Source organism: Rariglobus hedericola (assembly GCF_007559335.1).
Lineage (GTDB): Bacteria > Verrucomicrobiota > Verrucomicrobiia > Opitutales > Opitutaceae > Rariglobus > Rariglobus hedericola.
In genome coordinates, this window is sequence record NZ_VMBG01000003.1 from 1 (window position 1) to 210,123 (window position 210,123).

Annotated in this window: 182 protein-coding genes and 1 pseudogene; 94 read left to right on the forward strand and 89 right to left on the reverse strand. The window is 61.7% G+C overall.

Going from position 1 to position 210,123, the window contains the following annotated elements:
- Positions 1-595: 595 nt before the first annotated feature.
- The 5 genes from FPL22_RS15690 to FPL22_RS15710 all read left to right on the forward strand — a co-directional run bounded on the left by FPL22_RS15690 (position 596) and on the right by FPL22_RS15710 (position 6,074).
- Positions 596-967 (forward strand): hypothetical protein, encoded by a 372-nt coding sequence (locus tag FPL22_RS15690; protein WP_144353981.1) that lies wholly within the window; start codon positions 596-598, stop codon positions 965-967.
- 1,996 nt (positions 968-2,963) lie between these two features.
- The gene (locus tag FPL22_RS15695; RefSeq protein WP_144353982.1) at positions 2,964-3,179 is read left to right on the forward strand and encodes a hypothetical protein; all 216 of its coding nucleotides are present in this window, start codon (positions 2,964-2,966) and stop codon (positions 3,177-3,179) included.
- 778 nt (positions 3,180-3,957) lie between these two features.
- Positions 3,958-4,548, forward strand: a complete 591-nt coding sequence (locus tag FPL22_RS15700) for a PH domain-containing protein (protein ID WP_144353983.1) — start codon at positions 3,958-3,960, stop codon at positions 4,546-4,548.
- 528 nt (positions 4,549-5,076) lie between these two features.
- Positions 5,077-5,406 (forward strand): pyrimidine/purine nucleoside phosphorylase, encoded by a 330-nt coding sequence (gene ppnP, locus FPL22_RS15705; protein ID WP_144353984.1) that lies wholly within the window; start codon positions 5,077-5,079, stop codon positions 5,404-5,406.
- A gap of 128 nt (positions 5,407-5,534) precedes the next feature.
- Positions 5,535-6,074, forward strand: a complete 540-nt coding sequence (locus FPL22_RS15710; RefSeq protein ID WP_144353985.1) for an FKBP-type peptidyl-prolyl cis-trans isomerase — start codon at positions 5,535-5,537, stop codon at positions 6,072-6,074.
- Positions 6,075-6,143: 69 nt separating this feature from the next.
- Here the strand turns inward: FPL22_RS15710 and FPL22_RS15715 are convergent, their stop codons facing one another.
- Together FPL22_RS15715 and FPL22_RS15720 are read right to left on the reverse strand one after the other, a co-directional pair.
- Positions 6,144-7,379 carry an ABC transporter permease gene (locus FPL22_RS15715; RefSeq protein WP_144353986.1) on the reverse strand — a complete coding sequence of 412 codons (1,236 nt, stop codon included), beginning with the start codon at positions 7,377-7,379 and terminating at the stop codon, positions 6,144-6,146.
- Positions 7,376-8,119 (reverse strand): ABC transporter ATP-binding protein, encoded by a 744-nt coding sequence (locus FPL22_RS15720; protein ID WP_144353987.1) that lies wholly within the window; start codon positions 8,117-8,119, stop codon positions 7,376-7,378. Before FPL22_RS15720 ends, FPL22_RS15715 begins: the two co-directional genes overlap by 4 nt.
- Positions 8,120-8,258: 139 nt before the next feature.
- On the opposite strand from FPL22_RS15720, the gene FPL22_RS15725 reads away from it, so the two are divergent.
- Entirely contained in the window at positions 8,259-9,206 is a 948-nt protein-coding gene (locus FPL22_RS15725) for a ribokinase (protein ID WP_144353988.1), read from the forward strand.
- Positions 9,207-9,298: 92 nt separating this feature from the next.
- On the opposite strand, the gene FPL22_RS15730 is transcribed toward FPL22_RS15725, so the two are convergent.
- On the reverse strand, positions 9,299-11,056 hold the full coding sequence (locus FPL22_RS15730) for an ABC transporter substrate-binding protein (RefSeq protein WP_162525335.1): 1,758 nt from the start codon (positions 11,054-11,056) through the stop codon (positions 9,299-9,301).
- 178 nt (positions 11,057-11,234) lie between these two features.
- Here FPL22_RS15730 and FPL22_RS15735 point away from each other — a divergent pair, with 178 nt between their 5' ends.
- The 3 genes from FPL22_RS15735 (at position 11,235) to FPL22_RS15745 (ending at position 13,931) form a co-directional block, all read left to right on the forward strand.
- Positions 11,235-12,155: an exosortase/archaeosortase family protein gene (locus tag FPL22_RS15735; RefSeq protein WP_144353990.1), complete on the forward strand. Its 921-nt coding sequence runs from the start codon at positions 11,235-11,237 to the stop codon at positions 12,153-12,155.
- Positions 12,156-12,228: 73 nt separating this feature from the next.
- Positions 12,229-12,930: a deoxyribose-phosphate aldolase gene (deoC, locus tag FPL22_RS15740; protein ID WP_144353991.1), complete on the forward strand. Its 702-nt coding sequence runs from the start codon at positions 12,229-12,231 to the stop codon at positions 12,928-12,930.
- Between the two features lie 59 nt (positions 12,931-12,989).
- Positions 12,990-13,931, forward strand: a complete 942-nt coding sequence (locus tag FPL22_RS15745; RefSeq protein ID WP_144353992.1) for a hypothetical protein — start codon at positions 12,990-12,992, stop codon at positions 13,929-13,931.
- 37 nt (positions 13,932-13,968) lie between these two features.
- Here the strand turns inward: FPL22_RS15745 and FPL22_RS15750 are convergent, their stop codons facing one another.
- Entirely contained in the window at positions 13,969-15,720 is a 1,752-nt protein-coding gene (locus FPL22_RS15750; RefSeq protein WP_144353993.1) for an ABC transporter ATP-binding protein, read from the reverse strand.
- A gap of 90 nt (positions 15,721-15,810) precedes the next feature.
- On the opposite strand from FPL22_RS15750, the gene FPL22_RS15755 reads away from it, so the two are divergent.
- Positions 15,811-16,506 carry a hypothetical protein gene (locus tag FPL22_RS15755; protein WP_144353994.1) on the forward strand — a complete coding sequence of 232 codons (696 nt, stop codon included), beginning with the start codon at positions 15,811-15,813 and terminating at the stop codon, positions 16,504-16,506.
- A gap of 18 nt (positions 16,507-16,524) precedes the next feature.
- Here the strand turns inward: FPL22_RS15755 and FPL22_RS15760 are convergent, their stop codons facing one another.
- The 4 genes from FPL22_RS15760 to FPL22_RS15775 all read right to left on the reverse strand — a co-directional run bounded on the left by FPL22_RS15760 (position 16,525) and on the right by FPL22_RS15775 (position 21,137).
- Positions 16,525-16,959 (reverse strand): c-type cytochrome, encoded by a 435-nt coding sequence (locus FPL22_RS15760; protein ID WP_162525336.1) that lies wholly within the window; start codon positions 16,957-16,959, stop codon positions 16,525-16,527.
- A 5-nt stretch (positions 16,960-16,964) separates the two neighbouring features.
- Positions 16,965-17,771 (reverse strand): DUF4339 domain-containing protein, encoded by an 807-nt coding sequence (locus FPL22_RS15765; protein WP_144353996.1) that lies wholly within the window; start codon positions 17,769-17,771, stop codon positions 16,965-16,967.
- 61 nt (positions 17,772-17,832) lie between these two features.
- A complete protein-coding gene (locus FPL22_RS15770) occupies positions 17,833-19,053 on the reverse strand; it encodes a hypothetical protein (protein ID WP_144353997.1) in 1,221 nt (406 codons plus the stop codon).
- A gap of 65 nt (positions 19,054-19,118) precedes the next feature.
- The gene (locus tag FPL22_RS15775) at positions 19,119-21,137 is read right to left on the reverse strand and encodes an aldo/keto reductase (protein WP_144353998.1); all 2,019 of its coding nucleotides are present in this window, start codon (positions 21,135-21,137) and stop codon (positions 19,119-19,121) included.
- Positions 21,138-21,247: 110 nt separating this feature from the next.
- Between FPL22_RS15775 and FPL22_RS15780 the strand changes: the two genes are divergently transcribed.
- Positions 21,248-22,075: an AraC family transcriptional regulator gene (locus FPL22_RS15780; RefSeq protein ID WP_144353999.1), complete on the forward strand. Its 828-nt coding sequence runs from the start codon at positions 21,248-21,250 to the stop codon at positions 22,073-22,075.
- An 8-nt stretch (positions 22,076-22,083) separates the two neighbouring features.
- Here FPL22_RS15780 and FPL22_RS15785 read toward each other — a convergent pair whose 3' ends face one another.
- Positions 22,084-22,335 (reverse strand): hypothetical protein, encoded by a 252-nt coding sequence (locus FPL22_RS15785; protein WP_144354000.1) that lies wholly within the window; start codon positions 22,333-22,335, stop codon positions 22,084-22,086.
- Positions 22,336-22,438: 103 nt separating this feature from the next.
- Here FPL22_RS15785 and FPL22_RS15790 point away from each other — a divergent pair, with 103 nt between their 5' ends.
- Positions 22,439-23,188, forward strand: a complete 750-nt coding sequence (locus tag FPL22_RS15790) for a TrmH family RNA methyltransferase (RefSeq protein WP_238991450.1) — start codon at positions 22,439-22,441, stop codon at positions 23,186-23,188.
- A 7-nt stretch (positions 23,189-23,195) separates the two neighbouring features.
- On the opposite strand, the gene eutC is transcribed toward FPL22_RS15790, so the two are convergent.
- Both eutC and FPL22_RS15800 read right to left on the reverse strand, forming a co-directional pair.
- Complete coding sequence (gene eutC / locus FPL22_RS15795; protein WP_144354001.1) at positions 23,196-23,990, reverse strand: ethanolamine ammonia-lyase subunit EutC; 795 nt, start codon at positions 23,988-23,990, stop codon at positions 23,196-23,198.
- A 37-nt stretch (positions 23,991-24,027) separates the two neighbouring features.
- Positions 24,028-24,294 carry a ribosomal protein L7/L12 gene (locus FPL22_RS15800; RefSeq protein WP_203235176.1) on the reverse strand — a complete coding sequence of 89 codons (267 nt, stop codon included), beginning with the start codon at positions 24,292-24,294 and terminating at the stop codon, positions 24,028-24,030.
- 115 nt (positions 24,295-24,409) lie between these two features.
- Here FPL22_RS15800 and FPL22_RS15805 point away from each other — a divergent pair, with 115 nt between their 5' ends.
- Both FPL22_RS15805 and FPL22_RS15810 read left to right on the forward strand, forming a co-directional pair.
- Positions 24,410-25,249, forward strand: coding sequence for a hypothetical protein (locus FPL22_RS15805; protein ID WP_144354003.1), 840 nt, complete (start codon positions 24,410-24,412; stop codon positions 25,247-25,249).
- A gap of 401 nt (positions 25,250-25,650) precedes the next feature.
- The gene (locus FPL22_RS15810) at positions 25,651-26,364 is read left to right on the forward strand and encodes a hypothetical protein (protein ID WP_144354004.1); all 714 of its coding nucleotides are present in this window, start codon (positions 25,651-25,653) and stop codon (positions 26,362-26,364) included.
- A 48-nt stretch (positions 26,365-26,412) separates the two neighbouring features.
- On the opposite strand, the gene FPL22_RS15815 is transcribed toward FPL22_RS15810, so the two are convergent.
- The 10 genes from FPL22_RS15815 to FPL22_RS15860 all read right to left on the reverse strand — a co-directional run bounded on the left by FPL22_RS15815 (position 26,413) and on the right by FPL22_RS15860 (position 38,305).
- Entirely contained in the window at positions 26,413-28,707 is a 2,295-nt protein-coding gene (locus tag FPL22_RS15815; protein ID WP_144354005.1) for a sodium:solute symporter family transporter, read from the reverse strand.
- A 264-nt stretch (positions 28,708-28,971) separates the two neighbouring features.
- Positions 28,972-30,357: an ethanolamine ammonia-lyase subunit EutB gene (locus FPL22_RS15820; RefSeq protein ID WP_144354006.1), complete on the reverse strand. Its 1,386-nt coding sequence runs from the start codon at positions 30,355-30,357 to the stop codon at positions 28,972-28,974.
- Between the two features lie 3 nt (positions 30,358-30,360).
- Positions 30,361-31,395, reverse strand: a complete 1,035-nt coding sequence (locus FPL22_RS15825) for a phosphotransferase enzyme family protein (protein WP_144354007.1) — start codon at positions 31,393-31,395, stop codon at positions 30,361-30,363.
- A 13-nt stretch (positions 31,396-31,408) separates the two neighbouring features.
- Positions 31,409-32,683 carry a class-III pyridoxal-phosphate-dependent aminotransferase gene (locus FPL22_RS15830; RefSeq protein WP_144354008.1) on the reverse strand — a complete coding sequence of 425 codons (1,275 nt, stop codon included), beginning with the start codon at positions 32,681-32,683 and terminating at the stop codon, positions 31,409-31,411.
- A 3-nt stretch (positions 32,684-32,686) separates the two neighbouring features.
- Entirely contained in the window at positions 32,687-33,388 is a 702-nt protein-coding gene (locus FPL22_RS15835; protein WP_144354009.1) for a cysteine hydrolase family protein, read from the reverse strand.
- A gap of 11 nt (positions 33,389-33,399) precedes the next feature.
- The gene (gene fabG / locus FPL22_RS15840) at positions 33,400-34,176 is read right to left on the reverse strand and encodes a 3-oxoacyl-ACP reductase FabG (RefSeq protein WP_144354010.1); all 777 of its coding nucleotides are present in this window, start codon (positions 34,174-34,176) and stop codon (positions 33,400-33,402) included.
- A gap of 48 nt (positions 34,177-34,224) precedes the next feature.
- Positions 34,225-35,043: an ABC transporter permease gene (locus tag FPL22_RS15845; protein ID WP_144354011.1), complete on the reverse strand. Its 819-nt coding sequence runs from the start codon at positions 35,041-35,043 to the stop codon at positions 34,225-34,227.
- Between the two features lie 13 nt (positions 35,044-35,056).
- On the reverse strand, positions 35,057-35,959 hold the full coding sequence (locus FPL22_RS15850; RefSeq protein WP_238991451.1) for an ABC transporter permease: 903 nt from the start codon (positions 35,957-35,959) through the stop codon (positions 35,057-35,059).
- Positions 35,956-37,059 (reverse strand): ABC transporter ATP-binding protein, encoded by a 1,104-nt coding sequence (locus tag FPL22_RS15855; RefSeq protein WP_144354012.1) that lies wholly within the window; start codon positions 37,057-37,059, stop codon positions 35,956-35,958. The genes FPL22_RS15850 and FPL22_RS15855 overlap by 4 nt, the downstream gene beginning before the upstream one ends.
- A gap of 64 nt (positions 37,060-37,123) precedes the next feature.
- Positions 37,124-38,305 (reverse strand): ABC transporter substrate-binding protein, encoded by a 1,182-nt coding sequence (locus FPL22_RS15860; RefSeq protein ID WP_144354013.1) that lies wholly within the window; start codon positions 38,303-38,305, stop codon positions 37,124-37,126.
- Between the two features lie 77 nt (positions 38,306-38,382).
- On the opposite strand from FPL22_RS15860, the gene FPL22_RS15865 reads away from it, so the two are divergent.
- Complete coding sequence (locus FPL22_RS15865; RefSeq protein WP_144354014.1) at positions 38,383-39,300, forward strand: LysR substrate-binding domain-containing protein; 918 nt, start codon at positions 38,383-38,385, stop codon at positions 39,298-39,300.
- 21 nt (positions 39,301-39,321) lie between these two features.
- Here the strand turns inward: FPL22_RS15865 and FPL22_RS15870 are convergent, their stop codons facing one another.
- Positions 39,322-40,587 (reverse strand): MFS transporter, encoded by a 1,266-nt coding sequence (locus FPL22_RS15870; RefSeq protein ID WP_162525337.1) that lies wholly within the window; start codon positions 40,585-40,587, stop codon positions 39,322-39,324.
- A 183-nt stretch (positions 40,588-40,770) separates the two neighbouring features.
- Between FPL22_RS15870 and FPL22_RS15875 the strand changes: the two genes are divergently transcribed.
- The 9 genes from FPL22_RS15875 to FPL22_RS15915 all read left to right on the forward strand — a co-directional run bounded on the left by FPL22_RS15875 (position 40,771) and on the right by FPL22_RS15915 (position 49,318).
- Complete coding sequence (locus FPL22_RS15875) at positions 40,771-41,991, forward strand: acyl-CoA desaturase (protein WP_203235177.1); 1,221 nt, start codon at positions 40,771-40,773, stop codon at positions 41,989-41,991.
- Positions 41,992-42,089: 98 nt separating this feature from the next.
- Positions 42,090-43,382, forward strand: coding sequence for an NAD(P)/FAD-dependent oxidoreductase (locus FPL22_RS15880; protein WP_144354016.1), 1,293 nt, complete (start codon positions 42,090-42,092; stop codon positions 43,380-43,382).
- A 177-nt stretch (positions 43,383-43,559) separates the two neighbouring features.
- Positions 43,560-44,501, forward strand: coding sequence for a DUF1365 domain-containing protein (locus FPL22_RS15885; protein WP_144354017.1), 942 nt, complete (start codon positions 43,560-43,562; stop codon positions 44,499-44,501).
- A complete protein-coding gene (locus tag FPL22_RS15890; RefSeq protein ID WP_144354018.1) occupies positions 44,498-45,817 on the forward strand; it encodes an SAM-dependent methyltransferase in 1,320 nt (439 codons plus the stop codon). Before FPL22_RS15885 ends, FPL22_RS15890 begins: the two co-directional genes overlap by 4 nt.
- Before the next feature lie 11 nt (positions 45,818-45,828).
- Positions 45,829-46,242 (forward strand): DUF1475 family protein, encoded by a 414-nt coding sequence (locus FPL22_RS15895; protein ID WP_144354019.1) that lies wholly within the window; start codon positions 45,829-45,831, stop codon positions 46,240-46,242.
- A 3-nt stretch (positions 46,243-46,245) separates the two neighbouring features.
- Positions 46,246-46,743 (forward strand): DUF2062 domain-containing protein, encoded by a 498-nt coding sequence (locus FPL22_RS15900; RefSeq protein WP_144354020.1) that lies wholly within the window; start codon positions 46,246-46,248, stop codon positions 46,741-46,743.
- 3 nt (positions 46,744-46,746) lie between these two features.
- The gene (locus tag FPL22_RS15905) at positions 46,747-47,532 is read left to right on the forward strand and encodes a DUF1295 domain-containing protein (RefSeq protein WP_144354021.1); all 786 of its coding nucleotides are present in this window, start codon (positions 46,747-46,749) and stop codon (positions 47,530-47,532) included.
- 15 nt (positions 47,533-47,547) lie between these two features.
- Positions 47,548-48,558 carry an SAM-dependent methyltransferase gene (locus tag FPL22_RS15910; protein WP_144354022.1) on the forward strand — a complete coding sequence of 337 codons (1,011 nt, stop codon included), beginning with the start codon at positions 47,548-47,550 and terminating at the stop codon, positions 48,556-48,558.
- Between the two features lies 1 nt (position 48,559).
- On the forward strand, positions 48,560-49,318 hold the full coding sequence (locus FPL22_RS15915) for a hypothetical protein (RefSeq protein WP_144354023.1): 759 nt from the start codon (positions 48,560-48,562) through the stop codon (positions 49,316-49,318).
- 24 nt (positions 49,319-49,342) lie between these two features.
- Here FPL22_RS15915 and FPL22_RS15920 read toward each other — a convergent pair whose 3' ends face one another.
- Both FPL22_RS15920 and FPL22_RS15925 read right to left on the reverse strand, forming a co-directional pair.
- Entirely contained in the window at positions 49,343-51,004 is a 1,662-nt protein-coding gene (locus FPL22_RS15920; protein WP_144354024.1) for an ATP-binding protein, read from the reverse strand.
- A 75-nt stretch (positions 51,005-51,079) separates the two neighbouring features.
- Positions 51,080-51,865: an RluA family pseudouridine synthase gene (locus FPL22_RS15925; protein ID WP_144354025.1), complete on the reverse strand. Its 786-nt coding sequence runs from the start codon at positions 51,863-51,865 to the stop codon at positions 51,080-51,082.
- Positions 51,866-51,930: 65 nt separating this feature from the next.
- Between FPL22_RS15925 and glpK the strand changes: the two genes are divergently transcribed.
- The 3 genes from glpK (at position 51,931) to FPL22_RS15940 (ending at position 56,314) form a co-directional block, all read left to right on the forward strand.
- On the forward strand, positions 51,931-53,433 hold the full coding sequence (gene glpK / locus FPL22_RS15930) for a glycerol kinase GlpK (protein WP_144354026.1): 1,503 nt from the start codon (positions 51,931-51,933) through the stop codon (positions 53,431-53,433).
- Positions 53,434-53,549: 116 nt separating this feature from the next.
- Positions 53,550-54,668 (forward strand): hypothetical protein, encoded by a 1,119-nt coding sequence (locus FPL22_RS15935; protein ID WP_144354027.1) that lies wholly within the window; start codon positions 53,550-53,552, stop codon positions 54,666-54,668.
- A 53-nt stretch (positions 54,669-54,721) separates the two neighbouring features.
- Positions 54,722-56,314 carry a GH3 auxin-responsive promoter family protein gene (locus tag FPL22_RS15940; RefSeq protein WP_162525338.1) on the forward strand — a complete coding sequence of 531 codons (1,593 nt, stop codon included), beginning with the start codon at positions 54,722-54,724 and terminating at the stop codon, positions 56,312-56,314.
- Between the two features lie 220 nt (positions 56,315-56,534).
- Here FPL22_RS15940 and FPL22_RS15945 read toward each other — a convergent pair whose 3' ends face one another.
- The 3 genes from FPL22_RS15945 to FPL22_RS15955 form a co-directional block, all read right to left on the reverse strand.
- Entirely contained in the window at positions 56,535-57,077 is a 543-nt protein-coding gene (locus tag FPL22_RS15945) for a peroxiredoxin family protein (protein ID WP_162525339.1), read from the reverse strand.
- A gap of 39 nt (positions 57,078-57,116) precedes the next feature.
- Positions 57,117-58,607 carry a glycosyltransferase family 2 protein gene (locus FPL22_RS15950; RefSeq protein WP_144354030.1) on the reverse strand — a complete coding sequence of 497 codons (1,491 nt, stop codon included), beginning with the start codon at positions 58,605-58,607 and terminating at the stop codon, positions 57,117-57,119.
- A gap of 97 nt (positions 58,608-58,704) precedes the next feature.
- Positions 58,705-59,613 carry a LysR family transcriptional regulator gene (locus FPL22_RS15955; protein WP_144354031.1) on the reverse strand — a complete coding sequence of 303 codons (909 nt, stop codon included), beginning with the start codon at positions 59,611-59,613 and terminating at the stop codon, positions 58,705-58,707.
- A 71-nt stretch (positions 59,614-59,684) separates the two neighbouring features.
- Between FPL22_RS15955 and FPL22_RS15960 the strand changes: the two genes are divergently transcribed.
- The 5 genes from FPL22_RS15960 to FPL22_RS15980 all read left to right on the forward strand — a co-directional run bounded on the left by FPL22_RS15960 (position 59,685) and on the right by FPL22_RS15980 (position 64,131).
- Positions 59,685-60,377, forward strand: coding sequence for a YggS family pyridoxal phosphate-dependent enzyme (locus FPL22_RS15960; protein WP_144354032.1), 693 nt, complete (start codon positions 59,685-59,687; stop codon positions 60,375-60,377).
- A gap of 49 nt (positions 60,378-60,426) precedes the next feature.
- Complete coding sequence (locus tag FPL22_RS15965) at positions 60,427-61,296, forward strand: SirB1 family protein (RefSeq protein WP_162525340.1); 870 nt, start codon at positions 60,427-60,429, stop codon at positions 61,294-61,296.
- A gap of 85 nt (positions 61,297-61,381) precedes the next feature.
- Positions 61,382-62,302, forward strand: a complete 921-nt coding sequence (aroE, locus tag FPL22_RS15970; protein WP_144354034.1) for a shikimate dehydrogenase — start codon at positions 61,382-61,384, stop codon at positions 62,300-62,302.
- Positions 62,299-63,216, forward strand: coding sequence for a prepilin peptidase (locus FPL22_RS15975; protein ID WP_144354035.1), 918 nt, complete (start codon positions 62,299-62,301; stop codon positions 63,214-63,216). Before aroE ends, FPL22_RS15975 begins: the two co-directional genes overlap by 4 nt.
- 39 nt (positions 63,217-63,255) lie before the next feature.
- Positions 63,256-64,131: a glycoside hydrolase family 16 protein gene (locus FPL22_RS15980; protein ID WP_144354036.1), complete on the forward strand. Its 876-nt coding sequence runs from the start codon at positions 63,256-63,258 to the stop codon at positions 64,129-64,131.
- Positions 64,132-64,173: 42 nt separating this feature from the next.
- On the opposite strand, the gene galK is transcribed toward FPL22_RS15980, so the two are convergent.
- From galK to ygfZ, 3 genes are all read right to left on the reverse strand, one after another.
- The gene (gene galK, locus FPL22_RS15985) at positions 64,174-65,313 is read right to left on the reverse strand and encodes a galactokinase (protein WP_144354037.1); all 1,140 of its coding nucleotides are present in this window, start codon (positions 65,311-65,313) and stop codon (positions 64,174-64,176) included.
- A 67-nt stretch (positions 65,314-65,380) separates the two neighbouring features.
- Entirely contained in the window at positions 65,381-65,602 is a 222-nt protein-coding gene (locus tag FPL22_RS15990) for a hypothetical protein (protein WP_144354038.1), read from the reverse strand.
- Positions 65,599-66,525, reverse strand: a complete 927-nt coding sequence (gene ygfZ, locus FPL22_RS15995) for a CAF17-like 4Fe-4S cluster assembly/insertion protein YgfZ (protein ID WP_144354039.1) — start codon at positions 66,523-66,525, stop codon at positions 65,599-65,601. The genes FPL22_RS15990 and ygfZ overlap by 4 nt, the downstream gene beginning before the upstream one ends.
- A gap of 329 nt (positions 66,526-66,854) precedes the next feature.
- Here ygfZ and FPL22_RS16000 point away from each other — a divergent pair, with 329 nt between their 5' ends.
- Together FPL22_RS16000 and FPL22_RS16005 are read left to right on the forward strand one after the other, a co-directional pair.
- On the forward strand, positions 66,855-67,910 hold the full coding sequence (locus FPL22_RS16000) for a 3-deoxy-7-phosphoheptulonate synthase (RefSeq protein ID WP_144354040.1): 1,056 nt from the start codon (positions 66,855-66,857) through the stop codon (positions 67,908-67,910).
- A 118-nt stretch (positions 67,911-68,028) separates the two neighbouring features.
- Positions 68,029-69,018 carry a malate dehydrogenase gene (locus FPL22_RS16005; RefSeq protein WP_144354041.1) on the forward strand — a complete coding sequence of 330 codons (990 nt, stop codon included), beginning with the start codon at positions 68,029-68,031 and terminating at the stop codon, positions 69,016-69,018.
- Between the two features lie 67 nt (positions 69,019-69,085).
- Here the strand turns inward: FPL22_RS16005 and FPL22_RS16010 are convergent, their stop codons facing one another.
- Positions 69,086-69,805, reverse strand: a complete 720-nt coding sequence (locus FPL22_RS16010) for a hypothetical protein (RefSeq protein ID WP_144354042.1) — start codon at positions 69,803-69,805, stop codon at positions 69,086-69,088.
- 142 nt (positions 69,806-69,947) lie between these two features.
- Between FPL22_RS16010 and FPL22_RS16015 the strand changes: the two genes are divergently transcribed.
- Positions 69,948-70,355 (forward strand): (deoxy)nucleoside triphosphate pyrophosphohydrolase, encoded by a 408-nt coding sequence (locus FPL22_RS16015; protein ID WP_275263052.1) that lies wholly within the window; start codon positions 69,948-69,950, stop codon positions 70,353-70,355.
- Here the strand turns inward: FPL22_RS16015 and FPL22_RS16020 are convergent.
- The 7 genes from FPL22_RS16020 to FPL22_RS16050 all read right to left on the reverse strand — a co-directional run bounded on the left by FPL22_RS16020 (position 70,333) and on the right by FPL22_RS16050 (position 80,786).
- On the reverse strand, positions 70,333-72,294 hold the full coding sequence (locus FPL22_RS16020; protein WP_144354043.1) for a glycoside hydrolase family 55 protein: 1,962 nt from the start codon (positions 72,292-72,294) through the stop codon (positions 70,333-70,335). The two genes, FPL22_RS16015 and FPL22_RS16020, sit on opposite strands and share 23 nt — an antisense overlap.
- Positions 72,291-74,387, reverse strand: coding sequence for a beta-galactosidase (locus FPL22_RS16025; protein ID WP_144354044.1), 2,097 nt, complete (start codon positions 74,385-74,387; stop codon positions 72,291-72,293). Before FPL22_RS16025 ends, FPL22_RS16020 begins: the two co-directional genes overlap by 4 nt.
- 67 nt (positions 74,388-74,454) lie before the next feature.
- Positions 74,455-74,898: a VOC family protein gene (locus FPL22_RS16030; RefSeq protein WP_144354045.1), complete on the reverse strand. Its 444-nt coding sequence runs from the start codon at positions 74,896-74,898 to the stop codon at positions 74,455-74,457.
- A 7-nt stretch (positions 74,899-74,905) separates the two neighbouring features.
- Positions 74,906-76,819, reverse strand: a complete 1,914-nt coding sequence (locus FPL22_RS16035) for a glycoside hydrolase family 16 protein (protein ID WP_144354046.1) — start codon at positions 76,817-76,819, stop codon at positions 74,906-74,908.
- 68 nt (positions 76,820-76,887) lie between these two features.
- The gene (locus FPL22_RS16040) at positions 76,888-78,852 is read right to left on the reverse strand and encodes a beta strand repeat-containing protein (protein ID WP_162525341.1); all 1,965 of its coding nucleotides are present in this window, start codon (positions 78,850-78,852) and stop codon (positions 76,888-76,890) included.
- 89 nt (positions 78,853-78,941) lie between these two features.
- A complete protein-coding gene (locus FPL22_RS16045) occupies positions 78,942-79,637 on the reverse strand; it encodes a prepilin-type N-terminal cleavage/methylation domain-containing protein (RefSeq protein ID WP_162525342.1) in 696 nt (231 codons plus the stop codon).
- Positions 79,638-79,835: 198 nt separating this feature from the next.
- Entirely contained in the window at positions 79,836-80,786 is a 951-nt protein-coding gene (locus FPL22_RS16050; RefSeq protein WP_144354048.1) for a helix-turn-helix domain-containing protein, read from the reverse strand.
- 151 nt (positions 80,787-80,937) lie between these two features.
- Here FPL22_RS16050 and FPL22_RS16055 point away from each other — a divergent pair, with 151 nt between their 5' ends.
- From FPL22_RS16055 to FPL22_RS16075, 5 genes are all read left to right on the forward strand, one after another.
- On the forward strand, positions 80,938-82,326 hold the full coding sequence (locus FPL22_RS16055; protein ID WP_144354049.1) for an FAD-dependent oxidoreductase: 1,389 nt from the start codon (positions 80,938-80,940) through the stop codon (positions 82,324-82,326).
- Between the two features lie 130 nt (positions 82,327-82,456).
- Positions 82,457-82,828, forward strand: a complete 372-nt coding sequence (gene panD, locus FPL22_RS16060) for an aspartate 1-decarboxylase (protein WP_144354050.1) — start codon at positions 82,457-82,459, stop codon at positions 82,826-82,828.
- A 132-nt stretch (positions 82,829-82,960) separates the two neighbouring features.
- Positions 82,961-85,240, forward strand: a complete 2,280-nt coding sequence (locus tag FPL22_RS16065) for a hypothetical protein (protein ID WP_144354051.1) — start codon at positions 82,961-82,963, stop codon at positions 85,238-85,240.
- Positions 85,237-86,511 carry a glycosyltransferase gene (locus FPL22_RS16070; protein ID WP_144354052.1) on the forward strand — a complete coding sequence of 425 codons (1,275 nt, stop codon included), beginning with the start codon at positions 85,237-85,239 and terminating at the stop codon, positions 86,509-86,511. The genes FPL22_RS16065 and FPL22_RS16070 overlap by 4 nt, the downstream gene beginning before the upstream one ends.
- 9 nt (positions 86,512-86,520) lie before the next feature.
- Complete coding sequence (locus FPL22_RS16075) at positions 86,521-88,824, forward strand: endonuclease/exonuclease/phosphatase family protein (RefSeq protein WP_144354053.1); 2,304 nt, start codon at positions 86,521-86,523, stop codon at positions 88,822-88,824.
- On the opposite strand, the gene FPL22_RS16080 is transcribed toward FPL22_RS16075, so the two are convergent.
- From FPL22_RS16080 to miaB, 4 genes are read right to left on the reverse strand one after another with little or no spacing between them, the layout of a single operon-like run.
- Positions 88,739-89,413: a TVP38/TMEM64 family protein gene (locus FPL22_RS16080; protein WP_144354054.1), complete on the reverse strand. Its 675-nt coding sequence runs from the start codon at positions 89,411-89,413 to the stop codon at positions 88,739-88,741. The genes FPL22_RS16075 and FPL22_RS16080 overlap by 86 nt on opposite strands.
- Positions 89,414-89,463: 50 nt before the next feature.
- Positions 89,464-90,057 carry a guanylate kinase gene (locus FPL22_RS16085; RefSeq protein ID WP_238991452.1) on the reverse strand — a complete coding sequence of 198 codons (594 nt, stop codon included), beginning with the start codon at positions 90,055-90,057 and terminating at the stop codon, positions 89,464-89,466.
- Between the two features lie 15 nt (positions 90,058-90,072).
- Entirely contained in the window at positions 90,073-90,618 is a 546-nt protein-coding gene (locus FPL22_RS16090) for a hypothetical protein (RefSeq protein WP_144354056.1), read from the reverse strand.
- Positions 90,619-90,641: 23 nt separating this feature from the next.
- Complete coding sequence (gene miaB, locus FPL22_RS16095; protein WP_144354057.1) at positions 90,642-92,108, reverse strand: tRNA (N6-isopentenyl adenosine(37)-C2)-methylthiotransferase MiaB; 1,467 nt, start codon at positions 92,106-92,108, stop codon at positions 90,642-90,644.
- A 110-nt stretch (positions 92,109-92,218) separates the two neighbouring features.
- On the opposite strand from miaB, the gene FPL22_RS16100 reads away from it, so the two are divergent.
- Both FPL22_RS16100 and FPL22_RS16105 read left to right on the forward strand, forming a co-directional pair.
- Entirely contained in the window at positions 92,219-93,205 is a 987-nt protein-coding gene (locus tag FPL22_RS16100; RefSeq protein ID WP_144354058.1) for a lytic transglycosylase domain-containing protein, read from the forward strand.
- Positions 93,206-93,306: 101 nt separating this feature from the next.
- On the forward strand, positions 93,307-94,245 hold the full coding sequence (locus FPL22_RS16105) for a hypothetical protein (protein WP_144354059.1): 939 nt from the start codon (positions 93,307-93,309) through the stop codon (positions 94,243-94,245).
- On the opposite strand, the gene rlmN is transcribed toward FPL22_RS16105, so the two are convergent.
- Positions 94,242-95,339, reverse strand: coding sequence for a dual-specificity RNA methyltransferase RlmN (gene rlmN, locus FPL22_RS16110; protein ID WP_144354060.1), 1,098 nt, complete (start codon positions 95,337-95,339; stop codon positions 94,242-94,244). The genes FPL22_RS16105 and rlmN overlap by 4 nt on opposite strands.
- A gap of 137 nt (positions 95,340-95,476) precedes the next feature.
- Between rlmN and FPL22_RS16115 the strand changes: the two genes are divergently transcribed.
- The gene (locus FPL22_RS16115) at positions 95,477-98,290 is read left to right on the forward strand and encodes a PAS domain-containing hybrid sensor histidine kinase/response regulator (protein WP_144354061.1); all 2,814 of its coding nucleotides are present in this window, start codon (positions 95,477-95,479) and stop codon (positions 98,288-98,290) included.
- 10 nt (positions 98,291-98,300) lie between these two features.
- On the opposite strand, the gene FPL22_RS16120 is transcribed toward FPL22_RS16115, so the two are convergent.
- Complete coding sequence (locus FPL22_RS16120; RefSeq protein ID WP_144354062.1) at positions 98,301-99,119, reverse strand: histidinol-phosphatase; 819 nt, start codon at positions 99,117-99,119, stop codon at positions 98,301-98,303.
- A 44-nt stretch (positions 99,120-99,163) separates the two neighbouring features.
- Positions 99,164-100,057 carry a LysR family transcriptional regulator gene (locus FPL22_RS16125; RefSeq protein ID WP_238991453.1) on the reverse strand — a complete coding sequence of 298 codons (894 nt, stop codon included), beginning with the start codon at positions 100,055-100,057 and terminating at the stop codon, positions 99,164-99,166.
- Between the two features lie 86 nt (positions 100,058-100,143).
- Between FPL22_RS16125 and FPL22_RS16130 the strand changes: the two genes are divergently transcribed.
- The 7 genes from FPL22_RS16130 to FPL22_RS16160 all read left to right on the forward strand — a co-directional run bounded on the left by FPL22_RS16130 (position 100,144) and on the right by FPL22_RS16160 (position 107,710).
- Positions 100,144-100,413, forward strand: coding sequence for a hypothetical protein (locus FPL22_RS16130; RefSeq protein WP_144354063.1), 270 nt, complete (start codon positions 100,144-100,146; stop codon positions 100,411-100,413).
- A 39-nt stretch (positions 100,414-100,452) separates the two neighbouring features.
- On the forward strand, positions 100,453-101,070 hold the full coding sequence (locus FPL22_RS16135) for a YceI family protein (RefSeq protein ID WP_144354064.1): 618 nt from the start codon (positions 100,453-100,455) through the stop codon (positions 101,068-101,070).
- A gap of 57 nt (positions 101,071-101,127) precedes the next feature.
- On the forward strand, positions 101,128-102,069 hold the full coding sequence (locus FPL22_RS16140) for a ring-cleaving dioxygenase (protein WP_144354065.1): 942 nt from the start codon (positions 101,128-101,130) through the stop codon (positions 102,067-102,069).
- A gap of 61 nt (positions 102,070-102,130) precedes the next feature.
- The gene (gene wrbA / locus FPL22_RS16145; RefSeq protein ID WP_144354066.1) at positions 102,131-102,751 is read left to right on the forward strand and encodes an NAD(P)H:quinone oxidoreductase; all 621 of its coding nucleotides are present in this window, start codon (positions 102,131-102,133) and stop codon (positions 102,749-102,751) included.
- 98 nt (positions 102,752-102,849) lie between these two features.
- On the forward strand, positions 102,850-103,488 hold the full coding sequence (locus FPL22_RS16150) for an alpha/beta hydrolase (protein WP_144354067.1): 639 nt from the start codon (positions 102,850-102,852) through the stop codon (positions 103,486-103,488).
- A gap of 53 nt (positions 103,489-103,541) precedes the next feature.
- Positions 103,542-103,964, forward strand: a complete 423-nt coding sequence (locus FPL22_RS16155; protein ID WP_144354068.1) for an organic hydroperoxide resistance protein — start codon at positions 103,542-103,544, stop codon at positions 103,962-103,964.
- Between the two features lie 110 nt (positions 103,965-104,074).
- Entirely contained in the window at positions 104,075-107,710 is a 3,636-nt protein-coding gene (locus tag FPL22_RS16160; RefSeq protein WP_144354069.1) for a CHASE domain-containing protein, read from the forward strand.
- Positions 107,711-107,713: 3 nt separating this feature from the next.
- Here FPL22_RS16160 and FPL22_RS16165 read toward each other — a convergent pair whose 3' ends face one another.
- Positions 107,714-108,085: a hypothetical protein gene (locus FPL22_RS16165; protein WP_144354070.1), complete on the reverse strand. Its 372-nt coding sequence runs from the start codon at positions 108,083-108,085 to the stop codon at positions 107,714-107,716.
- 57 nt (positions 108,086-108,142) lie between these two features.
- Between FPL22_RS16165 and FPL22_RS16170 the strand changes: the two genes are divergently transcribed.
- The 6 genes from FPL22_RS16170 to FPL22_RS18050 all read left to right on the forward strand — a co-directional run bounded on the left by FPL22_RS16170 (position 108,143) and on the right by FPL22_RS18050 (position 115,236).
- Positions 108,143-109,045 (forward strand): helix-turn-helix domain-containing protein, encoded by a 903-nt coding sequence (locus FPL22_RS16170; protein ID WP_144354071.1) that lies wholly within the window; start codon positions 108,143-108,145, stop codon positions 109,043-109,045.
- Between the two features lie 58 nt (positions 109,046-109,103).
- Entirely contained in the window at positions 109,104-110,354 is a 1,251-nt protein-coding gene (locus FPL22_RS16175) for an MFS transporter (protein ID WP_144354072.1), read from the forward strand.
- A gap of 131 nt (positions 110,355-110,485) precedes the next feature.
- On the forward strand, positions 110,486-110,977 hold the full coding sequence (locus tag FPL22_RS16180; RefSeq protein WP_144354073.1) for a carboxymuconolactone decarboxylase family protein: 492 nt from the start codon (positions 110,486-110,488) through the stop codon (positions 110,975-110,977).
- A 30-nt stretch (positions 110,978-111,007) separates the two neighbouring features.
- Positions 111,008-111,160: a sigma factor gene (locus tag FPL22_RS18040; protein ID WP_238991454.1), complete on the forward strand. Its 153-nt coding sequence runs from the start codon at positions 111,008-111,010 to the stop codon at positions 111,158-111,160.
- A gap of 153 nt (positions 111,161-111,313) precedes the next feature.
- Entirely contained in the window at positions 111,314-111,880 is a 567-nt protein-coding gene (locus FPL22_RS18045) for a sigma factor-like helix-turn-helix DNA-binding protein (RefSeq protein ID WP_238991455.1), read from the forward strand.
- A gap of 155 nt (positions 111,881-112,035) precedes the next feature.
- Positions 112,036-115,236 carry a helicase-related protein gene (locus tag FPL22_RS18050; RefSeq protein WP_238991456.1) on the forward strand — a complete coding sequence of 1,067 codons (3,201 nt, stop codon included), beginning with the start codon at positions 112,036-112,038 and terminating at the stop codon, positions 115,234-115,236.
- Positions 115,237-115,277: 41 nt separating this feature from the next.
- Here FPL22_RS18050 and FPL22_RS16195 read toward each other — a convergent pair whose 3' ends face one another.
- From FPL22_RS16195 to FPL22_RS16215, 4 genes are all read right to left on the reverse strand, one after another.
- On the reverse strand, positions 115,278-116,111 hold the full coding sequence (locus FPL22_RS16195) for an HDOD domain-containing protein (protein ID WP_144354074.1): 834 nt from the start codon (positions 116,109-116,111) through the stop codon (positions 115,278-115,280).
- Between the two features lie 238 nt (positions 116,112-116,349).
- On the reverse strand, positions 116,350-116,973 hold the full coding sequence (gene bamJ, locus FPL22_RS16200) for a BamJ family beta-barrel-assembly machinery protein (protein WP_144354075.1): 624 nt from the start codon (positions 116,971-116,973) through the stop codon (positions 116,350-116,352).
- Positions 116,974-117,092: 119 nt separating this feature from the next.
- The gene (locus tag FPL22_RS17875; protein ID WP_203235178.1) at positions 117,093-119,474 is read right to left on the reverse strand and encodes a methyl-accepting chemotaxis protein; all 2,382 of its coding nucleotides are present in this window, start codon (positions 119,472-119,474) and stop codon (positions 117,093-117,095) included.
- Between the two features lie 139 nt (positions 119,475-119,613).
- Positions 119,614-120,309, reverse strand: coding sequence for a phosphatase PAP2 family protein (locus FPL22_RS16215; protein WP_144354076.1), 696 nt, complete (start codon positions 120,307-120,309; stop codon positions 119,614-119,616).
- A 119-nt stretch (positions 120,310-120,428) separates the two neighbouring features.
- Here FPL22_RS16215 and FPL22_RS16220 point away from each other — a divergent pair, with 119 nt between their 5' ends.
- Together FPL22_RS16220 and FPL22_RS16225 are read left to right on the forward strand one after the other, a co-directional pair.
- Positions 120,429-121,346 (forward strand): diacylglycerol/lipid kinase family protein, encoded by a 918-nt coding sequence (locus tag FPL22_RS16220; RefSeq protein ID WP_144354077.1) that lies wholly within the window; start codon positions 120,429-120,431, stop codon positions 121,344-121,346.
- A complete protein-coding gene (locus tag FPL22_RS16225; protein ID WP_144354078.1) occupies positions 121,343-122,194 on the forward strand; it encodes a metallophosphoesterase family protein in 852 nt (283 codons plus the stop codon). Before FPL22_RS16220 ends, FPL22_RS16225 begins: the two co-directional genes overlap by 4 nt.
- Here FPL22_RS16225 and FPL22_RS16230 read toward each other — a convergent pair.
- The 3 genes from FPL22_RS16230 to FPL22_RS16240 form a co-directional block, all read right to left on the reverse strand.
- Entirely contained in the window at positions 122,178-122,573 is a 396-nt protein-coding gene (locus FPL22_RS16230; protein WP_144354079.1) for a response regulator, read from the reverse strand. The genes FPL22_RS16225 and FPL22_RS16230 overlap by 17 nt on opposite strands.
- 72 nt (positions 122,574-122,645) lie before the next feature.
- Positions 122,646-123,812, reverse strand: a complete 1,167-nt coding sequence (locus tag FPL22_RS16235; RefSeq protein ID WP_144354080.1) for a sensor histidine kinase — start codon at positions 123,810-123,812, stop codon at positions 122,646-122,648.
- Between the two features lie 14 nt (positions 123,813-123,826).
- A complete protein-coding gene (locus FPL22_RS16240) occupies positions 123,827-125,320 on the reverse strand; it encodes an ATPase domain-containing protein (RefSeq protein WP_144354081.1) in 1,494 nt (497 codons plus the stop codon).
- Positions 125,321-125,534: 214 nt separating this feature from the next.
- Here FPL22_RS16240 and FPL22_RS16245 point away from each other — a divergent pair, with 214 nt between their 5' ends.
- From FPL22_RS16245 to FPL22_RS16255, 4 genes are all read left to right on the forward strand, one after another.
- Positions 125,535-126,260, forward strand: coding sequence for a DUF1919 domain-containing protein (locus FPL22_RS16245; protein WP_162525344.1), 726 nt, complete (start codon positions 125,535-125,537; stop codon positions 126,258-126,260).
- Positions 126,260-126,880, forward strand: a complete 621-nt coding sequence (locus FPL22_RS17735) for a hypothetical protein (protein ID WP_162525345.1) — start codon at positions 126,260-126,262, stop codon at positions 126,878-126,880. Before FPL22_RS16245 ends, FPL22_RS17735 begins: the two co-directional genes overlap by 1 nt.
- Positions 126,873-127,637 (forward strand): methyltransferase, encoded by a 765-nt coding sequence (locus FPL22_RS16250; RefSeq protein ID WP_162525346.1) that lies wholly within the window; start codon positions 126,873-126,875, stop codon positions 127,635-127,637. Before FPL22_RS17735 ends, FPL22_RS16250 begins: the two co-directional genes overlap by 8 nt.
- Positions 127,638-127,763: 126 nt before the next feature.
- Positions 127,764-128,615, forward strand: coding sequence for an SGNH/GDSL hydrolase family protein (locus FPL22_RS16255; RefSeq protein WP_144354084.1), 852 nt, complete (start codon positions 127,764-127,766; stop codon positions 128,613-128,615).
- A 63-nt stretch (positions 128,616-128,678) separates the two neighbouring features.
- On the opposite strand, the gene FPL22_RS16260 is transcribed toward FPL22_RS16255, so the two are convergent.
- Positions 128,679-129,440, reverse strand: a complete 762-nt coding sequence (locus FPL22_RS16260; RefSeq protein ID WP_144354085.1) for an SDR family NAD(P)-dependent oxidoreductase — start codon at positions 129,438-129,440, stop codon at positions 128,679-128,681.
- Positions 129,441-129,474: 34 nt separating this feature from the next.
- A complete protein-coding gene (locus tag FPL22_RS16265) occupies positions 129,475-130,209 on the reverse strand; it encodes an SDR family oxidoreductase (protein ID WP_144354086.1) in 735 nt (244 codons plus the stop codon).
- 148 nt (positions 130,210-130,357) lie between these two features.
- Between FPL22_RS16265 and FPL22_RS16270 the strand changes: the two genes are divergently transcribed.
- A complete protein-coding gene (locus FPL22_RS16270) occupies positions 130,358-131,293 on the forward strand; it encodes an AraC family transcriptional regulator (protein ID WP_203235179.1) in 936 nt (311 codons plus the stop codon).
- Positions 131,294-131,569: 276 nt separating this feature from the next.
- Positions 131,570-131,866, forward strand: a pseudogene (locus FPL22_RS18190) (SDR family NAD(P)-dependent oxidoreductase); the annotation flags it as partial.
- A gap of 33 nt (positions 131,867-131,899) precedes the next feature.
- On the opposite strand, the gene FPL22_RS16280 reads toward FPL22_RS18190, so the two are convergent.
- Positions 131,900-132,526 (reverse strand): TetR/AcrR family transcriptional regulator, encoded by a 627-nt coding sequence (locus FPL22_RS16280; protein ID WP_203235180.1) that lies wholly within the window; start codon positions 132,524-132,526, stop codon positions 131,900-131,902.
- A gap of 144 nt (positions 132,527-132,670) precedes the next feature.
- Here FPL22_RS16280 and FPL22_RS16285 point away from each other — a divergent pair, with 144 nt between their 5' ends.
- From FPL22_RS16285 to FPL22_RS16315, 7 genes are all read left to right on the forward strand, one after another.
- Positions 132,671-133,456 carry a 3-oxoacyl-ACP reductase family protein gene (locus FPL22_RS16285; RefSeq protein WP_144354088.1) on the forward strand — a complete coding sequence of 262 codons (786 nt, stop codon included), beginning with the start codon at positions 132,671-132,673 and terminating at the stop codon, positions 133,454-133,456.
- Positions 133,457-133,671: 215 nt separating this feature from the next.
- Entirely contained in the window at positions 133,672-134,508 is an 837-nt protein-coding gene (locus FPL22_RS16290) for an alpha/beta fold hydrolase (protein WP_144354089.1), read from the forward strand.
- 127 nt (positions 134,509-134,635) lie between these two features.
- Positions 134,636-135,433 (forward strand): alpha/beta hydrolase, encoded by a 798-nt coding sequence (locus FPL22_RS16295; RefSeq protein WP_144354090.1) that lies wholly within the window; start codon positions 134,636-134,638, stop codon positions 135,431-135,433.
- A gap of 186 nt (positions 135,434-135,619) precedes the next feature.
- The gene (locus FPL22_RS16300; RefSeq protein ID WP_144354091.1) at positions 135,620-136,429 is read left to right on the forward strand and encodes a cysteine peptidase family C39 domain-containing protein; all 810 of its coding nucleotides are present in this window, start codon (positions 135,620-135,622) and stop codon (positions 136,427-136,429) included.
- A gap of 505 nt (positions 136,430-136,934) precedes the next feature.
- Positions 136,935-138,359: a hypothetical protein gene (locus tag FPL22_RS16305; protein WP_144354092.1), complete on the forward strand. Its 1,425-nt coding sequence runs from the start codon at positions 136,935-136,937 to the stop codon at positions 138,357-138,359.
- Positions 138,360-138,685: 326 nt separating this feature from the next.
- Positions 138,686-139,615 (forward strand): alpha/beta hydrolase, encoded by a 930-nt coding sequence (locus FPL22_RS16310; RefSeq protein ID WP_144354093.1) that lies wholly within the window; start codon positions 138,686-138,688, stop codon positions 139,613-139,615.
- Between the two features lie 55 nt (positions 139,616-139,670).
- Positions 139,671-140,924, forward strand: coding sequence for a rhomboid family intramembrane serine protease (locus FPL22_RS16315; protein WP_162525347.1), 1,254 nt, complete (start codon positions 139,671-139,673; stop codon positions 140,922-140,924).
- A 24-nt stretch (positions 140,925-140,948) separates the two neighbouring features.
- Here FPL22_RS16315 and FPL22_RS16320 read toward each other — a convergent pair whose 3' ends face one another.
- A complete protein-coding gene (locus FPL22_RS16320) occupies positions 140,949-143,357 on the reverse strand; it encodes a tetratricopeptide repeat protein (RefSeq protein ID WP_162525348.1) in 2,409 nt (802 codons plus the stop codon).
- A gap of 110 nt (positions 143,358-143,467) precedes the next feature.
- Between FPL22_RS16320 and FPL22_RS16325 the strand changes: the two genes are divergently transcribed.
- From FPL22_RS16325 to FPL22_RS16340, 4 genes are all read left to right on the forward strand, one after another.
- Positions 143,468-143,917 carry a DUF5069 domain-containing protein gene (locus tag FPL22_RS16325; RefSeq protein WP_144354096.1) on the forward strand — a complete coding sequence of 150 codons (450 nt, stop codon included), beginning with the start codon at positions 143,468-143,470 and terminating at the stop codon, positions 143,915-143,917.
- Positions 143,918-144,020: 103 nt separating this feature from the next.
- Positions 144,021-144,488: a VOC family protein gene (locus FPL22_RS16330; RefSeq protein ID WP_144354097.1), complete on the forward strand. Its 468-nt coding sequence runs from the start codon at positions 144,021-144,023 to the stop codon at positions 144,486-144,488.
- A gap of 264 nt (positions 144,489-144,752) precedes the next feature.
- The gene (locus FPL22_RS16335) at positions 144,753-145,541 is read left to right on the forward strand and encodes an SDR family NAD(P)-dependent oxidoreductase (protein ID WP_144354098.1); all 789 of its coding nucleotides are present in this window, start codon (positions 144,753-144,755) and stop codon (positions 145,539-145,541) included.
- 146 nt (positions 145,542-145,687) lie between these two features.
- Positions 145,688-147,082, forward strand: coding sequence for a GntP family permease (locus tag FPL22_RS16340; RefSeq protein WP_144354099.1), 1,395 nt, complete (start codon positions 145,688-145,690; stop codon positions 147,080-147,082).
- A gap of 4 nt (positions 147,083-147,086) precedes the next feature.
- On the opposite strand, the gene FPL22_RS16345 is transcribed toward FPL22_RS16340, so the two are convergent.
- The 3 genes from FPL22_RS16345 to FPL22_RS16355 are packed head-to-tail and all read right to left on the reverse strand — an operon-like array spanning position 147,087 to position 150,528.
- A complete protein-coding gene (locus FPL22_RS16345) occupies positions 147,087-147,893 on the reverse strand; it encodes a 3-hydroxybutyrate dehydrogenase (protein ID WP_144354100.1) in 807 nt (268 codons plus the stop codon).
- 2 nt (positions 147,894-147,895) lie between these two features.
- A complete protein-coding gene (locus FPL22_RS16350) occupies positions 147,896-149,263 on the reverse strand; it encodes a 3-oxoacid CoA-transferase (protein ID WP_144354101.1) in 1,368 nt (455 codons plus the stop codon).
- Positions 149,264-149,307: 44 nt separating this feature from the next.
- The gene (locus FPL22_RS16355) at positions 149,308-150,528 is read right to left on the reverse strand and encodes a thiolase family protein (protein WP_144354102.1); all 1,221 of its coding nucleotides are present in this window, start codon (positions 150,526-150,528) and stop codon (positions 149,308-149,310) included.
- Positions 150,529-150,886: 358 nt separating this feature from the next.
- Here FPL22_RS16355 and FPL22_RS16360 point away from each other — a divergent pair, with 358 nt between their 5' ends.
- Positions 150,887-151,786 (forward strand): hypothetical protein, encoded by a 900-nt coding sequence (locus FPL22_RS16360; RefSeq protein ID WP_144354103.1) that lies wholly within the window; start codon positions 150,887-150,889, stop codon positions 151,784-151,786.
- Between the two features lie 38 nt (positions 151,787-151,824).
- Here the strand turns inward: FPL22_RS16360 and FPL22_RS16365 are convergent, their stop codons facing one another.
- The 6 genes from FPL22_RS16365 to FPL22_RS16390 all read right to left on the reverse strand — a co-directional run bounded on the left by FPL22_RS16365 (position 151,825) and on the right by FPL22_RS16390 (position 156,514).
- Positions 151,825-152,178: a DUF3892 domain-containing protein gene (locus FPL22_RS16365; protein WP_144354104.1), complete on the reverse strand. Its 354-nt coding sequence runs from the start codon at positions 152,176-152,178 to the stop codon at positions 151,825-151,827.
- Positions 152,179-152,346: 168 nt separating this feature from the next.
- On the reverse strand, positions 152,347-153,567 hold the full coding sequence (locus tag FPL22_RS16370; protein WP_144354105.1) for an MFS transporter: 1,221 nt from the start codon (positions 153,565-153,567) through the stop codon (positions 152,347-152,349).
- A 104-nt stretch (positions 153,568-153,671) separates the two neighbouring features.
- Positions 153,672-154,505, reverse strand: a complete 834-nt coding sequence (locus tag FPL22_RS16375) for an alpha/beta hydrolase (protein ID WP_144354106.1) — start codon at positions 154,503-154,505, stop codon at positions 153,672-153,674.
- A 137-nt stretch (positions 154,506-154,642) separates the two neighbouring features.
- Positions 154,643-155,050 (reverse strand): hypothetical protein, encoded by a 408-nt coding sequence (locus tag FPL22_RS16380; protein WP_144354107.1) that lies wholly within the window; start codon positions 155,048-155,050, stop codon positions 154,643-154,645.
- Positions 155,047-155,937 carry an MBOAT family protein gene (locus tag FPL22_RS16385; RefSeq protein ID WP_162525349.1) on the reverse strand — a complete coding sequence of 297 codons (891 nt, stop codon included), beginning with the start codon at positions 155,935-155,937 and terminating at the stop codon, positions 155,047-155,049. The genes FPL22_RS16380 and FPL22_RS16385 overlap by 4 nt, the downstream gene beginning before the upstream one ends.
- A 55-nt stretch (positions 155,938-155,992) precedes the next feature.
- Positions 155,993-156,514, reverse strand: coding sequence for a GbsR/MarR family transcriptional regulator (locus tag FPL22_RS16390; RefSeq protein WP_144354109.1), 522 nt, complete (start codon positions 156,512-156,514; stop codon positions 155,993-155,995).
- A 246-nt stretch (positions 156,515-156,760) separates the two neighbouring features.
- Between FPL22_RS16390 and FPL22_RS16395 the strand changes: the two genes are divergently transcribed.
- Positions 156,761-157,378 carry a hypothetical protein gene (locus tag FPL22_RS16395; RefSeq protein ID WP_144354110.1) on the forward strand — a complete coding sequence of 206 codons (618 nt, stop codon included), beginning with the start codon at positions 156,761-156,763 and terminating at the stop codon, positions 157,376-157,378.
- A gap of 129 nt (positions 157,379-157,507) precedes the next feature.
- A complete protein-coding gene (locus FPL22_RS16400) occupies positions 157,508-157,903 on the forward strand; it encodes a VOC family protein (RefSeq protein WP_144354111.1) in 396 nt (131 codons plus the stop codon).
- A 79-nt stretch (positions 157,904-157,982) separates the two neighbouring features.
- On the opposite strand, the gene FPL22_RS16405 is transcribed toward FPL22_RS16400, so the two are convergent.
- The gene (locus FPL22_RS16405; RefSeq protein WP_162525350.1) at positions 157,983-158,873 is read right to left on the reverse strand and encodes a rhomboid family intramembrane serine protease; all 891 of its coding nucleotides are present in this window, start codon (positions 158,871-158,873) and stop codon (positions 157,983-157,985) included.
- A gap of 364 nt (positions 158,874-159,237) precedes the next feature.
- Between FPL22_RS16405 and FPL22_RS16410 the strand changes: the two genes are divergently transcribed.
- The gene (locus FPL22_RS16410; protein ID WP_144354113.1) at positions 159,238-159,453 is read left to right on the forward strand and encodes an addiction module protein; all 216 of its coding nucleotides are present in this window, start codon (positions 159,238-159,240) and stop codon (positions 159,451-159,453) included.
- A complete protein-coding gene (locus FPL22_RS16415) occupies positions 159,450-159,746 on the forward strand; it encodes a type II toxin-antitoxin system RelE/ParE family toxin (RefSeq protein WP_144354114.1) in 297 nt (98 codons plus the stop codon). Before FPL22_RS16410 ends, FPL22_RS16415 begins: the two co-directional genes overlap by 4 nt.
- Positions 159,747-159,801: 55 nt before the next feature.
- Here FPL22_RS16415 and FPL22_RS16420 read toward each other — a convergent pair whose 3' ends face one another.
- The 7 genes from FPL22_RS16420 to FPL22_RS16450 form a co-directional block, all read right to left on the reverse strand.
- The gene (locus tag FPL22_RS16420) at positions 159,802-161,001 is read right to left on the reverse strand and encodes an MFS transporter (protein ID WP_238991457.1); all 1,200 of its coding nucleotides are present in this window, start codon (positions 160,999-161,001) and stop codon (positions 159,802-159,804) included.
- A 155-nt stretch (positions 161,002-161,156) separates the two neighbouring features.
- A complete protein-coding gene (locus FPL22_RS16425) occupies positions 161,157-161,915 on the reverse strand; it encodes an SDR family NAD(P)-dependent oxidoreductase (RefSeq protein WP_144354116.1) in 759 nt (252 codons plus the stop codon).
- A gap of 43 nt (positions 161,916-161,958) precedes the next feature.
- A complete protein-coding gene (locus tag FPL22_RS16430; RefSeq protein ID WP_144354117.1) occupies positions 161,959-163,359 on the reverse strand; it encodes an efflux transporter outer membrane subunit in 1,401 nt (466 codons plus the stop codon).
- 11 nt (positions 163,360-163,370) lie between these two features.
- Positions 163,371-166,550, reverse strand: a complete 3,180-nt coding sequence (locus FPL22_RS16435; protein ID WP_144354118.1) for an efflux RND transporter permease subunit — start codon at positions 166,548-166,550, stop codon at positions 163,371-163,373.
- Between the two features lie 99 nt (positions 166,551-166,649).
- Positions 166,650-167,870 carry an efflux RND transporter periplasmic adaptor subunit gene (locus FPL22_RS16440; protein WP_144354119.1) on the reverse strand — a complete coding sequence of 407 codons (1,221 nt, stop codon included), beginning with the start codon at positions 167,868-167,870 and terminating at the stop codon, positions 166,650-166,652.
- Positions 167,871-167,945: 75 nt separating this feature from the next.
- Positions 167,946-168,560, reverse strand: a complete 615-nt coding sequence (locus tag FPL22_RS16445) for a TetR/AcrR family transcriptional regulator (protein ID WP_144354120.1) — start codon at positions 168,558-168,560, stop codon at positions 167,946-167,948.
- Between the two features lie 173 nt (positions 168,561-168,733).
- Positions 168,734-169,306, reverse strand: coding sequence for a type 1 glutamine amidotransferase domain-containing protein (locus FPL22_RS16450; protein ID WP_144354121.1), 573 nt, complete (start codon positions 169,304-169,306; stop codon positions 168,734-168,736).
- Positions 169,307-169,564: 258 nt separating this feature from the next.
- Between FPL22_RS16450 and FPL22_RS16455 the strand changes: the two genes are divergently transcribed.
- Positions 169,565-171,286 (forward strand): DUF2330 domain-containing protein, encoded by a 1,722-nt coding sequence (locus FPL22_RS16455; protein ID WP_162525351.1) that lies wholly within the window; start codon positions 169,565-169,567, stop codon positions 171,284-171,286.
- 29 nt (positions 171,287-171,315) lie between these two features.
- Here the strand turns inward: FPL22_RS16455 and FPL22_RS16460 are convergent, their stop codons facing one another.
- Entirely contained in the window at positions 171,316-173,655 is a 2,340-nt protein-coding gene (locus tag FPL22_RS16460) for a type IA DNA topoisomerase (protein ID WP_144354123.1), read from the reverse strand.
- Between the two features lie 305 nt (positions 173,656-173,960).
- On the opposite strand from FPL22_RS16460, the gene FPL22_RS16465 reads away from it, so the two are divergent.
- A complete protein-coding gene (locus FPL22_RS16465) occupies positions 173,961-178,706 on the forward strand; it encodes a PAS domain S-box protein (RefSeq protein WP_144354124.1) in 4,746 nt (1,581 codons plus the stop codon).
- Positions 178,707-178,721: 15 nt separating this feature from the next.
- Here the strand turns inward: FPL22_RS16465 and FPL22_RS16470 are convergent, their stop codons facing one another.
- Both FPL22_RS16470 and FPL22_RS16475 read right to left on the reverse strand, forming a co-directional pair.
- Positions 178,722-179,114, reverse strand: coding sequence for a response regulator (locus tag FPL22_RS16470; protein ID WP_162525352.1), 393 nt, complete (start codon positions 179,112-179,114; stop codon positions 178,722-178,724).
- A 239-nt stretch (positions 179,115-179,353) separates the two neighbouring features.
- Positions 179,354-180,766 (reverse strand): glycoside hydrolase family 88 protein, encoded by a 1,413-nt coding sequence (locus FPL22_RS16475; protein ID WP_144354126.1) that lies wholly within the window; start codon positions 180,764-180,766, stop codon positions 179,354-179,356.
- Between the two features lie 125 nt (positions 180,767-180,891).
- On the opposite strand from FPL22_RS16475, the gene FPL22_RS16480 reads away from it, so the two are divergent.
- Positions 180,892-182,211, forward strand: a complete 1,320-nt coding sequence (locus tag FPL22_RS16480; protein WP_162525353.1) for a two-component system sensor histidine kinase NtrB — start codon at positions 180,892-180,894, stop codon at positions 182,209-182,211.
- Positions 182,212-182,237: 26 nt separating this feature from the next.
- On the opposite strand, the gene FPL22_RS16485 is transcribed toward FPL22_RS16480, so the two are convergent.
- Positions 182,238-183,479: a M20 family metallopeptidase gene (locus tag FPL22_RS16485; RefSeq protein WP_162525354.1), complete on the reverse strand. Its 1,242-nt coding sequence runs from the start codon at positions 183,477-183,479 to the stop codon at positions 182,238-182,240.
- A 54-nt stretch (positions 183,480-183,533) separates the two neighbouring features.
- Between FPL22_RS16485 and FPL22_RS16490 the strand changes: the two genes are divergently transcribed.
- Genes FPL22_RS16490 through FPL22_RS16510 form a run of 5 tightly spaced genes read left to right on the forward strand, consistent with a single transcriptional unit; the run spans position 183,534 to position 187,965 of the window.
- Positions 183,534-184,022: a cupin domain-containing protein gene (locus FPL22_RS16490; RefSeq protein WP_144354129.1), complete on the forward strand. Its 489-nt coding sequence runs from the start codon at positions 183,534-183,536 to the stop codon at positions 184,020-184,022.
- Between the two features lie 42 nt (positions 184,023-184,064).
- Positions 184,065-184,703 (forward strand): pyridoxamine 5'-phosphate oxidase, encoded by a 639-nt coding sequence (gene pdxH / locus FPL22_RS16495; RefSeq protein ID WP_144354130.1) that lies wholly within the window; start codon positions 184,065-184,067, stop codon positions 184,701-184,703.
- A 7-nt stretch (positions 184,704-184,710) separates the two neighbouring features.
- Positions 184,711-186,294, forward strand: coding sequence for an ATP-binding protein (locus tag FPL22_RS16500; RefSeq protein WP_162525355.1), 1,584 nt, complete (start codon positions 184,711-184,713; stop codon positions 186,292-186,294).
- 13 nt (positions 186,295-186,307) lie between these two features.
- Positions 186,308-187,237 (forward strand): SDR family oxidoreductase, encoded by a 930-nt coding sequence (locus FPL22_RS16505; protein WP_144354132.1) that lies wholly within the window; start codon positions 186,308-186,310, stop codon positions 187,235-187,237.
- Positions 187,234-187,965: a lipoate--protein ligase family protein gene (locus FPL22_RS16510; protein ID WP_144354133.1), complete on the forward strand. Its 732-nt coding sequence runs from the start codon at positions 187,234-187,236 to the stop codon at positions 187,963-187,965. The genes FPL22_RS16505 and FPL22_RS16510 overlap by 4 nt, the downstream gene beginning before the upstream one ends.
- Positions 187,966-187,974: 9 nt before the next feature.
- Here the strand turns inward: FPL22_RS16510 and FPL22_RS16515 are convergent, their stop codons facing one another.
- From FPL22_RS16515 to FPL22_RS16530, 4 genes are all read right to left on the reverse strand, one after another.
- Positions 187,975-188,838, reverse strand: coding sequence for a polysaccharide deacetylase family protein (locus FPL22_RS16515; protein WP_144354134.1), 864 nt, complete (start codon positions 188,836-188,838; stop codon positions 187,975-187,977).
- 513 nt (positions 188,839-189,351) lie between these two features.
- Positions 189,352-189,693 carry a hypothetical protein gene (locus FPL22_RS16520; RefSeq protein ID WP_144354135.1) on the reverse strand — a complete coding sequence of 114 codons (342 nt, stop codon included), beginning with the start codon at positions 189,691-189,693 and terminating at the stop codon, positions 189,352-189,354.
- 57 nt (positions 189,694-189,750) lie between these two features.
- Complete coding sequence (locus tag FPL22_RS16525; protein WP_144354136.1) at positions 189,751-190,212, reverse strand: DUF5069 domain-containing protein; 462 nt, start codon at positions 190,210-190,212, stop codon at positions 189,751-189,753.
- Between the two features lie 114 nt (positions 190,213-190,326).
- The gene (locus tag FPL22_RS16530) at positions 190,327-191,367 is read right to left on the reverse strand and encodes a DUF481 domain-containing protein (RefSeq protein ID WP_144354137.1); all 1,041 of its coding nucleotides are present in this window, start codon (positions 191,365-191,367) and stop codon (positions 190,327-190,329) included.
- Between the two features lie 130 nt (positions 191,368-191,497).
- Here FPL22_RS16530 and FPL22_RS16535 point away from each other — a divergent pair, with 130 nt between their 5' ends.
- The 4 genes from FPL22_RS16535 (at position 191,498) to FPL22_RS16550 (ending at position 195,282) form a co-directional block, all read left to right on the forward strand.
- Positions 191,498-192,400, forward strand: a complete 903-nt coding sequence (locus FPL22_RS16535; RefSeq protein WP_144354138.1) for a class I SAM-dependent methyltransferase — start codon at positions 191,498-191,500, stop codon at positions 192,398-192,400.
- A gap of 4 nt (positions 192,401-192,404) precedes the next feature.
- Complete coding sequence (locus tag FPL22_RS16540) at positions 192,405-193,460, forward strand: lipid A deacylase LpxR family protein (protein ID WP_162525356.1); 1,056 nt, start codon at positions 192,405-192,407, stop codon at positions 193,458-193,460.
- A 105-nt stretch (positions 193,461-193,565) separates the two neighbouring features.
- On the forward strand, positions 193,566-194,291 hold the full coding sequence (locus FPL22_RS16545; protein WP_144354140.1) for a sugar isomerase domain-containing protein: 726 nt from the start codon (positions 193,566-193,568) through the stop codon (positions 194,289-194,291).
- A 106-nt stretch (positions 194,292-194,397) separates the two neighbouring features.
- The gene (locus FPL22_RS16550) at positions 194,398-195,282 is read left to right on the forward strand and encodes an N-acetylglucosamine kinase (RefSeq protein WP_144354141.1); all 885 of its coding nucleotides are present in this window, start codon (positions 194,398-194,400) and stop codon (positions 195,280-195,282) included.
- 22 nt (positions 195,283-195,304) lie between these two features.
- On the opposite strand, the gene FPL22_RS16555 is transcribed toward FPL22_RS16550, so the two are convergent.
- Positions 195,305-196,453 carry an AraC family transcriptional regulator gene (locus tag FPL22_RS16555; protein ID WP_144354142.1) on the reverse strand — a complete coding sequence of 383 codons (1,149 nt, stop codon included), beginning with the start codon at positions 196,451-196,453 and terminating at the stop codon, positions 195,305-195,307.
- A gap of 61 nt (positions 196,454-196,514) precedes the next feature.
- The gene (locus tag FPL22_RS16560; protein WP_144354143.1) at positions 196,515-199,265 is read right to left on the reverse strand and encodes an ATP-binding protein; all 2,751 of its coding nucleotides are present in this window, start codon (positions 199,263-199,265) and stop codon (positions 196,515-196,517) included.
- A gap of 234 nt (positions 199,266-199,499) precedes the next feature.
- Here FPL22_RS16560 and FPL22_RS16565 point away from each other — a divergent pair, with 234 nt between their 5' ends.
- On the forward strand, positions 199,500-202,004 hold the full coding sequence (locus FPL22_RS16565; protein ID WP_144354144.1) for a glycoside hydrolase family 2 protein: 2,505 nt from the start codon (positions 199,500-199,502) through the stop codon (positions 202,002-202,004).
- A gap of 44 nt (positions 202,005-202,048) precedes the next feature.
- Here the strand turns inward: FPL22_RS16565 and FPL22_RS16570 are convergent, their stop codons facing one another.
- Entirely contained in the window at positions 202,049-202,522 is a 474-nt protein-coding gene (locus FPL22_RS16570; RefSeq protein WP_144354145.1) for a hypothetical protein, read from the reverse strand.
- Between the two features lie 5 nt (positions 202,523-202,527).
- Here FPL22_RS16570 and FPL22_RS17740 point away from each other — a divergent pair, with 5 nt between their 5' ends.
- Positions 202,528-202,695 (forward strand): hypothetical protein, encoded by a 168-nt coding sequence (locus tag FPL22_RS17740; RefSeq protein WP_162525357.1) that lies wholly within the window; start codon positions 202,528-202,530, stop codon positions 202,693-202,695.
- Positions 202,696-202,828: 133 nt separating this feature from the next.
- Here the strand turns inward: FPL22_RS17740 and FPL22_RS16575 are convergent, their stop codons facing one another.
- From FPL22_RS16575 to FPL22_RS17745, 4 genes are all read right to left on the reverse strand, one after another.
- Entirely contained in the window at positions 202,829-203,296 is a 468-nt protein-coding gene (locus FPL22_RS16575; RefSeq protein ID WP_144354146.1) for a universal stress protein, read from the reverse strand.
- A 141-nt stretch (positions 203,297-203,437) separates the two neighbouring features.
- Positions 203,438-204,013 (reverse strand): PEP-CTERM sorting domain-containing protein, encoded by a 576-nt coding sequence (locus FPL22_RS16580; RefSeq protein WP_144354147.1) that lies wholly within the window; start codon positions 204,011-204,013, stop codon positions 203,438-203,440.
- Positions 204,014-204,024: 11 nt separating this feature from the next.
- The gene (locus FPL22_RS16585) at positions 204,025-205,086 is read right to left on the reverse strand and encodes a hypothetical protein (protein WP_144354148.1); all 1,062 of its coding nucleotides are present in this window, start codon (positions 205,084-205,086) and stop codon (positions 204,025-204,027) included.
- Between the two features lie 129 nt (positions 205,087-205,215).
- Positions 205,216-210,108, reverse strand: a complete 4,893-nt coding sequence (locus tag FPL22_RS17745; RefSeq protein ID WP_203235181.1) for a beta strand repeat-containing protein — start codon at positions 210,106-210,108, stop codon at positions 205,216-205,218.
- Positions 210,109-210,123 lie beyond the last annotated feature (15 nt).

A 210,123-nucleotide genomic window follows, 5' to 3' on the forward strand; every position in this document is an offset into this window, starting at 1 on the left:
ACTATTTCGTATGTAATCGAAGAAGAAACGGAGGCTAACCAAGCGTTACAGACAACGACCACAGCTGTCACGGATCGTGCTGTCGCACGCTCCGCGCCAGCTGCGGTCGTGTCTGATCTTTGACGTTCGGCAAAAAAATCATGGAAAAGTATACTAAAATGGCCGTATTGCGATTAGCAGGCAGCATTTTCGTTTACGCATTTCTCGCATATTCGGTGTCTTTATCCGAAAATTCTGAATCCCGACGATTACTCTGTGCACTGTCGATTGCTGTATGCTTATTATCCCGTCGTATAACGAATGCCGTTATGGATGGGGAGCTAAACAGCCTCAAGCTAGATATCCTAATCACCGGACGAGGGCAAGACGAGGTTGCGCGTTATATCGACTGTTCAACCATTTATTTAGTTGGTGACGGTATAGCTGCAGCGGCTCTAGTAGCGTTCTCTATCTACAAATATGCTTTTTGAGATCCGTAACAGGCACACCGAGCCGAACAAGTCGTTACAGACAATGCAGTTTGCTGTCACGCCGGCTGCTTCGCACCCGTCGCGCCAGCAAACCGCATGTCTGATCTAAAGCGTTGGGCAAAGAAATGGCTTACTTTCCACTACATCAATTAAAAGTCCCGCCCGGCAATGCACGCCGAGCCGGAAGAGCCGCGACCGCCACATTTGTGTTTCTCGCGGTGGCGTTGATCGGTTTCGTTATCGGAAAAGACGAAATTACAGCCATTGGTCTTTTCGGCTCATATTTGTGCGGCATGCTCATTTTGTTTTTGGCAGTTCCATTTATATTCATCCCGCTATTCTTCATGCTAGCACCCGCGGCAGGCTATATTTATGCAGACTTCCATGATTACCCGATTGTCCATGCATGGTGGTTTTGGGGACTATCAGGGTTAAGCGTTATCCTAGCTATCGTTACACTCTCCAAGGCCGGAAAAATCTACCCACGAAGAAAATGAAAACCACGGAGCCCAACCAGCGGCTACAGACAATACCTCGGCGCTTCCCCTTTCAGCTTTTAAAGTCTCTGGCTCGGCATGTCTGACCCGGAACGTTGGGCAAATCGGAATGGAAACGCTAAATCAAATCTCTGGATGGCTATTTTTAGGCCTGCTTTTGTGGGCAGTGATTTCCACGCTTATCAAAATACAAAAGGAAATCGGATTATTATCGAACCTAGGATTTATTTGGGGAGTTGCGGTAGTGGCAGGAAATCTGTTCGGCGTTATTCTGTATCGATACCTTAGGACTCCCACCGAAAGTCTATTTCGAAGACTTTTTAGCCAAATTTAATGTTTTATAAATGAAAACCACGGAGCCCAACCAGCTACTACAGACAATGACTATGACTGTCCCAGTCGCGGCGGAGCCGCTTTGTGGGCCAGCCATAGTCATGTCTGACCGATAACGTTCGGCAAAAATGAAGATACCACGCGCGCTAAAAATCGTAGGTATTATCTTATGCGCCATTTTCGCATTAGGCACGCCTTGGGTGGTTCTGAATAGTATTACCTTTGGTCGATACTATGGCTGGTATACACGAAAGTTCTCGGAAAAACCCATGACCGAAGAATCGTATTCGGAAATAATTCGATATTCCGTGAATTCTACGAGAAGCCATTTCGATTCAGAAGTCATTTATCTGAGCACAATAGGCGTATTAGGTTTATCACTAGGCATATGCTTATTGCTGTGGTCGCGAGATCTCCGAAAGCTACAAACACAGAAATGAAAACGGAGCCGAACCAGTCGTTACAGACAATTTCGTGCAGTGTCACAGTCGCGGCGGAGCCGCTTTGTGTGCCACCGCACGAAATGTCTGATCTAAAGCGTTGGGTAAATATATAAAATGAAATTTAAACGACTTTTCTGGATCGTAGGAGGCGTGTTGCTCGCAACGCTATTTCTTCGTGAGCTTGGCATATTCGAATTCGAAAAATTTTCAGACACGAGTGTCCGATATTCGCTAGTGAAATCATCACAAACAGAATTACCCGGACCATATACTAAGGTAGTCGTTCGAGACGAATCCGCGCGTCTTCTTGCCACCGAAAAACGAGAGCTCGGCGTGCTTTATGTGTATGTTGATGGCTTTGTTTTCGATCACGACATCGGCAGGAAGCTACCTCTTTATAAAAACGGAAACGCGGAGAGTTATTTGCGGTTCGAGTTTGTGTTGAATGAAAAGACGCATGCAGGAGGGATTGTGAGTGTTAAGTCGGATGGGAGCACGGTAGGTCTGAGGACACTCCGAAATATAAAAAAAGCCGAATTTAGAGATCTCGTGGTTACCGCGCTAAAGTTTCATGGACTTGGGAATCGATCACTCACGACATTCGAAACTGAAATATGAAACCAGTCGTTACAGACAATGACCACAGCTGTCACGTCGGCTGCGGTCATGTCTCATCTAAAGTGTTAGCCAAAAATATGAAATCTAATATCCTCCTGATTATCGTTTGTCTTATGTTTTCGCCCTTTACGAAAGCGGAACCCACCATCGAAAAGGTCGTCGCCCCAAAATTCAGGCACGACCTCACGCTGGTCATCAAGTTACCGACGTCGAAGGGTTCAAAAGAAATCAAGTTACCTTGGACAATTACCGCCAATGGGCAGTCGCTAGAATATAGCGACAGTCTCGAAAATATAAGCATTCAGCTCACAGTTGGTGAGATATTAAAAGACTCAGCAGACCTGAATTATACCGTCTTACGGAATAGCGGAAGCGACACTGACGGCCGGTTCCTATCGAGAAGCTACGCAGAATTTAAGTTTAATATGCCGAGGGAGATTAGCATTAATTCGGAGAAGGTTGTTTCCCTATCATTACAATCCAAATGATGGAGGGCTAATCAGGCGTTACAGACAATGACCGCAGCTGTCACGCATCGTGCTGCGCAAGCCCCGCGCCAGCTGCGGTCATGTCTGATCTAAAGCGTTCGGCAAAATAAAACCATGAAAGCATTACCCACTATTCGAAATGTTCTTATCGCTGTCATTCCGATCATTATTCTGGTCACAGATACGTTTCTGAAGTTCGAAGCGTTCAGAAATCAAGACTTGGCCGTCCCATTTTTTATCACCATCGGCGTAGGACTCGCGCTCGCCGTTATCGCACAGAAAAATATGCCCGCCAAGGATGCATATGAATTCGAGCGCTCTCAGAAATAAAACCACAGCACCGAACCAGTCATTGTCTGATCTAAAGCCTTAGGCAAAATTAAACCATGCGATTACTGGCCACCCTTTTCTTCGCTTCAACCTTGCACGCAACCCCTGAGCAAACCTGGTATAGTAGCGAGCCCGATTATGTGAGACTTACGGCAAGTGTGAACGACTCCAGCGGCAGAGAAGTAACCAAATGGAGGGTCTCCGTAGATTATTTTCCGCATGACAGGGCATGGGTCTACTCAGGGCCCCCTATTCCCTCACATATTTGTGCGCCTGACGACCTGGCAGATCTGAAGATTCATATTTGGGCGGCGCCGCCATATTCCAAATATGACGGACTCTATCCAAAGAGCGTCGCGCCGCGTGATCTAAGCATACACCTTGAACGGATATTTCCACCTGTGGTGAAATTGTCTTATTACGTCACCCCCGAAATGTGGCTGACTGGAGAATGGCGTTCACCCAAGCCAAGCGAAGATACTCGTCGACTGGGATACACACTATCCTTGGTGAAAGCAGATACACCGAAAAAGACCGAGCCTCAAGGAGTGAAGAGCGAGTAGCCAGTCGATCTGTCAGGAGCCGCACGGTAGATGCAGACGCCAATTTAAACGTAACAAAATGGTTCGGACTGCCGATGGGACTGTAATGATTCAGCCCGTAACAGGAAAATTTATTCAAGCCATGCTTTCAGTCGGGCAGGATTCAGACAAACCAAGTTGGCCAGCCCCCGTGTATATCTCACAACCTCATAAATAAGTGCCTCCAAAAACAATCCATGAAAATTAAAGAGTTCACTCCTTCAAAAAAGTTAAAATCCATATGGATTGCCTCCGGATTTATCGGGTCGATCCTCCTTGGATTACTGGGCTCCGGCATCGCGCTAGCAGCTGAACTCAATGGAGCGTATGGCTTTCTGTTTGGATTCCTCATCCCATTTATCTTAATTACCGGCTACATATCGCTCTATTTTCCAACCATTCGATATTCTGTAGACGACGAATACGTCACGTGCGCCTCCGGGGTTTTATGGAAGGTAAAGAGGTCCATCCCCTTAGACAAAATCACCAACATCGACGTAAGACAGGGACCGATTGAGCGACTGCTGGGATTTGGGCAAATCTGGATTTTCACCCCTTCGACGGGCTCGAACATACCGGAGGAAAAGCTCATCGGCACCGAAGATCCCTATGCGATAAAAACGCTCATTATCGACATCTCAAACAATCGCAGCGGCGACGCAAAGAACGGCGGTAGCGAATCCATAACGATTGATTCACCCGAGTCGTCGATTGCTGTGCTTCGCGAAATTCTAACAACCCTCAAAAGTATAGACCGCAAGATGGATCAACGACAGACCCGCGAGTAGATCACGCACAAGCCGACTATGATTTCTGGTTTTAATCGAACTGTTGGGATTCATAATCGGAGCGCGATAGCCTGACTCACCTAACAGAAACCCGGACATGAAATACCCTTTTATAATAATGGGGCTCATTCTTATAGCCGGCGGCATTAAGGGTATAAACGATCCTCGATCCATGATGGCCACCATGGGCGGGCATAGGGCCAGCCCGACCATGTCGTATCGGGCAATTTCGCCTCAAGGTAGTCATTTCATGGGCTATACGAGCATTGCACTCGGCTTGGGATCTGCAGGCGTCGGGCTTTTGTCGAAGCGCTTGTTTGGTCCCGGCCCCAGCAGCCCAAAAAAGCCGCCCGCACCGCCCAAGCGTCGCGGGACTCAAGGGCAATAGCGCGAAAAGCACCTCTGCCGTCCGCTGCCGGCACGGCCATTAGTTACAACGCGCAGCCGCAACACGCGGGCTGAATCCGTTCACGTTGGCTAGATACCCGGCTTGCCTCGGCTCGCGTCGCGCTTCATCCCCTTTGGGCTATGGCAAGTCTTCCCACCCAGTTCGCCGGCGTCACGGTCGTGACCAAGGCCAATGTCTATTTTGACGGCAAAGTCGTCAGCCACACCGTGCTTTTCGCCGATGGCTCCAAAAAGACCCTCGGTCTGATCTACGCCGGTTCCTACCACTTCGGCACCGATGCCGCCGAGCGCATGGAAATCGTCGCCGGTGCATGCAAAGTCACCCTCGACGGCCAGACCGCCGTCCAGACCTACGAAGCCGGCACCTATTTCGATGTGCCCGCCAAGTCTGGCTTCACCATCGAGGTGTCCGCCGGCATCGCCGAATACATCTGCTCGTTCCTCTCGTAAGCCCGTGCGGCGCGGCCTCCACGGCCGCGCCCTATCCGCCTCCGTCTCAAGACTCCGACTCCTGCCCTGCCGTCAGTCTTCCGTCCTCCGCCCTCAGTCCTCCGTTCAGCTCCGTCCGCCCCACTCCTATGCGCTCCTTCTTTGTGCTGCTTCTGCTCGGTGTCGTGCTCGCCACCATCGGCCTCGTGGTGCGCTCGGGGATCATCTCGCGCAAAAATCCCGGCGAGCCCATCAACGCCGCGATGCGGGTCGCCCTGGCGGAAAACGGCCAGCAGTGGTCGGAGCGTGACATCCAGCTCATCGCGCAAAACTACAACGGTGCGCGCGACACCGACAGCGGCCTGCGCTACATCATCCGCCAGCCCGGCACGGGCGAGGCGACTCCGCAGCGCGGACAAGTGGTCACCGTGCATTACGAAGGCCGATTCCTTGATGGCGAAAAAATCTTCGATACATCCGCCAACCACGAGGAAGGCCCGTTCAATTTCCGTATCGGCAACAGCGTGGTGATCGCCGGCTGGGACGAAGGTATCGCCAGCATGAAAAAGGGCGAGAAGCGCACGTTGATCATCCCTTACTGGCTCGGTTACGGCGAAAAAGGCATCACGGGGAAAATCCCCCGCCGCGCCACATTGGTGTTCGATATCGAGCTGCTGAAGTTCGAGTAACCGTCGTCGCGGCTCCGGCCACGGCGGCCATGATTGCCGGATAACGCGCCCGCCGCCGGACTGGTTTATTTACGAGCGGAACAGCACGCTCTCACGGCTGAACATCCGCACGCACCACGCCAGCGAGGCCGCCGCGTAAACGCAGGTCGATCCAAAGATCAATGCGAGCTGCGGCCACAGCCACACGCCCGAAACGAGTTCCTTGCACGCGAGCGTGACGTTGAGCACCGGCACCAGGGCAAACGTGGAGTTGAGCTCCACGCCCGGCAACACGCCGGCAACCGCGGGCAGCAGCACCACGGCGACGAGCGGGCCGAGATAGGTTTGTGCCTCTTTTTGCGTGCGCGCGAACAGTGACAGGGTGAGCGCCACCGCAGCAAACAGCACCGCCAGCGGCACCACCAGCACCACCACGCCCACCAGTCCGAGCGGATCGAGCGAGGGCAACGCCGCCGCGCCACCTGCGGCACTGCCTGCCAACTCGGTGGTGAACCGGCCCGAGCCCACCATCATCAGCCCGCCTGCGACCAGCGACACCGCCATCGAGACGAGCGAACACAACACGGTTGTGAGCGAGATCGTGAGCACCAGCAGGAATTTGCCCAGCACCAGATCGAGCCGCGCCGCCGGACTGCACAACAGCGTCTCCATCGTGCCGCGCTCCTTCTCGCCCGCCATCAGGTCGATCGCCGGATAAATCACGCCGGTGAAACTGAGCAGGATGAGCACATAGGGAATGAAGCCGCCGAAGGCCGCGCCACCGACTTTTTCGGGCGGCGCCACATTCTCCGAGCGGATCTCAAACGGCCGCGCAAAGTCGGCCGGCAGCGACCGTGCCGTGAGCCGCTCCGCCAGCGTGCGTTCGCGCAACTCCGTGAAAAACCGGCGCAACTCACCCGCCGCGAAGCCCGACTTAAATTCGCCTTCGTAGTGATAGATTTTCACCTGCGCCGATGCATGTCCGGCCAGGGACGCCTCGAAGCGCGGTGGAATTTCCACGACGGCGCGCAGCTGTTTATCCGCGATGCGTTCACGCCAGTCGTGCGGCGCGGACACCACCACGAGACCTTCTGCCGCCTCGAGCTGCGCCCGCACCGCCGGCGAGTCTTCGCCGCCCAGAACCGCCACGACGGGTGGCTGCGTGCGGGTGCTTTTCATCAACTGATACGTCGCCGTCCCAAATAGAAAAAAGATCGCCGGCATGATTACTGCCGGGACGAGGAACATCGATATCAGCGTGCGCCGGTCGCGCAGCGCTTCGCACAACTCCTTCCGGTAAACCGTGAACGTGTCGCGCAACTTCATACGACCGCCTCCCCACCCGCGACCTTGACGAAGATTTCCTCGAGATCCCGTTCGCCGTGCCGCGCGCGCAATTCATCGAGCGTGCCCTCGGCCACCAGCCGGCCTCCGTGGATGATGCCGACGCGGTCGCACAATTTTTCCACCTCGCTCATGATGTGCGTCGAGTAAATCACCGTCTTTCCCCGGGCACGGCATTCGCGCACGAAACGCACGATCCCGCGCGCGGCCATCACATCCAGCCCCAGCGTGGGTTCGTCCAAAATGAGCACGTCGGGGTCGTGCACCAACGTGCGGGCGATCGAGGTCTTTTGCTTCATGCCGGTGGAGAACGTATCCACTCTCCGGTCCAGAAACTCATGCATGCCGAGTTCGTCCGCCAGCCGGGCGATGCGGCTCGCGATACGCGCGTCGTCGAGACCGTGGAGCCGGCCGAAATAGGTAATCGTCTCCCGCGCGGTCAGGCGTGCGTAGAGCGCGGTGCTCGCCGCGAGAAACCCCACGCGGGCACGCACCACGGCGGGTTGCTTCACGACATCGAGACCGGCGACCAGCGCCCCGCCCGAGGACGGCGCGATCAACGTGGCGAGCATGCGCAGCGTGGTGGTTTTGCCCGCGCCATTCGCGCCGAGCAGGCCGTAGATGCGTCCGGGCTCGCAGGTGAAGGACACGTCGTCCACCGCACGGATCTCGCCGCGCTTTTTATCGCGGAAAACTTTGGTGAGATTGCGCGCGACGATCATCGATCACGCAGCATTCACATCTCTCCTCATTCAGGAAAGGCCATTTACCGCGGATTGTGCGGATGGGCGCAGATAAATACCTGCAATCCCCGTCTTGGCATCTGCGTTCATCTGCACAATCTGCGGTCAAAATTCACTCATGAAACCCCAAGTCATCGTTGTCGGCAGCTTCGTGCAGGATCTCACCTGGAATTGCGCAAATTTCCCTCAGGCGGGCGAAACCATCATCGGCACCTTCTCGACCGGCCCCGGCGGCAAGGGCTCCAACCAGGCCGTCGCCGCCGGCCGCGCCGGAGCCGCCACGCTCTTCATCGGCGCGGTGGGCAAGGATACGTTCGCCGGTGGCGCGCGCGCCTTCTACAAGGCCGAGAAAATCGGCGCACGGTTCATTGAGAAACCCGCGCATGCCACCGGCACAGCCGCGATTTTGGTGAGCGAATCCGGTCAAAACGAAATCGTCGTCGCCCTCGGGGCCAACGCCCATCTGTCCAAGGCCGATCTCCCGGCCAAACTGTTTGCCGGCGCCCAGGTCGTCGTCGCCCAGCTGGAATCCAACCTCGCCGCCACCGCCCACGCGCTGAAATCCGCCCGCGCCGCCGGCGCCACCGCCGTGCTCAACCCCGCGCCCATGCGCGCCGATTTCAATCCCGCGATTCTTAAGCACGCCGACATCCTCATCCCCAACGAGACGGAATTCACCGCGTTGGTGAACCTGCTCCCCATCACCGGCATCAAAGACTTCACCGAGTCGCAGCTCTCAGCCCTTGGCGACGACGACATCCATGCGCTCGCCCGCACGTTCGGCCCTCGCGTGGTCATCGTGACCCTCGGCAAACGCGGCTGCCTCGTGTCGCAGGAATCCGGATACACCTTCATCGCCTCGCACAAGGTCAAGGCCATCGACACGACCGGCGCCGGCGACGCCTTCGTCGGCGGTTTCACCGCCGGACTGGTCAAATTCAAAGGCGATTTCCTCGCCGCCGCCCGCTTTGGCACCGTCGTCGCCGCCCTCTCCGTGACCAAACGCGGCACCGCCCCCGCGATGCCGCACGCCCGCGAAATCGCCGCCTTCCTCAAAAAGAAGTAACCCGCTTCGGCCCGCAGGCGAACAGCCGACGCGACCTCCGTCCGTCTTCCGCCCTCTGTTCTCTGTCCTTTGTCCTCCGCGCGACGCGCGCCTCACACCACACCACCCGCACTCGCCGCGGGCGCGTGGATCTCCACGACAAACACCGCTCCACCGCCCTCACGGGCCTCCGCGGTGATGTCGCCGCCGAGCAACCGCGCCAAATCTCGTGAGATCGCCAGCCCGAGTCCCGTGCCACCAAAGCGTCGGGAGATTGACTCATCTGCCTGCGCATACGGCGTGAACAAGTGCCGCCTCTGTTCCTCGCTCACGCCGATTCCCGTGTCGCTCACGCGCAACCGCACACAGTCGCCTTGCACACTCACCTGCACGGTGACGCCGCCTGCCTCGGTGAACTTAACCGCATTCGAAAGCAGGTTACTCAGAATCTGGCGGAGCCGCAGGCCGTCGGTCAGAATTTCAGCAGGCACATCCGCATCGACCGCATACTCGAGTTTCAAACCCTTCACCCGCGCGGGCGCGCTGAACAACTCGCAGATCTCGGCTACAAACACGCGCGTCGGCAGCGGCAGGATTTCAATTTTCAACCGGCCTGATTCGATCTGCGCCTGGTCAAGCAGGCCATTGATCAGCTTCAGCAAACTCTCCGCGCACTGCTCGATCAGCGACACCAACTCCAATTGCGTCTTCGTGAGCCCTTCGTCGCGCAGCAATTGCACGACGCCCATGATGCCGTTGAGCGGCGTGCGGATCTCGTGGCTGATAAACGCCAGATAACGGCTCTTCGCCGTGTTGGCGCTCTCGGCGGTATTGCGCGCGGTCTTCAAACGCCGGTTGAGCCCGATCAACGGCAGCAACCACCCGATTGATCCCACGGCAATCAGCCCGAGCGCGCCCAGCGACCAGTAAACCCAAGTGAGATCCCGCTGTTGATTTTCGTGATAAAGGAAACCCGTGAGATCAAAATCCGCCGGCATGAGACCGAACTCCGCGTAAGTTTGCGCGATGTGCCGCCAGCGACCGGGGTTGTTGTGCCCCACCTCGATGATACCGGGGTGCATGAGCTCGGCGGTCTTGGCCGCTTCGAAAAGTAGATGCTCGCGCGAGTGGCGCGTCGTATATTTGGACAGGATCAGATCAACGATCTCCTCCGGGTGCGCCAACGCGTAATCCCAGCCGCGCAGGCTCGCCGCACGAAATGCCCGCACGCGCTCGGGATACTCACGCACCTGCGACTCCGTCGTGAACAGGTTGTCGCCATAAAAATCAATACCGCCCGTGCGCGCGACAAACGTCAGGTAACTCACGCCCGCCTGCTTGAGCATGAACGGCTGGTCGGTCACGTAGGCCGACATCGCATCCACTTTCCCATCGATAAAATCCTCGATACGCTGCGTATGCGGCTGGATGCGCAGGCCCGCGAGGTTGACACCCTCATGCTTAAAATAAGCGAGCAGCTCCGCCTTTTCGGATTCCACCATCATCATCGGCCGGTTGTGCAGATCGGGCATCGCGGTGATTCCCGGCACGGCGCGCGCCACCAGTGCCAGCGGAGAGTGTTGAAAAATCGCCGCCAGCACCACGGCCGGTTTTCCCTCGGCCCGCGACAACAGCAGATCGGAGTTGCCCACGCCGAACTCCGCTTCTCCAGCAAACACCGCTTCGACCGGATTTTTGCCCGGCACCGCTTCAAGCAGCTGCACGTCCATCCCTGCATCGCGGTAATAACCCTTGGCCACCGCCGCGTAATAACCCGCAAACTGGAATTGATGCCGCCACTTGAGCTGCAACCTCACTACATCCAGCGGCTCGTCCGTCTGCGCCACCGCCGCGCCCGGCGAGACTGCCAAAAAGAGGACGGCTAAAGCCCATCCATTCTTAAAAAAATCCATGAACATGCGGGGTATGAAGTGCCGGTGGTTAAGGCGCGATAATTCCAGCGCACACGGGAGTCATCAAGCACGATGGCATCGGATTTTTTCCTAAACTTGCAGCCTTCGCGCGAAGAAACTTTAGTCGATCTCGTCGATGCCCGATCAACCTCCCGATTCCTCCCCTGCCCGCGTGTGGGACATGGGCCACATCACCGCAGCCGTGCTCGTGCTGTGCACCGTGATCGCCTTCTGGCCGGTGACGCGCTGGATGTTTCACGAGGTCGCCGCGAGCCAGCAGATCCGGCAGTCCTTCGTCTTACTCGGTGCCGCCGCCGGACTCGTCTTCTGGCAACATGCGCGTGAATGGCGGCTGAAACTGGAGATCAGCAACACCGCTCTTATCCTCATCGGTTCAGCCTACGCATTCACGGCTCTGGCGTGGTGGACGAAGCTGCCTCTGCTCGTTCTGCCGGCCTTCGCCCTCGGACTCGGCGGCATTCTGCACGTCATCGTGGGCAGTGAGGCATGGCGCTTTGTGAAACCGCTTTTCATCGGGTTCGTCGCGTGCCTCATCATCATCCTGTTGTTTCCCCTGCTCGACTGGCCGCTGCGCCAGATGGCCGGTATCAACGCCGCACGTTTCCTCCACGCCCTCGGCTTTACCCCGCAGCTGAGCGTCATCAGCGATCCCGAGCCGCGTCTCCTCCTCAACACGGGAAAAAACATTTTTCACGTGGCCACGGAGTGCAACGGCTTCGGGCTCATCACCAGCGGCGCGGTGCTTGCCCTGCTCGCCGGCGGCATCGCCAACCGGCGCGTGATCGCACTGATGTGGCTCGTGCCCGTGGCGATGATCATCGGCTTCGTTTTCAACCTCCTGCGCATCCTGGTCATCTGCCTGCTGGCGCCGACGTTCCCCAATAATTACCACACGCTCCACGAGACCGCCGGCATCCTTTTGTTGTGGGCCGGACTCGGCCTGATCGGCTGGCTCGCCTGGCGTCCCGCCGCTGAAGTCGCTGCTCCGCCGTCCGACACACCGGAAAACCCGCCCCGCGTTCCCGCCAATAGCTAACACCACAGGTTGGTGGGTGGCGGACGTTTTTGTGATTTCACCTCTCAGGGACGGAGGATAGCGTGAGTTCATCATGTCGCTCACGTCCGTCCAACTCGCCTCGTATCTCGACTCCACCAACCTCCGTCTTGACGCCTCCGAGGCGGACATCGAGCAGCTCGCCCGCGAAGCCGCGCAACACCGTTTCGCCTGCGTGATGATTTATCCCGCCAGCGTGCCACTCGCTGCCCGCATCCTCGCCGGCACCGGCGCACGCATCGGCACCGTGATCGGATTTCCCAGCGGCCGTTTTGCCACCGATGCCAAGGCCGCCGAAATCACCACCGCCCATCTCGCCGGCGCGCACGAGGTCGATATCGTGATGAACTACCCCGCGCTCCGCGCCGGTCATCTCGCCGAGGTCGCCGCCGAAGTCACGCGCCTCACGCAGCTCGCCCACGATCAAGGCCAGCTCATCAAGGTCATCGTCGAAACCTGCTTCCTTGATGCCGCGCAAAAACTCCGCGCGCTCGAAATCTGCGAGGTCGCCGGTGCTGATTTCATCAAGACATCGACCGGCTTCGGCACCGCCGGCGCGCAGGTCGCCGACATCGCCGCCTGGGCCGCCGCGCGCAAAACCAAGATCGCGCTGAAAGCCTCCGGCGGCATCAAGACCCTCGCCGACGCCCGCGCGATGATCGACGCCGGCGCAACCCGTCTCGGCACGTCCAACGCCGCCGCCATCCTCGCCGAATTCAACGGTGCCGCCACCGCCGCCGCCACGTCGGGTTACTAAAATCCGTGCGCGCTCACCGGCCGTCGTTGTCCCGCCTTCAGGCTTCAGATTTCAGGTCTTTGGTTTCGGGATTCCGCTCTCCGTCTTCGTTCCTCGGTCTGCTGTCTTGCGTTTTCCTGCTGACCGCGTGCGCGCAGCCCGCCGCCTACGACGCGCCTCAACGCACCGGCACCATGCCGCTCGCGATGCGCGAAAGCAGCGGGATCGCCGCGTCGCACCACGACCCGCGCGTGCTCTGGACTCATAACGACAGCGGCGGCCAGCCCGTGCTCTACGCCGTCGAACCCGGCGGCGCGCGGCGCGGCGATCTGCGGCTCACCGGCGCAACCAACCGCGACTGGGAGGACATTGCCTCGTTCGAACTCGACGGACGCTCCTGGCTGCTCGTCGCCGACACCGGCGACAACACCGGCCTGCGCAACGATTGCGCACTCTACATCGTGGCCGAGCCGGAGACCGCGGATCTTTCACCCGTTCACGAAACCATCGCCACGGTCGCCTGGAAAATTCCCGTGCGCTACCTCGATGGTCCGCGCGATGTCGAAGCCGTGGCCGTTGATGCGCGCGCCGGTCTGGTTTATCTCCTCGCCAAACGCACCTCACCTCACGGCCTTTACACGCTGCCGCTGCGACTGCCGGCCGATGGCGTCGTGCCCGCCGCGATGCCCGTGGCGCAGTTCCCCAACGCTTCCATTCCCCAGCCCACGTCAGGTCAACGCATGCTGCCCATTCCATCGGGCCGCTTCCGCGCACAACCCACCGGCATGGACTTCGCCTCCGACGGCTCGGCCGCGGTCATCGTGAGTTATGGCGATGTCATGGTGTTTCCGCGCAAGGACAACGAGCCGTGGAAGGATGCCCTCTTGCGCCCGCCCGTCGTGCTGGCTCCGCACGGACTCGCTCAGGCCGAGGGCGTGTGCTTCGGCGCCGACAACCGCACCATCTACGTGTCCTCGGAAGGCCCCGGCAGCGGGATCATGCGTTATCGGGTGGCAAAATAACCGCGCACGCCGCGGAGCCACGATCCCGTATTTTTGATCAAGCCGGATCTTTGAACTGCAGCGCGTGCAGTCGCGAGTAGAGCCCGTCCTTCGTCAGCAACTCGGCATGCGTGCCCATCTCCGCGAGACGACCTTGATCCATCACCAGGATGATGTCGGCGTTCTGAATCGTGGAGAGACGATGCGCGATGATGAAGCTCGTGCGGTTCTGCATGAGACGTTCCATCGCCTGCTGGATCAACCGCTCCGACTGCGTATCGAGCGCACTGGTCGCCTCGTCAAAAATGAGGATGCGCGGATCCTTCAAAATCGCACGCGCGATGGCGATGCGCTGACGCTGGCCGCCGGACAGTTTTGAACCGCGTTCGCCGACCACGGTCGCATATCCGTCGGGCAACTTGGTGATGAACTCGTGGGCATTCGCCGCGTTGGCTGCGTCGAGGATTTGCTCACGCGTGGCATCGGGGCGGCCGTATTTGATATTGTCCTCCAACGTGCCGGAAAAGAGCACGCTCTCCTGCAACACGATGCCGATCTGCTTGCGGAGCGAGTCCGTGGTCACCGTGCGGATATCATGGCCGTCCACCAGCACGGCGCCCGAAGCCACGTCATAGAAGCGCGCGATGAGGTTGATGATCGTGCTTTTGCCCGAGCCGCTCGGCCCGACGATCGCCACGATCTTCCCGGCGGGAATGTTGAAGCTGACATTCGACAACGTGCGCGGGCGGCCCTTGCCCGGCATCTCGAGATCATAGTCGAAGCCCACATCACGAAACTCGAGTTCACCCCGCAGCGCCGGCAACGCCTTGGCATCCGCGGCATCCGCCACCTCGGGCTTCGTATCGAGCATCGTGAAGATATTTTCCAAGCCGGTGTTGGCGCGCTGGAAAATCGCACTCAGATCCACGAAGCGCACGATCGGAGGAAAGATGAACGTGATGTAGGCGTTGAACGCCACCAACGTGCCGACCTCCATCTGGCCCTGCATCACCATCCAGCCGCCATACGCCAGCACCACCAGCGCGCCGAGCGAGCCGAGCAGGTCCGCCACCACCGAGAGCTTGGTGTTGCGCATGACGATGCGCGAAAAATTGAAATAATCCGCATTGATGCCGCCGGCGAACGACGAGATTTCATCCTGCTCTTTTGCGAACGACTTCACCACGCGGGCGGCGGCGACACGCTCATTGAGAAAGCCCATCACTTTGTCCCAGTTGTCGCGGTGCGCGCGGCTCTCCTGCCGCATGCGTTTCCGGTGGTGGAGATAATTGAAGACGAACAGCGGCAGCACCGCGGTCACCGCCAGCGCGAGGTGCCACTCAATCCAAAACAGGAACCCAAGCACGCAAACAACGGTAACCGAATCCGCGATCACCGTGATCAGAAACCCGTTGGTGAGCGCATAGACTTCGTTGGTGTCTTGCGTGATGCGGCCGATGGTGCGGCCCGTTTGGTTGGTATCGAAGTAACGCAGTGAGAGGCTTTGCAAGTGGGCGAACAGCTTGATGCGGATGTCACAGACCAATCGCATCGCCGCGAATTGGAGGATGCGATTGCGCACGAGCGTCAGCCACGCCCGCAGCATAAAAAGCCCGGTGAAGGCGGCCAGGAGCTTCACCATCAGCTCCATGTTCTTCCCCGGCAGCGCGTCATCGATGATCAGCTTAAGTATCCAGGGCGCCGGCAGCATCAGCAGCGTCGCCGCAAGGATGAGCAGGACGCCCAGGATAATGGGCCCGCGTTGGGGTATGGTCAGGGCAAGAAACCGCCGGAAGGGAGATGCGTTCATTAAAAAGACGAACGCCGCGACCCTTGCACGCCCCACCGGACGTGGCCAACCGAAACTTGCCAACGCATCTCACCCCGTCATCATAAGCCCATGCATCGTAGCGGTTTGTTTACCCGCCTGATTTTTTTAACAGCCGTCCTGCTGGGCCCGCAGGTTCGTGCCCAAGAGGTGCAACAACACGGTCTCGTGTTTGAAACTTGGATACGCGACACGTTTTTCGACGGCTATGTGCCGCCCGGCTATACGCAGAAGTGGGACATCCCCGCCGCCATCAACCTGCGCCACGGCGGCGTCCCGGTGAATCCGAAGGCCGCCAAATACCGCACGCCCGTGGATCTCGGCGACGCGTTGCGACAATACGACATCGCCGAGCCGTTCATCCTCGTGATCGGCTACTGGGTCCAGGACGGAGATGAAAAGCGTTTCGTGAACATCGTCGCTCCGCGCATCGAGCCGGATGCCTGGCGGAAACTCTGGGGACCTGTCACCCGCGCCGATCTCGAAAAACTCGACGCCGTCATCAAGGATCGCTCCCTCGATTATCGCGAGGCCCGCAAACAGGCCCAAGCCATCAAGACCGCGCCTCCCTTTACCGGCTCGGTCCTCGTGGTGAATCCCAAAATCGATTCCTCCGGCCAACGTCGGCTCCAATGCAGCCTGCGCTCCGACGATCTCTACAAACACCTCGCACCCGAAGCCGAGACCGGCATTCAAAAAACGCCCGCGCTCTGGGGCGTGCCTTTTGAGACCAAGGTCAAATCCGGCCCCCGCGAGTTCGCGAAATGATCCGGCTCACTGCACCGCTTAATTGAGCGAGCGCAGGTAAACCACGATCGCCTCGGCATCCTCGCGGTTGAAACGATACGCGGGCATCGGCGGACGCAGCGGTTGTCCATTCAGCGTTTTCCCCTCGGTGAGCAACGCGATCGCCTGCGCATCGGTGTAATTGTGCAAGCCCGCGATGCCGGGCGCATATCCCGCCCAAGCCGGCATCGGCACGGTCGGCGAAAAACCCAGCGGCGCACCTTGCAGCCATTGACCCAGATCAAACATTCCCCCCGGACCGCGCGCCGAATGGCAGTCGGCGCACATGCCGACCTTCTCCACCAAATACTGGCCGCGCGCGCGTGTCACCTCGGGGTCGACCCGCTCACGTCCGTCGCAACCCGACAGCATGGTCATCATCGCAGCCGCCAAACCCGTGGCCGCAATCACGCCGCCCACCTTGAATTTCGTCATAAAAATCAACCCTTGCGATAGCCTGAAATCGCGGTGCCCACGACCGCCAACAGGAGCATCAAGATCAACAAGACCACGCATATTTTCACGATGATGCTGGTCTTGTATTTGATCTGCGGCGTCGCCGCGATGATGTCCTTGTATTCCGGAGATAGCACCACCTTTCCCTTCGCGGAATGGATCAGATAAAGGATGTAGGCGTTGATCAGCGTGCCGATGGGGAAATTGATCAACCCGATCACCGCCATCACTGTCCCGGGAACTTTAACGGACGGCGTAAGTTTTCGAAACATGCGGCCCATGACAAAAGCGATCACCGCAAACGCTGCCATAATCGTCTGAACCACAGGGCCCAAGTGGGCATTTTTCTCGGGGACCCGTCCCGTGAAAGCCGCCACACAAGCGAACACGATCAACACTCCGCCGATATAATAAAGCGTGCCCACCGAGCGTAGAGCCGCCTCGTGCTTGATGTGCTCCTCGCGGATAATCACATCGTCACTCCGCGATGAAAACGACTTCGCGGCGGAGGCACGGAATGTCGGGGTCGTCGTTGCGGCCGCTTGCGCAGGCGCCGATGAAAAAACCTCCTGCCATTCCCGCAATTCACGCCAGCCCGACATGCCCTCCTGCCAGTAAAGCGTGAGCCCGTTGATCTCCGCTGCCGCCATTTTGGCGCGCAACTCATCCGCGCTGAACGGGCCCTTCTGTTCTTGGTTAACGGCAATCCAGGTTTGGTCGGGCATGCGTAAAGTGCATGTGGTTTGCCGATGACGCATCGCGACTTCAAGTCGCAACACGAGGTCAACCAACAGGAAAACTCCCTAGGTTAGGTTACCAGCGGTCCAGGCGTATCCGATTCCACCCTACCGCTTACGTCACCTGCGCCTTGGCCGCACTGCCGCCAAAGAGTTCGCGCAACGTGCCCCAGGCCTTCAACAGACCGGCATCCTGCACCCCGCCGTCGATGCGATAGATGTGAACCATCGCCTCTTCGTGTCCGCGATAACGCGGAGGCAAAATGAACGACGTGCGTTCCGCATCGCGGATCGTGGAGAAAAACAAGCCCTTGCCCACCGATGGCGTCGCGAGGGTCACAGTGATGGTTTTCTCGGGTAGCACCATCCAGGGTTTGTAAGCAAAGGTCAGGCGGCCGTTCTCCGGCTCGTTGATCAACCGGCCGTAGGTGCGCATCGGCACGCCCTGCTTCACGAGTTGCGTGCTGGAGAACAGCTTGTTCTCGCGCTCGGCCGGAGTGAACCGGCGTTTGCGCAGCGTGAAAAACTCCCACGAGAAAATCGTGCCGAAAATCGTCAGGCGAAACGCCCAGCCGGCGATCAGGTAGGCGACCAGAATAATGATCAGTGACAGCGCGAGGCTGATCCACGGGCTCATCGTTGCCGTGATGGTCACGAGGCCGAGCAACGCAGTGCGCGCACCTTTAAGCGCCGCATCGATCGCGCCCCACGGGCTGAGCAGGATGAGCGCGTTGATCGCATGCGAAGCCATCCACACGAGCGCAAACATCGCGATGCCGAAGGGAATCGTGAGCACGCTCAGGAACCACGAGCTGTCGATCGCCGCGATGTGGATCGCGGCCAGTCCCGTGGACTCGATCACCGGCGAAGCCGGCGCCTGTGCGATAATCATCTTGGACATCGCGCTCATCGTGAGCGGCACCACCGCGCCCGCGGCCACGAGGCCGGTTGCCTTGTTCTCAATCGTCTCCAACACATCGAGCGGCTTCTTCATGCCGGGCGGCAACATCGCGCCGAGGGAGTCTTTCGCAGCGCAAAGACCGACGATGGCGAGCGCCGGCAGGATGAAGGACCACTGCGCATACCACGGCAGCTTCGCTTTCGCCTCGGGGGTTTTGGCCTGCCAGTTTTCGTAGAGGCCAAGCGCGCCCGTGCCGAGCAGCGGCGAAATGGCGATGCCCGTGATGGTCGCGACCGTCTTGCTGATCGCGCCCACCGGGGATTTATCGGCAGCCGGCGCAGGCTCGGGAGCCGTCGCCGTGGTAGCAGCCCACACGGGCGAGGCGAACATCGCCAGAAAGCCGAGCAGAAGACAGGGAACGGAAAGACGTTTCATGCACCGCGAGGGCTAACCTCCATCCGGCCCCTCGGCAAGATTTGCGTGGCAACGAGATGAGCCCGTCAGAGTTTTTCGCGCTCCAGATTGAGCCAAGCGACTTCCTGGCGGGAGAGCTTCATGCCGAGGCAGTCGAGGGAGTTTACCGTCTCCGCGATGACCCGCGGCCCGATCAATGCGAAGGTCGGAAACGGCTGGTGCAACACATAGGCCGCCGCGATGGCGATGGGCGACACGCCTTTCTTCGCCGCCAGCGCGACCGCACGCTCGCGGCGCGCAAAGTTGTCCTCGGAATACCAGCAGCGCACCAATTCCGCATCGGACGTTTTATCCCGCCCCGCACGGTCCGTAAAAAACCCGCGCGCCTGACTCGACCACGCGAAAAGCGGGAGTTGAGTTTTCTTGAGCCACTTGCGCGAAGCCTCGTCACTCGACGAGATGCAACCGCCCCACGGCGCCTCGACCATCCGGGCCAGCGAGAAATTATTGGAGAGCACGCCGAAGCCCTGAAGGCCCTTGCGCTTCGCGTAACGATTCGCCGCGGCCGTCCGCTCGATGCTCCAGTTGGAACCGCCAAAGATCCCGATGCGTCCCGCGCTGACATGCTCGTTGAGCACATCGACCAGCTCGCCCACCGGCACCTCGGGATTGTCTCGGTGCATCATGTAAACATCCACCCGCCCGGTTTGCAGTCGTTCGAGCGATTCGTGCAACTGCCGCGTGATACCTTCCGGCGTGCAGTGCGGCGTGTGTCCGCCCTTGGCGATCACGACGACGTCGTCACGCAGTCCGCGGTTCTTCATCCACTGGCCGAGCAGGCGCTCCTGCAGGCCGCCACCATACAGCCACGCCGTGTCGAAGGTGTTGCCGCCACGCTCGAAAAAATCGTCCCACATCGCCGCGGCATGCGGCATCGTGCGCTGGTTGTCGCAGCCCATCACGAGACGCGACACGGGCAGCGCCACTCCCGGAATCGTTGCATACGTCATCGGCGCCGACTCACGACGTCGCAACGTGCGGCGCGCGATCGTGTGCGTGTAGGCGGCCGGCTTTTCCGCTTCGTAGGTCAGTCCAATCGCCGCGCGCCACTGGTCCAGCGTGGCCAGATTGCCCAGCGTATCATCGGTGCTCATCTGCGGCACATCCCGCAAACCCGCGCGCACCGCAGCCGCAAAGGCATCGGCTTCGAGCGCGTAAAGCGGTCCGCCCTCGATCACGACTTCCTCCGGTGCGGGCGCACCGGCCTTGTGCAAAATTAATTTCGACGAACCGCCTTCGCGATTCATCACCCAGGGAGAGGGCACATGCAGCCATCCAGCCGAACCATAGATGCGAACGACGTTGTCTTGATTGAGCCCCACGCCGGCGGAAACCTGCGCGATCACATTGTTTTCAAACGTCAGGGTCGCCGCCGTATACATGTCAGCCCTGCTCTCGGGATGCAGCACGCCCGCGCCGGTCACGGCGACCGGATCTAGAAACGGCTTTTGCGAGGCCGCACCGGCCACCAGCCGCGCCATCGACACCGCGTAACAACCCACATCCAGAATGCCACCGCCGCCGGCATCGTTGGCCCACAGGCGCGACGTGGCGTTGTAGTCGGTTTTAAAACTGAACGTCGCCTGCACCAGCCCGACCGTGCCCAGCGCACCGGAACGAACGAGCTCGGCAATCTTCGCCGTCTGCGGATGACAACGATACATAAACGCCTCCATGAGCACGACCCCGTGATCGCGCGCCGCCTGCACCATCACCATCGCTTCGGCGTGATTCAGGCCCATCGGTTTTTCACAGAGGATGTGCTTCCCGGCCTCGGCCGCCTTGATCACCCACTCCGCATGCTGCGGGTGCGGCGTGGCCACATACACCGCATCGACTTCAGGATCGGCGAGGAGTTCTTCGTAACTGCCATGCGCACGGGCGATGCCCTGCGCGGCGGCAAATTTTTGAGCAGATTCGAGTGACCGGCTGCCGACCGCGACCACGCGACCGCTGGCGGACAACGCGACACCCTGGGCAAACACACCGGCGATACGTCCGGTGCTCAGAATACCCCAGCGAAGGGGCGAGGAAGGAGAATTCATAAGGGGTTGAAAGCATGGTCAGCGTGCCCCGCAGGCCGGCGCATGCCAAGATCGGATACCGGTCTTCTATTGTAGTTAATCAGGATATTATCCAATTTTTATAGGTATAGATGGCTAATCTACAACTTTGGCAGCACCGGCCCCGCATCCAGCTCGCCATGATCATGCCCCGTGCATCGAAGCGCAGCCTGCGTTACTGGGAGCACACCCATTCGTTTCACGAGATAGGATTTTTACTGGAGGGAGACTGCAACTGGCAGCTAGGCACCAAGCGCGAACGGCTCCACGCCGGAGATCTGTTGTTCGTGCCCGCCGGCACCAAGCATTACGAAAAGACACCTGCCGGCGCGAGTGCGCGCATCGGTTGGATCGGTTTCGATTTTGGTGATGAGATCGCCGAAATACCCGGGCCTCTGCGCGTGCCGCTCGCTTCCGGTGAATACAATGTGGAGCTCAAGCGTCTGTTTGAAACCGTGTTCGCCGAGCGGCAAAGCGACGCGCTCGCCCACGCTGAACGCGCCGAACTCGCCTTGCGCGAGATCTTGATTCTGCTGTGCCGTCTCCGTCCCGCCGGTGAAGCCATCAAGGCCAGTCGCGCACCGAAAACGCTGCGCGCCACCCAGCTGATGCGCTCCGCCGCCCTCACGCTTTGCTCGAATCTCGCGCAGCCGATGCGCATCCGTGACCTCGCGCACTATCACTCGTTGAGCTCCTCGCACTTTGCCCTGTTGTTTCGCCGCCATCAGGGAGAAACCCCGCGCCGCTTCCTCCAAAATGCCCGCCTGGCCCGGGCCAAGGTGCTCTTGAAAGAAGATGCGTTGAACGTGAAGGAGATCGCCGCCGCGTGCGGCTACGTCGATGCCGCGCACTTTTGCCACGCTTTCAAAGCAGCGACCAAGCTCACCCCGAAACACTTTCGCGAACGGAGCCGCGCCTGACCGGGCGCTTACTTCCGCTTGCTGCCACCCTCGCTGCTGCGGCCGCCGGACTTGCCTCCGGAATTGTGCAGCAAGGTTCCACCGATCACGCCGACGGCGAACATGGCGAAATAGATGATGGCCGCCGAGGAACGCAGCGGTTTGTCCGCCAGCATCGAAAAGCGGAAGTCGATGATCTGCGTATTCTCGATGCTCACATAGACGACGAGAAAGAGGATGATCAAAAATCCAATGGTGCGAAAAAAAGTCTGGGCGTTCATGGAAATAGTCGGGCCGGAATGGCCGTGACCTCTTGCATCGCAGCCCGCCCGACGCGGAGCAAAAAGAAAAAGTGCGGGCGCGAAATTGCCTTTCCCCGCCCGCGTGCTCTTGCTCGCCGCCATGTTGACCAAGGCCCAACTTTCCCGCCTGCGCGCGCTCCGCGAAAAAAAGAACCGCGAGCTTGAGGGCCTCTACGTGGTCGAAAACCCCAAGGTCGTCAGCGAACTCCTCGCCGCCGGTGTCGCCTTCGCCGAACTCTATGCCACCGCTGCCTGGGATGGTCCCGCCAGCGTAAAACGCATCGAGGTAACCACCGACGAGATGGCCCGCATCAGTCATTTTCCCACTCCGTCCGCCGTGTTCGCCGTGGGTCGTATCGAATCCGCCGCGCTGCCCGCTGGCGCGCTTGGCAACGGACTGACCCTCGCCCTCGATGGCATTCAAGATCCGGGCAATGTCGGCACGCTCCTGCGCATCGCCGACTGGTTCGCCTTTGACCGTGTGTTGCTCTCACCGGACTGCGCCGACCTGTTTTCACAGAAGGTGATCAACGCCAGCATGGGCTCCTTTGTGCGCGTCAAAACATTCACCGTGAACCTGCCGTCCGCGCTCAGTGACGACTGCGTGCCGGTGCTCGGCTGCGATCTGGGCGGAGATGATGTGCACACGTTGCCGTCCATCACCAACGCCGTCGTCGTGATCGGCAGCGAAGGCCGAGGCCTCTCGCCGGCCGTCCGCGCAGTGGTCACGCGTTTTATCACCATCCCGAAATATGGCAGCGCCGAATCCCTCAACGCCGGTGTCGCCGCCGCCATCGTCTGCGACAACCTGCGCCGCGCCCGAGGCAAGTAAGCAAATCCTACTCGTCGAGTCGGCTCATCGTCTCCGTATCCTTGAGCGCCACGCCGCTCACGCCGAGTCGGGCTGATTCGATTAACAAATGGGCGAGTTTGCGCGCCGCGGCCAGCGGCGGAAGGCCCTCGGGCCGGATGTTCGAGACGCAATTGCGATCCGCATCGGTGCACGTCGCGCACGGATGATGCGTCAGGTAGGCTCCGAGGCTGTCCGGCATGCCGAGTCCGGGGCGTTCGCCGAGGAGCATGAGCGCATGACGCGCGCCGAGCAGCTCGCCCACCTCGTCCTGCAATTTTACGCGGCCATAAGGAGCCAGCAGAATCGGGTAAATCGTCCAGCCCGCCGCCCTGAGTTGACCGGCCAGCAACGTCACCGTCTCAACCGCATGGCGTTCCGCGGCCTGCGCCGCGAGTCCGTCGGAAACGATGATCACGAGATCTCGTTGTCCCCACGCAGGCGCGAGCGATTGCAGTTCAGACCGCGACGTATCCGCCAACCGTCGCCCTAGATCGGGGCGCACGAGATAGGTTTTTTTGTCGGTCACCGCGGTGACAACACGCTGCGTGTCGAAGCCGGCTTTGACGAAACGCCCGGCAATGCCTTCACGATCAAAAGGCGCCATGACCGCATCCCGCGCACGCGCGTGCGAAAGGCGGAAATCGAGCACCGTCTGCATGCGCTGGCTCCCGCCGGTGCGGCCCAGCGCGATTCGCGCCGAGGTATACCGGCGCAGGCCCACCCACGGATCGCGGCCGGTATCGGCTGCGGGAACGATTACGGCGTCATCGGTGTTTTCCATGATAACGCCAAGGCAGGAACCGTGCCTTTCTCTCTTCTCAGGCCAGCCAATATCCGGCCAGGCCCGCGCCACAGAGCAAACCGACGACGATCACGCCCAAACAACCCTGGGCCTGCGGACCGGCGGTGAACTTATCCGGCGACGACCCGCGCAGCGATGCCTCGAGCTCGTCGACGGCGTCCTTGGACTCCTTCAGCCCCAAACCCGTCATCTCACGGTAGAGCTTGATGGCTTCGATTTTTCGGCCTTGGAAAATACACGCCGACAAGGTCGCAATCTGTTCGTCTGAAACGGGGTGACTCATGCCAAAAGCGAGGTCGGGAACCGCCATTATGACGAGTCGGAAAATCCCCCGCGCCACCGGGGTGTGTTCCTCAATCAGCTCAACTCCTTCGGAAATGGACCGATGGAAGGGCAGAATGAAGAAAGTTATTTTTGCGTTTTTGGGGTTCGGGCTGGCCGGGACGATCGCGCCGGCTTCGCTGCGCCTTTACGATTACGACATCAATCCTGCAGCCTATAACCGTTTCAGTTCGTTCTCCACGACGAGCGCGACCCTTAACACGGATACGAGTTTCATCGGCGCAGGCTATGATCTCAGCGGCTGGGGCTGGGACGACGGCGGGTGGGCGGTTTCACTCATTTCGCCGCTGCATTTTGTGCAGGCCAATCACGCACACACCGGCGTCGGACAAACCATATATTTCATAAACGCAGCAGGCTTGGTCGTGCAGGCAACCGTGGCCTCGCAGACGCTGATGGGCGGCGACCTTACACTCGGCACACTCACTGCGCCGATCGCAGCCGACAACGGCATCCACGCCTTCTCGGTCGCCTTTGGTGACAATCAATCGATGGCCGGCGATTCACTGCTGGTCGGCGGCCGCGGCGGACTTCTCGGCACGAACACAGTCGACTCCGCGACCGGTTTTCTCGTCTACGATTACGACTCCATCACCGGCGAAGCCATGCCCCAGAGCGGCGATTCGACATCGCCCACCTTTGTGGTGGATGGCGGCACCTTGCTGCTGGCCTCGGTCCACAGCTATGTGAACAAGCTGCCTGATCCCACCGTGGCTTATGACACCAACTTAAACGCTTACTTCCCGACCATCCAGTCGACGATGCTGACCGATGGTTACTCCCTCGTCGCCGTGCCGGAGCCGGCATCCGTGGCCTCGTTCTTCGGTCTGGGCTGCGGTTTGGCGGCGGCGGCCCACCGTTTTCGCCGCCGCGGACGACTCCCGCCGAAGGCTTAAACAGCGTAGTTGAAATCAACTACACAGGATGGGTGCAGAGAGGCTCCCCCACCCTTGATGTCGGATTCCGCCCCATAGACCAACCTCGCCGGAACAGGCATACTGTGGGCCGAAAGATATTCGTGCCAGAGTCACCCTCAACCCACGTTAAAACATCATGGCTAAAAAAAGCAGAGGCGGTCGTATGACTGCCGCCAAGAAACGCGCCGCCAAATCTCCCGGCGGCAAAGGCCCCATTGCCAAGCGTCCCGCCGGTCGTCATATCATGAAGACCTGAGCTGTCGATTCACCGCCACTCCAAGAGCCGTCTTTCGACGGCTCTTTTTTTGTGCCCGCGAACAGAGACGGTGCGAGTAGCGGCTTGCCCTCGGGGAGCATCTCGAAGACCAAACATCCCTACTATGACGAGATCGTTCACTCCGCCTCCGGGCACTCACTGCATCCAGGTGGTCGGCAGCTTTGAAGAACTCGTTTCCACTCCGTTCACCGCAGGCGTCAACGCGCTCTGCTGGCCGCGCACGCTCGCGGGAAATTTTCAGGAGATCGTCGATCAACTTGGACCGGTCGAGGAGATCACCAGCATCGACGAAGACGATCTGCGTGCGCTCACGTTGAGCCCGGACGGACAAATCGCGCGCGCGGTCCTGATCGAGGATCTGCGCTTGTTGCGCGAACACGAACTCGCGCCGGAGTTGAACTGCATTCCCGGTTACCCGAAGGACGACGAAGCCGGACCGGTGCCGACCGATGTGTATTCGTATCACGCGGACAGTGCGAATGTGGAGGCTTACACCTTTCTGTGCAGCTACACGGTGTCGTCGTCCGAAGGCCTGCGCCCCGAGGACGCCGTTCGCTGCGCCGATGTGCCCGAGACGCGCGCGAAGCTTTTAAAGGAATACGGCGGCGCGGATGACGCAGGCTTCGAAGTGTTCTTGAATGAGAATTTCTACGACCTGCACTACGTCGCGAAACCCGGGACAGAGGCGTATACCTTCGGGTTGGGTAACCTGTGGCGCATCACGACTGACTGGCCCGGCAGCCCGGTGCCGCCGTGCGTGCATCGCGCACCGGTGCAACATCCCGGACAGCCACCGCGCCTGCTGATCATCAGCTGAGACCAGAGTCCTGCGCACACCATGCGTGCGCAGGAACGGCGCGGGCGATCAGTCCTGTTTCTCGTGGGTGCGTTCCTCGAAGATGGCCTTGTCGGCGACGGACACGTGTCCGTCCACCTGACCGTTGTCGAGGGGGTTGTCCACGCGGGCCTCCAGATCCTTGAAGAGGCGCTTCATATCGATGATGCCGCCGATCAGGAACCAGAAGGTGGAGACGATACCGACCACACCGGTGACACACAGGCTCGTGATGAAGAAGTAGGTGCTCCACCACTCCGTCGGCCAGGGCGAGATCATGTTCCAGATTAGCACGGCGACGAAGCAGAGGCCGAACTTGTAAACGATGGCGTAGCCGACCACTGACCAGGCGATGATTTTGTCGCCGCGTGTATATTCCGGGGTGATGCCGACAAGGGCCTTGGCCACGTTACCAGGCGTCCACTTGAACGCCGGTTTGGCCTGACCTTCGACATCGTAAATGCCGCGATGAAGCAGGCGGTCGAGGTTGTAAGGAGTCTTGTAGGTGAGCAGTGATCCGACGACGTAGGCTACGATACCGGTGATCATCGACATGAAGTAGAGCTCGTAGGAATTGATGGGGAATTTAACCGCGTCCATCTGCCAGACGACGTAAGGATGAAACGGAGAGGAAACCGTTTCAAGGAAGCGACCGAACGGCACATCCCAGCCCTGACCGTGGAGCCAAGGGTAAAGGTTGGACGCCCAGGTGCGCTGAACGATGAGGCCGCCGATCGAGAGGCCGGAGCCAAAAATCAGTGAACAGAACGCGCCTGTCGTCGTGCCGAAGCGGCTGTAGAGACCGAAGATCATGATCGGGCCGGCACCGCCCAGCCACATGCCGGTCATGATCGTCGTGAACATGTTGATGTAGTCGAGCTGGACGAAGAACAGCGACACCACGAAGAAGAAAACGCACACGGAGGTGGAGCAGAGGCGCAGGGCGAGGAGGTGCTGCTCCGGAGTGAATCCTTTTTTGCGCAGCGGCATCACGATGTCCTGAATGATCGTCGAGGAGGCGTTGAACACGCGGGAGTCGTCGGTGGACAACATCAGCATGATCATGAGCAAACAGAAGAGCCCCATGAGACCGACGGGGAGCAGGTTCTTGATGGCGACCGGCAGCATCATCTGCTGGTAGAGCGTGCGGAATTTCTGGAACTGGACGTTGCCCTCGGGCGTGTTGCCCAGCGTCTCGCGGGCGGTCTGGAGATAAGGCGTGTCGATATTGTCCTGGCGTGAAAGCGGCGCATCCACACCGATTTGGTGCTGGGCCACCGGGAGCGCCGCGATGTTGGCGTCGAGCCGGGCGCGCAACGCGGGATCAACGACCGCTTCAGCCGCGACTTGCTGCGTCAGCTGCTGCCGGATTTCGTGCGCCTGGTTGGAAAAGCTCCGGTGCGTCATCAGCGTGATGATCATGACCGCGACCAGCAGCAGCATGAGGTTGGAGTAAAGGGTGCGCCAGGTGCCGAGAATGCCGGCCATCTTTTGCTCGTGCGGGGTGCGACCGCAGTTGGATGTGTCGTTGCCGATCCAACTGGCCCGGTTAAGGATGTTGCCCATGATCGTCACGACGAGGGCGAAGATGTTAAAGTCCCTCAGTTTCTCGATGTCGAAGGGGTTGATGAAATTCTCACCGTCAACGCGGTCCATCATCACCGGGGCGATGGTGTCGTGCCACCCGAAATGAAGGAAGATGTAACCGGCGATGATGACGAAAATCGGGTAGCTGATGAGGCCCTGGAAGGCATCGGTGATCAGCAGCGAGATGCGGCCACCCGGCCAGATGACCAACATGCACAGAACCAGAGACGCACCCACGAGCAGGGCGAACATCGGCAGCGCCAGACCGAAGATCATGATCTTGTGCGGCAGGCCGAGGAAATAGATGAAGAAGTTGGCCGCGATGGCCGGGCCGATCGCGTTGGTCAGCATTTCCGAAAGCGTGCGCAACGAGGCCGCCACGATGCGGAATTTGCGGTTGTAACGCATCTCGAGGAACTGGCCGATCGAAAGGGAGCGCGTCGCGCGGAAACGATAGACGCAGTAACCGGTCAGACTCATGGCAATGCCCACGGGGATCGTCAGGTATTCCCAAAACGAGAGCGCGTAGCCGACCTGATATTTCGATTCGACCAGCGCGACCAAGGCGATGACGCCGAGGCCGGAAGTCATGTCACCCGCCGAGAGCACGTAGCGGCCGGCCACGCGACCGGCGGCGAGGAAGTCCACCACACCGCGCACGTATTTTTTCGAATACACCGCGAGCCAGAGAATCAAAACCACAGGAACGATTACGATGAGCCAGTCGAGCCAATGCATGGGGAGTTTACTGTGTAGGGTTATGCGACGAAGTTGCCAAAGTATCAGCAGGCCGTAAGCACCCATCGGGGCGCAACCCTTTTAAAGCATAGCAATCAAGACGATAAGACCGGGTGAAGCGCTGTATTCGAACGGCTGCGTGGCGGGCCTATGACCAGCACACGCGGAATCCGCGATTCACCTCTTTAGGGCTGACCTGAGATGCAGCCCCAGCGTTGTCGAAACGAAGGGCGCGAGGGATTCAACAACGCCAAAGAAAAGGGGTTACGCTGAGATCTTCGCGCTGGCGAGCAGTGCATGCTGGCCGGTGACGGGGAGAAGGCGGCGGCCGTCGCTCGCGATGCGCATTTTTTCGAGCCATTGCTCGAACTCAGGGGCGGGTTTTAGGCCGAGAACTTGGCGGAGATAGTGGCTGTCGTGAAATGAGGTAGATTGGTAACCGAGCATGATGTCGTCGGCGCCGGGGATGCCCATGATGAAGTTGCAGCCCGCCACACCGAGGAGCGTGAGGAGGTTGTCCATGTCGTCCTGGTCGGCTTCGGCGTGGTTGGTGTAACACACATCCACGCCCATCGGTAGGCCGAGGAGTTTGCCGCAGCAGTGGTCTTCGAGGCCGGCGCGGATGATTTGTTTTCCGTCGTAGAGGTATTCCGGACCGATGAAGCCGACGACCGTGTTGACGAGGAGCGGTTTGAACGGACGCGCGACGGCGTAAGCGCGAACTTCGCAGGTCTGCTGGTCGAGTCCGTGATGCGCGCCGGCCGAGAGGCACGAGCCTTGGCCGGTTTCGAAATACATGCAGTTGTCGCCGACCGTGCCGCGTTTGAGTGAGAGAGCGGCGGCGTGCGCCTCGGCGAGTAGCGCGAGGTTGATGCCGAAGCTTTTGTTGGCCGCCTCGGTGCCGGTGATGGATTGGAAAACGAGGTCGACGGGCGCTCCGCGTTGCATGGCCTGGAGCGCGGTCGTCACGTGGGCGAGGATGCAGGACTGCGTGGGGATTTCGTAGCGGTGGACGAGTTCGTCGATGAGACGGAGAAGCGTCTCCATCGCAGGCACGCTGTCGGTGGCCGGGTTGATGCCGATCACGGCGTCGCCGCAGCCGTAGAGGAGTCCGTCGAGGATCGAGGCGGCGATGCCCTGCGGGTCGTCGGTCGGGTGGTTGGGTTGGAGACGGACCGCGAGACGTCCTGGCAGGCCTATGGTCGATCGGAAGGCGGTGACGACGCGGCATTTTTTGGCGACGAGGATGAGGTCCTGGTTGCCCATGAGCTTCGACACGGCGGCGACCATTTCAGGCGTGAGACCGGGGGCGAGCGCGGTGAGGACGGTCGAATCGGTTTCGTAGCGGAGGAGCCAGTCGCGGAATTGGCCGACGGTCAGGCCGGCGATGGGCGCGAAGGCGGCGCGGTCGTGGCTGTCGATGATGAGGCGGGTGACCTCGTCGGCCTCGTAGGGAATGAGCAGGTCTTCGAGAAAGCGGGCGAGCGGGACATCGGCGAGGCAGAGCTGGGCGGCGATGCGTTCCTCGGCAGACGCGGCGGCGACACCGGCAAGCACGTCGCCGGAACGGTGCGGCGTGGCCTTGGCCAGCAACTCGGCGAGCGTGGCGAAGGTGTGGCGCGTGCGGCCGATGGTGGTCGCGAAACTCATGCGTCAGTTAAAGCGGGAAAGGTAGGCGTCGGCGAGGTCGCAGGTGTCGGTCGTGTATTTAGGGCCCATCGCCTGGGCTTGGGCGGTGTCGGCGTGGGAGCCGATCCAAGCGACGAGGAGCATGCGGCGGAGCATGATGAAAGTGGGGATTTCCGCGATTTCCTGTTTCGAGAGGCGGCGTTGGCGGGTGTAGCCGCCCAGCCACGCATCGATGTAGGCGGGGACGTCGGGGTGCGTTTCGATGAAGCTCAACGCGGCGGCGAGGTCGTAGATGAACCAGGAGTGTCCGCAGTCGTCGAAGTCGATCACGGCGACTTGTCCGTCGTGGACGAGGAGGTTGGCGGCGCGGAGGTCGGCGTGGATGAGACCGAAGCGAGCGCGGTCGTAGCCGATTTTATCGACGCGGCGGCGGATGACGGGGAGGACGCGGGCGAGGTGTTTCTTTTTGGCGGGCGTCATGCCGAGGCCGTTTTCCCAGCGGCCCCAGTGTCCGGAGGGGCCGACCATGGTGTCGAAATCCCAGCGTTCGCGGAGGATGGGATGATCGGGTTTCCAGCCGGCGGCGTGGCGGTGGAGTTGGGCGGTGACTTCGCCGAGGAGGGCGAAGGAAGCGAGGCGGTTGGTGTCGTCGGGCTCGGTGCCCTCGACGAATGTCATGAGGACGCAGTGACGAGGCTCAGGAACGGCGGGGTGCCAAACATGTTGGACGAGTTCGCCGTCGAGTCCAGGCAGCGGCTCGGCGGTGAGAATGGACGTATCGCGCTTGAGGGCGCGGACCCACGAGAGCTCGGTGGCGATGTAGTTGCGCGGGTGATACCCGGGGCGGTTGATGCGGAGGACGCGCCGCGGACCGGACGGCGGCGTGATGAGCCAGGTGGCGTTCTCGGAGTAGTTGAGAAGCTTGATCGCGGACGCAGGATGGAGTCCGAAGAGCGGGAGCGCCTGTCGGGCGAGTTGCTCGACGCGTCGGAGCTGGGCGCGCGTGGGCAGCGCGGAGAAAGCGGCGGGCGTGATCGGAGTTTTTAACGCAGAGGACACGGAGGTCGCAGAGTTAGAAACTGGATGCGGCGGCGGAGATGCCGGCTTCGGTGAGGGTCAGGATTTCGTCGCAATCGGCGGGCGTAAGGAGGAGGCCGGGTTTGAATTGGAGGACGCGCGGGTCGAGTTGCGAAAAAATCGCCCAGATGCCTTTCGCGTAGAGTTCGCGCATGACGATTTTCGCGCCTTCGGGGTGCGTGTTGAACTCGAGGCCGAAGATCACACCGCGCTGGCGGATGCCCGTGAAGAAGGCGTGTTTTTTCTGAATGGTCTCGAGGCCGGCACGGAGTTTCGCGGCGATGGCGTCCACGTTGGCGATGGTCTCGGGGCGGAGGGTGATTTCGAGGGTCTTTAGGGCGGCGACGCAGCCGAGTTCGGAACCGCCAAAGGTGGAGATATGGCCCCAGCCGTCTTCGTTGAGCCAGCCGCCGCCGGCGGCGTTGGTGATGACGGCGCCGATGGGATAGAGGCCGCCGCTGAGGCCTTTGCTCGTGACAATGATGTCGGGCGTGACGCCGTAGCCGGTGATGCCCCAGAGGTTGCCGGAGCCGCAGCGCATGAGTCCGGTCTGGACTTCGTCGGCGACGTAGAGGGAGCCGTATTTTTCGCAGAGGGCTTTGACGGCGGGGAGGTAGCCGTCGGCGGGGAGCGGGAAACCGTAGGTCGCGGGGATGGTTTCCATGATGACGCAGGCGGCATCGCCGAGGGCGAGCGCGGCCTCCATGGCGGCGAGGTCGTTGAAGGGAACCTTGACGAATTCGTCGGGGCGACCGGCGCTCATGAATTGGTCGGCGTAGCGTCCGTCGGCGGTGCCGAGGGCGAGTCCGGTGTGGCCGTGGTAGGCTTTTTCGATGGAGATGATTTTGCGGCGCTTGGTTGCGTAGCGGGCGCACTTGAGGCCGATGTCGATGGCTTCGCCTCCGCCGCTGGAGAGGACGGCGTAGCGCATGTTGGACGGCGCGGTGGTGACGAGTTTTTTGGCGAGCGCGGCTCGGCCGATGGCGGGGAAATGGTGGTTCCCCATGTCGAAGTGATCGAGGGCCTCTTTGAGTTCGGCGATGATCTCGGCGTTACGATGGCCGAGGTTGTAGGTGCCGCCGTTGAGGTGGAGGTCGATCAGGCGGTGGCCCGACATGTCGTAGAGGTGGTAGCCTTCGCGACGGCCGATGACGAGGGGCGTGCCGCGTTGGGCCCAGGCGCGGACCTTGTCGGGGTTCCAGTATTTGGCGCTGTCGGCGAGGACGGCTTCCTTGGTTGCATTGAGGAGAGAGTCGATGAGGGCTGACATAAATTAGGCGGGGTTGAGGGCTGAAAGCGTTTCGTCGGTGGTGAGGACCTGGCAGTAGATGTTGTTGATGATGGTGAGCTCGGCGCGGTGGAGTTCGTCGGTCGCGGCGGCGCAGGCGTCGTCCACGACGATCACGTTGAAACTTTCGTCGGCGAGGGAGCGCACGGTGCTGGCGACGCACTGGTCGGTGAAGATGCCGCAGACGACGACATTGCGGATGCCTAGATTGGATAGGAGCAGGCGGAGGTTGGTGCCGGTGAGCGCGCTATCGGTGGTTTTGGTGATGACGATTTCGTCGGCGAGCGGGGCGACTTGCGGGAGGATTTGGGAATCGGCGCCAATGTGCGGGAGGAGGAGGTTGTTGAAGCCGGGACGGGCGTGACTGAGGGATCGGTCGCGGCCGTCCTTGGTAAGGCAGGCGATGCGAACGAAGAGGACTTCGCGTTGGGTGCCGCGGAAATGCGCGAGGAGGCGTTGCGTGGCGGGGAGCACGGTGCCGGTCATGCGTTCGCGGAAAGGCGCCCAGCGGTGCCACTCGGCGATGTCGGCGGGCGTGGCGTGAGGCGGCGTGGCCTCGGGCAGGTAGGCGACTTGAAGGTCGATCACAAGCAGCGCGGTTTTCTCCGGGTCGAGGACGATGTCGGGGATATCATCCCCGTTCATGGTTTCGTAGTAGAAAGATCGATACGCGGTGCGCCAGCTCATGGTGATTTTGCTCAGGCGGTGAGCGCGGCGGGGGACTCGGGGAGAATCTGGCCACCGTCCACGGTGATGGTTTGGCCGGTGATGTAGTTGGCTTCGGCGGAGGCGAGGAAGGCGGCGGCGTGGCCGATGTCTTCAACGGTGCCGAGTTTGCCGAGCGGGACGCAGGCGGCGGTGGCGGCGATGTAGTCGGCGCCCATGCCGATCAGGCCTTCGGTAAGAATGTTGCCGGGAAGGACGGCGTTGATGGTGATGTTATCCTTGGCGAATTCGATGGCGGCAGTGCGGAGGAAACCAAGTTGGGCGGCTTTGGTGGCGCCGTAGTGCGACCAGCCGGGAAAGCCGGTGATCGGGCCGGTGATTGAGGACGTGAGGACGATGCGGGGCGCGGTGCTCTTTTTGAGATGCGGGAGGCACGCTTGGATCGAGAGGAACATGCTTTTCACGTTGGTCGCGAAAATGCCGTCCCACGCCTCTTCAGTCATGTCGGCGAACTTGAGCGCGGGGAAGGCCCCGGCGTTGGCGCAGAGGACGTCGATGCCGCCGTAGAGCGACACGGCGGTCGCGGCCATGTGATCGACGCCGGCGCGGGTCGCGACATCGGCTTGGCAGAAGGCGACGGTGCCGCCGGCGGCGATGAGTTCGGCGACGGTCGCCTCGCCTTCGGACGTGGTGCGGGCGACGACGAGGACTTTGGCACCGTGTTGCGCGAAGATGCGGGCAATGCCTTTGCCGATGCCTTTGCTGCCACCGGTGACGATGACTGATTTGTTTTTGAGGGAGGCTGACATGGGGAGATTTTTTAGACGAAACAGCGCGGCCGTTCCGCTACGGGACGGTCAATGCGACGAGGTGGAGTGGCGGGACTTGCGGGTGCTCCAGCGGACAATGGCGAAGAGGGCGATCACGAGGATGATGGCGACGCCGACGTTGATGACGCCGACTGCGGGAACCATCGGTTGATAACCGCTGGTCATACGGGCGTAGAGCCACTCGGGCAGCGCGCTGTCGGCACCGGTTGTGTAGAGCGAGAGGGCGAAATTACCCCACGAGAGCAGCACGGCAAAACACGTGGCGCTGATCATGCCGGGGAGCAGAAGCGGGATGGTGATCTTGCGCATAATCTGCCAGCGGGTCGCGCCCATGTCGCGGGCGGCTTCTTCGAGCGATTCGTCGAGTCCGTAGGCTTGGATCGAGATGATCAGCGTGGTAATGGGCGCGATCCACACGGTGTGCGCGATGGCGGCGGTCCACCAGGCGGTGGTGACGTCGAGGAAGCTAAACCACATGAGCAGGGCGAGTCCGAGCACCGACTGGGGAAAGAAGAGCGGCAGAAGCACGAGGCGCTGGAACGTCTGGCGTCCGCGCCAGCGGTAGCGGGCGTAGGCGAGCGCGGAGAAAAAGCCGATGGCAACCGAGGCGACGGCGGTGATGCCGGCGATGCGCAAACTCACGCCGACGAAATCATGAACCTGCGGAGAGTTGATCGCATCGTTATACCATTTAAACGTCATGTCGTCCGACGTGTAAGGAAAGGAGAAGAAGCGCTTCTTGGAGAGCGAGGCGACGATGATGCAGAAGACGGGGAAGTAGAACACGAGCAGCACGAGGCCCGCGTAAAAACTGAAACCGGTTTTCTGGGTGCGAGTGACAATCATGGTGTGTGACGGGTCATTCGGACGGTTTTTTGCCGAGGAGTTTTTCGAGGTCGAAGCGGCTGAGCGCGAAGAAGACGACCACGGTGGTCAGCGCGATGAACATCGTCGAAAGCGCGGATCCGAGCGGCCAGTTTTGCGCGTAGGTGAACTCGGACTCGATGTCGGAGGCGATGGTGACAACCTTTTGTCCGCCGAGGATTTTTGCCTCGGAAATCGCGCCGACCGAAAGCACGAACACGAGCAGCGAGCCAATCATCACGCCGGGCATGGCGAGCGGGAGGTCAATTTTTTTGAAGACCTGCCAGCGGCTCGCGCCGAGATCGAAGGCGGCTTCACGGACTTGGTCGGGCACCATCTTCACACCGAGCACGAGCGGAAAGAGCATGAACGGCAGATAAACGTAAACCATGCCGAGAATGATCACCGGGATGTTATAGAGCAGGGAGTCGATCTGGAGCCCTAAGACCTTGGAAAGCGTGCCGCCAACCACACCGTTTTTCATGAAGCCGATGACCCAGCCGAAAAGGCGGATATTTTCGGAAACGAAAAGCGAGGTCGCGATGGCGTAGGTGATGAAACTCGCGGCACCCCTGAAGATCTTGGCCATGGCAAAGGCCAGAGGGAAACAGATGACGAGCAGGATGACGACGGTAACGGAGGCGAGGCCGAGCGACCAGAGGGCGGATTTGAAATACGTCTGGTTGAAAATCGTCTGGTAGTTTTCGAGGGTCGGTGCCTGCAGAAGACTGAAGGTTTTCGGCGGCATGAATCCGAACCACACGACGCAGAGGAGAGGCGCGACGAAACCGAACAACATGAGCAACGCAAACGGCGAGGCGGAGAGCGCGCCGATGAGACCGGGCAGGCGCTCAAGCAGCCGTGGCTTTTGCGGAGTGACTGGAGACGCGTCGCTCATGATTCGAGGATCTGACTGTCAGCAAGGTCCCAGCCGAGGATGGTGTCGGTGCCAGAGGCGCGCTCTTCGCGGAGACGCTCGACGGTGAGCGTGCAACCAGGGACCACTTCGACGTGATATTGGACACGCGAGCCAAGGGAGAACTGGTTGAGGATGCGCACGGGCACGGTGTTGCCAGCGGTCTCGCCGGGGTCGATGAAACGGAGCGATTCAGGACGGATGAGCAGCTTGCGCTTCGTGCCGGCGTCGAGCGGTGCAGGCAGGTTGAGCACGAGCGGCTTGCGACCGGTATCCCATTCGGCGGTGGTGCCGCCGGAGGCGGTGATATCCAGGAGGTTCACTTCGCCCATGAACTCGGCGACGAAGGCGTTTTTGGGAGAAGCGTAGATTTCGTCGGGTTGGCCGATCTGCTCGATCATGCCGGCGCGGAGAATAGCGACGCGGTCGCTCATGACCATCGCCTCTTCGAGCGAATGGGTGACGTAGCAGAAGGTCTTTTTGGTGCTGCGCTGGATGTCCTTGAGTTCCTTCTGAAGTGTTTTGCGCAGGCGGGCGTCCAAGGCAGAAAGCGGTTCGTCGAAGAAAAGGATGTCGGGGTCGTAGGCCAGCGCGCGGGCAAGGGCGACGCGCTGGCGTTCGCCACCGGAGCACTGGGTGACGTTTTTGTCGTAGTAGCGGTTGGGATCGAGGTGGAGGAGCTTGAGCAACTCCCAGGCTCGCGTGCGGCGCTCGCTCTCACGCTCACCGCGGATCGCGAGCGGAAACTCGACGTTTTTGCCCACGGTCATGTGAGGGAAAAGGGCGAGCGACTGGAAGACCATGCAGGTCGGGCGCTTGTTGGGCGCGAGGTCATTGACGATTTTCCCCCGTAGACGAAGTTCGCCCGTAGTGGGTTTTTCCATACCCACCAACATGCGGAGAAGCGTGGTCTTTCCGCTGCCGCTGGGGCCGACGAGCGTGAAGAACTCGCCGTCGGCAATCTTGAAACTGACGTCATTGACGGCGGTGAATTTTCCGAAGCGCTTGGTGACGTTGGCGACTTCTAGTATGGGCGTGGCGGAATCATCCATGATCGGGCGATAGGTGCAGGCGGGAGTCATCCGCAGGCCGCGTCGAAAAGAGCGGCAGCCTGCGGAAGGAAACAAACAACAGGAGGCCAGGAACTCAGCCCTCGCGAGTGCGCTTGGCCTCGTTGTAGATCGAGGTGAGCAGGTCGTTGTCGGGCACGACTTGGTAATCGACGCTGCGCGTCATATCGGCCTCGAGCGTGTCCCACTGGAAGCAGTTGAGTTCGTCTTTCTTGAACTTGGCGAAGACCTCGGGCTGCGACATCTGGGTGACGGGATTATGCGAAGCCTCGGCCATGGCGACGGTATGGCAGATGTCGGGACGCTGCACGTATTCGAGGAAGTCCTCGGCGAGCGGGCTGACGTCGGGATTGTTGACGACTGATGTGACCTCGAACCACTGGAGCGAACCCTTGCCGCCCTCGAGCGGTCCCCTTAGCGGCGAGACGTGATAGACCTCGCTGAAGCCTTCCTTGCGGGCGACGGAGCACGTGTAGGTGCCGCCGCTGTAGATGGCGTCGATCTCGCCGTTGATGAGCGCCTGGTTGAGCTGGGCGGGATCGCCGCCGATCATCTTGGCGTTGGCGAAGAGAGTTTGCGCGGTCTTTTTGAAGAGCTCGACCTCCTCGGGCGTGTGCATCTTGTAGGGCGAGAAACCGGCGGTGATACACATGTGCATCACGTTCCAGTTGTCCCACGCGAGCAGGCCGTATTTGCCCTTCATTTTCGGATCGAGGAACATGGGCAGGCCTTGGTCCTCGGCGGTCTTGACGGAAATTTTCTTGGTATTGACGACAAAGTTCATCGGGCCGAAGCGCTGCATCATGCCGATGAGTTCCTTGCCGTCGGGCGAGAGGGCAAAGGGGTTAATACCCATCGTCTTGTTATAGAACATGGGCATCATCTTTTCGATGTAGGGCTCGAAGCGCTTACGATCGAGCGGCTTGATGAGCTTCTCCTTCCACATCTGCTCGCGGGCCCAGCATTGGTTGAGATTGATCAGGTCCCAGACCTTGATTTCGCCGGCGCGGAGCTTGTTGATCATGCTCGGATCGTCGGTGCCGGACTCGGCTTTCAAACTGAGCCCCTTGTGCATGCCACGGAAAGGATTCAGGACGTTGTCACTGTTGTAGCCCTCCCAGCAGAGAATGTTGAGCTCCTTGTCGCGCTTGCTGGCGGCAAACGAGGTGGAGGGCAGGGAGGTGAAGGCAAGGCCGGCGGCGGCGGTGCCGGCGATTTTCATGAAATCGCGGCGGTTGTAGTTGTGCGTTGTATTCATGTGGAAGATGGCGAACCGCTTCGAAGATAGCAGGCACGATACCAGCTTACTAATGGCACCAACTATACTCTCCATAGATGCCATCTATACTCAATCATGCCGTCGAATTGCGGCACCTCCTTTACTTCCAGGCACTGGCGCAACACGGGAGTTTCACGCGCGCGGCCGCGGTGATCGGCCTGCGGCAGCCGACGCTTTCACAGCAAATTCACCAAATGGAAAAGGCGCTCGGCGTGCCGCTGTTCGACCGCGCACGGAGGCGCTGCCGCCTTACCTCGGCGGGCGAAATGCTGCTGCCTTACGTGCGCCGCGTGCTCGCGGAAATGGAAAACCTGCGGAGCTCGCTGGACGACCTTAGTGATTTGAAACGAGGTTCGCTCACCGTGGCGGTGCTGCCCTCGGTCACTCATCAGTTACTGCCGCTCGCGCTGGAAAAATTCCATGAAGATTACTCCGGTATCCAAGTCCGGATACTTGAGATGTCGGTCGACGAGATGGAGCGCGCGCTCGTGATGGGCACGGTGGAGCTGGGGATCGGCCATACGCCCCCAGCCGAGACCAGCCTGAGGCACCAATCGCTTTATGCCGAGGAACTGGTAGCGGTGGTGGCCACTTCCGACCGGCTGGCACGGCGGGAATCCGCCACAATGGAAGAAATCAGCACGCGTCCGCTGCTGGTGCCGCCGCCCGGCTACGGCACGCGAACCCTGCTGTTAAAGGCCTTCGCCAAGGTCCGGCGCACCCCGAACTTCGCGTTGGAACTCAGCTCGGTCGACATGCTGCTGCACATGGTGGCGGCGGGCAGCGGACTGGGCATCGTGCCGTCGTCGGCATTGTGGGGCCGCGTCGCCAAAGACTACGCCGTGGTGCGGATCATCCGCCCCACCCCTAAGCGCCAGATCGGTTTTCTGACGTTACATGGCGTTCACACGCGGCCGGCGGCCGAGGCGTTTATCCCGATCGTGCGCGCAGTGGCAAAAAACCTCGGCGAGTAACCAGCCGCATACGCGCACCACTCAAGTCTCGTTACGCGCGACGGCGACCGACGGCGTCAGCGACAATGGAAGCAGGATCACCAAGCCCACCACGAAGAAACCGGCGTTGACGAGAATCGCCGTGCGAAAGCCAAAGTGCGTCGCCAACACACCGAACACCGGCTGACCGATCACGCCCGCCAGCTTGGTGAAGAATCCCCAGAAGCCAAAAAACTCTCCGCCGCGTCCTTCAGGTGTGAGCGTGGACACCACCGCACGTCCGGCGGATTGCAACGCACCCATCGCAATGCCCGCCAGCGCGCCGATCCCGTAAAACTGCAGTTTGCTGGAGCAATACGCGCCGGCCACGCACACGAAGATCCACAGGATGAGCGAAAGCGACAGGGCGAACTTGGGACCTGCGCGATCCTGCAAAAGACCGAAGCCATAAGCGCCCGCGACACCGGACAGCTGCAAAACCACGAGCAATTTGATGAATTCTTCCGGCGTCATTTTGAGCACGCCATCGGCATAGCCGCCTGCAAATGCCACCACGGCCACGAGGCCAGCCGTGGAAAACATGAGCGACACCAGAAACGCCGCCAGCGTGCGATGACTCGGCAGTTCACGCAGCGAACGCAGATTCGCACCCCAGGCCTCCGCGAACAAAGTCCGCCCCGGCGCCAGCGTGCGCGGACGTGCACGTTCACGCACAAGCAGCAGGGTCGGCAGGCTCGCCAGCATAAAAAACACGCCCGTCATCACAAAGGTCCACGGCACGCGCCCTTCCCCGCTTTTAATGATCAGCAGCGCCAGCACCAGACTCAGGAGGCCGCCAAAATACCCGAAACTCCAACCATAACCGGAAATGCGTCCGGCATTTTGCGGCGTGCTGATCTCGGGCAGGAATCCGGCGCACAGTGTCTCGCTCAACGAGAAAGCGAAATTCGCGAGCACCACGAGCACGAGCGCGAGCAACGGCTCGCCCGGACCGACAAAATAAAGACTGGCCGTCGCCAGTGAACACACGATCGCGGTCGCCATCAGAAATTTTTTCTTACTGGCCTGCACGTCGGCCAGCGCGCCGATAAACGGTGACACGATGATTGCGCCTAATTGTGAAACGGCCAGCGCCACGCCCCACCAAGTCGAGGCTTCGGCGGCTCCCGACATCACGACCTTTTGGAAATACACGAAGTAGACCGCCGTGATGATGATCGTCGTAAACGCCGAATTCGCGAAGTCGAAACAGCACCAACCAAAGATCTCACTTTTCTTAACCGGTGCTTGGTCGGCGGGTTGGCTCATGTGCCGCGGAGTGAAGGCATACGCATTCACCGGCGCAAGCTGCGAGACTCGCATCGGCGGTCACACTTCATGCAACTATTCTGCCGCGAAAATCGTATCATTATTGTAATGCCTTTCAGGGAAACACGGCTTGCGCCGATGGGTCACAGGCTATTCCTTAATACTCTTTAATCCACTCCGCCTGTGACTGATTCCGTTTCATCCCGTCCCTCGTTTTTCCGCCGTGCGGCCACTGCCGTGACGCAATGGATCGACTCCGATTACTGCCCTGAAGGCGCCGAGAAAATGCGCAACGAACCCGACAAGGTTGATTGGGTGCGCGTTATGCCATTCGCCATCCTCCACCTCGGTTGCTTCGGCATCATTTGGGTGGGCGTGAGCGCGTTCGCCGCCTGGGCCGCCGTATTCCTTTATTTTGTGCGCATGTTTGCCGTCACCGGTATTCACCACCGCTATTTCTCGCACAAAACCTACAGCACCTCGCGTGCAGGTCAGTTTTTCCTGGCACTCTGGGCCGGCACCACGGTGCAACGCGGTTCGCTCTGGTGGGCGTATCATCATCGCCATCACCACCAACACTCCGACGATCCAGAGGACGCACACTCACCGCACGTTCACGGTTTCCTGTGGTCGCACATCGGCTGGATCACTTCGCGCCGTAATTTCCCGACCGATTATTCGAAGATCAAAGACCTCCAGAAGTTCCCCGAACTCGTCTGGCTTAACCGCTTCGATCTCGTTGTTCCCATCCTCTATGCTGCCTCGATGTTCGGCATCGGCGCCCTCCTCGAAAAGTTCGCCCCCGGCCTCGGCACCAACGGCTGGCAGATGCTCGTGTGGGGCTTCTTCGTGAGCACCACGGCCCTCTTCCACGGCACCGCCTGTATTAACTCGATGGCCCATCTCATGGGTAAACGCCGCTACAAGACCGACGACGATTCGCGCAACAGCTTCATCCTCGCGATCATCTGCCTCGGCGAAGGCTGGCACAACAACCACCACCGCTACCAAAGCGCCACGCGCAACGGTTTCTATTGGTGGGAAATCGACCCGACTTACTACGGCCTCAAGGTTCTCTCCTGGACCGGCCTGATTTGGGGTCTCAAAAATGTGCCGCAATCCGTCCTCGACGAAGGCATGCGCGCCGAACACGAAGCCTCCGTCGCCGCCGCCCAAGCCAGCTCGCAAGTCCGCCCCGAGCACGCCTCGTCCCTGCGTCATGTGCTGCCCGCCGCCGCTGCCATCGCGGTTGCCACGGTCAACGCCGCCAACACCCAGATCCCGCAAAAGCCCGACAGCGCCGCGATGCACAAGGACCTCACCGAGCTCGCCCACGAACTCGACCGCAAGGCCCCGACCGCGCACACGCCGGCAGTCTCCACGGACACCGATAACGCCCGGTAAATTCCCCGCGTTTTCAGGCATCCCCGCAGGGTGCGCAGCCGTAACAGGTTGCGCACCCTGCGTGCTTTAACCCTTTCGCGATCCACCGATTCCTTCCTATGTCACGTCTCGCCATCATCGGCACCGGCATCGCCGGCATGGGTTCAGCCCACTTCCTGCACCGCCACCACGACCTTACGATTTTTGAGGCCAACGATTACGTCGGCGGCCACACCAACACCGTCGACGCCGTCGAGCCCGGCACCGCCCGACTCGTGCCGATCGACACCGGCTTCATGGTTTACAACGAGGCCACCTACCCGCTCCTCACGCGCCTTTTCGCGCAACTCCAGGTGCCCGTGAAGAAGACCACCATGTCGTTCTCCGTGCGCGACGACGCCAGCGGACTCGAGTGGGCCGGCACTTCGCTCAACCACCTTTTCGCCCAGCGCAAAAACCTGATCAACCTGCGCTTCCTCAAGATGCTCGCGGCGATCAACCGCTTTAACAAAGAGGCCGTCGCCGCCCTCGATGATCCGGCCACAACTGAGATCACCCTCGGCGAATACGTGCGCCGCCGCGGTTACGGGGAGGATTTTTTTAACCTCTACCTCGTGCCGATGAGCAGCGCCGTGTGGAGCACGCCTCCCGAGCTCATGCTGTCGTTTCCCGCCGCGAGCCTGCTGCGGTTTTTCCACAACCACGGCTTTCTCGGCCTCAACACCCAGCACCAATGGATGACCGTCGACGGTGGCTCGCGCCAATACCGCGACCGCCTCATCGCGCCCTTCCGCGGCTCGATCCAGCTAGGCCGCGCCGCCGTGCGCATCATCCGCAACGGCGCGGGACGCGGAGTCACCCTGATGACCGCCGACGGTGCCACGCACGCGTTTGACCAGGTGATCGTCGCCACCCACGCCGACCAAGCCCTGCGTCTCCTCGTCAACCCCACGCCCGACGAAGTCCGCCTGCTCGGCGAATTCAAATACCAAGCCAACGTCGCCACGCTCCACACGGACGCCTCGGTGTTGCCCAAAGCCCCGCTCGCCCGCGCAGCTTGGAACTATCAACTCACCCGCGACTCCGCCGGACGCCTGAGCCCCGCGACGCACTACTGGATGAACGAACTTCAAGGCGTCTCCGACCGCGAAAACTACTTTGTCACCATCAACCGCCCCGACGCCATCGACTCCGGCAAGGTCATCAAACGAATCGATTACACGCACCCGCTATTCAGCCTCGGTGCGGTCCGTGCGCAACGTGAACTCCCCCGGCTCAACGAACAGGCTCGCGGTCGCAGCGAGACGTATTTTGCCGGCAGTTATTTCCGCTACGGTTTCCACGAAGACGCCTTCATGAGTGCCGTGCAGCTCAGCGAACTGATGCTCGGCCGCGATCCTTGGACGGCGTGAACAGGATGCGTTCGTCCGCTGAACACACCCGTTCGCGCTAGCTCGGGGACCTTCAGCTGAAGGCGCTACCTTTTCATAAGCCGCAGGTTGCCACCGGGCACAAACTCCCCTTGCTGGCATCCCGTGTGCCCATTCATGCGTAGTATCAGTGAACCGTCCGCCGTTTCCTGATCCTGCATGAACTCCCGAATCTACGAATGCCACGTGATGCATGCCCGCTTCATCCCGAAGCCGCATCGCTTCGCATATCGTATTTTCATGCTGGCTATCGACTTGGACGAACTGCCCGCGCTTCACCGCCACTTAAAGCTCTTATCCGTCAACCGCGCCAATCTCTACGCCTTCCGCGAAAACGACTACCTGCCCACCTCGGAACCCATTCACAACCAATCGGAAAAATCAGTTTGTAACTTAATAAGTTACAAACCGGTTGATTCGTCCGTCGTTCCTTCACCGGTTGCCACTCCGTTACTGTCTGCCGGCCTGAGCCTCAAAGGCCGTGTGCTCGCATATCTCGCGGTCCACGGGGTCGATCTCGGGCCGGGCGGGCGGATCGAGCTGATCACCCTGCCCCGCGTCTTCGGCTACCTGTTTAATCCGGTTTCGTTTTACTACTGCTACGACGCCAGCGGCACCTGCGTGGCTGCCATCTCCGAGGTCACCAACACATTCCGCGAGATGAAGCCGTATTTTTTAGGTCCGGAAACCTTTCGCGCGTCCGCATCTACGGGGCACTCCGGAGCGTTTCACTTGCGCATACCTAAAAACTTTTACGTATCGCCGTTCTCCGATGTGGACGTCGCATTCGACTTCAACCTGCGTCCACCGTCTGAAAAATTAACCATTCAAATCGACGACTACGCCGGAACCCAACGCACGCTCACCAGCACCCTTACGGGACCCGCCCGCCCGTTGACCGACTCAAGACTGGCGTGGTTCACGCTTAAATATCCTCTCATCACGCTGCGTATCATCGGCCTCATTCACTGGCACGCCCTCCTGCTCTATTTCAAAAAAATCCCGTGGTTTAATAAAGCCGCCCGCGCCGCCGACCAACGCGATCTCTACCGTCCTCACGGCTCCGTCTCCCACCGTCAATCCGACTCCCCCACGCCATGAGCGAAGAAAACTCTCCCGCCCTCGACTCCACCGCCACCTACCTGGAAACGGCCAACACTTGCGGTCCCCTGTGCCGTCGCATGGTGCTCGCGTCCCTGCGCGACATGAAGCTCGGCCATCTCCGCGTGGAACTCCCCGAGGGCGGCTTCGTCGAATTCGGTTCGCATGCCGATGCGCTCACCCGACGTATGCCGGTCGGGCTCTCCGCCACCGCTTGCATTCGCGTGCGCCGTCCCGCGTTTTTCAGCAAATGCGTGCTCTCCGGTGATATCGGTTTTGCCGAATCCTACCTCGACGGCGATTGGAGCACTCCCGATCTCGCCAGCGTCCTGTCGTGGTTTTTGCTCAACATCGAGCACGCCCCGACGCTCTCGGGCTCGACCGCGACCACGCTGAGCGCGCTGCCCCTCAACTGGCTCCGTCTCGTCAACCGCCTGCGCCACCTCTTGCGTCCGAATTCCCGCGCCACTGCCCGTCGCAACATCGCCGAGCACTACGATCTCTCCAACGACTTCTTCTCCCTCTTCCTCGACCCCTCGATGATGTATTCGAGCGCACGCTGGCCGGCCAACGCTCAACAATTCTCCCTCCAGGAAGCCCAACGCGAAAAAAACGACGCGCTCTGCCGTTCCCTTCGTCTCAAGTCCACCGATCGCGTGCTCGAAATCGGCACCGGCTGGGGCGGTTGGTGCCTGCATGCCGCCTCGAACTACGGCTGCAAGGTAACCACCCTCACCATCTCGAAGGAACAATACGAACTCGCCCGCAGCCGCGTGCAGGCCGCCGGCCTCGGTGATCGCATCGATGTGCGCTTGGAAGACTACCGCGATCACGCCGGCACCTACGACAAGATCGTCTCCATCGAAATGATGGAAGCCATCGGCCACGACTATCTCCCGTCCTATTGCGACGTCCTCGCCGCGCGCCTGAAGGCCGACGGCCTGCTCGCCCTTCAATTCATCACCTGCCCCGACGATCGCTACGAAGCGCTCCGCAAAGGCGTCGATTTTATCCAGAAGCATATCTTCCCCGGCTCGCTGCTGCTCTCCTTGAACCGCGTCAACCAGCAGCTGACACGCGCCGGCGGTTTTCAACTGCACCACATTGAAGACTTCGGCCCCGACTACGCCCGCACGCTGCGACTCTGGCGCGACACCTTCGAACATCAGCGCGACCGCGTAATCGAGCTCGGCTTCGACGAACGCTTCATCCGCAAATGGCGCTACTACCTGTGCTACTGCGAAGCCGCCTTCGCCATGCGCAACATCTCGGTCGTCCAGACCCTCCACACACGCGCCAACAATCTGGCTCTTTGATTCGACGCACCATGCTTTGGTTTTTACGCGCTCTCTTCTTCGTCGTCATCGCTTCCATGCTCGCCGTCACGGGCTGGGCCAGTTCGCAATGCGCACTCTTCGCCATCCCTCGCGAGGTGTTCACCCACCCGTGGTTTATCGCCACGCTCTTTGATGCCTACTGGGCGTTCATCGCGTTCTACGTCTGGGTGGCGTGGAAGGAACAGTCACTGGCCGCGCGCATCCTGTGGTTCGTCGCCATCATTCTGTGGGGCAACCTCGCGATGGCCCTCTACTTCCTCATCGAACTGTTTCGTATCCAAACTATCGATCAACTCGGCGAAGTGTTCGGCACGCGCCGCTCTGGAAAGATCACGCTTCCCGCGCTTCTCGCCACACTCGGAGTCGGTGTCTACCTCCTGGGCGCACAGCCTCTTTTTTCGTAACCCATGTCCGACACCTCTCCCCGTCGTTCCTTCTGGAAACGCCGCTTTGGCGACCCTGTGATGGCGCTGCTTACTCAAGGCGTCACGCCTGACAAAGTCGCCTCAACCGTCGCCGTGGGCACCGCCGCCTCGCTGTTCCCGTTTCTGGGCTTCACCACCACGCTCAACATCATCATCGGCTTCTGGTTTCGGATGAACCAGCCGCTTCTGCAGGCAGTCAACTACCTGCTCGCCCCGCTCCACATCGTGATGATCCTCGTGTATGTTCGCGTGGGTGAGTGGATCTGGCGCTCAAGCGAGGATCCCTTCTCCATCGGAGACCTTATCTCGTCCTTCCGCCACGACACGTTTCGTGAATTCCTTCACCGCTTCGGCTGGGCCGGCGTGCACGCCTTCACCGCCTGGGTCATCAGCGTGCCGTTCATCATCGCCGGACTTTATTTTTCATTGCGCCCGCTCATGCGCAAACTCGCCCGTTTGCGTGGCCCCAAACCCGCCTGATTCATGTCCTTGCTTCTCATCATTGCACTCGCCGTGGCCGCGCTGGGATTGATCTTCGCCGCGACCTACGCGCTCGCGCGTCGCATGGAAAACTACGGGATCGTGGACATCACGTGGTCCTACGCCTTCGGTGCGCTGGCGCTATTTTATGCAGCCACAGCGTCGGGCTGGGCTCCGCGCCGGTGGACCATCGCGGCCATCGTCATAATTTGGAGCGGACGTCTCGGCACACATCTCTACCGCCGCGTGATGAGCCATCACCCGGTCGAGGACACCCGCTACACGGAAATGCGCACCCGCTGGGCCGAGGGGTTTGCCGCGAAGATGTTTATCTTCTATCAACAACAGGCACTCTCGGTCGTCATCCTCGGCCTGCCCTTTTTGCTCATTGCAAGAAATCCCGCCGAAGGATTTCAGCCGCTTGAATACGCCGGTGTTGCGCTCTGGTTGCTCGCACTCCTTGGCGAATCCCTGGCCGACGCCCAACTCGCCGCCTTCAAGCGAAACTCCGCCAACAAAGGTAAAGTCTGCGAAGTCGGCCTGTGGCATTACAGCCGTCACCCCAACTATTTTTTCGAGTGGTGCATCTGGCTCGGTTATTTTGCCTTCGCCTGCGCCTCGCCCTGGGGCTGGACCAGTTTCATCTGCCCCGCCGGCATCCTTTATCTGCTGCTATGCGTAACAGGAGTGCCCATGGCCGAGGAACAATCACTCCGCTCGCGCGGTGATGCCTACCGAGCCTATCAAAAACGCGTCCCGGTCTTCGTTCCTTGGTTTCGCAAAAACTGACCGCCCCTTCTTCGCATGATCGACTCCCTTCTCGAAAAAAACCTGCTCCCCGACTGGCTCATCCGCATCGGTATCCGTCGGCTGCTTGCCCAGCGAATTAAAGACGAGTCCGCCACCTACAATGCGGATGCCTACGTCACCGATCTGAAGACCCGTGCGCTCGCCGAGCAAACCGCCGCTGCCAACGAGCAACACTACGAGGTTCCCACGCCTTTCTACCAGTATTGCCTCGGTAAACGTCTCAAATATTCCGGCTGCCTTTACCCCACCGGCAAGGAAACCCTCGACGAAGCCGAGGAACACATGCTCGCGCTCTACGCCGATCGCGCGCAGCTCGTGGACGGCCAGGACATCCTCGAACTCGGTTGCGGCTGGGGTTCACTCGCCCTCTACAACGCCGCGAAATTCCCCAATGCCCGCATCACCGCGATCTCCAATTCGCGCACGCAAAAGGAGCACATCGACACCGAGGCGCGCAAACGCGGCATCACCAATCTCCGCATCATCACCTGCGACATCAACGCGTTCGATATCGCCTCGGGCAGCTTTGATCGCGTCGTCTCGGTCGAGATGTTCGAGCATCTCAAAAACTATCAGCTCCTTTTCAAAAATATCGCCCGCTGGCTGCGCCCCGGCGGCCTGCTATTCACGCACATCTTCACGCACGACCACCTGAGTTATCACTTCATCGCGCGTGACAAGACCGACTGGATGAGCCGCTATTTTTTCACCGGCGGACAAATCCCCGCGCACAATCTCTTCAGTTACTTTCAAGACGATCTCACGCTCATCGCCGACTGGCGCGTCAATGGTCGACACTACCAGCAGACCGCCGAGCACTGGCTCCAGAACATGGACAAACACCGAGACGAGATCATCCCGCTCTTCCGCGATGTTTACGGTCAGGAGCAGACGCTCAAATGGTGGTGCTACTGGCGCGTGTTTTACATGAGCTGCGCCGAACTCTGGGGCTACAAAAACGGAGAAGAGTGGCTCGTGAGCCACTACCTCTTCCGCAAACCCTGAGATGAAATTCATCGGCCTGCTGCTAGGATTACATCTCGCCACCGCCACGATCACGGTTTGGGCCGGCGAAGCGCCATCGCTCATTGAGCGCGCCTTGGTGGCCGAGAGTAAGTTCGACTCACAAACCGCGCTGGATCTTTTCCTCGCCGCCGACCGCGCCAAACCCAACGACGGTTTCATCCTCCAAAAAATCGCGCGCCAATACTCCGACTCGATCCTCGACACCGCCGACATCGAGGAGAAAAAGCACCGCGCCGAGCAGGCACTCGCCTACGCCCAACGCTCCGTCGCGGTCGCACCCGACAACGCTGAAAACGTGCTCTCCCTCGCCGTGTGTCACGGAACGCTCGCCGTTTACAGCGATACCCGCACCAAGCTCCGTTACTCGCGCCTCGTGAAAGAAGAAGCCGAGCGCGCCCTCGTGCTCAATCCCGACTACGACTGGGCGCACCACCTGCTCGGTCGCTGGCACTACGAAGTCGCCACACTGGGAGCGACCAAGCGTTTTTTTGTCCGCATCATTTATGGAGGCCTGCCCGAGGCCTCCTTTAATCAAGCAATCACCCACCTCGAACGCGCCGTGGCGCTGGCACCCAAAGTCGCGCCGCATCACCTCGAACTCGGCTTTGCCTTGCTCGCGGCCGGCCGTGAAGCCGATGCGCGCGTCGCCTTCAACCGCGGCCTCGCGCTTCCCTCAACCGGCAAACACGACGACGCAGCCAAAGATCGCGCCCGCGCCGCCTTGCAACAGCTGAAATAATTTGTGGCGGCGAAGATGGTGGAACTACACCGCCACTCCGACCACCGCCGGGAGTTCAACGATGAAGACCGCGCCGCCGCCGGGTGACTCCTCGCATCGCACGGTTCCGCCCATCGCGATCACCAGTTGCTTCACGATCGCCAACCCCAGGCCGATTGATTGTTCGCCGCCGGTCGGACGCGCGCTCAGGCACACGTATTTCTGAAACAGCCGTGGCATTTCCGCGGGCGCGATGCCCGGCCCTTGATCACGCACACGGAACACCAGCCGGCCTTGCAAGGCCGGCTCGACCTCCACCGCGACCACGCGGTCAAAGGGCGAATATTTCACCGCGTTACCCACGAGATTATTGAGCACTTGCCGCAACGCCGCGCGGTCCGCGAGCGCCAGCGGAGCCGTGCGTGCGAAATCCGTGGTGAACGTGATCTGCTTGCGTGCGGCCAGCGTTTGCATCGCGGCCAGCACATCATCGACTTCCTTCGTCACCTCGACCGGCTCGATGCGCAACCGCCGCTTGCCGTCCTCGAGCGCCTGCACATCGAGCAGGTTGCGGATCATGTGAATCATCTGGTGCGCCAGCCCCATCATCCGGTCCAGTGGCTCGCGATCCTTCTCCACCGCGGCATCCGAAAGAATCTCGATGTTGAGCATGAGTCCGTTGAGCGGATTGCGCAGATCGTGCGCGGCCATGCGCATGAGACCGGTCTTTTCCTCGTTCAACTCCTCGAGCCTGCGTTGCGTCGCCTCCAGCTCGCGTTGCACGCGCGCACGTTGCGCCAGTTCGCGCCGCAGACAGCGGTTGTGCCAGATCATCACGCCGATGAACGTGCCCGCCACCACGAAGCCGCCGGCCACCCAGCGCATCACATAATCCCAGCGCACGATCCGCGCATACTCCACGCCCACCCACGGCCCCACGATCTCCTGCCGGTCTTTGGCGCTGAGCGATGCCACGCCTTTATCCAATATGTCGCGCAACACCGGCTGGTCCTTGCGCACCGCATAACGCAGATCGAAAAGATACGGCATCACTCCGGCGATCTTCAGATTGGAGAGCCCGAGCGACTTGATGATGTAGTTGGCATTGGCGATGTTGGTCACCGCCACATCCGCCCGTCCCGCCGCCACAGCCAGAAATGCCTCGTCCATGGTTTTCACCATGACGCGCACAATACGCGGATGATCCCGCGCCAGCACCAACGAGCCCACATAACCCTCGGGCAGCGCCATACGACGCCCGTTTAATTGATCCATCGACATCACCGCCCGCGAATCATGCCGCGTCACAAAGGCCATCGGGAACGAGTTGTAGGCGCGGGTGAAAACAAAATCCTGCTCACGCCCTTCGTCTTCCGCCGTGCTCACCAAAAAATCCACCGCGCCGGCTTTTGCGCTGTTATACGCCTCGGGCCACGAGGACGAATGCACCGGCTGGAACTTTAGCCCCAGCCGCTCTTCTAGGAGCTTGAGGAAATCCCGGTCAATACCCGCAAAATCCCCGCGGGTATCCTTGTAGCTGAACGGCCCCCAACCCGGGTCATACCCAAAATAAACAACCGGATGTTCCTTTATCCAGGTCTTCTCCGTATCAGTGAGTTCGATACGCGGAGCCTCGCCGCGAGCGGGCATCGCGATAAAAACAAGAACCGCGAGAAACGGCCCGAGAAGCTGGAGAGTCCTGCGCATGAAGTCCGGCGTTGCAGTTATTCTGCATAAAACAGGCCGGAGAACAAGACGCGTATCATGGCTTTCGGGAGCCACTTATCTCGCGGCTGCGAATTTCCGCAGGTATTTGAGCGCCACCTCAAACTCGTTCGGCAGCGGCGCGTTGATTACAATCATCTCCTTGGTAATCGGGTGCTTTACGGTCAGCCGGCTCGCATGCAGCGCCAGGCGGCTGATGAGGGGCTTCTCGTCAAGACGGCCTTTGTAACCGCGCTTGAGCTGGGAAAGTTTCAATTCCGTCACGCCGTCACCATAAAACGGGTCGTTCAAAATGGGCAGACCGCTATATTGCAGGTGCACACGCAACTGATGCGTGCGGCCGGTCACCGGCCGGCATTCCACGAAAGTAAATCCGCCAAACCGGTCCAACACCTTCACGACCGTCTGGCTGGCCTTGCCGTGCTTGCGCACGGTGCGCATGCGCCCGGGGTTGTCCTCGTCGTCGATCAAATCGCGATCCACGAAAAATTCATCGTCCGCCAAACCCTCCGGCGGCTCATCATCCGGATCATCCGACCGCACAAACAGCTCGGCCGCCGGAGTGCCGACGCAGAGCGCGTGGTAAATTTTTTTGACCGTCTTCGACTGGAACTGCCCGCTCACGAAATCGAGCGCGGACTTTTCCTTGGTGCACAGGAGGATGCCGCTCGTGTCCGCATCGAGGCGATGCACGTTGGCCACGCCGTGACCCATCTTGTCGTGCACCAGACCCATGAGGTTTTCGCGCTTCTTATCCCAGCGATCGGGCGCGACGAGCATCCCGCTCGGCTTGTCGAAAGCGATCAGCGTGTCGTCTTCATAGATGACGGGAGGGATGGGCATGGACGAGTGAGCATCGCAATGCCAACGTCCATGTCCACCCGCAAGCACTCGGCCTCATCCACCCCATGAGCACTCCCCGCTACATTCTCGCCCTCGATCAAGGCACCTCGTCGTCCCGCGCTATCGTGTTCGACCACGATGGCGGCATCGTCGCCGTCGCTCAGAAGGAGTTCACTCAATATTATCCTCAACCCGGCTGGGTGGAGCACGACCCGCTCGAAATCTGGTCCAGCCAGAATTCCACCGCCGCCGAAGCCATCGCCCGCGCCAACTTATCGTCCGAGGACATCGCCGCCGTCGGCATCACCAATCAACGCGAGACCACCATCGTGTGGGACCGCGACACCGGCCGGCCCGTGTGCAACGCCATCGTCTGGCAGGACCGCCGCACCGCCGCCTATTGCGCCCAACTCAAACGCGACGGGCTGGAACCGCTGGTTTCTCAAAAAACCGGCCTGCGCCTCGACCCTTATTTTTCCGCCACGAAACTTCGCTGGATTCTCGAAACCATTCCCGGCGTTCGCGCCCGTGCTGAGGCGGGAAAACTCCTCTTTGGCACCGTCGATACCTGGCTGCTGTGGCAGCTCACCGGCCGCAAGGTCCACGCCACCGATGTCACCAACGCCTCGCGCACGCTCCTCTGCAATCTTCACACCGGCGATTGGGACGATGATCTCCTGAAACTGTTCAAAATCCCGCGCTCGCTGCTGCCCGAGATCCGCTCGTGCTCCGAAATCTACGGGCACGTTGACCGCCATCTCTATCCCGCCGGCGCGCCCATTTCCGGTGTCGCCGGCGACCAGCACGCCGCGCTCTTCGGGCAAGCCTGCTTTACGCCCGGCATGGTTAAGAACACCTACGGAACCGGCTGTTTCACGCTTATGCACACGGGTGAAAAACCCGTCGTCTCGCGCAACAACCTCCTCACCACCGTCGCCTGGAAAATCGGCGGCCGCACCGACTACGCGCTCGAAGGCTCGGTGTTCATCGGTGGCGCGGTCATCCAATGGCTGCGCGATGAACTGCAGCTGGTGCGCAACGCGGCCGAGCTCGACCGGCTCGCCGCATCGGTGCCGGATGCCGGCGGACTTTTTCTGGTGCCTGCATTCTCCGGCCTCGGCGCACCCCACTGGGATCCGGATGCACGCGGCACGATGGTCGGCATCACCCGAGGCACGAACCGCGCACACTTTTGCCGCGCGGCGCTTGAAGCCATCGCGTTCCAGACCGCCGATCTCATCTCGTGCATGGAAAAAGACAGCGGACTTCCGCTCAAGGAACTGCGCGTCGACGGCGGCGCATCCCGCAGCAATCCTCTGCTCCAGTTCCAGGCTGATCTGCTGAACACCTCCGTGGTGCGGCCGAAATGCATCGAAACCACCGCGCTGGGCGCCGCCTGCCTGGCCGGCCTTGCCACCGGCTTCTGGTCGGATCGCGATGAGATCGCCCGTAATTGGACGGTGGATACTTCATTCGCACCGACGCAAAAACGTGACCGCATCACCGCATTGCGCGGCGGCTGGGAACGCGCCCTCACCCGCGCCAAAGGCTGGGAACCGTCCTCGTAACCGCGCGGTGAACCCGCGTGTGACGCGAACGTGTCGCCCGCGTGAACATTGGGTGACGGATCTGCTTTGCCTTTGCGCGCACTCCGCGCGCCACGCATGAGCGAGGAAAACCTATTATGCCCGCGCTGAGTTTCGCCCCCGCCCTTGCACTGATCTCCGCCTTCGGACGCGGTTCGCCCGCGCAGCCGCTACGGACGTTTATCCGCACCACCGGCTACAAACTTCGCCCGCCGTGCCCGATCCCCCACACGCCGGCGCGCACCACCCGTCAGGATGCAGTGCTCGGTTCAGGCGCGGCCGGTCCTCACCAGCTCGCCACCCTGTTGTGCGAACGCCGCAAAGGCCTCGTGCCGACCATCGTTCTCGGCGGCTTCGTGCCCGATGCGACCGAGCAGGTATTTCTCCTCCGCGGTTCGCTGCTCAATCGAGGCAGCGTCTATTATCTGAACTACCCGCGCAACGGCTTCTCGGCCGATCTGCTGTTCGCCCAACTCGACGATCTCGTCGATGAACTCGCGCTCGTGCAGGGCACGCCGCCGGTGATTTTTTCCGTGAGCTTCGGCTCCGGCCTCGTGCTCGAATGGCTGCGGCGCACCCGTGCGGCCGGCCACCACGCCGCCATCGCGGGCGCGATTTTCGTGAGCCCCATCGGTTGCGTCGAAGATTTGCTGGCACCCGGTGAAGCCAAACCCGCCACACTGCTCGGACGCGCGGTGAAGCCTTTCCTCGAAGCGACCGACGGCCTGGTCGACCCGAAGCACATCGAAAAATCCCGCACGATCTTCAACCGCATGTTCGGCGCCGGTGCGCAAAACAAGACCGCCCTCATCGCGTTAATGAGTCCCGCCGAGCTCCGGCGGTTGCACGCCGCGGTGATGGACACCATCGCCCGCGTCGACACGCGCGGAGCCTGCGAACGCATGGCCGCGTTGAACTCGTTCGCTTCGCCCTCCGCTTATTTTTCGCAACAACTGCTCCCGCTCACCGAAGCGCCCGTGCTGATTCTGTTCGCCGAAGACGAGGAAGCCGTGATCGACCGCCGCTCGCCCACGCGATTTGCGCTGAACGCCGCTCATCGGGCCTATTTCCCCAACGGCACGTGCCGGACGCTCGCCAATCCCGGCGGCGCGCCCGTGCAACACGCCTCGTTAATCTTCCACAGCGGCAATTTCCTGCCTCCCATCGCCCGGTTTTATAAGGGGTTAAAAACGCGTAAGCTTCTGCAAGCCGCATGAATTCGCTTGCGACTGCCCCCCGGGCCAAGCTGCCTCAAAAGCAGCCGTCCCGTATGCTATCTCCGACGCGAAGCCTCCTGACCGCAGGCGCCAGTTTCCTGACCACCCGCACCGCACGCAAACTGCGCACCGGCAAAGATGCCGTGCCCATGCAGGAACGCACGCTGGCCCACCTCATCGGCCAGCTTTCGCGCACCGCTTACGGCTACGCGCACGCCCTCACGCCCGGCACCACTTACAGTCAGTTCCAGGCCCGCGCACCGCTCCAGACCTACGAGGGATTCATCCCCTACATCGAGCGCATGAAGACCGGCGAGGCCGACGTGCTTTGGCCCGGTCATTGCAGTTTTTACGCGGTGTCCTCGGGCACCACCTCGGGCCGCACCAAATACCTGCCGATCACCGACGGCATGCTGGAGCATTTTCGCAAGGCCGGCCTCGACTCGCTCCTCTACTACACCGCCCGCGTCGGCCACACGGGCATATTTCGCGGCAAACACCTGTTCCTCGGCGGCTCGACCACGCTCAGCCGTCTGGACGAGTGCAAGGACCGCGCCGCTTACGCCGGTGACTTGAGCGGCATCACCGCCCTCAACCTGCCGGGCTGGGTCGAAAAACACCTCTACGAGCCCGGCGCCCGTATCGCTCAAATCGCCGACTGGCCGGCCAAAATCCAGGCCATCGCCGACCAGACGTGGAATCGCGACATCACGATGCTCGCCGGCATCCCGAGCTGGGTGCTCATCCTCGCCGAGGCCGTCAAAGCCCGTGCATCCAGCGGCAAGAGCCGTCCATCCCATCTCCAGGCCGTGTGGCCCAACCTCGAGTGCCTCGTCCACGGCGGCGTTCCCGTGGGCCCGTTCATCGACGAACTGCGCACGCACATCGGCCCCAAGGTCAATTTCCACGAAGTTTACCCCGCCTCCGAGGGTTTCATCGCCACCCAGGATGCCGAGTCCTCGCTCGGCCTGCGCCTGATGACCGATACCGGTCTCTTCTTCGAATTCCTCCCCATGCGTTACTACCATGAGGAAAACCTACCGCAGCTCGGCCAGCACACGGTGCCCCTCGAGGGCGTGCAGGTCGGCGTCGATTACGCTCTCATCCTGAGCACGCCCGCCGGCCTCACCCGCTACGTGATCGGCGATGTGGTGCGCTTCATTTCGACCGATATACCGCGCTTGGTTTACGTCGGCCGCACCGCGCTGCAATTGAGCGCTTTTGGCGAACACGTGATCGAGAAAGAACTCACCGACGCCCTCATCACCGTCTGCCAGCGTCACAACTGGACGATCACCAACTTCCATGTCGCCCCGCTGTTCGTCGACAGCTCCGTCGGTCAACGCCGCGGACGCCACGAGTGGTGGGTCGAGCTCAAGCCTTACACTCAAGAGACCCCCACCGGCCCCGTCATCGCAGCAGAACTCGATGTGGAATTGAAGCGCCTGAACGACGACTACGAAGCCAAGCGCAACGGCGGTGGCCTCGACGCGCCGAATGTAAAACTCGTCATGCCCGGCGTCTTCGAACACTGGCTCCGCACCAAGGACAAATGGGGCGGCCAAAACAAGATGCCTCGCTGCCGCAGCGATCGCCAGATCGCCGACGAGCTCGCGCAGGTCGCCCGTTTCTCGGCCGACTCATGAGTCCGATCCTCCGCGTAACCGCGCGGCCCGAAATCGGCCCCTGACGTCAAAAACGCCCACCTGTCGCGGCGCCCGCCTGTTGGCATGCCCGATGCTAAATTACTTCCGATACAGACTTCCCTGCCTCGGCAGGGTCTAGGGGTAACATGGATACCGGCTTAATACCGGATAAGAAAAATAGAGGGCCCGCCGTTAGGGGTTTCGGCGGGCCCTTCCTTTTTTAAAGCAACGAAACGATCAGCGCCTCATACGCCTTTGCCTCGGCCAGACCGAGTTTGACGTGGCGGATGTTTCCCTCGCGATCGATCACGAACGCAGTCGGCAATCCCTGCACGCCGCCAAAGGCCTCGGCCACATCCGCGTCGGCGACCAGAATCGGATAGTTCATCTTCATCTTTTCACCGAAAGCCTTCACTTCCGCCGGCGTCGCTTCATCCAGCGAGAAGCCCAAAATCACGAGCCCGCGATCGGCATATTTTTTCTGCCACGCGATGTAGTCGGGGATCTCCTTGCGGCACGGAGGACACCAGGTCGCCCAGAAATCCACGACCACGACCTTGCCCTTGAAATCAGCCGCCTTCACCTCGCGGCCATCCAGATCCTTAAGTTTCCAATCGGGCGCTTTGCGCAACACCGGCAGCGCGGAGACCGTGGGTGCCGCCACCGCAGGCGTCGCGCCGGCCGTGGTTGATTCAGCAGGGCTGCAAGCAGCTCCCATCAAGATCACCGCCGCCACCAGTCCGCTTTTCAAAAGAGAGTTCATCGTCATGAGAGTCTCAACGGACTCCGCTTATTCCCGCGGTCAAGCGCGCTCCGCACCAAACCGGGGCAGCAAGTCGCCCGTGGAGATCAACGCCAGCCCCAGGAAACCCGCGGCTTTCACCACCAGCACGATGGCGATCGACTCCAGCCCGCGCTGTTCGAAGTGAATCGCGCCAGCCAGCATCATACCGCCCAAAACGAGTTCTACCACGGTGATCGCGGCAAACACCGAACGGCTCCGCAAACGCGAAACCAAGCCGCCCGCCGTGACCGCGCGTCCGCCCTTGGGCGTGCGCACAAACTCACCGCCGCGTTGGAACAGTCCTTCGCACACCGCCACGCAGCACGTGACACTCATCGCCAGGCCGAATGCCAGCATGAACGGCGCCGTCAGGAACAGCAGCACGCCTTCCTTCCACTGACGCTGGCGGAAATACTGGCCCGTGATGTAGAGGGCCACCGTCGCGCCGCTCGTGAGCACGACCACCACCGGATTAAAGATCATCCAGGAGCCCGGCAGGCGCGCGCCGAACAACAGGTAGGGCACAAAAATCACCGAGAAGATCACCAGTAGCGGGTGAATAAAGCCCACCAGCAAATGACTCGCCGCCTCGCGCTTGATACGGGCCGGCACATCACTGCGCAGGATGGTGCCGAGCTGTTTGCGCATCACCTGAATGCCGCCCTTGGTCCAGCGACGCTGCTGGGACTTAAACGCCGTGAGATTTTCCGGCAGCTCGGAAGGCACCGAATATTCCGGCAGGTAAACGAAGCGCCAGCCCTTGAGCTGCGCACGATAACTCACATCCAAGTCTTCCGTCACCGTGTCCGGAGTCCAGCCGCCGGCCTCTTCCAGCGCGGCGCGGCGCCAGATGCCCGCCGTGCCGTTGAAATTAAAAAACAGCCCGGCCGCGCAACGTGCCGACTGCTCCACCACAAAATGCGCATCGAGGAAGATGCCCTGAAACCGCGTGAGGAAACTCGCCTTGCGATTGTTAAACTCCCATCGCGCCTGCACGACACCGATCTGCGGATCGGCAAACTGCGGCATCATCACTTCGAGGAAGTCCGGCTCGGGGCGGAAATCCGCATCGAAGATCGCGAAAAATTCCGCGTCGGTGAGCGTGTTCGCATAGGCGAGCGCACCGGCCTTGTAACCCGAACGATCCGTGCGGCGGATATGCACCATGCAGGCAGCGCGCTCGGGGTTGGCCTTCATCCAACGATCAATGATCGCGGAGGTTTCGTCATTCGAGTCATCGAGCACCTGGATCAGCAGCAGTCCGGCGTGCCAGCGGATGGCGGAAACTTTTTCCAACAACGCCTCGACGACCAGCGGTTCGTTAAAAAGCGGGAGCTGGATGCAGACCATCGGGTTCGGACCGGTCCAGGGCGGCGGCGCGATCGCCGCACGGCGGGAGCCCTTCATATAGAGCCACAGCATCTTGACCTTGTGCAGGCCGAACACGCACATGCCGAGCAAGGTAAACAGGTAAAGGCCCAGCAAAACGTGGGAAAGGAAAGGTGACATGAAGGTTACAGGCTGATGGCTAAACCGCGCACTTTGTGCCAACGAACCGAGCCGGTGCAAGCCAGCGTTCCAACCGGCTTCCGGCACGTCCAGCCGGTCAATTATCGTCGTTTGACCCCGGCAGATTCATCCCGAGCGTCTCGATGAACTTCTTCATCGCCGGCGTGAGGACGCGGCCCTTGCGATGCAAAATCGCCAGCGGACGCGTGAACTCCTTGTTCTTAAATGGGATGACGGCGAGCGTTCCCTGTTGCTGCTCTTGCTGAACCGTGGCTTGCGGGACGATGGCGATGCCGTGGTCGATCTCGACCGCGCGCTTCACCGTCTCGATGTTGTCGAACTCCATGACGGGCTCAATCTCGAGCTTGTTGTCGCGGAAAATCTGGTCGACCGCCTTACGCGTCGGGATGTCCGGATCGAAGCCGATAAATTTCTGTCCCGCGAGTTGCTTCAACTCCACGCCACCTTCCACGCACTTCGCCAGCGGATGCCGCGGATGCGCGATCAGCACGAGACGATCGTTGCGAAACGGAAGTTGCTCAATCTGGCGCGTGCGCACCGGAAACGCCACCAGGCCGAAATCAACCGAGTTGTGCAGAATGTCCTCATAAACGAGGTTCGACCGACGGTATTCAACGCGCACGTTGACCGACGGATAATCCACCAAAAAGCGTTTGATGAACGGCGGCAGCTCATGGAGCCCGATCGAATAAATCGTCGAGATCCGAATCGTGCCGCTGATGACTTTCTTCATCTCCTGCAGCTCGCTCGCGAGCTTGTCGTAACTGTGCAGCAACTCCTTCGCCGCCTCGTAAACCCGCTGCCCTTCACGGGTCAGCTGAAATTGCTTCTGACTGCGATCAATCAGGAGAGCCTTGAAATGACGCTCCATCGCCCTGGCCTGCTGGCTCACCGCTGACTGAGTGATGGCATTGATCTTTGCCGATTTTGAGAAACTCTTCGTTTCCACCAGGTCCGCGAAGATTTTGAAGTTTTCAATTTGCATAGGCCGCTGGGTATTCCTGTTCAGTATAAACAAATCTTATTCCACGCAACCTGATAAACGCCGACGACTCCATGCTCCCCTCCTATCATGAGTTTAAAAATCGTGCGGACGCCATCCGCGCGCAGATCGCCGCCGCCTGCGTCGCCGCAGGTCGCGATCACTCCACCGTCGAGCTGCTTGCCGTGACCAAAACCCACTCCGCCGACGCTGCCGACTACGCCTCGCGCTACGGCCTGCGCGCCGTCGGCGAAAATCGCGTGCAGGAGGCCGTGGATAAGCAATCGCAATGCACGGCCCGCATCCAGTGGGAGCTCATCGGCCATCTCCAATCCAACAAAGCCAAGCTCGCCGCCACGCATTTCGACCGCGTGCAGAGCGTCGACAGCGAGAAACTCCTCAACCACCTCGACACCGCCGCCGCCGCGCTCGGCAAGGTCCTGCCCGTCCTCCTCCAAATCAACGCCGGCCGCGATCCTGCCAAGTTTGGCGCTGAGCTCGAAGACGCTCCGCGCCTGCTCGAAACCGCACTCGGCAAAAAAAATCTGCGCATCGACGGCTTCATGACCATCGCCCCGCTCTCCGACGATCCCGCAGTCGCGGTGCGCACCTTCGAGACATTGCGCACACTCCGCGACGAACTCGCCGCAAAATTTGGCGTGTCGTTGCGCGAACTTTCCATGGGCATGAGCGGCGACATGGAGGCCGCCGTGCGCGCCGGCAGCACGCAGGTGCGCGTCGGCACCGCGCTCTACGGCACGCGCTGAATCCCGATTCGCGTTTGCCACCCGCGTGAAACCGGATTCGATTTCCTCCGTGGAAAACGCTCAACCCAGTCTCGGCTCCCGCGAAGCAGTGCTGGCGTTGCTCGACGACCCTAGTCCCGCGGTCCGCAAGGCCTTGCTCACCCACTTCGCCGCCCAAGGCGAGCCGGCCCGCATCTTCCTTGAAGAGGTCGCCAACGGCGGCCGCCGCCTGCTCGCCAAACATGCGCGCAGTTTCCTCGAAGAGCTCAAATTCACCGACCCCGTTTCCGAATTTCGCGACTTCATCCGCTCGCTCAACTACGAGCTTGAGACCGGCGCGCTGCTCCTCGCCCGCACCGTGTTTCCCGATCTCGATGTGGGCCTGAGTTGCCAGCGTCTCGACGACCTCGCCGCCCGCTGCCGCGAGTTGATCGCCGAGCCGTTGTCCGTCCGCGAAAAATGCCGCGTCATGAACCGCGTGCTGTTTCACGAAAACGGTTTCCGCGGCAACGCCGAGCACTACACCGACCCTCTCAACAGCTTTCTTCCCCTCGTGCTGGAGCGCCGCAAAGGCATTCCGCTTTCACTGAGCATTGTTTACCTGCTCGTCGCCCAACGCCTCGGCATCGACCTCGAACCCGTCGGCTTGCCCGGCCACTTCATGGTCGGCTGCTACCTCGAGGACGCCCCGCTCTTCATCGATCCGTTTGAACACGGCACCTTCCGCTCGCCCGAGGAGGTTTTTGCGTTTTTAAAGGCCGGCTCTCACCAGCCCAAGGTTTCCGACCTCGCCCCCACGACAGTTCGCGAGGTGCTCTGCCGCAGCTGCCGCAACCTCGCCAATCATTACGCCGCCGCGGGTGACGCCGAACGTTCCAAGCTCTTCACCAGCTTCGTCGACGAATTCGAACAGACCTACGAACGCCACGCGCAACCGTAGAAATCTTTCTCTTTCCTCTTTCTCTTTCCTCTTTCTCCCTGAAAGGCTCCGCAGAGAAAGATAAAGATTACGATAAAGAGGAAAGATGCTTACCGACCCGATTTACACGCTCGCCGATCTCGATAACTGGTCCTTCGCCGGAACCGCTCTCGCCGTGCTCGGCCACCCGATCAAGCACTCGATAAGCCCGCCGATGCACAACGCCGCGCTCGCACAGATGGCGCAAAGCGATGCGCGCTTCGCCTCGTGGAAATACTTCCGCTTCGACATCGCGCCCGACGACCTGCCCGTCGCCCTCGAAAAATTTAGCCATCATAACTTCAAAGGATTAAACCTTACGGTTCCCCACAAGGTCTTGGCCTTCGACCTTGTTAACACATCAGGAACCGACGCTCATGAAATCGGAGCTGTGAATACTCTCACCCTAGAATCCAACTCGTGGTTCGGTGAGAACACTGACGGCTACGGACTTGAAGCAGGAATTCTTGAGAACTTCAGGACTACGATAGCAGATAGAGATATCATATTACTTGGTGCAGGAGGAGCTGCTCGTGGTGCGGCCGTTATGTGTGTGCATAGGCACTGCAGATCATTGTGGATCGCTAACAGAACAGCGAAAAATCGGGACGCATTGCAGGAACATCTGTTGGGCGCATCTTGGCACCTTAAAGTGCCTGTATTCGGATTTGATCCTTCAGCACCGCCCAAAGAATTACCCCTCGGTGCTCTCGTCATCAATGCCACCAGCGCCGGCCTTAAACCCAACGACCCGCTGCCCATTGATTTGTCCACACTGCCGCGCCCAAGAGCAGTTTATGACATGATCTACAACCCGCCCGAGACCCCGCTCCTCGCGCAGGCTCGCGCACTCGGCATTCCCGCCGCCAACGGACTTTCGATGCTCGTCCACCAAGGTGCCCGTGCCCTCGAAATCTGGAGCGAGGCAGCCGTCCCCGTTGACGCGATGCGCAGCGCCGTTCATTCAGCCATGAAGTCTTCCGCATGACCTTCGACTACGCCGATTTTTCCTCCGCCTTCCCTTGGTTTTTTCCCGTCATGGCGGGCATCTTCGGCGCCATCGTCGGCAGTTTCCTCAACGTCGTCATCTACCGGATGCCGCTGGACAAATCCGTCGTCACCCCCGGCTCCCACTGCGCGTGCGGCGCGCCCATCAAGTGGTATGACAACATCCCCGTGCTCAGCTGGTTTATCCTGCGCGGCAAAGCCCGCTGTTGCGGCCGGTCCTACTCGTTTCGCTACGCCTTCGTCGAACTGCTCACCGCGGCACTTTTCACGACGAGCTGGCTGATGTTCCCGCCGGCGAAGGCGCTGTGCGGCATGCTGTTTGTCGCGTGCATGCTGTGCGCGCTCTTCATCGACCTCGATCACATGATCATCCCCGACACGTTCACCATCGGTCTCGGCGTGGCCGGCGTGGTGCTGTCGGTATTCGTTCCTTCATTACACGGTCAGCACGACGGCGTTTTCTTCGTGAGCGCCCTGCAATCGGGCCTCATCTCGCTGCAAGGCTTGTTGATCGGCTCCGGACTCGTGCTGTGGATCGCCCTCATCGCGGAGGTGCTGCTGCGCAAGGAAGCCATGGGGTTCGGAGACGTGAAATTCGTCGGCGCGATCGGCGCGTTCACCGGCTGGCAGGGCGCGGTGTTCTCCATCTTTGGCGGCGCGGTCGTCGGCATCATCTGGATCGCCCTCGCGTTCATCTGGAAAAAAATCTTCGGCGACCGCATCCAGGTCGCCCCGCGCGCCGAGACGCCCGACGGCCAGCCCGCCGAACTGGGCATGGGCGTGCAAATTCCCTTCGGCCCCATGCTGGCCGTCGCCGGCTTGCTCCACTTTTTCTATTTTACCCATTGGATGGACAACTACTTCGCCGAACTCGCGGCGATCTTCCAGGGCTGATCGCCCGCGTCAGAGTTCCACCCCAACCCCGACCGCACCATGCGTCCTCATTGCTTCGCCTTGCTGGTTTCACTCGTCGCCCTGGCCGGTTCGGCCGGTGCCCAGCCCACCACCGGACTTTCCGGCACGTCCGACAGTCGGTCCGAAAAAGTTTCCTTCGATCCCGCCAAGTGGACGCTCGCGTGGTCCGACGAATTCGACCGGCCCGGCGCGCCCGACGCCACGCACTGGCAACGCGAAGAAGGCTACCGCCGAAATAAAGAGGCCCAGTATTACACGCGTGATCGCGCTGAAAATGCCCGCATCGAAGACGGCCACCTCATCATCGAGGCGCGCCGCGACAACTGGAACGGCAAGCCCATCACCTCGGCCAGCCTGACCACCAAGGGCAAAAAAGCATTCCTTTACGGCCGCATCGAAGTGCGCGCAAAAATTCCGACGGGCCTCGGCACCTGGCCGGCCGTCTGGACGCTGGGCGACAACATCGATCAAGCCGGCTGGCCCGCCTGCGGCGAAATCGACATCTTGGAAAACGTCGGCTTCTCCCCGCGCGCCATTCACGCGAACGTTCATTGCAAAGCTTACAACCACATGACGAAAACCGGCAAAGGTCGCTCCATCGAAGTGGACGCGCCTTGGTCGGATTTTCACGTTTACGCCGTCGAGTGGTATGAGGACCGCCTCGAATTCTTTTTCGACGACACCCGCTATTTTATCTTCCGCAAAGAGTCCGATGATCCCGCCAAGTGGCCTTTCGCGAAATCCCAATACCTCATCCTCAATCTCGCGATTGGCGGCACATGGGGTGGCGCACGCGGCGTGGACGAATCCTTGCTGCCGCACCGGTTTGAAATCGATTACGTGCGTTACTATCAACGCACCGAGGCCCAACCCGCTCCATCTGCACAACCCTGATCGTCGGCGGCAGGATCTCCGCCGCCGACCAGTAGCAGCTACTTAAAGCACCTGCGCGCCTTCGCCGGTGAGCATATGTAGGATGTCGGGACGCACGCCGTATTTTGCCTCGTAGGCATCGGCCACCTCGCGGGCCTGCGCATCACCAAACGCTTCGCTCGTGAGCGCCATCACCGCGCCGCCAAAACCGCCGCCAGTGAGACGCGCGCCAAACACGTTCAGCGTGCGCGAAAGCGTATCCACGAGAAAATCGAGTTCCTCAGTGCTGTTGCCAAACAGGGTCTGCGAACTGAGATGAGAAGCCGTGAGCAGGTGCCCCACCGACGAAAGATCGCCCTGCTTGAGCACATCGACAGCGCGGCCGACGCGCGCGATTTCATCGACGACGTGCTTCGCGCGTTTGTAGGCATCGGCGGAAAGTTTATCTTTCGCGGCGTCCAATTGCTCGGGAGTCGCCTCGACGAGCAGGGAGACACCCAGCGTCTTCGCGGCTTCCATGCACTCGCGATGGCGCGTGGCATAAAGACCGTCCACCAGCGCATGCTTGGTGTGCGTGTTGAAGATCCAGAAATGCGCGCCCGCCGGCAACGGCACGGTGTCAAAACGCGGACCGCGGCAATCGATGAACACGAGGCTGTTCTCCTTGCCGAAGCCCGAAACGCCCTGGTCAAGAATACCGCAGGGCACGCCGACGAAATTATTCTCCGCATGCTTACCGATCTTCACGAGCGTCTCGCGATCGGCCTGCTGGCCGGTGATCGCGAGGAACGCCAGGCCCGAGGCCAGCTCGATCGCCGCGCTGCTGGAAAGTCCCGCGCCTGTCGGCAGATCCGACGTCGCCACATAGTCGAAGCCTTGGGGAACTTTGAGACCGAAAGCCGGCAGCGCCTCGATCACGCCGAGCGGATAATTGATCCAGCTCGCTTCGCCGGACTGCTTGCCGTTCGCGGAGGCGTCGAGCGTCACCATCTTGCCCGTGAACTCGCTGAAGAAATTACGTTTCCCGTCCTCGCGCGGCGCGATCGCCACGCACACGCCGCGATTAATCGATGCGCCCAAAACGGTGCCGCCGTTGTAGTCGGTATGGTTGCCGATGAATTCGATCCGGCCCGGCGCGCGTGTGATGACCGCTGCGTCACGACCGTGGATTTGCTTAAAGAGGGCGGCGATTTTCTGCTTCATGAGTGGGTCAGCCGGAATGCCCTGCCCGCCCCCGTGGCGTCAACGGTGTTTCCTTGCCACCAATGGCTCACGCCTTTTTCACGCCCTCGAAGCCGGGAGGCGTCTCGCCCTGCGAACCCTTGGTCACGAGTTGTAGCAGATACGCCATCGCCTCGGTGCGCGCGATACCACGTTGCGCAGCCAACTGGTCACAACGCTTGATCAACTGATCCGCCATCGTCGCGGCAGCGGCGGAGGTGGGAGCACCCAGCTTCGAGCACAATTGAATGAGTTGTTCGCGCTCGGTCATGGCGTATCGATGAGTTCGATAAATGCATCGCCGGGCTCGGGCGCGAGCGGTTGCGCCGGATCGAGTCCGAGCTTCGTGACCATCGCCAGCCCAATAAAACCGCCCGAGCCATCCGCCACCGCCGAGCGCAATTCACCCACGCGTTTCTCGCCCTGCAACAACGCACAGGGAACCGCTGGCACACCGCGCCCCTCCGCACGCACCCGCACCAGCCGGCGCCGCACGGTCCCCATGGCCTTGAGACGCGCCATCACTTCCTGCCCCAGATAACAGCCCTTGGTGTAGGAAATACCCACGGCATCCAGTCCGCCCTCATTCGGCAGATCACCGGACCCGATATCCTGCGGAACCCGCGGCAGACCCGTCGCAATGCGCATCCGCTCCAAATCGTCGGCCGACACCTCCACTAATCCTGCCGAAATCCCAACGGTCGATGGCAGCAGCCACTCAAAACTCGTTCCTCCATCACGCCGCCCGCAAAATACCAGGCCGCCACCCGTCGCACGCACAAACTCGCCTGCCGCCGGCACCGCACCCGCCACCTGCATCAGCCAAGCCTCCGCCTCGGGCCCGCCCACGGCGACACTGTGCCAGTCAGCCGAGACATCCGTGATGACCACATCATCCGCGATGATGTAAGCCTCGAGCCGCTCGCTAATCACCGCCGCGCTCGACGAAAAGCTGATAATCCAAACACTATCAGCCGTTTCCCTAAGCACAAAGCTATCCGCCAAGACCTTCCCTTTTTGGTTAAGCCATAAACCATAAGCCGCAGCCAAGGGAATCGGAGATCTCAATTCTTGCGTAAACTGGCCCTGTAAAAAGGATAAGGCATCTTCCCCGGTCACGTGCAGGCATGCGGTCGGCCAGTTGGAGGATTTCCAGGTGATACTGGGGTCGAAAATTTGACTCATTTTATCCATCTATACCGTAATGTCTTAAAATTTAAACTGAGAGATTCTGATAACTTTTTATTGACCGCCATCGGCCATGCGCTAGTTCTTATCACGTTAGATTAAAACACTTCTCCTGCCTAGCAGGAGTTTTGGGGTAACTAAGAAAGCAAATGGCCGGTCGCTTAGGGGTAGGCGACCGGCCAACTTATTTTTAAAGATCGAACACCGACCGCCGCTTCACATCGAAGCGGTTTTTTTGTGCCCCGATTTCCTCACCACCGGTGGCACCCTTGTTAAACACGGTCCCCGCTGCGCGCTTGCCCTCGGCGCCTGATTTACGTCACGTTCTTCCCTTCATGCACAAGACGTCCGACATCAATGTCGTGGAGACCCGCCCCCTCCCCTCGCCCGCCCAGCTGCTCGCCGAGCTGCCCAAAACCGAGAGCCAGGCCGATTTCATCACGCGCTCCCGCGACGAAATCAACCGCCTCATCTTCACCAGCGACCGCCGTTTCCTCCTCGTGATCGGACCTTGCTCGATCCACGACGTCGAAGCCGGCCGCGATTACGCCCGTCGCCTGGCCAAACTCTCCGCCGAGGTCTCCGACCGCGTCATGATCGTCATGCGCGTCTATTTTGAGAAACCGCGCACCACCGTCGGCTGGAAAGGCCTCGTGATGGATCCGCATCTCGATGGCTCGCACGACATCGCCGCCGGCCTGCGCCTCGGTCGCGCCTTTTTGCAGGAAGTCCTCGACCTCGGTCTGCCCACCGCCACCGAGTTCCTCGATCCCATCACGCCTCAATACATCGCCGACCTCGTGTGCTGGGGCGCCATCGGTGCCCGCACCACCGAGTCGCAAACGCACCGCCAGCTCGCGTCCGGCCTCTCCGCCCCCATCGGTTTCAAAAACGGCACCGACGGTGGCCTCCAGGTTGCGGTCAACGCCATCAAAGCCGCCTCGCAACCGCAGACGTTCCTCGGCGTTAGCATCGACGGCGCCGCTTCCGCCATCGTCACCAAAGGCAACCGCAACTGCCACATTGTCCTCCGCGGCGGCTCCGGCGGGCCCAACTACTCCGCCGATCACATCGCCAAGACCGAGGCCGCCCTCGCCAAAGGAGGCCTGCCGCCTTCGATCATGGTCGACGCCTCGCACGACAACTCCGCCAAGAAGCCCGAGCTGCAGCCCGAAGTCATCCGCGCCCTCCTCGCGCAGATCGCCGCCGGCAACACCTCGATCATGGGCGCGATGGTTGAGAGCAACCTCGAGGCCGGCAACCAAGCCTTCCCCCAGCCCAAGGAAAACCTCCGCTATGGCGTGAGCATCACCGACGGCTGCATCGGCTGGGACACGACCGAGACGATGGTCCGTGAAATCCACGCGGCCCTCGCTCCTCACTTCGCTTAATCTGCGACTCTATCAGCCGGTCTTGCGCGGTTCGTCCGCCAAGACCGGCTTTTTTTGCGCATAAAAACGCAATCGGTGCGTGTCACCCGCCCGTGTTTTGCGCTAGCCTGTGATTCCCATGAGCAACACCCCCATTCGCGTCGCTGTGACCGGAGCCGCCGGCCAGATTTCCTACTCGCTTCTTTTCCGCATCGCCTCCGGCGCGATGTTCGGCCCCGACCAGCCGGTCATCCTCCAGCTCATCGAAGTCCCTTTCGAAAAAGCCATGAAAGCCCTCGAAGGCGTCGCCATGGAACTCGACGACTGCGCCTTCCCGCTCCTCAAGGGCATGGTCCTCACCGATGATCCCCGCGTTGGTTTCAAAGACGCCAACTGGTCCCTCCTCGTCGGTGCCAAGCCACGCGGCCCCGGCATGGAGCGCGCCGATCTCCTCAAAGATAACGGCAAGATTTTCATTGGCCAGGGTCAGATCATCGACGAAGTCGCCGCAGCCGACGCCCGCATCGCAGTGGTTGGCAATCCTGCCAACACGAACTGCATGATCGCCGCCTCGCAAGCGAAGCGCCTCACGCCCGACCGCTTCACCGCCATGGTGCGCCTCGACCAAAACCGCGCCCAGGCCCAGCTCGCCAAAAAAGCCGGCGTCGATCTCACCGCCGTCAAAGACATCTTCATCTACGGCAACCACAGCCCCACCATGTTCCCGGCGTTCAAGCACGCCACGATCAACGGCAAGCCGGTTAAGGAAGTCATCACCGACATCGACTGGCTCAAGGGTCCGTTCCTCGAAACCGTCGGTAAACGCGGTGCCGCCATCATCGCCGCGCGCGGTTTGTCATCAGCCGCCTCGGCCGCCAACGCCCTCGTCGATCACGTCCGCTCGCTCGTCACTCCCGGAGCTATTCACTCCGTCGCCGTGAAGAGCGAAGGTCGCTACGGCTTCGACCCCGATGTCTGGGCCGGCATGCCCGTGAAGACCACCACGCCCGGCAGCTACGAGGTCATCACCAGCTACGAGCTGTGCGACTTCTGCAAAGAGAAGATCGCCCTCACCAACAAGGAACTGGTCGAAGAACGCGCCGCCGTCCTCGACATGATCAAAGGCTGATCCGTAGCGCTGAAAATTTGGTTCTGGTATCGAACGGCGTCCCGCAAGGGGCGCCGTTTTTGTTTTCTCAGAGTAACCCCGCCAGCGCCCGGTCCTTCGTCAGCGCAAACGCCTTCCGCACCGCTGCAAACGCCTCGATCAACTCACGGGGCGAACCGCTTTTTTCGAAACGCATCTCCAGCGTGGCACCATCGCACACCACCGCCGCCGCGATGCCGGTGACCGACAGTGTGCAATCCCGGTAATCCGACGGATAATCCACATGGATTTTTCCTTCGGCATCCGCGTCGCCCTCCAACCCTTCGACCGCATCGATCACCGCCTCGACGCGCACGCCTTTCTTCAATGCAAACGCGATCGCCGAAAATTGCCCGGCGAACAGCTCGTTGAATTCCGCCACGCGCAGCAGGTCGCCCGTCTTTATGGAGTGCAGCGTGCGCGTAATCGCGTAGCTCGACGGATCGGCCGACTCCAACGCATACGTGATTTCGAACGTAAAATCCTTCGCGCTCAAAACCGCCATCGGTGACGTCACGTCGAGCGACATGTCCTTTCGCTTGTAGCTCATCGCCGCCTTCGCGCGTTGGAAAAAATCCTCGGCTTCCTCGCTCAGCTCAGGCGTGCACAGTTTTGCCAGGAACCCCGACGTCGCATTGTTCACCGCATCCGGAACCGTGTGCCGCGATTTATCGAAGCCTCGCAGCTTTTTAAACGCGCCGCCGCCCCGCCCCACCAGACTCACCTGGGAGATAAACGAGCGCGGATCATCGGCTGGCGACTTGGCCATAAACCCCGAGTGAGCGCACGAACGCCCCAAACCGGAAGTCTGTTTTTAACGCAGCACCCACAATCCGAGATTTGCCCTACCTGCGGTTTCCATCCTCTGTCCTCCTTATTCTGTCTTCCACACTCCGTCCTCCGCGCCCTCCGTGTCCTCTGCGTTAAAACCTCCTCTTCTCGTCGTCTGCGCCTTGATCGAACGCGACGGCCACGTGCTCATGGCCCAGCGCCCCGCGCACAAACACCTCGGTGGAAAATGGGAATTCCCCGGCGGCAAGATCGAGCCCGGCGAAACGCCCGAAGCCGCTCTCCATCGTGAACTCCTCGAAGAACTCGGCAGCACCGTCGAGATTCTCCGCCCGCTCGCCGCGCACACCCACGCCTATGCGACGGTCACCGTGCAACTCATCCCGTTTGTCGTCCGCCTCACCGCGAACAGCCCGGCCCCGCAAACCCACGAACACGCCGCCCTCCGCTGGGTGCCCGCCGGCGAACTTCTTACCCTCGATCTGCCCGAAGCCGATCTACCGATCATCAACGACTACCTGCGCCGTTAAGTTCACCGCCTGACGTAAACAACGGCACCGTAAACGACCGGTCGCCCTGCCGTCCGTTGCGCGGCGGCAAGTCCGCGCCCTTCCAGTCAATCGTCCGCCCGTCGCGCGTTTCGCGGATATAAACCGTGTAGTCGTGCTCGCGGAAATTCTCCGCCGTAAACGCCAGCGCCACCGTGGAGTCCTCGATCACGTAAGGCACCAATCCCGCAGGCAATGGATCCGGCTGTGCGGCCGACACATAATTGTAGGCGCCCAGCAGCTCGGTTGTTCCGCCGGCTGTGGTCGCGAGAAAAGGCGCCGCGCCTTCGGTCTTGAAGCCCAACACCCACAACCGCCCGCCCCGGTTCGTCACCTGCGGTTCCGAGCCGTCCGAATCCCAATTCTCCGGATTGAACTGCCGAGCCCACACGCGCTGCCCCGTAAATTCCCAACCGGGCAAAAACACGTCCTCCACAAACAAACGCCCGGTCGCGCGCGCCGTATTCCGGTAACTGCGCCGCGTGCCGCCGCCGCCTACCCAGCCCATGCTGTTGCGAATAACCAGATCCCGCGGCGAATCGTTCTCGAACAACACGCCGCCCGGATACTGCGCATTAAAAAACATGTTATCGAAGAACAACGGCTCCGCCCCCTCGCCTCCCGTGACGCGAAACAGCGGACGCGGTTTGGCCCGATTACTGAAGGGCGCTTCCGCCGCTCCGAGGCTGATCTCCGATCCCATGCCCGCCACGCGTTCAACCGACGCGCCCACTTCAATCGTATCCGATAAAAAATACACGCGCCCCAACGGAAAATAGACCGTGCGTTTTCCGGCGGAAAACGCCCGCCGCATTGCCTCGGTATCATCGGGCTCGCCGTCGCGACGCGCGCCCACCGCGATCCAATCATCCCGGCCGCAGGCCCGCGGCTCGGGAGTCTCCTCAACCGGCAACAACGCACCCGCGCCCGCAAAAGCTCCGATCGGCGCGGGAGCAATAAACTCACGGCCCGCCACCAGCGTCGATTCCACGCCACGCACGCGCAATGACTTCGGCCGGTAACCGTCCACCGTCACATCACGCAACCGCACCGAACCGTCCGAATCAATGGCGAGCGCATCCGCCGCCCCGCCGGTCAGTCGCGAATCCAGCAGCGTGAGCCCGCTTTCCAGCCGCGTCATCACAATCGCCGGCACACGGTTTTGACTGAACAGCTTGCGCACATGCAGCAGGTTTTGATCGGTGTGAATACCGGCAACGCGCTGGCCCGTCAGCGTAACGTTTTCTATCGTCACCCCATATTGAATATCCCCCACGTCCACACCCACATCGAAGCCGTTCACAGTCACGTTTTTGATCAAACCCGGCCCCGGAATCTTCCGTCGCATCGAAATGCCCGCCACGCCCGCTCCATCGCCACTGCGAATGGTCGCGTTCTTGATCGTCCCTTGATTACTCACCGCCCACGCAATGCCGATCGCGCCCGGATTCCCCGAGCCCGTGTCGATCGTGAGATCGAAAAACTGATTACGAAACGCCTTGTTGCCACCGCCATCCAATCCATCGCCTTCGTGCCAATGCGATCCCGTCGATAGCACCGCCGCCGGCTTCTTCGCATCACCAAAACCCGCCGCGCGATCCGCCAAACGCAAAACTGTGCGGTCACGTCCGACTCCTTGAAAAGTGATGTGCGCACGCCATTTTCCGTCACGATCTTTTGACACCAGCGGACGGCTCACGTCGTAAATACCTGCGGGAAAAAACAACATGCGTCCGGTGTCCACGTTGTCGGTAATCGCCCGCTGGATCGCCTCGGTGTCATCCACCCCATCGTCCGGTTTCACAGCATACGGCGGCTTGGTAACATCCACGACAGCGTCAGCCGGAAACCAAACATCGCCCGCCTTGGCCGACGCCAGCACGAGACAACCCAAGACCACGACTTTCAGGATTATGCTCATCGGGCAAAACGCAGCCGATACATCTCAGCGTGGATCTCGCGTGCCGCGTCGATCAACTCCTGATGCGGAGTATCGGTGAGCGAGACGAAACCGACGTTACCATTTTCGCCATCCATCGGCCGTCCCGTCGCGGGTTGATCCGTGTATTGGAACCAGTGCGCACCGACGAATTTCGGCAGCGCCAGCACGCTGCGCACGTAATTTTGATAGGCACGTCCGCGCGCATCCTGATCCGCCACGCCGACCAGACCCGTGTCGAACACCCCGCGATCCGGCGCACCGAAGTGAAATTCGCCGACCACCACCGGCTTGTCGTAGGGATCAAGGATGCTCATCTCCTTCGCGTCGAGCGTGAGGCGATAGAGGTTGAACGAGAGCACGTCGCTATACTTGGCCGCGCCGACCAGCACCTCCGGCGAATAACCCGCGAAGCGGCAGCCAAGATAAAGATGATTTGGATCGGCCTGGTTCAAGCCCGCCTGCACGACTCGAAAATACTGCTCCGAAAAACTCGTGAGCAGCTTTGAGAAATCGGCGAGCTGCGCGGCAGGATAAGGTTCTTTGATCGCGATCGGAGCATCGAGCTCCGACCAGCCGGCAAAGCCCGTGCCCCACGCGGCGTTGAGCTTCGCCACGTCACCGTAGGCTTCGCGAAGCTGCACGACGAACGCACGTTTGGCGGGCGAAGCGGCGGCGGCCGATTTCAGTGCGGCGAGAATCAACGTATAGTGCGAACGCGGACCGGCGCGGAAGTAGCCCCAGTGCTCCTCGTTGCCCACGAAGTAACCGAGAAACCACGGGTCGTCTTTGATCCGCGAGGCCTGGGCTCGTGCGGCCGAAACGACGTCTTCGGCGAACTGCGGATCGAACGGATCGTGCATCGAGCGCACCTGTTCCCCACCGGTGCGGATGCGGGCGTGGTTGCCACCGACCCAGACCGTCGCTGTGTAGGGCACTTTTCCGTTGTTGAGCGTTTCCCAACTGGAGAATGCACCGATGGTATTGAATCCCCACGAAACGAGCCGTGCATAAGTGCGGTCAAACCAGGCTTGCTTGTAGTCGTTGCCGTATTTTTTTGCCAGATTGGCCGCGAGAAAGTCGTAGGTGACCTTGCCATTGCCACCCGCGACAAACTCCGCCGGCGGCGATTCGGCGAACATGTATTCGCGACCGGAATATAACGTCGTCGAACCCGGCCCGATGGTGGTCGGCCCGAAGGACAAAAAGAGCCGGCCGGCGGGATCGACGAAGGCCCACTTGTCTTCGTATTTCTCAACGCGAAAAAAGCCGGTCGCCTTTAGCTGCGGACCGGCGGACCAGCCGCCGAACTCGTTGCGCTCCGACACGGCGGGACGGGCAGCGAGGTCTTTTGCTTCGGCGGTGAGTTGCGCGGCGAAATCGGACTCACCGTGGATTTTGCCCGGCCAGTCTTCGCGGGTGAATTGGCCGTAGCGGTCGATGATACCGTTGAAATCCTGTTTGCGGCCGGGCACGAGGCGCACGTTGTCCACGATGATCTCGGCGGGGCTGAGCGGGCGGTTAAGGAAAATCTGCCACGTCACAATATGACCCAAGTCGAAGGGGCCACGTCCGCCGGCGCCAGTGTCACGAAATGCGCCGTAACCGGGTAGCGACTTCATGCCGAGATCATCAGGGTTCGCCCCGAAAGGGATGACGAAGGTGACCCGCTGGCGTCCGTCGATGGAGCCTTTTCCGGCGCGCGAGTGGTTACCATTGCCATCGGCTTTCTCGGAGCTGTCGATACGCACGCCGAAAGCGATGGTGTCTTCCGTCGGGTTGTAGAGATCGAAGGCGATGCCGCCGTAGCCACGGAAATCGGCAGGCGCGGACTGGACGAAGTTGATCGACGGATACGCGTTGGTTGGCTCGAAGCGCACGTGGAGTGCATGCGTGCCTTCGGACGCGCCGGTGGTCACGCGCGTGGCGACCGTGGCGTTGAGCCGCAGATGCGCGGTGTCGGCCTCGGTCTCAAAATTGAGCAGCGGGCGCGTGTCGGTTTTTAAAGCAACGTCGTCCGCAAAAACAGGCAGACACGCGACGAGCAGACAGACGGAGACGAGGGGGCGTTTCATGGCGGGGTGCGTTCAGGATAACCCAGGAACGCGCGGGAGTGTTAGCCCGAAACCGTTCGCCGGTGTGTCAAATACTGACACTCGCATCCGGCGGCTGAAGCTGCTGGCTGCGGTGGGTGTATTCCATGAGTTCGAGGCGGTTGCCGTCGGGATCCGCCGTCCACATCTGCAGCGACTTGTCATAGCCGGTGCGGATCTCGCCGATGGCGAGGCCGCGAGCGGTGAGCGTCTGCTTCAGGTCGGCGATGCCGGTGACCTCGAGGCAGAGGTGGCCGAAGCGATTGCCCGCGTGAAGCGGCTGCGTGTCGCCGCCCCATTGTTTGGCGGCGAGCACCTGGTCGAATATTTCGATGAACGTCGTGTCTCCGCAGGCCAGATACACGCCGTAGGTCGCGCCGTCGGAATTGGCGAAAGTAAAGGCGACCTTGAGGCCGAGCCCGTCGCGGTAAAACGCGACGAGTTTTTCAAGGTCGTTGGTGATGAGGCAGAGGTGGGCGAGACGACGGATCATGGGGTGATCACGGAGCCTTGGGTCCGTCCTCCGCCGTGGCGAGGTCTTTGCGCTGCCAGACGCGCACGTAGTCGATCACGAGTTCAGCGGGAAGTTGCGCAGGGTCGAGCGGATCATATTCGAAGCCACCGGGGAGCATGTCGAAGATCAGATACGACTGCACGGAACCGATGCGCGGCGAATCCCAGCTGCCGCCCTTGCGCCCCTGCGAGTAGACGGAGACGTGGCCGGGCGTCCACAGCATACCGATGGTCAGGAAGCCGTCCTTGTCCGGCTGGTTGTAGTGAACGCTCGTTCCGGCAGTCTTGTGATACTTCATGTAAGAATCCCAGTGCATGCCGAAGGTGGTGCGATACGGGCCCCACATGGATTGGCCTTCGAATATGTCGAACTCCATGCCGCCATCCTTGGTGTCGGTGCGACGGTATTTGGGCCACTCCTGTGGTCCACGTTCCGGCATGAGCCAGAAGCCGGGGAACATACTGGGCGCGGTGGGCAACTTGACGCGCACTTCGTAGTAGCCGTAGCGCTGCGTCCACTTGCCGTAGGTGTCGAGCCAGCCCGTCGCAAAAGTGGTGGCCTTGCCGGCCGGATCGTCGTTGTGGAAGCCGTCGCGTTTCTCGATGCGCAGACGTCCGAACCCATCGTTTTTCAGGATGATGTTTTGTTTGGAAAAGCCCACGCGCTGATCCCAGTGGTTGCCGCTGTAGGGATTCCACTTGGTCTCGTCGAAGGCGGCGCCGTCGAAGTTGTCCTCAAAGGTTTTCACCCACTCGCCAGCGACGGGCGGACGTTGCCCGAGCCACGCGGGCGGAGCCTCGGGCGCGGGCAGGCTGGCGCCCATGGCCACGATCTGAAACGACGACGGTTTCGTCGCGTCAGCCGGGGCCAGGATCACCCCTGTCGTCTGGTGACTGGTGTAGCGCGCGCCGGGGGTTTCTTTGACTCCCCAGCCTCGCTTGCCTTCGAGCTGTTCCTGCGCGGGATCGGCGACAATCTCGAACGGCGTGCGCGGGATGAACGGGATGACCAGATCCGCGGTGGCTCCGGGAGCGATCGGTTTATCAAGTAACCCAAAATCGGATACATCCCCGCGACTAGTGAGTTGAGCGGTGAGCGAAGCGGGCGCCGCGCCGGTGTTTTTGACGCGAATCTTGACCTGCAAAAAATCGCCCAGATCCCAGAAGCCACGAACCGGACGGATGAGCACGCTCTGACCGGGCTGACCGGTAAACGTGAGATTCACCGCTTGGCCGGCACCCGCGCCGGCAGCCTCGGCTTTGGCTCCGGCGCGCGGCAACAATTGTTTGGCGGCATCGAAGGTCACGTTGCCGCCAAACAGGATGCCGTTGGCGGGCTTTGTGCGGACCAAGTCGGGATTGGTCGGCGCTTGTTCGCCGGGACGGCCGCCCGCGACCACGGCATCGAGGCGGACGGTGCGGTCCACCTTTTCGTTTTTTCCGATGAAAAGAAGGAGCTTGGTGATCGCGGATGGGTTGAGCGCTTTGGAGCCCTTGCCGGGCGTGGCGAAATAAGCGCGGGCTTTTCCGGATTCACCGGGTTTGAGATAGGCGTTGCCACTGGCGTTGTCCGAGCCGCTATCCACGCGGAGGACGACATTGATGATTACCGAACTGGTATTGGTGACCTGCGCCTCGACATAGCCGGCGGCAGAGAGATCGTAAGGTGCGTCGGGGGTGAAGTTCACCCCGGGGAAACCAGCCGGACCCGCCTTCACAGCAATGTCGAGACCACCGGCGGATGCAGGCGTGACGGCAACCTGATTGGCGTGTGAAGGGGCCGCCGTCTTAACATCCGTAAAAGGACGCGCGGCGGCTTCGGAGGTCGGCAACGGCAGGGCGTTTTCTCCGCGCATCAACGGCGTGATCAGCAGGGCGACAAGGAGCAGGGCGGATTTCATGAAAGGGGAAATTTAGGAGTTGGGGGATTCGAACACCGACGCACCGGCGGCGGCGCGGAACGAAGCCATTAACGACGGCGACGCAGGACGCAGGCGGCTGCGCACGTGATGCCCGCCAGCAAGGCCAGAGCGGACGGTTCGGGAATGGCACTGGCCGCAACATTGTAAACACCCGTGCCGAAGAAGACTTCATTGCCCCCGGTGAGACCGAAGTAGCTGTTGAGTTGAGTGGCGGTGTAGAGGCCCGAGGCAACGATTCCGGTGGAGCCGAGCACGATATTGCCAAGGCTTTCCGTTCCGCCTGAAAGCGTGATGGAGGCACCCTGCGAGAAGAAGAGCAACGCGGCGTCGGCGATGGAACTGGCATTGCCCAGCGCAAGCGAGGCACCCGATGCGACCGTGATATTGCCCGTGCCGAAGTTGCCCGTGGTGACGCCAGTCGCAACGCCGCCTGCATTGACGAAGGTGCCACCGGCGTAGGTGTTGGCCGCCGTGAGCGTCAGGATACCGGAGCCGATCTTGGTGAGTGTCCCGGAGATATTTTCCGCGAGATTGGCGGTGCCAAGAACCACCCCGGAGCCGCCTCCGCCGACCAGCGTGATGGTGGGCGCAGAGGTGTAGCCTGAGCCCGAACTGGTGACAACGATGGAGACGACCTCGGTGCCGGCCGCGTTCATGACGGCGTAACCGGTCGCACCCGTGCCGCCTCCGCCCGTAATGCTGACCAACGGCGCGCCAACGAAGCCGGAACCACCATTGGCGACGGCGATCGAGCCCACGCCATTGCCCGCGGGAGCCTGGAGAGATTGCGCGATCGTGACGTTAAAGCTGTTGGTATCGATGCGTGCGCCACCGGCATGGATGAAGTTGTTGGCAGTGCCGATGAAGTTGATCGAATCGGCCGTGGCGCGCAGAGTGCCGCCATCAAAAGCCAGCCGGCTGGAACCGCCGCCAGCGATAACTCCACCCGTTGAAATCAACCCGCCGGTGCCGAGCGCCACCAATCCCGTGGATGCGGCATTTCCGGAAATACGCAGGCTCGTGGTGCCAAGATTGAGATGCGCTGAATCCCGAACGTTGAGTTCGCCCCGACCGCTGGCGTAACCGACGACGAAGGAGGTGTCGTTAGTCGCGCCGGTGCCGTTAAAGTTAAACGTGCCTCCGGTAAGGTTCATCGAGGCAGAGGCCGCGGTGGCGGTGGCGATGCGCACATAGGCTCCAACATTGACGGTGCCGCCCGCCTGATCGAACGCGGCCGAAGTGGATTCGGCGCCGGCACTGGCGACAACCATGTTGGTGACGTTCAGTGTAGAGGTGTCCGCAATGCGGTAATAAGATGAATTGGCCGCACCGGTTCCCGAAGCCGTGCCCATCACCAAGCCTACCGCCGTCACTCCACTTGATCCGGATTGATAAAGTGCTCCCGTATTGGCGGTGTTGGTCGAGCCATTCACGCCGAGGCGCACATTGCCCGTCGACGCCGTGAACGAACCTCCCGTGCCAACGTTGAGACGCGCATTGGTCGCGCCCGTGCTGATATCAATCGCATTACCGGCAACCGTGGTGGACATCGCACCGGTGACCGTGAGTTCGCCCCGCAGCGCATAACCGCCAGTCGAAGCGACCGTCGTGTTAAAAACCGCCGTGGCCCCGGATGCGATCGTGATGCTGCGCGTGCCGCTCAGGGAGAGCGCGCCACCGGTGAGGGTGATCGCGCCTTCATCCACCGTGATATTATTCACGACCTGCGTGCCACTGATCGTGATCGTCGATGAGCCGGTCACGCCCGTGCCGGCGGAAAAATTGGCGTGGTTGCCAGCCACCCACCCTGCAGTTGCAATATTGCCGGCAGCATTGCCCCAATTGAGAGCCGAATCGCTCCATGTCGCGCTGGCCGTGGTGCCATCCGACCCGCCTGTCGTGGCGCCGTTCACATCCCAATAGACGGTGGTTTGAGCGAAAGCGGCGCCCGTAAAAAAGCCGGTCAAACAAGTGATGCGCGTGAGCACACGGATGAAGCGGGGTAGTTTCATAAAAGTCATCATACGGAAAAGCCTGGGTGTGAGTGAGCCGGCAGCCGACCCGGCGCGTGCCGTCTTCCGACGGATCCACGAAGCACTGCTTAGCGCGTGCGCCAGAAATAGTAGCCGTCCGCGTTCGTCGCCGTGAGCGTGCGCACTTCGGCTTCAACCGGGATTTTGTCCGCCGTGCGGCTCTCCACGTGGCCATCGGCAAACGCCATGTTGGCCTTGCCGTTGTGCGCCCTGACATCCGGTGCGCCGCCCTGGGTTCCGTGGTTAAATTTTCCGTCCGCTTGCGGCAACGTCCCATCCGAGATGAGCATCGTCCGGTCGGGACGGGTAAAGTAGGAGAACTTCGGGAAGTGGTAACTCGTCGCGATGTTGTTCATCGTGTAGGTCGAGACGCGGGCGTCGGAAGCATATCCGAATTCGTCCTGATATTCATTCATGTGTGCGCGGCACGTGAAGATTTCGAAATGCTCGGAGACCCAGTCGTTCGGGTTGGTGCTGGCGCTGCGCGCTTCGAGAATCGCCCCTGAACCGATGAGCGCCGCGCGCCAGGTGCGCCCTTGCTTAAGAGGATTTCCCACCGCCAGCGATTCGCCCGAGGCACGCGGAATCGAACCTTGGTCGACCGTGAAAATCGCGATGCCCTGGTAAAGCACGCGCAGCTTGTTGAGGCACGTGGTGTTTGCCGCGCTGCGCCGCATGCTGCCGATCGTGGGAATGAGAATCGCCGCCAGAATCCCGATGATCGCGACGACGGTGAGAAGCTCGATCAATGAGAAGGCGCTCACCCGCGCAGAGTGGCGACGGGCACATGAAAGAGGACGGGACGAAACAAGATTCATGGCGGGGTGGGCCGAGGTTAAAGGGGTTGGAAAGCAAACCCACTTTAACACCCTTCACGAAGGTGCGTGAGGTTGATTCCGACTGGATGCGTGCCCTTTGCCGACTTAGCGACGCGCGGACCAGCGGCGAAACGTGCCCAACCGTTAATTCGCCGCCGGCTGCAAACACTGACGCTGAAACTCGCCCGGCGGCATGCCGGCCAGACGACGGAAGGCTTTGCTGAAATGAAAGCGATCCGAGAAGCCCGACAGGTCGGCGGCGTCCTCGATGGAGATTTTCGGATTGGCCAGCAGACGTTTCGCCCGCTCGATGCGCGCCTGCAGAAGATACAGGCTGAGATCGGTGCCCATCGCCTGCTTGAATTTACGCCCGAGAAAATCCGGATGGCAGTTCAAATGGTCCGCCAGATCCTTGACGATAAACGGCTCCTGCAAATGCCCCGCGATGTAGGCGATCGCCTCGCGCACGATGTAGGGCACGTCCTGCGGATCCATGTAGGGATAACGCAGCGCACGCACTTTATAGAGGTCGGGACGCACGCCGCTCGCATCGAAGAAAAACCGCGCGAGCCTCGCCACGGTGCGCAGGGTTTCGCGGTGCCGCGGAATCGTTTCCGGGTCGATTCGATGGACGGCCTTAAGTGCTTCCAAGTAGGGCTCCGGCTCATAACCCATGCGCCCGCAGTAGCGTCGGATGCGGGCCACCGCGCGTTTTTCCTGACCCTTGACCACGACCGATCCGTAGTAAAAAACGCCGAGCACGCGGTCGCGGATGATCAATGGCTCCGCGATGTCGAAGAGCCCGAGGTGGCAGATGCCATCAAGGCCGGTCTTGCGGCGAACGACGAGGCGGTTGACCGCGACTTTGTTGCGCGTGCAGTCGCGGCCCCAGTCGGGCTTTTTGGCGAGTTCGCAGTATTGGCAGGCGTGAAATTGATGACCGGCATCGAGTCGCATGGCCGGCACGTCGGTGTGCGCACCATTAAACATACCCGTGAGATCATCGAAACTCATGTGCATGCCGCTGCCCGCCTCGAACGATTCCATCAGTTCTTGAAGCAAGGGGTGGGAGGCATCCGTGGGTGCGGGCTGCATGTAAAGGGGTTAAAGCAGTCGAGTCGCACGCGCAACCCGTCTCAAGCGGGAAATACCGGCCCGCCTTCGCAGTCGGCAGACGGCACATTTCCGGTCGGCTACGAGTTCACCCTGCCCTGCCCGGATGGGTTAAACTTACGGCATTCCTTTTATGAAGACCTACCCCGTCAGCGCGCGGACCGTGCCATTGGATGATTCCTGGGATGTGATTGTGGCCGGAGGCGGACCCGCCGGTTGCACCGCAGCCATCGCCGCCGCTCGTGAAGGGGCGCGCACCTTGCTCATCGAATCCACCGGCTCGCTCGGCGGCGCCGGCACCAGCGCGCTCGTGCCCGCATGGTGTCCGTTCTCCGACAAGGAAAAGATCATCTACCGCGGTCTCGCCGAGACGGTGTTCAGCGCCGCGAAGGCCGGCCTCGCCCACGTCAATGCCCACGATCTCGACTGGGTTCCCATCAACGCCGAGCGCCTCAAACGCGTTTACGATAAACTCGTGAGCGACGCCGGCGTGACCGTCCTTTTTCAAACCAACCTGTGCTCCGTCGAGAAATCCGCCGACGACACCGTCTCCGCGCTGCTCATCTCCAACAAAGCCGGACTCACCGCGCTTAAAGCCAAGGTTTACATCGATTGCACCGGCGACGCCGATCTCGCGGCCTGGGCCGGCGCGGAGTTCCACCAAGGCGACGAACGCGGCGAGACGCAGGCGACCACGCATTGCTTCACCCTCGGCAATGTCGATTCCTACGCCTACCGGCATTCGCCCGATCTCGGCTGGTGGGATGCGCGCAGCCCGATCCACGCCATCCTCGCCTCAGGCCGGTATCCAGAAATCCCCGACAAGCATCTTTGCAACAACCTGGTCGGTCCCGGTGCCGTCGGCTTCAACGCCGGCCATATCTGGGACGTGGACAATACCGATCCCGCCTCCATCTCGCGCGCCCTCATCCAAGGTCGCAAGATGGCCGACGCCTACTGCCGCGCCCTCGCCGAATTCGCGCCGGCGGCCTTTGCCAACGCTTTCGTCGTTTCAACCGGCGCCGTTCTCGGCGTGCGTGAGACGCGCCGCATCACCGGCGACTATGTGCTCACGCTCGATGATTACCTGGACCGCCGCAGTTTCCCCGACGAGATCTGCCGCAACAGCTACTTCATCGACCTCCACCAGACCAAGGAGGAGCACAAGGACAAGCTGGACGAGGTCGAGATGGCCACGCGCTTCAAACACTACGGCAAGGGTGAGTCGCACGGCATTCCCTACGGTTGCCTCACTCCCCGCGGTTTGAAAAACGTGCTCGTCGCCGGTCGCTCGATTTCCTGCGAACGCATCGTCCAGGGCAGCGTGCGCGTCATGCCGGTGTGCCTGGCCATGGGTGAAGCCGCCGGCTTGGCCGCCGCCCTCGCCGTGCAAACGCCCGGCCACGATGTGCATGCCGTCAACACCGCAACCTTACGCGACCGCTTGCAACAGCACGGCGCGTATCTCCCGCCCGTGGAAACACCTGCGGAGACACCTATGCTTGCCACCTCCACGGTTTAATCAGCCGGCACGCCCGCGTGATACAAGGCATCGGACCGGGATCGAAAACGCTAAAACGCCCCGTTGCAGCGCACCTGCATCCCGCACTTGCCGAAATGCCGCGGGTGCCTATATGTTTTTCCTTCAGCCCGTGTATAGCACCTTCCTCAAAACCAAGCTCCACCGCGCCACCATCACCGCCGCCGATCCCGAATACGAGGGCTCGGTCACCGTTGACCGTGACTTGTGCAAGGCAGCCGGTCTTCGTGAATTCGAGCAGGTTGACGTCCTTGATATCAACAACGGCGCCCGCTTCACGACCTATGTGATCTATGGCGGCCCCGGCGAGATTCAGGTCAATGGCGCCGCCGCGCGCCTGGTGAATCCGGGTGATCTCGCGATCATCATCGCCTACTGCCGCCTGCCCGAAGACATGATTGCCGGGCATAAGCCGCGCGTCGTTTTGCTGGGACCGGGTAATAAGATCACCGGCTCGCATGAACATGCGATGATCCAGCCGTAAGCAGGCTTCGAAACAGGCGCCGCACCGCGTCTCGGTCAGGTCATGGGGGTATCCCCCATTCTCACTTAAAGTCACGCCACCCAAGGCACTTTCGCGCCCGGTTGCGCACTATCGCGAGGAAAGGTCCCGCGTATGTTGCTCAATTCATGGCCAGTTCGTTCCCTCATTACCCGCGCCGCGCGCGCCTATGGATTTCTCGATCCGATAGGCTTGCTCGCGAAGATGCGCGGCTTTGCCCAACCCTCGGAGGTCGCCGAGCCCATCGAGCTCCTGCGCGCCGGCATGCTGTTTCACGCGCGCGGTCTCGTGAACACCAAGGCGATCCAAAACAACCTCGACTGGGTCTGGCCCTATTGGGTCGAACGCCAGTTCAATCCCGGCGACGAATCCTTCATCCCGCGCGCATTTTCGTTCAGTCATATCAACCTCACCCATCGCAACTGGACCGCCGCCGGCCAGCCCGATGTGCCCTTCTATCCGATCGTTGATCCGCGCGGCCTCGTCACACCGATCTTCGATGGTTGGTCGCTCGATTTCTGGTTCGTCCCCGCCGACCCCAAGGGCACTCCGCTCTTCCCTTCGCGCCTCGACGATGCCGATTTCAAGCAAACGCTGCGCCTCGACACCAATCTCCGCGTCCACTCCACCGCCACCCTCGCCGGCCTCTCGCTCGCCAGCGAAGTGACGCTCTGCCTCGATCACGGTGAGCCCCATTGCTGCATCAGCATCCGCGTGGAGGGCAACGTCCCCGCAGACGGTTTTCTCGCTGTCTCGCTCCGGCCTTATAATCCCGAGGGCGTCAGTTTCATCGACAAAGTTGCCATCACGTCCGATCGCCCCGGCTGGCTCGTAAATGGTCGCAACCCCGTGTTTTTCGACCGCGCGCCTTCGCGTCAGCTTCTCTCCGTTTACAAGGACGGCGACGTCTCCCAGCGCCTTTACGAAACGTCCACCGCCACCGAGGTCGCCTGCCATGTCAGCATGGCCACCGCGGTCGCCTTGTTCCCGGTTGCCGGCTTGCGCGATCGCCCGCTCGAAATCCGCGCGCCGATCTACGATGAGCTCGACCCCAAAAAACGCCCGTCGTTGGCGCCCACCCGGTCCTGGGCCGAGTCGATGGCCCCGCTCGCAAAATTATCCGTGCCCGAAAAACGGATACAGGAGCTCTACGACTTCGCCGCCGCCAATCTCGTGCTCCACACGCCGCGCGATGCCTATCCCGGCCCTTACACCTACAAGCGTTTCTGGTTCCGCGACGCCGCGTTCATGCTCAACGCACTGATCACACTCGGTGACGTCGAACGCACCCGGCGCGCTCTCGGCGAATTCGCCGGACGCCAGCGCCGCGACGGTTATTTCCTTTCGCAGGAGGGCGAATGGGACTCCAACGGCGAGGCCATCTGGATCTATCACCGTTTCGGTGCACTCACCGGCGAAACGCTTCCGGACGCCTGGCGCGAAGCCGTCGCCAAGGGCGCTCGTTGGATTACCGGAAAACGTCTGCCCCGCGACTCCGGCAAGCCCGAGGCCGGACTCCTCCCCGCCGGCTTCAGTGCCGAGCATCTCGGCCCCAACGATTTTTATTACTGGGACGACTTCTGGGCCGTGTCCGGCCTGCGTTGCGCTGCCGTGCTCCTGCGTTCGCATGACAACGAGCTCGCTGCCAAGTGTTCACGCGAGGCCGACGAATTCCTCGGGACCATCGAGACATCGTTTCCCGCCGGCCCGCAGCGTCGTTTCCCCGGCGCCATTCCCGCTTCGCCCAAGCGCCGCATGGACTCCGGTGCCGTGGGTTCGCTCGTCGCGGATTATCCGCTGCAGCTCTTCGCACCTGCTGACGCACGCATCCTGAAGACCGCCGAATATCTCCGCGACCACAGCATGTATGGCGGCGGCTTTTTTCAGAACATGATCCACTCCGGGATCAACGCCTACCTCACGATCCACCTTGCCCAGGTCCGCCTGCGCGCCGGTGATCCTCAGGGCGCCTGGGAGTTGATTGATTGCGTGGCCTCGCTGGCCTCGCCCACCGGCCAGTGGCCCGAGGCGATTCATCCGCGCACCGGCGGCGGTTGCATGGGCGACGGACAACACATCTGGGCCGCCGCCGAATGGCTCATGATGATTCGCAACTGCTACGTTCGCGAAGAAACCAACGCACTCGTCATCGGCTCCGGCGTAAAGCCCGCCTGGTGGACGGGCACCCGCACGTCCTTTGGCCCCACGCTTACGCCTTGGGGTGCGGTGACCGTCACCATCGAACCCGACGTCGCCGGCGGCGCACGCATCACCCTTGACGGACAATGGCGCGCCGAACCGCCGCAACTTGATTTCCGCCTGCCCGGCTGCTCGCCCGTCCTGATCGAGCGCCCCGACCACATTCGCACGTTTGTCTTAAAAAAACTCCCATGAAAATCTGCATGATGACCAACACCTACCTGCCGCACGTCGGCGGAGTAGCCCGTTCGGTGAGCACGTTTGCCGAGGAATACCGGCAGCGTAAGCACCAAGTCCTCGTCATCGCGCCCGAGTTTGAAGGCAAGCCGCTCACCAAGCGCGCCGCCGCCATCGTCGAGCGCGTCGCCGCCATCCAGAATTTCAATGGCAGCGATTTCTCCGTGCGCCTGCCGCTCGCCGCCACACTTTCCGACCGGCTCGACGCATTCCAGTCGGACATCATCCACACGCATCATCCGTTTCTGCTCGGTGACACCGCGCTGCGCGTCGCCGCCACCAAAAACGTTCCGGTGATCTTCACGCACCACACGCGTTACGAGGACTACACGCACTACGTGCCCTTTGATTCGCCCGCTTTGAAACAGGTCGCGATCAATCTCTCCACCGAGTTTGCCAACCTGTGCGACGGCGTCATCGCACCCAGCGAAAGCATCGCCAAGCTCATCAAAAAGCGCGGCGTCACCTCGCCCATCCGCGTCGTGCCCACGGGCATCGACGTGGAGACTTTTGCCTCGGGCGACGGCGCCCGCTTCCGCAAAAAATTCAAGATCCCTGCCAAGGCGTTTGTCGTCGGCCATCTCGGCCGTCTCGCCCCCGAAAAAAACCTCGGCTACCTGGCCGAAGCCGTCGCGCTCTTCGTGAAGAAAACGCCCACCGCGCGTTTTCTCGTTGTTGGAGGAGGTCCGTCCGAAGACGCCATCAAGGCCACCTTCGCCAAACACGGTGCAGCGTCCCAGCTCATCCTCGCCGGCAAACACAGCGGCCGTTCTTTGGCCGATGCCTACAACGCGATGGACGTGTTCGCCTTTGCCTCGTTCAGCGAGACACAGGGTATGGTTCTCGCGGAGGCGATGGCCGCCGGCCGGCCCGTCGTCGCGCTCAACGCCTCCGGCGTGCGCGAGGTCATGCGCCACGGTAAAAACGGTTTTATGCTGCCCGCCCGCACTCCCGCGAAGACCTTTGCCGCGCACCTCGCGCGTCTTCAGGCCGAGCCGAAACTGCGCCGCGCGTTTTCCAAGGAAGCCCGCCGCACCGCCGAGGATTTTTCCAAGGAACACTGCGCCGAGCTCGCCCTCGCCTTCTACGAAGACATCCGCAAAGCCACCCGTCGCGAGCGTTTGATCACCCAGCAAAATCCTTGGGGCTCCTTCCTCGAGCGTCTCAGCACCGAATGGAATCTAATCGCGAAAAAGGTTCAGGCTCTCACCAGCGCCGTCGTCGCCTAATCCCGTTCCATGTTCGCATCCATCGAATCGAAATTTCGCAGCTGGCGCCGTCGCTTCAGCCGCAATGAATGGGCTATTCGCAACCTCGGTCTCACGCCGATCGAGGGTCAGAGCGAGGAGCCCGGCCTGCTGTTGATCCAGATCGACGGCCTCGCCCGCCGCCAGCTGGAGGACGCGATCGCCAAGGGGAAAATGCCTTTCCTCAAACGCCTGCGTGATCGCGGACACTATGCGATGCACACGTTTTATCCGGGCATCCCGACCACGACTCCGGCCGTGCAGGCCGAACTCTACTACGGCGTGCGCGCAGGCGTGCCGGCCTTTTCGTTTCTTGATCGTGAAACCGGCGCGACCGGAATGATGTTCCAGCCTGAGTGGGCCAAGAAATTCGAAGCGCGCTTTCAAGCCGATCATGAAGGTCTGCTCAAGGGCGGCAGTTCATGGTCCAATATTTACTCGGGCGGGGCCGCTCCCGAGGAAACGCATTTTTGCGGAGCCAGCATCGCGTTCAGCGACATGTGGCGCACCGGCAAGATCAGGAATATTTTCGTGTTCATCGCGCTGCATATTCCGTCGGTGATCAAGATCGCCGGACTGCTGCTCCTGGAGTTGGCCATCTCAGTCCCGCAGGCCGTCCGCGGTATTTTACGCGGACAATGGCCGTCGCAGGAATTCGGCATGGTCATCTCGCGCACGTTCATCGGCATCGGTCTGCGCGAACTCATCACCATCGGCGGCCAGGTGGACGTCACCCGCGGTCTGCCGGCCGTGCACGTCAACTTCCTCGGCTACGACGAACTTTCGCACCGTCGCGGTCCCGGCTCGCGCTTCGCCCACTGGTCATTGAAGGGCATCGATCGTTCAATAAAGAACCTCTACCGCGCGGCGCAACGCTCCACGCGCCGCGATTACAGCGTGTTCATTTTTTCGGACCACGGGCAGGAACGCGCCCGTTCGTTTGCGACCGAATTCCCCGGCGGTATCCATAAAATCACCACCGATGCACTCGCCGCCGAACAGATCGTGACCGAAGCCACCGTCGCGGCACTGGGCCCGATCGGTCATGCTTATTTTAAGCCCGAGCTCACCGATCTCCAAAAACACGCCGTCGCCCGCCGCCTTGTCGATGACGGCAAGGTCCCCGGTGTCCTTCACCGCGACGCCAACGGACGCATCACCTGGCTGCACGCCCAGGGAGAAACCTCCGTCCCCGAGGGCGTGCCGGCGATGTTGGCGAATCACCCCGAGCCGTTGCGCGCCGAAATCGCCCGCGATCTCGTCACGTTTTGCGAAAACAAGGACTGCGGCGATCTCGTGCTGGTCGGTTGGAGCCCCGCGGGGTCATGGACGTTTGCACCCGAGCGCGGCTCGCACGCCAGCATAGGTCCGGATGAAACCCAGGGCTTCCTGCTCGTGCCGCCCGGCACGCGTTTGCCGGCCGACGCGATTGATTTTGTGCGTCCCTCCGATCTGCGCGCGGCCGGTCTCGCACTGCTCGGGCGTCAACCGCTCACCTCCGCCCGCCACGCCGGCGCACGCAATGAAACCCATCTCCGCGTGATGACCTACAACACGCATAGCTGCAGCGGCATGGATGGTCGCGTTTCCCCTCGTCGCATCGCCCGCATCATACAGCAGCAATCCGCAGACATCGTTGCCTTGCAGGAACTCGATTTGGGACGTTCCCGTTCGCGCGGCGAGGATCAGGCCACGCTTGTCGCCGAGGCGCTCGGCTATCACGTCGTGTTTTGCCCGACCGTGAAACACAGCCAGAGCGAACACTATGGCCATGCGCTCGTCAGTCGCTGGCCGATTGAAATCATCAAGGTCGGCGAACTTCCCAACGCACCCAACAGCTGGTTTCCGGAGGCCCGTGGCGCGCTCTGGGCGCGCATCGAAGTCAACGGCGTCAATCTCAACATCGTCACGACGCACCTCGGCCTCAGTCCGCGTGAACGTCTCGCACAGATGAATGCCTTGCTCGGCCCCGACTGGCTCGGACCGGTCATCGCCACGGAGCCAGTGATCCTCTGCGGTGATTTTAATCTCTCGCCGGGCAGTGCGCCTTACGGTCTGGCCGCTTCAAAGCTGCGCGATGTGCAGGCCGCCCGCAGCGGTCACCGTCCGCGGAGCACGTTCAGTTCCACGAAACCGTTTATGCGCATCGATCACATTTTCGTTTCGGCCCATTTCGAAACCGAGCGCGCTTTCGTGCCGCGCAACGATCTTACGCGACTGGCTTCGGACCATCTGCCCCTGCTGGCTGATCTTTCATTTTCTTCTGCAGGCGACGGAACGACCACGCGCACGTAAGCCCGATCGCGATCGAATACAGACCGAAACCCGCGAGTTTCATCGGCGTGAGATCGGCACTCTCATGGCCAAAGATGACGCCGACGATCGAGCGCACCACGTGCAGCGGAAAGCTCCATAATAGATACGTGCCTAGTGGCACGCCGACCAGCGGCAGCACATAATTCTGCGCAAAATACGGGGCGCCCGGCAGGAGCATCGTGAATTGCGTGAGCGGCGCGTGTGCAGCCTTGGGCAGACGCTTGCGCAGAGGCTCGACCCAGCGCGCGAAGAACGACGGCGCCGCTTTCACGAGCGCATAGCTCGCGAGCAATTGGATGAAGATCGAGACTGTGGTGAGCGCGAGTCCGAGTCCCGTGCCGAAGCGCACGCCGGCCGCCACGTGCAGCACGCTCACCGGAAAACCAAACATGGGCAGCACCGTCATCACTACGAACACCGCGAAGCCGTTCATGCGCTGCGCGTAATCATGGACCGCCTGCATATCGATCAACCGGTAGAGAAAAACCAAGCCGACGCAGGCCGCCAACGCAAAGGCGAGCAACGTCCATTGCTTGGGCGTGATCCGACGCAGAAAAGAAACAACCATGCTTCGTCAGACCCGCTGGCAACCAAACGGTTCAGACTGTTCGAGTTTGGTTAAACCTGCTCCGCGCGCGCCTGCACCTGACGCCAGATCGCCAGCAGTTCTTCAAAGTCGTCCTCACGGTGGCTGCTATCGACCACGAAGTCGAATTTGCCGATTTCCAGCAACTCGCGCTCGGCGGTTTCCATGCGGTGCGCGATTTCGGCCTCGGTCTCACCGCGACCCGTGAGCCGCACGCGCAGCTCGGGAATCGGGACATTGATGAACACCGAGCCCATGCGTTGCGAAAGCAGCGGGTTGGCCTTGGCGGCCTGGCGGAAGCTGTCCACACCCTGCACATCGACATTGATGATCAGGCTGCGGCCGGCCGCCAGCGGATCGAGCACCGACGACGCCAGCGTGCCGTAACGGTTGCCGGTTTTGTGAACCCACGCCCATTCGAGGAACTCGCCCGCGGCGACTTTGGCATCGAACACGTCGGATGATAAAAAGTGATAATGCACACCATCGACTTCGCCCGGACGCGGCGCACGGGTCGTCGTGGTGACGATGCGCTCAAACCCGGGAACTTCGGCGACCATGCGCTCGCACAGGGTGGTTTTTCCAGAACCGGCGGGACCGGCGAGAACAAGAAGAACGGGAGTCATCAGGGTAACAAAAAATCAGTAGGTGAACGCCACGCCGGCCAGCAACAAACCGTAAGCCGCCAGCACCCCGCCGAGAATACGGGCACGGCCCGGCGTGCGATAAAGCCAGTCGAAGAAATCACGCAGGCGGAACGGCGACACCGCGAGATAGAGCGCGGCGAGGATCGCCACATAAAGCGCCGAAACCATCAGGAGCCGCTGAGGAACTTCATAACGACCGTAAGCCGACATGAGCAGCGGCCACGAACCGACCAGCGTCACCACGCTCAAGCCGCGCACCGCGAGAAACTCCGGCAGATAAAAAAACGCCGCCAACGCCAGCCCGCCGAAAATGAACACAAACGGAGTCGGCGTGGAGAACCCGATCACGTCGGCCGTGGACATGTTGGCCACGTTATAAACGAACCACGCCGCGCCGCCGCCGAAGAAAATCACCGTGGCGATCTGCGAGCGCGGGAACGCCTTGAACATCGACTTGATCGCGGAATTGCTCACGAGAAAGAGCGCGCCCAGCGAGAGCAGGATCAGGCCGGTGACGAGGGTGGCGAGGGTGAGGGACATGAAGAAAGTTGAGAGCGGAGAGTCTAGAACTGTGAGCCGGCAGAAGTCATCAAACCCGACGAAGACGGAATATGGTTTTGGCCGTCAGCCTCGAGGCCATCGACGCCGGCCAACTGCAGTTCGCCGTAAAGTGTGCTCACACTGGCGCGATCGATCTTAAGCGGCACGAGCTGTCCGATCAGTCGCGGATTCGCATCGAAGATCGCCACGCGATTACCGCGGGTGCGACCGGTAAAACGCTTGCCGGTTTTGTCCGGACCCTCAACCAGCACTTCTTCCACCGTGCCGAGCAATGCGGCGTTACGGCGCTCGGAGTTTTTCTTAAGGATATCGAGGAGCACCTGGTTGCGATGCTCCTTCACCTCGTCAGGGATCTGGTCGCCCATGTCCGCCGCCGGCGTGCCGCTGCGGATGGAATACTTGAAGACGTAGGCCATGTCGTAGTTGCACGCCTCGAACAACTCGCGCGTCTGCTCGAACTCCTCGTCGGTCTCGCCGGGGAAACCCACGATGATATCCGTCGAGAAATACATGTCGGGTCGCACCGCGCGCAGGGAATCGACGATCTCCTTGTAGCGCTCGCGCGAATACGGGCGGTTCATAGCCTTCAGGATGCGGTTGCTCCCGCTCTGCATCGGCAGGTGCACGTATTCGCAGAGCTTGGACAAACGCCCGTAGGCTGCGGCGAGGTCTTCCTTGAAGCCACGCGGATGCGGCGAAGTGAACCGGATGCGCTCGATGCCTTCGATTTCGTGGACGCGCTCAAGCAACTGCACGAACGGCGAGATGCCGTTGGTGTGCGCATAATCGCGGCGTCCGTAGCTGGTGACGATCTGGCCGAGGAGGGTGATCTCCTTCACGCCGCGCGCCGCGAGGGTGCGGCACTCGGTCACGATGTCATCCATCGGACGCGAGCGTTCGTCGCCGCGCGTCTTCGGGACGATGCAGAACGCGCAATCCATGTTGCAGCCCTGCTGGATGGAGACGAAGGCGTTGACCTGGGGCACGAGGTCGGCCGCGCCGCCGGAACCTTCGACCGATTCGGGCGAAAGATGGTCTTTGATCGTGTTCTGCGAACCGGCCTCCTCGCCGATGTCGATGATCGTCTCGCCGATGGGCACTCCGGCCTCGCGGGCGGCGCGGAGGTTGTCGAGGTAATCGGGAACCTGGTGAAATTTTTGGGTGCCAACGATGAGGTCCACGTCGGGCAGTTTATCCAGCAGCTCGGCGCCACGGTTTTGCGCCATGCAGCCGAGAATACCCAACACGAAGTCGGGGTTTTTCTTTTTGCGATGAGTGATGTTGGCGGCCTTGCCGATCGCCTTCTGCTCGGCGGCGTCGCGCACGGAGCAGGTGTTGAGGAGCATCACATCGCACTCATCCTCGGAACCGACGATCCGGTAGCCGCGGGCACGCAGCATCGCCGCGACCGCTTCGCTGTCGCGTTCGTTCATCTGACACCCGTAGGTTTTGATGTGCACCCGGTTCATCTGCAGGACCGGTCTAATTAAACGCCCCCTCCCGAGGGTCAAACGGGAAAGCTCCCTCCTCCCCTCGCACCCCGGTGCAACCCGTTCGCCGTTCTCCTGTCCAAACCACCATGTCGCTCCGCTTCCTGTGCTTACCCTTGCTCGCCACCACCTTGCTGGCCGAAACACCCGCGCCCACGCCCACTCCGGCCCCGACGGCGGACTCCGAGGATTTGTTCACGCTCGGGCAGTCGCTGTTCGAAGCGTATGCCCCGCCCGAGATTAAAAAGGACTTAGCCTTCCCCACTCGCGCACAATGGGACGAATTTGCCGCGCGCCTCGAAAAGACCCGCGCAACCGGCTCGCTCGCCGAACTCGCCGCTTACGAGACCGAAGCGCGCACCGCCCTCCTCGCCCTGCGCGCTCTGCCCGAATACAAAGACTATGCCGACTGGCTCGAAGAGCGTATCGACGAAATCGTGGTGGCCAAAAAAGCAATCGCCCCGCCCGTGACGCCTCAACCCACGCCGACACCCGTGCCGCAGCCCGGCCCCGTGACCCCGGTGCCCGTCGTCCCCAAATCTACGAACTCGGACATCCCGCTGTATGATTTATGGGTGGAGCGCCTGCGCGACCGCCCGCGCCCCGCCCGCGCCGACGAGTTTTTGCCCGACCTCAAAAAAATCTTCGCCGACGAAGGTCTGCCCGCTGATCTCGCCTGGATTCCCGAGGTCGAATCGATGTTCAACCCCCGCGCCAAAAGCCCCGCCGGCGCCCAAGGTTTGTTTCAACTCATGCCCGTCACCGCCAAGGCGCAGGGCTTGAGCCTGCTGCCTTTCGACGAGCGCAACGATCCCGAGAAAAGCGCGCGCGCCGCCGCCACGTTGCTCCGCCGCTTGCACGGGATGTTCGATTCGTGGCCGCTCGCGCTCGCCGCTTACAACGCCGGCGAAGGTCGCGTGCGTCGCACCCTCAAGGCCGAAGACGCCAAGACGTTTGCCGAGATTGCCGACGCCCTGCCCACGGAAACACGCCTCTACGTTCCAAAAGTCCTCGCCACGTTGGCCATCCGCGAAGGCCTCGATCCCGCCAGGCTCGCCGCGCCTTCCGCTCGCTAAGGAATCCGCATAAAATCTGTAAAATCCGTCCCCTCGACGGATTTGCAGACGAAAAGCGTCGCGACAATTCAGGGACCGTCTTCGTTGTGGGCATGGGTTTCATGGATCGTCTCATCGGCCGAAGCGCCCCGCCTGCCCCCGCAGGCGTATTTCCGTCACTGGCCTTGGATGCCACGCTGCCGACCGAAACGTCGGGCGCGGAAACCGTTTCGCTCGTCAGCATCGCCAAACCGGTGTGGGCCTACGGCGTGGAAACAACCCCCGGCCTCCTTCCGCCCAAGGCCCCGGCTGCGCGGCGCATTGCCTTCACCCAGCTCGCCACTCCGGGCCTGCCCGATCTGCGCGAACGCCTCGACCGCCCCGAGGACGACCTCGGCCGTTTCGCGCGCGGCTTCCCTCTCTGGCTGGCGGAAACCATGTATTTCTCCGTCAACTACACGCCGATCGCCGTGCTCGGTTCCCGCGAGCAATCACGCCACGTCTTGTTCCCCCATCCTTGGACGCCGGCCAACATCCAGCAAATCGTGGACACTGCGGCCGATGGTCTCGACTTCGTGCTCACCGGCTCGCTCACCGGCGGCGACGGCAACCAGTGGACACTCTCCCTCCAGCTCTGGGACGTCGCCAAGGCCCGCGAACGCAAAACCTGGTCGTCCAGTTTTGCGCGCGACAACGCAGACCGCGCGCTCGTCGAGTTTCACACGCATTTCCGTCTGTTCATGGAATGGGCCGCCTATCCTGAAGACGCGGGACTGATCTATACGGCGCCCTCGCGGCCATCCCCGTGGATTCGCACTTTGGGCATTTCCGCATCCGCCTTTCTCGCAGAGCAAAATGCCCTCGATCGCGCGCAGATCGACCTGCCGTCCTCGCTGATCGACCAAGTCGCCGAGAACGCCGTCACTGGCGAAACCGCGTCGCTTGCCTGGCTCACGCTGGCCGCGCGCGCACGGCGGCTCGGTCTGGTGACCGAACTGCCGGCAGTGCAATTACTACCCACGCCGCTCGTTAAATCCCTGTCGGCCGCCGGCGTCGTTTAAGCCGACGCATCCGCTACCGCGAGCTGGCCGCAGCCCGCGCCGATATCAATGCCGCGCCGCTGGCGCACCGTGCTGGGCAGCCCGTAGCCGGCGAGAATATCTTGGAATTTCTTGGCGTTGTTACTTGGCGCGCCTGCGTATCCTGAAGTTGGATTCAACGGGATCAGGTTCACCTGCGCCGCCATGCCCTTCAACAAGGCGCCCACCGCATGCGCCTGGTCGGGGCCGTCGTTTTTGCCGTCGATCAGCGTCCACTCAAAGAAGATGCGGCGGTCCATCTTCGTCGTGTAGTAGCGGCAGGCGTCCATCAACGCATCAAGTGTCCACTTGCGCGCCGCGGGGACCAGCGCGGCGCGTTCGGCCTGCGTCGCCCCGTGCAGCGAAACGGCCAGGCACACCTGGCGTTTCTCGTCGGTCATGCGAATGATGCCCGGCACCACGCCCACGGTGGAGAGCGTGATTTTTTTCGCACCGAGGCCCATGCCCGCGCCGTCGCAGAGGATGTCCACGGCCTTCATGACCGCGTCGTAGTTGTGCAAGGGCTCGCCCATGCCCATGAGCACAATGTTGCGCAGACGCTCGTGGCGGTGGTGCGGCGAACTGTGATCGGACTCGGAGAGCGCAGGATTTTCCTCGGCGGTATGCCACAATACGCGATCCACATGCACCGCCTGCGCGACGATCTCGCCCGCCGTCAGGTGGCGCGTGTAACCCATCTGGCCCGTCGCGCAAAACACACAACCCATGGCACAGCCGACTTGCGAACTGATGCAGGCGGTGGTGCGGCCCTTGTAGCGCATGAGCACGGTTTCGATGCGGTGCGCGTCTTCGAGCGCGAGCAGATACTTGCGCGTAAACCCATCACTGGAGCGTGTTTCGCGCGAGGTCGCCAGCAGGCCGAGCGTCGTCTCGGCCTCGAGTCGCGTCCGCACCCGCAACGGCAGTTCTTCCATCGCTGCGAACTCCACCACGCGTTCCAGATAAAGATACTTCCACAGGCGCGCGGCGTGCACTGCGTTCAGCCCCCAGCCGGCCACGAGCGTGCCGAGCTCGGCACGCGTGAAGCCATAAAGATTGAGGAGCGACGACGGCATGGGGCGGGCATAGGCGATCGGCGGCGAAAGGACAGAATTTTCTCCCACTTGGGTAAAACCCCCAGTAGATCAAGGTTGCCCGTCCTGCCATTCGTGAGACACTCGGTGCCACGTCAGCCCCGCATGTTTCACCGTTCATGATCCCTTCTGATCAGACCCCGCAATGGCCCGAAAGCCTGCCGGCAGCGACCACGGACATGTTCGCGATGGTCGCGGAACACACGCACAACGCCGCCATCGTCACCGATCCGCAGTATCGGATTCTCTGGGCCAACGACTCGTTCACCCGCATCACCGGTTACCCGCTCACCGAGGTCAAAGGCCGCACGCCAGCCGACTTCATGCGTGCGCCTGACAGCGATCCCGCCCGCGCCGCCGACATCCGCAACGGCGTCGAGAACGGTCTCAACTTTTCCGTGGTCATCCGCAACCGCCGCAAGGACGGCGTCTCCATCTGGATGCGCATTGAGGGGAAACCGATCCGCGACAACGACGGCACGTTGAACGCCTTCCTCGTCGTGGGCACCGATGTCACCGCGCAGGTCGAACGCGAAATGTTTCTGGAGCGCAACGAGGCGCTATTCAACGAAGCCCAGCGCATCGCCCGCATCGGCAGCTGGGATTACGATCTGTCCACGCATCAACAGCAATGGAGCGCGGAGACGTTTCGCATCCACGGGATTCCCGAGGGAGACACTCCGCCCGCCGCGGCGGACGGCATCGCGACCTTCATCGAGGAACACCAACCGCTGATCGATGCGGCTTTCACCCAGTGCTGTCTTATGGGCGTTCCCTACGACATCGAACTGCAGCTCCGCCCGCGCACCGGCGGCGTGCGCTGGGTTCGCTGCATCGGTCGCGCCTACACGGTCGATAATCGCGTCGTGCGCGTGGCCGGCACCATGCAGGACATCGATGACCGCAAACGCGCGGAGCTTGAGGTCGCCCGCCTCGCCGAGCGCATGACGCTCGCCGCCAAATTCGCCGGCATCGGTATCTGGGAATACAACGAGGCCACCGGCGAACTCATCTGGGACGACGCCATGCTCGCCCTCCACGGCATGCACCGCGACGCCTTCCCCGGTAATTTTTCCATCTGGGGCCTCGTGATGCTGCCCGATGATCGCGCCTCTGAAGAGCAGATCAACCGCGCCTTCGCCGAGGGCCGCGGAGAATTCGACGTCGAGTATCGCGTGCTCACGCCCGACGACGACGTCCGTTACATTCGCAACTGCGGCCGCATCGTGCGCGATGCCGATGGCCGCATCATCCGTTCCTATGGCGTTAATTACGACATCACCCGCGAACGCGTGAACATGATCGCCCTCCTCGAGTCCGACGAAAGCCTCCGCGCGGCCAACACGTCCCTTCAGGCCACCATCGAGGAAGCCCAGCGGCTGGCCCGCGTCGCCGAGGCGGCCAATCAGGCCAAGAGCTCCTTCCTCGCGACCATCAGCCACGAGATCCGCACGCCTCTTAACGGTGTGATCGGCATGACCAACATCCTCGCCGGCACCCCGCTCGATGCCGAGCAGCGTGACTATCTCCAGACGATCAAGCTCTCCGGCGAATCCCTTCTCACGCTGATCAACGACACGCTCGACTACTCCAAGATCGAGGCCGGTCGCGTCGAACTGGAACGCCAGCCCTTCGACTTGCTTGCCTGCGTCGCCGAGGCCATGGATCTCGTCGAGCCGCACACCCGCCAGAAAAACCTGTCTCTCTCGCGTATCATTTCATCGGATACTCCCCGCATGATCGAGGGCGACGCCTCCCGCCTCCGCCAGATTCTCGTCAACCTGCTCGGCAACGCCGTCAAATTCACCGACCACGGCGGCATCCTCCTGGAGACACGGGTGGATTCCGCCTCGGCCGATGAGGTCAGCCTCACCTTCCAGATCACCGATACCGGCATCGGCATTCCCAAGGACAAACAGGCCCGGCTCTTCGAACACTTTTTCCAGGTGGACGCCTCCATCACCCGCACGCACGGCGGCACCGGTCTGGGCCTCGCCATCAGCCGCCGTCTTACCGAGCTCATGGGCGGCACCATCGAAGTGGAGAGCACCTTGGGCCGTGGATCCACCTTCTCCGTCAACATCCGCGTGCCCGTGGTCATCGAGGACGCCCTCACGGTGCATGCCAACTGTCTCGCCCGCCTCGCCCACCGCCACGCCTTGATCGTCGCGATCCAGCCTTTGCGCGCCACCATCGAACACTATGCGCGCCTCGCCGGCCTGTTCACCTTCTCGGTCCCCGACGCCACACACGCCCTCGACCGGCTCGCCACCGGTGTGCCGTGCGATCTCATCATCTCCGATCCGGAGATGCCCGGCATGGACGGTCTCGATTTCGCCCGCGCACTTCAGGCCCGCGCCCTCAAATCCACGCCGCTCCTTCCGATCAACCGCATCGGCACGCTCTCCGACAGCTCCGCGCCTCGATTCTATCAACTCATGGCGAGCTTGGTGCCCTCGCTTCAAAGCGGGCAAAATTCACCCACGCCGCCCGCATCACAACGAATTGGCGACGCCATGCCGCTGTCCATCCTGATGGCCGAGGATAACAACGTGAATCAACGCGTCGCCCAGCTCACCTTGCGCCGCCTTGGCTACGAGGTCGAAATCGTCTCCGACGGCGCCGAAGCCCTCGGCGCGCTGCAACGCCGTTCCTTCGATGTCATTTTGATGGATGTGCAGATGTCCGGCATGGACGGTCTCGAAGCCACCCGCCGCATTCGCGCACTGCCTCAGCACCAGAATCACCCGTGGATCATCGCCCTCACCGCCGGTGCCTTCGAGGAGGACCGCCTCAACGCCTTCCGCGCCGGCATGAACGATTTCCTGAGCAAACCGCTCCGCGTGGATCTCCTCCACGCCGCGCTCGGCCGCGCCTGGCAGGCGTTGCAAACACTCTCCACGGAAGTCACCTCCTCCACGCCGCGCACCTGAGTGCTCCGGCTCAGCGTAGTGAAGCGAGCGCGTCCGTGATCGGCACCGTGTGGCGCTTGCGATCCAGAAAGTAGTTCACCTCGGTGTAACCCGCCGCCTGCAACATCCGCATCGCCATCGCATAACCATCGGCCACGCGGCGCGGCGTATGCGCATCGGCACCGAGCACGATCGGAATCCCCCGCTCGCGCATGAGCACCAGTTGCGACGGAGACGGGTTCATCTCCGGCAACGCCTTGAGCATTCCACTCGTGTTAAGCTCCATCGCCACACCGGTCGCCGCGATGCGATCCAGCGCGCGCTCCACCTGCGGCTTGATCCGCTCAAAGCTCCACTGCGCCGGATCCTCGTTCTTGATCAGATCCGGATGCGCCAGCGTATCGAACAATCCGCTCTCGGCCGACAACGCCAGGTGCTCGTAGTAAATTTCCTGATACGCCGCCACATCGCCGCGGTAAAACAATGCCCGGTAATCGCGCATCTGGTAATGCACCGAACCCAGCACATGGTGTAGCGGCACGCGCGCATGAAGTTTCTCCAGCCACGGCTCGACGCCCGGATAAAAATCGCTCTCCAGCCCGAGCCGCACATCGACCCGGCCTGCAAACGCCTCACGCGCACGTGCGATCATCGCCACATAAGTCTCAAACTCCTCCGGCAGCATGCGCACTTCCTTCGCAAATCCATCCGGCAGCGGCGCGTGGCAGGTGAAGATAATTCCCTTCAACCCGCGCAGTTCCGCCATCACTGCATAGTCTTCAGGCTCGCCCTCGGCATGGTTGCAAAGAGGCGTGTGACAATGGGACTCGTAAAGGATCGGCGCTGACATCCCTCCACCCTGAAACATCCAGGCGGATTGGGCAGCAAAAAGTTTCACCGCATCGCACCCGCCTCCGCCAATGCCTCCAGCAATGTCTTCAACGCAGCCGACGACTTGCCGCGTTGCCAGGCGACCATCAGTTCCCACTTCGCCGTCGTGTCGCGCAACTCGCGAAACACCACGCCCGGCACCTGCTGCCGCTGCACATAACCGGGCAGCAACGACACCGCGCCTTCCGTCACCACCAGGGACAACCCGTGCGTGAGACTGTCCGCATCCTGCACGAAGCGCGCACGAAAACCCGCGCGTTTGCACACTTGGGAAACCCACCTGTTGTGTCCCGGCACATCCTCGTCGAGCGCACCCACAAACACCTCACGCTTCAGATCGGCCATCTTCACCGTCTTCGCCTTTGCCAGCGGATTCTCCTCCGACATCGCCGCCCACACCGGCAGCACCGCCAGCGTCTTCACATAAAATTCCTTCGTCAGCAGCGCCCCCGCCTGCCCGATCAAGCCCACATCAATCGTTCCTTCGCGCAACGCCGTGATCTGCTCACCCGGTGACAAATCCCGCATCGTCACCTTCACCTCGGGGTGCGCCTTCCTCACCGCCGACAACGCCGGATTCAGATAACACGCCGCCGCCGACATCAGATAACCGATGCGCAACACCGCGCTCTGTCCACGCGCCCGTTGTCGCACATCCGCCATCGCCACGTCGAATTTCTCCAGCAGGGGTCGCATCTTTTCAGCCAGCGCATGTCCCGTCGCCGTCAACGCCACGCCGCCCGGACTCCGCTCCAGCAGCGCACCGCCCACTTCCTGCTCCAGCGTTTGCATCTGCCGCGTGAGCGTGGATTGCGACACGCGCAACCGCTCCGATGCCTTGTTCAGGCTGCCTTGCTCCACGATGGCGAAGAACGAACGAAGAAGATCAAGATTCACGGTGACGCACGGTTATGCGCGAAACGCATGACGGCAAGCCGTTCCGCGCAGTAGGCGCATAACCCTTCGCCTGCTAATCTGGTCCCATGCAACCGACCAACCGACTCTCCCTCGCCCTCCGCCTCACCGCCGCAGCCGCCCTGCTCGCGGTGCTCGGCCTCTGGATCGCCACCGGTGCCCACGCCGGCTGGACCCAGACCAGCAGGGTCGTCGTCCAGCACGACGAGATCACCGGCATCGATTTCCCGGTCCGCGAAAAAACCTTCGTCGCCGGTGTCGAGGTCCTCGCGGCCGGAGCAGGTGTCGCCGCCGCCCTCGCCACCGCGAGCATCTTCACCAACGGCCGCCACGCCTAAAAATTTCTGCCAGCTCAACTCATCATTCCAAAACACACCATGAACTCGCTCATCCGCTCCTCCCTCCTCGCCACCGCCCTCGTCTCCGCCGCCTACGCCGCGCCCCAGTCCTTCGACTTCAAAGACCCGAAGGGCGTTAACAACGTTCAGTTCCACCTCGACGCTCCCCTCGAATCCATCACCGGCACCGCGACCGGCATCACCGGCACCGTCGTCTTCGACACCGCCGCGCCCACCGCCACCACCGGTAAGATCATCCTCGCTACTAAATCCATTACCGTCGGAAACCCGCTAATGGCCGAGCATCTTCACAGCGCCAACTGGCTTGATGTCGCCAAATATCCCGAGATCACCTTCGAGGCCGTCAAGGTCGCCAACGTGAAGACCAAGGGCACGCAGGTCACCGCCGATCTCACCGGCAACCTCACCGTCAAAGGCGTGACCAAGGAAGTCACCGTCCCTGTCACCTTCACCCACCTCGCCGACAAACTCGGTGCCCGCCTCGGAGACGCCAATCTCAAGGGCGACCTCCTCGTCCTCCGCACCACCTTCGAAATCAACCGCAGCGACTTCAACATCATGCCCGGCCAGGCCACCGACAAGGTCGCCGAAAACATCGTCCTCACCCTAGCCCTCGCCGGCGCCGCCACCAAGTAAACACTCCGCATTCTGTCCTCTGTAATCTGTTCTCCGTCCTCTGTCCCCTTCTTCACCATGAACACTCCCACCGGCCTCCACCACATCACCGCCATCGCCAGCAACCCGCAGGCAAACGTTGATTTCTACACCGGCATCCTCGGTCTGCGCCTGGTGAAGAAAACGGTGAACTTCGACGACCCGTCCGCCTACCATCTCTACTACGGCGACGAATCCGGCCGCCCCGGTTCCATCATCACGTTCTTCTACTGGCCCGGCCACGAGGCCCGCGGTCGCGTCGGCTCCGGACAAACCACCGCCATCGTCTTCGCTGCTCCCGCCACCTCGCTCGATTTCTGGCAGGCTCGCCTTCAGACCAACAACGTCGCCGCCACGCGTCGCAATCGCTTCAGCGAAGACGTCGTCGCCTTCGCCGACCCCGACGGCATCCCCGTCGAGATCGTCGCCGTCACCAACGACACCCGCTCCGGCTGGACCACCGCCACCATCCCCGCCGACCACGCCCTCCGCGGCATGCACACCGCCGAACTCACGGTGCGCGCTCCGCAAGCCACCGAGAAACTCATCACCGACACGATGGGCTACCGCCTCGTTCGACGCGACGGTGACCGCGCCCGCTTCACGGCTGCATCCGGCGAACAATCGGGCAACTACATCGACGTCATTGCCAACGCCTCCGCCGCACCCGGCGCCGGCGGTTCCGGCACCGTTCACCACATCGCCTTCAGCGTGCCCAACGACGCCACCGAACTCGTCATGCAAAAGGCGCTGCAAAACGCCGGCTACTCGGTTTCCGAGGTGCGCGACCGCAACTACTTCCATTCGATCTACTATCGCGAGCCAGGCGGAATCCTCTTCGAAATCGCCACCGCCAACCCCGGTTTCGCGGTGGACGAATCCCTCGCATCATTGGGAACCGCGCTCAAACTCCCGGTTCAATTCGAACGAGCCCGCACCCAAATCGAAAAGCTCCTCCCGCCCATCTCCGTAACCAAATAAGGTTACTTCAATTCCGCCCTACTCACTACCCGCTACTCACCACTCACTACTTCTCAAAACCATGAGCACCAAAATCAAAGTCATTTTCCACAGCCTCCACGGCCATGTCTATAAACTCGCCGAAGCCGTCGCTGAAGGCGCGCGCTCCGTCCCCGGCACCGAGGTCGAACTTCTCCAAGTCCAGGAGACGCTCTCCGACGAAGTCCTCGCCAAAATGGGCGCCACCGAAACCAAAAAAACCTTCGAGCACATTCCGGTCGCCAAGCCCGCCGACCTCGCCGAGGCCGATGGCGTGCTCTTCGGCTCCGGCACGCGCTACGGCAGCGCCTCGGCCCAGATGCAGGCCTTCTTTGATTCCACCGGCGGCCTCTGGATGAAGGGCGCCCTCGTCGGCAAAGCCGGCGGCGTGTTCGTTTCCACCGGCACGCAACACGGCGGCCAGGAAACCACCCTCGTCAGCATGCAGACGTTCCTCTTCCACCAGGGTCTGGTCGTCGTCGGCGTTCCTTACGCCGCGCAAGAACTCACCAACATGGACGACATCACCGGCGGTTCTCCTTACGGCGCCGGCACCATCGCCGGTTCCAAAGGCGAACGCACGCCCTCCCCCAACGAACTCGCCATCGCCCGCTACCAAGGCAAACACACCGCCCAAATCGCCGCGAAACTCGCCACTAAATAAAAAGTAGCGGGTAGTGAGTAGCGGGTAGCGAGCACCCCCAATCCGTCCTCCGACTACTCACTACTAGCTACCCGCTACTCGCTACTTCGTCACAAACCATGCACCTCCACGACGCCACCCACACCCTCCGACTCGGCGCTCCGCTCGCGAAAGCCCGCGGCGTCGTGATCCTTCTCCATGGTCGCGGTTCCTCCGCCGACGACATCGCCGGCCTTGCCGATGTATTCGGCGCCTCCGACTTGACCTACCTCGTGCCCGAGGCGGCCAACAGCAGCTGGTATCCACATCGTTTCCTCGTGCCGCCGGCACAAAACGAGCCGTGGCTTTCCAGCGCCCTCGCCGTGATCGACACCCTCGTCGCCGAAGCCCTCGTCGCCGGCATTCCGTCGGAACGCATCGGCCTCGCCGGGTTTTCCCAAGGCGCGTGCTTGAGTCTTGAATACGCCTCGCGTCATCCGCGCCGCTACGCGTTTGTCGCCGGCCTGAGCGGCGCGCTCATCGGCCCGACCGACACCACCCGTGATTGCATCGATCTCCAAGGCACGCCCGTCCTCGTCGCGTGCGCCGAACGCGATGCCCACATCCCGCTCGATCACGTCGAGCACAGCGCCACCGCACTCGCCGCCTTCAACGCCACCGTCACTAAGCACATTTTCCCCGGCTCCGCACACAACGTGTTCCCCGAGGAAGTCGCCTGGTTGAAAAAGCAAGCCGCCAGCTTGCCCCGGTCGGCCTGACCGCGCACCCTGATCACTCCGTCCCGCTTACCAATCCGTCGCATCCACTTCACATGAAAGTTCTCTACACCACCCAAGCCACTTCCACCGGTGGCCGCTCCGGCTCCTCCAAATCCGCCGACGGCGTTCTCGCCGTCACGCTCACCACGCCCAAGGAACTCGGCGGCGACGGCGCCACCGGCACCAACCCCGAGCAGCTCTTCGCCGCCGGCTATTCCGCCTGCTTCCTCGGCGCACTCAAGTTCGTCGCCGGCAAGGCCTCTGTGAAAATCCCCGCCGATGCCACCGTGACCGCCAAGATCGGCATCGGTCCGCGCGATGACGGCCAAGGCTTCGGCATCGAGGCCGCCCTCACCATCACCGTCCCCGGCGTGGACCGCGCCACCGTCGAAAAAATCGTGGAGCAAGCCCACGTCGTGTGCCCCTACTCGCACGCCACCAAGGGCAACATCCCCGTGACCCTCACGGTGGCTTAAACCGGAAAACAGCTTTATTTTTTTGGCTCAAGGCGGACCCTGATCGGTCCGTCTTTTTTGTGCACAGGGCGTGACAATCTCCGACCTCCAAAGTAATCTGCTCACGCCCCATGCAACGGTCTCTGAATATCCCGCGTTTGCTCGTCGAAATGCTCGGAGTCATCGCGCTGTCAGAAGTGTTGGTGATGCTGTTATTGCCTGTGATCGCTCCGGATACCCACGGCCTCAGCGAAGCGTTCCTCGATGCCGCATTACTCACGTTGCTGGCCGGCCCGCTGGTCCTCTGGCGCTGCCTCGCCGCCTGCAAAAAAACTTTTTCTCTCACGCTCATTCCAGCGGGAGGGAAAACTCCCGCCATCTGGCTGCCACCCGTTCTGATCATCATCGCCGGTCTGACTGCTTCCATCTGGAGCGCGCATCAGGCCGGAACGATTTACTTCGAACAGGCGCATGATCGATTTGACCGTCTCGCCGAGCGTCTGTCTCGCGACCTTGTGCGCCGCGCCAATCTTCCGGTGTCCGGCCTCAAGGGCGCTCGCGGCGTTTACGCAGCCAGTAAATCCGTTGAACGCTCGGAGTTTCGCGCCTACGTTGAATCACGCGATTTCCACAGCGAGTTCCCGGGGGTCCTCGGCTTCGGTTTTATCCAACGCGTGCAGCGGACCGATCTCGATGCCTTCGTCGCCGCCGAGCGTGCCGATGATGCCCCCGACTTCAACGTCAGCACCATCGCCCAGGCGTCCACTGCAACCGCGACCACCGGCGAATCCTCCGATTTGTATGTGATCAAATTCATCGAGCCGCTCGCGCCCAATCGCCAGGCGTGGGGCTTCGATGTCGGCAGTGAAGCCGTGCGTCGCGAGGCCATCGAGCGCGCCGTGCGCACCGGGGAGCCCGCACTCACCGGTCGCATTTCACTCGTGCTGGCCGAACGGAGCGCGCAAAGCGGTTTTCTATACCTTCTGCCGGTCTATCTCAACGGCACGCATCCCCGCACGCCCGCCGAGCGCGAAGCCTCGTTATGGGGTCTCGTTTATACTCCGATGGTTCTCAACGAGACTTTCGCCGGCGTGATGGATTTCAGCGAAAATCTGATCAACGCGGAGATATTCGAGGGCTCCGTCACCTCGCGCGATCAACTCCTGCTCGACACCGATTCCACTCCGGCCGACGCATCCGGCGCTTTGTTTCATCGTATCATGCCCGCCACCATCGGCGGACGCCAATGGACGCTGGTGATCACCTCGACGCCCAAGTTCGATGCATTGGTCGAGCGCACCGTGCCGTTCTTCATCGGCCTCGGCGGCACCGTGATCACGTTGCTTCTCGCCGCTGTCATTTTCGCGCTTGGCATGAGCCGCAGCCACGCACTCGAGCTCGCCCGCGACATGACTTCACACCTGCGCACGGCCGAAGCCGAGGCCCGTCGCCTCGCGATGGTGGCCGACCGCACCAGCAACGCCGTCATCATCTGTGACATCACCGGCTGCATCGAGTGGGTCAACGCCGGCTTCACCCGCATCACCGGTTACACGCTCGAAGAGGTCAAAGGCCGCCGCCCCGGCTCGTTCCTGCAAGGTCCGCTCACGGACACTGAAACCAACCGCATCATGCGCGAGGGCGTGGCCAACCGCACCGGCTTCAACGTAGAAATCCTCAACTACAACAAAGCCGGCGGCACCCACTGGCTGCACATCGAGGTCCAGCCTCTGCACGATGCGAATGCGGCCTTCAGCGGCTTCATGGCGATCGAGACCGACATCACTGAACGCAAGATCGCCGAGCAAAAACTCCAGGCCAACGAACAACGCCTCGTCGCTCTCACCGGCAACGCCCCCGGCGTGTTCTTCCAATTCGAGGTCGCCCCCGACGACTCACGCTCCTTCGCCTTCCTCAGCGCCGGCTTTAACAACCTTTTCGGCTACGACTCCACGGAGGTCATCGCCCAGCCGTCACGCCTCTACGCCTCCATCGAGGAGGCTCATCGCGAGCGCGTTTATATCCACCTCGAAAAAGCCGTCGCCGCCACCGCCCCGTGGACCGATGCCTTCCCCATCCTGCGGCCCGACGGCACGCAACGCTGGATCAACGCCCGCGCCTCCGCCTCCGTCCAGCCCGATGGCACCAAGGTCTGGTTCGGCGTCCTTGCCGACATCAGCGAACTCCAGCAGGCCCGCCACGCCGCCGAGCAGGCCAGCGTCGCAAAGAGCCAGTTCCTCGCGATGATGAGCCACGAGATCCGCACGCCCATGAACGGTGTGATCGGCATGACTTCGCTGCTCATGGACACTCCGCTCAACCGCGAGCAAAAGGAGTTCACCGAGATCATCCGCGTGAGCGGCGAGAGTCTTCTGTCGCTCATCAACGACATTCTGGATTTCTCCAAAATCGAGTCCGGCCACATGGACCTCGAACACGAGCCGTTCAGCATCCACGAGTGCATCGAGACCACCCTCGACTTATTCGCGCCGCAAGCATCCCACAAGGGCCTCGAGCTCCTCTACGAGATCGGCGAGGGCGTGCCCGCTCAAGTCCGCGGCGACATCACCCGCATCCGTCAGATCCTCGTCAATCTCGTCGGCAACGCCCTCAAGTTCACCGAAACCGGCGAGATCGAGGTCTTCGTCCGCGTGGCCCGCAACGACGCATCCGGGCGCGAGCTGCTCTTCGGCGTGCGCGACTCCGGCATCGGCATCCCGCCCGAGGCGCATGACCGCATCTTCCGCTCCTTCAGCCAGGTCGACTCCTCCACCACCCGCAAATACGGCGGCACCGGTCTCGGCCTCGCCATCAGCAAACGCCTCGCCGAACTGATGGGCGGCCGCATGTGGTTCGAAAGTCCTCCCGGCAAGGGCTCCACGTTCTTCTTCACGCTCACTTGCCCGTGGATCGCCGCCGGACCCAAGACCTACAATCCGGCCGATCGTTTTCACATCCGCGGCAAACGCCTGCTCATCGTTGACGACAACGAACACGGCCGCCGCATCCTTTCCACCCTCGCCCACAAATGGGGCATGGTCTGCACCGTCGCGCAGACGGGCCGCGAATGCGTTGATCTCATCCGCGCCGGTAACCGCTTCGACCTGGCCATTCTCGACATGCAGATGCCCGAGATGGACGGCATCATGCTCGCGCGCGAAATCCGCGCCTTGCCCGCCGGCGTCGAACTGCCGCTGATTTTGCTCTCTTCGATCGGCCGTCATCCCGCCCCCGAGGATTCCGCGCTCTTCACTTCGTGTCTCACGAAGCCCGCAAAGCCCTCCCAATTGTTCAACGAGATCGGCCGCTCACTCGGTCACGAGGAGATTCACGACACGCCCATTCCCATCGCCCTGCCCGTTGCCGGCGAAACGCTCGCCGGACGCATCCTGCTCGCCGAGGACAACTCGGTTAACCAAAAGGTCGCGCTCCACATGCTCTCGCGCCTCGGTTACCGCGCCGATGTCGCCGGCAATGGTCTCGAGGTCCTCGCCGCGCTCGAACGCGTGCCCTACGACATCATTCTCATGGATGTGCAGATGCCCGAGCTGGACGGCTTGGAAACCACCCGCCGCATTCGCGCCAACACCCCCGCCGGCACCACCGGCCCGTGGATCATCGCTCTCACCGCCAACGCCATGGAGGGCGACCATCAGCAATGCACCGAGGCCGGCATGGACGACTACCTGAGCAAGCCCATCAAAAAAACGTCGCTCGAAACCGCGCTCGCCCGTGCCGCGCTGAAACATCCCCGCGACACGGCGTGATCGTCAGACAAACGCCATCGTGATCAGCACGCAGATGATCGCCATCAGCACCAACCCCAGGAAAAAAGCCGTGTCGGCCGCCTTCTGAAGCCGCTGCCTGATTCCGTCGCGCTTCAGCCGGAACGACCCGAAAATCAACAGGCAGCACACCAGGAAAAGACCCGCATCCACCGCGAGTAATTCATCGCTGATCGTGCCGGCTTTTTTCACCGAGGTCACCACCTGCAACAGCCCGATCCCCGTGAGGCACACGCCCACCATTCCCGCCGAAACGGAAAAAATCGCCAGCATCAGGCTGAACTCGCGCTCGTCATTCTGTTGCACGCGCAAAGCCAACCCGCCGGCCCGGCCCGCGGCAAGGCATCTGTCGGCCACCCGCCGCCCACAAGCAGCTCGATTCCCCCGCACTCCGCCGACAACGTTATCCCCGCGATGAAACACCGCACCATTCCCGCGATCGGCATGAACCTCCACAGCCGCGACTCCCTGCGCGCCGAGGGTTTCGTAGCCATGGCGTATGAGGAATCGATGAACGCCGAGCCGGCCCGCTTGCAGCCGCACTACCACGATTTTTTCCAGGTGTCGTTACTGCGCGGTCCCGGGCGCCTCATGCACGACTTCCGCGAAAAGAACGTCGATGGCCTCACCTTGCTGTTCATCACGCCTGGTCAGGTCCACACCGTGAAACCCGAAGCCGACATGCGCGGCACCATCATTTCCTTCACTCGCGAATTTTTCGACGCCAGCTCCGAAACCGGCGCGACCCTCCTGCTGGAACTGCCGTTTTATTTCGCGACCGACACGCCTCCGTGGCTCTCGCTCGACCCCGTGCGCGAAACCGAGATCCCCGCGCTCTTCCGCGAGCTCCAGTCCGAAGCCGATCTCGCCCGCCCCGACGCACCCGAGGTCATCCGCGCATTGCTGCGCATCCTCTTCATTAAATCGCGCCGGCTCCACACCGCGAAAACCGCCGCACCGCAAACCGTCCGTGCCACCGCGCTCGTGCGCAGCTTCCAGCTCGCCGTCGAAAAACACTTTCTTGAATGGGCTTCGCTCGCGCCCTATGCACGCAAACTCAGCGTGAGCGTCAACCACCTCAACGACGTCGTCAGCGCCGCCACCGGACGCGCCGCGGGTGAACACATCCGCCTCCGCCGCCTGCTCGCCGCCAAGCGCCAGCTCCTCCACTCCGAGCTCACCGTCTCCGAAATCGGCTTCAAACTGGGCTTCAAAGATCCCTCCTACTTCAGTCGTTTTTTCCGCCGCTACGAAAAGCTCACTCCCGCCGCCTTTCGCGCCCGCAGCAGAGAAAAATACCAGCAACAGACCGGTTAACACCTAGAGACGGATTTGAGACGGAGGCGGCGCCGGTGGATTATGCCGGACTCCAGTCATGCAAACGTCCGCCGTCACCACCTCCGGGAATCCCGAAAACAACGCCGCGACCAACACTGTTTTTGCGGTGCTGTTCACGATCAGTTTTTCCCACCTGCTCAACGATACGATCCAGGCGCTGCTGCCTTCCATCTACCCGCTCTTAAAAGACAGCTACCGCCTGAGCTTCACGCAGCTCGGCCTGATCACGTTCACGTTTCAATGCACCGCATCGCTCCTGCAACCACTCGTCGGCTACCTCACCGACAAACGCTCGATGCCTTTCTCCCTGCCCGTCGGCATGGCCCTCACGCTCACCGGCCTCATCCTGCTGGCCTACGCGGGTGATTTTACGCACATCCTCATCGCCGCCAGCTTCGTCGGCGCGGGCTCCGCGATTTTCCACCCCGAGGCTTCGCGCATCGCCTTCATGGCGGCCGGCAAACGCCGCGGTCTCGCCCAGTCCGTCTTCCAGGTCGGCGGCAACGCCGGCAGCGCCATCGGCCCGCTCCTCGCCGCACTTATCATCGTCCCGCACGGACAACGTTCCGTATTGTTTTTCTCGATACTCGCGTTGATCGGCGTCGTCGTGCTCTGGCGCGTCGGCCGCTGGCACCGCGCCAACCCGCACCGGCTCGTCCGCAAGCCGCGTCCCGCCCTCGATCCCAACGCGGTTGCCAACGTGAACGCGCTTTCCCGCCGCCGTGTGTTCTTCGCCGTCTGCGTGCTCATCGCGCTGACGTTCTCCAAATACGTCTACCTGTCTTCGCTCACCAGCTACTACACGTTCTATCTGATCGACCGTTTCCACCTCTCCGTGCAAAGCGCCCAATACCACCTGTTCATCCTGCTCGCCGCCGTGGCGGTCGGCACGATCGCCGGCGGCCCCATCGGCGACCGCATCGGCCGCAAGCGCGTAATCTGGGCCTCCATCCTCGGCGTCGCGCCGTTCTCACTCGCACTGCCTCACGTCGGCCTCGGCGCGACGGCCGTGCTCAGCGTTTTCATCGGCTTGATCCTCGCGTCCGCATTCTCGGCGATTCTCGTGTATGCGCAGGAACTGATGCCCGGCAAAGTCGGCATGGTCGCCGGCCTGTTCTTCGGTCTCGCCTTCGGTGTCGCCGGCATCGGCTCCGCCGTGCTCGGTAAAGTCGCCGACCACACCGGCATCAACTATGTCTTCCAGCTCTGCGCCTGGCTCCCGTTGATCGGCCTGCTCACCGTCTTCCTCCCCGACATCGAGCGCCACCGCGAAGACTCTTCCGCTTAAAAACACCCCCTTCGTCCCTGACTCCACCCCCAACCCGGTTTGTAACTTAATAAGTTACAAACCCGGGTTGAGCGCCCGAAGTTTTTCGCCCCGCTGTCACAAAACGAAACACTATTTCGTCTGGTTGTGTGATGACCAATCACACCACCACCGTCTCGTCACCCTCCACGGCCCTCAAGCCCCGCATGGACCACTGGTCCGTCGCCCCCGCCCTCATGCAAGGCCTGCTCGATCTCCAGCAGGTCGCCGACTCCACGGGCATCGAACGCAGCCTCCACTTCCTGATCACTCTCCGCGTTTCCCAGATCAACGGCTGCGCTTACTGCATGAACATGCACTCCGCCGAAGCGAAGGCCCACGGCGAATCCGACCAGCGCCTGTTCCTGCTCTCCGCGTGGCACGAGACCAACCTCTTCACCGCCCGCGAACGCGCCGCGCTCCACTGGGCCGAAGTCCTCACGCGCCTCCCCGGCGGACACGTCTCCGACGCCGATTTCGCCGCGATGCGTGCCGAGTTCACCGAGTTCGAAATCGCCGCCGTCACCCTCGCCATCGCCACCATCAACGCCTGGAACCGCTTCGGCGTCGGCATGCGCCCGTCCCTCGAAAATTCGGTTTCCTGATTTCCTGAGTTCTCGATAACTCTCCTGCTGTTGTCCTCCCTCTTCACCGAACACCGCACGCTTCTCTTCGGCATCGCCTACCGGATGCTGGGCCGTGTCGTTGAAGCCGAGGACGCCGTGCAGGAGACCTTTCTCCGCTGGCAAAAACAAGACGCCGCCACCGTGCAAACGCCCAAGGCCTAGCTCATCTCGACGCTCACGCGCCTCTGCATCGACCAGCTTCGCTCCGCCCAACGCCAACGCGAAGAGTATGTCGGCATCTGGCTGCCCGAGCCGCTCCTCTCCGACTCCGCGCCGTCGCCCGACGAAACCGCCGCGCTCTCAGATTCCCTCGGCATGGCGTTCATGCTCCTCCTCGAAACCCTCACCCCGCTCGACCGCGCCGTGTTTCTCCTCCGCGAAGCCTTTGACCGCGACTACGCCGAGATCGCCCCCATTGTCGGCAAAAGCGAAGCCGCCTGCCGCCAGATCGTCAGCCGCGCCCGCACCCAGCTCGGCCGCACCGAACGCCCCGCCGATTTCGTCGCCGACGTCGCCCGCACCGAGCCCCTCGTCGCCCGTTTCACCGAAGCCTGTCGCACCGGCAATCTCAGCGAACTCCTCGCCTTGCTCACCGAAGACGCCGTCCTCTACACCGACGGCGGCGGCAAAGTAAAATCACGCCTCAAGCCCATCTACAGCGCCCTCTACGCGAGCCGTTTTCTCGCTGGCATCAGCCCGCACGTTTTCCAAGAAGCCATCAGCCGCCCCGCCATCGTCAACGGCCTGCCCGGCATGATCCAACGCCGCCCCAACGGTGTCCTCACCATCAACGCCTTCGCCTTTGACGAAACCGGCACCCGAATCAAAGCCATCTACATCGTCAGCAACCCCGAAAAACTTACCCACGTCCCTTCACCCTGAAACGGGTCCCACCCATCCCGTTTGTAACTTAATAAGTGACAAACCGCCGTCTCCCTTCTTTCGCTCTCGTCGCCTCTTCTTTGCGCCTCTGCGTTAAAAAAATCTGCTCATCCGAGTGTTGATCTCCTCCCGCCGAAGCCGTCTGATGTTCCGCTATGTCTCTCGGTTTTGTCGGACAGCGCTGCGTCAGTGAACGTGAACCCGAACTCGGCCTCGGCCAGGTCGCCGAGCTCGACCGCACCCGTATCACGGTCGAGTTTCCCGCCACCCGCGAGAAACGCATCTACGCCCGCGGCACGCCCGTCCTGAAACGCGTCCAGTTCGCCGCCGGCGAATCCGTCGCCCCCCGCACCGGCGCCAAATTCACCATCGCTTCCGTCGAGGAAACCGCCGGCCTCCTCACCTACATCGGCGCCGAGGGCCAACGCGTCCGCGAAGACGCCATCTCCGACATCACCAGCGTCGCCTCCCCCGCCGAACGCCTCATGGCCGGCCAGGCCGACCCGTCCGAGGTCTTCGATCTCCGTCTCCGCGCCCTCCAGGCCGCCAACCGTTTCCGCCAGTCCGAGGTCCGCGGCTTCCTCGGCGGCCGCATCGACCTGATCCCGCACCAGTTCTACATCCTCAACGAGGTATCCAACCGCCAGATACCGCGCGTCCTCCTCGCCGACGAAGTCGGCCTGGGCAAAACCATCGAGGCCTGCTTGATCCTCCAGCGCCTCCTCGCCACCGGCCGCGCCAAACGCGCCCTCATCCTCGTTCCCGAGTCGCTCACCCACCAGTGGTTCGTCGAACTCCTCCGCCGCTTTAACTTGTGGTTCACCATTTTCGACGAAGCCCGCTGTCTCGCCGTCGAAGCCTCCGAGCCCGGCAAAAACCCCTTCCTCTCCAGCCAGCTCGGCCTTGCCAGCATCGCCTACCTCGCCGGCCCCGACGCCGCCGCTCGCCGCACCCAGGTCATCGAAGCCGGCTGGGATCTCGTCATCGTGGACGAAGCCCACCACCTCGGCTGGACCCCCGAAGCCGCCAGCCCCGACTACCAGTTCGTCGAGCAACTCGCCCGCAAAGCCCCCGGCCTCCTCCTCCTCACCGCCACGCCCACCCAGCTCGGTCTCGCCGGACACTTCGCCCGCCTCCGCCTCCTCGACCCGCATCGCTACGACGACTACGAGACGTTCCTCGACGAGACCGCCGACTTCGGCAAAATCGCCGCCATCGCCGAAAAGATCGTCGAAAACAGCGCCCTCTCCAACGCCGACCAGAAGACCCTCCGCCAGATCTTCGACCGCGATCCCGAAACCCTCGCCACGCACCTCGCCGCGCTCGACGCCGGCAAACCCGGCGCCCGCGAAGCCCTCCTCCGCACCTTGCTCGATCAACACGGCACCGGCCGCGTCGTCTTCCGCAACACCCGCGCCGCGATGACGGGTTTCCCCAAGCGCCAGTATTGCCCCGTCGCGCTCCCCGACGCCACGCCCGCCCTCCTCGCCCGCGTCGCCCGCGAACTCGAAGCCGAAGAAGCCGCCGCCGAAGCCAGCGCCCACAACGCCAGCCGTATCCAAGGCGCCGCCGCCGCAATCGAAACCGGCCCCATCTCGATCGACTTCTCCGCAGAAGCCGAAGCCGCCCTCGCCGACGCGTCTTCCGAAGACTCCGACGACTTTAATTCAGGCGAATCCGACAACGTCGTCAGCCCCGACGAAGAACCCTCCGAGGATTCCGACGACACCCTCGACGACGCGCCCGCCAAACCCACCCGCAAAAAGGCCGCCAAGAAAACCAAAGCCAAGTCCGCCCCCCTCACCGCCTTCCCCAGCGCCAAGTCCAAATCCAAACCCGTAGCGGCGAGCGTGAGCGAGCCGTCCGCCGCCACCGCCCTCCGCTACACCTACAAAGACGACCCCCGCCTCGACTGGCTCGTCTCCTTCCTCAAAAAAACCGCGCCCGCCAAAGTCCTCCTCATCTGCCGCTCCGAGCGCAAGGTCCTCGCCCTCGAAGCCGCCATCAAAGAAAAGCACAACCTCAACATCGGCCTCTTCCACGAAGGCCTCCCGCTCGTCCAACGCGACCGCCAGGCCGCGTGGTTCGCCGAAAAAGACGGCGCGCAACTCCTCCTCTGCTCCGAAATCGGCAGCGAAGGCCGCAACTTCCAGTTCGCCCACCACCTCGTCCTCTGGGATCTCCCGCTCAACCCCAGCCTCGTCGAACAACGCATCGGCCGCCTCGACCGTATCGGCCAAACGGATACCATCAAAATTCACGTTCCCTACCTCGCCGGTGGAGCCGACGCCGCCGTCGCCGAGTGGTATCATTTCGGACTGAACGCCTTCGAAGCCCCGCTCCACGGCGGCAATGACTACGCCACCGCCTTCCGCACCCGCCTCCTCGAACTCGCCGTGTCCTACGGCGAAGGCAAACTCAAGAAGACCGCCCGCGCCCAACTCGACGCCTTCATCGCCGAAACCGAAAAATTCCGCGACGAACTCCAGCTGAAGATGAAGCAAGGCCGCGACCGCCTCCTCGAGTTGAACTCCTTCAACCCCACCGTCGCCCGCCAAGTGATCGACCGCGTCCGCGCCGCCGACGCCGACCCGCTCCTCAAAAAAATCCTCACCGATCTCTTTGATCACTTCGGGGTGCGCATGAGCGAGCACGAAGACGGCGACGTGAACCTCGACGCCAACCACGCCTACGTCGAAGGCTTCCCGTCCATTCCCCGCGACGGCATGCTGGCGACTTACAGCCGCAAACGCGCCATCGCGCGCGAAGACATCCGCTTCATCTCCGCCGACCACCCGCTCGTGCAGGACAGCATCGACCTCCTCGTCGATTCGCCCGCCGGCACCACCAGCTTCTGCGTCCTCGAAGCCGATAAACCCAACCTCCTCCTTGAGGCCGTTTTCGTCCTCGAAGCCGTCGCCGACGCCAAGTGGCACGTCGACCAATTCCTCGCCCCCACGCCCATCCGCGTGTTGGTCGACATCCACGGCAACGATCTCACCGAAAACGCGCTCTACACCCGCCTCTCCGCCGACGTCGAAGACGCCCCGCTCCCCCGCTTCCTCGAGCGCCCGGGCTTCAACGGCACGCTCCTCAAAAACCTCGTCGAAGCCGCCAACGACCGAGCGAAAACCCACACGCTCACGCTAAAGAAAGCCGCCCGCGAACGCGCCGCCGCCGTCCTCACGGCCGACCTCCAACGCCTCGTGGATCTCTCCAAGCTCAACGACAACGTCCGCCCCGAAGAGATCGAGTTGGCCAAAAAACAAGTCCTCCAAGTCCGCACCGCCATCGAAGCCGCCCGTCTCCGCCTCGACAGCCTCCGCCTGATCGTCGAAGGTGTCGAAATCGACTGATGGTGAAACGCACCTTCGCAAGGCGGCGGTGCGCCATCAAATCACCCCTGAAATGTGCTCATCGCGATGACCGCTTCTTCACGAATGAGTGTCGCCTCGTCATTTGTGAGCCCGACCGCGACCAGTTTTTCATGCGGGACACCCCACTCGCCATTCTCTCCGGAAAGTCCGAAGCCCGCGAGACGCACGATGCACTGGGTTAAGTGGAGATTTTTACCGAGCGGCGTCGTCGGCTCCGATAACGATGCGTCGTGACTCACCGCCTTGACCACCGCGTCGGGAAACTCCCATTCGCGCAGCAACCGGCCCGCGACTTCGTGGTGCGACAGGCCAAATGTGTTTCGCTCCCATTCCGCGAGGTGTCCATGACCGGCCTCGGGAAATACTTCCGCCGGCCCCAGACTGTCGCGCCCGATGCGATCCAAAAGAATGCATCCAATGCCACCCAGCAGCCCGGCCGTGTAGGCAAGCCTCGAGTCCATACCCGTGTGTTTGGCGACCCCTTCGGCGACAAGCGCCGTGCACAAACAATGCGCACGAAACGTTTCCGCCCCGTAGCCATAACAACGTAGATTCGAGTCGGTGAGAGAGGCATTGGCGACCACGCCCACAAGACGGAACACCTCGGAAAATCCCACGCGCTGCAACGCTTCTTCAATCGTGCCCAAACCGCCGCCTTTGTAAGCGGGACTGTTGGCAATGCGGATAATCCGGCTGGTGAGCGCGATGTCGCGTTTGAGCAGCGCGGCGATCTCGGTCATGCCCGAATTAGAATCTAAAAGCATCTTGTGCAGCCGCGCCATGATCTGCGGAGCGGCGGGCAACAACTTGGCCGTGGCGATCAAACGTTCCTCCGACACACATGTGATGATCATATCCGAAACTTATCGGCATGATCAGCGCCGACTTCAGTTTTCCTCCCCGATTTTATGACTCTTTTCGGACAAATAATTGAGACACGCAGGCTGGGCTTTCCCTGAAAAGCTCGCCGCATGCTTTTAAGCGGCACGCCTGCTGGACCTTACTCGACTTGAACGAAAACTCCCGCCTTCAGCGGCCTCGGCCCCTTCCACTCCAGTGCGAAGGTATCAGCCGAAGCCGCCAGAAAAGGGTTTAGCTGACCGAGATCAACTCCACCTCGAACACCAGCACCGAGCCGGCGGGGATCCCACCTTGGGCTCGGTTGCCGTAGGCAAGCTCGGCAGGGATCGTGAGCTTCCACTTCGAGCCGACTGGCATCAGCTGCAGCGCTTCGACCCAGCCGGGGATCACGCCGGTGACGGGAAACGAGATCGTCTCACCGCGCTGCACCGAGCTGTCGAACACCGTGCCATCGATCAGCGTGCCGTGGTAGTGCACCTCGACGCTCTGGTCCTTAGTGGGCTTCGCGCCTTTGCCTTCAACGAGCACTTCGTATTGCAGACCCGACTCGGTCGTGACGACGCCCTTGCGCGCCTTGTTCTCGGCGAGAAACGCATTGCCGGCCTCGGCTTGCTTAGCGGCCCCTTGAGCGGCGACCGCCTCGGCACGCTCCTGCGCGGTTTCAAACGCGGCACGCAGCTCCGGCTCGGACACACGCGACTTCGCGCCGCTCAAACCGTCCTGCAAGCCGACGACAAACGCCGCCAGGTCGATCTCCACGCCGCCCTGCTGGGCGATGTTGCGGCCCATGTTCATGGCGATGCCGTAGCTGACGCGTTGATCTGCGGTTTGAAGAGAATTATCGGGTGTGGACATGGCGGGTTGGGTTGGCAGGTGGGTTGAAAAAATTACCCGCCACCCAAAGCGACCGTCCACAAAGCGCAATCCCTGTCTGCGGTTTTCAGGTCCGTCGTGAAACCCGTGCTGGGACTGCCTTATGCAGGCTGTCCCGAGGCACGAGCGCCCACCGGCCGGACGCTCTTGGAAGCCCGCTTCGAATCCGTGCGCACACCGGTCAGAACCTGCAACTGCACAACCGCCTCCTGCAACATCACCGACTGGCCGTTGAGCTCCTCCGCCGCCGCGGCGGTTTCCTCCGCGCTTCCCGCATTGGACTGCGTCACTTGATCCATCTGCGAAACCGCGGTGGAGACCTGGGCAATGCCTGTGCTTTGTTCGTCGGAAGCTCCGGCAATTTCAGCCACCAGCGTATCCAGCTGTTGGATGAGTGCATGGATATCCTTGAAGCTGGCCGCTACCGTGGCGCTGATTTCCGCGCCCTGCCTGCTCTTGGCGACGGAAGCCTCGATCTTGGCGGATGTTTCCCTGGCGGCGACGGCTGATCGCTGGGCCAGCGCGCGAACCTCCTCGGCCACCACCGCAAAACCGGCTCCATGCTCACCGGCGCGCGCGGCCTCCACGGCCGCGTTGAGGGCGAGGATATTGGTCTGAAATGCGATTTCATCGATCGTCTTCAGAATCTTGGTAATGTCCTCGGATGCCGATTTGATCGCCTCCATCGATTCCAGCATGACCTGCATCTGGCCGGTGCCCGCCACTGCGGATTCCCGGGCGGCAGTCGCGACGGATTTCACCTTCTGCGAGCCCTCCGCATTGCGTTTGGTCATCGATGAAAGCTCCTCGAGTGAAGCCGACGTTTGCTCAAGCGAAGCCGCCTGTTCACTCGCGCCTTCAGCCAAAGCCTGACTGGCGGCCGAAACCTGGCCTGCCGCCGCCGCCGTCTGGTCGGCACCAGCGCCCAGCGAGCGCACCAGATGCCCCAGGGGTCCCGTGATGCTGCGTGCGATTATGAGCGCCAGTCCGGCACCCAGCATGACGGCCGCGACACCGAGCCAGACCACGGTTGACTGGGTGTGCTTTAATTCCGCCGCCATACGCGGACCATCCTGATTTTGCTGGGCGATAAATTCCTCGGCGAGATCGGTAACTTCGAGATCAATCACCGATCCCAACAGGCCCATGCGCCGGTTGATTTCCATGACCGCGGTTGTGCGGCCGGCCAGTGCCGCCGCTTTTAACTCAAGCTGCAAAGACGCATGCTTGCCCACTTCCTCTTCGATTACTCGCAGTCTTTGACGGCTCGCCGGAGCTTCAATCAACGCATCCGCTTTTCGGATAAACTCCATGAGTTTAGTCTTATGTTGATCGTAGCGGGCGGATGCCTCGGGCGTGCGTAAGATCACCAGATCCTTGGCCGCGATACGCATCTCCAAATATTCAGTCGTGATCTCTCCAACCAGAACGCTGCGCCGTGCGTCTCCCCGGTAGTTGGTGAAATCCAACAAGGCCGTGTGGAGGCTGTAATAACTTTCGGCGGCCAGCCCCGCGAGCACGAGCAACACACAGGAAAAACCCGCGCTCAAACGGGCGTTGATCGTCCATGCCTGCATTCCCCTGATCGAGTAACGGTAAATTGCGAACAACAGAAGGGCGAGCGCCAGCACCCCTGCACCAATTGAAACATAACCCAGTGAAGTTGCGTGTTCCGCCGAAACCGGCGTGGACGCAGGCACCTCATGTCCGGCAGCATCCACAGAACCCGCATGCGCACCTGCGGGTGCGGCTTCATGCCCGATCTCATTCGCTTCGTGTCCGGCTCCTCCCGTGGAAGCCAGCAAGCGGGCTTGATCGGGATGCTCTCCGTGCCACTGGATGGCGCCGGTGGAGAGATCGTAAACGGCCCCGACCACCTTGAGTTTTCCCGCCTTCACGAGATCACGGACGGTCGCGCTGTTTTCAAAAATATCCTCGATCGAATGCCAGACGTTGCCATCCACGGCCTTCGATAAAAAGTCCGCTCCGGACAAACCTGGATTTTCTGCGTGCGCCTTTTCGACTGCAGGCACGATCGGTTCGACAAGCTGCTGAATGCTGCCGTGGACCTGCGCATGCTCGGCCACCGCTTTGACCGCGCCGCACGAGCTGTGCCCGAGAAACACCAGGAGCGTGGAGCCCAGATGTCCGGTGCCGTATTCGATGGAGCCGAGTTCATCGGGTTTCGCGACATTGCCGGCGACCCGCACCACAAAAAGATCGCCGACGCCCTGGTCGAAAATCGCCTCGGGCGGCACGCGTGAATCCGAACACGTAAGGATCGTTGCGAACGGCGCCTGCCCTCCGGCCACTTCGATTCTGCGCGCCGCTGTTTGATGCGGATGAATCGTTTTTTCCGCGGCAAAACGCAGATTGCCTTCACGCAGATTTTGCAGGGCCACGTCAGGCTCCACGGCGGTGGGCGCAGCCACGGCAATACCCAGCGACATCAATATGAGAGCGGTCAAACGGAGGGCATTCATAGGAAGGAGTGGGGCACAGACACGCGGCCACAACGGTCACATGAGATGCCTCTTAATCGGTCTCCCTTCCCAAAGCTTTAAACTCCGCACGCCGGAAACCGCTCCAGCCATCCTTCGCTGGCCGGCAAACCTGCCTCTATTAAACCGGCTTGGGCGTGAACCGCGCCGCCACAAGCCAGCAGGCCACCGCCCAGGCCGTGCCCGCACTCCAGCCCGCCAGCACATCCGTCGGATAATGCACGCCGAGAAACACCCGGCTCAGCCCGATCATAAACGTCAGGAAAAACGCCACGCTCACAAAATAGATTTTCTCGCGCCGACGGTCCGAGGCCTGGGCCAGCAACGCCCCCAGCGTCAGATAAACCAGCGACGACAACATCGAGTGTCCGCTCGGGAAACTCGCCGAATGCACCTGCGACAGATGCGGCACGATGTCCGGCCGCGCGCGGTCAAACGACATCTTCAACACGTTGCTCAACACATACCCGCCCGCCACCGTTCCCGCGATCAAGGCCACGCGTCCCCACTGGCGGCGCATCGCCAGGTAGCCGATCACGAGCAGCGACAACGTGATTACCACCACCGCACCGCCGACCGCGCTCACGTCCCGGCCCACTTCCACCAGCCACAATGGCCCCGCCGGCACACCGGGATTTTCGGGACTGCGCAACATCCGCATGAAGCGCGTCTCCGTCTCCAGATGAGTTTCATGCCTCACCACGCTCGCCACATGGATGAACAACCACACGCCGAGACACAGCGCCGCCACGCTCGCGAACAACACAAACTCATTCCAGCCGGCGTTTTTCCAATAGGTCTTCCAACGGGATATCATGCGGCGGATGCAAACAGCTCCTCCAGTCCGTCGACAAGCCCGCTCACACTTAAAATCACACGCAACCAACCGCCCGTCCGCCGGTCGGCTCATGCAGACACGCCCGTCACCCGCACCGCATGAAATTCATCGTCATCCTCAACAGCAAAGCCGGCACCGCCGCCAAAGGCTCCGAAGAGCTGGCGCCGGATGCCCTGCGCACCGCTTTTTCCGAAGCGGGGGCCGAGGCCGATGTGCGCGCGGTCACTCCCGACCAGATCGAAGCCACGCTTCGCGAAGCCGTCTCCACGCGTCCCGATGCCGTGATCATCGGCGGCGGCGACGGCACGGTGCGCAGCGCCGCGGGCTTGCTGGCCGGCACGGGTATTGCCCTTGGCGTGCTTCCGCTGGGCACGCTCAATCACTTCGCCAAAGACCTCAAAATTCCCCCCACCGTGAAAGACGCCATCGCAGTCTTCGCAGCGGGTGTTGTGCGCGAGGTCGATGTCGGCGAGGTCAACGGCCATGTGTTCATCAACAACTGTTCCCTCGGTTCCTATGCCGAGGCCGTCCGCCGCCGCGACGCATTGCGTGACACCCACGGCCACGGCAAATGGCCGGCGATGATCCGCGCGTCGTTTCAAGTTTTCCGACGCCTGCGTCGCATGCACCTGCGATTCACCTCCGCCGATGGAAAATCCCGCTCCGTGCGCACGCCGGTCGTGGTGATCGCCAACAACCGCTACTCCGGTCACGTGCTCGATAAAACCATGCGCGCCCGTCTCGATGAGGGCCATCTCTGGCTCTACACCGCGCATGTTCACCGCCACCTCGCCGCGCTGCGTCTCGCGCTTCAATCCTTGGTGCGCCGGCTCGACGAAGCCGATGCACTCGCCTCCGAAGCCGTCACTGAAATCACCATCGCCAGCGAACGCGGTCCGCTGCCCGTCGCCATGGATGGCGAACCGGTCGAGCTGCCGAGCCCGCTGCATTTTCGCATACGGCCGCGCGCACTGCGGGTGCTCGTGCCGCGCGATGAACGGAACGGGCAGACATGAAAACCATCGCTCACATTTCCGATCTCCACTTCGGCACCGAGCGTCCGGAGATCGCCGCCGCGTTGCAGGCGGAACTGCACGCACTCGCACCGGCGCTGGTCGTGGTCAGCGGAGATCTTACCCAACGCGCCCGCAGCGGCCAATTCATCGCCGCGCGCGATTACCTCGCCACGTTGCCCGGTCCGCAGCTCGTCGTCCCCGGCAATCACGACGTGCCGCTTTACGATGTCGCCCGGCGGTTTCTGGCACCACTCGCACGCTACCGGCATTTCATCAACGACGACCTGAATCCCGTTTACGACGACGGCGATTTGTTCGTCGGTGGACTCAACACCGCGCGTTCGCTCACGTGGAAAAGCGGACGCATCTCGCTCGACCAAATCGAAAATCTCCAGGCTCGACTGCGCTCCTCCTCCGCACGTTTCAAAGTCGTGGTGACACACCATCCGTTTATCCCGCCTCCGTCAAAAGGCTCGCCCGATGCGCGCATCGATCTGGTTGGTCGCGCCGCGCGTGCGCTCACGATTCTCGATTCGGACAAAGTGGATCTGCTCCTCGCCGGACACCTGCATCACAGCTACTCGGGCGACACGCGCACGCACTACCCCGCCGCGCACCGCGCCATCATTTCTGCGCAAGCCGGCACCGCGATTTCCAGCCGTGTGCGCGCCGGAGATCCCAACGGCTACAACCGCATCACGCTCGACGGAGACACCATTACCATCGAAGTGCGCACTTGGCGCGACGGGGCATTTTCCCCGCTGAATTGCATGACCTATCACCGTCATGAAACGGGCTGGAGCGCAGCCCACGAAGCGCGGCCAAACCCGCTCAGCTGCCAAAAATAGTCGCGAGGTGCGCGGTCAACAAGGGCTTCACCAGGTAGCCTTGAGCTCCGGCTTTTTCCGCGCGTTGCTGGTCGCTCATTTCCGCCGATGAGGTGAGCACATACACTTTCAAATCACGCAAGGCCGGCTCCGCCCGCAGCCACTCTAACACTTCGTGTCCGGTGAATTCCGGCATCTTCAAATCAAGCAGGACGACTTCCGGCAGCGGATAACGCGTGCGGTCGGCATAGTCGCCCTTGCCGGCCAGATAATCCATCGCCTGCCGGCCATCGGCCACATGAAACACCGGAGCGATCCCCGCCTTAGCCAAGACGCGCTTGGAAAGGAAAAGATCATCATCGTTATCCTCGGCGAGGAGAACTGCGACTGGAGGCTTCATGAGCCGCCCAGAGAGGAAACAGTTGTTCACAACGTCAACCTTACAACTTAACAGCCGCCAGCCCAAGCCACGCTAATCCGCCTTCGCCAGTTCCAGCCAGAAGCGCGCGCCTTGCCCCGGTGCCGACTCCACGCCGACCGATCCCCCCATGCGTTCGGCCGCCTTCTTGACGATAGCCAGGCCGATGCCCGTGCCCTCCACCTGCTTGTGGGCGGCACCCCGTTCAAACATCCCGAATATGCGCTGCTGTTGAGAGAGATCGATTCCCATGCCTTGGTCAGCGACGGTCACACGGATGCGATCGCCGCGCGTGACCGCATAAATTTCCACATGCGGCACCACACCTTCGCGCTTAAACTTCAGAGCGTTCTCCAACAGGTTCGAAAAACACTGGATGAGCGAAGGTCCGTGCCCAAGCACCGCACCCAGCGGAGCCTGCAGGTGGATCAGATGTTTCGATGCGATGAGCGAGGGGTATTGCTCGATTACTTCGCGCAACATCACCTCCAGATCCACCGGTTCCAGCGTGAGCTCTCCCCGGGAAACCCGCGTATAGGCGAGCACATCCTGGGTGAGACGGTCCATGCGATGCGCTGTGCGCGAGATGCGCGCCAGCAAATCCTTCGCCCCCGGCTCCAGCGTGGCACCGTAATCCTCGATCAACGCCTGCGCATACCCGTCGAGCACGCGCAAGGGTGCCCGCAGGTCATGCGACACGCTGTAGGAAAACGCCTCCAGTTCCTCGACCATCTGCTGCAGCTTGGTCGTGCGTTCGACCACCCGTTCTTCGAGGGACGCGAGCAGCGTCTCGCGGTCCGCCAGCAGGTCGCGGATCTCGTATTGCCGGCTGCGGGCTCGCAACGCCGTCTTGAGCGTGGCCACCAGCGTCGAGGCGCGCAGCGGACGCTCGATCAGCGTGAGGTTGGCCCGTGCTCCCACCAGCGCGGTCGCCCGCGTGCTCACCGGGCTGAACTGTCCGCCGGAGGTAATCAAGACCACCGGCACATCCGACCAGGTCGCCTGCCGCTCCAGCTGCGCCGAGAACAACCCGGCCTGCGCCGAGTCCATCGCCTCCTCCGTGATCAGGAGCGCCGCGCAACCCGCGCGAAACTCCTCCGCCGCCATCGCCAAGTCGCGGCACACCCGCGTGTCGATGCCCGCCGCGGCCAGCACTTCCGCGATATTGCGTGCATCGGCCCCCAGGGGAGCCGTGATCAACACTCGTTTTTCTATATTCACGATATTGATACAATCTAGTGCTCGGGAAGCATGTCGGATGATTTGCCCTCGAAGGTCGGCACACCGGTCAGCACGCCGTGGAATTTCTCCAGCGGCTCGCCCACGCGGATGCCGTTCTGGTCGAACTTGAATTCACGGATGAAGTCCTCGTGCGAGCCCATGCGTTTTTTCACCACGGAGATCGCCTTGCGGATGCGGCCCTCCTGCTCGAAGTAGCGCAGCAGCATCACAGTGTCGGCCAGATACGTGAGGTCGATCGGCGTGTTCATCTGGCCCACGATGCCGTGCTGCGCCACCGTCATGAGCGACACCACGCCGTGGCGGCTGAAGAACGACAGCAGCTCGTGCAGCTGGATGTTAAGGAACTTCACGTTGGGCATCGCCTGCAGGTAGCTGTTGAGACTGTCGATGACCACGAGGCGCACCCCCTCTTTCTGAACCCGCTGCTTGAGGCGGTGGACGAACTCGCCAGGCGTCAGTTCGACGGGGTCCACCTGCATGATCTCGATCATGCCCGAATCCACGTATTGCCGCACCGGGATTTTGATCAGCTCCGCGCGCTCGAACAGCGTGTGCGCCGTCTCTTCGAACAGGCACAACGTCACCTTTTCGCCACGCGCCGCCGTGTTGACCACAAACTGAAGCGCGATGGTGGACTTGCCCGTGCCCGCCGGCCCCAGCAGCAGGCAGCTCGTGCCGTAATCCAGTCCGCCACCCACCAGGGAATCCAGTTCGGCAATGCCCGAACTGATCCTGCCGGGCTTGAACGACGCCTCATGGTCCGAGGCAACCAGGCGAGGAAACACGGTCACGCCTCCTTGCACGATCGCGGCGTCATGAAAACCTCCGACAAAATTCACTCCGCGCAGCTTGTTGATTTTCACCCGCCGGCGCTCGGCACCGTAATCGGAGGCCAGCTGCTCGATGGTGATCACGCCGTGCGCGATGCTTTGCACGTGGAGGTCGCCGCCGCCTTCGCCCGCCGCATGGTCGTCCAGCACCATGACGGTCACATCGCGCTGGCTGAAAAATTGTTTCAACGCCAGCATCTGCCGGCGGTAGCGAAACGGGGTGTCCGACAACAGCCGCAGCTCCGAAAGCGAGTCGATCACCAGCCGCTTCGGTTTCACATCTTCGATCCGCTTGAGAATAATGTCCGTGGTCTTGTTAAGTTCGATTTCCGAAGGATGAAAAACCGTGTTCTGCGCCTCATGCGCGAGTTGGTGCTCGAGTGCCGATAACTCAAAAATATCGAGCCCCGAAAGATCCCAATGGTGCGAAGCCGCGACCGCGTTGATCTCATCCCGCGTTTCAGAAAGCGTGATGTAGAGCCCCTTTTCCCCGAGCCGGATACCTTGGAGCAAAAACTGGAGTGCCAGGGTGGTTTTGCCCACGCCGGGATCGCCCTTCAACAGATACAGCCGGTTGAGCGGAAGCCCTCCTTTAAGAATCTCGTCCAGACCTTCGATTCCTGTGGGGCAATTGTGCGGTTCGTGCGTGGAGTTCATGCGTTAAGAAATGTATTACCTGTTGTTGATGACCGACAGCAGGCCTCCAAAAAAGTGCGCCGAAAACGCCACTTATCGAACAGCCCCCCGTATCACTTTGGGAACTATACGCGCCCTCTCGCCGCACCGCTTCCGTCATCCGCCGGTAAAATCGCCGGCCCGTCTTCAAACAACGCTTGCCCGGTTGATTCCCCCAACCGACCGTCCCCATGCCGTGCCTCTCCTTGTGATCACCGAACGCTACAACGCCTTTCGCGCGCGCCACGCCCGTCGCTATAAAGACAGGCGGCTGATTCGCCAGGACTTCACCGTTATCAGCGATGATTGCTGGGGCGGAAAAATCTACTCCGCGTTCGGTCTGAAGTGCCACTCACCCTTCATCGGCATGGGTTTTCGCGCCAAGGAATACCTCGATTTCGTCTGCCACTTTCACGATGAGGGCGCCCTCGATGTGCTCGGCACGTCGACCCGCGAGGACAACGGTTTCCATCAGATCGAGACCCGTCACGCCCAGCTTCAAGGCATGCACTACGACTCGCAGGAGGAGTTTCTCCATGCTTACGAACGTCGCCGCAAAACCATCCTGTGGGACCGCGTGTTCATCAAAATAGACTTCGGCAAAAAGAATTACACCGCCGAGGACATCGCCCGCTGGAACGCCCTTAAGTTTCCCAACTCCATCGCGCTTTATCCGGACCTGCCGCGCTTCCGCGAGGTCCCCATCCACAACGGCGTGGCCTTGCCCGGCTGGGATCTCGACGGCGCGAATCAATTCCACGTTTCCTGCCGCAGTTTTGACCTCTTCGAGTGGCTCAACCACGGCACCATCCGCTGGTCGTTTTCCTACTGGTTCCGGCAGGTGATCTTTATGGAAAAGGTGCCCGTGAAGCGCTTTCTTCTCATGCTGGGCGTGGGCCGCATACGTTATCCCTGGCATTGATGAACCCGCCTACCTCCCGACGTCGCTGGGCCTGGATCAACGGCTGGGGCATCCACGCCGATGTCTTCACCGCCACGCTCAACGCCTGCTGGCCCCGCGACGACCACCAGGTGTTCCCGCCCGACCGTCACGCACTCGACCGCCTGCGCGCCTCGCAAGCCGACATCCTCGCCGGCTACTCACTCGGCAGTCTGTTGCTGCTCTCCGCAGAGGCCTGGCCCGCCTCCGTTCAACTGGTGGCCGTCGCCCCGTTGCTCGCCTTTGATGCCGAGGCCGGCCTGGGCGGCACGACCCCCGCCGCCACCCGCCTCAACTTGCGCTGCAAATTCGATCAAAAACCAGAAACCCAGTTGAAGGTGTTCCAACGCATGGCCGGCCTCCAGGGTCTCGTCACCGACCCGCTCCCCGGCACGCCCGAAGATCTGGCCTGGGGACTTGATGCCCTCGGCACGCTGAGTGCTCATCCCGCCAACACCCGCCGCGCCCGTCTCTATGCCGGCGCGTGCGACCGACTGCTCGCGGCACACGCTCTCCACGCCCACACCGACTCGCTTCACATCATCGCCGACGCCGGCCACGACTTCCGCCAACTCCTCCCCGCCGTCGCGACTCATGAGTGAATCTCCCGCACCTTTCCCTCCGTCGCCCGCCCGTCCGTCGCTCGCCTTTGACCGCAAAGCCGGCAGCTACGATGTGCATGCCCATGTGCAGCGCGACACCGCCGCGTGGGTCGCCGAATGGCTGCCGCCCGCCGGCACATTCGCAACGTGTCTGGAATTTGGCGCGGGCACCGGCAACTTCACCCGCCACTTGGAATCCCGCTTCACCCAACTTGAAGCCACCGACCACGCCCCCGCCATGGTCGCCCAAGGCCGACTAGCCTTTCCCTCCGTCACCTGGAGTGAACGTGATGCGTGGAACCCCGCCGACCCCGCCGGCACGCGGGACTTCGTTGCCTCCTGCAGCGTGCTGCAATGGGCGGCCGATCCCGTCGGCGTGCTCACCCGCTGGCGCCGCCTCCTGCGCCCCGGCGGCCGGCACTTGTCGGGCATCTACATCGCCCCGTCGCTCCCGGAGTTCGGTGCATTGATCCCCGAACGCCGCCCCTTCCCGTGGCGCACCGCCGACGAGTGGAGCAAAAGCTTTTCCGCCGCCGGTTTCACTGACATCCGCGTGGACACCAAAACCCGCGAATACATTTACCCGACCGCCCGTGCGCTGATGCGCCAGCTCCACGGCACCGGCGCCACCATCGTCGGCGCGCCCTTGGCCGCCGGACGCCTGGTCACACTTCTGCGCGATTATGAACGCGTCCACCGCCGCGCCGACGGCGTGCCCGCCACCTGGACTTTCTGCCGCATCGAGGCCGTCGCCTAGCCGCTGGCAACCGTTCAATTCTTCGTTCGCTGCAGGCGTAATCCGGATAATGGGCGGAAACGTTGGGCGAAGAATACGCATGCTTCCGTTGCCTTCCGGCACGCATCGTCTTTGAATTTTCGCTTCATGCGCCTTCTACCCCTGCTCGTCACTTCAGCCGTCCTCGTTTTCAGCCCGCTACTTTCCGCCGCCGGCCTCATCGTCAAAAAGGGCGACACCATCGCGTTCCTCGGCGACTCCATCACGGCCCAAGGCGCCGCCAGCTCCGCCGGCTACGTCCGCCTCGTCGCGAGCGGTCTCGCCGCCCAAGGCATTGACGTCACCGTCATCCCCGCCGGCATCAGCGGACACAAATCCGACCAGATGCTCGCCCGCCTTGAAAGCGACGTGCTCAGCAAAAAGCCCACGTGGATGACCCTCAGTTGCGGCGTGAACGACGTCTGGCACGGCGCGAAGGGAGTGTCGCTCGAAGATTACAAAACCAACATCAAAGCGATTCTCGACCGCTGCCAGCAGGCCGGCGTGAAGGTCGTCATCCTCACCTCGACCCAGATCAAGCTCCCCGTCACCAGCCCCGAAAATGTAAAGCTGGCCGACTACAACGCCTTCCTTCGCGACACCGCCAAGGCCCGCAATCTCCCGCTTGCCGATCTCAACGTCGCCATGGCCGCCGAGCAAACCGCCAATCCCAAACGCGTGCTCACCGTCGACGGCGTTCACATGAATCTCTACGGAAACCTGATGATGGCGAAAGGCGTGCTCGGCGCCTTCGGCCTGAACGACAAGCAACTCGCCGCCGTCAACACCAGCTGGATGAACCAGCCCGACCTCTATCAATCGGGCGCCAAGATCAAACTCTCGCTCAACGAACTCGCCGCCTTGGAAGCCGTCGCCGCGAAACAAAACAAATCCGTGGACGCCTTGATCACCGACATCTCGACCGCCGCCGTGAAAGCGACGCTGCCCGCCGGCAAGTAAGAAGCGTCAGACATTCCAAGACCAACCGACCCCGCTTACCGCAAAGCGAGGCCGGACGGATTCTTAGAGAAACATCCCGCCCGAGGCTTCGACTCGCTGGGCGTTGACCCAGCGACCGGCCTCGGAGCACAGAAAATCCACCACGCCACCGATGTCCTCGGGCACGCCGACGCGGCCGAGCGCGATGTTCTTTTCCATGAACTCGCGCGCACCGGGATGCGACAGCGCCTCGCGCGTGAAATCCGTTTCGATGATGCCCGGCGCGACCACGTTGACGCTGATCTTGCGAGCACCGAGTTCCTTCGCGAGGTAACGCGAGAGCACTTCGATCGCTCCTTTCATCGACGCATAAGCCGCGTAGCCGGGCACCGAAAACCGTGCGAGGCCCGTGGACGTGTTCACGATGCGTCCACCGTCGGCGAGCACAGGCAGCAGCGTCTGCGTGAGGAAAAACACGCCTTTGAAATGCACGGCCATCAGTTCGTCGAACGCCGCCTCGGTCGTCTGCGCGAAGGGCGCCTTCCGGTCGATGCCCGCGTTGTTGATCAGAAAATCGAAGGTCGTCCGCTGCCAGGTGGTTTCGAGCGCGGCGGTGAGCGACGCGGCAAACGCCGCGAACGTGTCGCTGCGGGCCGTGTCGAGTGGCAGCGCGACGGCGCGGCGCCCGAGCGCGCGGATCTCCGCGACAACCGCTTCGCCTTCGGCCTGGCCGGTGCGATAGGTGATAACCACATCGGCGCCGGAGCGCGCGAGCTGGAGCGCTATGTTGCGGCCGAGCCCGCGCGAAGAACCCGTGACGAGGGCGATTTTGTTTTGGTGATTCATGATGAGCAGGATCCGTTGGTTTGAGGAAGGAGCGTTACTGGCCGCCGGCAGTCGGGCGGATAACGAGTTCGTTCACATCCACGTCGGCCGGTTGCTCGATGGCGTAGGCGACGCCGCGCGCGATGGCGTCGGGCGTGAGGGCAACCTTGCGAAAATCCTCGATCATATCGCGCGTCGCCGGATCGGAAATCGTGTGGGCGAGTTCGGACTCAACGACGCCCGGCGAAACAATCGTCACGCGGATTTCCTTCGTCTCCAGGCGCAGGCCCTCGGAGATCGCGCGCACCGCAAACTTGGTGCCGCAGTAAACCGCGCACGTCGGCCACACCTGGAAGCCGCCGATCGACGAAACATTGATCACGTGGCCGGCCTTGCGCTCTTTGAAGTGCGGGAGCACGGCGGCGATGCCGTGAAGCACGCCGCGGATGTTCACATCGATCATCTGATTCCATTCTGCGACCTTCAACTCGGCCAGCGGCGAGAGCGGCATGACGCCGGCGTTGTTAATCATGACGTCGATGCGCCCGAAGGTCTTCAGCGCGAAATCGGCGAAGGTCTGCGTGTCTTCGAGACTAGTGACATCGAGCGTGCGGTATTCGACCGTGCCGCCGGCGGCGCGGAGTTCGGCGGCGAGTTTTTCGAGACGGTCGGTGCGGCGGGCGCCGAGAACGACGCGGGCGCCCTTGGCGGCGAGGAGGCGGGCGGTGGCTTCGCCGATGCCGCTGCTGGCACCGGTGATGAGAACGACTTTTTGAGCGATGTTGGACATGGTATTAAGTGGGTGTCGGTCGGGGCTCATTCCCTCGGTCTCGACGCCATCACTTTATCGAAATCCACGTTTTCCCACAATACACAGGCCTCCGGGAGTATTGCCTGATTCTACGAACACCCGGACCAGAATTGCCTTTTTAGACGAAATGATTGCCTATTCCACCACCATGGCCGTCAACCGCCCGACACTCACCACCAACACCCGCATGGCTTCCCTGCTGGCCGATCTGGCCGAGGGCCACGGCTTCAGCGCGTCGCGTTTGCCCGGCGTGAAGTTCATGCGTTCCGCCACGCACGTGCCACCGTCACCGATCACCTATGAGCCCAGCATCGTCATCGTCGCACAGGGCCGGAAGACCGGACGCCTCGGCGAAAAAACCTTCGTCTACGACGCCAACAACTACCTTGTTCTGACCGCGCCACTGCCCTTCGAATGCGAGACCTTCGGCACGCCCGAGAACCCGCTGCTGGGTCTTTCCATCGCCGTCACACCCGCGCTCGTCGCGGAACTTCTTGTGCAAATCGAGTCCGCACCCGCCGACAACGACGCCCGCCCGCAAGCCATCGAATCCGCCCCGATCGACGATGCGTTGGGCAACGCCGCCGTGCGCCTGCTCGAGTGCCTGCACTCGGCCGACGACGCGCGCATCCTCGGCCCGCAGATCATGCGCGAGATCACCTACCGCGTGCTCACCGGTCCGCTCGGCGCCAACCTCCGTGGTCTCGCCGCACCCCAGAGTCACTTCGGCCAGATCACCCGCGTGCTCAACCGCATCCACGCCGACTACGCGCGCACCTACGACATGGAGACGCTCGCGCGCGAAGCCGGCATGAGCGTATCCACGTTTCACGCCCACTTCAAAAACGTGACCGCCTCGTCGCCGCTACAATATGTTAAAACCATCCGCCTCCACAAAGCCCGCATGCTGATGGTGCACGACGGACTGAGCGCGGCGGGCGCGGCGCTCCAGGTCGGCTACGAAAGCGCCTCGCAGTTCAGCCGCGAGTTCAAGCGCCACTTCGGCGGCGCCCCCGCCGAAATCGCCACGCAACTCCGCGCGAGTCTGATGCGGTTTGCGTGACGCTTCGGTGCCTCAGCGTCCGCTCTCTGCGGCCGGCTCCCATCGCGGTTCTAGCGCCACGTGCGCCTCGACCTTCCAGAGCAGCGTATCGACCCCGCGCGTCACTTCGGTGAACACATCCACCGTAACCGCGTCGCCGGCCTTCTCCGCCGCGCGGATCGCCTCGCGCGACGTCTGCGCCACACGGGCCAGTGCCGCCGACAGCGCCCACAAGTGCTCCGCTCCGTCGAGAGCCTCCAGCGGATACGCCTCAAGCCGCGAGTCTTTCGCCAGCGCGCCAACGTCTCGGTCTACGCCGCCACCAAGGCCGCCGTGGACGGCCTCACCCGTTCCTTCGCCAAGGAACTCGGCGCCCGCAAAATCCGCGTCAACTCCATCAACCCCGGCCTCGTCGAGACCGAAGGCCTGCACGCCTCGCCGGTGTCGCAGGGCAAAGACGCCGTCGCCGCCTCCACCCCGCTCGGCCGCATCGGCCAGCCCGACGACATCGCCCCCGCCGTCGTTTACCTCGCCTCCGACGACTCCAGCTGGGTCACCGGCGAAACCCACACAATCGCCGGCGGCGTCCGCTAAACGACATCCGACGCCCCGCGCCGACCGGCATCCTCACGCCGCCGGCCACGCGCGCATCGCCAGCGCGACCAGACGGCGCAACTCCTCGCGGGTTGCGCCGTCTCGCGCTTGCGCCGCCAAGCCCTCGATGACCGTAAACACATACCGCGCCAGATCCGCCGGATCAGTGTCCGCCGCCAGCTCGCCCTCCGCCTTCGCCCGCTCCAGCCGCTCGCGAATCGCGCCCTGCGTGGCCGCGCGACGTTGCTGGAGCTCCCGCGCGATCGGCTCGTCCTCCGCGCCGCTCGGCAACGCTCCCTGCACCACCAGACAACCGGGCGGATTGTCCGGATGCGTGTGCGATTCCAGAATCACGTTGAGCAACCGCTCGATCGCCACCCGCGCCACCGGCTCCGCCAACGCCGCCATCGCCACCGGCGCCCGCTCGCTTTCGTAGAGATCCACCGCCTTCCGGAACAGCGCCTCCTTGTTGCCGAACGCCGCATAAAGACTCGGCTTGTTGATATCCATCGCCTCCGTGAGATCCGTCAGCGACGTGGCCGCATAGCCCTTGCGCCAAAAAACCTCCAACGCCCTCGCCAACGCCTGATCGACGTCAAAGGCTCGCGGACGTCCCACGGCCACGGGAGAGGGAACTGCGCTTTCGTTTTCTGCTTTCATACCGACCAGTAAGGAGCGGAAAACCACCCTTTCAAATAAATATTTACCTTTCGGTATAAAAGCATTGACGAACACCTCTCGGCCTATTTTTATACCGTTCGTTACAAAACAACCTGTCTTTAACAAATCAACTCATCCAAAATCATGAACGCCATCGCCTCCACCACCGCATCCTCCGTCTCCTCAAACGTTAAGAACATCGCCGGCAAGGTCGCCCTTGTCACCGGCGGCTCCCGCGGACTCGGTGCCGCCATCGCCAAACGCCTCGCCGCTGACGGTGCCGCCGTCGCCATCACCTACACCAGTTCGCCCGACAAGGCCGCCGCCGTCGTCAGCGCGATCGAGGCCGCCGGCGGACGCGCCCTCGCCCTCCAGGCCGACAGCGCCGACCCCGTCGCCGTGCAGGCCGCCGTCGCCGAAACCGTCAAGGTCCTCGGCCGCCTCGACATCATGGTGAACAACGCCGGCATCCTCGCCATCGCGCCCATCGACCAGTTCACCCTCGCCGACTTCGACCGCACCATCGCCGTCAACGTGCGCGGCGTGTTCGTCGCCTCGCAAGCCGCCGCCGCCCACCTCCCCCAAGGCGGCCGCATCATCAACATCGGCAGCGTCAACGCCGACAGCATGCCCTTCGCCGGCGGCTCCGTTTACGCACTCAGCAAGGGCGCGGTCGCCAGCTTCACCCGGGGCCTCGCCCGCGATCTCGGCCCCCGCGGCATCACCGTCAACAACGTGCAGCCCGGCCCCGTGGACACCGACCTCAACCCCGCCCACGGCCCCTTCGCCGACAGCCTCACCAAGATCATGGCCCTCGGCCGCTACGGCCGCGCCGAGGAAGTCGCCGGCCTCGTCTCCTACCTCGCCGGCCCCGACGGCGGCTACGTCACCGGCGCCAACCTCACCATCGACGGCGGCTTCGACGCCTGAGCTCCGCAACGCGTAGTTAGTAATTGGATACACAGAAAGGGCCGTTTCAACCGAAACGGCCCTTTCCGCGTTTTGGCACAAATCGTCGGCTCCTTGGCGTTCACGCCCTGCACGATCTGCGCTAGAGTGTTGTCATGCCAAGCGAGCCACCCGGTTCGCCGGCCCAACCAATCCTTCCTCAGAAAAACCAAATCCAAAAAACGAAAGACACCACCATGAGCCACAACACCCTCACCACCACCGACGGCACCGTTATCTACTACAAAGACCTCGGCCCCAAGGACGGCCCCGTCATCACCTTCAGCCACGGCTGGCCCCTCAGCTCCGACGCCTGGGATCCGCAGATCTTCTTCTTCGCCTCCCGCGGCTACCGCGTCATCGCCCACGACCGCCGCGGCCACGGCCGCTCCTCCCAGCCCTGGAACAACAACCACATGGACCAATACGCCGACGACCTCGCCGAGCTCCTCCAAAAGCTCGACGTGAAAGACGCCGTCATGGTCGGCCACTCCACCGGTGGCGGCGAAGTCGCCCGCTACATCGGCCGCCACGGCACCGCCCGCGTGAAGAAAGCCGTCCTCATGGGAGCCGTCCCGCCCATCATGGTGAAGACCGACAAAAATCCCGGCGGTCTCCCGCTCGAAGTCTTCGACGGCTTCCGCGCCGCCTACCTCGCCGACCGCGCCCAGTTCTTCCTCAACGTCGCCAGCGGCCCCTTCTTCGGCTTCAACCGACCCGGCGCCCAGGTTTCGCAAGGCCTCATCCAATCCTGGTATGCCCAAGGCATGCAGTCCGGCTTCAAGAACGCCTACGATTCCATCAAAGCCTTCTCCGAAACCGACTTCACCGAAGACCTGAAAAACATGACCGTGCCCACGCTCGTCATCCACGGCGACGACGACCAGATCGTGCCCATCGGTGCCTCCGCCCACGAGTCGATCAAGCTGCTGCCGAACGGCACGCTCACGATCTACGAAGGCGGCGACCACAGCCTGGCCGACACCCACAAGGATCGCTTCAACGCCGACGTCCTCGCCTTCGCCCAAGCGTAACCATCCCCGAAAGGTGTCGCGCGGAGGACAAACCAAGGACGCGAAGGCTCCTCCACCCTCCATCCTTCGCGCCCTTTGCCCGACTTCGCGCGACACCCTCCTAAAACTCCGACCTCTCGCTCCACCCATGAAAACCATCCTCCTCATCCACGGCCTCTGGGTCACCCCGCGCTCGTGGGAAAAGTTCAAGACCCGCTACGAAGCCCGCGGCTACAACGTCCTCGCCCCCGCCTGGCCCGGCATCACCGGAGAAGTCGAAGACATGCAACGCGACCCCTCCGCCTTCGCCGCGACCGGCATCGCCGAAGTCGTCGCCCACTACGAAAAAATCATCCGCGCCCTCCCCGCCCCGCCCATCATCATCGGCCACTCCTTCGGCGGACTCATCACCCAACTCCTCGCCGACCGCGGACTCGCCTCCGCCGCCGTCGCCATCGACTCCGTCCCGCCCAAAGGAATCTACGTTCTCCCGTTCTCGACCTACGAAGCCCTCACCCCCGCGCTGATCAACCCCTTCAACGCGAAAAGCACCTACCTCTTCCCCTTCGCCCGCTGGCACCGCGTATTCGCCAACACACTACCGGAAGCCGAGGCCCGCGCCGCCTACGCGGAGCAAGCCATCGCCGCGCCCGGCAAAGCGATCTTCCAAGCCGCGCTGTCCAACGTCACGCCCGCGTCACTCGCCACGGTCAACTTCAAGAACCCCACCCGCGCCCCGCTCTTGGTCATCGGCGGAGAAAAAGACGTCATCATGCCCGCCGCCCTCAGCCGCAAAATCTACGCGGAGCACCGCGCCTCGCCGTCGATCACCGCCTACAAAGAATTCCCCTCCCGCAGCCACTACCTCATCGCCGAAAAAGGCTGGGAAGAAGTCGCCGACTACGCACTGACGTGGGCGGGGAGCCCAAGCGGTAGCATCACCTGAAATCTCGACGGTCCGTCACTTGCGTCTGCATCCGCAGAGATGGCAGGGTCGAAGCCGGTGAAGAACTCCCCAGAGTCTCACGAATTACGCATATACATCTATATCCATGAGCTGGTATCGCTCCCCTTAACTGGTCGTTGAAAATCCCCCTTCCTTGTTATCCGCCCCACATTCCCGCCAACCTCAATGTATCCCAACTACTTTGGACTTATCTGCGCGGCACTGGGCCTCGCAGTATTTGCGGTCACATATCGATCAGCATCGACCCTACCCATTCGTAAACGTTGGCGATGGTTTATTCTGACGGCGGTCCTGGCATTACCTGCGGGCTACAACGCCCTATATTACCTCCATTGGGTGCCGGAGGCAGCTTGGTTCTACGAAATCCGTTCGTGGCCGGGCATTGAAGGCTGGGTGATCCCGATGGGCGCGGCTGGCGGATTCTGGGCAACTCTTCTACATCGACGTATGCTGGTGCTGCCACTCTTAGCCACCGTCGGGGTGTCGTGGGGACCTTTTCTGAAACCGGTCTTCGGGCCGTTGAACACGGAGTCGCTTCATCAAACCTGGACCCACGACGTGTGCATCCAAAGCACGCTTTCGAGCTGCGGGCCGGCGAGCACCGCTACCGTGCTGAAGGCATTGGATGTTTCGGCGCAAGAACACGAAATCGCGCGCGCCGCGCACACCTATGTAGGCGGGACCGAGGCTTGGTATCTCGCTCGCTACATCCGGTCACGCGGTTTGCAGGCTCGGTTTGCATTCAATGCGAGCAGTTTCCCCGAAACTATGAATCTACCGGCCATAGTAGGCGTAACCGTAGGCGGTCGCGGACATTTCATCGCCGTAATCAAACGCCAAGGTGACGTTTTTGACGTGGGCGATCCCATGATCGGTCCGGAAAAGCTGACCAAGGCACAACTGCTCCGTCGCTACGGCTTCACCGGATTCGTGCTGGAAATCTCTGGCGTCGAACCAAAGGGATTAAATCCCTGATTACGCCGTATCCCCCGAAATCAAAAGGCTGGGCTAGGCAACAGGGGCGAACGCGCACCGCTTGACTAGAGGAAATAAGAAACCCCACAGAGATGGCGTTGCTAGTTCCATCGGCGCGGATTTCGCGCAGCACCACGCCCCCACCAGACCGACGTGGAGAAACGGTTGTTAAGGTAAATACCCACGGTGAAACGCAGGCTCTGAGGCCAGAGCTCCACGGGCCCAAGCGGGGTTTTACTCCAATCGATCGTCCGCAGCTTTTCGCGCGCCTCACCCTCACCATCGAATAAAAACTTGGCCTTTAAAAAGCAGGTCCGGGTGAGCCGAATCCGGGTTGCTGGAAACTGGATTAGAGTGGGCAAAGGCCTTGCCAGAAACTCAAAATCCCTGCGGCAACTTTTCATTTATCGGGAATCCCAGCCGGTATATCGCAAAAGAATCGCCCTCAGGCTCACCCGTTCGATTGAGTGTCATGCATCCCTTGGCATTCAGGGACAAGCATCCCATGAACACTCACCTTTCCCGCTTTTTCACAGTCTGCCTGTTCGTCCTTTTTGGTGCTCTCAACTCCACGGCATCCACACCCACTCAGGTCGCATCTTACACAGAAAACTACACGGAGCTGCTTTCAAACGGAGGCCAGATCTGGGCCTGCCGTTATGGAGATTTGGCCTTTGCGCGTCGGGTCGTAAATGGGGACGCCCCGGTCACCAACACCGAGTTCGCGTTGCCCGCACGCACCCTCCGGCTCGCCGTCTCATCAGACGGCGTTTTTTACGCAGTGGCCACCGGCACGGAGTCAGACACCAACCCCAGCATTTATCTCTGGGAAAAGACTCTCTCGGGAAGTTGGACCAACATCGGACAAATCCGGACGATCGACTCTTCGTCCAAGGTCAGCTCGACAGAAATCGTTTTCGTCAATCGCTCGGTGCTCGTTAATCTCGGCGTCCAGTGGTCTTTGTTTGGCGGCGGCACGGCGATTATTATGGGACAACCGTCCGATCCGGCGCTGATCCGATTTGATCGCGATGCCCGAAGTTTTTCGCTCGGCCCCACCGAGTTCAAGTCGCTCGTTGGAAGCGGCCCGCTCTATGGCCTGAAAACCAGGACCTCCGTTTTTTCAACCGATACACTCCTACGATCGGAAGACGGGATAAGTTGGACCGAGTTCGTCGTGCCCGCCCAGCCCATGAATAATCTGGATCTTTTAGTCGGCCTGGGGGCGACCTTTCCTCAACAGACATCTGATAACCGTCTGTTTTTCTGGGATCTCCTCACCTCCTCCATTTCTTTCATGCACGAAGAAGGCGAACGCGTAAGATACGACATCCCTTTTTCGGCAAACGGCTACGGCATGGCCGATGCGACCACCCCGACTGGCTCGCGCTACAATACGCCCCGCCTCGATCGAATGGTTTTTACCTGGGACGGCGAATCCAGTGTCGGCTTCTTCCAACAAACATCCACGGAGGGCGGCGCAACCCGGCATTTCATCGTATGCTCGGACGATTATCTGCAAACCTTCAGTTTTTATTCATATTCAGATGATGGATACATTAGCAGTGCTAACACCCCTACCTCTTTTTATTTTTTACGCCGCACGGGCTCAGGAACAGTCCTTCATCGGGTGGTGCTGCCAGCCACCAGAATCATCACAGGACTACGCCCGCCCTTAACGGCATCTTCGAGAACAGCTTCGTTTTTTACCGGCTTTCAAGGTCGGGATCCGGTGAGCGGCCAATGGGGACCGATATCCCTGCAACGAAACGTGATCGACCTGCTTATCCAACCGGTCGATGGCTCATTCTCTCAAGTCCAGACCTCCTTGGATCTTGAACACTGGACTCCGATCGGCCTGCCTCAGCCCGCAGGAAAAACCGTATCCTTCATCGTTAACCCTGAAGAACCACGCCGGTTTTACCGCTAAACCCGGTCACTGAAGCGCTCATTGGCCAACCTCGCCTACGCACTGGCCAATAACGGATCCCCGTCACGTGCGCCCCCCGCCCACGACCTGTCAGAGCGCCCTCAAGCTTTTGCAGGAATGCCAAAAGCTCCCCAACGGTGACGCCGCCGATATTCTCAGCGTGACGACGGGTTGGGGCCGCGACTTGCTACTTTCTTTTTCTTCAACAGGCCGAAGCTGTGTATCGAGCCAACGAGGTCAGGCCGCTGATTGTTGATTTTGGCAATCCGCCCCCCCCGGTTCCTTCAGTGCTTCCTCTTCCCCCTCTTTCCCTTTTTCCTGCCTCCATGTCGTCCCTCTTACGCCCCGTGTTCGCGGCCGTGTGGGTTTTAGGTTTTCTCTCCACCGGAGCCTCGGCCCAGACACCGTTCCCGGCCTTGGACGAAATCCAAGAGGCCTCCCCGCTTACTTCGTCGCGCGAAACGCGCTATGACTTCACCTCCAAAATCACCGGGCGCACCTACCGGTTGATGATCGCCGCTCCCTACAACCTCGACCCGGCCAAATCATATCCGGTCGTCTATATCCTCGATGGCTATTGGTATTTCCGCCCCGCCGTGGATTTCACCACCGAGGCCGGTGACCGTCTCCAATCCGCCATCATCGTGGGCATCGGGTATCCGACCGAGGACTACAAGAGCCACTGCGACCTGCGCAGCCTCGACCTGTCCGTGCCCGCCGATCCCGCCAACACCCCGGGCAAAAGCGAACCGGGTGACTGCGACGCCTTTCTCCAAATGATCCAGGACGAGATCAAACCGTTCGTGGAAAAGAAACTCCCGGTGGATAAGTCGAAACAGACGCTCTACGGAAAATCCTTCGGCGGCATCACCGTGCTCCGCCAACTCTTCCGGAATCCGGATGCTTACCAAACCTACGTGTCCGCCAGCCCCGCCATCTTCTGGAACAACCGCGCCGTCCTTGCCGACGAAGCCACGTTCACACAGAAGGCGAAGACCGGGACGTTGAAGCTGAAACTCCTCCTCACCACGGCCGAAGGTGAACAATACCGCGGCACCGATCCCAAGCAGTTGGAGTGGGCGAGTAGCAGCCGAATGATCGACAACGCCTCCGAGCTGGCCGACCGCCTAAAGGTTCTCGATCCTGAACATGTCACCGTGGACTACACCCTTTTCCCCAAAGAGAGCCACTTCTCGGTCTCCCTCGCCTGCCTGGGCCGCGGCCTTTCCTTCGCACTGCCCCCGGAACACAAATAAGCGCCAACAGCTAGGTGCTTGCGCATGGGATTGGCTGATGTCCGAGTCTCCGTCCATGCCAACGCCTGAAGACTCGCAGCTTCCAGATCCCGCTCGCGATCAATTATCCTCGGCCAATCCTGATCTCGAAGAACATCAGGCCACCAAAAAGGTGCTTCATGTCTGGAGCCTGCTCGAGGGACGGTTTCCCCTCGTGTGCCTGCTACTCGTGATCGCCAGCGTAGCTGTCACGATCTCGGCGCATCTCCTGCCCGACCCGACTTACACCTGGCTTTACACCAATGGCGGCGAGATCTGGATCGCCCGGAAATGGTGGGGCCTTCTGGGTAGCGCTTTTATCCACAGCGGAGTGATGCATCTCGTATTTAACTGCTACTGGATCTGGCTGCTCGGCCGCTTGCTGGAGCGCGAACTCGGCTCGTTTCGTTTCCTGCTCCTCTTCCTCGGGACCGCCGCATTCAGCAGCATCGCGGAACTCGCGATCGCCGGCCAGCCCGGCGTGGGTATGTCCGGTGTTGCTTACGCCTTCTTTGGTTTCTTGCTCGTGAACCAATCCCGACACCCGGACTTCCGTCGCGTGTTATCCGGCAACACCCGGCTGCTCATGATCGGGTGGCTCGTCGCGTGTTTTGCACTCACCTATACAAAGGTTCTCAACATCGCCAATTTCGCCCACCTGGGTGGCCTCGTGTCAGGCTTGTTGGTCGGTGCCGCCTGGTATCCGCATCGTTTTCAAAAACAAGCTCGCGCCGCGTGTCTCGTGCTCGGAGTCGCCGCCCTTGCGGTTCTGTTTTGGGCTCCGTGGCAACCGGCATGGCAGGCTGCACATGCTTACCGCGCACTCATTGACAAGGACGAGGCAACGGCACTCCTCGCACTTGAAAAGATCCGCGCCAAAGACCCTGCGAACGTGTGGGCGCTGTCTCTGGAAATCCCTCTCCGCTTAGCGCGAGGGGAATATGCGCTGACTCGCGACCTTCTTAACCAGTTGATCTCGGCGCAGGAAAATCCGTCAAACCTCAATCATCTGGCCTGGATCCTCGCGACTTGCCCCGAGCCCGAGGTGCGGGACGGGGCTCGGGCGATCAAGCTCGCCCGCCGCGCCTGTGACCTCGATGGATGGAAAACCGCCGCGATTATCGATACGCTCGCCGCGGCCTACGCGGAAACGGGCGATTTCATCGAAGCCGAAAAACAGATGATCAAAGCGATGGAAACGCCCGGTGAAAAATCTCCAATTTACCAGGCCCACCTCGATTTATTCCGCGCACACAAACCGGTGCGCGAGCACCCGCCCAGTGCCCGCTAAGGTCATCATCAAAACCCAGGCAGCTTAATTGGCCTTCGAAATTCCGGGCTCATCGCCGAAGGTCTGGCCGGGACGGAAGAGCCACTCGGCTTCCTCGGAGCCGTTGGTGGCGGCGATGCGCGCCCAGCGACGCGCGCGAGGTTTGTCCTCCGGCAGGAAGGCTTCGCCGAGGAGAAGCTGCACCAAGTTGAACTGCTGGTCATTGGTCGCGTTGGCCGCGGCTTGTTCGAGCACCGCGATCGCACGTGCAGCGTCAGGCACGACGGGCGGGGCGCTCACGGTGAGTAGCTTGGCCGCCGCCACGGCGGATCCCCAATGTCCGGCGCGCGCAGCCTGCTCGTAAACCGCGAGCGCTCGCGCGGAATCCGGCTTCGTGCCGTGGCCGTCTTCCCAACATTGTCCGAGCACGAAGGTGCCCTCCGCGTCGCCGAGATCGGCGGCACGCTGCGCGGCAGCGAAGCCGGCGGCAGCGTCGTGCCACGGACCCGATTCATCGAACCGAAGCACCGCCAGGCCCGCGAGCGCGCCCGACACACCGGCGTTCGCTCCGTCGGCGTAGATCGCCAGCGCTTGCTGGAGATCCGCCGCCGTGCCGAAACCGTCTTGGTAACAACGTGCCAGCGTGAGGCGGGCGCGCGTGTCGCCGCTCTCCGCGGCCGCCTTGGCGTAACGAAACGCCTCTTCGCGGTCGCCGTCGTCCCACGGGTCATCGGCAGGCCAATTGAGCGCCATCTCGGCATAGGCCGCCTGCGCCGGCACGTAACCGTGGCGCGCCGGATAACTGAGGAGCGAGCGCGCCTCGCGCGGCTGCCGGCCCACGCCGTAACCCGACAGATAAATAGACGCCAACAGCACGCGGTGTGGATACAAAATCGCGGGTGGCTCATTCGACGAACCGTGGCTTTTCAACAGCGCGATCGCGGTGGGAATATCGCGCGGCACGCCCAGCCCGAGGACGTGCAACCGCGCGAGCTCATAACTGGCCGAGCTTTCTGCGCGGCTCCTTTCGAGCTGGGCGCGCAGTCCGTCCACGGCGCGTTTTAGAATACGGTCCGCGCGCTCGGGTTGCGCGGGGACGTCTTTGCCACCGGTCGCGAAAAACTGGCTGATGGCGAGGAGTTGCGCGGGCGTCTCGGCTTTTTTCTCCAGCCCGTCGAGATAGAGCGCGAGGTCTTCAGGTTTGAACGAATCGCCATAGGCATTCGCCAGCAGCTCGGCCGAGGTGCGAATCCAGAGAACTTCGCGCGGCTGCTTCTCACGCAGGACTTCGAGCACGGTAAACGCGCCTGCGGCATTGTGCGCCGGGCCGGGCAGGAGGATCGCCGGCAGGTAATTTTTCGCGCGGGCCGGATCCTGGCGCGCCAATCCCCAGAGCGCTTCGGCGCCTTTCTTGGGATCGATGGGCGCATAGGGGCGCGTCTCGGGATCGAGCCCGAGGTGAATGCGCACGAGCCGCTCGGCTTTGTCGGGATTAAAGATCGTGCTGAAATTACCGCTGATCGCGGCAATGATTTCTTTGTGGTGTTCCGCCCAACCGCCGGGGCTGGCGATGAGGAATTCGACCATCGCGTCCTCCTGCCAGTTTTCCAACGCGCCGTTGCTCGTAAGCGTTCGCAGGTGGCGCGCCACGGCGATCGCCTTCGCCGGCTCCACCGGACCGTGCAGGCCGAGGGCGTATTCTTTGAAGAGGATCTGACTGGCCTTGGTGTTATGCCACGGGTCATCCGAGTGCAGGACCTTCTCCATCAGCGCCAATCCGCGAGGCAGGTCCGGCTCGATGCCCAGTTTCTTGTCACCGGCAATCCATCCGCGGGCCTGCGTGAACATCGCGTCCGGATTCCCCAGCGAAATCGCTTCTTTCAGGTATTTGGCGGCGCGCTTGGCATCGGGTTGGGCTCCGTTGGGTGCGGCGATGCGGAAAAGTTGCCAGGCGGCCTCGCCGGCGCGCTCGCTGCGCTTGAGAAACACCACTATCTCCAGATGCGGGACGGCTGCGGCGCCTTCGCCGATTGACGATAGATAAAACGCGAGTTCTTCCTGCGCGGCACGGTCGCTGTTCCGGTTCACCCGCGATTCCAAATATTCACGGTAGCTGACCGGCTTGGGTGGAGTGCTTTCGCGGATACGCTCGTAGCGGTCCCAAGCGGCCTGCTCGTCCTGCCGGCGCTGTTCGTCGGCCTCCTGGCGGCGGCGCAATGCCTGCTGTTCCTTATATGAAGCGGGCGAAGGGCCGGCGGCAAAACCGTCCCACCACTGGCCGGGCCGTTCCGCGCGATTCCGCTGTATTTGGATGTCGCGAATGGTGCTGTCGGAGGTGGTCCACGCCGTGTTGTTTCCATACACGTCTTTGGCCCGCAGACCGCCCGCCGTGGCGAGCAATCCCAGCGCAAGGCTGAACCGGAGGACGACGGGAGGAGGAAGGTGAAGCGACAAGGTGCGCCGACTCAGCACCATCTCGCCACCGCGGGCAAGTGCAGGCGCCCACCGTGAATACTCTTTGGATCTTTGCGTTAAAAGCCTGGTCCGCTTATTCCGTTAATACCATGAGCACTCAATTCCCCGTCAGTGATCACGTCAAAACCCGCGGCGTCGTTTACTTCGCCCGCATGGTGGACAAAATCCGCCTCCACGCCGCCGGCCAGCTCCCCGCCGATTATGCCGGCCACCTGGGCTTCGCCGATGTCACCAGCTTCGACTCCCGCTTCTGCCGCTTTTGGGATGTGACTTACGACCTCGTCAAAACCCGCACGCTCAAGGGCGGCACCGCCGAGGAAATTTTCGACGACCTCTTCGCCGGACGCCAGCCGCTCAACGCCGAACACGTCTTTGTCTGGAATCTCTTTCTGCTCAAACGCGGCTGGCGCGACAGCGGCACGCCCGGAGTCACCGCCGAAAAAGCCGCCGCCGGCATCCCCGACCGCGCCGATGTGCAGACCTACGTGGACATGCACGACATCGACGAAGGCCGCGAGCCGCAGCCGGCTTTCCTGTAACGGCTAGCCCCCCGCGGTCGGATTGCGGTGCGAAAAACATATTTTGTCCGAACCAGCCCGTCTGGTTCGTTGACTCTATGTAGCCACCCTCATCACCCATCCCATGAGCACTCCCACCAATTATCCGGCCTTCAGCCCTTACCTCAGTGTCAATAACGCGGCGCAGGCCATTGAGTTTTACAAAGCCGCCTTCGGGGCCACCGAGCGTTTACGCCTGACGGACAAAGCCAGCGGCAAGATCGGTCACGCCGAAATCCTCATCGGGGGCAATCTCGTCATGCTCAACGACGAGAACCCCCAGTGGGGCAACAAGTCCCCACTCACGTTGAGCGGTTCGCCCATCACGTTTTGTCTGATGGTGGACAACGCCGATGCCGCGCTCGAACGCGCCGTCTCCGTCGGTGCCACCGTGCTCATGCCCGCGTCCGACCAATTCTACGGCTTCCGCAGCGCCAGCATCGCCGATCCCTTCGGCCATCAATGGATGCTGCAGCACGAGATCGAAAAGGTTTCTCCCGAGGAGCTGCAAAAACGCTGGAGCACCATGAGCGGGGGATGCACCGGCGCTTGAGCGTTTAAAAAAGCAGTGCCGACGAGAGCCGGGCGGGGCTCGATCGTCGGCACTTAGGCGCCGAAGCACCAGCGGTCACGTGCCAAGGGCGGAATTCGGCAGCGGACCGGCAGCCCCCACTCCAGCTTTCGCGCCTGACCTGTCAACGCATCATCCTGCACCGTGAGCACACGAACGCACCCCGCGCGGAAACCGTCAGGTTAAATTTCCGGCAATAAGCGTTCCGCCGGTTTACCTTTTACCAACGTCGCCTAGGCTCTCGCCATGGATCTCCAACTCACCGGTAAACTCGCCCTCGTCACCGCCTCCACCGGAGGCATCGGCCGCGAAATCGCCCGCACCCTCGCCCGCGAAGGCGCCACGGTCATCGTCAACGGCCGCTCCGCCGCCTCCGTGAACGCCGCCTTGGGTGACATCCTCGCCAGTGTTCCCGACGCAAAACTCGAAGCCTTGGCCGCGGACAACGGCGACCTGCAAGGCGTGGAGCATACGCTCAACCAATTCCCCGAGGTGGACATCCTCGTGAACAACCTCGGCATCTACGAAGCCGTCGGTTTCTTCGACGAGACCGACGAAGCCTGGCAACGCCTCTTCGAGGTCAACATCATGAGCGGCGTGCGTCTCGCGCGGCATTATTTGAAGGGCATGCTCGCGAAGAAAACCGGTCGCGTGATTTTTATCTCCAGCGAATCCGCGATCAGCCCGTCGCCCGAGATGGCGCACTACGCCGCGACGAAAACCATGCAGCTCTCCATCGCGCGCAGTCTCGCCGAACTCACCAAGGGAACCGCCGTCACCGTCAACGCCGTGCTCCCCGGCTCCACACTCACCGAAGGCGTTGAGAAATTCGTGCAGGATATTTTCCCCGACCTCGCCCCCGCCGATGCGCAGCGGAAGTTTATGCAGCAAAACCGCCCGACCTCACTCATCGAGCGCCTGATCAACCCCGAGGAAATCGCCGACCTTGTCACTTACGTGAGCAGTGCCCGCGCTTCGGCCATCAACGGTGCTGCCCTCCGCGTGGACGGAGGCCTGGTGCGCAGTGTGTTTTAAAAACCCCCAAGCGTTAGGTTGGGCCGCGAACACCTTGATCAATATCATCGATTTTCGCTACGGTTTGCTTTTTTAATCGGGACTCCCCCCGCCCAACCCGGTCCGCCCACCCTTGCGGTCCGTCCTTGGAGCATCACCCCTGCACCATGAGTTTGCTTATCACTGTCGGCGCTTTGCTGTTCCTCATGCTGGTCGCTTATCGCGGTTACAGCGTGATCCTTTTCGCGCCCGTCGCCGCGCTCGGCGCGGTCTTCCTGACCGATCCATCCGCGGTGCCGCCGGTCTTCACCGGGCTGTTCATGGAAAAAATGGTGGGCTTCGTGAAACTCTACCTGCCCGTGTTTTTGCTCGGCGCGGTCTTCGGCAAAGTCATCGAAATCTCCGGCTTTTCGCGAGCGATCGTCGCCTCGGTGATTCGGGTGGTCGGCCCGCAACGCGCGATCATGTCGATCGTCTGCGTGTGTGCGGTGCTCACCTACGGCGGCGTCTCGCTCTTCGTCGTGGTGTTCGCAGTTTATCCGTTCGCTGCGGAAATGTTTCGCCAGGGCAACATCCCCAAGCGACTCATCCCGGGCACGATCGCACTGGGCGCCTTCAGCTTCACGATGGATGCGCTGCCGGGCACGCCTCAGATCCAGAACATCATCCCGACTTCGTTCTTCAACACCAACACCTGGGCCGCCCCCTGGCTCGGCGTGATCGGCGGCGTGTTTATCCTGATCGTCGGCCTCACCTACCTCGAATGGCGCCGCCGTAAAGCCGCCGCGGCGGGCGAAGGCTACGGCAGCGGACACAGCAACGAGCCCGAGGCGGCCGCGTCGGTTGGCTCCACCGTTTCCCCGTGGATTGCGATGCTGCCACTGCTCGTGGTTGGCGTGGGCAACACCGTGCTCACCCACCTCATTCCTAAATTCTACGGCGCCACTCACGAAACGATGCTGGCCGGAATGAAGGCGCCGCTGGTCACACAGGTCCCCGCGATTACCGCGATCTGGGCGGTGGAAGGCGCGCTCTTGCTCGGCATCCTCACGGTGCTCGCATTCAGCTTTTCCACCGTCGCCAAAAAATTTGCCGAGGGTTCCAAGGCTGCCGTGGGTGGCGCGTTGCTCGCCTCGTTGAACACCGCGGCAGAATACGGTTTTGGCGCGGTCATCGCGACACTGCCCGGCTTCCTGCTGATTCGTGACGCACTCAAGGCGATCCCGAATCCGTTGATCAACGAAGCCGCCACCGTGACGACGCTCGCCGGCGTGACGGGCTCGGCCTCCGGCGGACTCAGCATCGCGCTCGCCGGCATGGCCGACCAATTCCTGGCCGCCGCCAACGCCGCGGGGATTCCGCCCGAAGTCCTGCATCGCGTGGCCTCCATGGCCAGCGGCGGCATGGATACACTCCCGCACAACGGCGCGGTCATCACCTTGCTCGCCGTGACCGGCCTGACGCATCGCCAGGCTTACAAGGACATCTTCGCGATCACCTGCATCAAGACGTCCGCCGTCGGCGTGGTCATCGCAGTGTATTACGCGACGGGCATCGTTTGACCGCTCACCGCGCCGTCCAGCCGCCATCGATCGCGATGGCGGTGCCGGTGATCGAGCGCGCGAGGTCTCCGCACAGGAACAGCGCGAGCGCGGAGATTTCTTCGACCTCGATGAACCGTTTGCTCGGCTGCGTCGCGAGGATCACTTCGCGAATCACCCGCTCGCGCGGAAGGTTGTGCACCAGCGCCTGGTTCTCCACCTGCGCCTCGACCAGCGGAGTCCGCACGTAGCCGGGGCAGATCGCGTTGCAGGTGATGCCGGTCTCGGCGACTTCAAGTGCCACCGTCTTCGTCAGGCCAACCTGTCCGTGCTTGGCCGCGATGTAGGCGCTCTTAAACGGAGACGCCACCAAGCCATGCGCGGACGCGAGGTTGATGATGCGGCCCCAATTGCGCTGCTTCATTCCGGGCAACACGGCCTTGATCGCGTGAAAGCTGGAGTTGAGCACGATGTTCTGAATCGCGGTCCACTTTTCCTCCGGAAACTCATCGACCGGCGAGACGAATTGGATGCCGGCGTTGTTCACCAAAATATCGACTGCGCCGAACGCCTGCTCGGCGTCGACGATCAAGGCCTTGACCTCGTCGCCCTTGCTCATGTCGGCGCCGTGGTGACGCACCTGCACTCCAGTCTCGGCGGCGAGGTCGTCGCAAATCTGCTTGATCGCCGCAGCGTCGCCGAAGCCGTTCAGCATGACGTTTGCGCCGGCCTGCGCGAAGGCGCGGGCGATCGCCAGGCCGATGCCGCTGGTGGAGCCGGTGACGACCGCGGATTTGTTTTTCAAAGGCAGGCTGGCGGAGAGCGTTGTCATGGTCAGACGGATACGCGGGGTGAAAGATCGATCTCGAAGCCGCAGCCGGTCTTGGCGCGGATTTCATCGACGGTGATGCCGGTGTTGAGCTCTCGCAGGACGAGTCCGCCGCTAGGCTTCACGTCGAAAACGCCGAGGTCGGTGATGATCAGATTGACCACCGCGCGACCGGTGATCGGCAGCGAACAACTCTTGAGGAGCTTGGGGCTGCCGTCCTTGGCGCAGTGCTCCATCACGGCGACGACGCGCTTCACGCCGGCCACGAGATCCATCGCGCCGCCGGGGCCTTTGACCATTTTTCCGGGGACCATCCAGTTGGCAATGTCGCCGTTCTCGGCCACCTCGAGCGCGCCGAGGACAGAGAGATCGATGTGTCCGCCGCGGATCATTCCGAAGGAATCGGCGCTGGAGAAAAACGACGAGCCGGACAGCGCGGTGACGGTTTGTTTGCCCGCGTTAATGAGATCAGGATCAACCGCGGCCTCGGCGGGAAACGGTCCGATGCCGAGCAGGCCGTTCTCGGACTGCAGCGTGACGTTCATGCCCGCGGGAATGAAGTTGGCGACGAGCGTGGGAATGCCGATGCCGAGGTTGACGTAGTAGCCGTCGCGCAATTCCTGCGCGGCGCGGCGGGCCATCCATTCGCGGACGGGCGTCTCCTTCTTGCTGGCGGCGGCTCCCTGCACGGTGCGCATCTCGATGCGCTTTTCGTAGTGGATGCCTTGGATGATGCGGTCGACAAAAATGCCGGGCGTGTGGATGTGATCGGGATCCAGTTCGCCGACCTCGACCAGCTCCTCGACCTCGGCGACCGTGACGCGTCCGCAGGTGGCGATCATCGGGTTGAAGTTGCGCGCGGTCTTCCGGTAAACGAGGTTGCCGGCGCGGTCGCCCTTCCAGGCTTTGACCAGCGAGACATCGGAGCGGATGGCGGGCTCGAGCACGTAGTCCTGTCCGTCGAAGGACTTGGTTTCCTTGCCGGCGGCGAGCTGGGTGCCGACCGCGGTCTTTGTATAGAAACCGGGGATACCGGCGCCGCCCGCGCGCAGGCGTTCGGCGAGCGTGCCTTGCGGGACGAGCTGGAGATCGAGTTCGCCCGCGAGCACCTGGCGCTCGAATTCTTTGTTCTCGCCCACGTAGGAAGCGAAGACGCGGCGGACCTGGCGGGTCTTGAGAAGAATACCCATGCCGAAGTCGTCCACGCCGGCGTTGTTACCGACGATGGTCAGGCCTTTGACTCCGCTGTCGCGGAGGGCGGCGATGAGGTTTTCAGGAATGCCGCAGAGACCGAAACCACCGGCGGCGATGGTCTGGTCGTCAGCAAGAAGGCCGGCGAGTGCAGCGGTGGCGTTGGGGTAGACTTTGTTCACGGCGGGAAAAGTTGAGGGCTGGCGGGGACGGGTTGGCGGACGGCTCAGAGAAGTTCGACACAGATCGCGAGGCCTTCGCCTCCGCCGATGCAGATGGCTGCAACGCCGCGTTTGAGTCCGCGGGCGCGGAGCGCGGCGAGTAGCGTAACGATGATGCGGGCGCCGCTCGCACCGATCGGATGACCGAGCGCGATGGCGCCGCCGTTGACGTTGAGTTTTTCGGGCGGCACGCCGATTTCCTGCGCGAAGGCCATCGGCACGACCGCAAAGGCCTCGTTGACCTCCCAGAGATCGACGTCGGCGGCGGACCAGCCAGCGCGTTGCAACGCGGTCTGCGCGGCTTGCACGGGCGCGGTCGTGAACCAGAGCGGCTCGTGCGCGTGGCTGCCGAAGGAAACGATGCGCGCGACGGGCTTCAGGCCGCGTTCGCCGGCGGTGGCGGCCGTGGTGAGGACGAGGGCGGCGGCGCCGTCGTTGAGCGTGGAAGCATTGGCGGCGGTGATCGTGCCGGCCTTGTCGAAGGCGGGGCGCAACGTGGGGAGCTTGTCGTAGTTCACCTTGGCCGGACCCTCGTCGTGCTCGACGCGGGTGACGTTGCCACGCGCGTCGGTCAGCTCGACCGGCGTGATCTCGGCGGCAAACGCGCCGCTCTTCTGCGCAGTATTGGCGCGCTGAAAGGTCGCGATGGCGTAGGCGTCCTGCTGCTCGCGCGTGAAGCTGTAACGCTTCGCGCACTGCTCGGCGCAGTTGCCCATGTGGAGGTTGTTATACGGATCCCAGAGTCCGTCGTGGACCAGCGAATCGATCACCTGCTGGTTGCCAAGGCGGTAACCCTCGCGGGCTTTCGGCATCAGGTAAGGCGCGGCGCTCATGTTCTCCATGCCGCCGGCAACGACCAGCGTGGCGTCGCCCGCCGCGAGCGCGTGCGCGGCCTGCATCACCGCCTGCAAGCCGGAGCCGCAGACTTTGCTGATGGTGACGGCGCGGGCGGAAGGCGGAAGGCCGGCGGCGAGCGCGGCCTGGCGGGCGGGCGCCTGACCCTGGCCGGCTTGGAGCACGTTGCCCATCAGCACGTCTGAGACATCCGCCGACGCGATGCCGGCCTGGGCAACCGCGCCACGAATGGCGGTCGCACCGAGTTTCCACGCGGGCGCGGATGCGAGGGAGCCTTGGAACGCGCCCAACGGCGTGCGCGTGGCGGCGAGAATCACGATGGTCGAACTGGCGTTGGAACTACCAACCGCGGAAGACTGAGGAGCGTTCATGAGAGGGGAAAATGAACCTGACGGGGCGAAAAAAGACGGTCCAGAGCGATCATGCGCTCCGGCATTATTGTCAATTTATTCGCCTGCCCTCAGACGGCGGCGCGAAGCCAACTACTCAGCCCTTACCACCACCCGTTAATCACGAGTTGGATTCCCCGCAGCCTGAATCCCGGCGGGCTGCATGCAGCGCGACGACTTCCCGCCGCCGACATCCGCGTGGACGGCGGCTTGGTGCACAGCGTGTTCAAGCTCTGTTTGCACCCTCTCGCCTCGACACCCACACGCCCGCACGCCATCACCGGCCGGCATGCAACGACCGCACATACATCCGGGTCAGTTACTTTCCTTCTTCGCACTGATGTCCCTCACCATATCCGGCCCTGCTCCGTCCGCCTCCGCAGCAACACCCTCCGGCCCCGCCTTGACCGCCCAAGCCGGGCAACCGCTCACCGCGTTTGTCGAAGCCTTTACCGCCGCAATCGGCGACGGTCTCTACGCCACTCACTTCCGTCCGCTGGTTCATCCCGATCTGCTCGCACACACCGGCGACACGTGGATCTTTCGCGACAGCCCGCAAAAACCCTCCCCCGCCGACGCCCCGCCCACGCACGTGGTGCGCGATCTGAACGAGGGTGAACTCACCCGCTTCGCCACGATCTTCAGTTACCCGGTAACACCGGTAAAAGTCTTGGAGTTCTCTCACACGCACACAGACGGCGCTTCGAAGACCACCTCGCGCATGCCGCTCTATCTCGCGGGAAACAACGGCGCTTACACCCTCGTCTTTGGCGTTCCTAAGCCTAAGGAAGAAGTCGCCGCAGCGCGCGCCGTGGAATCCCTCCTCTATTACGAAGACACCGGTGCGTGGAAACAGAACTGGAAGCTCCAAATGGCCGCCTCCAGCCAAGCAACTTACTCCGTTGTTTTGTCCGATGCCGCTGGTGAAAACGTGATCGCAGTCGCGGGACCTTGGACTTTGCCCGAAGGTCGTAAGACCATCCGCTTCATGCTTAAGCCCGAAGGAGCATCCGCCGCCGTCAGAACCACCGCGCAAGGCAAACTCGAACTCCCCTATGCCTGGCAGGCAGGAGCCTCAGCCGCATCAAGTCATGCGCTACTGCCACTCACGACGCTCACCGCCTACGAGCGTGTAAAAACTCCCGCTTTCACCGGCGACACACTCGCCTTGGCCTCGTTGACCGGCATCGACGACACCGGCGCCTCGCGCACCCTCGTCCTGCAACTGCGCCGGAAGTAATCGGCGGTTCTGAGGCCAGACCGCCCTGCGACGAACACTCACCGCCGGGTGCGGCGGCCGGTTTGCGAGACGGCGGCCACTGCCTGCTCGTCGCTCGCGATCTGCGCCACGGTGAGGTGGATCAGATCATCGGGGTGGGTTTTTTCGCGTTCGCTCTGGAGATACTTTTCGCCGCCCTGCACGTGCACCACGACTTTGATGATTTCGCCGCCACTTTTAATGGTGAAGGCATCCGTGCCGGCCTCGATACGCTCGATGGCGGCCGACTGCGAAAACGACCAGCGCGTGAGATCGGAGTTCACACCGGCGATCGACTCGATGCGCTCGAGCGGGTCACGACTGTAAGCGCGGTTGACGGTGGAGACGGTGCGACGGTTGTGAATTCGAGCCATAAATGTGTGCGCCGCCGGATGGAATAATCCTGCGGGGCGTCGCCAACCTATCGGCGACCCACGCCAAGAGCGACAGCAATCACCTCCGACCGCGAGGCGCGCCCGATTCGTGAAGGATCTTACGGAACACCCTGCCTTGGAATGAAAGCAACGCGTCGCACCCCGTCGTTACACGCCCTGCCCCGCGGCCACGAAGCCGGAAATCTCGCGGCGTTTGGCGACGAAGTGGATCACCAACGCCAGCGCGTTCATGCCGAGCGCGGCAACGCACACACCCGGCCAGCCGCTGTGCGACCAAGCCAGCGCACCGACCAGCGAGCCCAACGCTCCACCCACGAAACGGCTCACCATGTAGAGCGTGTTGATGCGGCTGCGCGCCTCGGGCATCAGCGAAAGCACCTTGCCCTGCTCGGCCACCTGCACGGTTTGCACGCCCACATCCATCAACAACACGCCGAGGATGAGCCCGGGAATCGTCAGCCACAGCCACATCACGCCAAACGCCGCGAGGATGACGGTGAGCGCGAGCGTCACGGTGAAGGCCGCGCCCTTTTTGTCGGCCAGCTTGCCCGAATACGGAGCGGCCAGTGCGCCCACCAAACCGACGACGCCGAATAATCCCGTCTCAGTGGAACCGCGGTGAAAGTGCTCCGCCATGAGGAACGAGAGGCTCGTCCAAAACGCCGTGAAGCTGCCGAACGACAACGCGCCGATGATCGACGGACGCCACAGGCGCGGTTGCGATTTCAAGACCTGCCACAACGAAACCATCAGATCGCGGTAACGCATCGTGACCGTGGGCGGACGATGCGGCAGACGTGTGCGCAGGAGCGACGCGAGCACCACCATCATGACGGCGGCGAGGCCGAACATCGCGCGCCACCCAAAGTGATCGCCGACAAAACCTGCGAGCGTGCGCGCGAGCAGGATGCCGCCGAGCAAGCCGGTCATCATCACGCCCACGGTGCGGCCCTGCTCATTGGCCGGCGACATTTCCACGGCGATGGGGATGAGGATCTGCGCGCCCATGCACGTCATGCCGATGAGGAAGTTGCCCACGATCAGCAGAGACAGGCTGGGCGCAAATGCAGTGCCCACCAGAGTCACCGCGCACAGGTAGATGAGCGTAAGGATGAGTTTGCGGCGCTCGACGATGTCACCCAGCGGCAGAAAAAAGAGCAGGCCGAGACCGTAGCCGATCTGCGAAGCCATCGCGACCCAGCCGACTTGCGCAGCCGTGGCGTTGAAATAAACCGCGAACGCCCCGAGCAACGGCTGGTTGTAGCAAAAATTGGCCACGCACGCGCCGCACGCGATCGCCATGAGCCAAAGCGTGCGCGGCGAAAGCGCATCGGACGACGGAGCGGAACCAGAGGAAAGTGAAGTCATGGAAGAACGGTCGAGCCGTCACTTAACGAGGAGTCCCCCAGAACTCAAACAACCGAGCCGCAAATCGCCCCGCCCCGTGAATATCAGCGAACCACCTCGTCCAATCAATTTCCGCCGCCCGTCTCCGTTGCCCGACCGGCTCGCTCCGCGGCAAACAGATCGGACTCCACGCAAACCCTGCGCCAGAGCGAGAGCCACGTCTTCCAATCATGGTTGCCCTCCACGGCCGTCACGCGGCCCGGCGGCAAAAGCGTCGCGAGCATCCGGTGGCCGGGAGCCAGTGAATCTTCGCGCCCATAGAGCAACCAGGTCGGCGGCAACGCGGCCGACCGGTTGCCGAGAAACGTCCAGATCTCCTCCTCCACGCCCTTTGCCTTCGACGCCCGCCCGGCAGCCCACGCCACCGGACCTCCCGCGGCTTTGATCTGCTCGAACAACGCCGCCTTGTCGCCCAGATAGGGCGCGAGCAACACGATCGCATCCACGTAGCCCGCCGCATCGCGTTCGTTCAGCAACGCACCGAGACCGCCGAGCGAGACGCCCACCACCACGATCCGCCGGTAACCCCGTGCCCGCGCCGGCTCCCACACATCGGCGCGCAGCCGGTCGATCACGGTCCGGTTATAATAATAGCCGAGATGGGCATCCACCGTGAGCGTGTCGGCCGCGATGCCCGCCTCGCGCAACGCAGCAATAAAACCATGGCGGTTAAAATCATCCATCGACCCTCCGCGCCCCGGCAGAAACACCACCAACGTAGAGGAACGCCCCGACGGTGAAAACTGAGTCGCCTGAGTAGGAATCGGCACCGGCGTGTTGCGCAGAAAGACCGCGCATCCCGTCAGCGCGAGCACTGCAGCGGCCATCAATCCCCACGCCCCAATCTTCCCCGATGATTGAAACACAATCAGAACAGCGGGGCATGGACGCGACAACATGCTCTCGGATTATCTCCGGATTCGCCTAGGTCAACGCACCCTAGACCCAACTCGTCGCGTGGGCAGCCATGCGCGCAAAGAACTGAGTCGGCCAAATGTTAACATGTTTCGGCCCGATCCCATTTTCTGAACCCAAACTATTTCTTAAACGCCACCCAAAAGTAGATAAGGGGAAGGCCACTAAACACCACGTTGAGGGTATGGTATCCGATACGATACCACACGTTAGTGAGGAAGGGGCTCACGTCGATCAACCACACTGCGGCGACAACGCGCAAGATCCAGAATCCAGCGAGAAATGCGCAGACCGCTCGGGCCAAAACAGACCCGTCCGCGAGATGCTCGGCCAAGAACCAAGTGCCGATTCCAAACGACACCAGACAGAACCCGATGAACATGTAATAGGTTCTAAACAACCCGCGCGCAAAAGGAGTAAACGTCCTCGCCTCTGCCCAAAGTCCGGTGACCCGCGGCATTAACAGGCCGGCCGCAGCCAGGCCAAGATGGGTTAACGCACCACACCGGATCAATAATTCCGTCATCATAGAAAATGGGTGTTCAAAAATTTAATCAGAGGAAGAATGACCTCGCGGACAAAAATCGGGTGAAAAAGCAGAGGCAACGGAATCACCACAACGACGATCGTGAAGATTCTTCCGCCGATGCCTTTACGCAGGTGTAACATCCGCGCGAACGAAGTTTTCTCCAACCAGGCGCCCACGCCCTGAATAACAAAATAAAGCGTAGGGCCGCCCCAACCTCCTCGCGCAGGAAACGAAATCACCGTTTCATGCACCAAGCCTGAAAGTAAAAAAACGAACGCACCCGCAGTCTGCGTTCCCCACTTCCGCGCGAGCGGTAACAACACGAACCGCCGCGCACTGTCAGCGAACGCAACGTTCCAACGAACGCCCCAGAAATCGGCCAGCGAAACCGCCAACACAGGCACCTTCATAATCGGCGGGGCATCGAAACCGTTTCTGCGCCACAGCCAGGAAACGAGATGCAAAGCACCAAAATGCAGCGTGAAAATAATCCCCACCATTCCCACCCAGCCGGTCAATAACCTCGGTGCCGTTTTCAAATAAATGACCGCCCAGAAAATTGCGGCCAAACCGAGCGCCATTTTGACCAGCGCAAAAACCAGTTCCGTCAACGTCGGTCGACGCACGGCGGCAGACTCATGGAAGAGAAATCCCCGCGCATTCATGCCGGGCCATAACGTCAGGTAGGCCACCAGTCTCCACGCGGGAGCCGAACGACAAAGCCCTATCGTTGTCACCAGCTTCAGCGCGAAAAACTCCCCGCCGGCCACCACCCACATGCACAACCACGGGATCGGAATGCGCACGGCCAAAGTCAGCAGAACAGCCGTGAACAAGATCGTTGCGACCGACCAAAAAGCGAAGCCGTGGTCGGTATTCGTATTCACTGGCTGTATTGCTGTCATGGATGTCGAGATTTGCCGCTCCAAAGCGGGCCTTTGATCAGCCAACCAAGCGGAAAACCTTATCACCCAATTTGAATAATTTTTTAGCTGACGCAGGACTCATGGATTGCGCCTTGTCCGCCCAGCTGGAGGTCAGCTCCATGAATTCGATCAGTTCTTTCAGTCGCGCGCGCGTGTGATCCGAATCTTCCTTGGCGCCCACAGCCGCCTGTTTGCAGTCACGTAACGTGGCCAGCGTGGGATCAAATTCACGTTTTTTCCGCTCCTTCATGACAACGATGAACATCTCCCAGACATCCTTCATGGTTTCAAAATGCTCACGGCGATCACCGAAAATATGGACCACACGAATCAAGCCCCAACCCTGCAATTCCTTGATGCTGGTGCTGACGTTGGAACGGGCGACACTGAGCGTTTCACCAATCTCATCTGCGGCAATCGGCTTTGGGCACAACATAAGCAACGCATGGACCTGAGCCACCGAGCGGTTGATTCCCCAACGCGAACCCATTTCACCCCAGTGAAGAATGAATTTTTCCATAACGGGTGTAAGTTTCATAATATTTCTGTAATTACAGAAATATCGGATTAATCAAGATGATTCTCCCATCCACCAAGATGCGGGGGTCGGGCCGAGTAGTGTTATATTTAGTCTTCAGCTGACGCGCTTCAGCAATTAGCGCAGGAGTTCACGGCATTTTCACTGGAAGTGGCACTATGGGCCAATCAAGCACAAGGGGTCGGGCCGCGACTTGCTACTGTTACCCGCAGGCCAAAACTGCCCACATCTTCATCTCATTACCCCATGAAACTGCCTCACTGGATTCTTACTGTTATTCTTAGCGGCGCTTCTCTTCTTCACGCTGCCCAACCCGCTGAATTCACCTTTATGCTGGTAGGCTATTGCCGCGCAGGGAACGCCAAGGACGATCCCAACGCTCTCGGTGGCTACGGTGGTTCCGACAATCTGCCCAAGCCCCTGAAATTCGCCATCCGTTCACCCGATCTCTATTTGGAAATCGCTGATACGCCGAACGTCGTCTTCGCGGAAAAATACACGGGGCTGAATGTCCGGCTCATAAATGGCGGTAAAAAAACCGCGATCTTTCCCGCCTCCGACAGCCGGATCAGTCTGGTGCAGGAAGCCCAAGATACCGACGGCACGTGGAAGGAAATCGAATACCTGCCGAGCAGTTGGTGCGGCAACAGTTACCACAACGTTTATCTCCAGCCTAAGCACTATTGGGAATTCACTGCTCCGCGCTATTCCGGTCCGCAGAAAACCAAACTGCGTTTCAAGCTGACTCTCGCTGCTGACCATATCCTTTATTCACCCACCTATGAAGGCGGCATCCACCCTGAACAGTTCACGGCCCAGCAGGGACGCAAGCCGACGAACCTCATGGATCCGCATACGGAATAATACGCGGTTTAGCAGAGCACAGAGGAGTTCACGGCAGCTTTGCTGGAGGCGGCGCTCGCGGACGGCGTTACCGCCCTGTCCGAAATCCTCCCGTTCATTCGTTGAGGAAGTGGTTGGAAATCCTCCCACATGAACAAACAGATATTCCTCAATGTCCCGGTCGCCGATCTATCCAGATCGCGGACCTTCTTTACGGCACTCGGGTTCTCACTCAATCCGCAGTTCACCGATGATACGGCTGCCTGTGTCGTCATCAGCGAGGCGATCTCGGTCATGCTGCTGACTCATGACAAGTTCCGCCAATTTACCCCCAAGGCCATCTGCGATACGTCGCAGGCGGTTGAGGCCCTGTTCTGCCTTACGTGTGAAAGCCGTCAGGAGGTGGACGATCTCGTCGCGAAAGCCCTCGCCGCCGGCGGCACCACCCACGACAAGCCGGAAGACTTTGGGTTTATGTATATGCACAGCTTTGTAGATCCCGACGGCCATGGGTGGGGCCTCATTCACACCAAGCCGAGCGCATGATTTTCCGAAAGGCCGGCGACTCGGAAGCGGGGTGCAGGCTCAACGTCTTGATTTTTCCGAGACCCCGTTTTGCGAGGGCCTAGGTCGTTGTGTCCGTCGGGCGGCGCAAACGCAGGGAAAGCCTTTCCAGTTCGCGTCGTTCCCAAGGCTTAAGGCTGTCCGGCCCGTGTCGGCTGATTTTGTCGAGCAGCGTGTCCATACGCTGACGCTCACGCGCCTTGCCGGCGGATTCGTCGTATTGCTGATAGCGAAGATCGGAGCTGTATTCGGAAATCTCGCTCCGATAGGCCCTGAAATAAAGGTCCGGCAGGGCACTGGCGCCGGTTTCGGGCTTCCGATTCGCAAGGCCTTCCGGGGGCCAGATTGCAAAATAAACCCGCAGCGAGAGCAGGAGAAACAGCGGAAGCCAGTTCACGTTGGGAGACTTCGAGATGAGTTCCGGCGCGTAGAGCATCGCGATCAAAACTCCCCCGATGGCGCCTCCCAGGTGGGCGCTGTAGGTGATGGTTTCCTTTTTGCGGTTATGCGCGAAGTAAGAACCCGCGAGAAAGAGCAGGGCGTAAATCCAGCCGGGCACGACCGCGGGCAACAGCGGGAGGACGGCTCCCGGTGCCGCCAACGTGTAGGCGCACACCAAACCACAAGCGGCGCCGGATGCACCCAGAATTTCGTGGCGGCGTCCGCGATTGACCCAATAGGCCAGCACTGAACTGCCCAGCGCGGACCCCAGAAAAATGGCGAGCATTTGCACGCCGCCCAGCGCGTTGGAGAGCGCGATGCCATACAGGCAGATGACGGCGGCGTTGAATACGAAGTGCGGGAGGTTGGCGTGCACACCACAGTTCGAGATGAACCGGTCGTATTCGCGATTCTGCCGGACGGACTCTACGTCAAGAACCCGGCGGTTGAAAAACACCAAGCTGCGTAAACCGGCGCAGGTGGTAAGCCCGAGAACGGTTAAGAGGGCCAAGACTGTGGGAAATCCATCCATGTAAAAGCGTATCTGTGGCGATACGCAGACGACGGGCCGGATAAGGGTCAAGCCGTCAGCCAGCCGCCTATCGCGATGGCGGCGGCGTATTACTGTATTTGGCCTTCAGCTCCCGTGTTTCAGCGGTCGCGCAGGAGTTCGCGGCGTTTCTGCTGAAAGCGGCGCTGGCGGGCCAGTGGCTCTCGATGATGGGGGTTTGAATGAGCCGCCTTCATTTCAGTCTGATACGGCATTCAGCAAACGCTGAAATGCGGTGAAAACTGAAATGTCGTATGGATATGGAGCGGGACGCCTTTCCTTCGGCGGAATTGACTCACTTTCTCGCCGAACCACTGTTTCAGCCATGAGCATCGCCGAGCTTCGACTTCTGCCCAACAGCGAGAAACTCAAAATCATCGAGACGCTCTGGGCTGATCTGTCCGCCGACGAAGCCTCGTTCGAATCTCCCGCCTGGCACGCCGAGGAACTCCGCAAAACCGAGGAAGATTTGAAAGCAGGGCGCGTGACTGCGGTTGATTGGGACGAAGCCAAGAAAGCACTCCGCAAACGCTTCGAGTGAAACTGCGGATCCTTACTCCCGCGATTGAAGATCTGGCTGCCGGCCGGGCCGTTTACGATCACCAGAGCTTGGGAGTAGGAGATTATTTCTTCGACAGTCTATTCGCCGAAATCGACTCGCTGGTGCTGTATGCAGGCACCCACCCCATCAGGCACGGCCATCACCGGATGCTGGCCCGGCGTTTCCCGCACGCGATCTACTACAAAATCACAAACGACGAAGTGCCCGTTCACCGGGTTATCGATTGCCGCCGCGATCCCAAGTGGATCCAGCGGCAGCTCAGACGTCGTTGATTGCAGATGCCCGGTTTTTATCTGTGTTTATCTGCGTGATCTGTGGTCAATAAATTTAGACGAGGTGCGGTTGGGCGGCGGCAGGAACGGATGATTTTTTGTGGCGGGACAGGGCGACGACTCCGAGGCCGGCCAGGGCGGTGGCGCCGCCGGCCCACATCACGGCGGAGGTGCCGAGGTCATCGACGATGCGTCCGCCGACCACCGAGCCGAGCGCGATGAATATTTGAAATGTGGATACCAGCAGCGCCGCGCCGCCTTCGAGGGCTTCGGGCGCGGCTTTGAAGACCCAGAGTTGCAGCACGACCGGAATCGCGCCGAAGGCCAGGCCCCACGCGATGAGAAGCACGGCGGCTCCGGTGAGTTGGTGGCCGAAGACGGGCAACAGCATGACGGCGCCGGCCAGCAGCGAAACGGCGGTGATGAGCGTGAGCCGCAGGTTGCGCGCGGCGAAGGCACCGCCGGCGAAGTTGCCCACGATGCCGGCGACTCCGAAGGCGAGCAGGAGTGAGCTGAGTGAGCCGGGGCTGATGGTCGCGCTGTCTTTGAGGAAGGGTGTGACGTAGGTGTAGGCCGCGAAGTGTCCGGCGATGACGAAGGCGATGGTGAGCAGACCGAGACGGGCGTCGGAGTGGCCGAGCAAACTCACGAGCTGGCGCACGCCGGGCGTGGGCGGAGACGGGAGCGAGGGCAGCACGAAGAGTTGCACCGCGCCGATGAGGAGCGCGACACCGCCGAGGACGATGAAGGCGACGCGCCAGCCGGCGAGTCCGGCGATCAACGTGCCGGAGGGCACGCCAATGACGGTGGCGATGGAGATGCCGGCGAAGATGATCGTGGTGGCGCGCGCGGCGGAGCCGGGCGGCACGAGGCGCGCACCGAGCGTGACGGCGATGGTCCAGAATCCGCCGAGGGTGATGCCGAAGAGCACGCGGGCGACGATCATCACCGCGAAGTTGGGCGCGAAGGCGGCGAGGAGATTGGAGGCGACCAGCAGGCCGATGAGAAACAGGACAAGCGTGCGGCGGTCGAAGTGGCCGGCGGTGATCGTCATGACGGGCGCGGCAATCGCGGCGACGAGGCCGGGAATCGTAATCATGAGACCGGCGGTCCCGGCGGTGACTTCGAGGCCGCCGGCGATGTGCGTGAGCAGGCCGATGGGCAGGAACTCGGAGGTGACGACGACGAAGGCGCCGAGCGCGACCGAGAGGACGGCGAGCCAGGATTTGGAGAGGGAGGGAGACGAGGCGCTCACGATTTTTTCGGACGGTTTCAATTCGGAATGGTTACACAGAGGCGGAAGACCGGTGTCTCGCGAAGGCGGCGAAGGGAGCGAAGGTTCGGAATAAGGGGATTCCTTTGATCGGACCTTCGCGTCCTTCGTTTACTTCGCGAGACGAGGTCGGTGGCTCAGCGGATGCCGCCGGCGATGACGATGGTCTCGCCGGTAATCCAGCGGGAGTCATCGGAGGCGAGGAACACCACGGGCGTAGCGATTTCGTCGGGCTGGCCGATGCGGCCGAGCGGAGTATCGGCTTCGATCTTCTTGCGGAAGTCGCTCTCGATAAAACCGGCGGTGTGCGCACCTTCGGTCTCGATCATGCCGGGGTTGACCGAGTTGACGCGGATCTTTTTCGCGCCGAGTTCGACGGAGAGCACGCGGGTGATCGAATCCACGGCGGCCTTGGTCGCGCTATAAACAGAGGAGCCGGGAATGGCGTTCTTCGCCACGATGGAGCTGATGTTGATCACGCTGCCGCCAGTGGCGGGGAAGAGCGGCACGGCGGCCTGAGTGGTAAGGAGGAGTCCGAGGACGTTGATGTTGAACTGGCGATGGAAGAGCTCGGGGGTGACGGCTTCGAGCGGGGCGAACTCATAGACGCCGGCGTTGTTCACGAGGATGTCGAGGCGTCCGCCGAAGGCGGCTTTGGTGTCGGCGAGGAGGCGTGTGATGTCCTCGGGTTTGGAGACGTCACCGGCGACGGCGAAGGCCTTGCCTCCGGCGGCGATGATCTCGGCGACGACTTTGTCGGCACCGGCTTTGGAGGAAGCGTAGTTGACGGCGACGGACGCGCCGGCGGCGGCGAGGTGCTTGGCGATGGAAGCGCCGATGCCTTTGGAGGCACCGGTGACGAGGGCGGTTTTACCGGCGAGTTTTTGTGTGCTCATGATGGTTTTGGTTTCTGACTTTTAATTTGTTCGGACGGGAAATTTAGGAAGTGGGTTGGGACCAGCCGCCGCCGAGGGCTTTGATCAGGGCGACGTGGGTGATCCAGCGCTGGCCGGCGAGTTGGGCGTCGGCCCGCTCAACGACGAGTGCGGTGCGTTGCGCGTCGACGACTTCGAAGTAGCTCACGAAGCCGGCGTCGTAGCGTTTCTGCGAAAGATCGGCTCCGCGGCGGGCGCTGGCGACGGCGCGGGACTGCGCGGCCGCCTGGTCGCCGAGAAGACGCGAGGCGGTGAGCGCGTCCTGCACTTCACGGAGGGCGACGAGCACGCTTTGCTGGTAGGTCGCGGCGGCTTCGTCGTAAGCGGCACGGCTGCGGGCGAGGTTGGCTTTGTTGCGTCCGCCTTGGAAGAGCGGGAGGTAGATGCTCGGTCCGAAAGACCACAAGCGGCTGTCGGGTTTGGTGAGGTCGCTGATGTCGGCGCTGGCGTAACCGGCGGCACCGGTGAGCGCGATGGTCGGGAAGAACGCGGACTTCGCCACGCCGATGCGGGCGCTGGCGGCGGCGAGGCTGCGTTCGGCGGCTGCGATGTCGGGGCGGCGCGTGAGCAGGTTGCCGGGGAGGCCGGCGGGGATGGCCGGGGGAGGAGTTGAGAGTTGAGTGATGAGAGTTGAGTGATCGGAGGACGGAGCGGGTTCGCCGAGGAGGACGGCGAGGGCGTTTTGGGTGGCGGAGCGGCGGATCGCGAGTGCGGCAGCGTCGGCTTCGGTGGCGGCGAGTTCGGTTTCGGCGCGGGCGAGCGCGACGTCATCGGCGGTGCCCTGGCGGACGCGGGCTTGGATGAGTTGGAGCGTGTCGCGGCGAACGGCGGTGGTTTGCGTGACGATGGCGAGTTCGCGGTCGAGAGCGCGGAGCGTGAAGTGCGTCGTCGCGACCTCGGCGGTGAGCGAAAGGCGGGCGGCGGCAAACGTGGCGCCGGCGGCGTCGAGATCGGCGCGGGCGCTTTGGTTGAGGCGGCGCACGCGGCCGAAGAGGTCGAGTTCCCACGAGAGATCGATCGAGAGGCGGTGGGTGGTCGCCGGGGAATCGGGGAGCGCGTTGTCGACGGTGCGCGAGCTGCGTTCACGGGTGAGCGAGGGATCGGCGGCGAGCGACGGCAGGTAGGCCGAGCGGGCGACACCGGCGAGGGCGCGGGATTGTTCGACACGGGCAAGCGCGGCGCGCAAGTCCTGGTTGGCAGCGAGCGCGCGGGTGATGAGCGCGTCGAGCGCAGGGTCGTTGAAGGCGCGCCACCAGTCGGGCGCGAGGGCGACGGAGGTGGTGTCGGCGGCGTCACGGTAGGTGGCCGGGGTGGGTGCGTCGGGGCGCTGGTAATCGGGGCCGACGGAAGGCAGCGCGGCGATGGCTGTAGCTGCGGTGGTGAGGGAGAGCAGGAGCGTTTTCATGGTCGTGCGGTTCAGGCGTTGGCGGGTTCGATGTGCGCGGTTTCGACGACGGCGAGCGCGGGCTTTTTCACGCCGATCTTTTCGAGGACTACGTAGAAGATCGGCGTGAGGAAGAGGCCGAAGATCGTCACGCCGATCATGCCGGCGAAGACGGCCACGCCCATCGCTTGACGCATCTCGGCTCCGGCGCCGGAGGAGAAGACAAGCGGGATGACGCCGGCGATGAAGGCGATCGAGGTCATGAGGATCGGACGCAGGCGCAGGCGGCTGGCTTCGAGCGCGGCTTCGACGATCCCCTTCCCTTCCTCGCGGAGCTTCACGGCGAACTCGACAATCAAGATGGCGTTCTTGGCGGCGAGTCCGATGAGGACGATCAGGCCGATCTGCGTGAAGATGTTGTTGTCGCCCTTGGTCAGCCAGATGCCGAGCAGAGCGAAGAGGATGCCCATGGGCACGACCAAGAGGACGGCGAACGGGAGGCGGAAGCTCTCGTATTGGGCGGCGAGGACGAGGAACACCAGGAGGATGCTCAGCGGGAAGATGAACAGGCCGGTATTGCCAGCGATGATACGCTGGAACGTGAGGTCGGTCCAATCGAGGACGACGCCTTTCGGGAGGGTTTCGGCGGCGAGTTTTTCCATGATGGCCTCGGCTTCGACGGAGCTGTAGCCGGGGGCGGGCGCGCCACTGAGATCGGCGGCGGCGTAGCTGTTGTAGCGCATGGCGCGGTCGGGACCGTAGGACTCCTTCACGGTGGCTAGGGTGCCGAGGGGGATCATCTGACCGGCGGCGTTGCGAACTTTGAGGCGGTTAATGTCGGAGGCGTGCGTGCGGAACTGCGCGTCGGCCTGGGCGACGACCTGGTAGGTGCGGCCGAAACGGTTGAAGTCGTTCACGTAGAGCGAGCCGAGGTTGACCTGGAGCGTCTCGAAGATGTTGGAGAGCGGGACGCCCTGCTGCTTGGCCTTGGCGCGGTCGACGTCGATCTCGAGCTGCGGGGTGTTGACGGTGAAGCTGGAGTAGACACCGGCGAGGCCGGGAGTCTGGTTGGCGCGGGCGATGAGTTCCTGCGTGGCGCGGTAGAGCTCGTCGTAGCCGACGGCAGCGCGGTCCTGCACGTAGAGCTTGAAGCCGCCGGTGGTGCCGAGGCCGTTGACGGGGGGCGGCGGGAAGATCGCGACGAAGGATTCCTGGATCTCGTTGAACTTGGCCTGGAGGTCGGCGGCGATTTCGGGGCCGGACATGCCGGGGCCTTTGCGCTCGTCGAAGGGCTTCAACATGGTGAAGGCGATGCCGGAGTTGGGGCTGTTGGTGAAGCCGTTGATGGAGAGTCCCGGGAAGGCGATGACGTCGGCGACGCCGGGGTGCTTCATCGCGATGTCGGTCATGCGACGGATGACTTCGTCGGTGCGCTCGAGGGACGCGGCGTCGGGGAGCTGCGCGAAGGAGATGAGGTATTGCTTGTCCTGCGAGGGGACGAAGCCGGAGGGGACTTTGCTCAGGGTGAAGCCGGTGAGCGCGAGCAGGCCGACATAGACGATCAGGGCGAGCGCGCTGACGCGGATGAGGCGGGCGACGCCGTTGGAATATTTTTGCGAGGCCCAGTCGAAGAAGCGGTTGAAGGGACGGAAGAGCCAGCCGAAGAGGCGGTCGATGACGCGGGTGACGCGGTCCTTGGGTGCGTGGTGCGAGCGGAGCAGCAAAGCGGAGAGCGCGGGCGAGAGCGTGAGGGAGTTGAAGGCGGAGATGACCGTCGAGATGGCGATGGTGAGGGCGAACTGTTTGAAGAATTGTCCGGTGAGTCCGCTGATGAACGCGGTGGGCACGAAGACGGCGGAGAGGACGAGGGCGACGGCGACGATGGGGCCGGTGACCTCGCGCATGGCGATCTTGGTGGCCTCGACGGGCGAGTGGCCGAGGGCGATGTTGCGCTCGACGTTTTCGACGACGACGATCGCGTCATCCACGACGATGCCGATGGCGAGCACGAGGCCGAAGAGCGAGAGGGCATTGATGGAGAAACCGAACGCGCTCATCACGGCGAAGGTGCCGACGAGCGAAACAGGCACGGCGGCGAGCGGGATGATCGAGGCGCGCCAAGTCTGCAGGAAGAGCAGCACGACGATCACGACGAGGATCAGCGCCTCGACGAGGGTGTGCACGACGGACTTGATCGAGCTGCGCACGAACACGGTGGGGTCGTAGGCGATGGCGTAGTCGAGGCCCTCGGGGAAATCGGCCTTGAGCTTCACCATGGTGGCGCGGACTTCGTCGGAGAGCGCGATGGCGTTGGCGCCGGGGAGCTGGAAGACGCCGATGCCGACGGCGGTCTTGTTGGTGAGTAGCGAGCGAAGCGAGTAATCGGAGGCGCCGAGCTGGACGCGGGCGACGTCGCGGAGTTGCACGCGTTCGCCGCGCGGGCCGTTTTTGACGATGATGTCGCCGAACTCTTCTTCGTTAACGAGGCGGCCTTGGGTGTTGATGAGGAGTTCGGTCTCGGCGCCGTTGGGATTGGGCTGGCGACCGACGGAGCCGGCGGCGACCTGGACGTTTTGCTCGCGGATGGCGGCGACGATGTCGCCGGCGGTGAGGTTGCGGGCGGCGACTTTGTTGGGGTCGAGCCAGACGCGCATGGCGTAGTCGCCGGAGCCCCACATGTTGACCTGACCGACGCCGGGGAGGCGGGTGAGCGGGTCTTTGATGTTAATCGCGGCGTAGTTGCGGACGTAGACATCGTCGTAGCGGCCGTCGGGCGAGAAGAGGTGGACGACGAGCGTGATGTCGGGGGAGCTCTTCTGCGTGGTCACGCCGAGGCGGCGGACTTCCTCGGGGAGTTTGGGCAGGGCTTGGGCGACGCGGTTCTGGACCTGGACCTGGGCTTTATCGACGTCGGTGCCGAGTTTGAAGGTGACGGTGAGCGTCATCAGGCCGTCACTGGTAGCCTGTGAAAACATGTAGAGGGAGTTTTCGACGCCGTTAATGGATTGCTCGAGGGGCGTGGAGACGGTCTCAGCGATGGTCTTCGGATTGGCGCCCGGGTAGCTCGCGGTGACGATGACGGTGGGCGGGATGACCTCGGGGTATTCGCTGATCGGCAGTTGGAAGAGCGAGATCGCGCCGACGATGAAGATGATGATCGAAAGCACGCCGGCGAAGATCGGGCGCTTGATGAAGAAGTCGGAGAAGTTCATGGCGGGAAATGTGTGGGCAAAGCAGTAGCTGGAGGGACCGCTTGGCGGTTATTTTTCAGAGGTATTGTCACCTAATAGGTGACAATTTGGATGGGTGACTTACTTCAGCGCGACCTTGGTGACGGCGGGCTGGGCGGGGGCGGTTTCGGCGACGACGGTCATGCCGGGACGGACGCGCTGGAGACCGTTGACGATGACGCGGTCACCGGGGGCGAGGCCTTCGCGGATGGCGCGTTGTCCGTCGATGATGGAGCCGAGTTTGACGGTGCGGTAGGCGACGGTGTTGGCGGCGTCCACGGTGAGAACGAATTTCTGGCTCTGGTCGGTGCCTATGGCGCGCTCGCTGATGAAGAGCGTGGGCTCGGGTGCGCTGACCGGAAGGCGGACGCGGGCGGAGAGGCCGGGAATGAGTTGTCCGTTTGTATTCGAAAAAACCATACGCAACACGAGGCTGCCGGTGCCGGGATCAAGACGGTTGTCGGCGGACTCGATCACGCCGCGGTGCGGGAAACCGGTTTCATCGCTGAGCTCCATCTCGACGGCGATGCGACCGGCGGAGTTGGTGGCGAGGCGTCCGGCGGCTTGCAGGCGGTTAAAGGTCAGGACGGTGGCTTCATCGACATCGGCGTAAACGTAAACTTCGCCGGTCGAGACGATGGAGGTGAGGAGCGTGGCGGCACCGGGTGCGCCGGAGACGAGGTTGCCGCTGGTGACGTAGGCGCGGTTGACGCGGCCGGTGATGGGCGCACGCACTTCGGTGTATTCAAGATCGAGGCGGGCGCTGGCAAGCGTCGCCTCGGCGGCAAGGAGATCGGCGCGGGCTTCGGCGAGACGGGAGCTGCGGGTGTCGGCTTCCTCGACGGAGATGGCGCGCTCTTTGAGGAGGTCGTCGGAGCGCTTGGCTTCGCGCTCGGCGATGCTCACGCGGACGCGGGCGCTCTGGGCTTGCGCGGTGGCGAGGTCGAACTGGGCGCGATACCAGCGCGGGTCGATGGTGAAGAGGACGTCGCCTTTGTTGACGAGTTGTCCGGCCTGGAGGCGGACTTCGTCGATATGGCCGGAAACGCGCGGGCGGAGTTCGACCGACTCGACAGCTTCAACGCGGCCGAGAAGTTCGCGGTGCTCGGTCACGGTGCGTTGCTCGACAGAAGCGACGGTGACCTTGGGGCCGGCCGGGGCGGCGGCGGGAGCTGCGGCGACCGCGACGACGGCGACCAAGCTCAGGCTGACGAGGGAAAGGAAGAAACGATAACGCGACAACGGAGCGACCCGGCGTGCGGTGGTGGTGGAGAGGGCGGAGGCGGTGACGGGCGTGCTCATGACAGGTGATGTGTAAAAGGCGGGCGATTAAATAGATTACTAATTAGTAAACAATGAGGTCAAAAAAAGGGCGCTTTAAGCCGCCGTAGAGGTGCGGGCGACGCCGAGGATGCTGAGGGAGGTCTCTGGAAGAACGCGGAGGAATTCGAGGTCGTTTTGGATGCGGGCCTGGCCGAGGCTGCCTTCAAGGAGGGCAAAGAGACACTTGGCTTTCGAGGCGGCATCACCCGCGGCGATCGAACCATCGGCCTGGCCGTCGCGAATGGCGGACTCGAAATAGCGGACCTGGCGCTGAAGGATCTCCTGCACTTTCAAACGAATCGCCTCGTCTTGAGTGCTGGTCTCGGAACCAACCGAAAAGCACGGGCAACCAAGGACTTGTCCATGCTCTTTCTGGAGCGCGAGCTGGCCTTCGTAGGTGCTTAGGAAGAAGTTGCGAATGCGTTCCAGAGGAGGGATTGAGGCCGAGAAAAGACCGTCCCACTTCTGCTTACCGCATTCATTCCAGTCAGCCTCAAGGGCTTCAACCGCCAGCGCCGACTTGGATTCGTAGAAATAGTAGAAGCTGCCTTTTTTGACGCCGGCCTTTTCGCAGATCGCGTCGATGGTGACCACGCCGTAGCTGCGCTCCCAAATGAGCTCGAGCGCTGCATCGAGCAGCTTTTCCTTGGCGTTACTGGTGCGTCCCATGGCCGGATTAATTGTTTACTATTTAGTCAACTTCAAGCCTGAAGTTGAAAAATCTTCGTCAGCCCTCGGGAACGGTTGGGGTTAAAAACAAACAAACGCGCAGCCGCATAAGCAGACTGCGCGTTACGAGTTTGGGCAAAGCTCAGATAACCAACCGCGTTCGGAAAATCCGTTCAGGCGTGCTGGCCCGCGTGGACGCCCTCGGCGATTTCCTCGATCATCTTTTTGTTGAAGGCGGGAATGTCGGCGGGCTTGCGGCTGGTGACGAGGCCTTGGTCGCACACGACTTCTTCATCTACCCAGTCGGCGCCCGCGTTAATCAGGTCGGTCTTGATCGAAGCGTAGGACGTCAGGCGGCGGCCATCGACCACGCCGGCTTCGATCAACGTCTGCGGACCATGACAGATGGCGGCGACCGGTTTTCCGGCTTCGAAAAAGGCCTGCACAAATTTAACGGCATCGGGCTCGATGCGGAGCTTGTCGGGATTGATCACGCCACCGGGCAGGAGCAGCGCGTCAAACTGGGAGGCGTCGGCTTTGCTTACGTGAACGTCGACGGCGATGCTCTCGCCGAAGCCGTCACCGGTCCAGCTCTTCACGGCATCCTGGTTGGGCGAAACAATCACGGTGGTCGCACCGGCGGCTTCGAGCGCGGCGCGGGGCTTGAGGAGTTCGCTTTCTTCAAAACCATCGGCGGTGAGGATGGCTACTTTCTTACCTTCAAGCATGGAGGATTTGGTATTCATGATAGTTTTCTTTTGAGGGTTGAATGCCACCTGACAGCCCCAAGCTCCGACAGTCACTCATGCGCGCAGGAAAGGGGCGGAACCCCGTGGTTTCCCTTGGAGAATTCACCCATGCTCCACCTCAGGCAGCGAAGTCGAATTTCACCTCGCCACCGATGACTTTGAGTTTGGCGTCGAAGGTCTTGCTGAATCGCTTAGATCATCTGTGTGGTGCAATAGACCGCCCACCCCGAACTAATGATCCCCAAACAATCCCGAATGTTGAGCATGCTCGGTGTATGGAGCGCAATCGTGTTGGGCTTCATCGCTTGCACCACCCCAGCCATAGCCGACGGGAAAGTGTTTGCCCCAGTGGCGGTGCCTCAACAAGTCGCCATGCCGGACCAACGGGCCCTTCTCGCGTGGGTCAATGGGGTGGAAACACTGGTCATCGAGTCCGCCTTCATCGGCGAAGGAGCCGACTTTGCCTGGGTGGTTCCTCTACCGAGCAAACCCGAGGTTTTCCCCGCGACCCGTGGCACCCTGCCGGCCGCAGTCGCACTCATGCAGCCAACGGTAGCAAGCGCGATTCCGGGCGCCTGGATTTTCGCCGTGCTATGCGGCGGCATTGCTCTCGTGGCACTGTTTTTTGGTTGGCTCGTGATCGGGCTGCTCGTCCGGTCCTGCGTCGTCCTCCTCGGCATCGCCATCCTCGCTTTTATCATCGCTACGTTAACCGGGTCGGAACTTGCGTGGTGGCTCTCATTCGGAGGCGGTTGCATGTGCTTGTGGCCGATGCGTAGATGGCTCAGGCAAAACACCAGCTTCGGTGAAATATTGGCGGTGCTCATGGGCGCAGCTGTATTGCTAGCGATAATCATTCCGACGGTAGGAAACGTGCGCTACAGAGCGGGAGAATCCATGGCAGGAAAAATCATCGTAGAGCGTCACACCGTAGGCGACCATGACGTCACCCTGATTGCAGGCATAGAGAGCGAGGGCGTAATCACATGGCTGGAGAAGAACGGCTATGCGTTCTCAGACACCGCCCGAAGAATCGCGATCGAACATGCAGCAGGTGGAGGTTGGTTTGTTGCGAGCCGTTTCACGCGAGACTTCGCCAGCAGCGGACGCAGCGTGCCCGCACCTCTGGCATTTCGCTTTGCAGTGAAGCAGGCGGTCTACCCCATGCGCCTGACCGGTGCCGACGCAACGCAGCCTCTGACCGTCGAGCTAATTGCCTTTGGACCGAGTCGTGCAACCGCGGAGGGACTCAAAGTCCGCACGGCGACACCCGTGCGCCTAGGCGAACCTGAAGCCAAAAAAGGATGGAAGATCAAAAAACCATTAACCAACGAACGCTTAATTTCGCATCAGGAATTAGCACGCTGGACGGCAGGGACAGAGGTAGGAACCTGGTTGCGCGGAGAACTCTCTCCTCTTCAGATGCAAAAAGACATCGTGCTTGGCTGGACCGGAAGCACCAAAGCCAAAGGCCTTTTCGCCGTCGGCGAGGAAGACGCTTGGTTAAACGCAGCCGCTTTATCCGGAATCGTGGCGCTGATCGGCGCGATGGTGGTCGGGCTCGTATTCGGGACTCGTCCCATCCCACGAAAATGGGCGGGCTTGATCGCAAGCGTGGCTTTGACCGGCGGTCTCGCGCTCCGAGCATTTACGCCGACCGTGCCCGTTGAGAAACATCCCGAACTGCAGCACTGGTCTGATAAAAGACAGGTGACGCAACTCGCCGCCATTGTGCTCCATAATCTGCCGGGCCTAACGAGTGATAACGCCATACAATCCGCCTTCGCCAAGGAACTAGCTTATTATTTTCCAACCTTTCGAATCGGCGATGCGCCTGGTGAGGTGCTGCTGCAAAAACTACCCGATGACAGTTGGCGGGTCTTGTTTTTTAACGCTTATGGCCAGCCCGAGTTTTTCGAAGGCAACGATGTGGACCTTAAACTCTCCGCCGAAAAACAAAAAACCTCAGGTCCATAAAAACCCTTCCAAAATCATCCTCCACGGCCCTACGCGACGAAGTCGAACTTCACCTCGCCGCCGATGACTTTGAGTTTGGCGTCGAAGGGCTTGCCGGCCTTTGACGTGAAGCCGGTGAGCGTGTCGGTGACTTGCGCGGTGAGGAGTTTTTGCACGATGTCGGGCGTGATCTCTTTTTGCGCGATGACTTTCCACACGACGAAGCGGCAGCCGCCGCGCCAGTTGGAACAGCCGTAGGCTTTTTTGCCGACGACTACGTCGCCCGCGCAGACCGGACACGCGCCGAGCGACTCGTCGCCCGAGGAGGCTTTTTGCGCGGCGTCGGCGATGTCGTAGGCGGGGTTTCCTTTTTTATCGAAACGCAGGTGCGCGAAGTGCCGCGTGCCGTCCACCTCGATGGGGTGCGGCGTGAGACTGCGTTTGTGGATGAGGATTTCGCGCGCGAGCACGGACGGAATTGTCAGGCCCCAGAGCACACCGGGGAGGACGAATTTGCAGCCGTCCTTCCACTTGGTGCAGCCGTAGCCGGTGCGTCCGCGCATGACGGGCGCATAACACGACGGACACGGGCCGAGGTTGGTGAGATCGATGGTGGCCTCGGCGTTGCCTTGCAGGATTTCGCGCGTGTAGGCCTCGACCTCTTTCATGAAGACACCGGCTTCGTAGTCGCCGCGTTCGATGCGTTTGAGGCGGTGTTCCCAGTCGCCAGTGAGTTCGGGAGATTTGAGACGCTCATCCTTGACGAGCGAGATGAGTGCGCGGCCGGAGTCGGTGCTGACGAGGTTCTTTTTGCGGCGCTCGACGTAGGTGCGCGCGATCAGGACTTCGATGATCGAGGCGCGGGTGGCGGGCGTGCCGACGCCTTTTTCCTTGAGGGCTTCCTTGAGGGTTTCGTCGGTCACGATCTTGCCGGCGGTTTCCATCAGCTGGAGGAGACTTGCTTCGTTGAAACGCTTGGGCGCGGAGGTTTTTAGCTGCGCGAGTTTAGGCTCGTGCGGGTTGCGTTCGCCTTCCTGGAAGTCGGGGAGCTTTTGCGCGGCTTCGGCATCCTTTCCGTCCTTTTCATCGTCGGACGCGTCGCCGCCGTAGAGCGCTTCCCAGCCGGCATCGATGAGGACAACGCCGCGGGCGCGGAACGGTTCTTCGGCGGCGGCCGCATCGACTGTCGTGATCGCGCGGATACACGGCGGATAAAACACGGCGATGAGGCGCGTCACGACGGCGTCGTAGAGCTTGGCTTCGTCACCGTCGAGTTCGCCTCCGAGAACGTGCGTGGGGATGATGGCGTGGTGATCGGAGACTTTTTTGTCGTCGATGATGCGCTTGGAGAACGGGAGCGCGGCAAGGTCGAGCTTGGCGATCTCGGCGGGTTTAACGGCGCGGAGTTTTTCGAGGAGCGGGGCGATGGTCGGCTGGAGATCGGTGCTCAGGTAGGAGCTGTCGGTGCGCGGATACGTGAGATGCTTTTTTTCGTAGAGACTTTGCGCGAGCTTGAGCGTCTGGTCGGCGGTGAAGCCGTGGCGCTTGTTCATGTCGCGCTGGAGCGTGGTGAGATCGTAGAGCGACGGCGGGTGCGCGAGGGCGTTTTTCTTGGCGACGCCGGTGATGACGAGATCCTGGCCGGTGATCTTCGCGACGACGGCCTGCGCGTCGGGCTGCGCTGTGAATTTGCCGATCGTATGTTTAAAGACGGCGCCGCGGCACTTGGTGTGGACCTCCCAAAACTCCTCGGCGACGAAGCGCTCCACCTCGAGGTCGCGTCCGACGATCATCGCGAGGATGGGCGTCTGCACGCGGCCGAGACTGAGGAGCAGGTTGCGCCGGCCGTATTCGACGGTGAAGAAACGCGTGGCGTTGAGTCCCACGATCCAGTCGGCCTCGCTGCGGCAACGGGCGGCGGCGTAGAGTTTGTCGAAGTCGGCGCCGGGTTGGAGTTTCGCGAAACCTTTTTCGATGGCCTCGTTGGTGAGCGAACTGATCCAGAGGCGGCGGACGGTTTTCTGCAGGCAGCCGGACCATTCAAGGATGTAGCGGAAGATGAGCTCGCCCTCGCGACCGGCGTCCGTCGCGCAGATGATTTCCTCGGCGTCGGTGAAGAGCTTTTTAACGGTGTCGAGTTGTTGAACGGCACCGGCATCACCGCGCGGACGGAGGCGGAATTTTTCGGGGATGATGGGCAGGTTGGAAACGCGCCACGGCTTCCAGTCCGGCGTGTAGTCCTCAGGCTCCTGCAACTCGACCAAGTGGCCGAATGCCCAAGTGACGGCGTAGCCGTTGCCCTCAAGCCAGCCATTTGCACGCGTGGACGCGCCCAAGTGTTTGGCGATGTCGCGGGCGACGGAGGGTTTTTCAGCAAGGACGACCTTCAAGATGCGCCCTAGCAAGGATTCCGGCGTTCGCAGGTCGATAGGAATCGTTTGCAGCAATTAACGACTTCGTCGCGACGGCGAAGGACACACGTCGCAGCAAGCAGTTGTGCAAAGAACCGCGAACGGACGCGGCCGGACGGCCAGCGCGAAGCAAAAACGACGGTGGTCCGGAGCCCAGCTGGAATGAAATTTGCAGATGGTATCCAAATACCAAACACCCTCCGTCCGCTTGCTTTCGCCAAAAACTCGTTATCCCCGGCAGGTTTTCCGGAAGTCCGCCTGAACTTTTCCCGCGCACTCCGCTTATGCCTGTTTTCCCGGTTTCCGAACGCCGCTCCACGCACGTCTTCACGTGCAGTCTGCTGCTGCGCAGGATTTGTCTGATTTTGATCATCGCCTTCGGTGCTGCCGCGGCACCGGCCGCGCCGGATGAACCGGTGACCTTGTGGCTCAAGTGGCGGCATCAGTTTCAATTTGCCGGCTATTACGCGGCGCAGGCCAAAGGATATTACGCAGATGAAGGCATCTACGTGCGCATCGAGCCGGGCCGGCCCGGGATGACATCGGCGGATGCGGTGCTGCACGGCGTCGCGCAATTTGGCGTGAACGATTCCGACGTCGTGCTCGCGCGTCTTCAAGGCAAGCCGTTCGTGGTGTGCGCGGCGATTTTCCAACACTCGCCGCTGGTGATTCTCAGCCGGCGTGATCGCAACATCCGCACGCCGGCGGATCTGGCGGGCGGGCAGCTCATGATGTCGGATCGGCAAAGCTCGGCGCAATTATGGGCGATGTTTATGCGCGAAGGAATCTCGACGGAGAAGCTGCGCGTGGTGCCGCATACCTGGCGGCTGGAAGACTTGATCGAAGGCCGCGTCGATGCCGTGTCGGCTTACGCCACGGTCGAACCACCCAAGATGCGTGCGCTGGGGATCGAACCGGCAATATTGCGCGCGATTGACTACGGCGTGGATTTTTACGGCGACCTGCTTTTCACGAGCGAACGCGAAGTCCGCGAACACCCGGAGCGCACGCGGGCTTTCATTCAAGCCAGCTTGAAGGGTTGGGATTACGCGATGCGCCATCCCGAGGAAATCGCCGACTACATCCTCGCGCTCGATGACGTGAAAGCCCGCGGCATCACGCGTGAAAACCTCCTCGCGGAAGCCTCCGCCATGAAGCCGTTCATCCTGCCCGACGTCGTGGAGATCGGCCACATGAACCCCGGCCGTTTCCGGCAAATCGCCCAGACGTTTTTTGATCTCAAGATGGCTCCGGCCGGCGCTTCTCTGGATGGGTTTATTTATACCCCGCCGGCTCCCGGCGGGACGCTCACCCGAACCCTGCTTTTCAAAATCAGCGCGACGGTGGCGTTCGGCGTTTTGGTCGTGCTGTTGTGGAACCTGCAGATCCGCCGCCGCGTCAACCGGCGCACACTTGACCTAAAAAAAGAGGTGCTCCTGCGCGCGCAGGTTGAAACCGAACTGCGCGCCAGCGAAGAACGCTTCCGATTGATGTTCGCCGGTGCGGCCACGGGCATCGCGGTGACCACGCCCGACGGACGGTTCACCCAGGCTAACCCATCGTATCTGACTTCGATCGGTTACACGGAAGCCGAGCTGCAAAAGCTCAACCTCGTCTCGCTGCTCCATCCGGACGACCAGGCGGATTACCGCAAACTGATCGAGAATCTGCTCGCCGGTGACCGCGATCATTTCGTGAGCGAAGCACGGTGCATGAAAAAGGACGGCCGCTTCGCCTGGAAACGCGCGGGCATTTCCCTCGTGCGCACCAAAGACGGCCAGCCCGCCAGCATCATCGTGGTCGCCGAGGACATCACCGCGCGTCGCGAAGCCGAGGAGTCCGCCAGCGCCAGCGCGGAATTACTGCGCATGGCGGGCGGCATCGGCGGCATGGGCGCGTGGTCGATCGCATTCCCCGGCTCACGCATCACATGGAGCGACGAAGTCTATCGCATCCACGAAGTGAATACCACCTATCGTCCCAGCTGGGAAAAATCCCTGGCCTTTTTCACCCCCGATTCCCGGCGGTTGCTCGCCGCGGCCATCGATGCGGGCGAGCCCTACGACTTCGAGCTCGAACTGATCACCGCCAAGGGCAACCGCCGCTGGGTGCGCACCACGAGCAACACCGAGCGCGAGGAGGGCGTGCTCAAGCGCATCTACGGCATTTTCCAGGACATCACCGATCGCAAACTGGCCCGCGAAAAACTCGCCGCGTCCGAAGCCCAATACCGCCTGCTCTTCACGCATAATCCGCTGCCGATGTGGGTCTGCGAAGCGGAGACGCTGCGCTTCCTCGCGGTCAACACCGCGGCCTGCGAGCACTACGGTTACACCGATGCAGAGTTCGTCAGCATGACAATCACCGATCTGCGCGTGCCCGGCGCGGCGGCCAACACCGAGCGTCACCGCAAGAAAAACGGCAGCCTCATCGATATCGAAATGAGCTCCGACAAAATCGTGTTCGATGGGCGCAACGCCTTTCTCACGATGGCTCACGACGTGACCGAGCTGGCCCGCGTCAATCGTGCCCAGCGCATGTTAAGCGCGTGCAACGAAGCCCTCATCCGCACCGAGGCGGAGAACGACCTGCTCAACGACATCTGCCGCATCGCGGTGGAGATCGGCGGTTATCGCATGGCGTGGGTCGGCTTCGCGATGCAGGACGCCGGCAAGACCGTCCGCCCGGTCGCGCACGCGGGCGCAGAACACGGCTACCTCGCCGAGATCGAACCGAGCTGGGATGAAAACGTGCCCACCGGACGCGGTCCGGCCGGACGCACCATTCGTAGCGGACAAGCCGTCTTCTGCGACGACATCGACAAGGACGGCAGCTTCGGTTTGTCGCGCAGCCTGGCGCGCAAGCACGGCTCGCGCAGCGTCATCTGCCTGCCCTTGCGAGACGAGACCCGCACGCGCGGTCTGCTCAGCCTGCACTCCTCAGATATTCTCGTGGTCGGCACGGATGAGATCACCCTTCTGCAACAACTCGCGGACGATCTCGCCTTCGGTCTCAACATCATCCGCGCCCGCGTCGAACGCCGGAAAACCCAGGAGGCCGTTTTCATGATGGCCCGCAGCGTTTCGGCCGCGATCGGCGGCGCCTTCTTCGATCAACTCACCGAGAGCATGGTCGCCGCCCTCGGCGCGGATGTGGGCGTCGTTGCGATGATCGATCCCGCCAATCCCGCCCTCGCCCGCACGTTGTCGGTCATCGTTGACGGTCACCGGCGCAAAAACTTCGCTTACCCGCTGTCGGGCGCTCCTTGCGAGCTAACCGTCACGGGCCAATCTTGCGTCGTCGAACGGGACGCACAGCAGCGTTTCCCGGCGAGCCGCCTCATGGCCGACCTCCGTGCGCAGGCTTATGTCGGACACCCGTTGATCACCGCGGCGGGTGAACCCGTGGGCGTGATGGCCGTGTTGTTTCACCGTCCGCTCGAGCAGACCGATTTCATTGCCTCCACGCTGCAGATTTTCGCGACCCGCGCCTCCTCGGAGCTTGAGCGCCAGCAGGTCGACTCGCGCTTGCGCGAACAGGCCGCGCTGCTGGACAAAGCTCAGGACGCGATCCTCGTGCGCGACCTCGATCACCACATCACGTTTTGGAACAAGAGCGCCGAACGGCTCTATGGCTGGACGGCGGAAGAGGCCATCGACCGCTCTATCGCCGAACTGCTTTACGAAGACCCCACGGCATTTCTGGAGGCCACGCAGCACGTCATAACCAAGGGCGAATGGGTCGGCGAGCTCCAGCAGATCAACAAGCAGCGCCTGCGCCTCAACGTCGAATGCCGGTGGACACTCGTCCGCGACGACTCAGGCACGCCCAGCGCCATCCTCGCGATCAACACCGACATCACCGAGAAAAAGAAACTCGAGCACCAGTTCCTCCGCGCGCAACGCATGGAAAGCATCGGGACCCTCGCCGGCGGCATCGCGCATGACCTCAACAACGTGCTCGCGCCAGTGATCATGGCGATCGACCTGCTCAAATTAAACGAACGCGACGCGCTCAAGCTTTCGCTCCTGAAAACCGTCGAGACCAGCGCCCGCCGCGGCGCCGACATGGTGGGCCAGGTGCTCTCCTTCGCCCGCGGCATGGAAGGGCGCCGCGTGGATGTTCAACTGAAACACGTCATCCACGACATCGAGAAAATTTCCCAGGATACGTTTCCCAAAAACATCCAGATCAGCGCGACGGTCGATTCCGCCCTTTGGCCGCTCATGGGTGACCCGACGCAACTCCACCAGGTGCTCCTCAATCTCTGTGTCAACGCGCGCGACGCCATGCCCGACGGCGGCCGGCTCACGATCCTGGCGGAGAACATCCACCTCGATGCGCATTATGCCGCCATGAACATCGAGGCCAAGGCCGGGCCGCACGTCGCCATCGAAGTCGAGGATACCGGCACCGGTATTCCGCAGGACATCATCGACAAGATTTTCGATCCGTTTTTCACCACGAAGGAAGTCGGCAAAGGCACCGGACTCGGGCTCTCGACCTCGATCGCGATCATCAAGGGCCACGAAGGCTTCATTCGCGTTTACAGCGAACCGGGCAAAGGCACGCGCTTCCGCGTTTATATTCCCGCGAAGCCCTCGGCCGACAGCCCAGCCCTCACCGCCGAAGCCAACGACCTGCCGCGCGGCCACGGTGAACTGGTGCTCGTCGTGGACGACGAAGCGTCGATCCGTGACATCACGCAGCAGACTCTGGAGACCTTCGGCTATCGTGTCATTTCGGCGGCCGACGGAGCCGAGGCCGTCGCGCTTTATTCCGTGCAACGCGAACGCATCGCGGTCGTGCTCACTGATATGATGATGCCGGTGATGGACGGCGCGGCGACGATCCAGGCGCTCACCCGGATCAATCCCCACATCCACATCATCGCGGCGAGCGGCATCACCGCCAACGGCGACGTGGCCAAGGCCGCCGGCTCCGGAGTGCGGCACTTCCTGCCCAAACCCTACACGGCCGGCACGCTGCTGAAGGTGCTGCGACAGGTGTTGCAGGATGCCCCGCTCTAACCCCGCTGCGCAGCGTTACGACGAAGCGGGAGGCGCGCCCGGAGACGCGAGGACTATGTTGATCGCCTGGCTCAACTGTTGCTCGTTGAACGGCTTCCTCAGCGTGTAATCCGCGCCGAGCTTGCCGGCCATTTCGAGATGATCTCGCGCATCCATCCGGCCGCCGCCGGACATCGCGATGATCTTAAGATGCGGCTGAAGTTTTTTTAACTCCATGATCGTCTCGATGCCTTCCTTGCGGGGCATGATGATATCCGTGATGACCAGGTCGAACGACTCGACGGCCACTGCCGCGAGCGCCTTAAAACCATTGACCGCGGTCACGACGGTGTGACCTGCATTTTCCAATAATTCCTGCTGAACCGCCAGCAGCTCGACATGATCGTCAACGAGGAGAATATGGCTCATGGCGATAGGTTCGTTCGGATTGCCATTCATGCAGGCGCAGCGATGAGCGACTGGCAATGTCGATTCCTCAGGCGGGCGCGTTTGGCCGCAGCGAAAGCAGTTTTCGCCGTTTATTAGCAACCGGTATCCGGTGGCTGTTTACTCTGGCCGGACGCAACGCGACACGTGGTGTTTCCACAAAAAAGGCGGCCCCCAAAGGAGCCGCCGTGAGTGAGCCGTCGCGTGAAAATCCAGACGGATCAGAAGAACGTGAGGTAATCGCCTTCGCCCATGCGCTTGATGAGGAGCGCGAGTTCCATCGCGTGGTAATCACCCCACATGGACGACTCGCCGCAAGGAACCTTCTGGCCCTTCGGGATGTGGTCCCAACCGTTCGGACGGTGATAAACGCTGTGAAGAATGAGGCCTTGGTGTTTTGGATCGGCGGACAGGTAAGTGTCGGAGAACAGCGAACTGGCGACGGTGAGGCCGGCCTGCGTGTAGTGTTTGCCAGCGGCCTTTTCGCCCTTGGCGGAAAGCCAGCTACCGAGACGCAGGAAACCTTGCGCGGCGATGGCGGCGGCGGAGCTGTCCACCGGCTCGAAGGCGTTGAACGGATCGGCGTTCTTTTTCGAAACATCACCGAGTGCGGCCCAGTTGAGCGCGGCGCTGTCCCAATACGGAATGCCATCCTTCGCGGAGTAGCCGTCGATGTAGTAGTCGCTCGTCGCCATGGCGGTTTCGAGGAAGAGGCTGGTGACCGCGCGGCGTCCGCCGACGGCATCGAGCTCGGCACCTTTGACCGTGTCGAGGAACTCAAGCTGCTCGGCAAAACCGGCGATGATCCAGGCGGCACCGCGCGTCCACGTGGTGAACGGCGAGTAACCTTGTTGCGAGGACGGGCAGCGGAACTGGCCGTCGTTGCGGTTGAAGACCGACTCGTGCGCAACGCGTCCGCGCACATCGTAGCTGTCGCGACCTTCGCCGAAGAACACGTTGTAGCGCGCGGTGGTCGCAGCGTGCTCGATGGCGCGGTGGAGGAGGTTGATGGACTTGTCGCCCTCGCCCATCAGCGAGTGGCCGAGCTGGTGCGCGACGACCAGTGAACGCATCGAGCGGATCGTGTCGGCGAAAAGCGACTGCGGACCATTGAAGGAGTAAACGTAGCCTGAAGGTTTCACGCCGGGCATGCCTTTGACGGGCGACCACGGGGTGACGTTGTTGGTCGTCGCGTGACGGGCGGCCTGCACGGCGCCGGAGACCTTGAGCGCGAGCTCGGTGAAGTTGAGCTCGTCCTGGTTGAAGGGGATTTTGCCCTCGAACATAAGGCGGCGGAGATTGCCGTAGGTGGAGACGTTGTTGAAGCCGTGATCATGCACGCCGGTGTGCGAGACGTGCGAAGCCATGAGCTGCACGGTCTTCTCGCGCCCGAGCTTCAGGAAACGTTCGTCGCCGGTCGCGTCGTATTGGAGGAACGCCATGCCGAACTGGAAGCCCTGCGTCCACTCGGTCCAGCCGCGCGAGGTGTATTTGCCCTTCACGGTGAAGACGGGCGTGCCCTTGGACGGATCCCAGGACTTGTTGATCGAATCGATCTTCTGACCGGCGAGTTCGAATACGCGGTCAACTTTCTTCTGGAGCTTGGCGGGGGTCAGCGTGGCGTCGATTTTCATGGTAAATGGAAGCGTAAAGGGTGGGTTGCGCGTTTTTGGGAAACAAGGGCCAACTGCCAGCACAAAGCCGTCATCCAAGCACAAAGCCGATTCAGTCATCCGCAACCTTTTTGCCGCCCCGCCGCTTGCGCACGAAAGCAAAGCGTCCAGTATATAAAAAAAATCGCGTGGGCTACATCCTCCAGCTTTTGCCTTGGTTGCTCTGCGCGATTTTCGCCGGACTGCTTCTGCGCATCCATCGCGAAAAGCGCCTGACCGAGCGGGCGCACGCCAGCACCAGCGATCACTTGGAGCGCACCAGCCTCACGCTCACCCGCATCAGCCAGGCGGTGGAAAGCGCCTCTGATGCGATCGGCATCGGCGACATGGAGTCCAATTCTCTTTACCATAACCGCGCCCACATCGCGATGTTCGGCCACACGGTGCATGAGCTCAATTCCATCGACGAACCGGCCGCGCTCTTCGTGGACAAATCCGTCGCGATGAAGATCCACGCGAGTATTCGCGCCGGTGTTTCCTGGCACGGCGAAACCGATGTGAAGACCCGCGACGGCCGCGTGATTCCCGCATTTGTGCGTGCGGATATCATCCGAGATGAGGCCGGCGCGGCCATCGGCATCTTCGGCGTGTTCACCGACATCACAGAGCGGCGTGCGGCCGAGCGCGTGCTCGCCGAGGAAAGCGAACGTTCGGCCCGCGCCCAACGCCTCGAATCCCTCGGCATGCTCGCCGGCGGCGTGGCCCACGACTTCGGCAATCTGCTCACGATCATCATCGGCAACACCGGGATCCTCCAGTCGATGAGCGCGACCCTTCCGCCCGGCGCAGTCAAACGCACCGGCGAAATCGAATCGGCCGCCTGGCGCGCGCAGGAGTTGTCCAAAAACCTGCTGGCCTTCGCCCGCGGTTCGGATCCGCAAAAACAACAACTCCTGCTCGGCCCGCTCATCGACGTCGCCGCGCGCGGCGCGGTGCGTCATTCGATGGTGGAGCTCTCTCTCAAAATCGCGCCGGACCTCGCCGCCGTGCAGGCCGACCCCGTGCAGATCGACCAGGTCATCTCCAACCTCTGCGTCAACGCCGTGCAGGCCATGGTGAACGGCGGCCGTCTACGCGTAGCCGCCCAAAACGCCGACGGCTGGAACGGAGCGGCCTCGGGTTCACCGTTCGACGGACCGGTCGTGATCGTGACGATCACCGACACCGGCGGCGGCATTCCGGCCGATGTCCTGCCGCGCATCTGGGAGCCGTTTTTTACGACGAAGCACAAAGGCACCGGCCTCGGCCTCGCGACAGTTTACGCCGTGGTGAAAAAACACGGCGGCAACATCACCGTGGACTCGGTGCCCGACATGGGCACGACGTTTACGCTCACGCTCCCCGCCGTCGTGGATAAAACCAAGACGGCCGCGCGCTCGGCGGACGGCATGCAGATGATCGGCTGAGAAAAGGCCCGCGCCTTCCTCGTCGTTCAACCCGCAAACGTCGTGAGCAACCGCGCGTAGATTTTCGCACTCGCGACCAGTTCACGCACGGACGCGCGCTCATCGACGGCGTGGCAGTTGTCCCCGCCCGGGCCGTAGCCGAGCGTGGGAATCTTCAGGTGGTGCGAGAAGAAGTGCATATCGTTAAAACCATACGACGTGCGGAAGACGCCCTTCTGTTTACGCACCTGCGTGACGCACTCCGCCATCGCGGTGAAAAACGGATCGTCGGGCGACGTGAACGACGGGTGGTTGTGCGAAACCTTCTCCACCGTGATACGGCACTGCGGGATCGCCTTGGCCGCGTCGCGCAAAAACGCCCGCAGCTCTCGTTCGACTGCCGCGACGCTTTCGACCGGCAGCACGCGGCGGTCGATGGAGAAACTCGCGAGCGCGGGCACGGTGTTGATTTTGCCGCCGGGACCGGAGGCGAACATGCCGCCGACGTTGATGGTGGGTGTCTTCACGACGCCGTCGGGCGAGGTGAATGTGCGCTTGGTGAGGACGCGCTTGTAAGCGTCGAGCGAGCGCACGAGCGCGGACATTTTTTCGAGGGCGTTGATGCCTTGGTCGGGACGGCTGCCGTGGGCGGCCTTGCCGTGCACGGTGACGTTGAGCCAGACCACGCCGTTATGGCCGCAGCAGATGCCGTTGCCCTCGCCGCCTTCCATGACGATCGCGTAGTCGGGACGGATCGGCGCGTGTTTCACGAGCCAGCCGGCGCCGAGTTCGGAATCAGTTTCCTCGTCGGCCGTGAACGACACCTCGACGTTCATCTTCGGCGCGGTGCCGGTGGCCTTGAGCGCGCGGAGTGCGAGTAACAGCGCCGCGTGCGAGCCCTTCATGTCGGCCGTGCCGCGTCCGTAAATCCAGCCGGCGTCCACCGCGCCGCTGAAAGGACTGCCATGCTTCCAGTCGCCCGACACGGGAACCACGTCGTAATGGGCATTAAAATGAACCGTCTTTTTCGCGCCGCGCACGGCGAGTTTACCGAGGACGTTGTAACGCGGATAACCGTGCTGATCGGCGGGTAGGGTTTGCTTCAGCAACGCACGCGGCACGGGAAACCGGCGGGTTTTGAGCCCCGCGGAGGTCAGCTCGGCGGCCAGCAGATTCGTGATCTCGTCATAGTGATCACCGGGAGGGTTCACCGTGGGAATGCGCACCGATCGCTGTAACAGCTCAATCAGGTCGTCGGAGTGGGCATCAATATAATCAAAGGGCGACATCGCCCCGAAAACTAGACGTGTTGCCACGCCGCGCGAGGCGATAAACATCCACGCATGCCCACCGCTGCCGAGATCATTGCCACCCTGAAGCTTGAGCCGCTGCCCAACGAAGGGGGATTTTTCCGCCAGACGTATGTTAGCACGCCCATACTGGCCAACGGACGCGCGGCGGGCACCGCGATTTATTTCCTGATCACGCCGGACGGATTCTCGGCACTGCATCTTCTGGAGACTGACGAGATCTGGCATTTTTACGCCGGCGATCCCGTCGAACACGTGATGCTCGACGATTACTTCGACCTTAACGAGAAACACATCCTCGGCAGCGACCCCACCGCCGGCCAACACCCACAACTCATCGTCCCGCCTCATTACTGGCAAGGCGCCCGCCTCGCCCCCGGCCCGCAAACGCACGGCTGGGCGCTGCTCGGTTGCACCATGTCGCCCGGCTGGGACGAGCAGGAATTCAAGCTGGGCGACCGCGACACGTTGATCGCGCAATTCCCCGCGTGGGCCTCCGATATTCGCGCACTCACGCGATGATTTTTGACAGTCCGCCGCCGCGTTGCATCGTTAATCGCACTCATGTCCCTCGCCGACCTTCGCAAAGATTACAGCCTCTCGGGCCTTCTGGAGAAGGACCTCGCGCGCGATCCGTTCCGCCAGTTCGACAAGTGGTTTCAGGAAGCCGAGGCCGCCAAGCTCGTCGAGCCCAACGCCATGACGCTCGCCACCGCGACGAAAGACGGACGCCCCTCCGCCCGCACCGTTCTCCTCAAGGGCGTCGATGGCCGCGGCTTCGTTTTCTACAGTAACTACGAGAGCCGCAAAGGCCGCGAACTCGCCGAGAATCCCCGCGCCTCGCTGCTCTTCCCCTGGATCGCGCTCGAGCGCCAGATCATCATCGAGGGCACGCTGGCCAAAATCACCCGCGAGGAAAGCGACGCGTATTTCCACAGCCGCCCGCGCGCCAGCCAGCTCGGCGCCTGGGTCTCGCAGCAAAGCTCCATCATCACCGGCCGCTCTGTCCTCGAAGACGCGATGAAGGCCCTCGAAAAAAAACACGCCGGCGCCGAGATCCCGCTGCCGCCCGCCTGGGGTGGTTACCGCCTCGCTCCGGAAACCGTGGAATTCTGGCAGGGCCGTCGCAGCCGCCTGCACGACCGCCTGCGCTACCGCCGTGAAACCGACGGCACCTGGATCGTCGAGCGTCTCGCTCCCTGAAGCCGCCGTGCCTAGCCCCAAAAAAACCACCCGCCTGCGCTCACCCGCACGCCCTTCGGAACGTTTGCGCGCCGCCGCCCTGGATACCCTCGGCGAGGGCGTGATCATCGCCGACGGCCGCTGGCAACGCGGCGGTTTTCGTATCGCATTTGTCAATACGAGCATCTGCACGATGACCGGCTGGTCCGCCGCCGAACTGCGCCAGCATCCGCACGGTTTCCTGCACACCGACACCCGCCATCTCACCGATCTGCGTCGCTGGCGCAGCAAGGCCAGCCAGGGCCGCACGTTCACCGGCGAGGGCTATCTCACGCGCCGTGACGGCACCCGGCTCTACACCACCTGGACGTTCAGTCTCGTCGCGGGGGCCCGCGGGGCCATCACCCATGTCGCGATCACCTACCGCGACATGACTGCCAAGCGCAGCCTGCAAGAAGCTCTCATCCACTCGCAGCGCCTCGAAGCGGTCAACCGTCTCGCCGGTGGCGTCGCCCACGATTTCAACAACCTCCTTTCCGTCATCAACGGCTACTGTGAGATCCTCGGCAGCAAGCCGTCCGTCCGCAAGGAAGCCACGCGCGAGGTCGGCGAGATCCACCGCGCCGGTCTGCAAGCCGCCGGCCTCGTGCGCCAGTTGCTCGCCTTCAGCCGCCGCCAGACGATGGACCCGAAGGTCGTCAGCCTCAACCAGCTCGTCCGCGACAACGCCGGTATCTTTGCCAAGCTCCTCGGCCCCGGCAAATCCATCGCCCTCGCCCTCGACGCCACGACCGACCACGTGCTCGTCGATCCGTCGCAGCTCCAACAGGTCCTTCTCAACCTCACCCTCAACGCGCGCGACGCCCTCTCCCCAGGCGGCGGCGTCACCATCACGACCGCCAATCGCCTCATCGACTCCCGTTTTCACGCCCGCGCCGGCGACACGCCCCCCGGCCGCTACCTGCAACTCTGCGTTCAGGATAACGGCCGCGGCATGGACGAACAAACGCAGGCCCATCTTTTCGAGCCGTTCTTCACCACCAAGGAGCACGGGCAGGGCACAGGCCTCGGCCTCGCGTTGGTTTACGGCGTGGTCCAGCAAAGCGGCGGTTACATCAGCGTGCGCAGTGCCGCCGGCTTTGGCTCGACCTTCGAGATTCTGCTCCCCGAGGTAAACGAGCCCGCCGACCCGCAGCCCACCTCACCCGGCCCCCTTCCTTCTACCCGCGGCCGCGAAACCATTCTCATCACCGAGGCCGATCCGGTCGTCGGCAAAATGGTCGCCGGTATTCTCACGACCGACGGCTACACCGTCCTCGCCAGCGGCTCGCCCGCGAAAGCCCAGCTGCTCGCCCGCCGCCACAAAAAGCCCATCCATCTTCTCATCGGCAACCTGCAACCGGCCGACTCCCTCAAGCTCGCCAAGGCCCTGCACTCCACCCACCCGGACCTGCGCATACTCGCCACCGACAGCACCCCGATCGCCCCCCTCGCCTGGCTCCCCCGCGAGGCTCAGGCCACCTTGGTCAAGCCCTACGCCCTCAGCACGCTCCTGCACACCGTGCGCGCCTTGCTCGACGGCAAAACCGCCCGCCCGCGCAGCAAAGCCTGAACCCCGCCCCGCCATGAAAATCCTCCTCACCGGTGCTTCCGGTCTTGTCGGCAGCGCCTTCGCCCAAGCCGCCACCCGCCGCGGCCATCAAGTCACCGGCCTCGTCGGCAACCACCCCGGCTCCGTCCCCGGTCTCGCCGCCCAACGCACCGCCGATCTCACCGACGAAGCCGCGCTCACCGCGACCGTCCTCGAACTGTTTCCCGACGCCATCGTCAACTGCGCCGCGATCTCCGAGCCCGCCCAGTGCGATGCCGATCCGGCCCGCGCCCAAGCCCTCAACGTTGCCTTGCCCGCCACGCTGGCACGTCTCGCCAATCACCTCAGCGCACGTCTGGTCCACCTCTCCTCCGAACAGGTTTTCGACGGCACGAGCCCCGCGCCCTACACGGTCAAAAGCCCCGTCAAACCGATCAACCTCTACGCCCGCCAGAAGGTCGAAAGCGAACGCCTCGTCCACACCGCCGCGCCCGATTTCGCCATCACGCTCCGCGCCCCGCTGCTCACCGGTAACAGCCTCACCGGAAAACGCAGCCTCCACGAACGCCTCTTTGCCGACTGGTCGGCCGGCAAGACCCCCAAGGTCTATACCGACGAATTCCGCCAACCCTGCACCGCCTCAAACCTCTCCGATCTCATGGTCGAGCTGCTCGAGCGCAACGACGCCCGCGGCGTGTTTCACTGGGCCGGCGCCGACACCCTATCGCGTTACGAACTCGCCCGCCGCATCCGCGCGCATTTCAAGCTGAGCGACACCGCCGCCCCGCTCGAAACCATCACCCGCGACGGCGATCCACGCGCCGCCTCGAAGCGCCAGGCCAGCCTCGCCCTCGACCTGAAACCTCTTGCCGGCGTGGTCAAAACGCCCATCGAAACCTTCGCCGCCCAACTCGACCAGTTCATCATCCCACCCGCCTATCGCGCGTGGTATTTCAGCGCATGATTTTAGATCTGCTGCCCACGCGCACCGCGGGAGCCGCCGAAAACATGGCGGCGGATTTCCTTCTGCTGCAGCGCTACCCCGAAAGCACGCACGCCCGCTTCCGTCACTACGACTGGCGCGGCCCCGCCTTTACCTTCGGCTACAGCCAGAAAATCGCCTACGTCCGCGCACAACTCGCCACCCTCGCGCCCGATGAACACCTCGACCTCACCCGCCGCCCCACCGGCGGCGGCGTGGTCGACCACCGCGACGACTGGACCTTTGCCCTCGTGATCCCGCGCGGCCACGCGCTCTACGACGCGCGGGCCACGGAGAGTTACCGCCAGATCCACGCCGACCTCACCGCCGCCCTACGCGACCAAGGCCAGCCCGTCATCCTCAAGGAACGCTGCGAGCCCGCTGCAGAAGGCGCTGCCTGCGAACCCGGTCCGACCGTCTGCTTCACGCGCCCCGAACTCTATGACGTCATCCACGCCGACACCGGCGCCAAGGTCGCGGGCGCCGCGCAGAAACGCACCAAGCACGGCCTGCTTTTCCAAGGTAGCATCGCCAAGACCGTGCTCGCTCCGACGATGGACTGGGACGCCTTCGAGGAAGCCTTCACCGCCCGCCTGGCCACCACGCTCGGCGCCGAAGCCGTGCCCACGCCCTGGCCCGAGTTTGCCGAGGGCGAACACGACGGCCTCACCGAACAATACACGTCCACCGAGTGGATCGAGTATCGTTAGGCCGGCGACTCACCCCAGCTTCACCAACTGCCCGGGCGGCACGTCGACGAGCTTGCCGTCCACGTTCAACGTCACGGTCAGCGCACTCGGATTAAACGCCGTCGCACGGTTGGCCGCGATCTGCACGCGCTTCCTCGCCTCCTCGTAATCGAACAGCTCGATGTTGGTGCAATACCACACGTCGGCATGGCCGGAGAGCGGCTTGTAGATGCGCTCGATGCCCTCCCAGTCGTTCTTGTCGAAGAACTCGAACGCATGGCCCCAGATGTAGAACACTCCCGAGTAACGCGCATTGCCATGCAGCGCTGCAAATCGTTCAGGCACCGTAGGATTTGACGCATATTGATGCGCCGTGCTCGCCCACGCCAGCGGCTCCGACGGCGGGAAACAATTCGCCGCATTTTCGCACGTGCGGCTGTAAACAACCCCCAGTCCTCGCAGCGTCTCGATCACCCGCGCATCATACGCGCCGAACGGATAAGCCATACCGCGCACCGGATAACCGACGATGTCCTCGAGTGCCTTCCGGTCATCCAACACCTCCGTCGCAATCTGCGAAGCATCAAGCCGGTCGAGCCACGGATGCGTCACCGTGTGGATGGCGACTTCATGCCCGCGATAAAGCTCCGCGATCTCGGAGGCATCGAGGTTGGTGCGCGTCGCTCCAGGAGCATCCACCGCCGCCTTGCCAGTCCGCTGCAGCTTGCTCGAGTTGAGGTTGAACGTGCCCTTGATTCCCCATGCGTTGAAGGCCTCGACGATGCGGCGGTCGAACGTATGGCCGTCATCAAAACTGGTGGTGACGGCGATGCGTTTGCCGGCCGGGAAACGACAGATCTCAATGCGTGCAGGACGGGGTGAATCGGTGCTCATATTTGAAAATATTTTTCTCAAACCCGATCCTGGCAAAGCCGCCGCGCCGTGTCCAACGCCAAGCCGCGAAGTCGTTTTATGTGTTTTTCAGAGGAGAAAATCGAGACGTATCCATTTTTCAATTACGCCTTCCGCACGTCCGCCGATGATCCGCAAAATCCTGCGTTTGCGCTCACTGGACACTTGCAATTCTTATACGCTCACTGATGCTGTCGCTGCGCGGCGCATAGTGCGCCAAGCGCTCGGGGATTCTCTTCGAGCGTAAATACCAGAACCAAAAACATCCACATCCCATGGCCAAAGCCAAAAAAGTCGTTAAGAAAGTTGTCGCTAAGAAAGCCGTCAAAAAAGCCGCCCCTAAGAAGGCTGTGAAGAAGGCCGTCGCCAAGAAGAAGTAACGAGCCCCGCTCGTTGCTTTTTTTTATGGCTAAGGCCGCCCGGTAAAACGGGCGGCCTTTTTATTGTCCGTTTTCCAAGGGAGGACGAACCGACCGTCCGCCTCCCCGCCCGCTGTCAGTTCATCCAATAGCCGCCACCCTTTTCGTCTCCGCCCACGCCGACGCCCTCGAGTTCTTCCTCGGCTTGCTCGGCCGGCACTTCCTCAAGCGGGGCAAACCGCTCCGACGAAAACCCCAGCTCCTGCTGGCCGGCGTGGAACGGATCCGGCGGGTTCACCAGTTCGTTGAGCAGCAGGCCGACGGTCGCGCTGTCGCCACCCTTGACGACTTTTTCACGACCGAGAAACACCTCGCGAATCGTGTAGGTGTTACCCTTCGCGGGGAGTTGTTTGTAGATGGCGCGGATGACCGCCGTGAAGCTGTCATTCGTGCAGACGACTTTCTGTCCTTTGACCATGATGAGGGAAATGTAGGCGTTTTAAGGTGCGAAGCAATGGGTAGAAGGGGTCCGGCTTCACTCGATGCGACCTTCGTCGAAGTCGATCAGGTCCGGCACACTGATGATCTGCTCCGCGCGGTCGGCGCAGCCCATGTTGGTCAGCGCTTCCTTTAAAAACTCACGTCCGGCGACCGTCATGCCCTTCTGGGCCAGTTCGCGGTTCCACTTCACCGCTCGCACATCGGCGGGAAGGATGGCCTTTAAGCCGGCCTCAATTTCCTCGGTCGTCGAGGATTCGAAAACGATTTTCTCCACCGCCGCGGGGTCGATGCCGAGGTGCATGCAAAGGAAGCGGTCCAGCCCGCGCTTGTAGTTCTTCGCATAGCTGGCGGGGAGCGCACCGTGGGCTTTCACATAGGCGCACTTGGCCAGGAAGCGCGGCAGATAAAGCAAACCAGTCGCCGGATGCGGCACATAAGGCGACGGTAGCGTGGTCAGCACTTCTCCGGTGGAACCAGGAATGGGTTTGGACGGCATGGTCGCCCACTGCACCCGAGAGCGGTGCAGAAGAAAACCCCTTTCTTTCGGACACAAAAAACCCCGCGCCTTGGCGGGCGCGGGGTTGGCGACGAACAACGCCGGACAGGCGGCTTATTTCCAGTTGAGCACGAAGCGCGTGAAGTAGGTCGTGTCCATCTTCTCCACACCGGAGCCGGGCCGGCTGGTGTAGTCGTTGCTCACGCCCAGGCGGAGTTTCCAAACGGGGCTCATCAGCGGGATTTCGAAATACGACTCGTGGGTCGCGCGGTAGTTGGTGAAATCATCAAAGGCCGGAACGAAGGTGATGTCGTTCACGAGCTTCGAATCCTTGAAGGTGTATTCATGGTGCAGACCCGAGTCCAAACCGAAGCTTTTCACGTCCTCGGTGGCGGGGTTTTCGTAACCTTCATAGCGGAACGCCAAACCGATACGGGCCGTGAGGATTTGCTTGGGCTTCTTGATGAAGTCGTAGCCGAGACCGGTCGCGGCAATGTTGTAGAGTTCGATGTCCTTCACGCGATCGAAGCCGGCCTCGTCGCGCACATACCACGATTTGCGGCCCGAGAAGTTGTTGGCGTAGTCGATGCCGGCCTTGAAACGGTCGTCGGAGGTCTCTCCATCGGACTTCTGATAGTTGTAGGCCGTATAAAACTGAAGCACTTCGGTCGGAGTCACCCGTTTGGCGCGACCGCTGATGGCGGTGCCGAACTGCTCGCTGTTGCCCGTCTTGCCAGTGATGTCGGCGGTGGCCTCATAGCTCCACTTGGGTTCCAAGGCGGCCAGCGCGGGATCCACCGAACCGGGGGCCCACGTCGCGGCGACCTTGTCCACCGAAGTGATGATAACGCCGTCGGAACCGTTGATCTGGATCTTGCCGTCAGGAGTCGGCGTGACCGTGCCCGCCATCACGGTGCCGCCGGAGAGACGCACGAAAAGCGGCGTGTCGGTCTGCACGTGGGTGACCTCCGACTGCTTGATCGTCAGGCTGCCTGCATAGTCGGTGCTCAACGTGATCGAAGTGCCGTCAATCTGGGTGACCTTACCGATCAAACGGGAACCACTCTTCGTCTCGACGACATCCGCACGGGCTGGGTTTGAAAGGAACGCTGACAGCACAGCGAGGGCGAGAGGGAGGAGGTTACGAGTCTGCATAGGAAAGTTTATTTTACGCCAACGCATACCCGATCCGTCAAACCTTCATCCACGGGCGGCGGCGGTGATTATTTACCAGCCGGGAAAGGCACTCGACACCCCACCGGCGTCCGCGTTGCTTCGACCCAGAATGCCCGCCGATTCCACGCAACGCCCCTCCCTCATTCTTGCCGATCGTTGGCAGGATTATCAGCTGCTCGACTGCGGCGACGGCATGAAGCAAGAGCGCTGGGGCGAGGTCGTCCTCGTGCGCCCCGATCCGCAAATCATCTGGCCCAAGCGCAGCGGCCCCGAGTGGAAAGCCTGGGATGGCTTTTATCACCGCAGCGAAAAAGGCGGCGGCCGCTGGGAAAACCGCAAGCCCCTCCCCGATTCCTGGCAGATCCAATACCAGTCGCTCGGCCTCACGTTCCGCATCCATCCCACGTCTTTTAAACACACCGGCCTTTTCCCCGAGCAAGCAGTCAACTGGGAGTGGTCGTCCGCGCTCATCAAAGCCGCGCGCGCCAAAGGTCGTGAGATCAACGTTCTCAATCTCTTCGGCTACACCGGTGCCGCCACCTGCGCCGCCGCCAAGGCCGGCGCCAGCGTCACCCACATCGACGCCGCCGAGGGCATGGTCAAGTGGTGCAAGGAAAACGCCGCTCTCTCCGGCCTCAAGGATGCGCCCATCCGTTTCATCACCGACGACTGTCTCAAGTTCGTCCGCCGCGAACTCAAGCGCGGCAAAAAATACGACGCCATCATCATGGACCCGCCCACTTACGGCCGCGGCGCCACCGGCGAGATGTGGAAACTCGAAGAACACCTCTGGCCGCTCCTCACCGAGTGCCGCGAACTCCTCACCGAGAAACCGCTGTTCTTCCTCATCAATGCCTACACTGCCCGCCTCTCGCCCACGGTCGTCGTGAATCTTCTCACCGAACTTATGAGCGGACGCGGCGGCACCATCACCGGCGGCGAGGTCGGCCTGCCCATCAAAGCCGATGGCAAGGTCCTCCCCTGCGGCATCTACGGACGTTGGGAATCTTAACCTCATGAAAACCTCCGCCTTCGTCCTGCTCGCCGCACTCTCCGCCTTGGTTGCCCGCGCCGCCGCTCCCGACGAAACGGTCACCGTTCCCGTCACCCACGAGCCGCTCCGATTCGGTTCGTTCACGCTCTATACCGAGAACGACAAATACTTCGCCGGCACCGACGAGCACTACACCAACGGCCTCAAGTTCTCCGTGCTGTCCACGGATCTGCGCAGCTTCACCGACGACTCCGTGCCGAAACCCATTCGCGGCCTTTCGCGTCTTCTCGGCGGACTCATCACCGACGACCTGCCCTACAAGCTCGGCCTCTCCTTCGGTCAAAACATCTACACGCCCGAAGACACCCAGATCGCCACCTACCAGCCAAACGACCGTCCCTACGCAGCGTGGCTCTACCTCGGTGTCGCATTTCAAGTTTATCATCCGCCCGCCGAAGTCGGTGGCCGCGCCCGCCTCGATGTATTTGAAGTCACCGGCGGCATGGTCGGTCCCTCCGCGCTCGGCCCGGAGTTTCAGAATAATTTCCATAATCTCATCGGCGTTGAAACCGCCAACGGCTGGGACAACCAGATCCACGACGAACCCGGCCTGAACCTCGTCTACGAACGCAAATACCGCTGGTCCACCGCCGATGCGCGCAGCGGCTGGGGCGCCGACTTTATTCCCCACGCCGGCCTGAGCCTCGGCAATGTATTCACCTACGCCAACGCCGGCTTTGAAGTGCGCGCGGGCTATGCCCTGCCCGCCGATTTCGGCAGCAATCTCATCCGTCCCTCGGGAGATTCTAACAGCCTCCGCCGTCCGCCGTTCAACATCTTCGTCTTCGCCGCCTCCGACGGACGCGCCGTCGCCCGCGACATCACGCTCGATGGAAACTCCTTCCGCGACAGCGCCTCAGTGGACAAAAAGAACTTCGTCGCCGACCTCTACGCCGGCCTCGGTATCGGCACCACGCGCTGGCAATTCACCTACGCGCAGGCCTACCGCACCATCGAGTTCCGCGGCCAGGACGACCGCTCCGTCTTTGGCTCCATCAGCGTCGCCTTCTTCTATTAAAGCCCCGCGTCCCCAAGCCTTCGACCGCCAACCCAGTTTGTAACTTAATAAGTTACAAACCCGCCTTAGTCATTCTCTCCTAAAATTTAATAACCGACGATTTCCGTGAGTCTCGCCGACACCTACTTCGCCACCGCCACCGCCACCCTCAACCGTGCGCGTGACCAAAACATGCCGGTCATTCGTGCCGTCGCGCCGCAAATCGGAGCGTCCATCGCCGGTGGCGGCGTGCTCCACACGTTCGGCAGCGGGCACTCCGAATTGATCGGTCGCGAGATCATTGGTCGCGCCGGCGGCCTCATGCCCGTCACCGGCCTGATCGACCCGGGCTACGGTTTTTCCGAGAACGTCGTCGGCTACGGCACCCGCCTCGCCGAACGCTACGACAACCACTACCATTTCAAAGCCGGTGAGAGCATCGTCGTCATCTCCAACTCCGGCAAAAACGCGTCGCCCATCGAGGTCGCCCTCTACGCCAAGAAAAAAGGTGTCACCGTGATCGCCCTCACGTCGCTGGAGATGAGCACGACCGCAAAAACCGTCCACCCCGGCGGCAAGAACCTGCACGCCATCGCCGACTACACCTTGGACAACCTCGGCGTCACCGGCGACGCCATCACCGAGGTCACCCCTGGCCGTTTCGCCGGCCCGACGTCCACGCTCATCGGCGCCACCTTGCTCAACTTGCTCACCCTCGAGGTCCTCGACTGGTTAAAAACCCACGGCCACCCGATGCCGCTCGTCACCAGCCAAAACATTCCCGGCGGCATGGAGGCCAACATCGAGCTCTCCAAACAATACCGCACCCGCCTCAGCAAGTTGATCGGATAACGCTTTCTCAACGCAGAGGACTCAGAGATCACAGAGTCCCTTTCTGTTCTCTCTGCGCCCTCCGCGACCTCTGTGTTAAACCCTTCCGTTTCCTCTCTTACCCCACATGAAAATCGGCGTTGATGGCGGAGGCACCAAGACCGACCTCATCTTGATAGACGACCGCGGTGACATAGTCGCGCGTCGCGTGACCACCGGTTGCAACCCCAACAGCAACGGCCCCGAGAACGCGCGCATCACCCTCGAGGAAGCGCTCGGCACGCTCGCCGCGCATCACCCCGTCTCCCATACGTTGCTCTGCATGGCCGGTGCGCCCGCCTTCTGGCGCGAGACCGCCGAGGCACTCAATGCCGGCGGCCTCTTCGGCGAAGTCTCCGCACTCGACGATTCGCGTCCCGTGCTCGAAATCGCCACCGGCGGCCGTCCCGGTCTCGTTCTCCACGGCGGCACCGGTTCGTTCATCGCCGCCCAAGCCCCCGACGGCTCCCTGCATTATGCGGGCGGCACCGGCTGGCGCTTTGGTGATCCCGGCAGCGGCTACGATCTCGGTCGCCGCACCATCAGCAAAGCCCTCCTTGAGCTCCAAGGCTGGCAGCTCTCCACCAGTCTCTCGACGCTGGTGCGCGATCACACCGGCCTCGTTCACTCCGCCGCCATCACGCGTCACTTCTACAAACACCCCGAGCCCAACCGCCAGATTTCCAGCCTCGCCCCCGGCCTCCTGCGCCTCGCCGAGGAAGGCGACCACGCCGCGCATCAGGTCGTCGCCGAATCCGTCACCGCGCTCCTGCAACTCGCCGAGATGGTCACCACCAAACTCTTCGCCGGCTGGCACCTCGACACGTTGCGCGCCGGAGTGAGCGGTCCCATCCTCACGCATCCCGCCGTGCGCCCCATCCTGGCCACCCGCAGCTCCCTCAACCTTCGCCCGTTGGACGAACTCCCGATCGAGGGCGTCCGGCGCCTGCTCATTCGCCTGCCCTCGTCTTAACCGGCGGACGCATCAGTTGCATTCACCGCTTGCTGAACTGCCGCCGGTAAACTCCCGGCGACACTCCCGCGATCTGCCTGAACAGCACGCTAAACCGTTGCGAATTTGGAAACCCGCAACGCTCCGCCACCACCGACATCGCGAGATCCGAATTGGCCAGCAACGCCTGCGCCCGCCCCACCCGCACGCGTTGGATTTCCTCGAGCACCGTGCGCCCCAGCGCCGCGCGGAACCGCGTCTGCAACGCCACGACTGACACACCCGCGGCCTTCGCCACGTCGCCCACATAAGGATTTTTCTCCGCCTGCTCGCGGATGAATCTCACGGCTCTTCCCACCGCTTCGTCCTCCGCATAAATCACATCCGTCGACCTCCGTGGAACGATCTCCGCACCCGGCAAACGCACGCCCTTCGCCGCCCGCGTGGCGCGCGTCATCATACGATCGAGCAACGCCGCCGCTTCGTGCCCGATCTGTCGCGCGGGCAGCCGCACGCTCGACAACGGCACGCTCTCAAACTCCACCAAGAAATCCTCATCGCCCGCACCCAGCACCGCCACGTCCTCCGGCACGCGCCAGCCCAGCTCCTTCGCCGCGCGCATGAGCGACAACGCATACGAATCGAGCACCGCAAACAACCCCAGCGGCCGCGCCTGCTTGGCGAGCCAGGCCTTCATGCACGCATACGTTTCCGGGGCGCGATCAGCACATCCATCGATGCTCAACACCAGCCCCGCTTCCCTCGCCGCCGCACGAAATCCCGTCAACCGCTCATCCGAGTAACCCGAGCCCGGTTGTCCCCAAAAGCCCAGCGCACGGCAGCCGCAGGCGCGCAGGTGTTCCGCAGCCAGCCGACCCACCGCAACATCATCCTGCGACACCATCGGCAACCGCGGACGCGGAATGGAATTCGATACGTTGACGACCGGAATACCCAGCGACGCAAACCTCCGCTCCGTGGCTTCTGTGTGGATCGCCGCCACAATCCCCTGCACGCCGTCACGCTTCACCAGCTTCTTCAAATCACCCGCCAGTTCATGGTCCAGCCAGCGATCGGCAAACACCATGCGCCCCGTTGAAAACCCGTAACGCCGCGCCCCGAGCACCGTGTCGCGGAAATACCCCTGCGTCTCCTCCGCCACCACCTGCACGCGAAACGGAGCTTTTGCCATGATGACTGAAACGACATGCATCGTGTCGTTTCAGTCAATCGCAGAGCCCGCCCGCCGTTGATTACTTTTTACGCACGGCCCGCAAGGCCCGCTCAAGATCCACGACGTTGATCGGCTTCGAAACATAATCGTTCATGCCCCTGCGCAGACACTCCTCGCGGTCTTCGTCGCGTGCGTTGGCCGTCAGCGCCACAATCCACGGCACGCGCTCCGCCGGCAGGCTTTCGCGAATGTGCGCCGTGACTTGATACCCGTTCAACTCGGGCATCTGCACATCGATAAAAATGACATCATAGATCCGGTCCTGCACGGCGCGCAGCGCTTCATGTCCATTCGCGACCATATCGATCCCATAACCGAATCGCTCGAACAACCGGCGCGCGACCAGGCGGTTCACTTGATTATCCTCCGCCACGAGAATGCGCAGCGGCTTTTCTTGCGCCAGTGCAGCCGCCGACGCGACCGGCCGCGGCTCCGTTCTCGCCGGCGCCGAGACTTCCGCCGGTGCCTTCGGGTCGATCAACTCCGCCAGCATCCGCCACAAAGCGGGTGCCCTCAACGGCCGGTCGGACCAGCGCGCCACGCCCGTTTCACGCGCCGGTTCACGCACCACCGTCAACAATGTCGATACGACCACCGCCTGCGTCTTCAACGCCTGCGCGACCGCCAACGCGTTCACTTCGCTGCACAATGCCTGCGCAACGTCACCCGACTCCAGCGCGGCATCGATGAGCACGAGATTCCAGTCACCCAACCGCGATCCCGCCTCCGCCGTCGCATCGGTTTTTAACCGCTCCCGAGCCTGGGCGATCGTCGCAACCACCACACATTGCACACCCGCGCGACGCAGGGGTTCGATGATCTGCTCATCAATGCCGGCGCCTGCACTGACCACGAGCGCCTGCGCGCCCCGCAAGCTCCCCGGTGCTTCTACATCCGCGTCGCTATATTCCAACGGCTCGATGAGCGCAGGCAGAGTGAAAAAGAACGTCGCGCCTTCGCCCGGTGTGCTCTCGACCGAGATCACGCCGCCCATCAACTCGACCAGCCGGCGTGAGATCGCCAGCCCCAGCCCCGTGCCGCCGTATTTGCGCGCCGTGGAAACATCCGCCTGGCTGAAATCGCGGAATAAACGGTTCATACGATCCGGGCGGATGCCGATGCCGGTATCACGCACCAAGAACCGCAACGTCGTGCGCTCGCCGGATTTTTTCGATGCGCCTTCCGCGAACTCCACGCGCACTTCGATCTCTCCGCGCTCGGTGAACTTGATCGCGTTGCCAATCAGATTGCAGAGCACCTGCCGCACCCGCAGACGGTCGCCGTGAATGATTCCGGGCGCGTCCCAGGGCAACGTATACAACAGCTGCAGTCGCTTCTCCGTCGCGAGCCCCGCGAACAGATCGAGGCAGTCCTCCACGCAGGCCCGCAGGTCGAAGGGTTCGCTTTCGATCTCCATGCCGCCGGCTTCGATCTTCGAATAATCCAGGATGTCGTTGATCACCACCACGAGTGCTTCGCCGGAGTTGCGGATCGTCTCGGCCATCTCGCGTTGATGCGATTCCAAGGGAGATTCCAGCAACAGGTTGGTCATGCCGATCACGCCGTTCATAGGCGTGCGAATTTCATGGCTGACCGTCGCGAGAAACGCGCTCTTCGCCTGCACCGCCGCCTCGGCTTCTTCACGTGCCGCGATCAGGCTGGTCTGAAATGCCTTCCGCTCGGTGATGTCTTCCAACAGCCACACTTCGCCCGGCTTGTAGGCGTGCGAGGCGACTTCGTAGCAACGCATCTCTCCACCGGCCGTGCGCAGGTTAAGTTCGCGCGAACGCAAAAAACCGCCCTCGCGATCCGCCTCATAGTTCGCCCGCGCTTCCGTCGCGCGCTCACCAAACAACCGCGTAAACCAGGCATCGAGCGAGGCGAGTTCGTCACGACGGTAGCCGAGTGATTTGAGCAGCGGCTCGTTGATCCAAAACACATCGCCTTGAAGATGCACCGCCGGCTTGGGCAAGGTTTCCACCATGATCTGCCAGCGCTCGCGATTACGACGCTCTTCCTCGATCGCGTGACGACGCGCCGCCTCGGCCCGCTCGCGCCGCACCAGCGCCATGCCCGTGCCCACGCCCGAAAGAAAGCCACTCACCAAGCATAAAAACATCTGCAGATACCACGCGCGCCGGATACCCGAAAGTCGCGCCGCATAAGTCTCCGCCTGCCAGTCCACACCCACCGCCCCCACTTGTTTCCCCGCCGAATCGTAGAACGGCGCATAACCACTCACAAACGTGCCCCACTGGTCGCTATACGGTTCGCGATCCGCCTGCGGCTGTCCCGTGCGCAACGTCAGGAGCAGCTCTTTGCTCGCCCCCGGATAGGGCTGCATGATGTGGGACTTCTCCTCGACGCCATCAGGACGCAACTGCCCCGGCGGCGTCGGATCGAGCACGAAGAAAATGTCTCCGTTCTCCTTCATGATGCAGGTGTAGATGTAGCGGTAATCCGTGCGTAGCGGCCGGCCGTCCTGCTTCCAATACAACGCATCCGCCAGCGGCTTCAGCGCGGCCGCATAGGCCGGCGTCGACTCCTGCGCCGTCTCGGTGAACGTGCGATGGGCGTCGCCGTCGATCTGCGCCGCGATCGCCATGGCGGTGCGCATGAGCTTGTCCTGCACCTCCGCCTGCAACGCGTGCATCGCACGAAAATGCAGCACGGCTGACACCACGATCGTGGCGACGAGCACAACAACGCCGACAAACATGCCTTTCCAATGAGGTGACAAGGGCACGGGCGAATCAGGACGGGAATTCATGCGAAGGGGTGAAAACCAAACACAAACCGGAGGGTGCAGACTGCACGTTTCAACACACCGCGTTTCCCTCCCGCAAGCCTCCCCTGATCAGGAACGGGGCATTCCTTTGATTAATTGTAAAACGACACAAAATTTGTCGTTTTACGCAACGCCGCCAACCGGATCTTCCGCTACACTCCGTCCGTCCCCTCATTAAGTCCGTCCTCCGTATTCCATCCTCCGCCTCCCATCCCCATGCCTACCCTCAACCTCGCCAAATCCCGCTGGCAGTTCCGCGACACCACCGCCAAGACCTGGCTTCCCGCCACCGTTCCCGGCTGCGTCCACACCGACCTCCGTCGCGCCAAACAGATTGCCGATCCGTTTTACGGCACGAACGAGCTCGGCCTCCAATGGATCGAAGAGCGTGACTGGGAATACCGCGCCACTTTCAGCATTTCTGAAAAACTTCTCGCCGAGGACGAAATCGAACTCGTTGCCGACGGCCTCGACACCGTCGCGACCGTTTATCTCAACGGCAAAAAAATCGCCGCTACCGACAACATGTTCATCGGGCACCGCTGGTCGGTGAAGCCCCGTCTGCACGCCGGCATCAACGAGCTGCGCTTCGTCTTTAGCAGTGCGATGAAATACATCCGCGAGACCCGCTCCGACTTCACGCCGCCGTGGGAGTTCAATGATCCCGTCGGCAACTGCGTGCGCATCCGTAAACAACAATGCCAGTTCGGCTGGGACTGGGGTCCTCGTTTCGTCACTGCCGGCATCTGGCGCGGCATCCGTCTCGAAGCCCGCAGCGTCAACCGCCTCGCCCACGTGCGTGTCGCCCAAGTCCACACGCACAACGGCAGCCGCGTTTCCCTCACCCTCTCACCGGAACTCGCCCGCGCCGACGAAGCCGTCACCTATTCGGTCGCCTTCTCGCTCAACGGCCAGACCGTCGCCCACACCACCGGCGCCTATGCCGACGAACTCGGCTTCGAAGTTCCCGATCCGCAACTCTGGTGGCCCGCCGGCCAGGGCGCACAACCGCTCTACGACCTCACCGTCATCGCCCGCGACTCCGCCGGCAACGAGCTCGGCACGATCACCCAGCGTCTCGGCTTGCGCACAATCGTCCTCGACCGCCACGCCGATCAGTGGGGCGAATCCTTCCAGTTTCTCATCAACGGGCGCGCCGTCTTCATCAAGGGCGCCAACTGGATTCCGGTGAACAGCTTCGTCGCCGATCTCACGCGTGCCGACTACACCCGCGATCTGCGCGCCGCCGTCCTCGCCAACATGAACTGCATGCGCCTCTGGGGTGGCGGCATCTACGAGAGCGAAGATTTCTACGATCTCTGTGATGAACTCGGTCTGCTCGTGTGGCACGACTTTATGTTCGCCTGCACGCTCTACCCGGGCGATCCCGCGTTCCTCGCCAGCGTTCGTGCCGAGGCCGATTATCAGGTCAAACGCATCCGCCACCACGCGTGTCTCGCGCTGTGGTGCGGCAACAACGAGCTCTTCCAGCTCAACGAAAAGGCCCTCCGTGAAAACCCCGCGTTTCGCAAAGCCTACGACGACGTTTTCCACGGCGTTCTTCCCGCCGCGCTCGCCGATCACGATGACGCCACGCCTTACTGGCCGACCTCCCAGTGGCGCGGCGACTGGCAATACGATAACAGCCACGAGACGGGCGAAAAACGCGGTGATACCCATTACTGGGACGTCTGGCACGCCCGCAAACCCGTCAAGGAATACGAGAAGTGGTCGCTCCGCTTCTGCTCCGAATTCGGCATGCAGAGCTACTCCTCACCCGAGACGCAGGCCACCTTCGCACCCGCCGGCGCCAACGTCTTCGACGCCGTCATGGAGAACCACCAGAAGAACCGCGGCGGCAACCAGGTCATCCTCGATTACGTTTCACGCCGCTACCGCTTCCCGAAATCCCAGGACGATCTGATCTATCTCTCGCAGCTCAATCAGGCCTACTGCATGAGCACCGGCGTCGAGCATTACCGCCGCCTGATGCCGCGCTGCATGGGCGCGATCTACTGGCAGCTCAACGACTGCTGGCCCGTCGCCTCGTGGTCCTCGATCGAATACACCGGCAAGTGGAAGGCTCTCCACCACATCGCCCGTCGCTTCAACGCACCCGCACTCGTGTCCGCGCATGTCCCTGGTGACGAGGGCGTCATCGTCGGCAACTACCGCACCACCACCGTGCGTGAGGTTCATCTCTACACCGTTTACGACGCGCCCACGCCCGCCAAGGGTCTCCTGCGCTGGGATCTCTTCACGCTCGACGGCGACATCGTTCTCACTGGAAAAAAGAAGGTCTCCCTCCGCCACGGTGCGAGCATTTCCCAAAAGACGCTCGACCTGGCCAAGCCCATGGCCACCCACGGTCGCGAACAGCTCTACGTGCGCATGGCTCTCGACATCGATGGCGCCACTGTGAGCGAAGAGACCGTCTTCTTGGCGCCGCCGCGTTTCGTCGACCTCCCGCGCCCCAAGAAAACCGCCGCCACCATCAAGCTGCTCACACCCACCAAGGCCTTGATCAGCTTCACCTCGCCGGTCTTCCAACATCGTTTCGCGTTCGATCTGCCGGGCCTCACGCACACCTCAAGCGACAACTACTTCGAGCTCTACCCGCGCGAGAAAAAGGAAGTCGTCATCGAGTTCACCCAGCCGGTCACCAAGGCCGCTCTCACCAAAAAGCTCCGCTTCCACTCCCTCGTCGATACCTACGCCTGAGGGTGGTTACGACAAATGGGGCCGATGATGCCGCGTTGTGAAACTCACGACGCGGCGCCATCGCGCTTGCGGATGTTTTCGTAGATCACCGCGTCGATATGATCGGCGGTGATCGTATGGACGCCGCCGAGTTTCTTCAGTCCAGCCTCCGCCTCGCCCGAGGCCGCTCGCGCCATGTGCAGAATTTCCGGCGAGAACTTCTCGCACTGCTCAGCCTCCATCGTGACGAGCTGCATCTGGTTCAGATAATTGAGGAGGATGTGATACGATCCCTCGACCGTCTTTTGAAAGACTGCCTGCTTCTCTCGCTCCGTGCGGATGTGCTCTTTGAAAGCCGCCCGTGAAATCACGAAGACGAGCAGCGACGAGAGAGCGACGAACAACCAACCCTTCATCGTTTGCAGCAGGGTGAATCCGTGAAGATTATTCGCCAGCAACGCGACGAGTTGGTCCGATAAAAAAATCCACAGTATGCCGAAAACGGCATACACGAGTGTCACGCGCAGGTAAGGTTTCATGGGGTATGAAAGAAGAAAGCTTCCCGCAGCAAAGCTACTCCCGCGCCAACGACAACCTCGCAACCTCCGCGACTTGGTTCGGTGCGCAGGAGCGGCTTTACGCCACGATCCAGATAGTTCGTGCGAGATTGAGTCGCGGACGTGTGCGCGCCGCGCGCGTCATCGCGGCGTAAAACCGTTCCTATATTTTGACGCCAACCCAATCAGTCAGCACGACGCCGTCTGATTCGCCGCAATCGACAAGGTGCCTCCACGGCTCCAATTCGCTAACGAGAGATAAATCCCCTGTGCGATCAGAGGTGCCCCTTACCGCTTTTTCACGCTCTTCTTCTTTTTTGCCCGCACCACCGGCACCACGACGACCGGGCAGGTTGCTTTTTTCAAAACCGCATTGGTCGTGCTACCCACCAGCAAATCGTAAAACGCCGTATGCCCATGCGAACCGAGGACGATGTAAGCCGCGCGCAATTTTTTAGCCTCATCCAAGATATTACCCGCCGCAAACCCGCTCGCCATTCGCGAAGAAACTGGGACGCCCTTGGCCGAAACCAATTTCTCCAGATGGGCGATCTGCTTGGTCGCCGCATTTTGGCTGATCTCAATGGTTTCCCGCATGACATCCGCCGTCAGTCCGTAATCGGTGGTCACCACCGGATATTGAACGGAATGAAGCAAAACCACTTGTCCATCGGTGGCTCGGGCCAGTTCAACGGCCGCCGCCAACACGCCATGAGTCGCCGCCGAAAAATCAACCGGGGTAAGGATCGTTTTCATGGCCGGAATCATACTTATAAGTCCGTATACGCCAACCCCCGAAATCCTAACTAAACAGGCTAAACACGTGGGGCATTACCCCATAAAAAACCCGCCTCAACAAAGAGGCGGGTAATAAAACCAAAAGAACCGAGGAAATCCTCAGGCCTTGCGACGGCGGCGCACGGCACAAAAACCAAGAGCCGCGACACCAGCGATAGCCGCATAGGTCGACGGCTCGGGAACGGCGGAGATGGATAAACTATCAAAGCTCATCCGGAATGCAGTGGAGGCACCATCTCCAGTGATCGTAAAAAACGCCGTGTCTGAGAGATTACCAGGACCTGCACTTACAAGAGCAGCAGTTCCTGTCACGAATTGACCAACAGTCCACGAATTAGTCAGGATAATTGCCTCAACCGAGTAATTGCCTTCTGAATCCGCAAAACGCACCAAAAACGAATTAGATAAATTATTAGCATCTACTCGGGCAGTATAATTCAAAACCAGACCCGTATTTATAGATATAACCCCAGCAGATATATCAGCAAATTCAAAGTTTCCGTCAGCCAACGAAGGAGAGCCAACCGAAGCAATGCCAGCATTAAAGGTTACATTAGGAACCCAAACACCTCCATAGTTAACGCCGCCAAGACTATCGAAATTACTTATAACCTGCGCATGCGAAGCCAGTGAGCCTGCAATCATTAAAATGATACCGCCAAGGATTTTTTTCATATTATTAAATGTTATAAACTGTAAGGAACAGGCATGGAAGCGAGCACTGCACTACCCGTAGCACCAGAACCACGCTCAATCACAATAGGAGTGCCAGCAGGAATAACCAAAGTGTTTCTATTAAAACCAGATGAGCCTTCACGCCACTGCGTTCCGTTAAAATTCAATAACCTCCAAGAAGAGCCATCATGAAATTTAACCTTATCCGCAGCATCCAGATTTCCGTTATTAATAACAAAACCCGGAATAGAATTTAGGTTAAGCGTCGATAACTGACGATCTACTGGGTAGATACCGCCAAAAAAGGATGCACCTGTGGCCGATACAACAAACTTATCGGCATCCACAACAACTTTACCTAAAATCATGAGCGCTAGATCAGTCTGACCTCGACGTGTATAAACAACTCCTGAATTAGGCCTGATAACAATGTTATTTCGGTTAAAAGAAGAGCTTCCTTCGCGCCACTGCTGAACACCTTGAGTGGAATTATAATAAAAAATTCGCCAAGCAGACCCATCATGAATTTTTACATTATCAGCTGAATCAACATTAGGACCGCCTATCTGATTCTCAAAACCCGCAAACAAGGTAGAAAGCGTATCAACCGGAATAATCTCATAAGAATCACCAGCTGAGACTCCTACTGCTACCGGATCTTTTCCACTTAAACTCAGAATAGTAGCAGACGATGCGGTATTCGCAGCTGAAGTAGAAACTTGCCACATTGCTCCAGACGCCGCCCCACTTGTGACCTTGATATAATACGGTGTCGCAGCTTGTGACAAACTTCCCACAGACCAATTAGCGGTAGAGTCAGAAATTGATGTAGTTGATACCGTAGTAATAACCCCAGCAGCCTTACCCGAAAAAGAGTCCCCAATCGGAATTCTCAAAATAGGGGAAAATGTCGTAATTTTAGTGCCCGAAACAGGTGCGCGCAGAAGGGTGACCGTCATTGCGCCCACCGGAGCCGTGGTCACGGTCTGGGCGGATGCTTCAAGGCTGAGACCGAAGGCCAGTAACGCAGTCAGGGCCGAAAGGCGGGTGCGAAGCATCGGGTGAGAGATCATAAAAAAGCTGGTAGTTGCTAACCGGCGCCCCTGCCCAGGTAAAGTGAATTAACCGCAACAGATCGGCGTTCGTTGGCAATTTCGTCGGAGTTCGGGCGTTCAAGCGTGTTCTCCTCCGACCTACCGAGCTTATTGCAGCTGCGTGATGGTGGGATTAGGCGTGATCGTGACGTTCGGGCCGCGGGTCACGGTGTAGCCGGTGATCGTCACCGCCGTGCGGTTGGTCAGGCGGGCGTTGCCGGAGAGTGTGACGGAACCGGTGTCGTCGCGATCCACATCGGCTTCAAGCGCGAGGAGCGTGCCGTTGGTCAGCAGCTCGCCACCGCTCATCACAATGTTGCCGTAAGCAAAGATGCGGGCGTTGCGGGTCACGGTGAACAGGCTGCCATCCAGCGTCACGTTCGTCACGGAGTAGAAGGCCACGTCGCGACTCACCGTGACCTGGGCGGACTGGATGGAAATCTCATAGGGCGTGCCCGAACCATAGGAGACTTCACCGATGAACAGGCTGCCACCGGCGCTGAGGCGGGACTGGCTGTTCACCACGAAGAAGCGGCCACGGGTGTCTTGGTTGAAGTTGGAGCGGATGAAGATGTCGCCCGTGAGCGTGACCACGCGGCCGAAGCCGGTGGCGGAACCGATGATGACTTCATCGCCGGAGATCGTGGCGGTCGTATTGGCCTGGACGATGACGTTGAAGTTGGCGGCGAGGATGACGTCGCCGCTGCCGTCGTGATCGGTGTCGGCCGAGAGCGTGGTGGAGGCGTTGCGACTGGTGATCAAACCGCTCTCAAAGATGATGCTTTCCGCAGAGCTGATGCTGACGGCACCGTAACCGACGAGGCTGATCTTTTCACCGGTGATCGTGCCGGCGGAGGTGATGGTGATATTGCCGAGCACGAGGACCACGCCGCTAAGGGAGATCAACGTGTCGGTGGTCGGAGCGGTGGTGCCCGTGGACAGCGTGAGATTGCCGCCGGCCTTCAACTGATTCTGGGCGTTGGCGAGGATGAGGGCACCGGTGCCATCGCCGTTCACGTCCGCCGTCATGGTGATGTTACCGCTCACGGCATAGATGTCGGCGCGAGTCGAGGCGGTGCCGAGGATGACGGAATCGCCCTTGAAGACGAGGTTACCCTGGTTGGCGCGAATGACGTTGATGGCCGTCTGGGAGATGAGCAGGTCGCCCGCACCGGAGAGGTCGGCATCGGCGGTGAGGACGATGTTACCGGTGGCGGTGGTGAGGTTGGCGGAGACCAGAACGTCGGCGCCGGCGAGCGCGGTGATGTTACCGGCCGGACGCGTGGTGGAGACGTTACCAAGGATGGAGACAGTGCCATTGCCGGCGGGAGCACGGAAGGTGACCGCACTGCGGTAAACACCAGTGAAGACGCTGATCGCGTGTTCGCCATCGAGACGACCGATGACGAGTTCGGTGAAGCCCGTGGCCACCACGGCGAGCTCGGCAAGCGTGAGGTCAAATTGCGAAGCGGTGCCGGCGGCGCCCACCACGATGTCACGGCCCACGGAGGACGGCTGGAGCACGAGGCGGCCGGTGCCCTGGATCGAACCCGCGGCGCCATTCAAGGTAACGACATCGGCCGTCAGGGTGACGGTGCCGCTGCCGGCGGTGATGACGGCACCGGCTTCCATGGTCAGCACACCGGCGTCGCCGCTACCGGCGATCAGGTCGAGAGAGTTGTTGCCCGTGACCGTGACGGTGCTGCCAGCGACGATGTTCAGCGAACCGCCGACGCCCGGGGTGCGAATCACGGTCGGGCTGCGGAAGGTCGCAGTGCCCACATCGACGTGACCGGTGCCATCGGCGCGGCCGAAGGTGACCGAACCGAAGCCGGGTGCCAAGGCGTTGAGGATGTTCGTGCCGATCACATAACCGTAGATCGAAGAGCCTAGGGCGCCGATGCCCATGGTGAGCGTGCCATCGATCGGCTCGGCCAGGAAGGTGCCGCCATTGGTCGTGGAGATCGAGTTGGGTCCGCCGGTGACGGTCAGGGTCGCACTGTGGAAGGCGGTGTCGCCGGCAACCGTGAGCGTGGAGTTGATGGCGATGTCACCCAGGCTGGTGATATCGAGACCGGCGAGCGGGATGGTGGCGCCGACCGGAGCGTTGAACTCGACGTCGCCGGCACCGGTGTTGATCACGAGGCTGAAGTTGCCGTCGAGCGTGTCGTCAAAGGTGAGATTACCGCCGGAGGTGGTGATGGTGACATCGGCGCCCAAGCGCACATCACCGGTGAAGGTGAGGTTCTCGCCGTTGGTAGTGACGTCCTGATCAAGAACGATGGTGTCGCTGGTGCTGACGCGGATGTCACCGCCGCCTGCAGTGACGTCACCCAAGGACACGCCACCGGCACCAGTAACGGTCACAAAGATGTCGCCGTCGCCACCAGCGTGGAGCTCGGTGATGATGAGGTTGCCGGTGCCGAGGGTGATGGAAATATCACCGTCATTGGTGCTGCCGTCCACGATGGTGAGCGGGCCGCCGGTCTGCTCGTAGTTGATGGTGCCCGTGCCCAAACCGGTGCCACCGGTGCTGATGTCCAGGATGGTGGAGGTGCCGGCGAAGAGGTTGCGGACGTCGATATCACCGGTGGTGGTGATCAAGGTCAGGGTGCTGGCGCGGACGACTAGCTGCGTGCCTGCGCCGATACCGGTGCCGGCGTTGAGCACCAGCGTGGCGGCGTTCAACTGCTCGGCTTCCACGCCGCCGGTGATCGGCTCGATGCTGCCGGTGACATTGGCGGTGATGGTGTTTGCCGTGGCAGTGACGGAGCGGACGGTCAGGTTGCCACCCACAGTAAGGAGGATATTGCTGTTACCACCGGCGACGGCTTTCTGGATGGCGAGGTCGCCCACGGTATCGAGGGAGATGAAACCGTCGGTCGTGGTGGCGTTGACGACGTTGAGCGCGTCCACTTCGTCGATCACGATGGTGCCGGTGCCGCTGATGATGACGTCGAGGGAGGCGAGCTGGGTGTCGATGTCTTCGTCACCGGTGGTGGTGCCGAAATTGCCAACGGCGCGGATAGTCGCGAGGCCACCGCTGAGGTTGGGCGTTTCCGCGGTGAGGACGTCGATGATGGAGGCGTCGGTGGTGAGGTTGATCGCGGAGGTGCCGGCGTTGATGCGGCTGAGGCTGATGATGCCGGTGACGTCAACGGTGGTGCTGCCGGTCGAGACGATCTCGGTGCCGTCGGTCATGGTGAAGGCTCCGTTGACAGAGGTGATCGAAACGGTGCCGCCGGCGCGGATGTCGGCCGTGGTGTTGAGCGTGATCGTGTCGTCGAAGTTGAGAACGACGTTGGTTGCGGTGGAGACGATGTCGGCGTTGACGGTCAGGGTGCTGTCGGTGTCGAGGGCGGTCAGCGTGACGGTGCCGGCGGTGGTGATCGCGATGTTATCGGCATCAAGTCCGTCGTTGAGGATGAAGTTGCCCGTGGTGAGCGTGAGGTTGATCGCGCCGGTGCCGGTGAGGTCGGACTGGTTGACGTCGGTCGCTTCGGCGACCGCGGTGAAGTTGGCGAGGACACGCGAGACCACGACGGCGACGGTGTCGATCGTGAGGCTGTCGTCGTTGGTGAGGTGCAGACCGCCGGTGCCGAAGATGGCGGTGAGGGTGTCGATACCGGTTTCGAGGACGTTGGAGGAGGAGCCGATGGCGTTGCCAGCAACGAGGCGGAGCGCGGAGGCGGTGACGTTCTGGTAGAAGTCGCCACCATCGAGAATCGAACCGGTGGTCGCGGTGATCGAGACCAAGGCGGTGCCGGCCTGCACGCCGCCGAGGGTGATGTCACCGGTAGTGCCAAGGATGCGGACGTTGCCGTTGTTGGTAAGGATGCGGGCGTTGGCTGCGAAGAGGATCGCTGCGCCGGACTCGATGTTCACCGTGGTGGCGGCCGCACTGGTGATGACGTCGGCCAGTGCATTGAAGGTCATGGTGCCGGTGGCGAGCACCGTGATGTGACCGGTGGAGGAAACGAGGTCGGCGTTGGCCGTGATGTTGCCACCGATGTTGAGACGGATGTTACCGGTGACGGAGAGCGCTATGTTATCGGCATCGAAGCCATCGTTCAGCGTGAGCGCACCGGAGAGGATCTGGAGGGCGAGCGAACCGGTGGTGACGAGATCAGCCTGGTTGCCGGTGACCACGTCAACCGTGGTGCCGTCGGAAAGGACGGATTGCACGGTCACGGCGACCGTGTCGATCGTGAGGCCGTCGTCTTCGATGAGGCTGATGCCATTCGCGCCGGTGGAGGCGGTCAGGGTGGCGATGGCGGTCTGGAGGGCGTCGGAGGACGAGCCGATGCCGATGGCCGAAACGAGGCGGACGGCGCGGCCCGAGATGTTCTTATAGGTGTGGCCTGCAGCGAGAATCGAACCAGCGGTGGCCGTCAGCGTGATGTCGCCGGAGGTAGAGTTGACTCCGCCGAGGGTGATGTTGTTGGCGGCAAGGAAGCGGATGTTGCCAGTGGTGGTGAGGGCGCGGGCGTTGGCGTCGAAGGCGATGTTGCGGCCGGACTCGAGGTTGATCGTGCCGGTGGTCGTGGTGACATCGGCACCAGAGGCGAAGGTCAGGTCGCGAGGAGCGATCACCGTGACATGGCCGCTGCCGGAGTTGATATCGGCATTTACAAGGATGTCGCTGCCGACCGCCAAGGTCGTCAGGAGGATGTTACCGGTGCCGTTGGCGGAAACCGCAGTGCCGTTCACTAGGCCATCGTTCAAGGTCAGGTTGCCCAGCGTGACGACGAGGACGATGCTGCCGTTGGTGCTGGTGGTGAGATCCGACTGGTTGAGATCAACCACATCCGAGGTGGTGGCCGTGCTGCTGAACTCGGTAACGGTGACCGTCACGGTGTCGACGGTCGCGCCGTTGTCCTCGGTGATGAAGATCGATCCGGTCGACGCCAGCGCAGTGAGGACATCGATGTTCGTCGTCAGGTGGCGGATGTTCGTGCCGATCGCGCCGTTGGCCTGCAGGCGCAGGTTCGTCGCGGTCACGTTCTTGGTGGAACC

Bases quoted from the DNA above. Each gene is read 5' to 3' on its own strand.
- FPL22_RS16450 (WP_144354121.1), bottom strand. From the start codon at position 169,306: ATGAATACCAAATCCTCCATGCTTGAAGGTAAGAAAGTAGCCATCCTC.
- FPL22_RS15870 (WP_162525337.1), bottom strand. From the start codon at position 40,587: ATGAGCCAACCCGCCGACCAAGCACCGGTTAAGAAAAGTGAGATCTTT.
- FPL22_RS16445 (WP_144354120.1), bottom strand. From the start codon at position 168,560: ATGGGACGCACCAGTAACGCCAAGGAAAAGCTGCTCGATGCAGCGCTC.
- FPL22_RS16265 (WP_144354086.1), bottom strand. From the start codon at position 130,209: ATGTCCAACATCGCTCAAAAAGTCGTTCTCATCACCGGTGCCAGCAGC.
- FPL22_RS16160 (WP_144354069.1), top strand. From the start codon at position 104,075: ATGCAACGGTCTCTGAATATCCCGCGTTTGCTCGTCGAAATGCTCGGA.
- FPL22_RS15855 (WP_144354012.1), bottom strand. From the start codon at position 37,059: ATGACTCCCGCCTGCACCTATCGCCCGATCATGGATGATTCCGCCACG.
- FPL22_RS15815 (WP_144354005.1), bottom strand. From the start codon at position 28,707: ATGCATTGGCTCGACTGGCTCATCGTAATCGTTCCTGTGGTTTTGATT.
- FPL22_RS16335 (WP_144354098.1), top strand. From the start codon at position 144,753: ATGGATCTCCAACTCACCGGTAAACTCGCCCTCGTCACCGCCTCCACC.
- FPL22_RS15810 (WP_144354004.1), top strand. From the start codon at position 25,651: ATGACGAGATCGTTCACTCCGCCTCCGGGCACTCACTGCATCCAGGTG.
- FPL22_RS16195 (WP_144354074.1), bottom strand. From the start codon at position 116,111: ATGATCATCACATGTGTGTCGGAGGAACGTTTGATCGCCACGGCCAAG.
- FPL22_RS16520 (WP_144354135.1), bottom strand. From the start codon at position 189,693: ATGGTCAAAGGACAGAAAGTCGTCTGCACGAATGACAGCTTCACGGCG.
- FPL22_RS15960 (WP_144354032.1), top strand. From the start codon at position 59,685: ATGCTCCCCTCCTATCATGAGTTTAAAAATCGTGCGGACGCCATCCGC.
- FPL22_RS16560 (WP_144354143.1), bottom strand. From the start codon at position 199,265: ATGAATTCCCGTCCTGATTCGCCCGTGCCCTTGTCACCTCATTGGAAA.
- FPL22_RS16220 (WP_144354077.1), top strand. From the start codon at position 120,429: ATGAAATTCATCGTCATCCTCAACAGCAAAGCCGGCACCGCCGCCAAA.
- FPL22_RS16020 (WP_144354043.1), bottom strand. From the start codon at position 72,294: ATGAGCATAATCCTGAAAGTCGTGGTCTTGGGTTGTCTCGTGCTGGCG.
- FPL22_RS15695 (WP_144353982.1), top strand. From the start codon at position 2,964: ATGAAAGCATTACCCACTATTCGAAATGTTCTTATCGCTGTCATTCCG.
- FPL22_RS16390 (WP_144354109.1), bottom strand. From the start codon at position 156,514: ATGAAACTTACACCCGTTATGGAAAAATTCATTCTTCACTGGGGTGAA.
- FPL22_RS16225 (WP_144354078.1), top strand. From the start codon at position 121,343: ATGAAAACCATCGCTCACATTTCCGATCTCCACTTCGGCACCGAGCGT.
- FPL22_RS16085 (WP_238991452.1), bottom strand. From the start codon at position 90,057: ATGACTCCCGTTCTTCTTGTTCTCGCCGGTCCCGCCGGTTCTGGAAAA.
- FPL22_RS16470 (WP_162525352.1), bottom strand. From the start codon at position 179,114: ATGAGCCATATTCTCCTCGTTGACGATCATGTCGAGCTGCTGGCGGTT.
- FPL22_RS16465 (WP_144354124.1), top strand. From the start codon at position 173,961: ATGCCTGTTTTCCCGGTTTCCGAACGCCGCTCCACGCACGTCTTCACG.
- FPL22_RS15690 (WP_144353981.1), top strand. From the start codon at position 596: ATGGCTTACTTTCCACTACATCAATTAAAAGTCCCGCCCGGCAATGCA.
- FPL22_RS15820 (WP_144354006.1), bottom strand. From the start codon at position 30,357: ATGAGTTTCGCGACCACCATCGGCCGCACGCGCCACACCTTCGCCACG.
- FPL22_RS16425 (WP_144354116.1), bottom strand. From the start codon at position 161,915: ATGAGCACACAAAAACTCGCCGGTAAAACCGCCCTCGTCACCGGTGCC.
- FPL22_RS16065 (WP_144354051.1), top strand. From the start codon at position 82,961: ATGTTGCTCAATTCATGGCCAGTTCGTTCCCTCATTACCCGCGCCGCG.
- FPL22_RS15895 (WP_144354019.1), top strand. From the start codon at position 45,829: ATGCTTTGGTTTTTACGCGCTCTCTTCTTCGTCGTCATCGCTTCCATG.
- FPL22_RS16030 (WP_144354045.1), bottom strand. From the start codon at position 74,898: ATGATCCGTCGTCTCGCCCACCTCTGCCTCATCACCAACGACCTTGAA.
- FPL22_RS16375 (WP_144354106.1), bottom strand. From the start codon at position 154,505: ATGTTGTCGCGTCCATGCCCCGCTGTTCTGATTGTGTTTCAATCATCG.
- FPL22_RS15920 (WP_144354024.1), bottom strand. From the start codon at position 51,004: ATGCGCAGGACTCTCCAGCTTCTCGGGCCGTTTCTCGCGGTTCTTGTT.
- FPL22_RS16430 (WP_144354117.1), bottom strand. From the start codon at position 163,359: ATGAAAACGCTCCTGCTCTCCCTCACCACCGCAGCTACAGCCATCGCC.
- FPL22_RS16135 (WP_144354064.1), top strand. From the start codon at position 100,453: ATGAACTCGCTCATCCGCTCCTCCCTCCTCGCCACCGCCCTCGTCTCC.
- FPL22_RS16365 (WP_144354104.1), bottom strand. From the start codon at position 152,178: ATGGCTCGAATTCACAACCGTCGCACCGTCTCCACCGTCAACCGCGCT.
- FPL22_RS16100 (WP_144354058.1), top strand. From the start codon at position 92,219: ATGTCGCTCCGCTTCCTGTGCTTACCCTTGCTCGCCACCACCTTGCTG.
- FPL22_RS15710 (WP_144353985.1), top strand. From the start codon at position 5,535: ATGCGCTCCTTCTTTGTGCTGCTTCTGCTCGGTGTCGTGCTCGCCACC.
- FPL22_RS16290 (WP_144354089.1), top strand. From the start codon at position 133,672: ATGAGCCACAACACCCTCACCACCACCGACGGCACCGTTATCTACTAC.
- FPL22_RS15780 (WP_144353999.1), top strand. From the start codon at position 21,248: ATGGCTAATCTACAACTTTGGCAGCACCGGCCCCGCATCCAGCTCGCC.
- FPL22_RS16120 (WP_144354062.1), bottom strand. From the start codon at position 99,119: ATGTCAGCGCCGATCCTTTACGAGTCCCATTGTCACACGCCTCTTTGC.
- FPL22_RS16075 (WP_144354053.1), top strand. From the start codon at position 86,521: ATGTTCGCATCCATCGAATCGAAATTTCGCAGCTGGCGCCGTCGCTTC.
- FPL22_RS16230 (WP_144354079.1), bottom strand. From the start codon at position 122,573: ATGAAGCCTCCAGTCGCAGTTCTCCTCGCCGAGGATAACGATGATGAT.
- FPL22_RS16340 (WP_144354099.1), top strand. From the start codon at position 145,688: ATGAGTTTGCTTATCACTGTCGGCGCTTTGCTGTTCCTCATGCTGGTC.
- rlmN (WP_144354060.1), bottom strand. From the start codon at position 95,339: ATGCCGTCGTCGCTCCTCAATCTTTATGGCTTCACGCGTGCCGAGCTC.
- deoC (WP_144353991.1), top strand. From the start codon at position 12,229: ATGTCGCTCACGTCCGTCCAACTCGCCTCGTATCTCGACTCCACCAAC.
- FPL22_RS15770 (WP_144353997.1), bottom strand. From the start codon at position 19,053: ATGAAACGTCTTTCCGTTCCCTGTCTTCTGCTCGGCTTTCTGGCGATG.
- FPL22_RS17740 (WP_162525357.1), top strand. From the start codon at position 202,528: ATGAAAGAAGAAAGCTTCCCGCAGCAAAGCTACTCCCGCGCCAACGAC.
- FPL22_RS16170 (WP_144354071.1), top strand. From the start codon at position 108,143: ATGAAACACCGCACCATTCCCGCGATCGGCATGAACCTCCACAGCCGC.
- FPL22_RS15775 (WP_144353998.1), bottom strand. From the start codon at position 21,137: ATGAATTCTCCTTCCTCGCCCCTTCGCTGGGGTATTCTGAGCACCGGA.
- eutC (WP_144354001.1), bottom strand. From the start codon at position 23,990: ATGGAAAACACCGATGACGCCGTAATCGTTCCCGCAGCCGATACCGGC.
- FPL22_RS15865 (WP_144354014.1), top strand. From the start codon at position 38,383: ATGCCATCTATACTCAATCATGCCGTCGAATTGCGGCACCTCCTTTAC.
- FPL22_RS16370 (WP_144354105.1), bottom strand. From the start codon at position 153,567: ATGACTTCACTTTCCTCTGGTTCCGCTCCGTCGTCCGATGCGCTTTCG.
- FPL22_RS15905 (WP_144354021.1), top strand. From the start codon at position 46,747: ATGTCCTTGCTTCTCATCATTGCACTCGCCGTGGCCGCGCTGGGATTG.
- FPL22_RS15700 (WP_144353983.1), top strand. From the start codon at position 3,958: ATGAAAATTAAAGAGTTCACTCCTTCAAAAAAGTTAAAATCCATATGG.
- FPL22_RS15950 (WP_144354030.1), bottom strand. From the start codon at position 58,607: ATGTCACCTTTCCTTTCCCACGTTTTGCTGGGCCTTTACCTGTTTACC.
- FPL22_RS16010 (WP_144354042.1), bottom strand. From the start codon at position 69,805: ATGGCCAAGTCGCCAGCCGATGATCCGCGCTCGTTTATCTCCCAGGTG.
- FPL22_RS15860 (WP_144354013.1), bottom strand. From the start codon at position 38,305: ATGAATACAACGCACAACTACAACCGCCGCGATTTCATGAAAATCGCC.
- FPL22_RS15785 (WP_144354000.1), bottom strand. From the start codon at position 22,335: ATGAACGCCCAGACTTTTTTTCGCACCATTGGATTTTTGATCATCCTC.
- FPL22_RS15720 (WP_144353987.1), bottom strand. From the start codon at position 8,119: ATGATCGTCGCGCGCAATCTCACCAAAGTTTTCCGCGATAAAAAGCGC.
- FPL22_RS16400 (WP_144354111.1), top strand. From the start codon at position 157,508: ATGAACAAACAGATATTCCTCAATGTCCCGGTCGCCGATCTATCCAGA.
- FPL22_RS16070 (WP_144354052.1), top strand. From the start codon at position 85,237: ATGAAAATCTGCATGATGACCAACACCTACCTGCCGCACGTCGGCGGA.
- FPL22_RS18045 (WP_238991455.1), top strand. From the start codon at position 111,314: ATGGCGTTCATGCTCCTCCTCGAAACCCTCACCCCGCTCGACCGCGCC.
- FPL22_RS15735 (WP_144353990.1), top strand. From the start codon at position 11,235: ATGCCCGATCAACCTCCCGATTCCTCCCCTGCCCGCGTGTGGGACATG.
- bamJ (WP_144354075.1), bottom strand. From the start codon at position 116,973: ATGTCCACACCCGATAATTCTCTTCAAACCGCAGATCAACGCGTCAGC.
- glpK (WP_144354026.1), top strand. From the start codon at position 51,931: ATGAGCACTCCCCGCTACATTCTCGCCCTCGATCAAGGCACCTCGTCG.
- FPL22_RS15755 (WP_144353994.1), top strand. From the start codon at position 15,811: ATGCATCGTAGCGGTTTGTTTACCCGCCTGATTTTTTTAACAGCCGTC.
- FPL22_RS15835 (WP_144354009.1), bottom strand. From the start codon at position 33,388: ATGAGCTGGCGCACCGCGTATCGATCTTTCTACTACGAAACCATGAAC.
- FPL22_RS16295 (WP_144354090.1), top strand. From the start codon at position 134,636: ATGAAAACCATCCTCCTCATCCACGGCCTCTGGGTCACCCCGCGCTCG.
- FPL22_RS15850 (WP_238991451.1), bottom strand. From the start codon at position 35,959: ATGAGCGACGCGTCTCCAGTCACTCCGCAAAAGCCACGGCTGCTTGAG.
- FPL22_RS15845 (WP_144354011.1), bottom strand. From the start codon at position 35,043: ATGATTGTCACTCGCACCCAGAAAACCGGTTTCAGTTTTTACGCGGGC.
- FPL22_RS15980 (WP_144354036.1), top strand. From the start codon at position 63,256: ATGCGTCCTCATTGCTTCGCCTTGCTGGTTTCACTCGTCGCCCTGGCC.
- FPL22_RS15885 (WP_144354017.1), top strand. From the start codon at position 43,560: ATGAACTCCCGAATCTACGAATGCCACGTGATGCATGCCCGCTTCATC.
- FPL22_RS15975 (WP_144354035.1), top strand. From the start codon at position 62,299: ATGACCTTCGACTACGCCGATTTTTCCTCCGCCTTCCCTTGGTTTTTT.
- FPL22_RS16510 (WP_144354133.1), top strand. From the start codon at position 187,234: ATGATTTTAGATCTGCTGCCCACGCGCACCGCGGGAGCCGCCGAAAAC.
- FPL22_RS16315 (WP_162525347.1), top strand. From the start codon at position 139,671: ATGCCAACGCCTGAAGACTCGCAGCTTCCAGATCCCGCTCGCGATCAA.
- FPL22_RS16025 (WP_144354044.1), bottom strand. From the start codon at position 74,387: ATGAAACGCCCCCTCGTCTCCGTCTGTCTGCTCGTCGCGTGTCTGCCT.
- FPL22_RS15715 (WP_144353986.1), bottom strand. From the start codon at position 7,379: ATGAAGTTGCGCGACACGTTCACGGTTTACCGGAAGGAGTTGTGCGAA.
- fabG (WP_144354010.1), bottom strand. From the start codon at position 34,176: ATGTCAGCCTCCCTCAAAAACAAATCAGTCATCGTCACCGGTGGCAGC.
- FPL22_RS16575 (WP_144354146.1), bottom strand. From the start codon at position 203,296: ATGAAAACGATCCTTACCCCGGTTGATTTTTCGGCGGCGACTCATGGC.
- wrbA (WP_144354066.1), top strand. From the start codon at position 102,131: ATGAGCACCAAAATCAAAGTCATTTTCCACAGCCTCCACGGCCATGTC.
- FPL22_RS16285 (WP_144354088.1), top strand. From the start codon at position 132,671: ATGAACGCCATCGCCTCCACCACCGCATCCTCCGTCTCCTCAAACGTT.
- FPL22_RS15725 (WP_144353988.1), top strand. From the start codon at position 8,259: ATGAAACCCCAAGTCATCGTTGTCGGCAGCTTCGTGCAGGATCTCACC.
- FPL22_RS16380 (WP_144354107.1), bottom strand. From the start codon at position 155,050: ATGATGACGGAATTATTGATCCGGTGTGGTGCGTTAACCCATCTTGGC.
- FPL22_RS16355 (WP_144354102.1), bottom strand. From the start codon at position 150,528: ATGAACGCTCCTCAGTCTTCCGCGGTTGGTAGTTCCAACGCCAGTTCG.
- FPL22_RS16000 (WP_144354040.1), top strand. From the start codon at position 66,855: ATGCACAAGACGTCCGACATCAATGTCGTGGAGACCCGCCCCCTCCCC.
- FPL22_RS16090 (WP_144354056.1), bottom strand. From the start codon at position 90,618: ATGTCCCTCACCCTCGCCACCCTCGTCACCGGCCTGATCCTGCTCTCG.
- FPL22_RS15800 (WP_203235176.1), bottom strand. From the start codon at position 24,294: ATGAGTCACCCCGTTTCAGACGAACAGATTGCGACCTTGTCGGCGTGT.
- FPL22_RS16360 (WP_144354103.1), top strand. From the start codon at position 150,887: ATGTCCCTCACCATATCCGGCCCTGCTCCGTCCGCCTCCGCAGCAACA.
- FPL22_RS16305 (WP_144354092.1), top strand. From the start codon at position 136,935: ATGAACACTCACCTTTCCCGCTTTTTCACAGTCTGCCTGTTCGTCCTT.
- miaB (WP_144354057.1), bottom strand. From the start codon at position 92,108: ATGAACCGGGTGCACATCAAAACCTACGGGTGTCAGATGAACGAACGC.
- FPL22_RS16535 (WP_144354138.1), top strand. From the start codon at position 191,498: ATGCCCGCCGATTCCACGCAACGCCCCTCCCTCATTCTTGCCGATCGT.
- pdxH (WP_144354130.1), top strand. From the start codon at position 184,065: ATGTCCCTCGCCGACCTTCGCAAAGATTACAGCCTCTCGGGCCTTCTG.
- FPL22_RS16105 (WP_144354059.1), top strand. From the start codon at position 93,307: ATGGATCGTCTCATCGGCCGAAGCGCCCCGCCTGCCCCCGCAGGCGTA.
- FPL22_RS16435 (WP_144354118.1), bottom strand. From the start codon at position 166,550: ATGAACTTCTCCGACTTCTTCATCAAGCGCCCGATCTTCGCCGGCGTG.
- FPL22_RS16155 (WP_144354068.1), top strand. From the start codon at position 103,542: ATGAAAGTTCTCTACACCACCCAAGCCACTTCCACCGGTGGCCGCTCC.
- FPL22_RS16555 (WP_144354142.1), bottom strand. From the start codon at position 196,453: ATGGCAAAAGCTCCGTTTCGCGTGCAGGTGGTGGCGGAGGAGACGCAG.
- FPL22_RS15940 (WP_162525338.1), top strand. From the start codon at position 54,722: ATGCTATCTCCGACGCGAAGCCTCCTGACCGCAGGCGCCAGTTTCCTG.
- FPL22_RS16310 (WP_144354093.1), top strand. From the start codon at position 138,686: ATGTCGTCCCTCTTACGCCCCGTGTTCGCGGCCGTGTGGGTTTTAGGT.
- FPL22_RS16410 (WP_144354113.1), top strand. From the start codon at position 159,238: ATGAGCATCGCCGAGCTTCGACTTCTGCCCAACAGCGAGAAACTCAAA.
- FPL22_RS16080 (WP_144354054.1), bottom strand. From the start codon at position 89,413: ATGGTTGTTTCTTTTCTGCGTCGGATCACGCCCAAGCAATGGACGTTG.
- FPL22_RS15925 (WP_144354025.1), bottom strand. From the start codon at position 51,865: ATGCCCATCCCTCCCGTCATCTATGAAGACGACACGCTGATCGCTTTC.
- FPL22_RS16585 (WP_144354148.1), bottom strand. From the start codon at position 205,086: ATGATCTCTCACCCGATGCTTCGCACCCGCCTTTCGGCCCTGACTGCG.
- FPL22_RS18050 (WP_238991456.1), top strand. From the start codon at position 112,036: ATGTCTCTCGGTTTTGTCGGACAGCGCTGCGTCAGTGAACGTGAACCC.
- FPL22_RS16505 (WP_144354132.1), top strand. From the start codon at position 186,308: ATGAAAATCCTCCTCACCGGTGCTTCCGGTCTTGTCGGCAGCGCCTTC.
- FPL22_RS16255 (WP_144354084.1), top strand. From the start codon at position 127,764: ATGCGCCTTCTACCCCTGCTCGTCACTTCAGCCGTCCTCGTTTTCAGC.
- FPL22_RS15915 (WP_144354023.1), top strand. From the start codon at position 48,560: ATGAAATTCATCGGCCTGCTGCTAGGATTACATCTCGCCACCGCCACG.
- FPL22_RS16565 (WP_144354144.1), top strand. From the start codon at position 199,500: ATGCCTACCCTCAACCTCGCCAAATCCCGCTGGCAGTTCCGCGACACC.
- FPL22_RS16475 (WP_144354126.1), bottom strand. From the start codon at position 180,766: ATGAAAATCGACGCCACGCTGACCCCCGCCAAGCTCCAGAAGAAAGTT.
- FPL22_RS16515 (WP_144354134.1), bottom strand. From the start codon at position 188,838: ATGAGCACCGATTCACCCCGTCCTGCACGCATTGAGATCTGTCGTTTC.
- FPL22_RS16240 (WP_144354081.1), bottom strand. From the start codon at position 125,320: ATGAACTCCACGCACGAACCGCACAATTGCCCCACAGGAATCGAAGGT.
- FPL22_RS16395 (WP_144354110.1), top strand. From the start codon at position 156,761: ATGAAACTGCCTCACTGGATTCTTACTGTTATTCTTAGCGGCGCTTCT.
- FPL22_RS16580 (WP_144354147.1), bottom strand. From the start codon at position 204,013: ATGAAAAAAATCCTTGGCGGTATCATTTTAATGATTGCAGGCTCACTG.
- FPL22_RS16530 (WP_144354137.1), bottom strand. From the start codon at position 191,367: ATGCAGACTCGTAACCTCCTCCCTCTCGCCCTCGCTGTGCTGTCAGCG.
- FPL22_RS16570 (WP_144354145.1), bottom strand. From the start codon at position 202,522: ATGAAACCTTACCTGCGCGTGACACTCGTGTATGCCGTTTTCGGCATA.
- FPL22_RS16050 (WP_144354048.1), bottom strand. From the start codon at position 80,786: ATGCAGCCCGCACCCACGGATGCCTCCCACCCCTTGCTTCAAGAACTG.
- FPL22_RS16250 (WP_162525346.1), top strand. From the start codon at position 126,873: ATGAGTGAATCTCCCGCACCTTTCCCTCCGTCGCCCGCCCGTCCGTCG.
- FPL22_RS15935 (WP_144354027.1), top strand. From the start codon at position 53,550: ATGCCCGCGCTGAGTTTCGCCCCCGCCCTTGCACTGATCTCCGCCTTC.
- FPL22_RS15955 (WP_144354031.1), bottom strand. From the start codon at position 59,613: ATGCAAATTGAAAACTTCAAAATCTTCGCGGACCTGGTGGAAACGAAG.
- FPL22_RS16035 (WP_144354046.1), bottom strand. From the start codon at position 76,819: ATGAAATCCGCCCTGCTCCTTGTCGCCCTGCTGATCACGCCGTTGATG.
- FPL22_RS15830 (WP_144354008.1), bottom strand. From the start codon at position 32,683: ATGTCAGCCCTCATCGACTCTCTCCTCAATGCAACCAAGGAAGCCGTC.
- FPL22_RS16055 (WP_144354049.1), top strand. From the start codon at position 80,938: ATGAAGACCTACCCCGTCAGCGCGCGGACCGTGCCATTGGATGATTCC.
- FPL22_RS15890 (WP_144354018.1), top strand. From the start codon at position 44,498: ATGAGCGAAGAAAACTCTCCCGCCCTCGACTCCACCGCCACCTACCTG.
- galK (WP_144354037.1), bottom strand. From the start codon at position 65,313: ATGAAGCAGAAAATCGCCGCCCTCTTTAAGCAAATCCACGGTCGTGAC.
- FPL22_RS16540 (WP_162525356.1), top strand. From the start codon at position 192,405: ATGAAAACCTCCGCCTTCGTCCTGCTCGCCGCACTCTCCGCCTTGGTT.
- ygfZ (WP_144354039.1), bottom strand. From the start codon at position 66,525: ATGGATAAAATGAGTCAAATTTTCGACCCCAGTATCACCTGGAAATCC.
- FPL22_RS16490 (WP_144354129.1), top strand. From the start codon at position 183,534: ATGCCCACCGCTGCCGAGATCATTGCCACCCTGAAGCTTGAGCCGCTG.
- FPL22_RS15805 (WP_144354003.1), top strand. From the start codon at position 24,410: ATGAAGAAAGTTATTTTTGCGTTTTTGGGGTTCGGGCTGGCCGGGACG.
- FPL22_RS16270 (WP_203235179.1), top strand. From the start codon at position 130,358: ATGATTGCCTATTCCACCACCATGGCCGTCAACCGCCCGACACTCACC.
- aroE (WP_144354034.1), top strand. From the start codon at position 61,382: ATGCTTACCGACCCGATTTACACGCTCGCCGATCTCGATAACTGGTCC.
- FPL22_RS16325 (WP_144354096.1), top strand. From the start codon at position 143,468: ATGAGCACTCAATTCCCCGTCAGTGATCACGTCAAAACCCGCGGCGTC.
- FPL22_RS16300 (WP_144354091.1), top strand. From the start codon at position 135,620: ATGTATCCCAACTACTTTGGACTTATCTGCGCGGCACTGGGCCTCGCA.
- FPL22_RS16260 (WP_144354085.1), bottom strand. From the start codon at position 129,440: ATGAATCACCAAAACAAAATCGCCCTCGTCACGGGTTCTTCGCGCGGG.
- FPL22_RS16215 (WP_144354076.1), bottom strand. From the start codon at position 120,309: ATGATATCCCGTTGGAAGACCTATTGGAAAAACGCCGGCTGGAATGAG.
- FPL22_RS16455 (WP_162525351.1), top strand. From the start codon at position 169,565: ATGTTGAGCATGCTCGGTGTATGGAGCGCAATCGTGTTGGGCTTCATC.
- FPL22_RS16330 (WP_144354097.1), top strand. From the start codon at position 144,021: ATGAGCACTCCCACCAATTATCCGGCCTTCAGCCCTTACCTCAGTGTC.
- FPL22_RS16485 (WP_162525354.1), bottom strand. From the start codon at position 183,479: ATGTCGCCCTTTGATTATATTGATGCCCACTCCGACGACCTGATTGAG.
- FPL22_RS15900 (WP_144354020.1), top strand. From the start codon at position 46,246: ATGTCCGACACCTCTCCCCGTCGTTCCTTCTGGAAACGCCGCTTTGGC.
- FPL22_RS16130 (WP_144354063.1), top strand. From the start codon at position 100,144: ATGCAACCGACCAACCGACTCTCCCTCGCCCTCCGCCTCACCGCCGCA.
- FPL22_RS16345 (WP_144354100.1), bottom strand. From the start codon at position 147,893: ATGACAACGCTCTCCGCCAGCCTGCCTTTGAAAAACAAATCCGCGGTC.
- FPL22_RS16150 (WP_144354067.1), top strand. From the start codon at position 102,850: ATGCACCTCCACGACGCCACCCACACCCTCCGACTCGGCGCTCCGCTC.
- FPL22_RS16115 (WP_144354061.1), top strand. From the start codon at position 95,477: ATGATCCCTTCTGATCAGACCCCGCAATGGCCCGAAAGCCTGCCGGCA.
- FPL22_RS15945 (WP_162525339.1), bottom strand. From the start codon at position 57,077: ATGAACTCTCTTTTGAAAAGCGGACTGGTGGCGGCGGTGATCTTGATG.
- FPL22_RS17735 (WP_162525345.1), top strand. From the start codon at position 126,260: ATGAACCCGCCTACCTCCCGACGTCGCTGGGCCTGGATCAACGGCTGG.
- FPL22_RS17875 (WP_203235178.1), bottom strand. From the start codon at position 119,474: ATGAATGCCCTCCGTTTGACCGCTCTCATATTGATGTCGCTGGGTATT.
- FPL22_RS15910 (WP_144354022.1), top strand. From the start codon at position 47,548: ATGATCGACTCCCTTCTCGAAAAAAACCTGCTCCCCGACTGGCTCATC.
- FPL22_RS16140 (WP_144354065.1), top strand. From the start codon at position 101,128: ATGAACACTCCCACCGGCCTCCACCACATCACCGCCATCGCCAGCAAC.
- FPL22_RS15880 (WP_144354016.1), top strand. From the start codon at position 42,090: ATGTCACGTCTCGCCATCATCGGCACCGGCATCGCCGGCATGGGTTCA.
- FPL22_RS16280 (WP_203235180.1), bottom strand. From the start codon at position 132,526: ATGAAAGCAGAAAACGAAAGCGCAGTTCCCTCTCCCGTGGCCGTGGGA.
- FPL22_RS16525 (WP_144354136.1), bottom strand. From the start codon at position 190,212: ATGCCGTCCAAACCCATTCCTGGTTCCACCGGAGAAGTGCTGACCACG.
- FPL22_RS15750 (WP_144353993.1), bottom strand. From the start codon at position 15,720: ATGAACGCATCTCCCTTCCGGCGGTTTCTTGCCCTGACCATACCCCAA.
- ppnP (WP_144353984.1), top strand. From the start codon at position 5,077: ATGGCAAGTCTTCCCACCCAGTTCGCCGGCGTCACGGTCGTGACCAAG.
- FPL22_RS15990 (WP_144354038.1), bottom strand. From the start codon at position 65,602: ATGACCGAGCGCGAACAACTCATTCAATTGTGCTCGAAGCTGGGTGCT.
- FPL22_RS15760 (WP_162525336.1), bottom strand. From the start codon at position 16,959: ATGACGAAATTCAAGGTGGGCGGCGTGATTGCGGCCACGGGTTTGGCG.
- FPL22_RS16040 (WP_162525341.1), bottom strand. From the start codon at position 78,852: ATGAAACTACCCCGCTTCATCCGTGTGCTCACGCGCATCACTTGTTTG.
- FPL22_RS16005 (WP_144354041.1), top strand. From the start codon at position 68,029: ATGAGCAACACCCCCATTCGCGTCGCTGTGACCGGAGCCGCCGGCCAG.
- FPL22_RS16175 (WP_144354072.1), top strand. From the start codon at position 109,104: ATGCAAACGTCCGCCGTCACCACCTCCGGGAATCCCGAAAACAACGCC.
- FPL22_RS16440 (WP_144354119.1), bottom strand. From the start codon at position 167,870: ATGAGCACGCCCGTCACCGCCTCCGCCCTCTCCACCACCACCGCACGC.
- FPL22_RS16180 (WP_144354073.1), top strand. From the start codon at position 110,486: ATGACCAATCACACCACCACCGTCTCGTCACCCTCCACGGCCCTCAAG.
- FPL22_RS16550 (WP_144354141.1), top strand. From the start codon at position 194,398: ATGAAAATCGGCGTTGATGGCGGAGGCACCAAGACCGACCTCATCTTG.